The sequence below is a fragment of the Arthrobacter sp. P1_B9 genome (assembly GCF_056406495.1).
Map to the genome: position 1 here is coordinate 1 of NZ_JBFUAA010000006.1, position 230,686 is coordinate 230,686.

At 67.2% G+C, this 230,686-nt stretch carries 210 protein-coding genes, 1 pseudogene and 1 riboswitch (1 of these 212 cut by a window edge); of the genes and pseudogenes, 121 read left to right on the plus strand and 90 right to left on the minus strand.

Translation table 11 applies throughout. The annotated features are described in order from the left end of the window. Positions 1-960: DUF222 domain-containing protein (locus AC1D1A_RS10090; RefSeq protein ID WP_476947650.1), on the minus strand; the 960-nt coding region annotated here is incomplete at its 3' end. Between the two features lie 196 nt (positions 961-1,156). On the opposite strand from AC1D1A_RS10090, the gene ggt reads away from it, so the two are divergent. Further along, positions 1,157-2,977, plus strand: a complete 1,821-nt coding sequence (gene ggt / locus AC1D1A_RS10095; RefSeq protein WP_476947755.1) for a gamma-glutamyltransferase — start codon at positions 1,157-1,159, stop codon at positions 2,975-2,977. 26 nt (positions 2,978-3,003) lie between these two features. Beyond that, positions 3,004-3,507, plus strand: a complete 504-nt coding sequence (locus AC1D1A_RS10100; protein WP_476947756.1) for a P-loop nucleotide/nucleoside kinase family protein — start codon at positions 3,004-3,006, stop codon at positions 3,505-3,507. An 85-nt stretch (positions 3,508-3,592) separates the two neighbouring features. Here the strand turns inward: AC1D1A_RS10100 and AC1D1A_RS10105 are convergent, their stop codons facing one another. Continuing rightward, positions 3,593-5,143 carry a M1 family metallopeptidase gene (locus tag AC1D1A_RS10105; RefSeq protein ID WP_476947651.1) on the minus strand — a complete coding sequence of 517 codons (1,551 nt, stop codon included), beginning with the start codon at positions 5,141-5,143 and terminating at the stop codon, positions 3,593-3,595. 248 nt (positions 5,144-5,391) lie between these two features. Here AC1D1A_RS10105 and AC1D1A_RS10110 point away from each other — a divergent pair, with 248 nt between their 5' ends. The 3 genes from AC1D1A_RS10110 to AC1D1A_RS10120 are packed head-to-tail and all read left to right on the plus strand — an operon-like array spanning position 5,392 to position 8,851. Further along, a complete protein-coding gene (locus AC1D1A_RS10110) occupies positions 5,392-5,919 on the plus strand; it encodes a PadR family transcriptional regulator (protein ID WP_476886405.1) in 528 nt (175 codons plus the stop codon). Continuing rightward, positions 5,916-6,629: an ABC transporter ATP-binding protein gene (locus AC1D1A_RS10115; RefSeq protein ID WP_476947652.1), complete on the plus strand. Its 714-nt coding sequence runs from the start codon at positions 5,916-5,918 to the stop codon at positions 6,627-6,629. The genes AC1D1A_RS10110 and AC1D1A_RS10115 overlap by 4 nt, the downstream gene beginning before the upstream one ends. Then, positions 6,626-8,851: an FtsX-like permease family protein gene (locus AC1D1A_RS10120; protein ID WP_476947653.1), complete on the plus strand. Its 2,226-nt coding sequence runs from the start codon at positions 6,626-6,628 to the stop codon at positions 8,849-8,851. The genes AC1D1A_RS10115 and AC1D1A_RS10120 overlap by 4 nt, the downstream gene beginning before the upstream one ends. 33 nt (positions 8,852-8,884) lie before the next feature. On the opposite strand, the gene AC1D1A_RS10125 is transcribed toward AC1D1A_RS10120, so the two are convergent. Next, the gene (locus AC1D1A_RS10125; protein ID WP_476850076.1) at positions 8,885-9,187 is read right to left on the minus strand and encodes a DUF4193 domain-containing protein; all 303 of its coding nucleotides are present in this window, start codon (positions 9,185-9,187) and stop codon (positions 8,885-8,887) included. 163 nt (positions 9,188-9,350) lie between these two features. Here AC1D1A_RS10125 and AC1D1A_RS10130 point away from each other — a divergent pair, with 163 nt between their 5' ends. Together AC1D1A_RS10130 and AC1D1A_RS10135 are read left to right on the plus strand one after the other, a co-directional pair. After that, complete coding sequence (locus AC1D1A_RS10130) at positions 9,351-9,731, plus strand: DUF7793 family protein (RefSeq protein ID WP_476850075.1); 381 nt, start codon at positions 9,351-9,353, stop codon at positions 9,729-9,731. Positions 9,732-9,910: 179 nt separating this feature from the next. After that, positions 9,911-10,375, plus strand: a complete 465-nt coding sequence (locus AC1D1A_RS10135) for a hypothetical protein (protein WP_476947654.1) — start codon at positions 9,911-9,913, stop codon at positions 10,373-10,375. A 23-nt stretch (positions 10,376-10,398) separates the two neighbouring features. Here the strand turns inward: AC1D1A_RS10135 and AC1D1A_RS10140 are convergent, their stop codons facing one another. Beyond that, a complete protein-coding gene (locus tag AC1D1A_RS10140; protein ID WP_476947655.1) occupies positions 10,399-11,109 on the minus strand; it encodes a hypothetical protein in 711 nt (236 codons plus the stop codon). Between the two features lie 81 nt (positions 11,110-11,190). On the opposite strand from AC1D1A_RS10140, the gene AC1D1A_RS10145 reads away from it, so the two are divergent. The 3 genes from AC1D1A_RS10145 to cls all read left to right on the plus strand — a co-directional run bounded on the left by AC1D1A_RS10145 (position 11,191) and on the right by cls (position 13,869). Next, positions 11,191-11,661: a MarR family winged helix-turn-helix transcriptional regulator gene (locus AC1D1A_RS10145; RefSeq protein ID WP_476947656.1), complete on the plus strand. Its 471-nt coding sequence runs from the start codon at positions 11,191-11,193 to the stop codon at positions 11,659-11,661. Positions 11,662-11,736: 75 nt separating this feature from the next. After that, a complete protein-coding gene (locus AC1D1A_RS10150; RefSeq protein ID WP_230011149.1) occupies positions 11,737-11,925 on the plus strand; it encodes a hypothetical protein in 189 nt (62 codons plus the stop codon). A gap of 477 nt (positions 11,926-12,402) precedes the next feature. Then, positions 12,403-13,869, plus strand: coding sequence for a cardiolipin synthase (gene cls, locus AC1D1A_RS10155; RefSeq protein ID WP_476850071.1), 1,467 nt, complete (start codon positions 12,403-12,405; stop codon positions 13,867-13,869). An 82-nt stretch (positions 13,870-13,951) separates the two neighbouring features. Here the strand turns inward: cls and AC1D1A_RS10160 are convergent, their stop codons facing one another. From AC1D1A_RS10160 to AC1D1A_RS10185, 6 genes are all read right to left on the minus strand, one after another. Then, positions 13,952-14,638 (minus strand): TM2 domain-containing protein, encoded by a 687-nt coding sequence (locus AC1D1A_RS10160; protein ID WP_476858356.1) that lies wholly within the window; start codon positions 14,636-14,638, stop codon positions 13,952-13,954. 522 nt (positions 14,639-15,160) lie between these two features. Continuing rightward, a complete protein-coding gene (locus AC1D1A_RS10165) occupies positions 15,161-16,462 on the minus strand; it encodes a wax ester/triacylglycerol synthase domain-containing protein (RefSeq protein WP_476886409.1) in 1,302 nt (433 codons plus the stop codon). 262 nt (positions 16,463-16,724) lie between these two features. After that, positions 16,725-17,273: a hypothetical protein gene (locus tag AC1D1A_RS10170; RefSeq protein WP_223916845.1), complete on the minus strand. Its 549-nt coding sequence runs from the start codon at positions 17,271-17,273 to the stop codon at positions 16,725-16,727. A gap of 2 nt (positions 17,274-17,275) precedes the next feature. Beyond that, complete coding sequence (locus tag AC1D1A_RS10175) at positions 17,276-17,833, minus strand: hypothetical protein (protein WP_223916843.1); 558 nt, start codon at positions 17,831-17,833, stop codon at positions 17,276-17,278. 131 nt (positions 17,834-17,964) lie between these two features. After that, complete coding sequence (locus AC1D1A_RS10180; RefSeq protein WP_476858359.1) at positions 17,965-20,184, minus strand: transglycosylase domain-containing protein; 2,220 nt, start codon at positions 20,182-20,184, stop codon at positions 17,965-17,967. A 14-nt stretch (positions 20,185-20,198) separates the two neighbouring features. Next, positions 20,199-20,705 (minus strand): LURP-one-related/scramblase family protein, encoded by a 507-nt coding sequence (locus AC1D1A_RS10185; protein ID WP_476947657.1) that lies wholly within the window; start codon positions 20,703-20,705, stop codon positions 20,199-20,201. Positions 20,706-20,939: 234 nt separating this feature from the next. On the opposite strand from AC1D1A_RS10185, the gene AC1D1A_RS10190 reads away from it, so the two are divergent. Next, complete coding sequence (locus tag AC1D1A_RS10190) at positions 20,940-21,440, plus strand: TetR/AcrR family transcriptional regulator (RefSeq protein ID WP_476858361.1); 501 nt, start codon at positions 20,940-20,942, stop codon at positions 21,438-21,440. Positions 21,441-21,442: 2 nt separating this feature from the next. On the opposite strand, the gene AC1D1A_RS10195 is transcribed toward AC1D1A_RS10190, so the two are convergent. Then, positions 21,443-22,375, minus strand: coding sequence for an alpha/beta fold hydrolase (locus tag AC1D1A_RS10195; RefSeq protein ID WP_476947658.1), 933 nt, complete (start codon positions 22,373-22,375; stop codon positions 21,443-21,445). A gap of 356 nt (positions 22,376-22,731) precedes the next feature. On the opposite strand from AC1D1A_RS10195, the gene AC1D1A_RS10200 reads away from it, so the two are divergent. Further along, positions 22,732-24,054, plus strand: coding sequence for a right-handed parallel beta-helix repeat-containing protein (locus tag AC1D1A_RS10200; protein ID WP_476947659.1), 1,323 nt, complete (start codon positions 22,732-22,734; stop codon positions 24,052-24,054). A gap of 22 nt (positions 24,055-24,076) precedes the next feature. Here AC1D1A_RS10200 and nicT read toward each other — a convergent pair whose 3' ends face one another. Further along, positions 24,077-25,186, minus strand: coding sequence for a Nickel transporter NicT (gene nicT / locus AC1D1A_RS10205; protein WP_476947660.1), 1,110 nt, complete (start codon positions 25,184-25,186; stop codon positions 24,077-24,079). 204 nt (positions 25,187-25,390) lie between these two features. Between nicT and AC1D1A_RS10210 the strand changes: the two genes are divergently transcribed. Together AC1D1A_RS10210 and AC1D1A_RS10215 are read left to right on the plus strand one after the other, a co-directional pair. After that, positions 25,391-25,906 carry a mycothiol transferase gene (locus tag AC1D1A_RS10210; protein ID WP_476873931.1) on the plus strand — a complete coding sequence of 172 codons (516 nt, stop codon included), beginning with the start codon at positions 25,391-25,393 and terminating at the stop codon, positions 25,904-25,906. Positions 25,907-25,918: 12 nt separating this feature from the next. Then, positions 25,919-27,037 (plus strand): aminotransferase class V-fold PLP-dependent enzyme, encoded by a 1,119-nt coding sequence (locus tag AC1D1A_RS10215; protein WP_476947661.1) that lies wholly within the window; start codon positions 25,919-25,921, stop codon positions 27,035-27,037. A 50-nt stretch (positions 27,038-27,087) separates the two neighbouring features. On the opposite strand, the gene AC1D1A_RS10220 is transcribed toward AC1D1A_RS10215, so the two are convergent. Then, on the minus strand, positions 27,088-28,128 hold the full coding sequence (locus AC1D1A_RS10220; RefSeq protein ID WP_476947662.1) for a Gfo/Idh/MocA family protein: 1,041 nt from the start codon (positions 28,126-28,128) through the stop codon (positions 27,088-27,090). A gap of 105 nt (positions 28,129-28,233) precedes the next feature. After that, positions 28,234-28,929, minus strand: a complete 696-nt coding sequence (locus AC1D1A_RS10225; RefSeq protein WP_476947663.1) for a maleylpyruvate isomerase family mycothiol-dependent enzyme — start codon at positions 28,927-28,929, stop codon at positions 28,234-28,236. A 47-nt stretch (positions 28,930-28,976) separates the two neighbouring features. Here AC1D1A_RS10225 and AC1D1A_RS10230 point away from each other — a divergent pair, with 47 nt between their 5' ends. From AC1D1A_RS10230 to AC1D1A_RS10245, 4 genes are all read left to right on the plus strand, one after another. Beyond that, positions 28,977-30,167 (plus strand): Ig-like domain-containing protein, encoded by a 1,191-nt coding sequence (locus tag AC1D1A_RS10230; RefSeq protein ID WP_476947664.1) that lies wholly within the window; start codon positions 28,977-28,979, stop codon positions 30,165-30,167. Positions 30,168-30,397: 230 nt separating this feature from the next. Continuing rightward, positions 30,398-30,826 (plus strand): nuclear transport factor 2 family protein, encoded by a 429-nt coding sequence (locus AC1D1A_RS10235; protein ID WP_476947665.1) that lies wholly within the window; start codon positions 30,398-30,400, stop codon positions 30,824-30,826. A gap of 186 nt (positions 30,827-31,012) precedes the next feature. Then, positions 31,013-31,984: a dienelactone hydrolase family protein gene (locus AC1D1A_RS10240; protein ID WP_476947666.1), complete on the plus strand. Its 972-nt coding sequence runs from the start codon at positions 31,013-31,015 to the stop codon at positions 31,982-31,984. 70 nt (positions 31,985-32,054) lie between these two features. Continuing rightward, positions 32,055-32,876 (plus strand): glycoside hydrolase family 16 protein, encoded by an 822-nt coding sequence (locus AC1D1A_RS10245; RefSeq protein ID WP_476947667.1) that lies wholly within the window; start codon positions 32,055-32,057, stop codon positions 32,874-32,876. A gap of 9 nt (positions 32,877-32,885) precedes the next feature. Here the strand turns inward: AC1D1A_RS10245 and AC1D1A_RS10250 are convergent, their stop codons facing one another. Further along, positions 32,886-33,224: a hypothetical protein gene (locus AC1D1A_RS10250; protein ID WP_476873924.1), complete on the minus strand. Its 339-nt coding sequence runs from the start codon at positions 33,222-33,224 to the stop codon at positions 32,886-32,888. Positions 33,225-33,528: 304 nt separating this feature from the next. On the opposite strand from AC1D1A_RS10250, the gene AC1D1A_RS10255 reads away from it, so the two are divergent. Next, positions 33,529-34,182 carry an aspartate/glutamate racemase family protein gene (locus AC1D1A_RS10255; protein WP_230010018.1) on the plus strand — a complete coding sequence of 218 codons (654 nt, stop codon included), beginning with the start codon at positions 33,529-33,531 and terminating at the stop codon, positions 34,180-34,182. Positions 34,183-34,273: 91 nt separating this feature from the next. Here AC1D1A_RS10255 and AC1D1A_RS10260 read toward each other — a convergent pair whose 3' ends face one another. The 3 genes from AC1D1A_RS10260 to AC1D1A_RS10270 all read right to left on the minus strand — a co-directional run bounded on the left by AC1D1A_RS10260 (position 34,274) and on the right by AC1D1A_RS10270 (position 37,416). Next, positions 34,274-35,383: a glycoside hydrolase family 16 protein gene (locus tag AC1D1A_RS10260; protein ID WP_476947668.1), complete on the minus strand. Its 1,110-nt coding sequence runs from the start codon at positions 35,381-35,383 to the stop codon at positions 34,274-34,276. Positions 35,384-35,651: 268 nt separating this feature from the next. Next, a complete protein-coding gene (locus AC1D1A_RS10265) occupies positions 35,652-36,449 on the minus strand; it encodes an esterase/lipase family protein (RefSeq protein ID WP_476947757.1) in 798 nt (265 codons plus the stop codon). Positions 36,450-36,810: 361 nt separating this feature from the next. Continuing rightward, a complete protein-coding gene (locus AC1D1A_RS10270) occupies positions 36,811-37,416 on the minus strand; it encodes a hypothetical protein (protein WP_476947669.1) in 606 nt (201 codons plus the stop codon). A 125-nt stretch (positions 37,417-37,541) separates the two neighbouring features. On the opposite strand from AC1D1A_RS10270, the gene AC1D1A_RS10275 reads away from it, so the two are divergent. Continuing rightward, the gene (locus AC1D1A_RS10275; RefSeq protein WP_476856852.1) at positions 37,542-38,246 is read left to right on the plus strand and encodes a DNA alkylation repair protein; all 705 of its coding nucleotides are present in this window, start codon (positions 37,542-37,544) and stop codon (positions 38,244-38,246) included. Between the two features lie 58 nt (positions 38,247-38,304). On the opposite strand, the gene AC1D1A_RS10280 is transcribed toward AC1D1A_RS10275, so the two are convergent. Continuing rightward, a complete protein-coding gene (locus AC1D1A_RS10280) occupies positions 38,305-39,510 on the minus strand; it encodes a cation:proton antiporter (protein ID WP_476850048.1) in 1,206 nt (401 codons plus the stop codon). Then, positions 39,507-39,755, minus strand: coding sequence for a hypothetical protein (locus AC1D1A_RS10285; RefSeq protein WP_223916806.1), 249 nt, complete (start codon positions 39,753-39,755; stop codon positions 39,507-39,509). Before AC1D1A_RS10285 ends, AC1D1A_RS10280 begins: the two co-directional genes overlap by 4 nt. A 201-nt stretch (positions 39,756-39,956) precedes the next feature. Continuing rightward, positions 39,957-40,159, plus strand: a riboswitch (cyclic di-AMP (ydaO/yuaA leader). Positions 40,160-40,166: 7 nt separating this feature from the next. Between AC1D1A_RS10285 and AC1D1A_RS10290 the strand changes: the two genes are divergently transcribed. Then, the gene (locus AC1D1A_RS10290; protein WP_476850047.1) at positions 40,167-40,853 is read left to right on the plus strand and encodes a hypothetical protein; all 687 of its coding nucleotides are present in this window, start codon (positions 40,167-40,169) and stop codon (positions 40,851-40,853) included. 145 nt (positions 40,854-40,998) lie between these two features. Here the strand turns inward: AC1D1A_RS10290 and AC1D1A_RS10295 are convergent, their stop codons facing one another. The 5 genes from AC1D1A_RS10295 to AC1D1A_RS10315 all read right to left on the minus strand — a co-directional run bounded on the left by AC1D1A_RS10295 (position 40,999) and on the right by AC1D1A_RS10315 (position 44,945). After that, positions 40,999-42,006, minus strand: a complete 1,008-nt coding sequence (locus AC1D1A_RS10295) for a sensor histidine kinase (protein WP_476947670.1) — start codon at positions 42,004-42,006, stop codon at positions 40,999-41,001. Beyond that, positions 41,999-42,676 (minus strand): response regulator transcription factor, encoded by a 678-nt coding sequence (locus AC1D1A_RS10300; RefSeq protein ID WP_476886425.1) that lies wholly within the window; start codon positions 42,674-42,676, stop codon positions 41,999-42,001. The genes AC1D1A_RS10295 and AC1D1A_RS10300 overlap by 8 nt, the downstream gene beginning before the upstream one ends. A 5-nt stretch (positions 42,677-42,681) precedes the next feature. Beyond that, positions 42,682-43,425 (minus strand): DedA family protein, encoded by a 744-nt coding sequence (locus tag AC1D1A_RS10305; RefSeq protein ID WP_476947758.1) that lies wholly within the window; start codon positions 43,423-43,425, stop codon positions 42,682-42,684. 2 nt (positions 43,426-43,427) lie between these two features. Continuing rightward, a complete protein-coding gene (locus AC1D1A_RS10310; protein WP_476858377.1) occupies positions 43,428-44,237 on the minus strand; it encodes a phosphatase PAP2 family protein in 810 nt (269 codons plus the stop codon). A 150-nt stretch (positions 44,238-44,387) separates the two neighbouring features. After that, positions 44,388-44,945 (minus strand): dihydrofolate reductase family protein, encoded by a 558-nt coding sequence (locus AC1D1A_RS10315; RefSeq protein WP_476947671.1) that lies wholly within the window; start codon positions 44,943-44,945, stop codon positions 44,388-44,390. Positions 44,946-45,098: 153 nt separating this feature from the next. Between AC1D1A_RS10315 and AC1D1A_RS10320 the strand changes: the two genes are divergently transcribed. Next, positions 45,099-46,202 (plus strand): serine hydrolase, encoded by a 1,104-nt coding sequence (locus AC1D1A_RS10320; protein WP_476947672.1) that lies wholly within the window; start codon positions 45,099-45,101, stop codon positions 46,200-46,202. 27 nt (positions 46,203-46,229) lie between these two features. Here the strand turns inward: AC1D1A_RS10320 and AC1D1A_RS10325 are convergent, their stop codons facing one another. From AC1D1A_RS10325 to AC1D1A_RS10335, 3 genes and pseudogenes are all read right to left on the minus strand, one after another. After that, positions 46,230-49,370 (minus strand): efflux RND transporter permease subunit, encoded by a 3,141-nt coding sequence (locus AC1D1A_RS10325; RefSeq protein WP_476886428.1) that lies wholly within the window; start codon positions 49,368-49,370, stop codon positions 46,230-46,232. Between the two features lies 1 nt (position 49,371). Further along, positions 49,372-49,839: a hypothetical protein gene (locus AC1D1A_RS10330; RefSeq protein WP_476871642.1), complete on the minus strand. Its 468-nt coding sequence runs from the start codon at positions 49,837-49,839 to the stop codon at positions 49,372-49,374. Beyond that, positions 49,836-53,036, minus strand: a pseudogene (locus AC1D1A_RS10335) (efflux RND transporter permease subunit). The gene AC1D1A_RS10330 and the pseudogene AC1D1A_RS10335 overlap by 4 nt, the downstream one beginning before the upstream one ends. A 290-nt stretch (positions 53,037-53,326) precedes the next feature. Here AC1D1A_RS10335 and AC1D1A_RS10340 point away from each other — a divergent pair. Continuing rightward, positions 53,327-53,521, plus strand: a complete 195-nt coding sequence (locus AC1D1A_RS10340) for a DUF1918 domain-containing protein (protein WP_476850038.1) — start codon at positions 53,327-53,329, stop codon at positions 53,519-53,521. 15 nt (positions 53,522-53,536) lie between these two features. On the opposite strand, the gene AC1D1A_RS10345 is transcribed toward AC1D1A_RS10340, so the two are convergent. Continuing rightward, entirely contained in the window at positions 53,537-54,991 is a 1,455-nt protein-coding gene (locus AC1D1A_RS10345) for a DUF5129 domain-containing protein (RefSeq protein WP_476873913.1), read from the minus strand. 103 nt (positions 54,992-55,094) lie between these two features. Here AC1D1A_RS10345 and AC1D1A_RS10350 point away from each other — a divergent pair, with 103 nt between their 5' ends. The 4 genes from AC1D1A_RS10350 to AC1D1A_RS10365 all read left to right on the plus strand — a co-directional run bounded on the left by AC1D1A_RS10350 (position 55,095) and on the right by AC1D1A_RS10365 (position 58,165). Further along, positions 55,095-55,661, plus strand: coding sequence for an LpqB family beta-propeller domain-containing protein (locus tag AC1D1A_RS10350; protein WP_476947673.1), 567 nt, complete (start codon positions 55,095-55,097; stop codon positions 55,659-55,661). Further along, positions 55,658-57,322, plus strand: a complete 1,665-nt coding sequence (locus AC1D1A_RS10355; RefSeq protein WP_476947674.1) for a DUF5671 domain-containing protein — start codon at positions 55,658-55,660, stop codon at positions 57,320-57,322. The genes AC1D1A_RS10350 and AC1D1A_RS10355 overlap by 4 nt, the downstream gene beginning before the upstream one ends. A gap of 127 nt (positions 57,323-57,449) precedes the next feature. Beyond that, a complete protein-coding gene (locus AC1D1A_RS10360; RefSeq protein ID WP_223916785.1) occupies positions 57,450-57,647 on the plus strand; it encodes a YegP family protein in 198 nt (65 codons plus the stop codon). 50 nt (positions 57,648-57,697) lie between these two features. Next, positions 57,698-58,165: an SRPBCC family protein gene (locus tag AC1D1A_RS10365; RefSeq protein WP_476850034.1), complete on the plus strand. Its 468-nt coding sequence runs from the start codon at positions 57,698-57,700 to the stop codon at positions 58,163-58,165. Between the two features lie 69 nt (positions 58,166-58,234). On the opposite strand, the gene AC1D1A_RS10370 is transcribed toward AC1D1A_RS10365, so the two are convergent. Beyond that, entirely contained in the window at positions 58,235-59,275 is a 1,041-nt protein-coding gene (locus AC1D1A_RS10370; protein WP_476947675.1) for an isopenicillin N synthase family dioxygenase, read from the minus strand. A 151-nt stretch (positions 59,276-59,426) separates the two neighbouring features. Between AC1D1A_RS10370 and AC1D1A_RS10375 the strand changes: the two genes are divergently transcribed. Continuing rightward, positions 59,427-60,542 (plus strand): alkaline phosphatase family protein, encoded by a 1,116-nt coding sequence (locus AC1D1A_RS10375; RefSeq protein WP_476871635.1) that lies wholly within the window; start codon positions 59,427-59,429, stop codon positions 60,540-60,542. 6 nt (positions 60,543-60,548) lie between these two features. Here the strand turns inward: AC1D1A_RS10375 and AC1D1A_RS10380 are convergent, their stop codons facing one another. From AC1D1A_RS10380 to AC1D1A_RS10390, 3 genes are all read right to left on the minus strand, one after another. Next, positions 60,549-61,739, minus strand: coding sequence for an alkaline phosphatase family protein (locus tag AC1D1A_RS10380; RefSeq protein WP_476947676.1), 1,191 nt, complete (start codon positions 61,737-61,739; stop codon positions 60,549-60,551). Further along, entirely contained in the window at positions 61,736-63,004 is a 1,269-nt protein-coding gene (locus AC1D1A_RS10385) for an alkaline phosphatase family protein (RefSeq protein WP_476947677.1), read from the minus strand. Before AC1D1A_RS10385 ends, AC1D1A_RS10380 begins: the two co-directional genes overlap by 4 nt. Positions 63,005-63,099: 95 nt before the next feature. Beyond that, entirely contained in the window at positions 63,100-63,810 is a 711-nt protein-coding gene (locus tag AC1D1A_RS10390) for an endonuclease/exonuclease/phosphatase family protein (RefSeq protein ID WP_476850153.1), read from the minus strand. Positions 63,811-64,005: 195 nt separating this feature from the next. On the opposite strand from AC1D1A_RS10390, the gene AC1D1A_RS10395 reads away from it, so the two are divergent. Beyond that, positions 64,006-64,809 carry a thioesterase family protein gene (locus tag AC1D1A_RS10395; protein ID WP_230010034.1) on the plus strand — a complete coding sequence of 268 codons (804 nt, stop codon included), beginning with the start codon at positions 64,006-64,008 and terminating at the stop codon, positions 64,807-64,809. Between the two features lie 2 nt (positions 64,810-64,811). Here the strand turns inward: AC1D1A_RS10395 and AC1D1A_RS10400 are convergent, their stop codons facing one another. Next, a complete protein-coding gene (locus AC1D1A_RS10400) occupies positions 64,812-65,195 on the minus strand; it encodes a DUF2177 family protein (RefSeq protein ID WP_230010036.1) in 384 nt (127 codons plus the stop codon). Between the two features lie 16 nt (positions 65,196-65,211). Here AC1D1A_RS10400 and AC1D1A_RS10405 point away from each other — a divergent pair, with 16 nt between their 5' ends. After that, complete coding sequence (locus AC1D1A_RS10405) at positions 65,212-65,958, plus strand: lipoate--protein ligase family protein (RefSeq protein WP_476947678.1); 747 nt, start codon at positions 65,212-65,214, stop codon at positions 65,956-65,958. Here the strand turns inward: AC1D1A_RS10405 and AC1D1A_RS10410 are convergent. From AC1D1A_RS10410 to AC1D1A_RS10420, 3 genes are all read right to left on the minus strand, one after another. Beyond that, on the minus strand, positions 65,916-67,544 hold the full coding sequence (locus tag AC1D1A_RS10410) for a carboxyl transferase domain-containing protein (RefSeq protein WP_476947679.1): 1,629 nt from the start codon (positions 67,542-67,544) through the stop codon (positions 65,916-65,918). The two genes, AC1D1A_RS10405 and AC1D1A_RS10410, sit on opposite strands and share 43 nt — an antisense overlap. Further along, positions 67,538-68,791: a CaiB/BaiF CoA transferase family protein gene (locus AC1D1A_RS10415; RefSeq protein WP_476947680.1), complete on the minus strand. Its 1,254-nt coding sequence runs from the start codon at positions 68,789-68,791 to the stop codon at positions 67,538-67,540. Before AC1D1A_RS10415 ends, AC1D1A_RS10410 begins: the two co-directional genes overlap by 7 nt. Positions 68,792-68,873: 82 nt before the next feature. Then, positions 68,874-70,283 (minus strand): SLC13 family permease, encoded by a 1,410-nt coding sequence (locus AC1D1A_RS10420; RefSeq protein ID WP_476947681.1) that lies wholly within the window; start codon positions 70,281-70,283, stop codon positions 68,874-68,876. Between the two features lie 123 nt (positions 70,284-70,406). On the opposite strand from AC1D1A_RS10420, the gene AC1D1A_RS10425 reads away from it, so the two are divergent. Together AC1D1A_RS10425 and AC1D1A_RS10430 are read left to right on the plus strand one after the other, a co-directional pair. Next, a complete protein-coding gene (locus AC1D1A_RS10425) occupies positions 70,407-71,114 on the plus strand; it encodes a FadR/GntR family transcriptional regulator (RefSeq protein WP_476871627.1) in 708 nt (235 codons plus the stop codon). A gap of 6 nt (positions 71,115-71,120) precedes the next feature. Continuing rightward, complete coding sequence (locus AC1D1A_RS10430; RefSeq protein ID WP_476886437.1) at positions 71,121-72,446, plus strand: carboxylesterase family protein; 1,326 nt, start codon at positions 71,121-71,123, stop codon at positions 72,444-72,446. Between the two features lie 29 nt (positions 72,447-72,475). On the opposite strand, the gene AC1D1A_RS10435 is transcribed toward AC1D1A_RS10430, so the two are convergent. From AC1D1A_RS10435 to AC1D1A_RS10445, 3 genes are all read right to left on the minus strand, one after another. Continuing rightward, entirely contained in the window at positions 72,476-72,955 is a 480-nt protein-coding gene (locus tag AC1D1A_RS10435) for a hypothetical protein (protein WP_476947682.1), read from the minus strand. 179 nt (positions 72,956-73,134) lie between these two features. After that, a complete protein-coding gene (locus tag AC1D1A_RS10440) occupies positions 73,135-73,668 on the minus strand; it encodes an N-acetyltransferase family protein (protein ID WP_476947683.1) in 534 nt (177 codons plus the stop codon). A gap of 155 nt (positions 73,669-73,823) precedes the next feature. Next, positions 73,824-74,081, minus strand: a complete 258-nt coding sequence (locus AC1D1A_RS10445) for a hypothetical protein (RefSeq protein ID WP_476947684.1) — start codon at positions 74,079-74,081, stop codon at positions 73,824-73,826. A gap of 235 nt (positions 74,082-74,316) precedes the next feature. On the opposite strand from AC1D1A_RS10445, the gene AC1D1A_RS10450 reads away from it, so the two are divergent. Then, the gene (locus tag AC1D1A_RS10450) at positions 74,317-75,330 is read left to right on the plus strand and encodes a GNAT family N-acetyltransferase (protein WP_476947685.1); all 1,014 of its coding nucleotides are present in this window, start codon (positions 74,317-74,319) and stop codon (positions 75,328-75,330) included. Beyond that, complete coding sequence (locus AC1D1A_RS10455; RefSeq protein ID WP_476947686.1) at positions 75,327-75,878, plus strand: N-acetyltransferase family protein; 552 nt, start codon at positions 75,327-75,329, stop codon at positions 75,876-75,878. Before AC1D1A_RS10450 ends, AC1D1A_RS10455 begins: the two co-directional genes overlap by 4 nt. 45 nt (positions 75,879-75,923) lie before the next feature. Here AC1D1A_RS10455 and efeB read toward each other — a convergent pair whose 3' ends face one another. Next, the gene (gene efeB, locus AC1D1A_RS10460) at positions 75,924-77,336 is read right to left on the minus strand and encodes an iron uptake transporter deferrochelatase/peroxidase subunit (protein ID WP_476947687.1); all 1,413 of its coding nucleotides are present in this window, start codon (positions 77,334-77,336) and stop codon (positions 75,924-75,926) included. Beyond that, entirely contained in the window at positions 77,333-78,253 is a 921-nt protein-coding gene (gene efeO / locus AC1D1A_RS10465; RefSeq protein ID WP_476947688.1) for an iron uptake system protein EfeO, read from the minus strand. Before efeO ends, efeB begins: the two co-directional genes overlap by 4 nt. Positions 78,254-78,467: 214 nt before the next feature. On the opposite strand from efeO, the gene AC1D1A_RS10470 reads away from it, so the two are divergent. Continuing rightward, positions 78,468-81,026 (plus strand): AMP-binding protein, encoded by a 2,559-nt coding sequence (locus AC1D1A_RS10470; protein ID WP_476947689.1) that lies wholly within the window; start codon positions 78,468-78,470, stop codon positions 81,024-81,026. Positions 81,027-81,058: 32 nt separating this feature from the next. Further along, on the plus strand, positions 81,059-81,547 hold the full coding sequence (locus AC1D1A_RS10475) for a hypothetical protein (protein WP_476947690.1): 489 nt from the start codon (positions 81,059-81,061) through the stop codon (positions 81,545-81,547). Here the strand turns inward: AC1D1A_RS10475 and AC1D1A_RS10480 are convergent. After that, a complete protein-coding gene (locus AC1D1A_RS10480) occupies positions 81,537-82,826 on the minus strand; it encodes a cytochrome P450 (RefSeq protein ID WP_476947691.1) in 1,290 nt (429 codons plus the stop codon). The genes AC1D1A_RS10475 and AC1D1A_RS10480 overlap by 11 nt on opposite strands. A 54-nt stretch (positions 82,827-82,880) precedes the next feature. Further along, positions 82,881-84,512: an FAD-dependent oxidoreductase gene (locus AC1D1A_RS10485; RefSeq protein WP_476947692.1), complete on the minus strand. Its 1,632-nt coding sequence runs from the start codon at positions 84,510-84,512 to the stop codon at positions 82,881-82,883. Positions 84,513-84,804: 292 nt separating this feature from the next. Here AC1D1A_RS10485 and AC1D1A_RS10490 point away from each other — a divergent pair, with 292 nt between their 5' ends. Continuing rightward, on the plus strand, positions 84,805-85,593 hold the full coding sequence (locus AC1D1A_RS10490) for a GNAT family N-acetyltransferase (RefSeq protein WP_476947693.1): 789 nt from the start codon (positions 84,805-84,807) through the stop codon (positions 85,591-85,593). Positions 85,594-85,651: 58 nt separating this feature from the next. On the opposite strand, the gene AC1D1A_RS10495 is transcribed toward AC1D1A_RS10490, so the two are convergent. Together AC1D1A_RS10495 and AC1D1A_RS10500 are read right to left on the minus strand one after the other, a co-directional pair. Further along, positions 85,652-87,064: an AAA family ATPase gene (locus tag AC1D1A_RS10495; protein ID WP_476947694.1), complete on the minus strand. Its 1,413-nt coding sequence runs from the start codon at positions 87,062-87,064 to the stop codon at positions 85,652-85,654. 56 nt (positions 87,065-87,120) lie between these two features. Beyond that, complete coding sequence (locus AC1D1A_RS10500; protein ID WP_476947695.1) at positions 87,121-87,879, minus strand: VOC family protein; 759 nt, start codon at positions 87,877-87,879, stop codon at positions 87,121-87,123. Positions 87,880-88,085: 206 nt separating this feature from the next. Here AC1D1A_RS10500 and AC1D1A_RS10505 point away from each other — a divergent pair, with 206 nt between their 5' ends. Beyond that, entirely contained in the window at positions 88,086-88,418 is a 333-nt protein-coding gene (locus AC1D1A_RS10505) for a hypothetical protein (RefSeq protein ID WP_476947696.1), read from the plus strand. Between the two features lie 484 nt (positions 88,419-88,902). Here AC1D1A_RS10505 and AC1D1A_RS10510 read toward each other — a convergent pair whose 3' ends face one another. The 4 genes from AC1D1A_RS10510 to AC1D1A_RS10525 all read right to left on the minus strand — a co-directional run bounded on the left by AC1D1A_RS10510 (position 88,903) and on the right by AC1D1A_RS10525 (position 91,605). After that, positions 88,903-89,403: a DinB family protein gene (locus AC1D1A_RS10510; protein ID WP_476871615.1), complete on the minus strand. Its 501-nt coding sequence runs from the start codon at positions 89,401-89,403 to the stop codon at positions 88,903-88,905. 67 nt (positions 89,404-89,470) lie between these two features. Further along, a complete protein-coding gene (locus AC1D1A_RS10515) occupies positions 89,471-90,118 on the minus strand; it encodes an MBL fold metallo-hydrolase (protein WP_476947697.1) in 648 nt (215 codons plus the stop codon). A gap of 11 nt (positions 90,119-90,129) precedes the next feature. Continuing rightward, positions 90,130-91,215 carry an S-(hydroxymethyl)mycothiol dehydrogenase gene (locus AC1D1A_RS10520; protein WP_476849334.1) on the minus strand — a complete coding sequence of 362 codons (1,086 nt, stop codon included), beginning with the start codon at positions 91,213-91,215 and terminating at the stop codon, positions 90,130-90,132. A 132-nt stretch (positions 91,216-91,347) separates the two neighbouring features. Continuing rightward, positions 91,348-91,605 (minus strand): mycoredoxin, encoded by a 258-nt coding sequence (locus tag AC1D1A_RS10525; RefSeq protein ID WP_011692168.1) that lies wholly within the window; start codon positions 91,603-91,605, stop codon positions 91,348-91,350. Positions 91,606-91,865: 260 nt separating this feature from the next. Here AC1D1A_RS10525 and AC1D1A_RS10530 point away from each other — a divergent pair, with 260 nt between their 5' ends. After that, positions 91,866-92,612 (plus strand): SOS response-associated peptidase, encoded by a 747-nt coding sequence (locus tag AC1D1A_RS10530; RefSeq protein ID WP_476849333.1) that lies wholly within the window; start codon positions 91,866-91,868, stop codon positions 92,610-92,612. Positions 92,613-92,680: 68 nt separating this feature from the next. Here AC1D1A_RS10530 and AC1D1A_RS10535 read toward each other — a convergent pair whose 3' ends face one another. Then, positions 92,681-93,103, minus strand: coding sequence for a VOC family protein (locus AC1D1A_RS10535; RefSeq protein ID WP_476947698.1), 423 nt, complete (start codon positions 93,101-93,103; stop codon positions 92,681-92,683). Positions 93,104-93,117: 14 nt separating this feature from the next. Between AC1D1A_RS10535 and AC1D1A_RS10540 the strand changes: the two genes are divergently transcribed. Then, on the plus strand, positions 93,118-93,444 hold the full coding sequence (locus AC1D1A_RS10540; protein WP_028277548.1) for a chorismate mutase: 327 nt from the start codon (positions 93,118-93,120) through the stop codon (positions 93,442-93,444). Positions 93,445-93,451: 7 nt separating this feature from the next. On the opposite strand, the gene AC1D1A_RS10545 is transcribed toward AC1D1A_RS10540, so the two are convergent. Then, the gene (locus AC1D1A_RS10545) at positions 93,452-93,838 is read right to left on the minus strand and encodes a hypothetical protein (RefSeq protein ID WP_476849331.1); all 387 of its coding nucleotides are present in this window, start codon (positions 93,836-93,838) and stop codon (positions 93,452-93,454) included. 202 nt (positions 93,839-94,040) lie between these two features. Between AC1D1A_RS10545 and AC1D1A_RS10550 the strand changes: the two genes are divergently transcribed. From AC1D1A_RS10550 to pdxS, 6 genes are all read left to right on the plus strand, one after another. After that, positions 94,041-94,376, plus strand: coding sequence for a DUF6504 family protein (locus AC1D1A_RS10550; RefSeq protein ID WP_476947699.1), 336 nt, complete (start codon positions 94,041-94,043; stop codon positions 94,374-94,376). Beyond that, positions 94,373-97,885, plus strand: a complete 3,513-nt coding sequence (locus AC1D1A_RS10555) for a DNA polymerase III subunit alpha (protein WP_476947700.1) — start codon at positions 94,373-94,375, stop codon at positions 97,883-97,885. The genes AC1D1A_RS10550 and AC1D1A_RS10555 overlap by 4 nt, the downstream gene beginning before the upstream one ends. A 129-nt stretch (positions 97,886-98,014) precedes the next feature. Continuing rightward, positions 98,015-100,024, plus strand: coding sequence for a threonine--tRNA ligase (thrS, locus tag AC1D1A_RS10560; RefSeq protein WP_476947701.1), 2,010 nt, complete (start codon positions 98,015-98,017; stop codon positions 100,022-100,024). A gap of 19 nt (positions 100,025-100,043) precedes the next feature. Next, entirely contained in the window at positions 100,044-100,664 is a 621-nt protein-coding gene (locus AC1D1A_RS10565; RefSeq protein WP_476849327.1) for an HIT family protein, read from the plus strand. Next, a complete protein-coding gene (gene pgsA / locus AC1D1A_RS10570; protein WP_476947702.1) occupies positions 100,657-101,295 on the plus strand; it encodes a phosphatidylinositol phosphate synthase in 639 nt (212 codons plus the stop codon). Before AC1D1A_RS10565 ends, pgsA begins: the two co-directional genes overlap by 8 nt. A 208-nt stretch (positions 101,296-101,503) precedes the next feature. Continuing rightward, entirely contained in the window at positions 101,504-102,430 is a 927-nt protein-coding gene (pdxS, locus tag AC1D1A_RS10575) for a pyridoxal 5'-phosphate synthase lyase subunit PdxS (protein WP_026266390.1), read from the plus strand. A gap of 213 nt (positions 102,431-102,643) precedes the next feature. Here pdxS and AC1D1A_RS10580 read toward each other — a convergent pair whose 3' ends face one another. Next, positions 102,644-104,656, minus strand: coding sequence for a M3 family metallopeptidase (locus AC1D1A_RS10580; protein ID WP_476930893.1), 2,013 nt, complete (start codon positions 104,654-104,656; stop codon positions 102,644-102,646). Between the two features lie 82 nt (positions 104,657-104,738). On the opposite strand from AC1D1A_RS10580, the gene AC1D1A_RS10585 reads away from it, so the two are divergent. The 3 genes from AC1D1A_RS10585 to AC1D1A_RS10595 are packed head-to-tail and all read left to right on the plus strand — an operon-like array spanning position 104,739 to position 107,776. Further along, positions 104,739-106,043, plus strand: a complete 1,305-nt coding sequence (locus tag AC1D1A_RS10585; RefSeq protein ID WP_476947703.1) for a CapA family protein — start codon at positions 104,739-104,741, stop codon at positions 106,041-106,043. An 11-nt stretch (positions 106,044-106,054) separates the two neighbouring features. After that, the gene (locus tag AC1D1A_RS10590; RefSeq protein ID WP_476947704.1) at positions 106,055-106,930 is read left to right on the plus strand and encodes an alpha/beta fold hydrolase; all 876 of its coding nucleotides are present in this window, start codon (positions 106,055-106,057) and stop codon (positions 106,928-106,930) included. 9 nt (positions 106,931-106,939) lie between these two features. After that, the gene (locus tag AC1D1A_RS10595; RefSeq protein WP_476858405.1) at positions 106,940-107,776 is read left to right on the plus strand and encodes an alpha/beta fold hydrolase; all 837 of its coding nucleotides are present in this window, start codon (positions 106,940-106,942) and stop codon (positions 107,774-107,776) included. A gap of 34 nt (positions 107,777-107,810) precedes the next feature. Here the strand turns inward: AC1D1A_RS10595 and AC1D1A_RS10600 are convergent, their stop codons facing one another. Genes AC1D1A_RS10600 through AC1D1A_RS10610 form a run of 3 tightly spaced genes read right to left on the minus strand, consistent with a single transcriptional unit; the run spans position 107,811 to position 110,397 of the window. Further along, positions 107,811-108,299, minus strand: coding sequence for a GNAT family N-acetyltransferase (locus tag AC1D1A_RS10600; protein WP_476947705.1), 489 nt, complete (start codon positions 108,297-108,299; stop codon positions 107,811-107,813). Positions 108,300-108,304: 5 nt separating this feature from the next. Then, positions 108,305-109,111 (minus strand): type 1 glutamine amidotransferase, encoded by an 807-nt coding sequence (locus tag AC1D1A_RS10605; RefSeq protein WP_476858407.1) that lies wholly within the window; start codon positions 109,109-109,111, stop codon positions 108,305-108,307. Beyond that, positions 109,108-110,397 carry a MurT ligase domain-containing protein gene (locus tag AC1D1A_RS10610; RefSeq protein ID WP_476947706.1) on the minus strand — a complete coding sequence of 430 codons (1,290 nt, stop codon included), beginning with the start codon at positions 110,395-110,397 and terminating at the stop codon, positions 109,108-109,110. The genes AC1D1A_RS10605 and AC1D1A_RS10610 overlap by 4 nt, the downstream gene beginning before the upstream one ends. A gap of 103 nt (positions 110,398-110,500) precedes the next feature. Between AC1D1A_RS10610 and pdxT the strand changes: the two genes are divergently transcribed. From pdxT to AC1D1A_RS10655, 9 genes are all read left to right on the plus strand, one after another. Next, positions 110,501-111,202 carry a pyridoxal 5'-phosphate synthase glutaminase subunit PdxT gene (pdxT, locus tag AC1D1A_RS10615; protein WP_476856804.1) on the plus strand — a complete coding sequence of 234 codons (702 nt, stop codon included), beginning with the start codon at positions 110,501-110,503 and terminating at the stop codon, positions 111,200-111,202. A gap of 3 nt (positions 111,203-111,205) precedes the next feature. Next, the gene (locus tag AC1D1A_RS10620) at positions 111,206-111,961 is read left to right on the plus strand and encodes a YebC/PmpR family DNA-binding transcriptional regulator (protein ID WP_223916716.1); all 756 of its coding nucleotides are present in this window, start codon (positions 111,206-111,208) and stop codon (positions 111,959-111,961) included. Positions 111,962-112,010: 49 nt separating this feature from the next. Further along, positions 112,011-112,589 carry a crossover junction endodeoxyribonuclease RuvC gene (gene ruvC / locus AC1D1A_RS10625; RefSeq protein WP_079554348.1) on the plus strand — a complete coding sequence of 193 codons (579 nt, stop codon included), beginning with the start codon at positions 112,011-112,013 and terminating at the stop codon, positions 112,587-112,589. A gap of 125 nt (positions 112,590-112,714) precedes the next feature. After that, on the plus strand, positions 112,715-113,359 hold the full coding sequence (gene ruvA, locus AC1D1A_RS10630) for a Holliday junction branch migration protein RuvA (protein ID WP_018773177.1): 645 nt from the start codon (positions 112,715-112,717) through the stop codon (positions 113,357-113,359). Further along, positions 113,352-114,476 (plus strand): Holliday junction branch migration DNA helicase RuvB, encoded by a 1,125-nt coding sequence (ruvB, locus tag AC1D1A_RS10635; RefSeq protein WP_476849318.1) that lies wholly within the window; start codon positions 113,352-113,354, stop codon positions 114,474-114,476. Before ruvA ends, ruvB begins: the two co-directional genes overlap by 8 nt. A gap of 214 nt (positions 114,477-114,690) precedes the next feature. Further along, positions 114,691-115,113, plus strand: coding sequence for a preprotein translocase subunit YajC (gene yajC, locus AC1D1A_RS10640; RefSeq protein ID WP_476849317.1), 423 nt, complete (start codon positions 114,691-114,693; stop codon positions 115,111-115,113). 104 nt (positions 115,114-115,217) lie between these two features. Then, entirely contained in the window at positions 115,218-116,993 is a 1,776-nt protein-coding gene (gene secD, locus AC1D1A_RS10645; protein ID WP_476858410.1) for a protein translocase subunit SecD, read from the plus strand. Next, positions 116,994-118,013 (plus strand): protein translocase subunit SecF, encoded by a 1,020-nt coding sequence (gene secF / locus AC1D1A_RS10650; protein WP_230008622.1) that lies wholly within the window; start codon positions 116,994-116,996, stop codon positions 118,011-118,013. A gap of 215 nt (positions 118,014-118,228) precedes the next feature. After that, positions 118,229-120,547 (plus strand): RelA/SpoT family protein, encoded by a 2,319-nt coding sequence (locus AC1D1A_RS10655; RefSeq protein WP_476849343.1) that lies wholly within the window; start codon positions 118,229-118,231, stop codon positions 120,545-120,547. 27 nt (positions 120,548-120,574) lie between these two features. Here AC1D1A_RS10655 and AC1D1A_RS10660 read toward each other — a convergent pair whose 3' ends face one another. The 3 genes from AC1D1A_RS10660 to AC1D1A_RS10670 form a co-directional block, all read right to left on the minus strand. Further along, positions 120,575-121,267, minus strand: coding sequence for a hypothetical protein (locus tag AC1D1A_RS10660; RefSeq protein WP_476947707.1), 693 nt, complete (start codon positions 121,265-121,267; stop codon positions 120,575-120,577). 116 nt (positions 121,268-121,383) lie between these two features. Continuing rightward, complete coding sequence (locus tag AC1D1A_RS10665) at positions 121,384-123,072, minus strand: DUF349 domain-containing protein (RefSeq protein WP_476947708.1); 1,689 nt, start codon at positions 123,070-123,072, stop codon at positions 121,384-121,386. Positions 123,073-123,133: 61 nt separating this feature from the next. Continuing rightward, a complete protein-coding gene (locus tag AC1D1A_RS10670) occupies positions 123,134-123,940 on the minus strand; it encodes a peptidylprolyl isomerase (protein ID WP_476947709.1) in 807 nt (268 codons plus the stop codon). Positions 123,941-124,218: 278 nt separating this feature from the next. On the opposite strand from AC1D1A_RS10670, the gene hisS reads away from it, so the two are divergent. Beyond that, positions 124,219-125,559 carry a histidine--tRNA ligase gene (gene hisS, locus AC1D1A_RS10675; protein WP_476947710.1) on the plus strand — a complete coding sequence of 447 codons (1,341 nt, stop codon included), beginning with the start codon at positions 124,219-124,221 and terminating at the stop codon, positions 125,557-125,559. On the opposite strand, the gene AC1D1A_RS10680 is transcribed toward hisS, so the two are convergent. Continuing rightward, positions 125,556-126,935 (minus strand): APC family permease, encoded by a 1,380-nt coding sequence (locus AC1D1A_RS10680; protein ID WP_476947711.1) that lies wholly within the window; start codon positions 126,933-126,935, stop codon positions 125,556-125,558. The genes hisS and AC1D1A_RS10680 overlap by 4 nt on opposite strands. Positions 126,936-127,058: 123 nt before the next feature. Here AC1D1A_RS10680 and aspS point away from each other — a divergent pair, with 123 nt between their 5' ends. From aspS to AC1D1A_RS10700, 4 genes are all read left to right on the plus strand, one after another. Next, entirely contained in the window at positions 127,059-128,843 is a 1,785-nt protein-coding gene (aspS, locus tag AC1D1A_RS10685; protein WP_476849310.1) for an aspartate--tRNA ligase, read from the plus strand. A 95-nt stretch (positions 128,844-128,938) separates the two neighbouring features. Next, on the plus strand, positions 128,939-129,769 hold the full coding sequence (locus AC1D1A_RS10690) for a GNAT family N-acetyltransferase (RefSeq protein ID WP_476947712.1): 831 nt from the start codon (positions 128,939-128,941) through the stop codon (positions 129,767-129,769). Positions 129,770-129,890: 121 nt separating this feature from the next. Continuing rightward, positions 129,891-131,561 carry an HNH endonuclease signature motif containing protein gene (locus tag AC1D1A_RS10695; RefSeq protein WP_476947713.1) on the plus strand — a complete coding sequence of 557 codons (1,671 nt, stop codon included), beginning with the start codon at positions 129,891-129,893 and terminating at the stop codon, positions 131,559-131,561. A 6-nt stretch (positions 131,562-131,567) separates the two neighbouring features. Beyond that, positions 131,568-131,843, plus strand: a complete 276-nt coding sequence (locus tag AC1D1A_RS10700; protein ID WP_476947714.1) for an ASCH domain-containing protein — start codon at positions 131,568-131,570, stop codon at positions 131,841-131,843. On the opposite strand, the gene AC1D1A_RS10705 is transcribed toward AC1D1A_RS10700, so the two are convergent. From AC1D1A_RS10705 to AC1D1A_RS10715, 3 genes are all read right to left on the minus strand, one after another. Further along, positions 131,781-132,293, minus strand: a complete 513-nt coding sequence (locus AC1D1A_RS10705) for an RES family NAD+ phosphorylase (protein ID WP_476930904.1) — start codon at positions 132,291-132,293, stop codon at positions 131,781-131,783. The two genes, AC1D1A_RS10700 and AC1D1A_RS10705, sit on opposite strands and share 63 nt — an antisense overlap. Before the next feature lie 164 nt (positions 132,294-132,457). Next, positions 132,458-132,943, minus strand: a complete 486-nt coding sequence (locus AC1D1A_RS10710; RefSeq protein ID WP_476872418.1) for a DUF2306 domain-containing protein — start codon at positions 132,941-132,943, stop codon at positions 132,458-132,460. A gap of 275 nt (positions 132,944-133,218) precedes the next feature. Beyond that, the gene (locus AC1D1A_RS10715; protein WP_476947715.1) at positions 133,219-133,866 is read right to left on the minus strand and encodes an acVLRF1 family peptidyl-tRNA hydrolase; all 648 of its coding nucleotides are present in this window, start codon (positions 133,864-133,866) and stop codon (positions 133,219-133,221) included. Positions 133,867-133,925: 59 nt separating this feature from the next. On the opposite strand from AC1D1A_RS10715, the gene AC1D1A_RS10720 reads away from it, so the two are divergent. The 15 genes from AC1D1A_RS10720 (at position 133,926) to nusB (ending at position 148,392) form a co-directional block, all read left to right on the plus strand. After that, positions 133,926-135,371 (plus strand): replication-associated recombination protein A, encoded by a 1,446-nt coding sequence (locus AC1D1A_RS10720; RefSeq protein ID WP_476857085.1) that lies wholly within the window; start codon positions 133,926-133,928, stop codon positions 135,369-135,371. A 264-nt stretch (positions 135,372-135,635) separates the two neighbouring features. After that, positions 135,636-136,034: a cupin domain-containing protein gene (locus AC1D1A_RS10725; protein ID WP_028276474.1), complete on the plus strand. Its 399-nt coding sequence runs from the start codon at positions 135,636-135,638 to the stop codon at positions 136,032-136,034. Positions 136,035-136,220: 186 nt separating this feature from the next. After that, complete coding sequence (gene rpsD, locus AC1D1A_RS10730; protein WP_018773157.1) at positions 136,221-136,847, plus strand: 30S ribosomal protein S4; 627 nt, start codon at positions 136,221-136,223, stop codon at positions 136,845-136,847. A gap of 179 nt (positions 136,848-137,026) precedes the next feature. Next, the gene (locus AC1D1A_RS10735) at positions 137,027-137,401 is read left to right on the plus strand and encodes a DUF948 domain-containing protein (RefSeq protein ID WP_018773156.1); all 375 of its coding nucleotides are present in this window, start codon (positions 137,027-137,029) and stop codon (positions 137,399-137,401) included. A 20-nt stretch (positions 137,402-137,421) separates the two neighbouring features. Next, the gene (locus tag AC1D1A_RS10740) at positions 137,422-137,688 is read left to right on the plus strand and encodes a DUF6167 family protein (RefSeq protein WP_253906754.1); all 267 of its coding nucleotides are present in this window, start codon (positions 137,422-137,424) and stop codon (positions 137,686-137,688) included. A 175-nt stretch (positions 137,689-137,863) separates the two neighbouring features. Further along, the gene (alaS, locus tag AC1D1A_RS10745; RefSeq protein ID WP_476870922.1) at positions 137,864-140,542 is read left to right on the plus strand and encodes an alanine--tRNA ligase; all 2,679 of its coding nucleotides are present in this window, start codon (positions 137,864-137,866) and stop codon (positions 140,540-140,542) included. Positions 140,543-140,552: 10 nt separating this feature from the next. Further along, the gene (gene ruvX / locus AC1D1A_RS10750) at positions 140,553-141,137 is read left to right on the plus strand and encodes a Holliday junction resolvase RuvX (RefSeq protein ID WP_223916695.1); all 585 of its coding nucleotides are present in this window, start codon (positions 140,553-140,555) and stop codon (positions 141,135-141,137) included. Then, positions 141,134-142,900, plus strand: coding sequence for an endolytic transglycosylase MltG (gene mltG / locus AC1D1A_RS10755; RefSeq protein WP_476947716.1), 1,767 nt, complete (start codon positions 141,134-141,136; stop codon positions 142,898-142,900). The genes ruvX and mltG overlap by 4 nt, the downstream gene beginning before the upstream one ends. Then, positions 142,897-143,808 (plus strand): shikimate dehydrogenase, encoded by a 912-nt coding sequence (locus AC1D1A_RS10760; RefSeq protein WP_476870920.1) that lies wholly within the window; start codon positions 142,897-142,899, stop codon positions 143,806-143,808. Before mltG ends, AC1D1A_RS10760 begins: the two co-directional genes overlap by 4 nt. Before the next feature lie 26 nt (positions 143,809-143,834). After that, positions 143,835-145,034 carry a chorismate synthase gene (gene aroC, locus AC1D1A_RS10765; protein WP_476947717.1) on the plus strand — a complete coding sequence of 400 codons (1,200 nt, stop codon included), beginning with the start codon at positions 143,835-143,837 and terminating at the stop codon, positions 145,032-145,034. A gap of 65 nt (positions 145,035-145,099) precedes the next feature. Then, positions 145,100-145,654: a shikimate kinase gene (locus AC1D1A_RS10770; protein ID WP_476947718.1), complete on the plus strand. Its 555-nt coding sequence runs from the start codon at positions 145,100-145,102 to the stop codon at positions 145,652-145,654. After that, entirely contained in the window at positions 145,654-146,745 is a 1,092-nt protein-coding gene (gene aroB, locus AC1D1A_RS10775; protein WP_079554549.1) for a 3-dehydroquinate synthase, read from the plus strand. Before AC1D1A_RS10770 ends, aroB begins: the two co-directional genes overlap by 1 nt. Continuing rightward, on the plus strand, positions 146,745-147,263 hold the full coding sequence (locus tag AC1D1A_RS10780; RefSeq protein WP_476870918.1) for a tetratricopeptide repeat protein: 519 nt from the start codon (positions 146,745-146,747) through the stop codon (positions 147,261-147,263). Before aroB ends, AC1D1A_RS10780 begins: the two co-directional genes overlap by 1 nt. 155 nt (positions 147,264-147,418) lie before the next feature. Then, positions 147,419-147,982 carry an elongation factor P gene (gene efp, locus AC1D1A_RS10785; RefSeq protein ID WP_018773146.1) on the plus strand — a complete coding sequence of 188 codons (564 nt, stop codon included), beginning with the start codon at positions 147,419-147,421 and terminating at the stop codon, positions 147,980-147,982. After that, positions 147,982-148,392 carry a transcription antitermination factor NusB gene (gene nusB / locus AC1D1A_RS10790; protein WP_018773145.1) on the plus strand — a complete coding sequence of 137 codons (411 nt, stop codon included), beginning with the start codon at positions 147,982-147,984 and terminating at the stop codon, positions 148,390-148,392. Before efp ends, nusB begins: the two co-directional genes overlap by 1 nt. Before the next feature lie 103 nt (positions 148,393-148,495). On the opposite strand, the gene AC1D1A_RS10795 is transcribed toward nusB, so the two are convergent. Further along, a complete protein-coding gene (locus AC1D1A_RS10795) occupies positions 148,496-149,770 on the minus strand; it encodes a PrsW family intramembrane metalloprotease (RefSeq protein WP_476947719.1) in 1,275 nt (424 codons plus the stop codon). 136 nt (positions 149,771-149,906) lie between these two features. Between AC1D1A_RS10795 and pyrR the strand changes: the two genes are divergently transcribed. The 13 genes from pyrR (at position 149,907) to AC1D1A_RS10860 (ending at position 165,464) form a co-directional block, all read left to right on the plus strand. Next, entirely contained in the window at positions 149,907-150,506 is a 600-nt protein-coding gene (gene pyrR / locus AC1D1A_RS10800) for a bifunctional pyr operon transcriptional regulator/uracil phosphoribosyltransferase PyrR (RefSeq protein WP_026537264.1), read from the plus strand. After that, positions 150,503-151,573 carry an aspartate carbamoyltransferase catalytic subunit gene (locus tag AC1D1A_RS10805; RefSeq protein WP_476947720.1) on the plus strand — a complete coding sequence of 357 codons (1,071 nt, stop codon included), beginning with the start codon at positions 150,503-150,505 and terminating at the stop codon, positions 151,571-151,573. The genes pyrR and AC1D1A_RS10805 overlap by 4 nt, the downstream gene beginning before the upstream one ends. After that, positions 151,573-152,961: a dihydroorotase gene (locus AC1D1A_RS10810; protein ID WP_223916683.1), complete on the plus strand. Its 1,389-nt coding sequence runs from the start codon at positions 151,573-151,575 to the stop codon at positions 152,959-152,961. The genes AC1D1A_RS10805 and AC1D1A_RS10810 overlap by 1 nt, the downstream gene beginning before the upstream one ends. Beyond that, positions 152,958-153,479: a PH-like domain-containing protein gene (locus AC1D1A_RS10815; protein WP_476849297.1), complete on the plus strand. Its 522-nt coding sequence runs from the start codon at positions 152,958-152,960 to the stop codon at positions 153,477-153,479. The genes AC1D1A_RS10810 and AC1D1A_RS10815 overlap by 4 nt, the downstream gene beginning before the upstream one ends. 37 nt (positions 153,480-153,516) lie before the next feature. Beyond that, entirely contained in the window at positions 153,517-154,776 is a 1,260-nt protein-coding gene (gene carA, locus AC1D1A_RS10820) for a glutamine-hydrolyzing carbamoyl-phosphate synthase small subunit (RefSeq protein WP_476857075.1), read from the plus strand. Continuing rightward, positions 154,776-158,075, plus strand: coding sequence for a carbamoyl-phosphate synthase large subunit (gene carB / locus AC1D1A_RS10825; protein WP_459384934.1), 3,300 nt, complete (start codon positions 154,776-154,778; stop codon positions 158,073-158,075). The genes carA and carB overlap by 1 nt, the downstream gene beginning before the upstream one ends. Further along, positions 158,068-158,934, plus strand: a complete 867-nt coding sequence (gene pyrF, locus AC1D1A_RS10830; protein WP_476872425.1) for an orotidine-5'-phosphate decarboxylase — start codon at positions 158,068-158,070, stop codon at positions 158,932-158,934. The genes carB and pyrF overlap by 8 nt, the downstream gene beginning before the upstream one ends. A 189-nt stretch (positions 158,935-159,123) precedes the next feature. Continuing rightward, on the plus strand, positions 159,124-159,441 hold the full coding sequence (gene mihF, locus AC1D1A_RS10835) for an integration host factor, actinobacterial type (protein WP_223916673.1): 318 nt from the start codon (positions 159,124-159,126) through the stop codon (positions 159,439-159,441). A 40-nt stretch (positions 159,442-159,481) separates the two neighbouring features. Further along, complete coding sequence (gene gmk, locus AC1D1A_RS10840; RefSeq protein ID WP_028276459.1) at positions 159,482-160,054, plus strand: guanylate kinase; 573 nt, start codon at positions 159,482-159,484, stop codon at positions 160,052-160,054. 39 nt (positions 160,055-160,093) lie between these two features. Further along, entirely contained in the window at positions 160,094-160,354 is a 261-nt protein-coding gene (gene rpoZ, locus AC1D1A_RS10845) for a DNA-directed RNA polymerase subunit omega (protein ID WP_018773134.1), read from the plus strand. A gap of 52 nt (positions 160,355-160,406) precedes the next feature. Further along, a complete protein-coding gene (locus AC1D1A_RS10850; protein WP_476872426.1) occupies positions 160,407-161,735 on the plus strand; it encodes a bifunctional phosphopantothenoylcysteine decarboxylase/phosphopantothenate synthase in 1,329 nt (442 codons plus the stop codon). A gap of 77 nt (positions 161,736-161,812) precedes the next feature. Further along, positions 161,813-163,048: a methionine adenosyltransferase gene (gene metK, locus AC1D1A_RS10855; protein WP_028276457.1), complete on the plus strand. Its 1,236-nt coding sequence runs from the start codon at positions 161,813-161,815 to the stop codon at positions 163,046-163,048. 196 nt (positions 163,049-163,244) lie between these two features. Beyond that, the gene (locus AC1D1A_RS10860) at positions 163,245-165,464 is read left to right on the plus strand and encodes a primosomal protein N' (protein ID WP_476947721.1); all 2,220 of its coding nucleotides are present in this window, start codon (positions 163,245-163,247) and stop codon (positions 165,462-165,464) included. Positions 165,465-165,713: 249 nt separating this feature from the next. Here AC1D1A_RS10860 and AC1D1A_RS10865 read toward each other — a convergent pair whose 3' ends face one another. The 4 genes from AC1D1A_RS10865 to AC1D1A_RS10880 all read right to left on the minus strand — a co-directional run bounded on the left by AC1D1A_RS10865 (position 165,714) and on the right by AC1D1A_RS10880 (position 169,654). Next, positions 165,714-166,805: a glycosyltransferase family 4 protein gene (locus tag AC1D1A_RS10865; RefSeq protein WP_476947722.1), complete on the minus strand. Its 1,092-nt coding sequence runs from the start codon at positions 166,803-166,805 to the stop codon at positions 165,714-165,716. Then, on the minus strand, positions 166,802-167,728 hold the full coding sequence (locus AC1D1A_RS10870; protein ID WP_476947723.1) for an alpha/beta fold hydrolase: 927 nt from the start codon (positions 167,726-167,728) through the stop codon (positions 166,802-166,804). The genes AC1D1A_RS10865 and AC1D1A_RS10870 overlap by 4 nt, the downstream gene beginning before the upstream one ends. 11 nt (positions 167,729-167,739) lie before the next feature. After that, positions 167,740-168,609, minus strand: coding sequence for an aldo/keto reductase (locus AC1D1A_RS10875; RefSeq protein ID WP_476849290.1), 870 nt, complete (start codon positions 168,607-168,609; stop codon positions 167,740-167,742). An 82-nt stretch (positions 168,610-168,691) separates the two neighbouring features. Beyond that, positions 168,692-169,654, minus strand: a complete 963-nt coding sequence (locus AC1D1A_RS10880; protein ID WP_476849289.1) for a sugar-binding transcriptional regulator — start codon at positions 169,652-169,654, stop codon at positions 168,692-168,694. 123 nt (positions 169,655-169,777) lie between these two features. On the opposite strand from AC1D1A_RS10880, the gene AC1D1A_RS10885 reads away from it, so the two are divergent. The 3 genes from AC1D1A_RS10885 (at position 169,778) to glpK (ending at position 174,019) form a co-directional block, all read left to right on the plus strand. Continuing rightward, the gene (locus AC1D1A_RS10885; protein WP_476947724.1) at positions 169,778-171,541 is read left to right on the plus strand and encodes a glycerol-3-phosphate dehydrogenase/oxidase; all 1,764 of its coding nucleotides are present in this window, start codon (positions 169,778-169,780) and stop codon (positions 171,539-171,541) included. A gap of 156 nt (positions 171,542-171,697) precedes the next feature. Next, a complete protein-coding gene (locus tag AC1D1A_RS10890; RefSeq protein WP_476857068.1) occupies positions 171,698-172,450 on the plus strand; it encodes an MIP/aquaporin family protein in 753 nt (250 codons plus the stop codon). 54 nt (positions 172,451-172,504) lie between these two features. After that, complete coding sequence (gene glpK / locus AC1D1A_RS10895; RefSeq protein ID WP_476857067.1) at positions 172,505-174,019, plus strand: glycerol kinase GlpK; 1,515 nt, start codon at positions 172,505-172,507, stop codon at positions 174,017-174,019. A 75-nt stretch (positions 174,020-174,094) separates the two neighbouring features. Here glpK and AC1D1A_RS10900 read toward each other — a convergent pair whose 3' ends face one another. From AC1D1A_RS10900 to AC1D1A_RS10915, 4 genes are read right to left on the minus strand one after another with little or no spacing between them, the layout of a single operon-like run. Continuing rightward, complete coding sequence (locus AC1D1A_RS10900; protein ID WP_476870907.1) at positions 174,095-175,033, minus strand: hypothetical protein; 939 nt, start codon at positions 175,031-175,033, stop codon at positions 174,095-174,097. Between the two features lie 31 nt (positions 175,034-175,064). Further along, positions 175,065-178,211, minus strand: coding sequence for an efflux RND transporter permease subunit (locus AC1D1A_RS10905; RefSeq protein WP_476947725.1), 3,147 nt, complete (start codon positions 178,209-178,211; stop codon positions 175,065-175,067). A 1-nt stretch (position 178,212) separates the two neighbouring features. After that, the gene (locus tag AC1D1A_RS10910; RefSeq protein WP_476870906.1) at positions 178,213-178,671 is read right to left on the minus strand and encodes a hypothetical protein; all 459 of its coding nucleotides are present in this window, start codon (positions 178,669-178,671) and stop codon (positions 178,213-178,215) included. Continuing rightward, entirely contained in the window at positions 178,668-181,817 is a 3,150-nt protein-coding gene (locus AC1D1A_RS10915; protein WP_476947726.1) for an efflux RND transporter permease subunit, read from the minus strand. Before AC1D1A_RS10915 ends, AC1D1A_RS10910 begins: the two co-directional genes overlap by 4 nt. An 876-nt stretch (positions 181,818-182,693) precedes the next feature. Here AC1D1A_RS10915 and leuS point away from each other — a divergent pair. The 3 genes from leuS (at position 182,694) to AC1D1A_RS10930 (ending at position 186,721) form a co-directional block, all read left to right on the plus strand. Continuing rightward, complete coding sequence (leuS, locus tag AC1D1A_RS10920) at positions 182,694-185,219, plus strand: leucine--tRNA ligase (protein ID WP_476947727.1); 2,526 nt, start codon at positions 182,694-182,696, stop codon at positions 185,217-185,219. 135 nt (positions 185,220-185,354) lie between these two features. Then, positions 185,355-186,431, plus strand: a complete 1,077-nt coding sequence (locus AC1D1A_RS10925; protein ID WP_476947728.1) for a DegV family protein — start codon at positions 185,355-185,357, stop codon at positions 186,429-186,431. Between the two features lie 110 nt (positions 186,432-186,541). Further along, the gene (locus AC1D1A_RS10930; RefSeq protein WP_476849342.1) at positions 186,542-186,721 is read left to right on the plus strand and encodes a hypothetical protein; all 180 of its coding nucleotides are present in this window, start codon (positions 186,542-186,544) and stop codon (positions 186,719-186,721) included. Here AC1D1A_RS10930 and AC1D1A_RS10935 read toward each other — a convergent pair. After that, positions 186,712-187,284: a hypothetical protein gene (locus tag AC1D1A_RS10935; protein WP_476947729.1), complete on the minus strand. Its 573-nt coding sequence runs from the start codon at positions 187,282-187,284 to the stop codon at positions 186,712-186,714. The two genes, AC1D1A_RS10930 and AC1D1A_RS10935, sit on opposite strands and share 10 nt — an antisense overlap. 886 nt (positions 187,285-188,170) lie before the next feature. Between AC1D1A_RS10935 and AC1D1A_RS10940 the strand changes: the two genes are divergently transcribed. From AC1D1A_RS10940 to holA, 3 genes are read left to right on the plus strand one after another with little or no spacing between them, the layout of a single operon-like run. After that, positions 188,171-188,842 carry a ComEA family DNA-binding protein gene (locus AC1D1A_RS10940; RefSeq protein WP_476947730.1) on the plus strand — a complete coding sequence of 224 codons (672 nt, stop codon included), beginning with the start codon at positions 188,171-188,173 and terminating at the stop codon, positions 188,840-188,842. 16 nt (positions 188,843-188,858) lie between these two features. Then, the gene (locus tag AC1D1A_RS10945; RefSeq protein WP_476947731.1) at positions 188,859-190,892 is read left to right on the plus strand and encodes a ComEC/Rec2 family competence protein; all 2,034 of its coding nucleotides are present in this window, start codon (positions 188,859-188,861) and stop codon (positions 190,890-190,892) included. Beyond that, positions 190,826-191,842, plus strand: a complete 1,017-nt coding sequence (holA, locus tag AC1D1A_RS10950; RefSeq protein ID WP_028276695.1) for a DNA polymerase III subunit delta — start codon at positions 190,826-190,828, stop codon at positions 191,840-191,842. The genes AC1D1A_RS10945 and holA overlap by 67 nt, the downstream gene beginning before the upstream one ends. 228 nt (positions 191,843-192,070) lie before the next feature. Here holA and rpsT read toward each other — a convergent pair whose 3' ends face one another. Further along, positions 192,071-192,331 carry a 30S ribosomal protein S20 gene (gene rpsT, locus AC1D1A_RS10955; protein WP_018773112.1) on the minus strand — a complete coding sequence of 87 codons (261 nt, stop codon included), beginning with the start codon at positions 192,329-192,331 and terminating at the stop codon, positions 192,071-192,073. Positions 192,332-192,534: 203 nt separating this feature from the next. After that, complete coding sequence (locus AC1D1A_RS10960; RefSeq protein ID WP_476947732.1) at positions 192,535-193,140, minus strand: type II toxin-antitoxin system PemK/MazF family toxin; 606 nt, start codon at positions 193,138-193,140, stop codon at positions 192,535-192,537. Positions 193,141-193,498: 358 nt separating this feature from the next. Here AC1D1A_RS10960 and lepA point away from each other — a divergent pair, with 358 nt between their 5' ends. Both lepA and hemW read left to right on the plus strand, forming a co-directional pair. Further along, positions 193,499-195,352: a translation elongation factor 4 gene (gene lepA / locus AC1D1A_RS10965; protein ID WP_026266375.1), complete on the plus strand. Its 1,854-nt coding sequence runs from the start codon at positions 193,499-193,501 to the stop codon at positions 195,350-195,352. Positions 195,353-195,397: 45 nt separating this feature from the next. Beyond that, positions 195,398-196,636, plus strand: coding sequence for a radical SAM family heme chaperone HemW (gene hemW / locus AC1D1A_RS10970; protein WP_476947733.1), 1,239 nt, complete (start codon positions 195,398-195,400; stop codon positions 196,634-196,636). Positions 196,637-196,762: 126 nt separating this feature from the next. On the opposite strand, the gene AC1D1A_RS10975 is transcribed toward hemW, so the two are convergent. Next, positions 196,763-197,182, minus strand: a complete 420-nt coding sequence (locus AC1D1A_RS10975) for a DUF4870 domain-containing protein (protein ID WP_026537291.1) — start codon at positions 197,180-197,182, stop codon at positions 196,763-196,765. Between the two features lie 143 nt (positions 197,183-197,325). After that, positions 197,326-198,177 (minus strand): DUF3097 domain-containing protein, encoded by an 852-nt coding sequence (locus tag AC1D1A_RS10980; protein ID WP_476947734.1) that lies wholly within the window; start codon positions 198,175-198,177, stop codon positions 197,326-197,328. Between the two features lie 317 nt (positions 198,178-198,494). Here AC1D1A_RS10980 and hrcA point away from each other — a divergent pair, with 317 nt between their 5' ends. From hrcA to AC1D1A_RS10995, 3 genes are all read left to right on the plus strand, one after another. Further along, entirely contained in the window at positions 198,495-199,508 is a 1,014-nt protein-coding gene (gene hrcA / locus AC1D1A_RS10985; protein WP_476849274.1) for a heat-inducible transcriptional repressor HrcA, read from the plus strand. A 92-nt stretch (positions 199,509-199,600) separates the two neighbouring features. Next, positions 199,601-200,731 (plus strand): molecular chaperone DnaJ, encoded by a 1,131-nt coding sequence (dnaJ, locus tag AC1D1A_RS10990; protein WP_028276700.1) that lies wholly within the window; start codon positions 199,601-199,603, stop codon positions 200,729-200,731. A gap of 2 nt (positions 200,732-200,733) precedes the next feature. After that, complete coding sequence (locus AC1D1A_RS10995) at positions 200,734-201,522, plus strand: 16S rRNA (uracil(1498)-N(3))-methyltransferase (RefSeq protein WP_476947735.1); 789 nt, start codon at positions 200,734-200,736, stop codon at positions 201,520-201,522. Between the two features lie 50 nt (positions 201,523-201,572). Here AC1D1A_RS10995 and AC1D1A_RS11000 read toward each other — a convergent pair whose 3' ends face one another. The 3 genes from AC1D1A_RS11000 to AC1D1A_RS11010 form a co-directional block, all read right to left on the minus strand. After that, on the minus strand, positions 201,573-202,454 hold the full coding sequence (locus AC1D1A_RS11000) for a GerMN domain-containing protein (RefSeq protein WP_253906772.1): 882 nt from the start codon (positions 202,452-202,454) through the stop codon (positions 201,573-201,575). Positions 202,455-202,853: 399 nt separating this feature from the next. Further along, positions 202,854-203,972 (minus strand): PheS-related mystery ligase SrmL, encoded by a 1,119-nt coding sequence (srmL, locus tag AC1D1A_RS11005; RefSeq protein WP_476947736.1) that lies wholly within the window; start codon positions 203,970-203,972, stop codon positions 202,854-202,856. A gap of 313 nt (positions 203,973-204,285) precedes the next feature. Next, entirely contained in the window at positions 204,286-204,684 is a 399-nt protein-coding gene (locus AC1D1A_RS11010; RefSeq protein ID WP_476947737.1) for an NUDIX domain-containing protein, read from the minus strand. A 213-nt stretch (positions 204,685-204,897) separates the two neighbouring features. Between AC1D1A_RS11010 and AC1D1A_RS11015 the strand changes: the two genes are divergently transcribed. Both AC1D1A_RS11015 and AC1D1A_RS11020 read left to right on the plus strand, forming a co-directional pair. Next, positions 204,898-205,971 carry a DNA polymerase IV gene (locus AC1D1A_RS11015; RefSeq protein ID WP_476849270.1) on the plus strand — a complete coding sequence of 358 codons (1,074 nt, stop codon included), beginning with the start codon at positions 204,898-204,900 and terminating at the stop codon, positions 205,969-205,971. Positions 205,972-206,059: 88 nt separating this feature from the next. After that, complete coding sequence (locus AC1D1A_RS11020; RefSeq protein WP_476872440.1) at positions 206,060-206,557, plus strand: N-acetyltransferase family protein; 498 nt, start codon at positions 206,060-206,062, stop codon at positions 206,555-206,557. 54 nt (positions 206,558-206,611) lie between these two features. Here the strand turns inward: AC1D1A_RS11020 and AC1D1A_RS11025 are convergent, their stop codons facing one another. Both AC1D1A_RS11025 and AC1D1A_RS11030 read right to left on the minus strand, forming a co-directional pair. Further along, the gene (locus AC1D1A_RS11025; protein WP_476947738.1) at positions 206,612-207,127 is read right to left on the minus strand and encodes a GNAT family N-acetyltransferase; all 516 of its coding nucleotides are present in this window, start codon (positions 207,125-207,127) and stop codon (positions 206,612-206,614) included. Between the two features lie 46 nt (positions 207,128-207,173). Further along, entirely contained in the window at positions 207,174-207,617 is a 444-nt protein-coding gene (locus AC1D1A_RS11030) for an N-acetyltransferase family protein (protein WP_476947739.1), read from the minus strand. Positions 207,618-207,728: 111 nt separating this feature from the next. Here AC1D1A_RS11030 and AC1D1A_RS11035 point away from each other — a divergent pair, with 111 nt between their 5' ends. Beyond that, the gene (locus AC1D1A_RS11035) at positions 207,729-207,923 is read left to right on the plus strand and encodes a hypothetical protein (RefSeq protein ID WP_476947740.1); all 195 of its coding nucleotides are present in this window, start codon (positions 207,729-207,731) and stop codon (positions 207,921-207,923) included. 26 nt (positions 207,924-207,949) lie between these two features. Beyond that, complete coding sequence (locus AC1D1A_RS11040) at positions 207,950-208,996, plus strand: NAD-dependent epimerase/dehydratase family protein (protein WP_476947741.1); 1,047 nt, start codon at positions 207,950-207,952, stop codon at positions 208,994-208,996. Here the strand turns inward: AC1D1A_RS11040 and AC1D1A_RS11045 are convergent. Next, a complete protein-coding gene (locus AC1D1A_RS11045; protein ID WP_476947742.1) occupies positions 208,991-209,662 on the minus strand; it encodes a class I SAM-dependent DNA methyltransferase in 672 nt (223 codons plus the stop codon). The two genes, AC1D1A_RS11040 and AC1D1A_RS11045, sit on opposite strands and share 6 nt — an antisense overlap. A gap of 168 nt (positions 209,663-209,830) precedes the next feature. On the opposite strand from AC1D1A_RS11045, the gene AC1D1A_RS11050 reads away from it, so the two are divergent. The 6 genes from AC1D1A_RS11050 (at position 209,831) to AC1D1A_RS11075 (ending at position 216,180) form a co-directional block, all read left to right on the plus strand. Continuing rightward, complete coding sequence (locus AC1D1A_RS11050; protein WP_476947743.1) at positions 209,831-210,346, plus strand: flavin reductase family protein; 516 nt, start codon at positions 209,831-209,833, stop codon at positions 210,344-210,346. A 305-nt stretch (positions 210,347-210,651) separates the two neighbouring features. Then, the gene (locus AC1D1A_RS11055; protein ID WP_028276708.1) at positions 210,652-211,740 is read left to right on the plus strand and encodes a PhoH family protein; all 1,089 of its coding nucleotides are present in this window, start codon (positions 210,652-210,654) and stop codon (positions 211,738-211,740) included. Next, on the plus strand, positions 211,737-212,210 hold the full coding sequence (gene ybeY / locus AC1D1A_RS11060; protein ID WP_028276709.1) for an rRNA maturation RNase YbeY: 474 nt from the start codon (positions 211,737-211,739) through the stop codon (positions 212,208-212,210). Before AC1D1A_RS11055 ends, ybeY begins: the two co-directional genes overlap by 4 nt. After that, positions 212,207-213,538 (plus strand): hemolysin family protein, encoded by a 1,332-nt coding sequence (locus AC1D1A_RS11065; protein ID WP_223917363.1) that lies wholly within the window; start codon positions 212,207-212,209, stop codon positions 213,536-213,538. Before ybeY ends, AC1D1A_RS11065 begins: the two co-directional genes overlap by 4 nt. Beyond that, a complete protein-coding gene (era, locus tag AC1D1A_RS11070) occupies positions 213,522-214,481 on the plus strand; it encodes a GTPase Era (RefSeq protein WP_028276711.1) in 960 nt (319 codons plus the stop codon). Before AC1D1A_RS11065 ends, era begins: the two co-directional genes overlap by 17 nt. Positions 214,482-214,614: 133 nt before the next feature. After that, the gene (locus AC1D1A_RS11075) at positions 214,615-216,180 is read left to right on the plus strand and encodes an LCP family protein (RefSeq protein WP_476930927.1); all 1,566 of its coding nucleotides are present in this window, start codon (positions 214,615-214,617) and stop codon (positions 216,178-216,180) included. A gap of 127 nt (positions 216,181-216,307) precedes the next feature. Here the strand turns inward: AC1D1A_RS11075 and AC1D1A_RS11080 are convergent, their stop codons facing one another. The 4 genes from AC1D1A_RS11080 to AC1D1A_RS11095 all read right to left on the minus strand — a co-directional run bounded on the left by AC1D1A_RS11080 (position 216,308) and on the right by AC1D1A_RS11095 (position 220,184). Further along, complete coding sequence (locus AC1D1A_RS11080) at positions 216,308-216,889, minus strand: dihydrofolate reductase family protein (RefSeq protein ID WP_476849341.1); 582 nt, start codon at positions 216,887-216,889, stop codon at positions 216,308-216,310. Between the two features lie 159 nt (positions 216,890-217,048). After that, positions 217,049-217,816 carry a cation diffusion facilitator family transporter gene (locus AC1D1A_RS11085; RefSeq protein WP_230008759.1) on the minus strand — a complete coding sequence of 256 codons (768 nt, stop codon included), beginning with the start codon at positions 217,814-217,816 and terminating at the stop codon, positions 217,049-217,051. Beyond that, on the minus strand, positions 217,816-218,142 hold the full coding sequence (locus AC1D1A_RS11090) for an ArsR/SmtB family transcription factor (RefSeq protein WP_028276714.1): 327 nt from the start codon (positions 218,140-218,142) through the stop codon (positions 217,816-217,818). The genes AC1D1A_RS11085 and AC1D1A_RS11090 overlap by 1 nt, the downstream gene beginning before the upstream one ends. Before the next feature lie 89 nt (positions 218,143-218,231). Next, positions 218,232-220,184, minus strand: coding sequence for a M13 family metallopeptidase (locus AC1D1A_RS11095; RefSeq protein WP_476858452.1), 1,953 nt, complete (start codon positions 220,182-220,184; stop codon positions 218,232-218,234). Between the two features lie 252 nt (positions 220,185-220,436). On the opposite strand from AC1D1A_RS11095, the gene leuA reads away from it, so the two are divergent. The 3 genes from leuA to AC1D1A_RS11110 all read left to right on the plus strand — a co-directional run bounded on the left by leuA (position 220,437) and on the right by AC1D1A_RS11110 (position 224,012). After that, a complete protein-coding gene (gene leuA, locus AC1D1A_RS11100; RefSeq protein ID WP_028276716.1) occupies positions 220,437-222,176 on the plus strand; it encodes a 2-isopropylmalate synthase in 1,740 nt (579 codons plus the stop codon). Between the two features lie 211 nt (positions 222,177-222,387). Continuing rightward, the gene (gene recO, locus AC1D1A_RS11105) at positions 222,388-223,140 is read left to right on the plus strand and encodes a DNA repair protein RecO (RefSeq protein ID WP_079554635.1); all 753 of its coding nucleotides are present in this window, start codon (positions 222,388-222,390) and stop codon (positions 223,138-223,140) included. A gap of 20 nt (positions 223,141-223,160) precedes the next feature. Continuing rightward, on the plus strand, positions 223,161-224,012 hold the full coding sequence (locus AC1D1A_RS11110) for an isoprenyl transferase (protein ID WP_476849340.1): 852 nt from the start codon (positions 223,161-223,163) through the stop codon (positions 224,010-224,012). Positions 224,013-224,018: 6 nt separating this feature from the next. Here AC1D1A_RS11110 and AC1D1A_RS11115 read toward each other — a convergent pair whose 3' ends face one another. Together AC1D1A_RS11115 and AC1D1A_RS11120 are read right to left on the minus strand one after the other, a co-directional pair. After that, on the minus strand, positions 224,019-224,990 hold the full coding sequence (locus tag AC1D1A_RS11115) for an alpha/beta hydrolase (protein ID WP_476849260.1): 972 nt from the start codon (positions 224,988-224,990) through the stop codon (positions 224,019-224,021). Positions 224,991-225,026: 36 nt separating this feature from the next. After that, on the minus strand, positions 225,027-226,721 hold the full coding sequence (locus tag AC1D1A_RS11120) for an FAD-binding dehydrogenase (RefSeq protein WP_476947744.1): 1,695 nt from the start codon (positions 226,719-226,721) through the stop codon (positions 225,027-225,029). 151 nt (positions 226,722-226,872) lie between these two features. On the opposite strand from AC1D1A_RS11120, the gene AC1D1A_RS11125 reads away from it, so the two are divergent. Continuing rightward, complete coding sequence (locus AC1D1A_RS11125) at positions 226,873-227,946, plus strand: quinone-dependent dihydroorotate dehydrogenase (RefSeq protein WP_476947745.1); 1,074 nt, start codon at positions 226,873-226,875, stop codon at positions 227,944-227,946. A 101-nt stretch (positions 227,947-228,047) separates the two neighbouring features. Here the strand turns inward: AC1D1A_RS11125 and AC1D1A_RS11130 are convergent, their stop codons facing one another. Further along, the gene (locus AC1D1A_RS11130) at positions 228,048-228,647 is read right to left on the minus strand and encodes a DUF3043 domain-containing protein (RefSeq protein WP_476947746.1); all 600 of its coding nucleotides are present in this window, start codon (positions 228,645-228,647) and stop codon (positions 228,048-228,050) included. Positions 228,648-228,753: 106 nt separating this feature from the next. Between AC1D1A_RS11130 and AC1D1A_RS11135 the strand changes: the two genes are divergently transcribed. Together AC1D1A_RS11135 and AC1D1A_RS11140 are read left to right on the plus strand one after the other, a co-directional pair. Further along, positions 228,754-230,184 carry a M20/M25/M40 family metallo-hydrolase gene (locus AC1D1A_RS11135; protein WP_476947747.1) on the plus strand — a complete coding sequence of 477 codons (1,431 nt, stop codon included), beginning with the start codon at positions 228,754-228,756 and terminating at the stop codon, positions 230,182-230,184. Between the two features lie 169 nt (positions 230,185-230,353). After that, positions 230,354-230,686, plus strand: partial view of a HesB/IscA family protein gene (locus AC1D1A_RS11140; protein WP_028276724.1) — the 5' portion only. The gene runs 57 nt beyond the window's last position; the window shows 333 of its 390 coding nt (coding positions 1-333); the start codon lies at positions 230,354-230,356; its stop codon lies beyond the right edge, outside the window.

The window sequence follows — 230,686 nt, forward strand, 5'->3', positions numbered from 1 at the left end:
GGCCAGGACCGGGACGGTGACCAGGACCTGCGCCCGCGGGACCGGAACACCCGCGCCGGTGCCGGTGCCGCCGTCGTCCGATCCAGCACCCGTGCCGGTGCCGGTGGTGAGGAGCCAGGTGGCGGTGATGTCGGCGCGGAGCTGGGTCAGGGTCCGGGGCTCGTCCGGGCTCTGGAGGGCGCGGGCGGCGGCGGTGGCCCGGTCCCAGATCCCCGCGGCGGTGTCGGCCGGGAAATAGGCCGAGAGCCAGGCCATGCCGTCCCGGTCCGGGGTGTACTCGACCCGCCGGTCCGCGGCGCTCGTGGCGTGGCGTTCCTCGATGCCGGCGGGGTGGTGGCGTTCGCGCCAGGCGCGTGCCTTGGCCCGGAACCGGGACGGAACGAGCTCCCCGGCCGGACAGCCGCGGGCCGGGTTCGGTGCGGCCGGGTCCAGGAAGTGCGCTTCGAGCCCGGCCGCCCCGGCCGTATCCAGGGACGCGGTTTCGTCCACGAGGATCCGTGCGTGGGCCCAGGAGATCGTGCCGGCCTGCAGGGCGGCCAGGGTCTGCGGCAGCGCCGACATCAGGGCATGGGTTTCGGCGAGGAGGGCCGCGGCGGTGCGTTCGCTGACGGTCAGGACACAGGCGACCTCGGCGACCAGTGCCATCTCCTGTACGGCGCGGTCCCGCGGTGACGGCGCCGGCGGCGCCAGGAACCTGGTTGCGTGCGCGTAGTCGGCGGTCAGCCGCACCCTCAACGCGGCCGTCCGGGCCTCCATCCGGGCGACCTCGGCAAGTCCGTCCAGGCAACCGTCCGCCAGCCGCCGCAGCGGATCGCCGTCTCCCTGCGGGCAGGCAGCAGGCGCATCTGCATGGTCAGCCCCAGCGGCGGCGCCGGCCAAGGCGGCAAGCGCGGCAACCGAGGCGGCGACGGCTTCTATCGCCGCACCGCTCTCCGCACTCAACACTGTCCTGCTCTCCACACTCAGATCATCTCAGGAGCCACCGACAATTTTTGATGAAACTGAAGTGACCGAGCACCCGGCAGTCCACTTCTGACGGCGGCTGAAAGATCATCCAATGCCATCGACGCGAGTGTTGAGTGTCGCACGCCTGCGTAGTAGCGTGACAAGCATTGTCAATACGCGTAACACGGACTCGGGAGCGATCATGGCATATATGACACGTGGGCTGGCGGCTGTCACGGCGGCCCTGGCATTGAGCGTGACCGGTGGCGCCGTCGCCGCACCTGCGCAGGCCGAACCGCGGGAGACCGCAAAGACGCCAACCGCCACTGGGTACGGCGGAGCGGTGAGCACCGTGGATCCGGAGGCATCCGCTGCGGCGATCGAGGTCCTCGGCAAGGGCGGTAACGCAGCGGACGCCGCCGTCGCCGCAGCCGCGACCCTTGGCGTGACTGAGCCCTACAGTGCCGGGATTGGCGGCGGAGGCTACTTCGTGTTCTACGACGCGAAAACCGGCAAGGTGGGCACGATCGACGGCCGCGAGACCGCACCGGCAGGAATGCCGCACGACGCGTTCATCGACCCGGCGACCGGCAAGCCCTTCAATTTCACGCCCGAGCTCGTCACAAGCGGCGTCTCCGTTGGCGTCCCCGGCACCCCGGCCACCTGGGCGCGTGCCCTGGACCGGTGGGGCACGTTGAGCCTCGGCGATGCCCTCAAGCCTGCCATCAACGTGGCCACCCGTGGATTCGTGGTCGATAAGACGTTCCGCCAGCAGACCCTCGACAACAAAGCCCGGTTCGAGGCGTTTCCCTCGACCAGCAGCCTCTACCTCCCGGGCGGTGACGCCCCCGCCGTCGGCAGTGTCTTCCAGAACCACGACCTCGCCGATACATACCGGCTCCTCGCGAAAAAGGGCACGGACGGCTTCTACGGCGGGCCGCTTGCGGCCGAGATCGCGGCCACGGTGCAGGCTCCGCCCAAGACTTCCAACACGAAGCTGCCCGTTCCGGCAGGCCACCTGACGACGGCGGATCTCGCCGCATACCGCGCCCTGGATCAGGCGCCCACGCACGTGGACTACCGCGACCTGGACGTCTACGGCATGGCGCCCTCCAGCAGCGGCGGCACCACGGTGGGCGAGGCGCTGAACATCCTGGAGCCTTCCAACCTGTCCGGGATGTCAACGCCGGGCGCCCTGCACCACTACCTCGAGGCCAGCGCGCTTGCTTTCGCGGACCGTGGCAAGTACGTGGGGGACCCCGCGTTCGTGAGCGTTCCCACCGCCGCGCTCACGGACCCGGTGTTCGGCAAGGAGCGCGCCTGCCAGATTGATCCGCTGCACGCGGCGGCGAAGCCGGTCGCGCCGGGGAATGTGTCCTCGTACGACGGCGCGTGCCCGGCCGCCGCCGTCGCGCCTGCGGTCGAGTTGGACACCGAGAACATCTCGACGACCAACCTGACCGTCGCGGACAAGTGGGGGAATGTGGTCGACTACACGCTCACGATCGAGCAGACCGGAGGGTCCGGCATGGTGGTCCCCGGCCGCGGCTTCCTGCTCAACAACGAGCTGACCGATTTCTCGACCGTCTACGACCCGGCCGACCCGAACCGGATCGAGCCGGGGAAGCGCCCGCGCTCGTCCATGTCGCCGACCATCATCCTCAAGGAGGGCAGGCCGTTCCTCGCCCTCGGTTCGCCCGGCGGATCGACCATCATCACAACTGTCCTGCAGACCGTCCTGAACCGGGTGGATCTTGGCATGACCATCTCCGAGGCGATCGCCGCACCGCGTGCCTCGCAACGGAATGCGGCCAAGGTCACGGCCGAACCCGAGTTCATCGCCAAGTACGGCAGCCAGCTGGCACCGTTTGGCCATCAGCTCACGCCGTCGGGGGATGCGTTCACGTCGGCAGCGGAGATCGGCGCCGCGACCGCCATCGAGTTTCTGCCCGACGGCGGCATGGTCGCCGCCGCCGAGCCCGTCAGACGCGGAGGGGGATCGGCGATGGCCCTCAAGGCGTCGCGGAGGTAGAGCCAATCGCTAAAACCCTGATTCTGATAAACGGTCTTCCTGGCTCCGGGAAGACCACGCTCAGTCGTCAACTCGGCCAGGCACTGTCAATCCCCGTCATCTCCAAGGACAACCTCAAGGAAGCACTCGCAGACATCGCGTTAGGGAATGTCGGAAGCGGCCGGCTCGGGCAGATCGCTTCCGACACCATGTGGCAGTTGGCGGCGTCGATCCCGGGGGCAGCCATTGTGGAATCGTGGTGGTACCGCCCACGTGACCTGGACTACGTGGCCAAAGGCATCGCTCAATCGGGAAGCCCGAACGTAGTAGAGATCTGGTGTGAGATCGACCCGGAATTGGCCAAGGAGCGATATGAATCTCGTCAGAGGCACGCGATTCATTCAATGGGCGAAGCGGCGGCGACCGCCTGGGCCGATTGGACAGCAAGCGCGGTTCCTCTGTCTCTCGGCCCAACGCTCTCGGTGGGGACATCAGCACCCGTTCACCTTGCCGGGTTGCGAGAACGACTGGGCCCGTTGATGGCCTTCTAACCTCAGGACGGGGGTGGTTCCGACGCGTACCGCGATGGGGCCGAAGAAGGCGCAGGTGAGAATCATCTTCTTGGCAAGCCCACCACTACCGGAGTGTGCTCCGCGGCGAGTTGTGGGAATGCGTGGGGGCCGGTCCTGCGATCACGAGAGTTTTCGCTCCCGCTTGCTGTGGCATCGCCGGGCGGTCGCCTTCGCGCAGCCAGTCGTCAAAGAACGCGTCGAGCTGCTGGCCGGAGGCCTTTTCCATCACGGCTTCGAAGTCTTCCGTCGTCGCCGTCGAGTCGTTGTAGCGGCTCAACCACGTCCGGGTGCCGCTGAGGAATGCCGCGTCGCCGATCTTCGCGCGCAGCGCGTAGAGGGCAGCCGCGCCGCGGAGGTAGACCTGGCCCGCGAACAAGTTATCACGGCCCGGGTCTGCGATGTTCAGCGCCCAGCGGTTGTTCGCGTCGAGGTATGCCACCGCGTCCCCGAACTGTTCCGGCATCGTGGCCGTGCCCTGGTGTTCGGCCCACAGCCACTCGATGTACGTCGCCCAGCCCTCGTTCAGCCAGATGTCCTGCCAGTCGGACGGGCTTACCGCGTCTCCGAACCACTGGTGCCCGAGTTCGTGCACCACCGTGTATTCGTCCGCAACCTCCGAGTAGACCGGCCGCGTCTGCGTCTCCAGCGCATAGTCGACCGTGTCGTCGTCGACAATCGCGCCGAAGGCCTCGAACGGGTACCGCCCGAACTGGCCCTCAAGGAATGCGATCATCTTGGGCTGCAACGCAAGCGACGCCTTCGTCTCGGCCAGTGCCGCTCCCGTCACGTCCGCGTCGATCGCATTGATGATGGGCAGCCCGTGCGGACCGACGTCGTACGACAGGGCAAAGTCGCCGACGTTCGCCGTCGACAGATAGCTGGCCATCGGGTCCGAGGCCTTCCACGTCCACGTGGTCCATCCCGCCTTCGTCGCCGGCCGGCCGACGGGCAGGCCGTTCGCCACGGCCGTCTTCCCCACCGGCACCGTGATGCGGAACGTATAGGTCGCCTTGTCTTCAGGGTCGTCATTCACGGGGTACCAGGTCGCCGCACCCTCGGGCTCATTGACGACCATCGCACCGTCAGCGGTGGTGACCCAACCGTAGAGCGCTCCGGTGGTGTCGAGCGGCCGGCCGGTGATTCCGCCGTACTCGATCACGATCGACGTCGTCTGTCCGGCCTTCAGCTTCGGCCGCAGCCCGACCGTGAGTTCCCAGATCCGGTTCGCGTCGTTCTGCACTTGGGACCACTTGGCGGCCTTGCCGTCAACCTGGACCGACGTGACGCCGAGGCCGCGCAGGTCGAAGTTGAGCGACTCCAGGTTCTGCTTCGCACGGACGGTGACAGTCGCGACCCCGCTGAGGCGGCCCGCGAGCACCGCGGGATTGGTCGGTGGCGTATAGCGGAGGGCGAGGTCGTAGTGCAGGACGTCGTAGCCGCCGTTGCCGGCGAACGGGAAATACGCGTCCCCGCTGCCGGGAGCGCCCGCCGTGTAATGGCGGTTGTCGTGGCTGGGGGCGGCCTGCGCAGCCCCGCTGATTGCGCCGACGCCGGCCACGGCCAGCACGAGGATGACCGCTGTCCGGCGCAGCCGCCCTCTGAAGTGCTGCCTCATCACCGATTTCCTCCATCCAGGTCTCGGGATGTCCATCTGGGTGAAACAGCAGAACCGTTGTCCCGAACAGAAACGATCTCGGTCTGAGAAGTCATGACCGTGCCCCCAATGCAGTTGTGGAATGTCGCCCATGATCCCCACCGCAACTTTGGAAAACCTTGGTACCTGTCAGAGGTGAAGCCGCCGGGCCCACGAAAGCCCGACGATGCGCTGGACTCCGACTATGCACTGAGTGTATAGATGGGGGTGTGAACAACTCTCTTGCCCTCCTCGGGCTGCTGAGCCGGGAGCCCAGCTATGGGTACGATCTGAAGCATTCCTATGACCGCTATTTCGGCACCCAGAAACCGTTGGCTTTCGGGCAGGTGTATTCCACGCTGGCCCGGATGTTCCGTGACGAGCTGATCATCGCTTTGGGGGAGGAGAGCGGCGGCGGTCCGGACCGCAAGAAGTACGAGGCCACGGTTGCCGGCCGTGACAGGGTGCGGCAGTGGCTCTTTACCCCCGATGTGCCCTCCGAAACCCTGCAGAGCGAGCTGTTCGCCAAGACCGTGGTCGCCTTGCTGCTCGACGACGATGCCGACCGGTTGTTGGATGCGCAGCGCGCCGAGCACATGGCCCGGATGCGCGAACTGACCCGCCTCAAGCGCGACGCCGACCTGCTGCAGGTGCTGATGTGCGACTACGGCCTCTTCCACATCGAGGCTGACCTGCGCTGGATCGAGCTGACCAGTGCCCGGCTGTCCCAACTCCAAAAGGAGCTCCAGAGCGCATGAGCACGATCGACACCACTGCACCCATCCTCAGCGCCCGCGGTGTCCGCCACGCGTTCGGACAGACCGAGGCGCTGCGCGGTATCGACGTCGACGTTCACGCCGGTGAGGTACTCGCGGTCATGGGCCCGTCGGGGTCGGGTAAGTCCACCCTGCTGCACTGCCTGGCCGGCATCCTTGCCCCGGACGGCGGCGCCGTGGCCTATGCGCCCCGCGGCCAGGAGCCCGTCAGCATCAGCGGACTGGGTGAGGCTGAAAGGTCCCGGCTGCGTTTGACCGACTTCGGCTTCGTTTTCCAGTTTGGCCAGCTGCTGCCCGAACTCACGGCGCTGGACAATGTCAGCCTTCCCCTGCTTCTGGGCGGTACCAAACGGGCCGAAGCACGCCGGCGCTCGCAGGAAGTGCTCGAACGGCTCGGGCTGGACGGATGCACTGCCAAGCTGCCGGGGGAGCTCTCGGGAGGCCAGGCCCAGCGGGTGGCCATCGCCCGCGCCCTGGTGACCTCTCCCGCAGTCTTGTTCGCCGACGAACCCACCGGGTCCCTGGATTCCCTGGCGGCCGAGAACGTCCTGACGCTGATGCTGGACCTTGTCCGGGAAGCCGGCACCACCGTAGTGATGATCACCCACGACGCCCGGACCGCCGCATATGCCGACCGGGAAGTGATCGTGCGCGACGGAAGCGTCGCTGCCGGCCACCGGGTGCTGGCATGAACCCGGCACTTCTGAAAATAGCGCTGCTTGGCAGCAGGTCCTCCTGGGGCCGGATGGCCGGTGTAGGCGGCGGCGTGGCAATCGGCGTGTGCCTGGTGCTCTTGCTGTGGAGTGCGGCGAACGGTCTGGCCCAGCGCGACGCGCGGGGCGCCTGGCTCCGCGAGCTGGGCCAGCCCTCGGTCACCCTTGCGCTGGCAGCCGACGGGCTCACCGCCAGCGGCCGTCCGGAACCGATCCCGTTGACACCGGACAAGATTCTGCTGGGATTCCCGGCGGATATCTTCCGTGACCAGCTCATCAGTCATCGCGACGTCGCCGCGCTCCCCGCAACCACCGTGAAAATTCCGGGCATCGAGGCCCCGCCGGCACCGGGAGAGTACTACGCCTCGCCCGCCCTGCAGCGACTGATCGAATCGACTCCGGCTGAGGAGCTGGGGGACCGGTACGGTCAGTTTGCGGGCGTCATCGACGACGCCGCCCTCCCGGGCCCCGATGCCTTGGTGGTCATCACCGGCGTTACGGAGGCCCGGCTCCGGCAGGGTCCGGCGGCAATGTTCGTCACGGACTTCACCACCAATCCCTACGGCGAGAGCGCCAGCCTGTACCGCACGGCGCTGCTGGTCGGCGGAATCGCGGTGCTGTTCCCGGTGCTCCTGCTGGTCAGCATCGCGACAGGCCTGGGCGCGGCCCAGCGCCGGGAACGCTTTGCCACCCTTCGCCTCATCGGCGCGTCGCCGCGGCTGATTTCAGGAATGGCGGCCGTGGAGACCGCCATCCCCAGCGTGGCCGGTGCCCTGCTCGGCGTCGTCATGGCGGCTGTGTTCGGGCCGGTCGCAGCCCAGATCCCCGTCAACGGCACTAGAGTGTTCGTGGCGGATTTCACGTTCGGCGCGGGATTCGCGGCGACCGCCGTAGTGCTCGTGGTGGCCGCCTGCGCGCTGGTCGCCGCCGGCCGCACCGCCAGGACGGGCATTGGCCCGCTGGGAGTTACACGGGCCGTGCATGAGATAGCGCCCACGCTGTGGCGGGCCGTGCCGCTGCTGGCCGGCCTGGCGGGCATGGCCACAGGCGCCGTGTTGGCCAGGATCGACACGGACGGCAACCCGTGGACTTCTCCGCTGCTGCTCGGCGGCTTCGCGCTGACCGCCGTCGGCATCCTCACCATCGGCCCGTGGCTGACCCGGATGGCCAGCACCATCGGCCTGCACCAGGCGCGCAGCGCAGCCTCGGTCATCGCCGCCAGCCGCATCAGCAGAACGCCCGTTGCCACCTTCCGCTCCGTGTCCGGGCTGGTCATTGCCGTCTTCATGGTCTCCGTCTTCGCCGGAGGCGCCAGCGCAATTGAAACCGCTCAACCGCCTGAGGCCCGTCCGGGATTGCTCCTGCCCACCAGCGTCTACGCGCTCGTGGCGCCCGGACACGCTGCCGGCCAGGTGTCGGCCGCTGCCCAGAGGGCTGGGGAACGTGCCGGAATCCGCGACGTCACCATCGGCTACGCCCCTGCTGCCCCCGGCCCGACGGGCATCGATGACATCTACATCGCGGCCGGGGATGCACCGTCACTCGGGTTCCCGGAGAGCCGGGCAGAGCACCTTGCGGCCTTCGATGCGTCGTTCTTGAATTCCTGGACCACCGCGCCGGTCCCGCTCACGGCCGCGCCCGTCCAGAGCCTGGCCGGCCTGGCTCCGGTTGTCATGGTAGCCGGTACCGACGGGACACCTGCGGCGATTGACCGGGCGCGCACGGCCTTGAATACGTCGGGGGTCACTGCCACGCCCGCCACCTCCCGAGCGGACACCGCAACGACGAGCAGCGCCCGGCTCATCCAGGGGCTGGCGGCCCTTGCCTACCTCGGCGCCTTCGTCGCCGTAGTCATCGCCGGCATTTCGCTGGCCGTGTCCACGGCTGCCGCGATCCTGGACCGAAAACGCGTGCTGGGCCTGATGCGGCTGATGGGCATGCCCGTTGAAGTTGTTCGCGGGATCATCGCAAGAGAGGCCGCGGTTCCCCTTGTGGCAGTGCTTCTGCTGTCAGCCGGGCTCGGATTCTTCGTGGCCTGGCTGATGGTTATCTCATTTGGCGGGGGCCGGAACATCACCTGGCCCAGCCCCGGATATTACGCCGCCCTGTCCTTCAGCATCCTGCTCGCACTGGCCGCAGTGGCAGCTGCCTTCGGCCTGGTCCGTTCCAGCACCGCTATCCCGGCCACCCGATTCGAGTAAGAACACGGACCTGGCTTTGGGCCTTCCCCGCTTCTAGCCCTCGCAGTCCGTGCAGTAGATATCGGTGCCGGACCGCCGGGCGATCTGGGAACGGTGCCGCACCAGGAAACAGGAGCTGCAGGTGAACTCGTCGTCGGCCTGGGGGATGACCTGGACAATCAGCTCTTCGGCGATGAACTCGCCGCCGGGGACTCCGGCCCCGTCCAGCCCGTCGGCCTCGTCCAGTTCCTGGACGACGCTGCGGGCGTCCGGCGCGTTGGCGGACTGAAGTGCTTCCAGGGAGTTTTCCTGGGTTTCCTTAACGTCCGAGCGGACTTCGTCGTAATCGGTTGCCACGTGGCTTGTTCGCTTTCTCGAGTCTTAACTAGGCTAAGTGCAACGTACGGCACCCCGCGGTTGTTCCGCAGGCGAGGCCAGAATCCACGCCGTGCGGCGTTCGCCGGCCACACCATGGGCGCGGTGCCGGGCGCCGCCGCAGTTCGGGCCTAGGATCAACGGCATGATGCAGGGACCAATCGACGCCGCCGACGGGAAGAACTCGCTCAGCGTCGATGCTGGGATACTCGAGAGCGTCTGGCGCCCGGGTTCCTTTGTGGACGCCGAAGATGCCAGGGACGCCATGCTTGCCGTGGACCGGATCAGTGGCGGGACGCCGATGCCAATGCTCTCCGAGATGACCGACGTGGTGTTCAGCGCGGCGGCCAGATACCAATTCGCACAGAGCAGGGGCGTGGTGGCCATCGCGGTCCTCGGATCCAGCACAGTCGACAGGGTGATCGCTTCCGCCACGAGCCGGGAGACCAAGTACCCGCACGAGTTCTTTACATCCAGGACCGACGCAATCGCATGGCTGAAGGAAGTCATCCAGAGCCGCGATTAGGAATTGCCACAGGGCCTGGCACCGCAATCAAATCCACTCCCGATCCGAGACAGACCGGTCTTTCCCGTTGTAAAGTGTCTTCACGGTCTTCCGCCCCGCTGGCTCCAGGAATGTATGCAGGGCTCTCGGGATCGTGGCCGGTTCCGGGCTCTGCCGGAACGGGAACAAAGGAATCGCCAATGTCCATTGACTTGTCGTCCCGTGCGGAACCCTCACACGGACACACGCCCACGGACGCGTCGGTCAATGGGCCGGAGGACAGCTGGGCGCGGGGGATACGCCTGCAGGCCACCGAGATCATCGCCGAAGTGCTGTCTGATTCTTCGCCGGGGCAGGCCCGTGCACGGGAGCAGCTGTGCCGTTTGCTGCAGGCCAACCCGGGCCGGCCGGAAGCAGCGCTGGCGGAACACCTGATCGCCCTCCGGGAAGAAACTGCCCGGGACCGCCGAACCAACCTGACACTCGTCAAGGACGAAGGGGCGGCGGAAACGCCCGCACAGCCCCCGTCATCAGGCGCCGGACGGTCGACCGGGCGCCGTTCAGCCGCCCGCCAACCCCTGCTGCATCACCGTCCCATCGAGCGCGTGCGCTATGGCCGCGCGGATGCGGGCGTGCTCGGAGGCTTTTCCGGGGAGGGAGCCTAGACCGGGCGGCCAGCTCGACAGGCTCACGGTTCGCGTCGGTTCGCGGCAGCCCGGCTCCGCGGCAACAGGAATCCGACGGCAACAAGCCAGAGGAGGCCGCCGAACCGCCCGACGGGCAGCAGGAACTGGAGCGGCTCGATCACCATGGAGAGGAAACTTAGTTCGGACAGGGCGGCGATGACCAGGCCGGCCCAGGCCAGCCAGCGCGGCACGAAGCGCAGGATGAGGGCGGGGACGGCGATTCCGGCGATGAGGAGTCCCAAGCCGACGACATAGGCGACGCCGCCCGTGATGAATGCGAGAAACGACAATGCATGGGTCAGCGGCACATCCGTGGTGTTTTCCGGGCGGCTCAGGACCCACCCCACGGCGGCCGAGAGCATGAGGAAAACCGAGGCGGCAATGCCGCCAAAGAAGCCGATTGCAGGCCCGGGGACGCGCACGCCAAGCCGGAGCTGCCGGGCGTAAACGGTGGCCGCAAAGATGCCGAGCGGGACCGCTGAGCCGAATTGGAACAGGCTGGCGAGCCGCACGGCGTCGGTGTTCCCGTGAAAATATGCCGCGACCTGGCCGGCGGGGGAGAAGGGCGAGACGTAGGCCTGCCCGTTGGTGAGCATCGCGCTGCTGAGCAGGGCTCCGATCGTGAGTCCCAGACTCACGGCCGCCAGGATGCCCGGGTTGGGGCCGCCGGATCGCGTCGAGGGAGCAGTGTGGTGGGAGGACAGGTCAGTCATGATCGCTTCTTTCCGATAATTACGTCACAACTAAAATGATTCACCTCTTGAATGATTCTGTCAATGGCGTAATATTGGGGCATGGACTCACCGGATCCGCCGCGGCCGAGGCGAACCGCCTTCCTGCTGTCCCAGCTCGGGGCGCTGGCATCGGGACGCTTCGCCGAGCGCACGCGCGAACTCGGCCTGACCCCAAGCGACGCGGGTGTCCTCCGCCTGCTCGGCCGCAGCCCCGGACTGAGCCAGCGGTCCTTGGCCGACCGCCTGGGCGCGGTGCCGAGCCGAGTTGTTCCCCTCATCGACTCGCTGGAAACGCGAGGGCTGGTGGCCCGCGTGCGCAGCAGCGCCGACCGGCGGAGCTACGAGCTCCGGCTGACGGCCGAGGGTACGAAGGTTCTCGGAGCACTGCGCGGAATCGCCGAACGGCACGAGGCCGAACTCCTGGCCCCCCTGACCAGCGAACAGTCTGCGCAGCTGGGGATCCTGCTGGCCAGGTTGGCCAGCGCCCATGCCCTCGACACGGACCTGCATCGGGACACGAGGCCGGAATGAACCCGGCGTGCCGGCCGGTTCTTCGAGGCGATAGCCGTCCTTTTCAGCCGGCGGGCAGTGTGGGATCATCCCGGTATGGGCGAAAATACTGAACCGCGGGTGACCTTGCCCTCCGGCCCCGAGCGCCTGAAGGGCACGCATCACCGCGACGTTGATGGCTACGGAAATCCGATTACGCAGCAGCTGCGCATCATCGGTCAGCGGCGCCGCGAAGCCGAAGAAAAGCTCGACCGGCACCTGCAGGACGCACGCAAGAGCCACTGAGCGCGGCATGGGCGATGGTAAAGGCAGGCACCCGTGGGGTGCCTGCCTTTCCTTTCCGTGCCCGTCTACTTGGCGGCCACTGCGAACGGCGACGCCTTCTCGGGCGCAGCCACGGGCCCTGCCGCGGCTCGGAACGGGTTGCAGATCCTTACAGCCAGGCGGGCGGACTTTTCCGCGGACGGGTCCGGGATTTCAGTCGCCTGCGAGCCCAGCTGGTCGAACCCGACTCGGAACTCGCGCTACGCATTTCCGGAATTTCACCCGCAGCGGGTGAGGCCCATGCCGGACCTAATGCAAACAATGGTCATACCCTCCAAAGAGAGGGCTGAGGGACAGGCCGTCCCGGAAACGAGAACGCATCTTTGAGAGCAGGAAAAGCAAATGAGTTTCCGGGAAGACTATTGGGATATTTTGACGGAACCAAGAGCCGGGTGCTGGTCTGACGGCGTTCGCGCCTTGAAGTACGTTTAGGCAGCCGTGCGCGGATTCTTCCAGGACGCGGAAACGTTTGCCTTGCTCCTGCTGGCGGCCCACATATTACTCGTGACCGTCGCAGCTGTCCTGGTGTCGATGAATCGCCGTCCATCCTCTGCCATTGCCTGGGTGCTTGCCATAATTTTCATACCGATCCTTGGTGCCGTCGCATATTTCTTCGTTGGTTACTCGAAACTGCCCAAGGCGCGCAGGGACAAACAGCGCGAAGTTAACGCTCTGGTCCTGTCGCGGACTGAAGGTAGCCCGTTCATTAGCCGCGGCCTTGATTGGCCGGAATGGCTGCATTCGGCGGTGGTGTTGAACAGCAACCTTGGGGCCCTCCCTATGGTCTCGGGCAACAGTGCGACCCTGTTGGGCGAGTACAACGGAGCTTTCGATGCCATGATCGCTGATATTGATTCGGCCACAAGTTATGTGCACGTGGAGTTTTACATCCTCGTGCTGGACGCAACGACAGAGCCGTATTTTCAGTCGCTGGCCCGGGCACGACGGCGCGGCGTTGACGTGCGGGTTCTGTCCGATCATTTGGCTGGCCTGAAGTTCCCCGGCCGGAAAGAAACCCTGGAGTTCCTCCAGGAGATAGGGGCGGAATATCGCCCCATGCTGCCGGTGCGGCCGTGGCGTGGCGAATGGCAGAGGCCGGACCTGCGCAATCACCGGAAGATCTGCGTCGTCGATGGCCGCGTGGGATTCACGGGGTCCCAGAACCTCATCGACGCGAGCTACGACACGAAAAGCAACCTGAAGCGCGGGCTTCAGTGGCACGAACTGATGATGCGCGTTGAAGGACCAGTGGTCCGGGAGCTGGATGCGGTCTTCGCGACAGATTGGTACAGCGAAACGGGTGTGATCCTGCCACTGGATTCCAGCGCCATAGGCGTCAGTCATCATTCTGCACTCATCGACGCACAAGTCCTGCCCAGTGGCCCCAGCTTCGACAACGACAACAATTTGAAGCTCTACGCGACGCTTATCCACAAAGCTGAGCGTCGCGTCAGCATCACCAGTCCATACTTTGTCCCGGACGAATCCATCCTCATGGCTATTGTCACGGCAGCTGCGCGGGGGCTGAGCGTCGAGCTCTTTGTTTCCGAGGTCGGCGACCAGAGCATGGTCTATCACGCGCAGCGTTCGTACTACGAAGCACTGCTTCGCGCCGGCGTCAGGATTTACCTTTACCGGGCGCCGAAGGTGCTGCACTCCAAGCACTTCACTATCGATGAGGAAGTTGCGGTGATTGGCTCCAGCAACATGGATGTGCGTTCCTTCAGCCTCAACATGGAGGTATCCGTACTTGTGCACGGGCGCGATTTTGTGGACGCAATTCGCGGGATCGAAGACGGGTACCGCGTGGAAAGCCGCGAGCTGCAGCTCGAGGACTGGATCCGGCGGCCCGTAGCCCAAAAAGTATTCGACAACCTGGCGCGCCTGACCGCGTCTCTTCAATAGGGAACAGGTTCAGAGCCGACGGCGCTGCAAACACCGAGGCCATGGCCCGGAAACCCCCGGACGTGCTCAGGCTCAGTCGGTGCTACCCGGAGGGCCGGTATTCCTGGGCCGTAAGGTGCCAGACGGCTCCGGTGGTGCTGACTATCAGCGCGTATGTCCCCGGAGCCAGGCTGATGCCGATCGCCCCGGCGCCGGCCTTGGCCAGGGACAGCACGGTGAGGGCCGGTCCTTTCACGGGTTGGAGATAGGCAATGGCGGCCCCGGTGAAGGTGTACTCGATGTGAAGCCTGCCGGTGAGGGTTACGAGTGGGCCCGGGAGTTTTGTGCCGGAGGCCTCCGCGACGGTGACCCATTCTTTCACCGGGGGCGGCGCGGCCGGATGCAGCAGTGCGTTCATCGCGGCAACTGTGGCGCTGACAGTCCTGGTGACGGGGGCGGCGCTGACGCAGACCACCGCACCGGCGAGCGTGACGACCAGGACAGTCGAGGCCAGGCGCAGGCCGCGTCGCAGGGAGTTGGTCCCGGCCAACGGCATGGATGCCCCGTCGGCAGCGTACTCATTGGTGATCCGGAATAGGTCAATGAGCCACCAGATGCCGGCGCCGCCCAGCGTCAACAGCTTCAGGGTGCCGGTAAACGGCTTGTGGAGGTAGAACCTGTCCGCGCCGCTGAAGCCCAGGAACAATGACAGCAGCCACGCCGTGCGCAGGGAACGCATCGGCGGCAGGTCACCGTCGAAGACAAGCCCGTACTGCTCGGTTATGGGCACATTCCCGATTCTGGAACAGCCACGTCCGGATGTCCACGGTCATGCGGTGTGCGCTTGCGACATGTACCGTCACGGTCCGTCCTGCGACTCGCGTTCCGGAGGCATGGTCGCTGCGGTGGCCGCAGCCGGTTCCGCCGGACGTTTTCCGGTGGCACTCCAGCTGGTGAGGAAGTCGAGCTGGCAAAGAAGGCGCGGCCCGAATGCCTAAAGTTATGGCCCGGTTGCGGGCAGGACACTCAGTCCATCGATTAGGGTCGGGGCATGACCTTGAGCTTGGACGGCCCGCCGGACATTCGTGAGCAGGAATGCTCCTGTTGCGCATGTCTACCGGAGGGACACGTCGACGAGCCCTTGGACCGGGCGGATGACACACGATGGCGCCAGTCCGGGTTTTTGGACAAAGGTCCGTAAACGCCTGGAAACACGCCGTTAGCCAGCGCCCCGTCAGTCTCTTAGGATCCCACCCGCGGAGAATGCGCCGAGCCGTCGGCTCTTCATGACCGGATATTCTCGGGTCGAAGCTTATGAAGGCCCGGTCACCATCAGAGCTTCAAGTGCGCTGGAAAGTTCGTCACGCAGTCCTGTCAGGTCCGGGCAAGTCCCGGGATCGGCGATTGTGGTGATGGTCAGCGTGCCGGCGTAGGAGAAGACTGCAAAGGCAACCGTTACGTTACCGCTGATCGCTCCGAGTGGAATGATCCCGGTTACCGGCCTGCCCGCGATCGCCAGGGCTCGTTCGGGCCCCCGCAGGTTCGTGACGAATGTATGGACAAGGTGTTGGTGGTCTATGACGAAGCGGTAGGCGCCAAGGTGCGCTGCGGCCCGGGATATGGGGCCGATGATTGCAGTGGAGGCCCCGGGAGGCCGCTGCTTGACACTCCTCATCGTTGCGGCAACAGTTGCCACCCGTCCCTTGGCCGGACCGACCGCGGGAACGGTCACCGGGATGATGCCGCTCCGGTTCCCCAGATAGGTGATTGTCGTGTGGCGGCGTGCCGAAAACAGCACAGAGATGACGAACTCTTCGACATATTCGCCCCGTGCCAGGAGCAGGCGGTGCAGGGCGGTCGCGACGGCGGTGAGGATGAGATCATTGACGGTCGCTCCCTGCATGTGCGCGGCGTCTCTGACGGCCTCCATGTCGCAGCGGAGGACGGCAAGCGTCCGTTGCGGACCTGTCGGGCGGTTGAGTGAGGTGCGGGCAGCCCGGGGTTTGCCCGTCTGCCGCAGTTCGGAGGCTCCGGCGGCTGCGGTCCGCAGTGCGGCCGGGAGCCGGGCCAGTGCGTTGAATCGGCTCCTTGCAGCATCAAGGGCCAGGTAGAGCGCCGAGTATGGAATCTCTGGCTCCCGGCGACCGTCCCACCCGGCTTCCGCGGCTGCCAGGGCCTCCAGGACGGCGAGGCCCCCAATTCCATCTGTGAGGACATGATGGAAAACGAAAACAAGCGCTGACCGGTCCTGGCTCACGCCGGTGATGAGCTTGGCTGACCAGAGAGGACGGTCGCGGGACAGCGGCGCAGCGAGCATTTCGGCTGCGATGTTGAGCACGGCTTCCTCACCGCCGGGCGCCGGACAGGCGATCACGCCCAGATGGTGTGCCGGATCAAAGCCGGAATCATCCGCCCAAATGGGCCGCCCGCAGCCGAAGGGGACAGAGACCAGCCGCTGGCGCAGCCGGGGGACAGCGCCGAGCCGACGGGCCAGTGCTTCCAGGAGGGGTGCCGAATCGTCGCTGCCGTCCGTGCTGAGCATGAGGATGGCCCCGACTTGCATTGGCGCTGAGCCGATGTCCGCGTCCAGGGACATCATGTCCTCGGCGCTCACCCGGTCAACATGTTGTCTTGGCGTCATTTTCGGTCCCCGGAACCAGATCTCTGAATTCTCTGCACTCCTGGGAGGGAAGAAAACAGCGACCCACAAGTTGCTGAGCAGAGACAGCCTGCGACCCGACGTGGTCGTCATGTCCTCACTGTTGGGTCTTTGGGGCCCAGACGCTAGGGCAGAACGTCCCGCTTGCCCGCCATAGCCGAAGAGCCACCAGCGGCGCTGGATGATTTGGAGCAACGACGGCGGCAGGCTCCCGCCGCTAGGACGCTTTCGCGCTGGTGGTACCGGGGCCGGCGTTGACTGCTGCCGCCACCAGGCGGTCGAAGCTGGCGGTTCCGTTCTCCGGAGGCACAACCGTGAACACCGCAACCCATTTCTCGGGGGCATGTTTCTCCAGCGTTGACGCCCGGGCCACATGCAGGTTCAGCCCGGGTACGCCGCTGACAAGGAGCGGAAGCTGCTCGCCGGTCTTGGTCATGTGCCGGAACTGCCTGACCGACAATTGGTCACCCGGGCTGCTCGTGACCTCTGCGAGGGTGTCATTGATCCTCTTGGTCAGCCCCCGCATGAAGCGCTGCTGGGCCATGACCGTGCGCACCGTCAGAAGCGCGGCGAAGAAGAGGGTGAACAAAACCAGCGCACCGAAACTTCTGAGGAAGGGCAGAAAGATCATCAGGAACAGGCACAGAATCAGCCCCAAAATACTCGACATGATGAACTTGAAGACGGGGTTTTCGCCCGGTTTCTTTGACCAGCGAACGAGGGCGACGATGTCCTTCCGGGGCTGATCGCGCCGTGAAATTTCCATGATTAGTACCCCTTCACTTCCATGAGCGCTTCGGCCAGGATGATTGCCTCGCGTGCTTCCTTGAGATCGCCCAGCAACCCCATATCGGGAATGGCTCCTTTGGCCGCGGTGGAGCCGGCGATTTCGGAAAAGATGCTGCTCAACTTTTCGCGGTCCTGTGACAGCATCCGGGACGACGTCAGCTTAATTCTGCTCAGCTCAAGCTCCAGCAGTGACTTGTCGATGGCCTCACGACGCCCTTGCATGACCGCCAGCTTCTCGGTGACACGCTGGACACGGCCGCGGAGCATTGATTCCATCTTTCCTGCCACGACGTGGAGCTCGCACAGCGCGGTGTACGACTGCGGGGACCCGGAGTGAACGGCGAGCTGCTCACCGACGTAATGGCGCCGTCGTTCCCATTTCCGGACGGCGGACTCAGATGGTCCCAAGAGGAGGGAAACGGCTGCCAGTGCTTTGTCCAGCGACGCGGCCCGGGTGCTCAGGCTGCTGGTGGCGGCGTCCAGCCTCGACAGGAACGCGTCGTAGTTGTCGTGGGGCTGGGCGCTATCGGGATTCATGAGCCACCCGCGCGCGGTGGCGCGATTCCCCTCGCCGGAAATTGGCCCCGTCTCCCATGGCAAGAGGATAGAGGCTCGGGGCCCCGTTGGCATAGAGTGCGGTTTTGGATCCGGAGCATTTCGGGCCAGTGTCAGCGACACAACGCACCACTAACACCGGGGAAGCACGGCGTGCGGGTCGTCGGGGGCGTGCGGCTCGCGGAGGGCGTCCGGGTCATGGACTCCGGCGGCGCCGGGAAGGGGGCGGTGGGGTAGTAACGGGCGACCTGTCGCATGTAGTTCGCCCACTGCGGGCCGGCGAGCATGTAGCCGTCAATGGCCTTGTAGAACTTGCCGTTGATGGTGATGTTCTGCCCGGGCCTCTTCTGGCCCTCCAGGGCGTCGCCGAAGAAGGAAGCCGTAGCGAGGCCGCTTGTGTAGCCCACCACCCAGGTGGCGCCATTGGTATTGGACGTGCCTGTCTTGGCCGCGACCGGGAACCGCTCCTGGACCTTGGGCTTGATGTAAACGCCGGACCCGCGTTTCAGCACGTCCTGCAGCACGGCGTTCACTCCGCGGGCGACCTCGGGCTTGATCGCCTTGTGACAGGAGCTGGTCTCGGCCGGCAGTTTCTGTCCCGCCGCGTCGTTCACTGCCGAAATGGCAATCGGCGTGCAGTAGGTTCCGTCGTTGGCAAAGGTGGCAAACGCGTTGGCCAGATGGAGAGGCGCCACGCCAATGGCGCCCAGCAGATTGCCCAGCTGGTGCATGTTGATTTGGGCGTTGTCCACGCCGCTGTGGAGCCCGGCGGCATCGACCATCTTCTGGATGCCGCAGAAGTCGAGTTGCGCGGCCTCGGCGAAGGTGGCGGTGTTGATGGAGTTATACAGCCCGTAGTCCACGCGCATGCGGCGGTAGTACCCGGCGTCGTTGTTCTGGAGGTCGTCCGCCGCGCCGAGGCTCTTCTGGCTGGTGCTGTAGGCCCCGAGCACCCTGCCGCAGCTTGATCTCCAGCGGAACCCGAGCGGATAGGAGCGCCGGGACGCGTCCACCATGGCGGAAAGGGATTTGCCCTCGTTGAGCCATTCGGCAAACGTGAACGGTTTCATGGTGGAGCCGGGCTGGAACCCGCCGGCGCCGTTGAGGTCGTTGCCGTTGGCGTCCTTGGAATCGACGTTGAAGTTCAGTTGCGTGTCGAATTTGCCAGGTGCCGGGAGAAACACGGTGTTTTGCGCCATCGCCAGGATCTTGCCGGTGCCGGGTGCGATGGAGACCATCGCGGCGCCCCACTTGTCCGGGTTGGCCCCGGCCGTGGCATCGACCTGCGCCTGCGCGGCCACTTGGAGCCGGCTGTCCAGGGTGGTGGTGATGGTCAGGCCGCCGCGGAACAGCTTCCGCTCGCGTTCGGCAATATCCGCGCCGTAGGCCGGATTGTTGAGAATGAGGTGGGAGACGTAGTCGCAGAAGTACGGTGCCATTTCCGCGCCGGCGCATCCCTGCCTCCCGGGGGTGATCTTGAGATCCACCGGGGCGGCCACGGCCGCTTCGTGCTGCGCTTGGGTGATGGCGCCATAGCTGAGCATCTTGGCGAGAACCTGGTTGCGCCGCTGGACGGCGTTTTCCGGATGGACGTCAGGATTATAGAAGCTGGGGCTGTTCACGAGGCCGGCCAGCAGGGCAGCCTGTGGCAGCGTGAGGTCCTTGGCAGTGGTGTTGAAGAAGTAGCGGGACGCAGCTTCGATGCCGTAGGCGTCCCGGGCGAAAAACACGATGTTCAGGTACCCCTCCAGGATCTGGTCCTTGGTGTATTTCTTCTCCAGTTCGACGGCGAGCCTCATCTCGCGGATCTTGTCGGCCATGCTCTTTTGCCCGTTGAGGACAATCTGGTCGCCCTTGTCCGCCGACACGAGGGATTCATTGAGCACGTTGGTGACGTACTGCTGGGTCAGGGTGGAGGCACCCTGCCTTCCGCCGTTGGTCAGGTTGGACACCAGCGCCCGGAGAATCCCCTGGGGGTCAATGCCGGCATGTTCGTAGAATCGCCGGTCCTCGATCGCGACGATCGCGTCCTTGATGTACGGGGACATTTGGTCGAGCCGGACCTTCACGCGGTTTTCAGCATAGAAGGTGGCGATCGGTTTCCCGTCGGCGGTGAGCACCCTGGTCGATTCCGACGGCGGATCAACAGTCAGTTCCGAGGGGAGGCTGTTGAACAATTTGATCGAGTCGCTGACGGCGACGCCGGTCGCGGCCACGGTGGGCACCAGAAGGCTGGCGGCCAGGACGCCGCACACCGCGCTCGCCGTCAGGAACCCGAATAGCCTCCACAGGGTCGTGGCTACTAGGGATCCGGTGCTTTTCCTGGGCGACATGCTGCCTGGACAGGCTAGGTCAATGAGTCGATGGCGACGGTGATCGCCAGGAGGAGCGGGACGTCCTCGCCGCCCGCGACTTCGACGCCGTAGGACTCGCGCACGCGGAACCACTTCTTGGAGATCGTGGCGACCGTTTGGCCGTCGCGCTCGATCTCGTACTCGTGGTCGACGATGTTGCCGTGTGCCTTCATGTCGGGGCCGCCTTTTACGTCGATCGAGAAGCGGTCCCGGAGCCCAACCAGGGCCTTGTGGACTGTCGCGGCGGTGTCGCCGCCGCGTTCGATGGCCACCTTGTCCCGGACCGAGAGCTTGCGCTCCTGGATGCTCGCCACCTCGTTTCCCGAGGTGTCCTCCAACACGAACGTGTCCCGGATTCGGACCGCCTTGCCGTTGACCTTGTAGGCGCGTTGGCCGTGGCTGTCTTCGATCCAGAAGTCGTCCCCGATCGACAGCAGTTTCTCGCGCATCTGAAACCGCTCGCCCATGGGTTCGTCATGCCGGTGCCGCAATAGTCCCATGCCCTGACCATAGGACCGCTCCGCCGGCCGGCACCTCACCCGAACCGGATGGTCCGGGCGGCTGACCTGTCCCCGCTGGTAACCTGAACATCATTGTTTGAGTAGTTGAATGGGCTGGGAGGGCCGGTGCCGGGAGTGCAGAAAGAACGCACCAAGCGGGCGGACGCCGTCCGGAACAAAGATGCCATCATTGACGCCGCGTTGACACGCCTCAGTGACAATCCCGGTGCAAGCATGGCTGAAATTGCTCGGGTTGCGGGGGTGGGCAGGGTGACCCTCTACGGCCACTTCGCAGACCGGAAGGACCTGGTTGGCGCGGTGTTCGAGAGGGCCATGGACCGCGCCGAGGCCGAACTCGCCGCTGTAGACATCGAGCAAGACACCTGGAACTCCCTGCAGGAGATCATCCAGTCATCCTGGCGGGTCCTCCATCAATTCAACGCGCTTTTGGCGGCGGCCGAACCATACCTCTCAGCCGACCAAATCAGGGCTCACCACGACAAGCCGCTGGCCAGGGTGATGTCGGTGCTGGAAAAGGGCAGGAGTGAGGGGATCTTCCGTACCGATCATTCCCTCACGTGGCAGGCCGCCTGCTTCTACGCCATCCTCCACAGCGCGGCGGCCGAAATCCGGGCGGAACGACTGGATGAGGTCGCGGCGGCAAAGATCCTTCCGTCAACGATCCGGGCCCTCCTGGTCCCGCCGGACCTGCCGACCGATAAGTCTCTCCACTAGATCTACCGGGTGCCGCCGTGGCGCAGGAACTCGGCGATCTTCGTTGCCATGGCCTTGGACTGCGTCCAGTGCAGGTAGTGCTCGCCCCCAAGGACCACCAGCTCGTGGCGCCGTACGTTGGCCAGCTGCCGTTCGTGCGCGCCGTACCAGTCCGGCTGCTGGTTCATCGTGTCCTGTGACAGGAAGTAGAGCACCGGAAGTGCGTCGGGGTAGCGGAGATCCTGGAGCTTGGCGGCATTCTCGCCCATCCGGAGAGTTTCATCAGTGACTGCCGGGTTGCCGAAGTTCCAGCTCGTTATCTGACGCATTTGTTGGCGTTCAGCTGCCGTGAAGCTGCCGCCGCCGGGTTCTCCAAAACCCAGCGCCGTGGCCCAGCGGACCAGGCCTGTGGCCGACGGTGCGTGCGCCCACCAGTAGTCCGCTGCAGGAGCCTCGGCGGGGTCGGTGGTTCCGCCTACGGACATCCTGCTGGCCGGAACAGTGGGGTCGATGCCGATAACGGCGGACACCTCCGCTGGATACTTGTTCGCGTAGTACAGCGTGGAAAAGCCGGCGATCGAGTGGCCCATGAGAGTGTAGGGCGCCCTGATGCCGAGCTTTGACAGCACTTCATGAAGTTCTTCGGTGATGTTTTCAACGGTCCTTGGCCGGGCAGTCATGTCGCTTAAGCCGTAGCCGAATCCCTCAACAACCACTGTTCGGAAGCCGCGCATTTCCCGGACCAGGGGGGCAAAATCGAGCCCCGGGGCAGGGGTCCCGAGTCCACTGAGCAGCACGACCGTCGGCCCGGTCTCGCCGGTGCGGGTGACATTGATGGTTCCCTCATTGAGGTGAACCATTTCGCCGTATGCGACCGTGTGGGACTTTTCGATCTGTTCCAGGATGAGATTGGCCGACGTCGAGGCGGCGAGCAAGCCGGCAATGCTCAGCGCCACCACCCCCGCCATGCGATGGCCCCGCCTCCACCGACGCTTGCGGGGCGGATTGTCCAGGACTGGGAGGGTAGGGCGCGGCATCATGGCAAGACTCCAGGACGAAGGAACTGAGGTAGGCGGTGCGACGTCTCCGCGCTGGGACCGGTCCGGTCAGGCACTTTTGCTGACCAAAATAAATTATACAGCGCTGTTTGAGATAAAGCTCTGGTTGATCATGCCCAAGCTTTTTACAACCCCCGCCCACTAGGGTCGGCGGATGACCTAAGCCCGCGTCTCGACTCATGGCCGCAGCCGGAGCGGACATACTCAAGGTCGCGGAGCTCTCCTCCTCTGACCATCAAACCGCGAGGATCGCCATGAGAATTAACTCCGTTCGCTCAGCCGTAACCACCCTGATCCTGACGGCCGGCTGGTTGGCGGTGGGCCTCCCGGCGCCGGCCCAGGCCGCGGGCACTACGTACTTCGTCAGTGCCTCGGGGAGTGACACCAATCCGGGAACCTCCAGCGCTGCGCCGTGGAAGTCACTGTCGAAGGTCAACTCGATCGTCCTCAAGCCCGGCGACACGGTCAGTTTCCGCRGGGGCGACACCTGGGCCGGAGGCATTGTGACCACCCAGAGCGGAACCGAGGCCGCACCCATCACCTTGACCGGCTACGGGACCGGCAATGCCCCGACGATTACCGGCGGCAAGTCTGGAAACTGCATCAGGATCAACGGCAACTTCACCACCGTTGACGGACTTCGGGGCGTCTCCTGCGGCTACGCGGGCATCAGCGTCACCGGCGACCGCAATACGGTCCGGAACTCCAGTGCCTCCAACAACGCTGTTGGCATCAAGGCGGGGACCGGGTCTGACTTCGGGAAATACACCGGCAACGTCCTGACCAACAACAACGTCATGAACGTCCTGACGCAGGGCACGAACTGCGGGACACCCCAGGCCGTGAACTGCAATGACGACTCGGGCGCTTCCGGCGTGCTGATCAACGGCAACGACAACGAACTTTCCGGCAACACGGTCAGCGGCTCCACTGCGTTTTCCTACGATTACACCCGCGACGGCGGTTCCTTCGAAATCTACAACGGCAGCCGGAACTACATCCATCACAATGTGTCCTTGGACAACAACAACTTCTCCGAGATCGGAAGGTCCTCCGGGACGGCCGACGGCAACACCTACCGCTACAACCTGGTCCGGTCGACCTGTGGTGCCAACTGTGCCCAGGCCAAGGGCTTGATCGCCCGCGGTGCAGGGACGTCCTTCGGGCCGACGAACGGCACAGTCTTCGAATTCAACACCGTGTATCTGAACGGGCCACAGTCCCAGGCCGTTGTCTGCCATGCGGGCTGCCCTGCATCGACCGTGATCCGCGGCAACATCCTGGCGGGCGTCAGGAACTCCTTATGGATCAACGGCTCGGGTTGGACCGAGAACCAGAACGTCCTCAATGGCCCGGTCAACTTCGTACCGAACAGCACGTCCACCACTGCGTCTGCGCGCTTCGTGAACGCACCGGCCGATCTCCGCCTGACCGGCACCAGCCCGGCCATCGACCGCGCCGGAACGAGCCTGTCCGCCGTCGACCTCGCCGGAAGTCCGGTGCCCCAGGACGGGGACTGCAACGGGACGGCCGCTGCCGATTCGGGGGCCTACGAGTTCGACTCGCCCAGCTGCTGACCTACGTTCCGCCCGCATCGGCTCAGCTGGTGCCGGCGTGGCTCCAGCGCTGCTCGATCCGGCCCAATTTCCAGACGGCGAGCGCGATCAGCCAGATGATGACGAAGAGGCCGACGACGATGTACCCGACGTTTTCGAGGTCCAGCGAACCGATGGCGGCCGCCGGCCCCGATTCGAGTCCCAGTTTGTCTGCCACGAGCCCAAGCAGCACGGTGAGACCGACCACCAGGGCCACAATCACCGAGAGCACCGTGACTGTGAGGTTGTAGAAGACCTTGCGGACCGGCTTCAGGAACGCCCACCCATAAGCCCGGGACATGAACACGCCGTCGGCGGTGTCGAAAATGCTCATTCCGGCGGCGAACAGCACCGGCAGGACCAGGATGGCGTACCAGGGCAGGGAGAAGGCCGCCGAACCGGCGGCGAGCACGAGCAGGGCTACCTGGGAGGCGGTGTCGAATCCCAGGCCCATCAGCAGGCCGACGGGATAGATGTGCCATGGCTTGGTGATCCGCCGGATGGTTCCGCCGAGGAGCCTTGCCAGGAAGCCCCGGTTGTTGAGCTGGTGCTCAAGCTCAGCCTCGTCCAGTTCCCCGGTCCGCATCCCGCGGAACACCCGGGCGATGCCGACCACCGAGGCGAGGTTCGTCAGACCGATCAGGATCAGGAACGTTCCAGCCACGACGCTTCCCACCAGTCCCAGCGTCTGCACCAGCGCCGAGTCCCCGTCCTGCACGGTGCCGGCCATGGCCCTCGCGCCGAGGGCCAGGAGCAGCGCCGCGCCGAACACCACGGTGGAATGGCCCAGCGAGAACCAGAAGCCCACCCCCAGCGCGGCCTTTCCCTCGCCGACCAGCTTGCGGGTGGTGTTGTCGATGACGGCGATGTGGTCGGCGTCGAACGCGTGCCGCACCCCCAGCAGAAAGGCGGTAACGCCCAGCCCCACCCCGTACACGCCGGAGCGGCCCAGCGCGAAGTTCTGCGGAGCCACGGCCAGGGTCAGCACACTCCAGCCGACCACGTTGAGCAGGAGGACGAAGCCGGTGATGCCGGCGAGATGGAACTTGTCCCGGCGTTCCCAGCGACTGGACGTCGCCCGAACCGGCTGCGCTACAGGCAACAAGTTGCTCATAATCCGTAAGGGTAGGCGCGGGGGTCGCCGCTGCCAAGACCTCGCGGACTGCGGAACTGCGCGTGGCCGTGTTGCCCCCGTCATCGTCTCCGCGTGCGCCGTTGACACGGCGACGCCCAGCCCTATCCGCCGGTGCGGCCTCCATGCAAGCATGGGGATCACCGATCATGCAAGCACTTCGATCATGCACAGGGAGGGGACTCGATGAAATCCAATGAACTGCTGCTGGATGCCTTCGGCCGGATCCGTGAGACGGTGGCCGCGGCCCTGGCCGGGGTTGATGATGCCACCCTGCTCCGACGGCCCGGAGTCAACGGGAATTCAATGGCCTGGCTCATCTGGCACCTCAGCAGGGTCGAGGACGCGCAAGTCGCCTCCGCCGCGGGCCTGGACCAGGTGTGGACCTCGGAGGGGTTTGCCGCCCGCTTCGGCCTGCCGCTCTCCAAGCGGGACACCGGCTACGGCCATACGAGCGGCCAGGTGGACGCGGTGCAGGCACCGCCGGAACTGTTGCTCGAATACTACGAAGCTGTCCACCGGCAGACCGTGAATTTCCTGGAGCACCTCGGCGACGACGACTTCGACCGGATCGTCGATACCCGCTGGGACCCGCCCGTCACCCTCGGGGTGCGCCTGGTCAGCACGATTGCCGACTGTCTCCAGCACGTGGGGCAGGCGGCCTACGCAAAGGGCCTGGACTCCGCGCGCGGGCACGGCTAGGCGGTCCGTGCCATGCAGGCGGCCGAAATTCGCGGACTCTTCCCGGGGCTACAGGAAACCATCTATCTCAACACCGCCTCGATGAACGTCGGCTGCGCACCCGCCCGCGAGGCCTACGAGCTGGCCGTCAAGCGATGGTCCGCCGGCAGGTTCGACTGGATGGATGCCGAGCGGGCAGGGGAGGAGGCCCGCACCATGTTCGCGGAGATCGTCGGGGCGACGGCGGGGGAGATAGCGATCGTCCCGGCTGTGAGCTCCGCCGCCGGGATAGTGGCCGCCAACCTGCCGCCGGCGAAGCGCGGCGAGAACGTCGTGGTTGCCGGGAACGAATTCGCCTCGAACTATTACCCCTGGCTCCTGCTCCGGAACCGCGGTTACGGGGTCCGCGCCGTGGCACCGGGCGGGGACGGCGTGACGGCCGAGGAATTTGGCCAGGCGGCCGACGGCGGCACCCGCCTGATCGCCGTGAGTGCCGTCCATTCGGCCAACGGCTACCGGGCGGACCTGGCCGCGCTCAGCCGGGTCGCGGCCCGCTCCGGCGCCTGGTTCTTCGTCGACGCCTGCCAGGCCGCGGGCGCGGTGCCCCTGGATGTGGTGTGCGACGGCGTGGATTTCCTGGCCGCCGCGAGCCACAAGTTCCTGCTCGGCTCCAGGGGCATGGGCTACCTCTATGTCCGCAGCGGACTGCTTGACCGGATCCAACCCGTCGGTCCCGGCTGGAAGGCCGCGCGCAACCCGGCCGGGAGCTTCTACGGACCGGCCATGGACCTCTCACCCACGGCCTCGAAGCTCGACGCCTCCTTGGCCTGGTTTCCCGCCCTGGCCGAGCAGGCGGCGCTCGGCATCTTCCGCAGGTTTGGGATCGGGGCCTTGCTCGATCGCAACGCCCGGCTCGCCCTTCACCTTCAGCAGGCCCTGGCGGCGCAGGGCTCCTCGTTCCGGCCGTTCGCCGAGCAGCACCGCTCCACGATCTTCTCCGTGCCGGTGACAGACACTGAGGCGGTCCTGGCGCGGTTCCGCCAGGCCAACGTGGTGGCATCGGTCCGGGAGGGCAGAATCCGGCTGGCGGTACATTTCTACAATCTGGATGAAGAACTCGATCGCGTGGCCGGGCTGATCGGGCGAGGGTGAGCGGCGGCCGTGCCTCCTCATGGAAAACTGGGGCCGCCGCAGGACCGGTACTAGGCGCGCCCGTGGTCCTTGTCGTCGCTGGCGTAGGCGAGGCCGATCTGGCGCCGAACTTCGTCCATGGCCTCCATGACCTGAACGCTCTGCCGGGGCGGCAGGATGTCGTTGGCAACGGAGCCGGCCGCAATGAGCCGCTCCATTTCCCGCGCCTGGTATTGCATGCCGCGGCCGGTGACGGGTTCATCGAATCGCTCGACGATGTTTCCGTCGGCGTCATACCTGGTGAAGGCCGACGGCGTGTACCAGACTGACGGGATCTCGATCCGGCCTTCGGTTCCGATGATCGAGGCCTGGTTTGGTCCTGCCGTGTCCAGCGCGCAGTGCAGCACGGCCTGCTGCCCGTCACCGTATTCGAAGATCATCGCGGTCTGCCGGTCAACTCCGGTTTCAGTCATGCTGGCCGCTGCCCGGATCCCGGTCGGCGCCCCGAAGACGTCGAAGGCGAAGGAGACGGGGTAGATGCCCAGGTCCAAGAGCGCTCCGCCGCCCAGCGCCGGGTCGTTGAGGCGGTGCGCCGGATCCTTGGGCAGATTCTGGTTGTGGTCAGCGATCACTGTGCGGACCTCGCCCAGGGCGCCGGACCGAATCAGCTCACGGATGCGGACCATGTGCGGAAGGTAGCGTGTCCACATGGCCTCAAGGGCGATCAGCCCCTTCGTCTCGGCGAGCTCCACGATCTCCCGGGCCTGCCAGGCGTTCATGGCGAAGGGCTTTTCGATCAGCACGTGTTTACCGGCGTCCAGGGCCAACAGCGCATTCTCGTGGTGGAACGGGTGCGGCGTAGAAACGTAGACAACGTCGACGTCCGGGTCGGCCACGAGGTCCGCGTAGCTTCCATGGGACGTGGGGATCTGAAACCGGGCCGCGAAATCGGTCGCGGATGCCATGGTCCTGGAGCCGACGGCCTGGACCACTGAGCCGTTGTCGATCAGGTCCGGCGTTTGCAGCCCGGCGATAAACCCGGTGCCGAGAATTCCCCATCTGGCCTGGGGCGTGGAGAGACCTGCGGTGCCGGGTGTGGCGTGCTCTGACATGCGTTTGAGTTCCCTTCGAACATGCGGTCACGAAAGCATCGGGCGGCTCGTGGAGCGTCCACGGCTTCGCGGGACGTGTTCGTATCCTAATCCCGATGCCGGAACTCATGGTGTGAGCGGACCCCGAAGCACACGCAGGGCCGCGGCGGCGTCACCTTCAATGACGGCGTTCTCTGCCAGGTTGGATCGACCCCAAAGACCCAGATACATCACCGGCAACGGGGCGGAAATCAAGGCCACGGCGGCACCAGGTCCCAGTGTCCAGCTGGCGGCCCCTGGCACCTGAAAGGTCACAGCTTTGTCCGGAGGCGGCATCCGGTCCAGTCGCAGCTGCCGCGGCGCGAACATCGCCAGGACCTCGTCGACACCGTCGAGCATGAAATTGTCCGCCAGCACGGGGATCTCCAGGCCAAGCGCCTGGCAGGCGTCGACCAGGTGGATGGCATGTTCGTGGGCCTGTCGCCGAAGCCAGAACCGGGCGGTGCGCGGAGTCGGCCCAAAGTTCCAGCATTCGCTCTCCGGATCAAGGCCCGTCATCGTCTCGAGGAAGGGTGCGGTGCCCGCGAGAAACCAGGCCGCGGCGCCCTCGGCCGGCGGTGCAGGTTCCTGGACAAAGGTGCCCGTCCGGACCACCCCGGCTGCCCACCTCTCGATTGAGCCGAGATGCCCGAAGAGCTGCTCGAGCGTCCAGCCGGGGCACGCCGGAACGGCGCCGGCAAGAGTGTCCCGCGGCTGCCGGGCGAGCGTGCCGAGGTGGTCCAGGGAGTTGGCCAGTTCGGCCAGGAATTGATCGGGCGACATGGGAGGAGCCTAACGCGCCGACCGTTCCAGGCCAGGCGGACGGCACCTTGACGGTCAAAACTGCCGACGGCGAAACCGACCTCCTCGGCGTCCACGGCATCGGCACGAAGGAGGGCCTGGGCGCGACTCCGGCCACGGTGCAGTTCACCGACGTCCCGACAAAGACGGTCAGCCGGCAGACGGTCAACATCGTCAACACCGGCACCACAGTCGCCAAGATCACCGGCGTCGCGTTGCCGGTCAGCGCACAGCTCAAGGTCGACCCGGCCACGGTGCCGGGCGTGGGGCAGACCATCCAGCCCCTCGCGTCTGTGGCAGTGTCCATGACGTTCAGTCCCACGTCAACGAATCCCGTGACCTATACGCTCGTCGTCACCAGTGAGCGCGGGTCGGTAACCGTGAAGGTGACCGCGACCCCCGGCTCGGGCGCGGCGCACCTGCAGATGCCACGCACCCTGGACTTTGGTGACGTCCCCGTGGGGACCTCCGCCACCAGGGCATTCCAGATCACCAACACCGGCAACGTACCCATGACGATCACCAAGGCGAAGGCGCCGTTGGGGGTCTTTTCAACTACCACCACCATTGCCGAGGGATTGAAGATTCCTGCGGGCGAATCCGCATTCCAGAGCGTGACTTTCACGCCGACAGCCTTCGGGCAGGCGGGAACTTCGGAAACCTACTACCTGATCACGGCGGACGACGGCCAGGGCGCGTTGAAGGTGATGCTCACCGGGAAGGGCACCGACGACCCCATCGCTGCCTACGCGTGGAAAATCGGCGCGGGCGACCCGCGGTCGTCCCTTGGCCGGTCGCTGACTTTGGAGTATCCCGTTGCTGGAGGGAAGTGCCAGGTCTACGTGAAAGGTGTGGTCTGCTGGTCCCCGGCGACCGGTGCACATTCGGTACGTGGTGAGGTTTACAAACGCTACAAGGCTGCGTGCGCTGCCGCGGGTGTGCTCGGCTTTCCGACGACCGACGAGAAGGGCTCGACGGACGGAGTGGGAAGATACAACCACTTCACCGGGTCGGGCGGGTCCTCGATTTACTGGACCCCGACGACAGGGGCGCACTATGTGCTGGGTGCGATCCGGGCGAGGTGGGCCTCCCTCGGCTGGGAGAGGAGCCGGCTGGGCTATCCGACCCGGGACGAGTATGCCGTTTCTGTCGGCCGGGCCTCGGACTTTCAACGCGGCCGCCTGACATGGAATTCGAGCACCTACAAGGTTACCGGCTAGTGGTGCCCGCGTCAGTTCAGGAATTCCCGGACCGATTGGCGCCTGGACCTCACCGGTCTGGGCCCGATCGGTCCGGACCTGTGCGGCCAGACCTAATCGGTCTGGAACCGGGCGACGGCGGAGGCGTAGATTGACGATGCGGGCTGGCCGGATCCCGGCCCTAGTGGGGACCGTTAATGGGCCTGTGCATGAAACAGAGCACGAGCTCCGCCACACCGAGGAGTGATCACATGAGCCAATTTATCCAGCGCCTGCTTGCTGCGTTCAATGGTCACGACCTTGAGGCAGCGGCCGCGTTGTTCCATGAGTCGTACAAAAGCGTGCAGCCGGTCCACCCGGGCAGGGCATTTGTGGGACGGGCGCAGATGCACGCGAACTGGGCAGCGATGTTCGCTGGCGTTCCCGATTTTCGCGCAGAAGTGCTCCGCTCCGTGGACGACGGTAATACCACGTGGAGCGAATGGACTTGGGCCGGCACCCGGACTGATGGGCGGCCCTTCGACATGCGCGGGGTGACGATTTTCGAGACCGAGGACGGCCTCATTACGAGCGGAAGACTCTACATGCAAGAGATTGAACGAGGGGATGAGGGCATCGCAGAGGCAGTCCAGACGCTGTCGGGGCGCCGGCCTGCCCGGCCCTCGGAACCCGAGGACTGAAATGGCTGGCCTCAGGCGGCTGGGAGAAGGCTGCGCGCGCGTTTGACCGTTGTGGCCTGGTGCCGGGGCTGCGTCGAGGCGTCGTCGTCGTTGTTGGGAAGTGGCGCCGTCGGGCCGGCCTGTCCAGGACCCTTGCCGGACATCTGACTTCGGAGGAGGATGATCGGCACACTGAGGAGGCCCGCCATGACCCAGCTTGGCAAGTTTGAGAAGTACCTGATTGAGGAATTCTTCGACGACTACCGCTCCGGCGCCATGAGCCAGCACACGTTCACGCGCCGGGTGGCGTTCATCACCGGCAGCATGGCGGCGGCCTCGGCAGCGATGCTCCTGGTGGGCTGCACGCCCGAGGAGGTTCCCCGCAGTACCGATCCCATGCCGACGCCGACGTCGTCCGCGCCGGGGTCCGGCACAGTGTCCGCGGGCGCGGTGCCGGGGGCCAAAAGCCCGTTGTCGGTCCCGGAGGGCGCGGCCGGGCTGACGACGGCGACCGTGCAATTCGCATCGGGCGGCACCGACATCAGTGGCTATCTCGCACGGCCCGACCACGGGGCCGCCGGACCGGCCGTGCTGGTCTGCCACGAGAACCGCGGGCTGACACCGCATATCCAGGATGTGGCGCGCCGCTTCGCCAAAGCCGGATACGCGGCTCTGGCCCTGGACCTGCTGAGCAGGGAAGGCGGTACCGCGGGCATGGACCCGGATGCTGTCCCGGGAGCACTGACCCAGGCCGGGGCGCAGCGTCACGTTTCCGACTTCACGGCCGGCTTTGACTACCTGAACGCCCAGGACTTCGTTGATCACGGGCGGATCGCCATGAACGGCTTCTGCTTCGGTGGCGGCATCACGTGGCAGTCGGCGACGGCGATCCCGGGCCTGTTGGCGACGTCGGCGTTCTACGGACCCGCGCCTGACCTGGACAAGGTCCCGGCCATCAAGGCGGCCGTCTTCGGCGTCTACGCCGAACTGGACCAGCGGATCACCGGCGCCATGCCGGCGCTCCGGGATGCTCTGGCCAAAACCGGTGTCCGGAACGAGCTCAAGATCTATCCCGGCGTGGACCACGCCTTCCACAATGACACCGGGCCGCGCTACAACCAGGAGCAGGCCACGGCCGCGTGGAACGACACGCTCGCCTGGTTTGGCAAGTATGTGTGAAGGCAAGTATGTGTAAAGGCAAGTTCGTCTGAAGCATGGCCCGGACATGTCCCGACCGGATGGAGACGCGATGTTCGCAAACCGCAGGACCGCGGCGTTGAGCGCTGCAGGCGCCTTGGCCCTTGCCGGGTGTGGTGCCGCACCAGTGTCCAGGGAACGGGCGCCGGCGATAGACCGTGCGGCCGCCGTCTCCTACGGGACGCAAGCCGCCGTCTCCGACGGGACGCAGGCCGCCGTCTCCGACGGGACGCAGGCCGCCGTCGTCCGCGGCTGGGGCCCAGTGGTGGCGGGGGACGAATTCAGTTACGCCGGGCCGCCTGACCCCGCGAAATGGAAGGTCTTCAAGGGGCCGGGGCACGCGGGCAAGGGGATCCGGAGTCCGGATGCGCTGGTTGTAGGCGGCGGGGTCTTGACTGTCAGCGGCGACGCCGCGGGCACCACCGGCGGCATGTCCGCCAGGTTTGCCCAACAGCGGTACGGCCGCTGGGAGGCCAGGATGAAAATTGGCCAGCGGGATCTGCAATATCACCCCGTCCTGATCCTGTGGCCGAACAACAACATCTCGTCCACGTGCGCCGAGATTGACTACGCCGAAGGGAGCGCTGACACCGCCCAAATCAAGTTCTTCCTGCACTACGCCTGCGGTGGCCCGAACTTCCAGACCACCGCGGCCAAGACGATCGACACCACACAATGGCACAACTATGCGCTCGAGTGGACCCCCGCCGGGATCGAGGGATACGTCGACGGGTCATTGTGGTTTGTGGACACGAACCCGGCGCATCAGCCCACGGTAGGCATGCACCAGACGGTGCAACTGGACTGGTTTCCCAACGGGACGCCCACCAAACCCAGCCAGATGCAGGTCGACTGGATCCGCGTTTACAAGTAAGCGTTGCGCTTACTCGCCCGAGGCAAATTCCGGCCGGAACGGGCCGGCAGCCTCCGACGTCATTTCGCGGTGCCCGTCCAAAGCCTTCAACGCCGCAAGGTGCTCCAGCAGGGCCCGTTCCGGATGTCCGGGATGCGCAGCCAGCTGCTGGCGCAGCAGCTCCCGTGCGCGGGCTTGTTCCGGGGCACTGTCGTCGAGGACGGCGTCAATGATTCTGGCGGCCTGATGTCGGATTCCGGCGGCAGATGCGGCATGTTCCGCACCGGATACCAGGTTCTCGGGATCCTGTTCTTCGAGGCGTCCTGGAGTGGACGACGGCTCCACCGACATGGCTGTTCCTTTGGTCATCGTTCCGGCTGAGTCCGGAACCGGCCTGCCGCCTTCCCCCAATCCCGGGTACTGTACCCGGGTCCTAAGACGGGCCACCGTGACAAACCTACAACGACGCCGGGCCGCCAACCCCACACGGGAGCGAAGTTTTCGCCAAGTTTCATGCACAAGCCACGGTGACGCTGCCCGCGGAATGCTAACGGCCGCCGGCGCCACGGGGCGTATCCGCTGCAGCGCTTGTGTTGGTCATCTGCCCGAAAAGACGCGGAAATACTCGCCGGGTAGCCTCGCACCAACGAATCCGTTCGAAAGGTAGTACGCCATGCGTGTTGGACTGATCCGGGTGATGACGACGTCGGACCGACGCCTGCTCCACGCCCACGGGAAACTCCTCCAGGAAGCATTCGGATTTACCGTCACATCCCGCTGTATTCCGGACCAGCCGTCCGGCGTCTACGACCAGGCGTCGCTCGAATCTGCGGCCCCCAAGGTCGTCCGCCTGGCGAGGGACATGGCGGGGGACGCTGACGCCCTGATTATCAGCTGCGCCTCCGACCCCGGGCTGGCCGCCACCCGGGCAGCCGTGGATATCCCGGTCATCGGAGCGGGCTCCGCAGCCGCGGCCGCGGCTCTGACCTTCGGCGGCCGGATTGGAGTTTTGGGTCTCGGCGCACACGTACCGGGCCCGATCTCGGATGCACTGGGCGAACGCATGCTGCTCATTGACGGGCAGGGAAGGATCGAAACACCCGACGCCTTCCTCATGCCTGCCGGGATTTTCGACGCCCTCGCCGCGGCCCACATGCTGGTTGACGCCGGCGCCGACATGATCGTCCAGGCCAGCACGGGCCTGAGCAGCATCGGCATGGCGGACGTGCTCCGCCGCCGGCTCGGGGTTCCGGTGATCGACGCCGTGACGGCAGCCGGTTCGATGCTGGTCTCAGCGGTAGCCGCCCGGGAACTTCAAGGGGTTTGAGTCCTGCCGCCTGTAGCGGCGCGTCCTCGGCCAACACCAAGGCAGCCCCGCGCCGCAGTACGGCGCGGGGCTGCCTGGCGATTTGCCGGTCCTACTTGTAGACGCGGACCCAGTCGACCTGCATCTGTGAAGGCTTGGTGGCCGACCCGTCGGGGAACCAGTCCAGCTGCAGTGTCTGGTGCATGCCCACGGAGGGCAGGTGCGCGGGGTTCGTGTCGGAGAAGGTCTTGACGCCGTCGATGTAACCGGTGATGCCGGCCGGGGTCCACTCCACTGCGTAGTTGTGCCACTGGGTGGTGTCGATCGTCTTGGCCGCCGTGGTCTGGAAGTTCGAGCCGCCGCAGGCATAGTGCAGGAAGAACTTGATCTGTGCGGTGTTGGTGCTGCCCTCGGCGTAGTCGATCTCGGCGCAGTTGGGGGAGGTGTTGTTGTTGGGCCACAGGATCAGCACTGGGTGGTACTCCGGGTCCCGGGCGCTGGTCCGCATGCGCGTCTCCCACTTGCCGTATTTCTGCTGGGCAAATTTAGCCGACATGCCGCCCGTGGTGCCGGCCGAGTCGCCGCTGACTGTGGCCACGCCATTGGCAACCGACCAGGCCTGCGGGCTCCTGACACCCTTGCCGGCATGTCCGGATCCCTTGAAGACGCTCCACTTGGTGGAGTCGGGGGCGCCGGCCTTGGAGAACTCGTCACCCGCGACAACCGAACCCCAGCCCCGTGCCGTGGCGGCCTGGGAACCGTCGCCGGTCGCGGCGACGGCAGCCTGGGCAGCGACGGGCGCCGTTACCGCCGTCGGCGCCGGAGCGGCTGCCGCTTGGGCGCCAGCCGCAGGCGCGACCGGCGCGGCGGCCCGTGCAGGTGCCGCATCGGTTCCGGGAGCCGCAGGTGCACGGGTGGTGCTGGTGGCAGGCTTGGGGGCCGCCGGCTTCGGTGCTGCGGCCACCGAGGCTGGGGCCTTCGCGGCAGGATGCGCGGCCTGGGTTGCCGCCGGGGACGTGGAGCCCGCAGCAGAATGCGCGGCCCCGGTGGCCGGTGTAACGGCTGCGGCGCCCGTCGTGGGACCGGCGCTGCAGCCGGTCAGGGACAGTGCGCCCAGGCTCAGCGCAATCGCTACTTTGTTGAGCTGTGGTGCCGTGGAGCCTGCCTTCGGCCGTGCATCTTTGAACGTTGATTTATTGAACAGCGGTGTTTTCTTGAACAACGGACCCCTCCGGGCTTTCGTGGCTGGCACGCACAACCGACGCTGCCTGGGCGGCGGATAATGCGGGAAGTTTCATCCGGCCCCTGCCGCAAGGCATGGGCGAGCAGACGCCGAACGGCGCAACGGGGCCCTGCAAAGGGGCGGTCCGGGGCCCTGCATTCGGGCCGGGCCTCACGGCCAGCCGCCAACGTTACCGGACCGTTACCTCAGCCCGCAAACCTCCCGGATCCGGGACGTTCCGCATGCCGCCTCCGCCCGGGGTGCCGCGCTACACGCAGCTGGGCTGATACGCCGGGTTGCCCGGGCGGCCGGCCGGCTGACCAAGAGCGTCGGACACGAGACGCTGGGTGACGGGGTCGTTGGGCGCCTGGTCATGGTCAATCACGTCTGCCGGGCACTTGTCCTGGATGGTGATATTGGTGACCTGCTGGGCCGGGCCGGCGAGGAACTGGCTGGGGTAGGGCGTCACCACCTCGTCGTGCGTCGTGGAGATCACCGTGTAGGCCGGACCAGGAACCGTGTCGCCAATGGAGTTGAGCTCGGTGAGGAATGGTGAACCTGCCTGCTGGTCGGCGCAGGCCTGGCAATTCGACCCTCCCACTGAGGTGGCCGGCGGAACGGCGTCCGGTGTCGGCGTGATGAGCCCGCGGGTTCCGTGGTTGGACGGGGCGATGCCCACAAGGTGGTTCACCTTGTCCGCGCCTCCAAGGAAACCGAGGTAGTAGCGCGGCATCATGCCGCCCTGGCTGTGGCCCACGAGATCAACTTTCCTGGCACCCGTCGAGGCCAGTACCTTGTCGACAAACGGGGCGAGCTGACGGGCTGAGTCTGCCACCGGGCCCGTGGCGTCGACGCCGTTGGTCGCACCGTAGTTCAGCGCGAAGACGCAGTAGCCCTGGCTCTTTAGCGCCGGCGACATCGTCGCCCAGTTCTTCGCCATGTTTTCGAAGGTTCCCGGCACCAGGACCACCGGGTAGGGGTGGGCTGCCGAGGGCTTGCAGGACCAGTCATTCGCGCCGGGCGGCGAAACGTCAACGGTGTCGGCCTGGGCCGCCGGCACACCCATCAGGGATGCGCCGAGCAGCGCCAAGGTCGCAGCGGCCAGGGTTGCGAGTGCTGCGGGCGTTTTCGGGTGTGGCACGGATTACCTCTTCGGTTGGACGCGTCATCTGTGACGGTCTGTGGAAATGGAAGTGAGGTAGGGGATCAGCCCCCGCTGTGATCCGACTCACGTCTCTCAATTCACGCTAGGGAAGGTGCTCCGCGGATCGCTCCAACATGCACGTTTGTGCATGCATTTTTCGACGCCGCTGGTGCCAGGTGGGGTTGCGTGGAGAGACTGCTGCACAGTTGTGCAGGTAGGGGCATGCCGCCCGCCGTCGCCCCCGGTCACCTCACTCTCCGGTCACCTCACTTCTCCGGTCACCTCACTCTCCGGGCGGAAAATCATAGGAGGCCTGGATCGTCGCCGGCGCTGTGCCGTAGGACAGGACGATCTCGTCGTGCGCCTTGAACGGGAGGTCCCGGATCCCGGCGTCGAACTTCCGGCCGTTCACGTAAACGGTCCAGCCATCCAGCGAACCCCCACCGGTGCCGGGGGCGCCGTTGCCACCGAGGACGCCCCACTCCGTCAGGAGCTGCCCGAGGGTGAAGACCTGGCCGGCGGTGGGGGACTCGATGTGGACCACGCCCGTGGTGTCGTGGGTGTGCAGGGCTGAGATGCCGTTGGCCCTGTGGTCAGCTCCGGTGGTGATGCCGATATTGGCCGGCACCGCGATGGGCTTGCCGTCCTTCAGCACGTCCAGATGTGCGTGATAGTGGTCCACGTTGCCCTCCGCCGTCAGCACAGTGAGGCCGGCCTGGGCAATCCGGCCGGGCGCCCCCGTGATGTCTAATGCGAAATCAGGGGCCGGCGCCGCGGATGCCGCAGGTGACTCAGGCGACGGTGCGGTAGATGGCGCAGGGGCAGCGCATCCTGCCACCCCCAGCGTCATGCCGGAAAGTGCGATGGCGAGTGTCAGCTTGGTGTGCATGGTTGCGTAAACCGCTTTCGATCGGAGGCTTGCCAGTTCAGTCTAGGCAGATGGTCCGGGTCCACCGCCCAGGACAGCTTGGCACCGCGTTTCCGCCGCGAGCCGCGAGGGGAAAGAATGGACAGGTGAGTGATGCCGGCGAATTCATCGACCTCTCGCTGCAGCGCGAAGCTTCCTGGCGCCGCGCTGAACAGCTTCAGGCGCGGCTGGAAACGGAGCCGGCGGGCAGCGGCCTCCGGTTCTACGGCACGTCCGTGGGCGCCGTGCGCGGCACGGTCCGGGATGCCGGCCGCCGCTATCCCGGGCTGTCCCGCGATGAGGTCACTGCGCTGAGTTCCGAACTGTGGGGCTCCGGGCTCGGAGGCTCCGGCCGGGGGGCCGCGCCGGTTTTCGAGCGCCGGCTGGCCGCCGTGGTCCTGCTGCAGGCCAACGTGAAGCTCCTGACCAACTCCGACCTCACCCGGCTGGAGGGCTTCATCCGGCAGGCGCGGGTGCGGGACCTTGTGGATCCGCTCGCCGTCGACGTCGTCGGGCCCCTGGTGGACGGACTCGATGTTCTGGCCAGGGTGCGGGCCGACAGCGTGCTGGACCGGTGGGTGCGCGAGCCCGACGCCTGGCTGCGCCGGGCCGCGCTTCTCTCGCCGTTGCTGGCGCTGCGCGCGGGCGCGGGGGACTGGGACAGGTTCCTCCGGCACGCCAACGCGGTGCTCGGCGAGCCGGGCGGGACGTTCGACGCCGACGGCACAGCTGTCCGGGATGCCGTCTCCCGGGTCCTGGCAGAGATGGCAAAGTGGAGGCCGGAGCTGCAATTCACGTCCATTGGAGAATGACCCTCCGAAATTTCGCCGCCGGCTCGGCTTTGGCCCAGGCATTTAGACATCCGGACTGTCAGGCCTTCGGACCCCCCGGATCGCCCTGCCCAACGGCGCTGCCGGAATTTCCGGACTTGCCGCCGGCATTTGCCGGGACCGCGAAAGTCCTCGCCGCCCGTGACCCGGCGACGGCGCCCGCGGCTATGGTGACCAGCGCTCCCACCAGCAGGGCCGCGGCCTCGCCTGGGAGCAGGACCTGAAGCTGCGTGCCGATGCTCGCCGCAGCCACCGGTACGCCAAGCTGGGCCGCCGACAACACCCCCAGCGACAGCGGGAGTCCCAGGAAAGCCAGGTCGGCGTGGGCCAGCAGGGCCCCGGCCCCCAGCAACAGGCCGAGGGCCATCATGTCCGGGTGCCCGGCCAGGTCCCTTAGCGTCAGCGATGCACCCAGCCACACGAAGAAGAGCGGACCCAGGAAGCCGTCGCTGAGCGCGAACAGTTGCCGGGCCAGCCGCCGCGGTTCGCCGACCGCAGCCATCACCAGGCCGAAAGAAAAGCCTGCCATCATCACAGACACATTGCTCCACGTCGCGACACCGGCCAGGGTGAAGAGCACGGCCAGCTGGATCCGTAGCTCCAGGGCAAACTTGCGGCTTTCCGAGAGCCGGTGCACGCGCCGACGGATTCCCTGGCGCTCCAGCCAGCGCAAGCCGACAAAGAGCACTACCGCGCACCCGGTCACCGCGAGGACACCCAGCGCCGCCTGGACTGCGTGGGGCGGATCCACCAGGAGCGGCAACGCCACAATGCAGGCTGTGTCGGCTATTGCCACCTGCGCTGTCATAGCGACGACATCTGGCCCGCCGAGGCGCAGGGAATCGACGATTGGAAGCACCAGGGCGGCCGACGAGGAGGCCAGCAGCACGACGTAGAGGGGAGCATGTCCAGTCCCGAACAGCAGTCCGATGCCGGTTCCGATCACCACCGCTGCCGCTGCGGCCACCATCGCCCGGCGGGAGCCTTTGCCGAGGGCGCCACGGATGTGCGGATCCCGCACGGGAACGTGGGTGCCTGCCACGAACATCATCAGCGCAAACCCGATATTGGCCAGCAGGGTGAACGTCGGGTCCGCGGGGTCCACCAGGGCCAGGCCTGAGCGCCCGATCGCGATGCCGGCCAGCAGCTCACCCAGCATGACAGGCAAGTGCCAGCGCGCCGGCAGGGCCAGCAGGGGGCCAGCCAAGGCGATGACGGCGATCAGCGCCAGCGACAGGAAGGTCACGGTTCGCGGCGGCCGGCCGGCGCCGGGCCTGACCGCCGTTCCACCACCGCATAGGCCTTGCCGTCCAGGAAAGCCCAGTCGTTGACAACCATGTACCCGAGCGCGTCCACCCGGTCATTGAGGATGTGCTCGTCGAAACCCCCGTCGCGCGGTTCCGCGTCCCATGTGCTCACGTGGACGTCCCCGCCGTCGAGGATCAGCAGCTCGGTGTTGACGTCGAAATCCTCTTGGGGCTGAGTGCTCAACTGGCAGATGGCGACACAATGGCTGTTCATTTTCGGGCCTCCGCTTCCGGTGGTGCTGATGGCATCATCCTATGTTCGGAAACGGCGCCGCCCTATGGGCAAATTGCGGCCCGGCATCACGGCTCCGTTACCTGAATGTGACTTTCGGGTGCGGTTCGCGCTACGGTTGATGAGTGCCTGTTGTCTCCGATACGGGCGCTCCCCAGCCGATTGCCTAACTCTGCCGCGGCCCGGGGGTAACTCGCATCAACGTCCGGCAGAGACGGGGAAACCACTTTTGATCTGCTGATATGCAGGTCTTGGGGTGAAGCCGCACAGTGCCCGCAACGACGGGCCCGGGAGTGCGGCCGGGTGCCTCCCATCCGAATCCGACAGCTCACCTCGCAGGCATTGGGAGAGGCTACATTTTTCATGACTTCAGTCAATACTTTTGCGCGCCATGCCGCCGTCCTCGCCGCCGCATCCGGCCTGGTCCTGACCAGCGGAATGGCCGCCAACGCCGCCACCGCCCCCGTGCAGCGTGACTCTGCTCCGGCGTCGAACGTCGACGTCACCGGACAGGTCAGTGCCCCCGTCAGCGCCGATTCAAGCGTCAAGATCAGCTTCGAGCGCCCCGCAGTGGATTCTGTTGCCGCGCCGGTCATCGAACAGCCCGTCGCACCGGCTCCGGCTCCCGCTGCAGCCCCGGCGGCAGCGCCCAAGGCTCCGGCCAAGCCGGTCATCCAGGTGCAGGCCGCTCCGGCAGCAGCTCCGGCAGCAGCGCCGGCCGCGGCGCCCGCGGGCGGACGCAACGCCATCATGCTCTCGGCCGCCTACAGCCAGGTGGGCATCACCCAGGACTGCACCGCCATGGTGGAAAAGGCCCTTGGCGCCGCGGGTAAGCCCGTTGGCGACATCGGTCCCCGCGCGTTCCTTGGCCTTGGAACCGTTGTGGCGACGCCGCAGCCCGGTGACATGGTGGTCCAGTCCGGCCACGTCGGCATCTACGCCGGCAACGGCCAGGTGGTCAGTGGCGGCATGAACGGCAAGAACCAGACCATGGTCCACCCGCTGTCCTGGCTCACCGCGACCGGCGGCGTGACGTTCGTCCGCGCCTAAGCCGCACGGCCCCGACCCGGGGCCAGACAGTCCGGAAAGACCGGCGCTCGAGTTCCCTTGGGGGCAACTCGACCGCCGGTCTTTCCTGTCTCCGCATTCGGGAGTCCGGGATCCCGATGGCATATCTTTCCCCGGCGGATGGACCTCAGGGATTCCCGCTGCCCATGAGCGGAAGCGTCAACTTCATGACGGTTCCCTCGTCGCCCGTCGCGGCCACCTCGACGGTGCCCCCGGCCGCGACAGCAATCTCCCGGACCAGGGCCAGGCCGATGCCAAAGCTCCGCTGTCCCTGTGAGGTGCCGGTGCCGGCCGTCCGCACGAACCGGTCAAAGATCCGGGCCTGATCGACGCCGGTGATTCCGGTCCCGGAGTCCGCCACCGTGATCACGGCGCGCTTCTGCTCGATTGAGGTCGTGATGGACACGCGGCCGCCCGGAGGCGTGTGGGCCAGCGCGTTGTCCGCCAGGGCCAGCACGGCACGCCGCAGCGCATTCTTCTCGATCCGGGCCAGCGGCCGGGCATCGGCGGAGAATTCCAGACGCACCTGGCGCTGCTCTGCCACCTGCTGGAGGCTGCCGGCGACGCTGGCGGCAGCGTCGGCGAGGTCGGCAGGGGGCGCGGAACGGTCCGGGGCCTCCGCGGTTGCCGCGAGGAGCAGTTCGTTGACAATCCCTGTCAGCGTCGCGGCGTCCTCCCGGATCCGGGCCAGGTCGTGGCTTTGCCTGGAGCCGGGCACAGTGTTGCGCTGGGCCAGCTGGATCCTGGTGTCCAGGATGGTCAATGGCGTGCGCAATTCGTGGCTGGCGTCCTGGACAAAACGCCGCTCCCTTGCCAGGGCATCACTGAGGGGACGAATCGCGCTGCGCGCACTGAGCCACCCGACGATTCCGGCCAGCAGGATTCCCGCCACCCCGGCGATGATCATGGCTTCGAGGACGTCCTTGGAATCCAGGTAGGTGTAGGCCGTCCCGGCCGCCGCCGAGCCCGGCACTTCAGGATGGGCCAGTTGGTTCGTGAGGTATAGCGCCGTGGCGGCGAGCAGCCCGAGAACCATGACCGCGCACGCAGCACTGATCCGCACCGCGACCTTGAGGGAAGCCTTGCGCAGGATGGAGTGGTCCGGATTTCCGCCGGCCGGCCGGCCGTCACTCATGGGCTTCGCCGATCTGGTATCCGAGGCCGTGCACCGTGCGGATCACTGCTTTGGAGATCTTCCGGCGCAGGTGATGAACATAGGTATCGATCACGCCGGGCTGTTCCGAGGCGTGGAAGCACGCCGCGAGGAGCTCATCCCGGGTGAAGACGCGGTCCGGTTCCGCGGCCAGGGCAGCCAGCAGCTGGCCTTCCTTTGCGGTCAGTGACACCGTTTGCCCGTAGACGGAACGGACGGAGCGCTGCGTTGGATCCAGTTCCCAGTCCCCGATCGCCACCGGTGCCGGGGCCGGGGGAGTGAAAGTCCGCGTCAGTGCGCGCAGGCGTGCTGCCAGTTCGCCGGCGTCGAACGGCTTGGTCACGTAATCGTTGGCGCCGGCGTCCAGGCCCCTGACTTTTTCGTCGGCATCGCCCAGCGCGGTCAGGATCAGGATGGGCGTGGCAATGCCTTTCGACCGCAAAGCCGTAATGAGGGCGATGCCGTCCATGCCGGGCAGCCCGCGGTCCACCACCATGACGTCCCAGCTCCCGGTCAGTCCCTGGTGGAGGCCGTCGCGGCCGTTGGTGACCAACTGGACCCGGTAGTCCGGGTCCAGGAGCTCGGCGATGAGCGGTCCCAGGACGGCGTCGTCCTCGACGAGCAGCAGGGACGGAAGGTCAGCGGAGGTCATGTCAGCTATTCTTCCGCGGCCATTTCCTCAGTCCGCAGTCCGGCCCCGGGTTCTTCTGCCGTGTCGCCGGCGGCTTTGTCTGCGGCTGCGGCTGCGCCGCGGGAGTTCCGGCGGCGTTTGAGGAGCTGCACCACCCCCGGCACGACGGAGACGAGCACCATGGCCACGACGATGGCGTCGATGTTCCTGGCGATGATGTCAAAGTGCCCCAGCCAGGTGCCAAGCATCGTCACGGAGGCTGCCCACGCGACGGCGCCGGTGATATTCCACAGGGTGAAGGATTTGTAGTCATAGCGCGCGGTCCCGGCGGTCAGCGGAGCAAACGTCCGGACCATGGGGACGAAGCGGGCCAGCACGACGGCGGCCCCGCCGTGGCGGCGGAAGAAGTCCTCCGTGGTGGTCAGGTGCGCTGTCTTCAGGATCCGGGCGTCGTCCTTGAACCATCGCCGGCCAAATTTCCGTCCGAGCATGTAACCGACCTGGTCCCCGGCGACCGCGGCCGCGGTGACGACGCCGATCAGCACAGGCAACGTCAGTTGCAGCTGCTGGTGCAGAAGTCCTGCTGTGAACAACAGGGAGTCGCCGGGCAGGAAGGGAAAGAGCACGCCCGACTCGATGAAGACCATCACCGCGATCACACCCAGGGCGGCCGGGCCCAACCCGGCGAGCAGGCTTGCCGGGTCCAGCAGGGACAGTGTTGCGGCGGCGTGGACGGCCGGAAGGGCGGCAAAAACGTCCATGGCGGGCATTCTCATTTCTCCTCACTGCCCAGCGGCCGGCTGCCCGAACGGGCACGAATCCGCTCCGCTATCCGCGGCGCGAGAAGGTTCCACAGTCCCGCGAGCAGGACAACGGCTGCGCTCGAGGCCAGGAACGACGCCGCGACATCAGTGGGGTAGTGAACGCCGATGTACAGCCGTGACCAGGCTACGACGAGGGCCATCACGGCCGCCGCGAGGGCCGTGACCTTGGCCCAGCGGGTTCCACGGGCCAGGAAGTACACTGCGAATCCCAGTGCCACCGCAAAGGACACGTGGCCGCTCGGGAAGCTGTTGGAACCCGTTTCCGGAGCCAGGGGATCGAACAGCAGGGCAGGGCTGGGCCGCTGGCGGGCCACGAGGAGCTTGAAGAATTCACTTGCCACCCAGCCGGATGATGCCACGAGGCCGAAGGCAATCGCCTTGGCCAGGCCGCCGCGGAAAAGCCAGATGTACAGCGCCGCGGCGCCGATCAGCGCGAGGCCCGCCACCGGGCCAAACACAACATTCAGCGCCATCGCGACGGCGGTCAGGGCGGCGGCGTGGTGCTGGCTCAGGTCCTGATCGACCCCGAGCTCGGCGGCACTGAAGCCGGGTGTCAGCTGCGCCGCCAGGCCCAATGCCACGACGGCGGCCGACAGCAGGACGCCCAGCACTAACCAGTGGCGGACCTGGGGGAGGGCCCACAGCCGGGGACCCGCGGCGGGGCGCACGGCGTCGGGACGGCTTGGTGCTCCACTTCGGCTGAGTGCTCCAGCACCGCCCAGCGGCGCATCGCTCTTAACAGGGGCAGGTCCAGTCATGGGATCCTCCGGCTCGGGACAAGGGCGCCCGGACAGGCGACGACTCCCACTCTTCCGCCAGCCCGTTAAGAAACGCTTAAGAAAGTGACGCAGCGCCGGACGCAGCGCCGGCCGCAGCGGGGTGCCGCAGGCCCGGCTGCTCCGTGCCGGCTACGCGGCGTAGCGCAACAGCGCCACCCCGTTGCCGAAGGCGCGCGTCTCCAGCAGCCGGAGCTGGGCTTTGCTGTCCGCAGCCTTGAACATGGGGCGGCCCCGTCCGATCAGGACCGGATGGACGTACAGCCAGTATTCGTCGATCAGCCCGAGCCGCCGGAAGGTGTCGGYCAGGTCTGCCCCGCCGAGGGCCAGGTCCCCGCCCGGCCGCTCTTTCAGGGCCAGCACTTCTTCCGGCACCACATCCCGGACCACGGTGGTGTTCCAGGCGGCAGATGTCAGCGTCCGCGAGTACACGATCTTGGGCATGTCCCGCCAGATCCGGGCGAACTCGGCCATCACTGCGCCGGCGGCCGGGTCCTGGTCCGCGGTGGGCCAGAACTCTTCCATCAGCTCGTAAGTGACGCGGCCGTCAAGGAAGGCACCCATGGTGCTGAGCTGTTGGTTGAAATGGCGGTGCAGCTCGTCGTCGACCATGTGCCAGCTGATGTCGCGGTCCGGGCCCTCGAAGAATCCGTCGAGGGACACCTGCATGGCCAGGATGATTTTGCGCATCGCCGCTCCTTACGTTTTCACCAGCGTACGCCGCTGCTTCGGATGGCAGACCCACTTTTTCCCGGAGACGTGCCCTTGCGCGGGAAGCCGCTTGCGGGAAGAATGCTGGAAGTCTATGGCCCCACCGCGGTCAGTCACCTTCGGGGAAGTATGATGCCTTCGAACGATTCGAACAACAGCACGGGGCCGGTCCCGAAGCCTGAGGCGGCCCCGCGGCACTACCGCTCCGGCGGGCACCGGGCCAACGACGGTTCCCGGCCCGGTCTGCGGTCCCGCGCCCGGCGTGAGGGGAGGACCCGGCGACAGTATCTGACGGCGGCCGCCGTCGCACTGGCCCTCGTGGCTGCCGGCGTCTATGCAGGCGTCCAGGCGGCGCTACCCGTTGACCCGCCGGCCGCCGCAGCGACGCCGACGGCGCCGGTCACGGATGCCGGCCGGACCGTTCCGCCGGCATCTGACCTGCCCGCAACTGCTTCGCCAACAACTGCTTCGCCCGCGGCCGGCGCCGTCCCGGCGGCCGCCGGGAAGCCCGCTGAGATCCCCGCCGTGCCTGCCGTCGCGGTCCCGGCCATTGACCCGGAACTGGACAGCCAGATCAACGGGATCATCGCGGCCAACAGTGCCTATGCCCTGGGGGTGTCCTTGATCGATGTCTCCGACGGCGTGGTCCACGGCTACGGGATCCAGGACAAGTTTGTGGCCGCCAGCACGGCAAAAATTCTGGCCGCGTCGGCGTATTACCACCTCGTTGAGACCGGCCGCGCCTCGCTGACCGCCCCCATGGGCAACTCGACTGCCGGCACCCAGATCCGCCGGATGGTCCAGCAGAGCAACAACGATTCGTGGGCGCTGATCCTGCGGGCGGTCGGTGCGCGGGGCATCACGGATTACGCCGCCTCGATCGGGATCACCTACGACCGCACGGTCAACCTGCTGACGCCCGCAGAAATGGCCAGGACCCTCCAGCTGCTCTACACGGGACAGCTGCTCAATGCCCGCAACACCGCCCAGCTCCTGTCCTATATGCAGAACACCAACTTTGAGACACTGATCCCGCCGGCGGTTCCGCCCGGGGTAGGGGTTCACCACAAGTACGGGCTGCTGTTCGGAAACCTGCATGACGCGTCCGTCCTGGACAAGGACGGCCGGGCCTTCGTGTTCGTCGTGTACACCCGCGGCAGGAATTACTCCGATATGGGCCCCCGCACCCAGATCATTCAGCAGCTCACCCGGACCGTGACCGCCGCCCTGTTCTGATGGTTGAGGTTCTGACGCCTGCCGCTGTTAGACGGACACCGGCCCGTCGGCAGCGCGCTCCCTCTCCCTKGTCTTCCTGGACTTGGCGAACCGGAGATAGAGCGAGGGCACGATGAACAGATTGAGGAGGGTGGAGGTGACCAGGCCGCCCAGGATAACCACGGCCATGGGGTGTTCAATTTCATGGCCCGGGATGTTGCCCATGACAACCAGGGGTACCAGGGCAAGCCCGGTGGCCAGGGTGGTCATGAGGATGGGCGAGAGCCGCTCCGCCGCCCCGCGCATCACCAGGTCGCGGCCGAAGGTTTGGCCTTCATAGGTTTCCAGATGCTGGCAGTGGTTGATCAGCAGGATGCCGTTGCGCGCGGCGATCCCCATCACCGTGAGGAAGCCAACGAGGGACCCGAGGGACAGGACGCCGCCGGTCATGTAGGCGGCTATGACCCCGCCCACCAGGGCGACTGGCAGCGTCAGCAGCGACAGGACGGCCAGCCGCCAGCTGCGGAAGGACGCCTGCAGCAGCAGGAGGATCAGGACAAGGGCCGCCGCGGAGTAGATCATCAGGCGGTTCGTTGCCGCCTCGCGCTCGGTGTATTCGCCGAGAAGCTGCACGCTGTATCCTGCTGGCAGGTCCAAGTTCTCCAGCCGCGACTTCAGCTCGCCGGCTACGGTTCCCAAGTCCGCTCCCTGGGCCAGGAAGGATCCCACCTCGACGCGGCGGGATCCGTTGGTGCGGTCAATCTGGTTCGGCGTCGCCTGCAGGCTCACGTCGGCGACGTCGGCGAGGCGAACCCGCGCTCCGCTGGGCGTATCGATGGGCAGATCCTCGATGGCGGTGACGGACGAGCGGGTGGCCGGGGTGCTCCAGACCTGGACGTCGTAGGCCCGGCCGTCCCGGAAGACGTCGCCGACCTCCTCGCCTGCCACGAGTGTCGCGGCCGCACGCCGGACATCTCCCGGTTTGAGGCCGTACTTCTGCGCCGCGGCCAGGTCAACCGTCACGGCGATCTGGGGGACTTCCACCTCGAGGGAAACATGCGGGTTCTCGGTGCCCTCGATCGAGTCCATGATGGTCTTGACCCGTTGCGCCTGTTCCCGGAGCACGTTGAGGTCGTCTCCGTAGACCCGGACCAGGATGGGTTCGCTGGCGCCGGTGATGACCTCTTCAATCCGCTCCTTCAGATAGGTCTGGACGTCACGGTGCAGCCCCGGGTAACCCTTGACCACTTCCTCCACGGCGGCCACCGTCTCGTCGTAGTCGGCGTGGCGGTCGATGCTGATCCAGTGTTCGCCGGCATTGACACCGACGATTTCGTCCGCGGCGAATGCCTGCCCGATGTGCGTGCCGCAGTTCAGGACGCCGGGGACCTTGAGGAATTCCTCACAGCCGCGCTGGGAGATCCTGAACTCTTCCGCGGCAGAGGTTCCCGGTTCCGAGATCCAGTGCATCAGGAAGTCCCGTTCCTTGAACGTGGGGAACAGGGACGAGCCCATCAGGGGAGCGAGGAGCAAGCCCACGACGGCAAGCACGCCAAAGCCTGCGTAGCCGAACCGGGGCCGGTTCATGGCCTTGGACAGGGCGGCGTGGTAGCCGCGTTTGAGCACACGGACCAGCGGCGCATCGCGTTCTTTCAGTTTGGCGTTGCCCAGCAGAATCAGGGCAAGAGCCGGCGTCACTGTCAGCGCCACGAACATGGAGGCCAGGACAGCCAGGGTGTAGGAGACGGCCAACGGCCGGAAGAAGACGCCGGTCAGCCCGTCCAGGAAAAAGATCGGTACGGCGGCGACCACAATGATCAGGGTCGCGTAGACGATCGGGCTCCGCATCTCCAGGGAGGCTTTCAAAACCACCGATGCCGCAGATTCGTCACTGCCCTGGGCGCGTCGCTGCCGAAGCCGGCGCATGATGTTCTCGACGTCGATGATCGCATCATCGACCACGACGCCCACGGCTATGACCAGCCCCGCGAGGACCATCGTGTTGATCGCACTGGAGGTGAAATAGAGCACCAGTGCGGCGGTGAGCAGGGACAACGGAATTGCGACGATGCTGATCAGGGCCGTGCGCCACTGGAAGAGGAACGCCACGAGGATCATGACCACCAGCAGGCAGCCCAGCAGCAGCGCGATGCTGAGGTTGGAGATCGCCTCCTCAACGAAGCTGGCCGGGCGGAAGATCGTGGTGTCGAAGTTGATACCGCTCAGGCCCGGCTGCAGCTCGTGGAGGGCCTCCTCCACGCCTTTGGTCACGTCGAGTGTGTTGCCCCAGGGCAGCTTCTCGACGATCAGCATGAGCCCGTGCCCGTTGTTGATCACGGCGTCACCAATGAGCGGCTGATGGTCCTCGACAACCTGGGCAACGTCGCCCAGGTGCAGCGCCACGCCGTCCTTTTCCCGAATGGTCACCTGGGCCAGATCGGCGGGGGTCTGGATCGGCTGGACGTGACGGACCCCCATCCTTTGGGTGGGACTGTCAATGAAGCCGCCGGTGCCGATGAAGCGTCCGGGCGAGTATTTCAGCAGCCCGGCGTCGAGGGCGCCGGCGGTGACTTCCATGACCTGGTTGAGGGAGACGTTCTGGGCCTTGAGCTTGTCAGGTTCCACCTGGACCTGCAGCATCTGGAGCCGCTCGCCCCAGATGGCCACGTTGGCCACCCCGGGGACCCGCAGCAGCCGGGCCCGGATGGTCCAGTAGGACAGCATGGACATTTCGATGAGCGAATGTTCCGACGACGTCATCCCGATCTTCATCACGCGGCTGGTCGCGGACAGCGGCTGCAGCATCACCGGCGGGGCGGCCCACGTCGGCAGCGCCGCAGTCACCGAAGCCATCCGTTCCGAGACGAGCTGACGGGCGTTGAGCAGGTCAGTGCCCTGATGGAAGAGCAGCACGATCGAGGACAGCTGGGGTACGGACTTGGACCGAATCTCGTCCAGGCCCGGCATGCCGCTCACGGCGGCCTCGATCGGCACGCTGACGAGTTCTTCGACTTCCTGGGCGGTCAACCCGAGGCACGCGGTCTGGATTTCCACGCGTGGCGGGGCAAACTCCGGGAAGACGTCCACGGACGCGGAACCCAACTGCAGGGAACCGAGCAGCATCACGGCACACGCGAGGGCGACAACAACCGTCTTGAAACGGAGGCTGATCCCGATGAGCCAGCGCATGTCACTCGGCCGTATCGAATTCGGTGCCGAGAAGTTCCTCGGCCCCTGTCGTGACAACCACGGTCCCTGCCGGCGGCCCGTCCGTCAGGACGGCGACGTCGCCGTTGATGCGCTGGACGGTGATGGACTGGCGGACGTAGACCTGGGGCTCGGGGTTGGTGTAGACCCATGCGTTGCCCGAGCTGTCGTAGAGTATGGCCCCGTAGGGGACGGTGAGCTTCCCGGTCTTGGGATCTACGGCAATCACAGCTGTCGCGATCCCGACCCGTTCAATGGCGTGCTCGGTGAGGGTGAGCCGGTGAAGGTCCGTGCCGGGGACTTCAGCGATAGCCGCCGGTTCGCCTTCGGACGGTGCGGCCTCCGGCGCCTGGGCGCAACCTGTGGCGGAGAGAGCGGTGAACGCCGTCACGAACAGCGCAAGGATGAAAACCGCGACCTTGTGGCCCCGCGGCGAAAGTGTGGAGTTCACGACGCATCCTGGCTTTCAGTTGGTGCTGCGGTGCCCTGACCGGTCCGCGCGCTGGGTGCTTGCTTCGGCTCGAACCGAAGCAGCACAGCGGGCACAACAAACAGGGTGAAGAAAGTTGTTGTCAGCAGGCCGCCCCAGACGATCACGGCTAGCGGCAGGATAATTTCCGTTCCGACGACGCCGCCCAGAAGGACCAGGGGCAAAAGCGCCAGGGCCGTGATCACGGTGGACATCAGGATGGGTCCCAGTCTCTCCTTGGTTCCGCGGACCACCAGCGCAGGCCAGGGCGCCGAAGCATCTGTTGCCCGTAAATCCCGGACCTGGCCCGTCAGCAGGAGTGTGCCGCGCACGGCGATCCCCAGCACAGCGGCGAAGGCGACCAGGGCCACCAGCGAGTTGACCCCGCCCGTGGCCTGGGCGGCCAGCACACCGCCGGACAGTGCCAGGATCAGGCCCAGGAAGAGCGGGCCGGCGAGCCGCCAGCTCCCCGTCGCCGTCTGCAGCAGCACCAGGATGCCGGCCGCGGCAACCGCCGCGAGCAGCCAGAGCCACTGGTAATTGTTCTGCTGCTGGGCGTATTGGGTGAGGATCTCGGCGTGATAGGAAATCGGGAACTGCATCTGCTGCAGGGCCGTGTTGATGTCTCCTTCGATGTCGCCCAGCGGACGGCCCTGGATGTCGGCCTTCACATCGATGCGCCGCGAGGTGTCGTCGTGCAGGATCACGGACTCGTTCCCGACCATGGTCACCTGCGCGACGTCGCCGAGGCGGGCGTGCCCGCCGTTAGGGGTGTCAATGATCAGGTTGCGGACGCTGTCCAGGCTGCTGCGGGTGGCCGCATTCCCCTTCACGATGACAGAGAAGACCTTCTGCTGTTCGTACAGGTTGCCGACTTCGATGCCTTGCAGCAGGGCGGCAGCCGCGCGCCGTACATCACCGGGGACGACGCCGGCTTTTTGGGCCGCGGCGAGGTCCACTTTGACCTCGGCGATCGGCTGTTCGGCGGGCAGGTCGACGTGGGGATTAACGACGCCGGCCGTGTGCTCCAGGATTGTTTGGACCTCCGCCGCCTTCTGCCGCAGGACTGTCGGGTCCAGGCCAAAGACCCGGACGGTAAAGCCGCTATCGGCTTCTTCGCGGATCCGGTCGATGCGTTGTTGCGGGTAGGTGGAAATTTTGCTGGTCAGGCCCGCGTAGCCGGCGATCACGCGGTCGACGGCGGCGGCCGTGTCCGGGTAGGACGCGTCCGGGGCCACGGTCACCCACAGCTCGCCGGAGCTGACGTCACCGACCTGATCCGAAGTGATCGCGCGCCCGACGTGTCCTCCGACATTGGCCACGCCCGGGACGGTGCGCAGTTCTACGGCAGCAGCCTCGGTGATCCGGCTCATTTCCTGGTCCGAGGTGCCTGCTATCGCGCTCCAGTGCACCACCAGCGTCTTGTCCGCCAGCACCGGCACCACAGGACGGGTCCCGGCCAGTTGGGGCGCGAGCGCCAGTCCGGCCACCGCCAGCACCGCCGCGGCTGCGAATACCCACCGCGTCTTTTGCGTCAGCCGCGTCACGGTCCGGCCGTAGGCGCCTTGCAGCCGCGCCAGGGAACGCCGTTCCGGCGCCTTGGAACCGACCGGAAGGACGAACGCCAGTGCCGCCGTGACCGTGAGCGCCACGATCATCGAGACAACCAGGGCCAGCAGATAGCTCTGGACCAGGGGTCCGAACAGGGCGCCGTTCTCACCGGAAATAAAGAGCGCGGGCATGACGGCCAGCGCCATAATCAGCAGCGAGTAGAGCATTGGCGTGCGGGCTGCCCGCAGGGCGCCCGGGATCACGGAGTCGCGTCGGCGCTCGTCCTGTGACTGGTCCTGGCCGGCCTCCGTCCCGCCGTCGGCAGTTTCGTGGCCGGACCTGGCCGCGGCGCTGCGTGCCCGCGCGATGCCGTTCAGGTCTTCCGCGACGTCGCCTACGATGACGGCCAGGGCAAGCACCATGCCGGCCAGGACCATGGTGTTCATCCCGGTGCCACGCAGATCGAGCACCAGCGCTGCCGCGGTCAGCGATACGGGAATCGTGATCAGGGTGATCAGGGCCGTGCGCCAGGAACGGAAGAAAGCGCCAAACAGGGCAACGATCAGCAGCAGCGCGATCAGCGCAGCGACGCCGAGCGTCCCGACTTCTTCGTCGATAAAGGAGGCCTGCCGGTAGACGCTGGTATCGATCACGACTCCGGGCAAGCCGGGCTGGAGCTCCCGGAGGACCTCGTCAACGCCCCGGGTCACGTCCATCGTGTTGGTCTCCGGGAACTTTTCGATGACCAGCAGTAACTCGGCTTCATTGCTGAGCAGGGCGTCGCCGATCAGAGGCTGGTGGTCGGTTGCCACCGTGGCCACGTCTTTGAGCAGGAGATTGCCGGCCGGACCTTGGACAGGAACCTGGCCCAGTTCCTCCGGCGTGGTGATAGGCAGGACATGCTGGACGCCGATCCGCTGGTGGCCCGTCTCGAAGAAACCGCCGGTGCCCGGTGTGGATGCTTCCAGGTAGCTAAGTGGCGAAACCCACACGGAGTTGCCGGTCGTCTTGATGATTTCGTCCAGCGTGACGCCCTTGGCTTCGAGCTGTGCCGGGTCCACCAGGACTTGAAGCTGCTGGTCGCGCTGGCCCCAGATCGCCACGTTCGCGACGCCGGGAACGGCAAGGAGTCCGGGCTTCATGGTCCAGCGGGCCAGCACGGACATGTCGATGGCGGACATGTTTTTGGACGTTAGCCGGACCATCATGACCCGGCTGGTCGAGGACAGCGGCTGCATGAGCACTGGAGCCGCCGAAACATTCGGCAGTGCACGCGCCTGGGTCAGCCGTTCCGAGACGAGCTGGCGTGCCCGCAAAATGTCGGTCCCCGGCTTGAAAACCATCTGGATCGACGAAAGGCCGGGCACGGATTTGGACCGGATGGCTTCAACTCAGGCCACCCCGTTCAGCAGGTCGGCCTCCATGGGCGAGGTGACGAGTTGCTCAACCTCGGCGGCCGAGAGTCCCAGGGCTTCAGTCTGGATCTCTACCTGCGGCGGGGCGAATTCCGGAAAGGCGTCCACGGACATGCCCGGCAGATTGGTGAGCCCGAGGGCCAGGATTCCTGCCGCGGCGGCCAGGACCAAGAGCCGGAACTGCAGCGTCCAGCGCACGATTGCATTCATCATGGCCGGTACCCCGCTGGCTCCACCGTGGTGCAGGGGCTGGCGGGATTACGTCGGCGTCGCCGGTGTCCCGGGCCGTCGGGGTGGGCGGAGGGAGGGAGCGGGTCGTGGCGCGGTCCTGCCGCGAAACCGATCACCGGGAAAAGGGTGCTGACTGCTTTTCCTGCTTGGCCAACTGCACATTTACCATTCACGGCGCGGCTCCTCAACCTCAGGCCATAGCGCCCCCCAGCCGATAAGAGCCATAATGATCTTCGGGCACACAGGCGTCAATAGGGATACAGGTGACCGCCATGAAGGCAACCGCAGGGGACCGCATCATCATCCGGGGGACGACGGTCGAGTCCACGGACCGGCACGGTCTGATCCTTGAAGTGAAGGGTGCTGACGGTGCGCCGCCGTACCTGGTCCGGTTCGACGACGGCCACGAAACGATCATGTTTCCCGGCGGGGATTTCGCCGTCGAAAAGGCCGCGGGCGGGCCCTAAGTCCGTAGACGCGCCCTAGAAACTCGACGAACTCCCGGACCCGGAAAAGCTTCCGCCGCTGGACCCGTACCCGGTGGTGGCGCCGCCGCCGCGCGCGTTGCTGACGCTGCTGACGCCGCTGCTGAAGCCGGTGTTGAAGCTCGGGACCGAGAAGAAGTAGTAGGACGGGTACACCGTTCCGAGGATGCTTGGCTCGTACGTGCGGCCGTATTTTGCCTTCGTTCCCGCCTGCGCGCTGTCCATTTCCTCGCGCATGAGCCCGGCTTCCTTCTCATTGCGGGCAAAGGCCTGGATCAGGGTGTCGGCGTGATTTTTCAACAGCTCCGAGAGGTGGGTCCGGGCGTCACGCAACCTGTCCAGCGCCGATTCCGGTGTGATGGAGCCGTCCGCCAGTTCCGTCGACCAGCGCTCCATGTCGCGCCGGCTTTCATCGCGGAAGGACAGCAGTGCCAGCGCCGTCCCTGAGGTTCCCTCGGCCCGGCGCTGGCTGAGCAGGTCTTCCACGCCGTCCAGATCGTTGCGGAACGGCGCGAGCTGGCGGTCCCAGGCGGCAGGCCAGGACGAGCCCCGGTTGAGCAGGGCATTGGTATCGGCGATCACGTCGTCCAGGGCGTCGAGTTCGGCCGCGGCGTCGGCGTAACTCCGGACCAGTTTGAGGTTGGGCCGGCGGCTCAGGTCCCTGCTGCTGAGGGCGTGTACCTGGGTGGAAAGTTCGGTGGCCGTACCGTAGCGGTTCAGGAACGTGCGGTGCTTTTCCAGCACCGTGCTCCCGTACCGGGAGGACTCGGGAATGGTGCTGGCGTTGAGCTCGGTCACCTGCAGGTCCATGCTGACATTGGCGTAGCTGGCGTCGCCCCGGGCCAGTTCCTTCCGGCTGGACACCCGGGTCCGCCACCGCACGATCAGCCAGGCCGCGGCTCCGCAGACCGCGGCGGCCACCGCCGCCCAGGCTGTGACGAGGAAGGCTGTGGAACGGTACCACGGCTGATTGATGAGTTCGGCGCCGCGGCGGATCCCGGCAATGGTGCCCTCGGTCCACTGCGCATCGCGAAGCAGCTCTTTGGCGGCGTTCTGGATGTCCTCGCGCTGTTCGGGCGAGACCTTCCGGTCCTCACCCATGTACGTCCCCACATGCCGGCCCACCGGATCCAGGGCGAAGATGAACAGTCCGTCTGCCCACTTCTGCCCGTCGGCACTGATCCATTCGGGATGTTCGGTGCGGGCGAACCGCAGGACTTCTTCGTTCAGATTGTCGGCGGCAGTGCCGTTATAGGTGTAGACCGCAACTTTGGTGGGCTCATAAAAGTCGGTGGCCTGAACCGCCGGCAACAGCGTCCGCTGGTCCAACACCCCGGCGCGGTCTTCAATGACGACGGCGGTCGGCGTCGTGGCGAGCGCGGCCGGGGCTCCGCCGAGAAGGCCGGCCATCAGCACAACAGCAGCGGCGAGGGCTTTGCGCATGATTCCCATTTTCCGAGCGTAGTGGCTGGCTTTGGCTGCGTCGACGCGGACGCCGCGGAAAGGGGACGAAAGACATCGTGACCGTGCGCTGGACGGCGTCCATACTTGCGCCATGAGGCCGCCGCCTGAAGGACTGCCGGAGGAACCCCGCCCGGAGGAGCCCGGCCCGGAGGATCCCCGCCCGGAGGATCCCGGCCCGGAAAAGCCGGGGGAGGCGGGGGAGCCGCGCCGCACCAGGGCTGACCGGACCCTGCTGGCCATCATGGCCGCGATCGCGGTGATCGTCATCATCGCGCTGGCAGTGGTCTTCACCCGCGGGGAGCCCGCGCCCCTGGCCGAGTCAACGCCCGCCGGCGTCGCACAGCGCTACGCCGCCGCCGTCATTGCCGGGGATGAGGCGGCCGCCTCCGCCTACCTGACGCCGGCCGCCCGGAGCAAGTGCACAACCGGGTCACGCCCCTCGGCCCGGAACCTGCGAGTCACGCTGGTGTCCACCACCGAGCGGCCGGAATCCGCGGACGTGAGGGTGCTCATCACCGTGTCCGAGCCGGGCGGTCCCTTCGGCAGCGCCGAATACCAGGTGGAGGACGCGTTCGACCTCGTTCGGGCGGGCAACGGCTGGCTGATCGACACCGTGCCCTGGCCCCTGGCAGTGTGCACCGGCGAGGCGAAGCAATGAGCGCCCAAGGGACAGTGCGCCGGCTCATCACCTACGCGTTGCTGTTCGCACTGGTGGTGACCACCGCCGTCGGGCTCAGCGGACTGCTGGGCCGCCTGCTTGTGGCGGGGACAGAGCTGGCCCCGGACAACGTCGCCGGGCTCGCGCGCTCGCTGGCGTTCGCCCTGATTGGCGGCCCGCTCGCGGCCCTCTTGTGGTGGGCGGTTTGGCGGCGGCTCGAGGACCCGGAGGAGCGGTCCGCCATCGGCTGGGGTCTCTACCTGGCAGGCGCCTACCTGCTCGCCCTGCTCATCGCGGCCACCAACGTGCTGAACACTCTGTCCTCGCTGATCGGCGGGGAGGGCCTTCAGTGGCGGCTGTCCCTGGCCACAGGTCTGGTGTGGGCTGCGGTCTGGGCCTGGCACCGGTGGATGTGGCGTGACCCCCGGAAGAATCCGACAGTCCTCTCCGGTGTCCCTACGGTGCTCGGCTCGGTGCTGGGGCTCGTGCTGGGCGTGGGCGGCGCCGTCGCAGCCTTATCCACCTTGCTGGATGCCGCCCTGCGGGGAGCCGCGACGGAGGTGTCGGTGGGCAAACCGTGGTGGGTGTCGGCGCTGCAATCCCTGGTCTGGGCCGTCGGCGGAACCATTATCTGGTGGTGGCATTGGAATCACGACGGCGGCCGGAGGCTGCGGACCGGGCTGGCCGACGTCGCGCTCATCACGGTCGGGGTGCTTGGCGCCGGCGTTCTGACCTTGGGCGGAGCCGGGGTGGCGCTCTTCGTGGTGCTTCGCCTGTTGTTTGACCGTTCCGAACCGCTGGAGCTCCTGCTGGAGCCCCTCCCGCCGGCTGTGTCCGCGGCCGCCATCGGCTGCCTCGTCTGGGTCTACCACCGCAATGTCGCGCGCGGGCGCTCAGAGGCCACGCTTCAGGGCGGCAGGCTGGTGACCTCCGGCGTCGCCCTGGTCGCGGCAGCGTCCGGGATAGGCGTGATCGTCAACTCGGTCCTCGCCATGACTGCGACGCCGCTGGCCGGCTCCGGGGCGCGGACGCTGCTGCTTGCGGGAATCAGCTCGCTCCTGGTTGGCGGCCCGGTCTGGTGGCTTGCGTGGCGGCGCGTGGAGCAGGCGGCGGCGGCCGGCGCCGGCCTGAACGCGCGCCGGATCTACCTGGTGGCCGTGTTCGGCCTGAGCGCCGTGGTGGCGGTGGTCACGCTGCTGGTGATCGGGTTCCGGATGTTCGAGTTCGTCCTGGGCGAGGTCAGCGGGGGAAGCCTCGTGGACCGGATCCGCGCACCCCTGGGGCTCCTGGTCGCCACGGGACTCGTGTTCGGGTACCACTTTGCCGTGTGGCGGCAGGACCGTGCCGTGCTCGCCGCGGCCGGTCCGGTCCGTCCGCGAACCATCGGCCACGTGTTCCTCGTGGCGGGATCCGACCCCGCACCGCTGCGGCGCGTCATCGGTGAGGTCACCGGGGCCGGCGTCACGGTGTGGAAACGGGCCGACGGCGGTGCCGGCGCTGCCGGTGCTGCCGGTGCTGGCGTTGCCGGTGGGGACGTCGCGGGCGATGCCGGGGCCCAGGAGAAGCGGTTGGCGGCCGCACTGGAGGGTGTGGCGGCGCCCCGGGTTCTGGTCGTTGCCGATCAGCACGGGGGAATTGACGTCATCCCGCTGCAGGGCTGACCGGCCTGTCGTGAGCCTGGTCGGGCCGGGCAACCGAAGGACTCTGGTCAGCCGGTTGCGGCGGGGCTAATCTGATCCGTGCCGGCTCCCCGGCCGGCCACAACAACGGAGAAATCAGGGATGCAGCATGGCTGGCAAGTATGAGGTCTACAAAGACAAGTCCGGCGGATTCCGGTTCCGGCTTAAGGCCTCCAACGGCGAGGTGATCGCCTCCTCGGAGAGCTACAAGACCAAGGCGAGTGCCATGGGCGGGGTCGAGTCCGTCAAGAAGAACGCGGCCTCGCCGGTGGTCGATCTGACGGAGGCAGCCGCTGAGAAGGGGTGAACCCGCAGGGCACGCGCCCGGTTGGGCCGGTCACCGCCTAGGATTGCCGCATGTCTACTTATGAAGTTACCCGCAGCGCAGTCATTCCAGCCCCGGCGCAGGAGATCTTTCCGCTGGTCAACAGCTTCCACGAATGGACCAAATGGTCCCCTTGGGAGGCCGTTGATCCGGCCATGGAACGGAGCTACTCCGGCAGCGAATCCGGCGTCGGTGCCAAGTACACCTGGAGCGGAAACCGCAAGGCCGGCTCCGGCACCATGGAAATCGTGGACACGGCCGAGCCGCGCGACATCAAGATCCGTCTGGAATTCACCAAGCCCTTCAAAGCGGTCAACCCCACCTCCTTCACGTTCACGCCCTCCGGTGACGGCACTCAGGTCACCTGGACGATGACCGGGGAGAACAAGGGCATCGGCAAAGTGTTCGCCCTGTTCATGAACATGGACAAAATGGTCGGCGCCGACTTCGAAAAGGGCCTGGCCTCGCTGGCCGGCGCCGTGAAACAGCGACAGGCCTGAGTCGGGACGCCGCCGGGCCGCCCCGGCGGCCCGTCATTCCCGGCACGTTGGCCGGTGAACTGCTGCCGTTCAGGTCTGCCCGGCGCTCCGGACCAGTTCCGGGTGATGAATCCGGGCGACCTCGGGGTGGGCCCGCAGCCAGCCTTTGAGCACGTTTGCGCCGTAGGACGCGAGCATCGGATTGTCCGGATCATCGGTGACCCCCCGGGACCGGGCCGCGAGTGCGGGCGGCAGGGGCACTGGCTCAATGACGGCATCGAGCCGGGGCGAGAAGAAGAAGGGGACCGTGTAGCGGTCGACGCCGGCCGGGGGCGCCTCGACGCGGTGGATGGTGGCGGCCAGGTAACCCTGAGTCGCGACTTCGAGCATTTCGCCCAGGTTGATGACCAGGGCCCCCGGAACGGGTTCGACCGGAATCCAGCTGTCCGTGCCCGGCGGGAGTACCTGCAGGCCGCCGACCTGGTCCTGGAGCAACAAGGTGACAAAGCCGTAGTCCGCGTGCGCGCCGACACCCTGCGGACCGGCATCAGCGACGACGCCGCCGACGTAGTGGACCAACTTGGCCATCCAGGCCGGTGAGTCCCGGAAGGGTTCATCGAAGTATCCTTCGGGCAGTTCCAGCGACACGGCGATGGCGCTGAGCAATTCGGCCCCGACGCCGGACATCCGTTCCGCCCAGGCCATGCACACGGTGCGCAGCTCGGGCAGCGCCCGGTCCGGCAGCAGGTTCGGCCCTTGGACCAGCCAGTACGGCTGATCCGGCGGGTAGTCCTCCACGGCGGGACGCTCCGGTCCAAAATCCAGCTGCTCCCGCGCGTCCGGCCGCCCCTGGGTGATTTCGTGGCCCAGCCGCGTGTAACCGCGGAAATGCGGCGAGAGCCGGTTGTCCAGTTCCAGCCGTGATGCAAGCGGAAGCTCGAAGAAGCGCCGCGTGACGTCGAAGAGCTCATCCACCTCGGCGGCAGAGGCCCCGTAACCGGTCAGCTGGAAGAAGCCCACCCGGTGCGTGGCGTCGCGCAGTGCATCAATAAACGCCGGGTCAAACCTGCCGTCGCGCCCCCTGGCGGTACTCAGGTCCAGGAGCGGAATGGAATCCGATGGTGCGCCCATGAGTGCAAACTACCACCACAGCATTCACTACTGAACTCATTCCCAGCAACCGTGCAGGGTCCTCGCGGGTTTTCTTGACCGCGGTGTGAAAGAGTGCAGACACTGAAGCCGCCAAATCCACGCTGACAGGTCAATCAGAAAGCCGGAATCCATGAGCCGGACTGCCACGAAAAATCATCGACGAATCGCCGCGCGGCTGCTTGTTGCAGCAGTCCTGGTGGCGTCGGCAGCGGCGTGCGAGCCGGGGCCGCCGGGCGCCAGCCCGGGTCCCACTGCCGGGGGCACCGCCACCGCGGGGGCGGCGTCGAAGCCCGGGCACGTGTTCGTCATCAATCTCGAGAACAAGGGCTACAACAAGGTGTGGGGCGCAGGCTCGGAGGCCCCCTACCTGTCGCAGACGCTCCGCAGCCAGGGCGTCCTGCTTTCCAAGTACTACGGGATCGCCCACAATTCGAACCCGAACTACCTGGCCCAGATCTCCGGCCAGCCGTCCAATGCCATGACGAGGGAGGACTGCCCCACCTACGCCGCGTTTGAGCTGACGGGGACGGGCGCGCTCGGCCTGGCGGAGGGCGCCGGCTGCGTCTATCCGGCCTCGGTCCCCACGGTCGCCGGGCAGCTCAGCGCCGCAGGCAAGACCTGGAAGGGTTACATGGAAGACATGGGCACGCCGTGCCGTCATCCCGAACTCGGCGGGCAGGACACCAGCCAGGGCGCCAAGGTGGGTGACCAGTACGCAACGCGGCACAACCCGTTCGTGTATTTCCAGGCCATCACCTCGTCACCGGACTGCCAGAGCAACGTGGTGGACTTCAGCGAACTCCGCGGCGACCTCCAGTCCGTAGCCACCACCCCGAACCTGTCCTACATTTCGCCCAATCTTTGCAATGACGGCCACGACAACCCCTGCGTCGACGGCAGCCCAGGCGGACTGGCCGCCGCCGACACTTGGCTGAGCCAGCAGGTCCCGGCCATCCTGGATTCCCCGGCCTTCCGGCAGGACGGGATGCTGGTGATCACCTTCGACGAGTCCGAGGGCAAGACCGTTGGGCCCTCAGGGCTGCTGCCCGGAGGGACGGCCGGCGGCAGGATTGGTGCGCTGGTCCTCTCGCCGCTCACCAAGGGCGGCACGACGTCGGACCGGCCCTACAACCACTTCAGCCTCCTGGCCAGCATCGAAGACGCCTTCTCGCTCCCGCGCCTCGGATACGCCGGGGCGCCGGGACTGGACAGCTTCGGCGGGGACGTCTTTAACGCCGGGTCCTAGCGCGCGTTACCCCTGGACCCCTGCGTTGTAGACGTCGAGCCCGAAGCGGTTCAGTCCAGGGGCTCCCGCATAGCCGAGATAGGGCAGGCCGAAAGTGTCTTCGATGCTGGCGAGCAGGCTGTAGTGGTTATAGGGAGTGGTGGACCAGGTGCCGCCCTTGACGAAGGGTGAGATAACCAGTGCGCCGACGCGGCCGCCGCCCGGGCCGGTGATGCCAGGCTCGGGAGTGTTCGGGCCGGCGGTTTCGCCGCAGCAGGCGGCGGCGTCCGACTGCGGGCCGTCGGACTCGTCGAAGGTGACCACCAGGACGCTGTCCTGTTTGAACGCCGGGGAGGAGGTGATGGCCGGCACCCACTGCCTGAGCCACTCGTCGGCGCTGGCCAGGCCACCCGGCTGTCCGTCCACGCACGGGGCGTCGTGGCCGTCGTGGCAGAGGTTCGGCGTAATCATGGACAGATTGGGGGTCGTGGCGGTCGACGCGAGGTCTGTCTTCAGGGCGCTGAGGTCGACGTCGTTCTTGGCGCAGTCCGGGGAGCCGGTGATCCCGGCGAAGTAGACGAAAGGGTTGTGACGCGTCGCGTACTGGTCCCCGACCTTGGCCTTCTGAGTGTCGTCCACCGCGCCGAGGGCCGGATGCCGGCAGGGCGTTCCCATGTCTTCCATGTAGCCCTTCCACGTCTTGCCTGCGGCCGTCAGTTGGCTGGCCACCGTGGGCACGCTGGCCGGGAAGACACAGCCGTCTCCGACCGCCTGGCCGGGACTGGCCGTGCCACTTCCGACAAACGGTGAGTAGGTCTGGCAGTCGGCCTGCATTTGGGGGTTGGGGCCTTGGCCGGAAATCTGGGCGACGTAGTTCGGCYGAGAATTGTGGGCCGTGCCGAAGTACTGGTTCAGCAGCACCCCCTGGCCCCTGAGCGTCTGGGACAGGTATGGGGCGGCCGACGCCGGGCCCCACGTCCCGTCGTAACCCTTGTTTTCCAGGTTGATGATGAAGACATGTTTGGCACCGGGCAGGTAACCCTGGCCCGAGGTGGCTGTCGGAGCGCTGGCCGTGGCAGCCGGCTGGGCCGGTCCGCAGCCGATCGCCGCCGCCGCCAGCAGGACGATGGCCGCGGCGGAGGCCCGCAGAGCTGGCCTGCGGACCCGCCGGAGGGGCCCGGGGGCCGCCGTCGTGGTTTCTGTGGTGGTGGGGTTCACGGCAGTTTCCATCCGTCGGCGAGTGCTTTCTGTTTGAGTCCGGACCATTCCTCGGCCGGCGGCGGCCCCACGGGGGTGCAGGCCGGGCCGGCCACGAAGGGCGGGACCAGGTAGGTGGGAGCGGTCAGGTTTGCCGGTGCGCCGAAGTCCAGGACTTCGGCGATGTTGCGGGCCGCGCTGTCCCGGGGCGTCAGCGGAGGCAGGTTCCACCGCCATTCGATGGCCTTCAGTACGGACGTGTGATCGTAGATGTCGTGGGCGACGTGCCGGCGTCGGGCGCGCGGGGAGATGACCACGGACGGCACCCGGAAGCCCCGCAGGGCCGTCGAGGCGCTCACGTCCGGGGCCGTACCGGGGGCGACGTGGTCGTAGAAGCCGCCCCACTCGTCATAGTTGATCACCAGCAGCGTCTTGGCCCAACCCGGGCCGGTGGTGACGGCGTTGTAGACCTCGGCGAGAAATGTCTCCCCGGAGCGGATGTCCGCGTGCGGGTGGTCATCGCCGGATGTTCCCGATCCCTCGTCGGTGAACCGCGGATCCACGAAGGACACCGCGGGCAGGCTGCCGGCGCCGGCGTCAGAGAGGAATTCGGAGTAGTGGTGCGAGATCCCGAGGTACTTCGTGCCCCAGAGCGCGGTGAACGGGATATCGCCGTAGTAGTACTTTCCGTCCACCCCGGCGGCGGCCAGCCGGTCCCAGATGGTCGGGAGCGTGGATGTCACGGTGGAGTTGTGCAGCCGGTCGGTGGCCGCCGCGTGCTGGTAGAACCTGTTCGGGTAGGTTTCGGCCATCGTGGCGGCAAAGTACCGGTCGCAGACCGTCCAGTCCGGGCCGGCCTGCCGCCAGAAATCGAGGTCGGCGGCGTCGTAATAGCCGACGGCGAACCCGTCGTTTTCCCCGGCCAGGAGCCAACCATTGTTCTTGCCGCCGTTGTACTGGATCCGGCCGCCCTCGTACGAGTGGTCCGGGTCCGGGTGGCCGCAGCCCTGGAAGTCCGTCAGGTGGTGCGTGGTGTGCGAAGTCCCATAGCGGTCCGTGTAGCTCAGGCCGGCCTGCTGGCCGTCTGAACCGGGCAGCCAGCCCAGGAAGTGGTCGAAGGAACGGTTTTCCATCATCAACACGATGATGTGGTCAATGTCGGATGCGGCGGCCGGGGGCAGGGCGGCAGTGGCGGCTTCCGCTGCCCGCCAGCTGTTGCCGGCGGCCAGCGCTGTGGCTGCGGCCGTTCCGGTGGCGGTCAGGAACGTGCGTCTTGAGAAGTTCACGCCCAGCAGTAGATCACAGGCAGATTACGAGAAGCCTGCTTTCGATGCCCGGTTCACCGGGTGTTCACCGGGTGTTCGTACCCCCGGACCGGCCGCTAAGGCTCCGCGGGTCCTGAACCGTTGGGGGGCGCCTCCTGGCCGTATTCGGCCGTGATCAGGATGGGAAGGTGGTCCGACGCGCCTCGGGCCAGGGTTTCCACGCTTTCGATCTCCAGCCCCTGGGAAGTGGCAAAATCGAAATGGCCCTTGAAGACCTTGTACCGGGTGTAGGTGCGTCGGTCACTCATCGTGAGGTCGTAGCCGGCGTCCTTCATCTGCGCTGTCAGGGACTTGGTGAAGAACGGATAGTTGAAGTCGCCCACCATCAGGGACATCAGCCCACCGCCCATGCTGAGCAGCTCGGCGTGGGCGGCATGGATCTGGTTCCGGCGCAGTGAGTTCGATGCCGTCAGCGGTGCCGCGTGGAAGGACGCGATGACGAGTTCGTGGTCGGTCTCGTTGTCGGTCACACGCGTACCGATGAGCCGCTCGTGCGCGGGGGAGAGGACACGGTCGTGCATGGACTTCTTAAGGGCGAAGGTCTTGGTCTCGTAGGCCGTGAAACGGCTCATGCGGTAATAGATCGCCAGGCCCAGCCGGTTGCCCTTGGTGGAATCGGCCAAGTGCAGATCCCCGATGGTCTCCGGCAGATCGTCCGTATCGCACTCCTGGAGGCACAAAGCATCAATCTCGAAATCACGTGCCAGATCGACCAGCTCGCCGCTGGCCGCGTGCTTGCGGAGGTTGTAGCTGATGACTCTAAGCAGGGGGAGCACCTCTTCGGTGAATAGTCGTTAAAACCTCACCCGAGTCTACCCAGTCCGAGCGGATCGGTTGGGAACAAGCGCAACGCGCGTCCGGGGTCCGCGCCGGATCGGAGCCGGAAACACAGCGGCCGGGAACACTGAAAGCGCAGCAGGATAGTGTGTTCTGGAATCACCAGCCATGCGAAAGGGCGGACGTTGACTGCTGCACTACCGGAACTTGCCGAGGGCGATTTCTACTACGAGGTCCTGGGGGACGGGCGGTTCCGCTCCACCATCCACGCCCAAGGCGCCTGGAACGAACACGAGCAGCACATGGCCCCCGCGTCCGGCATCATGGCCGACCGCCTGGCCCGGCATGAGCCCCGCGAAGACATGCGCATGGCGCGGCTCAGCTACGAAATCCTCGGGCTGATCCCCGGCGGTGAGTTCGAGATCGTGACCTCCACCCTGCGCCCGGGACGGACCATCGAACTGGTGCAGGCCGAGCTCGTTTCCGGCGGGCGCACGGCCATTCGCGCCACGGCCTGGCGGATGATCACCTCTGACACGTCCGCCATCGCGGCCTTCGAGGATCCCAGGATTCCGGCGCCGGAGGACTGCGAGCCGTACGACGCCGCGGCCGTCTGGCCCGGCGGCTACATCGCCTCACTGCACATGCGGATCGCCGAGGGCCACCGGGCGGGCTCGGGAACCGTCTGGCTCCGCACCGACTACCCGCTGACAGACCGGGCGGACAGCGGCGACCTCGCCCGGCTGGTCGGCCTCGTGGACACGGCGAACGGCATTGCCGCCCGGGTCCCGCCGGGCAAGGGCAGCTACGCCTTCCCCAACCTGGACCTGCAGATCCACATGTACCGGCAGCCGGAGGGGGAGTGGCTGGGGCTGGACAACGAAGTCACGTTCGGTACGGACGGGATCGGGCTCACCTCCACGGTGCTGCATGACCTCACAGGCCCGTTCGGACGCGCGGAACAGATCCTGACGCTGCGCAGGTCCTAGTTCTAGTGGAAGACGAGCCAGCCGGCCAACGTGGCCAGCGCCGTCAACACGGCACCCCAAAGGATGTCCACGACGATCAGCTGCCACGGCCACGTCTTGAGCGTGGCGGCATTTGTCAGATCGTAGGTGGCGTAGCCAAACACGCCCAGCGCGGCACCGTAGCCCACAGCGCTGAGCCAGCTGCCGCCGTCGAGCGCTGGCGTCAGGGCAAAGAACACGATCCCGGCAATGTAGATCACGTAGAACACCACCGCGTAACCTAGATTGGGCTTGTCGGCCATCAGGTCACCGATCTGGCGGCGGTAGAACGGGTTCATCGTCTTGAGCCAGATGGCGTCGATGATGGCGAATGCGGCGGCTACGACGAGGAATTGCAGAATGACCATAAGGGAGCATAACAACATGCCGCAGGCGCCAGCCGGGTCCCGGACACTGACGGTGGTGCGGCAGCAGGAATCACTTGGCGCCGCGGCCGACCTCGACTTCGCGCTCGGGCTCCTCCAGAAGGTCAAAACCGGCTCGCTGGGTCCCACCCTGCGGCTGTACCGGCCGGTTCCCACGGTCGCCTTCGGCCAGCGCGACACGCACCTGCCAGGCTTCGAGGCCGCCGCCAACGCCTGCCGGCAGCTGGGCTTCGAGCCGCTGGTCCGCAAGGCCGGAGGCCGCGCGGCGGCGTACCACGAGCGAACCCTCGTCATCGACCACCTGGAACCCGATGCGGACGCGATTGCCGGGGCCAAGGGGAGGTTTTCGCGTTTCGGCGAACTGCTCGCCGGGGCACTGCGCGACGCCGGGGTGGATGCCGGCGTCGGTGAGATCCCGGGGGAGTACTGCCCCGGGGAGTTCAGCGTGCACGGCAGCGACCCGGAGGTCCCCGAGCACCGGATCAAGCTGGTCGGCACCGCCCAGCGGGTGGTCGCCGGCGGCTGGCTCTTCAGCTCCGTGATCGTGGTGGCGGACTCCGCCCCGATCCGCGCGGTCCTGGAGGCCAGCTACGCCGCCCTCGGCCTCGAATGGGACCCCGCGACGGCGGGCGCGGCCGATGACCTGGTGCCGGGCCTGGACGTCGATGCGGTCGAGGCCGCGGTGATCGCCGCCTACGGACGCTACGCCCCGCTCAGCCACACGGAGTTCTCGAGCCTGCTCTGAGCCTCATCTAGCGGTGACCCCGCCGGGCGGCGTCCCTCCGCCGGCGCAAGGACGCCGCCCAAGTTGCGGTACTTCGCCAGGCGCCGGGGGAGGAGTTCGTCGACTCCTGCGTTGGAGAGCGTGGCGAGTTCGTATTCAATGGCGCGGCCGAGGCGACTGCAGAAGGCCAGGGCCTCGTCGGCGGCGTTGGGGCGTTCGTCCACGATGTGTTCCACAAGTCCGTTGGCGTGCAGCGACGCGACGTTGACGCCCTGGGCCTCGGACATGGCCGCGGCGAAGCCGGTGCTCCGATGGACGATGGCGCTCGCGCCTTCCGGCGGCAACGGGGACAGCCAGGCGTGCTGCGCGGCGATGGTGCGGTCCGCGGGCAGGAGGGCCAGTGCCCCGCCGCCGGCCCCCTGCCCGAGCAGCACGGACACCGTGGGTGCGTTAATCCCGATGAGGTCGTGCAGGGAGCGGGCGATCTCGCCGGCCAGGCCGCCTTCCTCGGCTTCCTGGGACAGGGCGGCGCCGGCGGTGTCGATGATGGTGACCAGCGGCAGTCCGAGCTCCTCGGCTAGGCGCATGCCGCGCCGGGCCTCCCGGAGGGACGCCGGCCCCATCGCCGTCTGTCCCATCGCCGTCTGTCCCATGCCCGTCGGCCGCGTCGCCCGGGGCCGGGTGTGGCCGATCACGACGCAGGATTCCCGGCCGAAACGGGCCAGGGCCAGCTGGAGGCCGGGGTCCTTTTCGCCCTGGCCGGTGCCGTTGAGCGGAAGCACGTCCCGGGCCCCGTGCGCCAGCAGCTGCCGGACATCCGGCCGGCGGGGGTCGCGGGAAATACCGATCGACTCCCAGGCGCCGGCGCCGGACGGCTTCACGGACAGTGTGGCGGGCGCGGCGACCGGCGGGCGGGGGCCGGTGACCAGGATGCCCAAGGCGCGGTCGACGACGTCGGACAGCTGCCAGGGCGGGACCACCGCGTCAATCAGCCCTTTGTCGAAAAGGTTCTCCGCCGTCTGGACGTTCTCCGGGAACGGGGTGGCGTGGAGGGCCTCGTAGACCCGGGGTCCGAGGAAGCCGAGCAGGGCGCCGGGCTCGGCGGCGGTGATATGGCCGAGGGACCCCCATGAGGCCATGACGCCTCCCGTGGTGGGATGACGCAGGTAGACCAGATAGGGCAGCCCGGCCTTGCGGTGGGTGCGGACGGCGGCGCTGATCTTGACCATGGAGAGGAACGCGACGGTCCCTTCCTGCATGCGGGTCCCACCCGACGCCGGACCGGCCAGGAGGGGCAGGCCCTCGCGGGTGGCCCGTTCGACGGCGGTGACGATCCGCTCCGCGGCGGCCTGGCCGATGGAGCCGGCGAGGAACCGGAACTCGCTGACGATCACGGCCACCCGGCGGCCGCGGATCAGGCCTTCGCCGGTAAGGACGGATTCGTCCACGCCGGTCCTGGCCCGGGCGGCGGCCAGTTCCTGCCGGTACTCGGGGCCGGGATCGGGGTCCAGCACGGGCGCGTCCCAGCTGCGGTAGGACCCGGGATCGAGGACCGCGGTGATGAGTTCGGTGGCGTCCAGGTGCCGGACCTTCTGCCGGGTCAGCATGCCCGGGGGCCTTCCTGGCCGGTGACTGTGGCCGCGCCCGCTGGGGTGCCGGGTGTCAGCCCCAGCCACCGCCGGATCTGCTCCCCGTCTTGGTCCAGCAGCGGCGGCGCGGTGTGGGACGTCAACGTGGTTTCGGTGGTGCCGGCGGCGCTGAAGAACCGCAGCGGCGGGCCGGGCAGGCTCACGGTGCCGAGGATTTTGTGCTCGACGTCGACCACCAGACCCTGCGAGTGGACCTGTTCCCATTCGTAGACTTCGTCCAGGGTTCTGACCTTGCCGGCCGGGATGCCGGCGTCGTTGAGTTTGGTGAGCAGCGGCTCGGCCTCGAAATCGGAGAACACCCGCTCCACTTCTTCGATGACTTTCTCGCGGTTGCGCACGCGGTCCGCATTGGTGGCGAACTCCGGCCGCGCGGCGTCGATCCCGAACGTCGAGGCGAACGTTTTCCAGAGCTTTTCGCTTCCCACGCTGATCTGCACCCCGCCCTGCCGGCAGTGGAACAGTCCGTAGGGGGCAATGGACGGGTGCTGGTTGCCCTGCGCCTTCGGCACTTCGCCCGCAACCGTGGCCCGGGTGCCCTGGAAGGCATGGACCCCGATCAGGGCCGCGAGCAATGAGGTGCGGACGATCTGGCCCTGGCCGGTCCGCTCACGCTGGAGCAGCGCCGCGAGGGTGCCGAACGCCCCGTACATGCCGGAGAGGAGGTCGGCGATGGGAACCCCGACCCGCTGCGGATCGTCCGGCCCGGATCCGGTCAGGGACATCAGCCCGGCCTCGCCCTGGAGGATCTGGTCGTAGCCGCTGCGCTGGGATTCGGGCCCGTCGTGCCCGAATCCTGTGATGGAGAGGACCACCAGCGCCGGATTCAGGGCGTGCATCTGCGCGGCGGAGAATCCGAGCCGGTCCAGGACGCCGGGACGGAAGTTCTCGATGACCACGTCGGCGCGTTCCAGCAGCTCACGCAGCACTGCCCGCCCGTCGTCGCTCTTCAAGTCCAGGGCAATGGATTCCTTGTTGCGGTTGCAGGAGAGGAAATACGTGGCCTGCGGATCATCCTCGGGGCCCACGAACGGCGGCCCCCAGCCGCGGGTGTCGTCGCCGGTACCGGGGTTCTCCACCTTGATCACCCGCGCGCCGAGGTCAGCCAGCATCATCCCGGCATGCGGGCCGGCGAGCGCGCGGCTCAGGTCCACTACGAGATAGCCGGTGAGGGGGCCTTCGGCGTCGGGCATGGGTTCGGTGCTCATGGACGTGTTCCTTCTTTGGTCGGTCGTGGCGGGCGCGCGGTGGGCTTGCGCGGTTGGTTGATTTGTCGGCTACATCCAGCGGTCACATCCAGCCCGGGACTACCATGACCAGCCAGGCGACGGCCGGTCCGACGGCGACGACGATGCCGCTGTAGGCCAGGATCTGCTTGTAGAACCTGTCCTTGTCCACGTCCTCGGGCGCGTTGGCCAGGACCAGGGCGCCGTTGGTGGAGAACGGGGACACATCCACGATCGTGGAGGCCACGGCCAGGGCGGCGATCACGCCGACGGCGCCGACCTCGCCGGTGGCCAGGAACGGCACCGCCAGTGGAATGAGGGCCGCGAGGATGGCAGTGGAGGAGGCGAAGGCCGAGACGATGGCACCGATGTAGCAGATCAGCAGGGCGGCGAGCAGGGGCATGCCGAGATCCGCCACTCCGCCGGACACGAATGCGATGGTGCCGGCTTCTTCGAGGACGCCCACGAACGTGAGCATGCCGCAGATGAGCAGGACCGTGGACCAGCTGATCTTGTTGACGGCGCCCTTTTGCGCTGCGGGAGACACGAGGGCGAGGACGATCGCGATGGTGATTGAAACAAAGCCGACGTCCACCTTGAATCCGAGCGAGATGACGGCCAGGGCGATCAGGCCAAGGATGGTGATGAGCTGGGGCATGGATGCGCGGGCGCCGCCGGCCGGAGGTGCGCCGGCCGGGGCGGGACCGGCAGCCGAGGATGTGCCGGAGCCTGAGGTGCCCTTGGCCGAGACGCCGGCGGCGGAGATGTCGGATCCGGATCCCTGCAGCGTGACGCCGGCCGCGCGGGCACCCACGCTGACGGACAGGCGCCTTTCTGCGGCCTGTTCCACCAGCCGCCCGCCCGGGGTGGACAGCAGTTTGCCGCCGCCGAGGACGACAAACAGCACCAGCGCGATGGCCAGGTTGAAGAGGAAACTCGCCAGGAAAATCGCCATCGGGTTGGCGTCCAGCTCTGTCCTGGCAATGATGCTGTTGACGGTGACACCATAAACGGCGATGGGGGAGAAGCCGCCGGCCTGCGCGCCGTGGATCACCATCATGCCCATCATGAGCGGATTGATTTTGTGTTTGGCGGCGAAGCTGAGGGCGATCGGCGCGATGATGGCCACGGCGGCCGGGGAGAGGGCGCCGACGGCGGTAATCACCGCGGTGATGGCGAACATGACCCACGGGATCAGGGCAACCTTGCTGCCGACCAGCCGAACGGCGCCCCGGACCAGCAGGTCGATGGTGCCGTTGTTTTGCGCGATGGCGAACAGGTAGGTAACCCCGACGATGGTCAGGAACAGGCCGCCGGGGAAGTTGGCAAGGATCTCGTTGGTGGACATCCCCAGCACCACGGAGCCCAGCAGGAAGGCGCCGACGAAGGCCAAGGCACCCATGTTGAGCGGCAGCACCGTGGCCAGAAGGAACATCACCGCCAGGATGATGATGGACAGGACGGGAGCGGACATCGTTGTTCCTCCGGATCGAAGTGGTTCGTGACTGGCTTAGTGGCCTAGCCTCCTAGACACTAGGTGTCTTTGTCAATAGTTCTCCGGTAGTCTTAGGGGTCAGGACAGGCTGGAAGGACGCGCATGGCAAAGCAGGCGGCAACGCATCAGATTTCCCGCGTTTCGCGGCCCCGGCTTTACGAGCAGCTGGTGGAGCAGATCATGGACTTCATCGAGTCCGCCGAGCTGGGCCCCGGGGACACGTTGCCGGCCGAGCGGGAACTTGCCGAGCGGTTGGGGGTTTCCCGTGCCACCCTGGCGCAGGCCCTGGTGGCCCTCGAGGTGCTTGGCGTGATCGACGTCCAGCACGGCACCGGAGCGGTGCTGGTCTACCGGCCGAACGTTCCCTCCGTGATCAAAGGCCTCCGCGAACACAGGAGCCGTCTGCCCGAGATCGTTGAGGCGCGGAGCACGCTGGAGGTCAAGCTGGCCGAACTGGCCGCGGCCCGCCGCACGGAGCAGGACATGGACGCGATCGATCACGCCCTCGAAGCCATGGCGTTAGAGGTCGCCTCGGGAGACCGCGGCGCACGCGGCGACGAGCTGTTCCACCAGGCCGTCACCGCCGCGGCCCACTCGGCAGTCCTCGCCCAGCTCATGACCTTCATTGCCGGCATGGTCCTGGAAACGCGCCTCGAATCGCTCGCACAGCCCGGCCGGCCGGAGCAGTCGCTCGCCTCCCACCGCAAGATCGCCGACGCGATCAGGTCCCGGGACTCGGCGGCCGCCGCGGCGGCGATGCTGGAGCACATTGATCTTGTCTCCGACGTTGCCCTCCTGAAGAACAGCTAGACCGGAATGAACGTGAACCTTTCCTTCGATCCGCCGTGTGGCCCGATCACCGGATGGCGCGACGGCGCCGTCGTGCGTGCCGCCGGCATTCCCTACGCCACCGCGGAACGCTTTCAGCCGCCCGCGCCGGCACCCGACTGGGCCGAGACGCTCGAGGCGACATCCCTGTCTCCGGCGTGCCCGCAGGCGCCGGTGCCCTTCCTGGATGACGTGCTCGGCACCCGCTACGGCGAACTTCCGGGCAGCGAGGATTGCCAGCGCCTGACCATCACCCTGCCTGCCGATCTCCACGACGGTGAACGGCTGCCGGTAATGGTGTGGCTGCACGGCGGGTCCTACACGTCCGGTTCCGGGGATCTGGCGATCTTCGACCCCGCAGCGCTGGTTGCCGAAACCCGGGTGATCGTCGTTTCGGTGACCTACCGGCTGGGCCTCTTCGGATATTTGTCCACCAGCACCGGCCGTCCCGCCAATCTGGGCCTGCTCGACCAGATCGAGGCGTTCCGGTGGGTGCAGCGCAACATCGCATCCTTCGGCGGCGATCCGGGCCGCGTCACCGCGTTCGGGCAATCCGCAGGGGGCGACGCCGTCGCGCACCTCATGGCGACCCCTGACGCGGCGTCGCTCTTCCAGCGCGCCATCATTCAAAGTGCGCCGCTGGGCATTACCCGGGGGCGGGAAAGGATGACCGCCGCCATGGGGGTGGCCGCGGAGGCGGTTACCGCCGCGACTCCGGCGATGGACGTCGTCGCTATTGAAGAGGACGTGGCGCGGGCGGCGAGGAAGTTCGGTCTGATGGCTGCCATGCCGTTCGGGATCCAGTACGGGCATTCACCCCTGCCCGAGGAATCCGGGCTTGACCGGGCCTGGAATGCCGCTGCCCCGGCGATCGACATCCTGATCGGCTACACGGCGGAGGAAGCCCGGCTGTTTCTGCCGCGAAGCCCGCGCCTGGGCCGGCTGGCGAGGATTCCCGTGGTCGGCAGCGCAGTGCTCAAGGCAGTCACCTGGGTGGTTACGGAATTGGTGTACGGCAAAGCGGCCAGGCAGTTTGCCAGGCGGCATGTACGTGCGGGCGGCCGGGCCCACAGCTACGTGCTGTCCTGGCGCGCACCGGGAAATCTCTATGGCGCCGCGCACACAGTCGACCTGCCCCTGCTCTTCGGCCACCAGCGCACGTGGGAAGGCGCCGGACTCCTGGCGGGGGCGACGTGGGACGAGATCAATGCCCATGGCCGGGCGATGCGGGCGCTGTGGGCACAGTTCGCCTACGGGGAAGGCCTCGGGTCCCGGGGAGAGATTCCCGGCTCGCTCCGGTACCGCTCGGTCTGAACTCCCGAGGCATTGCCCGGCGTGCGCTGTCACCCCCGCTGGATCAGGACCGCAGCGATCACCCAGAGGAGCGCCGCGCCGCCCGTGGCGAGAACCGGGCGGTTCCACGTCGTGGTCACTGTTCCGCCGGAGGAGTGGAGTCCAGCGGCGCGGGCGTCGTGCCACGCCTGGGCGATCCTGTCACGGCCGGTGACTACCTCCGGCTGCCGGATGCGCTCATTGCCGGGGAGCATGCTGTGTGGCCGGCTCTTCAGATCGCTGACATGCTGAAAGCCGGAGTCGAACGAGCCCGGCGGGGTCGGAGCGCCCCAGCTGACGTACTTCTTGCCCGCGGCCCTGACGGTGACGGCATAGCGGACCTCGACGTCCTCAACCGTATCGAACGGTATCCGGTGGTCGCGCAGTCCGTTGATCAACACAAACCCGCCGCTCTCAACGCGGAGGCACGGGCGCCACTGGACTGCATAGACGAACCAGGACACCAGAACCAGCGAGGGTGCGGCGTCCATCGCGGCACTGGGTTCTCCGCTGGCCGCCAGCCAGTACAGTGTGCCGGCAGCACCGGCCCATACGGTTGCGGCAACGGGCCGGCCCGACGCCGAACGGTGCGTCCGGGCTCGCCGCGCGGACCGCTGAGTGGACGCTGGGCAGTCCGGCCGCGGCAGGTGCACGTTCTCTTTTGACGCTTTCAATGGTCCCCCTCCATCGCCCGGGCCGTCGCCGGGTTGAGAGCAATGTAGCGCACGCCGTGTCCGGATCGGTGGTCAAGGGTGAAGCCCGGATACTCGGGAAAGTCGCCCACACGATCGGGGGTGAAGCCGAGTGCCCCGTAAAAGCCGATGGCGGAGGGACTTGCCTGCCAGTCCAGGATCATTGGCTGTGGCCTGGCCCGTGACCAATCGAAGATGAAGTTCATAAGGGCCCGGCCGGTGCCGGCCAGACGCGTGTCGGGGTCTACAAAGACGTCATGGACCCGGCCCGTCGTGAAGTCAGCCCGCAGGCCCGGCCCGAAATCCTGAGCGAGGCCGTAGCCGAGCAGCCTGGTGCGTGCCGGAGCCACAGGGAGGCACCATGAGGCGTCGGCAAGGAACCGGGCGAAACGGCTATGGAAAACCTCGGGCGGAACCTCCTGTGCGGCTGGAGTGAAGGCGATGGACAACCGGCGCACCTCCGCCGCGTCTTCCGGCCTCGCTGCGCGCACCACCAGCCCTTTCGGCGTCACGTGGGCACTTTCCCTTGAATCATCGCCGACATCCGATCAATCCTGTGGACGGAATAGTTGATGCCGCGTTTGCGGCTCAGCGCAGCATAGATGCTGCAGCGACTATTGACATAGTCAATTTCAGCTGCGGTGACCCGGCCGAAATACGGGAGTGCTTACTCAGTGAGCTCGGCCAGAACTTCGGCCGCGTCCGTATTGCCGGTGGATGCCAGACGCCGAAGCTCGTCCAGATCTTCCTTCTCAGTGGCGAGTTCAACCAGCTGATCCTCAGCGTCGCGGCTGCCGCCGTCGGCAAGTTGCCGCAGCTCCTCGAAATCTTCCCGCTCCGCGGCCAGCTCGATGAGCTCGCCGATGGCGTCGTTGTCACCGCGGGCAGCCCGCTCACGGAGAATGGAAAGTTCAGAATCTGACATGGCGTGGCCTTCCAAGAAAACGGTTCTGCTGGACTCTTCTGGCCCGAGGAGGGATTTGACCTCATCGCGATCGGGGGAGAGGCATACAGGGTGTGAGTGCAGGCTACCGCGCCAAAGGAATCGGCCGAAAGCCTCTGTTCCTGTTTCCAACCGGTCGCTGGGTGGGATAGCACCTGTTTCCTTGTTCGAAGATGCCGTCCGGAAGCCGCAGCTTTGAAACGAATAGACTGCCAGGATGCTGACCGGACAAGCAAAAAATCTGGTGATCAATCCGGCGACAGCCGCTGATACCGATCACTTCGCAGCCGACGCGCCATGGGCCAGAGCCGATGAATGGCGTCCCGGGGGATCATCGCTGGTGGCAAAGTTCGGTGCAGAGCCAGTGGGGATCGCTGTCTCAGCCACCAACCGCGTCCATCCAACTCGGGACACGGTCAACGTTTTCGTGCGTGAGCAATACCGGCGGCAGGGTATCGGTTCGGCACTGGTGAAATCCATTCAAAGGCGTCGTTGGATGCCACTGTCCGTCAAAGCCCATCCGGGCACGATTGCGCACGAGTTTTACAGATCGCTGGGAGCTGTGCGCTATCAAATGTGTCCGCCCGAGCAGATCGATACCGCGAGTATTGAAGTGCTCCGATGGGCAAACGAAAACCGCTGTGGCGGCATCCTCACAGGAGATCGAATAGCTCTGGATCAACTGAATGAAGCATGGACGGAAATGTATGAAATCGTGCACGCGCCATGGTCACCTACTGGGTCGCGCGCGACACTCCTCGCTGAATTCCGCCCCATGATCCAGAAAGAACTGGACCGGTCCCGAAGCGTATTCGTCGTCAGGAATGACCGGATTGCTGCGGCGTGCTTTGTCTTCGGTACTGACCGGGATCCGGAAGTGGAGGCAATATGCGAATCCCTGGACCAGGCCAACCGCTTGGCGCGTCTCGACGTCGCCGCCTGCATGGCAGAAGTTCTGGTGAGCGCCGGCGGTACCCCAGTCCTGTTTGACGGACACATCACCGACCCACACTTCTTTCCGATTCTCCAACTAATTCCGGGTGTTTCGGGCCGGGCACTGGAACTCCTCGAAATTCCAAGGAATCGGGTCTCACCGCAGGAGTCGATTCGTGCTGTGATGTCTGCGTGGCTCCTCGCCGCAGCCAGCGTCCTCGTCATCTGCTACCTCGCCCGCCTCCTCGCGCGCGCCGCCCGGCACCGGTGCCCGCAGTTGATAGATTCTGGACCATGACCACTCCGGACATCAGTGTCAGGGCAGCAACCGTGCACGACGCCGCACGGCTGGCCGAGATCCACATCGCGGCCCGGCGGGCCACTTACCGCGGCGTCATGACCGATGAGTACCTGGACGGTCTCGACGTCGACCGCGCGGCATCCGCCTGGCGCCTAAACATCCTTGAACCCAGGCAAGGGACCATTCACCTCGTCGTTCAAAGCGCCGATGCGGTTGCCGGGTTCGCCATCCTCGGCCCTGCTGCCGGCGACCCGGACCCGGGAACCGGTCAGCTCCACGCGATCAACGTGCATCCGGACTGGTGGGCGCAGGGCGTAGGTTCCGTCCTGTTCGCGGCCGCGGAACAACAGTTGATCGAACTCGGCTATGACCGGGCATTTCTCTGGGTGGAGAAAGGCAACGATCGGGCTATCAGGTTCTACACCAACCGCCGTTGGCTCGACGACGGAGGGACCCTGGAAGATACGAGATTTGATCCGGCTGTGGCCGAGAAGCGCCACAGCCGGGTCCTCCTGCCCGGAACGGTCCCGTCTGCCACGCGGTGAGCTCTTCGGCTCCCGGGCGGCTGCCCGCAGCGGTGACTGCCGCCATCATGCGAAGAGACCTTCGCCGATGAAGCCTCCCGCCCGGATGCCCGGCGGAACCGCGAACAGGCCCGAGCCGGTGTGCTTGAGGTATTCCAGGGCCAGTGTGTCCTCCTTCGCCATGGCCAGCTGCATGGGCACATAGTGGGTCCTGGGGTCCGTGACGAACGCGATGAAGAACAGTCCGGCGTCGAGGTGCCCCAGGCCGTCCGAGCCGTCGGTGTAGTTGTAGCCGCGCCGGAGCATCTTGACGCCGTCGTTCTGGCTCGAGTGCGCGAGCCTGACGTGGGCGTCCAGCGGGATCAGTGGTTCCCCGCCGCGCCCCTGGCGCTCGAAGTCGGGGGCGGTGAATTCCTCGCCGCCGGAGAGCGGGGCCCCGGCGCCCTTGGTGCGCCCGATCAGCGCTTCCTGTTCCCGCAGTGAGGTGCGGTCCCAGATTTCGATGTGCATCCGGATCCGGCGCGCCACGAGGTACGTGCCGCCGGCCATCCAGCCCTCTTCCGGGCGCGTTCCCTGGCCTGCCCACACGTGCTCCCCAAGCAGGGCGGTGTCCTCGGCTTTGAGGTTGTTGGTGCCGTCCTTGAAGCCGAAGAGGTTCCGCGGGGTGGCCTGTGACCTCGACGTGGAGGACGTCCGCCCGAAGCCGAGTTGGGACCAGCGGACGCGCGACTGCCCGAAGCCGATGCGGGCAAGGTTGCGGATCGCGTGGACGGCCACCTGGGGGTCGTCGGCGCAGGCCTGCACCACGATGTCGCCGCCGGTGCGTCCCGGCTGGAGGTCGTCGCCTGGGAAGTGCGGCAGGTCGATCAGTGCGTCCGGGCGGCGCCCCTCGAGTCCGAAGCGGGCCTTGCCGTCCTTCTCGAACAAGCCGGGGCCGAACCCGAAGGTGAGGGTGAGTCTGCCGGCGCCGAGGTCCAGGGCCTCACCTGTGTCCTCGGGCGGGGCGTCGTAGGGGCCATCGACGGCGCCGCTGCTGCCCGTGCTGCGCCCCTCGGTCATCGCCACGGCGGCGGCCGTCCAGTCTTTGAGAAGCCGGATGAGCTCTGCACGGTCCTCCGTGACGAGGTCGAAGGCTGCAATGTGAAGGCGGTCCTGGGCCGGCGTGACGATGCCGGCCTGCCGGTCACCGTGGAAGGCGATGATGTCGCCGGGCTCTGCCACTGGGGCGGCCGCGGCCTCGACGAAATCGTGGCTGAGGAAGCCAACCGCCAGGCCGGCGACGGCGCCCGCGCCGCCGGCTCCTGCCAGGGACAGGAGCCCGCGGCGGGACAGCCGGCCCTTTCCCGAACCGGGGGCTGCGGGCGGCGCGGGCATGGCGGCGGCTCCCGGTGGCTTGGCTGGTTCCGGTGCGCTAGCTGATTCGGGGGCGCCGCCGTCGGGGGTCTGGCGGGGGCTGCCGCCGAAGGGGCAGCCGGTCACAGGGCCATTGCCGAAGTGAGCTTGGCCAGGGGCTCGCCCAGGGCATCAACCAGGGAGGCGAGTTGCTGCACCTGGGCCTGGCTGAGGTCGTTGTAGTAGACGAAGCCTGCGCCGGTGGAATGCTGCTTGAGCCCGGCCTGCAAGGCGGCGAACTTGGCCTCGAGCGCTTCGGCCAGGGCCGGGTCCTTCTGCTGCAGCGCAGGCAACAGGCTCTCGAAAGCGGTCCGGGCTCCGTCAACGTTGGCCTGGAAGTCCCAGAGATCGGTGTGGGACCAGATTTCTTCCTCCCCGGTAACTTTGCCGGTGGCCACCTCGCCCAGGAGTTCCTTGGCGCCGTTGCCGATCTTGTCCGCGGAGAGTTCCACGGTGCGGGTCCGCTGGGCCAGGTCCTCGGTGTCGGCAACAAGCTGCGTGGCGATGGCGGCACGCTCCGCCGGTGCGAGGGGAGTGTAGCCGGCCGGCGGGAACAAGTCCTTCTCGGCCCGGTGCCAGCCGGTCCATTCCTGGCCGGGTGCGAGGTCGGCTTCACGGGCATCGAGCTTGGGGTCCAGGTCCCCGAACGACTCGGCGACCGGCTCGATACGCTCCCAGTGCATGCGCGTGGCGGCATAGAGTCCGCGGGCCTTCGTCGCATCCCCGGCGGCGTAAGCCGCCGCGAATGACCTCGTGCCGGTAACCAGCTGATCGGTCTGATCCACGACGAAAGCGGAGTATTGCCGGGTGCCGGTGTCCAACAGGCCCTGAAGATGGGCGTCGACGCCGGTACTGCTCGTGACCTGGATGGGTCCGGCGGCGCCCGGGTCCTTTGGGTTGCCCATACAGCCGGCCAGGGCCAACGGAACTGCGGTTGCCGCGGCCAACAGGGCAAGCGTCTTCCGAAACCGGGGGGCATTTTTGGGCAGGGGGATGCTGGGCATGGTGTTTCCTTGGATCGGTGGGGTGGAGCAGTGCGGTGCGGTGCGGGGGAGTGGAGGCAGGGGTACGGGACCGAGTGGGCTTCCCCGGCAACATTGCCGATGCAATCCCGACTTAGGTACACCTAAGTAAGGAGGATACCGATTCGCGGCGATTACGCAAACCTTTCGTACCCTAATTTGGATTAGGTAAGCCTAATCTAATAACATCGTCCGGGTGACCACGCAGCTTGACTTCATGCGGGTGCCCTTTGCCGCCGATCTTGCGAGCTACGGGGACAGCCCAGCCATCCTTACCGACACCCTGGCAATGACGTACCGGGAGCTGGCGGAGCGGGTCGATGCCTTCGCCCTCCGGCTTGGCACCACACGGCGCCTCGTGGCGCTCGCCGCAGCCAACGACCTCGACTCTCTGGTGGTCTATCTGGCGGCCCTGGCCGGCGGCCACCCGCTGATCCTCCTGCCGGAGGACAAGCCGGCCGCCCTGGAATCCCTCGTCGCGGCCTACGACCCCGACGTCGTTGTCCAACCCGGCAACGGGCAGCTCCTGCTGGACGAACGCCGGACCGGCACCCGCCACGAGCTTCACCCGGACCTCGCGCTCCTGCTCAGCACCTCCGGATCCACCGGCTCGCCCAAGCTCGTGCGGCTCTCGCATGCGAACCTGCAGTCCAACGCCGAGTCGATTTCCGAGTACCTGAACATCGGGCCCGACGACCGCGCGGCCACGACGCTGCCCATGTCCTACTGCTATGGGCTGTCCGTGATCAACAGCCACCTGCTCCGCGGCGCCGGACTGGTCCTGACCGATCTTTCCGTGGTCGATCCGTGCTTCTGGGACCTCTTCCGAGGCCGCGGGGCGACGTCTTTCGCGGCCGTTCCGTACACCTTCGAACTACTCGAGCGGATCGGGTTCGCGGACATGGATCTGCCCAGCCTGCGCTACGTCACCCAGGCCGGGGGCCGACTGGGGCCGGACTCGGTGCGGAACTACGCCGAACTTGGCCGCAGCAGCGGCTGGGAATTTTTCGTGATGTACGGCCAGACCGAGGCGACGGCCCGGATGGCGTACCTGCCTCCGGAGCTGGCGGCCGAGGTGCCGGGCGCGGTGGGCGTCCCGGTGCCCGGCGGCTCGTTCCGGATCGACCCCGTGCCGGGGCTGGAACACGGCGAACTTGTCTACAGCGGCGCCAACGTCATGCTTGGCTACGCCGAATGCCCGGCGGACCTTGCCGCAGGCCGGACCGTTGCGGAGCTCCGCACCGGCGACCTCGCCAGGCTGCACCCGGCGGGCGTCTACGAAGTGGTGGGCCGGCGCAGCCGGTTCGTCAAGATCGTGGGGCTGCGCGTGGATCTGGGACAGGTGGAGCGGCTCCTGGCTGACCTCGGTGTGCAGGCGGCCAGCGCCGGGACGGACGACGGCGTCGTCGTCGCCGTTGAAGGCGACCACGACGCGCACCTGCTGGGCAAGGTCCTCGCCCAGGGCATGGGGCTGCCGCGAGCCGCCCTTGAGGTGCACGCCGTCGACCATCTCCCGCGCCTGGCAACGGGCAAGCTCGACTACAGGGGCGTCCTGGCCCYGTCCGGGCCGAAACCCGGGCCGGCACCCGCCCCCGCAGCGGAAACCGGCGCGCCGGACAACAATGCTCCGGACAGCGTCCGGAAGATTTTCCAGGACGTGCTGGAGTGCGCCGACATCGCGGACAGCGACACGTTCGTGTCCCTGGGCGGGGACTCGCTCTCTTATGTGGCCGCGTCGGTGCGGCTGGAACAGGCGCTGGGCCATCTCCCGCGGGACTGGCACGTGACGCCGGTCCGGGATCTGGAGCCCCGGCCGCGCACTGCACCGGTCCGGACGCGTCGTCCCTTCTTTGCGCCCGTGGAAACGAGCATCGTTCTGCGGGCCGTCGGGATCGTCCTGATCGTCAGCACGCACGTTGGGCTGTTCAGCTGGCAGGGTGCGGCCCACGTGCTCATGGCCGTGGCCGGTTACAACTTCGCCCGCTTCCAGCTCTCCGGGAAGCGGGCCCCGCGGCTGCGGCGGCAGCTTTCCAGCGTGGCAAGAATCGTGGTGCCGAGCACGGCGTTCATCGCGGTGGCGTACCTGAGCACCGATAACTACTCACCCGCCAATATCGTGCTGCTCAATGCCGTCCTCGGGCCGGAGAGGGTGAGCACCCAGTGGCATTTCTGGTTCATCGAAGTTCTTGTTTACCTGCTTGTGGGGTCCGTGGCACTGCTTGCCGTTCCGTGGGCGGACCGCGCCGAGCGGCGCTTCCCCCTGCTCTTTCCGCTGGCGCTGACCGGCGTGGGGCTCCTGACCCGGTATGAGCTGGTGAACCCCGGGGTGCCGCACACGGCGCCTGCTCTCTGGCTCTTCGCGCTGGGTTGGGCTATCGCACGGTCCCGGACCATCGCCCAGCGTTGCCTGGTCTCTGTCGTTGCAGCAGTGACCGTTCCGGGATTCTTCGAGAACCCCGGCCGGGAGGCCACGCTGCTCGCCGGGATCCTGCTGCTCATCTGGCTGCCCAGCATTCCGGTGCCGCAGGTCCTCCGCTGCCTCTTGGTGGTGCTCGCCGGCGCCTCCCTCTACGCGTACCTGGTCCACTGGGTGGTCTATCCGCCGCTGGCCGGGATCAGCCCTGCCTTGGCCGTGGCAGGCTCGCTGGCCGCGGGGGTGGCCTACTGGGCGTTCTGCCTGCGCTTGATGGGGGCGGTCAACCGCCGGCGGGCAGGCGCAGGCAACGATCCGGGTACGAATTCAGCACAACAGTAGGCGCCGACTGCTGTACCAGCGACACTGACGGCATGGTTCTCTGTCTGAAGGACCGTGGTCGGCGCTCCGTGATCCGTGCCACGATTGGTGCATTGGTGCTGGCTGCCTCGATCTCGGGGTGCGCGTCGTCCAGTGGTGGGGAACCGCCGTGTTTCCCGCCCGCCTATTCGCTGACCCCGTCGGAAGCCAAACCGGGGCAGAGCGTGACGGTGGCAGCGCCGGACTCTGACTGCAATCCCCGCTACGGCAAGAACGCCCGCATCCAGGTGAGCGTCACCGACGCCACAGGCGTGGAGGTTTTCAAAACGACCACCGCCATGAACGACGCCGGGGGGTTCACCTATACGTTTGTCGTTCCCGCCCGGACAGCTGTGGGGGATGCCGCCGTAACCGCGGTGCCCTACAACATTGACTGGTGCGATGACACCGGCAGGAACAACCGCGTGGCGGGCGCTGGCGACCTACGACTGGAACGGGTGTCCTGTGTGTTGCCCATGAAACCTCTAACCGTCACCCGCTGAAGTGCATTTTCCGGGCGACGGTCGGCAGGGGCTTACCCGGGGCGAGGACGCCTTCGATGTCTACCGGGAGGTGGGAGGGGCCGCGCAGGAACGGGCTCGGCCGGTACGGCGGTGGGTCCGAGACCAGCCGCGGGTTCTCCAGCCTGGTGGCGAATTCAGTGAGTGCGATCTGCGCTTCCAGCCGGGCCAGGGGCGCCCCGAAGCACAGATGAACCCCGCCCCCAAAACCGAGGTGCTGGTTGTTGGCCCGGTCAGGGATGAAGAGCCCGGGGTCAGCCACGTGGGCGGGGTCGCGGTTGCCCGCAGCAAGGACCAGGGTGAGGGAGGCGCCGGCCGGGATGGTGGTGCCGGCGATGTCGATGTCGTCGAGGGCGGTGCGGAACGGGACGAAATGCACGGGCGGCTCGTAGCGGAGCAGTTCCTCGACCATCGGGATGGCCAGGCCGGGGTCAGCGCGCAGCCTCTGGAGCTCGGCCGGGTGGCGGAGCAACGTCAGTACGCCGTTGGAGATGAGGTTCACGGTGGTTTCATGTCCGGCGATAAGCAGGAGAAGCCCGGTGCTCACCAGTTGTTCGTCCGGCATGCGGCCCTCCGGGCCATCATCGGTGGCCATCGCTGAAAGCAGGTCAGTCCCCGGGGCCTGCCGGTGGGCGTCGACCAGCTCTTGCATGAACGCTCGCAGTTCCGTGCCGGCTTCAATCCTCTTCTTTTGCTGGGTTTCGGGATCGAGTCCGGGATCGGTCGATTGCAGGGCCAGGTCCACCCAGACCCGGAAGCGCTGTTCATCTCCCGGGGGCACACCGAGAAGTTCGCAGATCACCGTGACGGGCAGGGGATACGCCAGATCATCGACGACGTCGATCCGGCCGCGGTCCGACATATTGTCGACCAGATCGGTGACAATTTCCGCCATCCGCGCCTCCATCCCGGCCACCCTGCCAGGCGTCGTGGGCGGCCCGAAATGCCGCATGGTGATCCGCCGGAACTTGTCGTGATCAGGGGGATCCATGCTGAGGAAAGTCGGCGTCATGCCGGCGCCGTCCCCGTCCCCGTCCTCACCGACGGCGGCGCCCGCCGCGGCGGCAGCCGGGTTGCGGGTTATGTCGGAGCTGACCCGTGGATCGTGCAACAGGGCGGCGATCTCCGCGTAGGTGCTCACGAGATAGCTGCCGTCCGGAAGTCGTCTCACGGGGGTTTTGCGGAGTTCGTCGTAGAACGGGTAGGGGTTAGCCCGGTTGGTGTAGTCGAGGATCTGCTCCCAGGTGCTGGGCTCGGCCATGGCGAAGGCTCCTTGGGTCGTGGGCCGGTGGCTGCCGGCCTCCGGTGCGGCGCTTTACGGGAGGCGGCGGTCAGTCAATCTGGCGCGCCGCTCATTGGGATAGTGACCGGTCACGACGACGGTCGCATCCTGGGTGGGGCTGGCGGCGGGCTGGAACCCGGCCGGTACGGGCTGCGCATCCTCGGGCTCGTCAATATGGTGGAACGACGGCGGGAAGGGCGCCGCCTGGTCAATCAGCGGTTCATAGAAGTCAAGCCATTTGTTCTGGTTGAACGCCACTGCAGCCACGATCCGGCCCTTGTAGCCGTAAACGGCCAGGAACCGCCGAGATCCGACCGATCCTTGCACGATGGCGACCTCATCGGCGACCGAGGGCACACCCACGCTCTTGATTTCGGTGCCGAACTGGACGGACCAGAATTTGGGCACAGCCAGGTGCGGCCACCGTTCGGTTTCGCCGCTGACCATATTGTGCGCTGCAACCTCGGCCTGGGAGATCGCGTTGCCCCAGTGTTCGACGGCGAGGAACTGGTAGCCGAACATCGGCTGCGGGGCGCGGGATACGTCGCCGGCGACGAAGACGTCATCGGTGACCAGCCCGTTGACGTCGAAAGCCCGGCAGCCGGCGTCGCACGCGACACCCCACACGCCGCTCGCCAATCCGGAGCCTGCGAGCCAATCACCGTTACGAACGGTCCCCAGCGCGGCGACCGCGATGTCCACGTCAAGTGTTGTGCCATCGGAGAGGCGGGCGCGGCGCAGCTGTCCGCCGGCATCGCCTTCCAGTGCAACGACCCTGACGCCGCAGCGCAGATCCACGCCGTTCTCGATCTGAAGCTCTCCGGCAATTGCACCGATCACGCTGCCGAGCGCCGCGCCGAGCGGTGCCGGGCCCGCCTCCGCCACGGTGACCGGCAGGCCAAGTTCGCGGCACACCGAAGCGACTTCGCAGCCGATGAACCCGGCGCCAATGACCAGGACCCGGCGAGGGCGCGCGGCCAGGAGCTGCCGAAGCGTTGCCGCGTCCTCGCGGGTCCGCAAGGTCAGCACGCCTGCCAGCGCCGCCTCCGCCGCGTTTGGCCAGGACCGGGCCCGCACCCCAGTGGCGATCAACAACTTGTCGAATCCGATCCGGCCACCGTCGGCGAGATGCACCTGCCTGGCGGCGAGATCCAGACCCGTGGCCGCGACGCCCAGACGCCAGTCGGCGTCGATTGCCCGGCGGCGCGGCAGCGACGTGTCATCGGACGGCACCGACCCGGCCAGGACCTGTTTCGACAGCGGCGGCCGGTCATACGGCTCGTGCGCTTCCTCACCAATGAGAGTCAGCGAGCCCGTGAACTCTTCCTCGCGCAGCCGCTCCGCCGCACGGAGCCCGGTCAGTGACGTGCCCACGATGACAATCCTGCCGGATCGAAGGAACGTGCCCCCGTTGCCCCCGGCGGCAGCGGCAGTTCCCGGGGCTTCTTCGGGAGGCCGCGGCCTGTGCGGCTCCTCAAGCTGGTCGAGCCGGATGGCCTGGACGGGGCAGGCCGCGGCTGCCCGCCGGATCCTCGTGCGCTGCGCCTCGTCAGGGTCCGGGTCGTAGGTAAGTGCCTCGTCCCCCTGGATCGTGAAGACCTCCGGGGCGAGGAAGGCGCATTGTGCGTAACCCTGACACTTAGTGAGATCGACGACGAGCCTCATGCCGAACTTCTCCCTGTTTGCTCAAGCCAATCGAGTCTAAGCCTCGCGGGCTGGCCGCGGAAGAGGCCTGCGGCCGGGTACGACGAGGCTGCGGAGGCCCTCCAGAGCGGAGCGTGGGGGATCTTGCGGCGGGGGCGGACCTTCGCCACGTGGCCGCGCTGGGGGCGGCGGCAGGAGTGCAGGTGACACTTAGCCATCGCTCCGGCCGGGTTGCCCCTCGGTGAGGGAACTTGAGCGCCGGGTGTCCTATGTCCTGTATCCGGCGTCCGGCGTGGCTGTAGGGTGGACGCCGATGACTCTTTCTGAAGAACTTCTTGTGGCGTACGACCAGCAACTCCGGACAGCTGCAGAGACGCCCGGTGCCAGCGGCGTGGAACGGCTGGGTCCGCTGCGGCTGGTGACCTTCGCAGGCGGCAGGGGCTTCGTGACCTATCAGAACCTCGATGGGGCCAACGCCCTGACGATCGCGCAGTGGGTGGCCGAAGCGCTCGCGTTTTACCGCAGCGATCCCGCAATCGTGCGGGTCGAGTGGAAAACCCGTGGTCACGATCATGCGCCCGGGCTCCACGGGGCACTGCTCGACAACGGATTTGAGCCTGATGAGACCGAGTCGATCATGATCGGACCGGCAAACGCCTTGACGGCGGACGTCCAGCTCCCGCCCGGCGTCAGCCTGCGGCCGGTGAGCGCAGAACGGGACATCCGCGCCATGAGCGCGATGCAGGACGAGGTTTTCGGCGTTGACGTCTCCGACGGCAACGCCGACGCAATCCTGAAACGCATGGCGCGCGACGACGGCATGGAACTGTGGGTAGCCGAACACGAAGGACTGATCGTGAGCGCGGGCCGCCTCGAGCCGGTGCCGGATACGGAATTCGCGGGCATCTGGGGCGGGGCGACGCGACCAGAATGGCGTGGTCAGGGTATCTACCGGGCCCTCACGGCCGCCCGGGCCCGGGCCGCGCTGACGCTCGGCAAGAGACTCATCCACAGTGACTCGACTCAATATTCGCGACCGATCCTGGAACGCTATGGATTGCTGCGAGTCTCAACGACCACCCCGTACCGCTGGCGGCGCTGAGGGCCCAAGCGCACTGGCGCGGTACGTCCTAACCCCCGGGATGGAAGGCCGCCGGCGGTCAGGGGAACGGTCCGCCCATGCCCTCAGAGCCGTCTCCGGTGCCGCTGCCGAGAAGGCTTCGGGTGAGCGCGGCGCTGTCGGCCATCAGGTCATCCACAGCCTTCTGAAGATGATGGTCCGCCACCGGCACGCCGTCCAATGCGCCGGCAACGACCGCACGGCGGACGAGTTCGCGTGCGAACGAAGCGGTGGTGCCTTCGGTGCGGGCGGCGGCGTCTTCAATCGAGTTCGGACTGAGGGGAATACCGCGGGCATACAGTTTGATCAGTGCAACCCGCTCCGCCTGGGCTGGCATGGGAATTTCCACGGCCAGGTCCACACGGCCGGGACGCTGTGCCAGGGCGCGTTCCAGCATGTCCACGCGGTTGGTGGTGAGGACGAATGCCACGTCGGCATCGCTGGCCAAACCGTCCATGGCGTCCAGCACCTCGAATAGCAGCGGCTGGGGTCCGTGCCCGAAGCTGCGGTCCTCGGCGATGAGGTCGCAGTCCTCAAGGACCACGATGGAGGGCTGCAGCGCCCTGGCCATGGTGGCGGCTTCTGAGATCCTGGCGAGCGATCCTCCCGAAAGAAGGATTGCTGTGACACCTTCGCTCCGGCTCAACAAATACCGCACCGTATGGGTCTTGCCCGTCCCCGGCCTGCCGTAGAGCAGGACGCCGCGTTTGAGGTGCTGGCCGTACCTGATCAGAGACTCGCGGTGCTCGGCGATACCTAAGGCGTGGTCCGACACTTTCTCCAGCAGGCCATCCGGCAGGATGACATCCGACGCGGCAAGGACTGGCCGTGCATGGAACGTCACCCCGGCCGCGCTGGGACCATACTCACCCATCACCAGGGAAATGACCTGTCCCTTGAGCACGCTGCGGTGCTGCATCCCACGGCGGAACTCCGAGAGGAAGCGTGCGGCCTTATCTGTAGCGCCGGCCAAAACCTCAAGGGACGCTGACTGCCGGCCATACCGGGGGTTGGCGTCCCGCTGCAGCACGGCGATGGGACTGCCTCCATGGCTGAATAGCCAGAGCCCCAGTGCCACGGCCTGCCGTTGTTCGTCCGGCCCGACAGCTAAGTTGGCGTAGTCCGGCTGGGACAGGGGGAACTGCGGATATAGCTGGGACTGCTGCAGCATGTCGCTCAGCGAGTGATGGTGGCGTTGGTCGCCGCCGCCGATGCCCACGAGCCGGAACTCAGGATCCTCGGCGGCGAGCTCTTCCATGAGGATGTCTGCGTCCACGAATCGGTGCGGCGGAATCTCCTCAACCACTACTGACACTGATTCGGCCCGGACCGCCAAATGCTCGGTGAGCGTAGTCAGCAGCTGGGTTCCCGGTTGCCCCCGACGCTGCCCGGACTGCGCGAGCTCCACGAGCCGCGCGAAATCGTCGATGAACTTCCCCAAAATTTCATCCATGGGCTGACCCTACCAGCGCCGCCAATCGGTGTGGCGCTCATGCTCTCCAGCAAGCGTCAGCCGGTGGTTGCGCTGACCGCGATGGTGCCGCCCTGGGGGTCCCTGATCACGGCGCTGCGAAATCCCGGAGTGTCCATGGGCGCCATCAAGATGCTGCCACCCAGTGTTACGGCCTGCCGGGCAATGGCGTCCGCGTCGCGGACGGCGAAATTGACGCTCCAATGCGGCGGGACCGCGACGCCGTCCGTGGCTGCCACCACCGCCACTACCCGGCCGGAGCGGAGCCACCGCGAGAAGGGGGCGTTCGGGACGGGTTCGAGTTCCCAGTCGAACATTGCACCGTAGAACGCCTGGGCCCGCCCGACATCTGTGGTGTGCAGCGAGCTCATGGCCCAGGAATTCGGCTCATTGGCCAGCTGGGCGCCGTCGTTCCCTCCTGCCTGCCGCAGGCAGAACGGGACGCCGGTGGCATCGGCGAGCACAGCAATACGGTCATCCGGGCCGGCACCAAACGGCGCCAGGCGCTTGCCCCCCGCCCGCTCGGCACGAGCCAAGGCTTCCCCGACGTTTACGACACGCACGTGGGTTATCCACCCCGGCGGCGATTGCGGCGGCGCCTGTCCGATTCCGGCAACCAGCTGACCGCGGAGGCGGGCGGCGTAGTAGAAGCCGTCGAGCCCGGGCGGCATCGGAATGGGGTCGTCGAAAGTCCAGCAGAAGAGCGGACCGTAGAAGTCCTTGGCCGCCTGGGGGTCGGGCTGCCAGGTGTCGACCCAGCACGGAGCGCCGACTGAGGAGGTATCCCGCGCTGTCATTGAAACCCTTTCTCCGGGGCCCGTTACGCCGCGAACATTGTTTCCCAAGACCGCGAGTGGATCAAGACCCAACTGCGATTCCGGCGAGGCAAACTGCCGAATCCTCCATGACCGAGGGGAAAACACCGTCGCTCGGGAAACCTGGCACCTGTGCGGTAGGCTCGCCAACATATTTCTGGCCAATTGGGGGAACCATGAATAAAGGAATGAAAACTGGAATTGCAGCCGTGGCGCTCACGCCACTTCTCGCGCTGGGGCTGTCCGCCGCATTCGGAGCATCGAAATCCGGTCCTGCTGGCACGGCAGTTGATGCCTCGAATCATCCCGAGTGCTACAACGAAGCCAGGCTGAACGATCCGAATGACTTCTGCTACCGAACGATGGGACCGTGGAACAGCACCCGGTCCTCGGACGAGGAAGTCCGGAGCATGGTGTCCGTTGAGCGAATGGTGAGGGCCGGCAAGACCGTTCAAGAGATCCAGCGTTACTACCCGGAATACGCCCCGTCCACGAAATGGGCCAGCGCATCGGCCGGTTGACCTCATCCGCATCCCACATCTTTCCGGACTGTAGAGACGGTGAGCCACGGATTACGGGGATGCCGGCCCAAAAAGCCGCAGGTTAATTGTTACTCTCTTTTCCTTTTGTGCGGCAAATGCAATTGATATTCTGATTTTGGTCATGCAGAGGCTGCTAACTTCGTTGCGGGAGTTCCTATCTCATGGCCATCAAAGTCGTTGTCGCCGGCAGTGCCGTCGCCCCGTTCACGGCGTTCGCCTTGAGATCGGACACGACATCCGGCCGGCCCGGTTCCTTGCGCGCCCCCGCTGTGCTGTGTGAGCTGGCCGGGGCGCGATTACGCCGCCGGCACGCGGAACCAGAGCCGGAACCCGGGCTTCCCTAGACCAGCGCGGATGCGGCCCTGTGAAAACCAATCGGGGGTGGCCGCATCCGCGCTCACCCGCACCCATGGTGCAATGCGGGTCTTCTGGTTTAGAACCTTGACACGGGCGGCCGGTGCCGTCAGGTGCGCGCAGCGAGGATCTGCTCGCGCAGAATATCCGCGTGGCCGCAGTGCTGGGCGAGTTCCCTGAGCATGTGCAGGTAGACCCACCGCAGCGGCAGCGGGCCGCGCCGGTTGCCTCTGACAAGGTCGTCAAGGCCGAGCGAAGCGGCCCGACGCCGTGAGTCCCCGCAGGCCTGGAGGTAGGCGGCCTGGAGGCCCGCGATGGTGTCGTCGTCCGCCAGGATGAACGATTCGTCGGGGGTGGCCGGAATGCCGATCACCGCCCGGGGCCGGCACGTGATGGCCTCGTCAAACCAGACCTTCTCCACGAAGGCGGCGTGCTTGACCAGCCCCAGAAGGGTGGTCCGCGACGGCACCAGCGAGGCCCGGGCCTCCTCTTCGGTGAGCCCGTCCAGGCAGGCGTGCAGGTCCGCACGATGCTCGTCGAGGAATGCATCGAACTGGGTACGCAGGTCCGCGGCCAGTGTTGCCGGATCCATGCTGGGGTGAGAGCTCATGGCCCCACATCCTATGGCGGAAAAGCCCGGTCCGGAAGCAGTGGACCGGGCCTTTCCGCGGACGCGGTCAGTGGCCGCGGGCGATCCATTCCTCAAGGTGCGGCGCTTCGGTGCCGATCGTTGTGGGTTCCCCGTGGCCGGTCCGGACCGTCGTGTCGGCCGGGAGCGGCAGGAGCCGGGTCCGGATGGACTCGATGATGGTCGGGAAATCGCTGAAGGATCGGCCCGTCGCCCCGGGGCCACCCTGGAACAGCGTGTCCCCGCTGAACACTGTATTTTCGCCAAGCACGGTGCCTGCGCTTTCGAGAAGGAAGCACACTGACCCGGGCGAGTGGCCGGGGGTGTGCCGTGCCACGAGTCTTGCCCCTGCGACGTCGAACGTGTCGCCGTCGGCAATGGCGTGGTCCGGCTCGGTGCCGGGGAACACCCGCTCCCACAGCATCCAGTCGTCCCGGTGCAGGTACACCGGCGCGTTCACGAGAGTCCGGACCTCGCCCACGGCGCTGATGTGGTCATCGTGGCCGTGCGTGAGCAGGATTGCGGTGACCTTCCGGCCCGAGACGGCCGCGGCCACGGCAGCGGGATCGTGGGCCGGGTCGATGATGACGCATTCGGCGTCGTCCCCGAGGATCCAGACGTTGTTCTCAACATCCCAGGTGCCGCCGTCGAGGGAAAACGTCCCGGAGGTGACCAGCCGGTCGATCCGGATGCTCACAGGGCCGGCGTTCACAGCTCCACCACCGAGCGCAGCACAGCGCCGGCATGCATCTTCGTGAAGGCCTCCTCGATCTGGTCGATCGTGATCCGCTCCGTCACGAAGGCGTCCAGGTCCAGCTTGCCCTGCCGGTAGAGGCTGATGAGTGTGGGGAAGTCGCGCGAAGGCAGGCAGTCGCCGTACCAGGAGGACTTCAGGGAGCCGCCGCGCCCGAACACATCCAGCAGCGGCAGTTCCAGGGTCATCTCGGGGCTCGGCACACCCACCAGGACCACCGTGCCGGCGAGGTCCCGGGCGTAGAAGGCCTGCTTGTATGTTTCCGGGCGGCCGACGGCGTCGATCACCACATCGGCGCCGAAACCACCGGTCAGTTCGCGGATTGCTTCGACGGGGTCGACGGCGGAGGAGTCCACCGTGTGGGTGGCGCCGAGGTCCTTGGCGCGCTGGAGCTTTTTGGCGTCGATGTCGACGGCGATCACGGTGGTGGCGCCGGCGAGCGCCGCGCCGGCGACGGCCGCCGTGCCGACTCCGCCGCAGCCGATCACGGCGACCGAATCGCCGCGCTGGACGTTTCCGGTGTTGATCGCCGCGCCGATGCCTGCCATGACGCCGCAGCCGAGCAGGCCGACGGCGGCGGGATCGGCGTCGTCGTCCACCTTGGTGCACTGGCCGGCCGCTACGAGGGTCTTTTCGGCGAAGGCACCGATGCCCAGCGCGGCCGTCAGCTCGGTGCCGTCCTCCAGCGTCATTTTCTGGGTGGCGTTGTGGGTATTGAAGCAGTACTGCGGCTGGCCCCGGCGGCAGGCGCGGCACTCGCCGCAGACGGCCCGCCAGTTCAGCACCACGCGGTCCCCGGGGGCGACCTCGGTGACGTCCGGTCCCACGGCACTGACAACGCCGGTGGCCTCGTGGCCGAGCAGGAAGGGGAAGTCGTCGTTGATGGCGCCCTGCTTGTAGTGCAGATCGGTGTGGCAGACACCGCAGGTGAGGATGTCCACGAGGGCCTCGCCGGGGCCCGGGTCCGGCACCAGGATCGTCTCCAGGGTGACGTCGGCATTCTTGGAACGGACTACTGCGGCTTTGACTTTATGGACCATGAAACAAGCTCCTCTGTTCTGGAACGCGGATTGCTGGCACAACTTACTGGTTACTGGCACAACGGGCGGCGGCGCGGCCCTTGGGAGGCCGCGCCGTCGTGGTTTGGTGGTGTCCTTGGATGCAGGAAGGGCCTAGGCGGCGAGCCGGCTCTTGACCTCAGCTGCGGAGGGGTTGGTGGCGGCGGTGCCGTCGGGGAACAGCACGGTGGGGACGGTGCGGTTGCCTCCGTTGAGCTGCTCGACGAGATCGGCCGTGCCTTCGACTTCCTCGATGTTGATCTCGGTGTACCCGATGCCCTGTGCGTCCAGCTGCTTCTTCAGCCGGTTGCAGTAGCCGCACCACGTGGTCGAAAACATAGTGATGGTGCCGGATTCGGGGGTGAAGTCCACGAAGTTCTCCTCAAGTAAGTGGATGGGGCCGGCGTATCAGGCCGGGCGCCCACTGAAGTCGTACGTCACTGCCAACAACCGTACCCTGCAGCCCGCTATTCCCGCAGAGAGCGCTGCCCCCTACGCCGTCCGACGCGACTTCGCGGTAAAGATGCGAAATCGCCGGAAAGTTCCGGCGACTTCGCACGTTTCCGGCGACCTCGGCGGGCTCAGGCGGCAGCCCTGATGACATGGGATGGGTGCGGTGGCATGCTGATGCCATGTGTGGACGCTACGTGATGGCCCGGGCCGTCGGAGACCTGCTGGCCGAATTCGATGCCGGGCTGGAGGATGAGATCGCAATTCCGCCGTCGTGGAACGTGGCCCCGACGGCGGATGTGCCGATCCTGCTCGAACGGCTTGTGGAGGGAGAACCGGTCCGCCAACTGCACATTGCGCGCTGGGGCCTGGTGCCGTCCTGGGCCAAGGACCCGGGCATCGGGTCCAAGATGATCAATGCCCGCAGCGAGACCGTGCTGGAGAAGCCCGCCTTCCGGAAAGCGACCCGCGCCCGCCGCTGCGCCGTCCCGGCGGATGGCTACTACGAGTGGAAGGGCGAGGGCCGCACCAAGCAGCCCTACTACGTCCATCCCAAGGACGGACGCCCCATTGTCTTCGCGGGACTCTATGAATGGTGGCGGGACCCGTCCAAGGCAGAGGGTGATCCGGAGCGCTGGATGCTCTCGACCTCGATCATGACCACCGACTCGCCGCCGGAGGGCTACGCCGGGGGAATGCTGGCCGAGCTGACCGCGCTGCATGACAGGGTTCCGCTGCCCATGAACCGCGAGACCATGCAGACGTGGCTGGACCCGCAGGCGGATGATGCGGCCGGGCTCGTGGATCTGGTCCGGGCCGGGGCGCACGACGTCGCGGAAGGCTGGACGATCGACGCCGTCGGCACCGCCGTCGGGAACGTCAGGAATGACTCACCGGAACTCATCCAGCCGGTGGGGAGCCTGTTCTAGCGGTACGCCGGCCTGTCTGGCGGCTGCCCGGCGGCTGCCAAGGCACGGGGCGGCACTGGTTACCTGAGTCAGAGCGTTACTTTGCCGCCGCCGTCGACCGACCAGTCGGGGTTGAAGGCGACCTCCCAGCGGTAGCCGTCGGGATCGGCGAAGTAGCCGGTGTAGCCGCCCCAGGGCTGGGTCTTCGGTGCCGCAACGATGCGGGCTCCCGCGGTCCCGGCTTCGGCCATCACCCGGTCGACGTCCGCCGTGCCGGCCAGGTTGTGGCTGAGCGTGATGCACGCAATGCCGGCAGGGGGATCGGTGGCCGCCTCGGTCTGCATTTGACCCGCGTCCCAGAGCGAAAGGATGAGGCCGTGGTTGACCTGGATGAAGAGCACCTCCCCGGGGACTTCCCGGTGGACCGGCCATCCGAGGCCATCGACGTAGAAGCGGCGTGAGGCGTCAACACTGCGGACACCTAGCGATATGAAGTCGACTCGTGGCTGCATCTTTCGATACTGTCATGCACATGCCCACAAATCACGCAGACGACAAGGCCGCCCAGGCCGACCGCGAACAGCTCGCCGCCGTGCGGGTGGCTGTTGACGAGGTGGACGAGCAGATCGTGTCCTTGATCGGGCGCCGGGAACGGCTGATCCGGATCGCCGGGACCCTCAAGGCGGACAGCGCCGAGGTCCGTGCGCCCGGGCGTGTGGAGCGGGTCATCGAACACGTCCGCGCCACGGCGGAAAAGAAGGACATCGACGTCGAACTTGTCGAGAAGACCTACCGGGCGATGATCGATGCCTTCATCACGCTCGAGCTGGAAGTGTACAAGTCCAGCTCCTAGAAGATGCCTAGAGGGCTTCTTCGACAGGCACGTTGGCCTGGTAGTCCCGGCCGTCACAATCGCTGAAGGCCGTCATGAGATGGCCCTTGGGCAGGCCAAGCACAGTCGTAAGCGGGAAATGGCCGGTAATGGTGTTGCCCGAGTGTTCGACCCCCTTGAGGTCGAAATTTTCCTCGGTGCCGTCGTGGCTGAAGCAGTAGAAGGACACGGCTTCGCCGTTCATGAACTCGATCCCCATCCTGCGCTGGTGGGAATAGTCCGGGGTGGCTGCCAAGAGCCCCACCACGTAGGCGCCCTGGCCGGGGATGTTTCCGTCTATATCAAAAGTCGCCACCAAGGTTGGATCCTTGGCGGCGATGCTTACGTGCTTCAGGAGTGCGTTATGGGAGCTCATGGCTCAATCCTGCTACCTGTACCTGCGTGAGTCCACCCCCGATCTGGGTTTTGTCGCCTCTCCGACGTAGACTGATTTTATTCGAAGATATGTTCGAATAAATTCATGGGGCCTGGAACTGGGGGCGCCGGAAGCGGAATGGACGTAGGAAGTCGAAGCGGGGACTGGGCCGGCTCCAGCCCGGACTGGGTCGGGAGGCAACGTGGGTATTTTCAGCGAGTCCGTGGAGGTCGTCTGCACGCCCTCGGGCCAGCCCCTGCGCCTCGACTGGGCCGGCCGGCGCTACACGGTCTGCGCGGACCCCGTCCGCTGGTACGAACGCCGCCAATGGTGGGCCGAGGAACGCCGGGCGCCACTCGGAAGCGGGCCGGGCCTGGTGGACCATGAGATCTGGCGGGTCCAGGTGCGTGCGGCCGGGGATCACGCCGCGGATTCCACCCTCACCCTTGACCTGACCCGGCATGTCGGCAGCGGCCGGTGGCGGCTCCTGAAGATCCACGACGCCCTGCAGCCCCTCCGGAAGCCCGAATCAGCATGAGTTTCACCCATCTGCACGTCTCCACCGCGTTCAGCGCCCACTATGGCGTCTCCTGGCCGGAGGAACTTGCCGCCGCGGCCGCCGCTGACGGCGCCACCGCGCTGGCCTGCACGGACCGCGACGGCCTGTACGGAACCGTCAAGCACCTGAAGGCGTGCATGGCAGCCGGGCTGGATGCAATCGTCGGGGTGGACCTTGCAGTCTTTGACGACGACGGCGACCACCGTACCCAGCTCGGGGGACGCGTCGTCGTGCTGGCGCACGGACACAACAACGGTGCCGGCTACCGGGCGCTGTGCCGGCTGATCTCCGACGCCCACGCCCGCACCACGGGCAAGGCCGGGGGAATAGTGCCGGTGGCCGTCACCCGGGCGGAACTGGCCTCCCGCACCCTGCACCCGGAAACCCTGAAGCCGGTCCTGACAGTGCTGATCGGCCCGGACTCCGACGTCGGCCGGGCCATGGGCGGCCGGCGCTACCTGCGGCCCCGCACCCTGTTCAAACGATGGCTGGACGCCATGCCCCCCGGAACGCTGGCGGCAGAGGTTGTGTCCCAGCTCAGCCCGCCCGGGGAACCGCTGAGCACCGCCCACGCGGTGCGCATGCTCAAACTCGCCGCAGAACACGGGGTGCCCGCCGTGCTGAGCAACGCTGTGCGGTACGTGGCTGAGGACGGCGCGGCCACCGCCGATGTGCTGGACTCGGCCCGGACACTGAAATCCCTCCCCGAGCTCTCGGCCGCCCCGCTTCTGCAGCCCAACGGGCAGGGCTGGCTCAAATCGGCGGCCCGGATGCTGCAGCTGGGCAAGGAGATCATCCACGCCGCCGGCTACGGCACGGCGGACTTCAAGCGGCTCCTGGCCCAGACCGAGGCGCTCGCGGACCGCTGCCGCATGGATCCGGAAGCCGACATGGGTTGGAAACAGCCCGTGGTCCCGGAGGCATCCGTGATCGGGATCGACGGCGACGCGCTCGCCGAACTGACCCTGCGGTGTGAGGCCGGCATCGGCCGCCGCTTCCCGGGCATTTCCGGGCAGCGGGAACAGCAGCTGAGGGCCAGGCTGGAGCATGAGCTCCGGATCATCGACTCGCTGGGCTTCGCCTCGTACTTCCTGACCGTCGCAGAGGTCTCCCGGATGATCCTGGCCCTGGGCGTCCGGGCGGCCGCGCGCGGTTCGGGCGCCTCCAGCCTGGTCAACTACCTGATCGACATCAGCCAGGTGAACCCGCTCGAGCACGACCTCATCTTTGAACGCTTCCTCTCCCGCGACCGCGCCACGCTGCCGGACATAGACATCGACGTCGAAAGCGCCGAACGGCACAACGTCTACCGGAAGATCTTTGAGCGCTTCGGCGCCGAACGCGTCACGCTGATGAGCATGCAGAACGGGTACCGCGCTCGCGGTGCCGTGCGCGATGCCGGCCTGGCCCTGGGCATGGACGACGGCGAGGTCGGGGAAATCGCCAAGCAGCTGTGGCGGTTCTCGGCCCGGCACTTCCGCGAAGCCCTCGTGGAGAAACCCGAGCTGAAGGAATTCGCGGACCGGGTGGAGCAGCGAGGCTTCTCCGAGAACCAGCAGCTGGACCTGCTGGTGGACCTCACGGAGCGGCTGGACCGGCTGCCCCGCCACATCTCCATGCACCCGTGCGGCGTCATCCTCGGCGATGCCACCCTGCTGGACCGCACCCCCGTGCAGCCCAGCGGCCTGGGCCTGCCCATGAGCCAGTTCGACAAGCACGACATGGACCCCATGGGCATGCTGAAACTCGATGTCCTTGGCGTCCGGATGCAGAGCGCCATGGCCTTCGCCGTCCGGGAAGTCATCCGGCTCCACCCGTCCAAGGCCGAGGTGGTGGCCGCCGGCGCGCATCCGGCCGGCCCGGACGGGACCGGCCCGGACTACATCGCCGAGGACGGTCACATCGACCTCAATGCGGTCCCGCTCGACGACGAACCCACCTTTGAGCTGATCCGCAGCACCCACACCCTGGGCTGCTTCCAGATCGAGTCCCCTGGCCAGCGCGAACTGATCGGCAAGTTGGCCCCCCGGGAATTCAACGACCTCATCATTGACATCTCGCTGTTCCGTCCAGGCCCGATGAAATCCGACATGGTCCGGCCCTTCCTGGAGCACCGGCACGGATTCGCCCCCGAGGTCTACCCGCACCCGGACCTCAAACCTGTCCTTCAGGAAACCCACGGGGTCACGGTCTTCCACGAACAAATCCTCAAGACCTTCGACGTCATGACCGGGTGCGGGCTGGCGAGGGCCGACGAGTTCCGCCGTGCGCTGGGCAACGACGTGTTGGAAGCCAGGGTGGAGGAGTTTTTCCGGAAGGAGGCGCGGGCCCGGAATTACAGTCCCGAGGTAGTGGACAAGGTCTGGGGCACGCTGAAGGCCTTTGGCAGCTTCGGGTTCTGCAAGGCCCACGGAGCCGCCTTCGCCGTGCCCACCTACCAGTCGGCCTGGCTGAAGGCACACCACCCGGAGGCGTTCCTCGCCGGGCTGTGGGAACACGACCCCGGAATGTACCCCAAACGCCTGCTCGTGGCCGAGGCCCGCCGGCTGGGGATCCCCATCCTTCCCCTCGACATCAACCGGAGCCAGGCCGAGTACCGGGTGGAGCGGGTGGAATCCGGACCAGACCGGGGCAGGCTGGGCATCCGGCTGAGCCTGAACGGCATCTTCGGGCTCTCCGGCGCCGAGCTGAAGCGGATTGTGGCCGGCCAGCCCTACGACTCCCTGGCGGACCTGAGGGCCAGGTCGCGGCTCAGCCGGCCCAGCATCCAGCGACTGGCCCAGCTGGGCGCCTTCGATTCGCTGCACCGGGCGTCCGGGGGAGAAGCCAACCGGGCGGATCTTGTCCAGCACCTGCAAAAACTCCAGGCCCGCCCCCTCCGTAAGGGCGTGGAAGTCATTCAGGGCCAGCTGGCGTTGCCGCTGGGGGACGTGGAGTTGACGAACCTCAAGGCGGCACTGCCCGCACCCAGCATGGTGGATAACGTCCGCGCGGAACTGGACCTGATGGCTGTGGACGTCAGCGAGCACCTCATGACCAGCCACCGCCCGCTGCTGGACCGGCTGGGCGTCACCACCGCGGACAAGCTGCTGGGACTGCGCAACGGCACGGAGGTGCTGGTGGCCGGGGTCCGGGTGGCCACCCAGACCCCGCCCATGAGGGGCGGCCGGCGGGTGGTGTTCATCAGCGTCGACGACGGCACGGGCTGTGTGGATTCGGTGTTCTTCCACGAGGCGCAGGAGCAGTCCGGACCCTTGCTGTTCGGCACCCGCCTGCTCCTGATCCGCGGCACCACCCGCCGGACCGGGCCGCGGGGGATCAGCATCAGCGCCTCCATGGCCTGGGACCTCAGCCGCCCGGAGACCCTCCCGTTTCCGGCATCGGCTCCCGGCGCCGCCGGCCGGCAGGAGCCTTACCTGTCCGGCCCCCTGTCCAGCCCCCTGGACGGGATCAGCAGGAACCTCGCCATCACCGGGCTGGGCGGCTGACCGGCCGGCGGTGCGGCTCGCTCGTGGCGCGTTGGTTGGCCTCTGGAGAAACCGATAGCATGGACGAGGCTGGCTGTGGTCCCCGTACGCCACAAGCTACGAAGCCTTAACTTTGAATAGGAGACACCCGTGTCAGATGCCCAGCAGATCACCCTTCTCGTCGACGGCGAAGAGACCAAGGTGACTACCGGGACCACCGGCGCGGAACTCTTCTTTGAGCGCCGCGACGTCGTTGTGGCCCGCGTTAACGGCGAGTTGAAGGACCTGGACCAGCCCCTTCCCGAGGACGCCAATGTCGAGGGCGTCACCATTGATTCCCCGGACGGGCTCAACGTCCTGCGCCACTCCACGGCCCACGTCATGGCCCAGGCCGTGCAGCAGCTGCGCCCCGACGCCAAGCTCGGCATCGGCCCCTACATCACGGACGGCTTCTACTTCGACTTCGACGTCGCGGAACCGTTCACCCCGGAAGACCTCCGCCAGCTCGAAAAGATGATGCAGAAGATCATCAACCAGAACCAGAAGTTCGTTCGCCGCGTGGTGTCCGAGGACGAGGCCCGCGAAGCGATGAAGGACGAGCCCTACAAGCTCGAACTGCTGGGCAGGAAGAATGACGCCGCCGAGGCCGGCGAGGGCGTCAACGTCGAGGTCGGCGCCGGCGACATCACCATTTACGACAACGTGGACCGCAAGAGCGGCGACAGCATCTGGTGCGATCTGTGCCGCGGCCCGCACCTGCCGAACACCAAGCTGATCTCCAACGCCTTTGCCCTGACCCGCTCCTCGGCCGCCTACTGGCTGGGCAACCAGAACAACCAGCAGCTGCAGCGCATCTACGGCACCGCCTGGCCCACCAAGGACGCGCTCAAGGCCTACCAGGAGCGCATTGCCGAGGCCGAGCGCCGCGACCACCGCAAGCTCGGCGCGGAGCTGGACCTGTTCTCCTTCCCGGACGAGCTCGGCTCCGGTCTGCCGGTCTTCCACCCCAAGGGCGGCATTATCCGCAAGGCCATGGAGGACTACTCCCGCCAGCGCCACGTCGATGCCGGCTACGACTTCGTCTACACCCCGCACATCACCAAAGGCCACCTCTACGAAGTCTCCGGCCACCTGGACTGGTACCGCGAGGGCATGTTCCCGGCAATGCACATCGACGCGGAACTGAACGAGGACGGCACCGTGCGCAAGCCCGGCCAGGACTACTACCTCAAGCCGATGAACTGCCCCATGCACAACCTGATCTTCCGGTCCCGCGGCCGCTCCTACCGCGAACTGCCGCTGCGGCTCTTCGAGTTCGGCTCGGTCTACCGCTACGAGAAGTCCGGCGTGGTGCACGGCCTGACCCGCGTCCGGGGCATGACCCAGGACGACGCCCACATCTACTGCACCCGCGAGCAGATGAAGGACGAGCTCACCAGCACGCTGAACTTCGTCCTCGGCCTGCTCAAGGACTATGGCCTGGACGACTTCTACCTCGAGCTCTCCACCAAGAACGAGGACAAGTTTGTAGGCGACGACGCCACATGGGACGAAGCCACCCGCACCCTCGCCGAGGTGGCCGAAGCCTCCGGGCTCGAGCTCATCCCGGATCCGGGCGGAGCGGCATTCTACGGCCCCAAGATTTCCGTCCAGACCAAGGACGCGCTCGGCCGAACCTGGCAGATGTCCACCATCCAGCTGGACTTCAACCTGCCCGAACGCTTCGAACTCGAGTTCCAGGCCGCCGACGGCACCCGGCAGCGGCCCGTGATGATCCACCGCGCCCTGTTTGGCTCGGTGGAGCGCTTCATGGGCGTGCTCACCGAGCACTACGCCGGTGCCTTCCCCGCCTGGCTGGCACCGGTCCAGGTGGTGGGCATCCCGGTGGCGGAGGCATTCAACGACTACATGTTCGACGTTGTGGACCAGCTCAAGGCGGCCGGCATCCGCGCCGAGGTGGACATCTCCTCGGACCGTTTCCCGAAGAAGATCCGCACGGCCAGCAAGGACAAGGTCCCGTTCGTGCTGATCGCCGGCGGGGACGATGCCGAGGCGGGTGCCGTGTCCTTCCGCTTCCGCGACGGCAGCCAGGACAACGGCGTGCCCGTGTCCGAGGCCGTACAGCGGATCGTCGACGCTGTCCGAAACCGGACCAGCTAGGCAGACGGAAGGGCAGCGCGTGCAGGAAACCACAGGGGCCGGGCCGGAGTATCCGGGCGACCACGCCGTGACGGACGACTTCAGCCTGGCCGGGGTCCCGGACGCTTTCCAGCGCCTGTGGACCCCGCACCGGATGGCGTACATCAAGGGCGGCCAGCATCAGTTCAAGAACCCGGACGACTGCCCGTTCTGCGCCGCGCCCGAGCGTGGCGATGAGGACTCCCTGATCGTCTACCGGGGAAGGACGAGCTACGTGGTGCTGAACCTCTTTCCGTACAACCCGGGCCACCTGCTGGTCTGCCCCTACCGGCACATCCCGGACTACACGGACCTCACGGTCGAGGAAACGGCGGAATTCGCCGAACTGACCCAGACGGCCATGCGGGTGCTGCGCAAAGTCGCCAACCCTTCCGGTTTCAACCTGGGCATGAACCAGGGCGTCACCGGCGGGGCGGGCATCGCCGGCCATCTGCACCAGCACGTGGTGCCGCGCTGGGGCGGTGATGGAAATTTCTTCCCCATCATTGCCCAGACAAAGGCGGTCACGCAGACCCTCGGTGAGGTCCGTCAGCAGGTCGCCGACGCGTGGCCGCAGGAAATGCCCGCGCCGCAGGACACAGCGGGGGAGAAGGATGCTTAACAGGCACGCCCGGGGCTTCTTCACCGCCCTGTTTTCCCCGGTTGCCCGCTGGCTGCTGAGGATCGGGGTCTCTCCCGACGCCGTGACCGTGGTCGGCACGCTCGGCGTCGTGATCGGCTCTCTCGTGTTCTACCCGCTCGGGCAGCTCTTCTGGGGGACCGTGTTCATCACGGCGTTCATTTTCTCCGACGTTATTGACGGCATCATGGCCCGGATGCAGCACCGCGGCGGCCGGTGGGGCAATTTCCTGGACTCCACCCTTGACCGCGTGGCCGACGGCGCCCTGTTCGCCGGCGTCGCCGTCTGGTTCTTCACCGGCGGCGCCAACCCGGCCGTCGCCGTCGCCGCGATTCTCTGCCTGGTGCTCGGCATGGTGGTCTCCTATGCGCGGGCCAAGGCCGAGGCCCTGGGCTTCCACGCCAACGTGGGCATCGCCGAGCGCGCCGAGCGCCTCGTGTCCGTGCTGGTGGTCACGGGGCTCACCGGACTGGGCCTGACCCCGGTGGTGCTCTTCGTGACGCTGTGCCTTCTCGCTACAGCGAGCCTGGTGACGGTGATCCAGCGCATCGTGACAGTGCACCGCCAGTCGCTGGCGGAACCCGAAGGTACCGCCACGGAACGTCCCGCCTGACAGCGCCAGGCGGCACCCCGGCGGCCGCGCCGAATCCCTGTCCCCGCGCGAGATTCGACTGCTGTAACCCGAATTCTGCCGCGCCCCGGCCGGGGGATAGTATTAGCTTTACCGGCCAATGGATCCGGTAATCCGGTGTGTGCGAGACACGGCATGAACGTGCCGTCCGCGCCCCGGCGAGGTCATCTATCTACCCATAGGGGTTTTTGTGTCTACACCTGATGTAAGCAGCGAAGCCGGCGCGTCCGCGAAGAACGTCACGGGCAGCAGCCGCGTCAAGCGCGGCATGGCTGAGATGCTCAAGGGCGGCGTCATCATGGACGTCGTCAACGCCGAGCAGGCCCGCATCGCCGAAGACGCCGGTGCCGTGGCCGTGATGGCGCTGGAACGTGTTCCGGCCGATATCCGCGCCCAGGGCGGCGTGTCCCGCATGTCCGATCCCGACATGATCGACAAGATCATTGCGGCCGTGTCCGTGCCCGTCATGGCCAAGGCCCGGATCGGGCACTTCGTCGAGGCGCAGGTGCTGCAGTCCCTCGGCGTGGACTACATCGACGAGTCCGAGGTCCTGACCCCGGCGGACTACACCAACCACATCGACAAGTGGAACTTCACCGTTCCGTTCGTCTGCGGTGCGACCAACCTGGGCGAGGCCCTGCGCCGGATCAACGAGGGCGCGGCGATGATCCGGTCCAAGGGCGAGGCCGGCACCGGGGACGTCTCCAACGCCACCACGCACATGCGCCAGATCCGTGCCGAGATCAAGAAGCTCGCCGGCATGGCCGAGGACGAGCTCTACGTCGCGGCCAAGGAGCTGCAGGCTCCGTACGAACTGGTCAAGGAAGTTGCCGCGACCGGCAAGCTCCCGGTGGTGCTGTTCACCGCCGGCGGCATCGCCACCCCGGCCGACGCCGCGATGATGATGCAGCTCGGCGCCGACGGCGTGTTCGTCGGCTCCGGCATCTTCAAGTCCGGCAACCCGGCCCAGCGTGCCGCCGCCGTCGTGAAGGCCACCACGTTCTACGACGACCCGGACGAGATCGCCAAGGCCTCCCGCGGCCTGGGCGAGGCCATGGTCGGCATCAACGTCGACGAGATCCCGCAGCCGCACCGCCTCGCCGAGCGCGGCTGGTAGCGTTCGCGCCTTTGGCGGCGCCGGACGGCGCTGATCCTCTGCGTGCTATTCCCCGCGCCCTGTTGGCAGCTGAGCGGCTGCCCGGGGCGCGGGGCCCCTTTTACGCACGCTGCCGGATCACGCCGCCCTTCGCCTTGCGCTTCTGATTGAACGACGACGCCGGGCGGTCACCTTCTTAGGTGACCGCCCGGCGTCGTTTGCGTTCTGCGGGGGTTAGTCGAGGCCGCGGCGCTTCAGCAGCGGCCCGAGATCCGAGTCCCGGCCGCGGAAGGCGCGGAAGGACTCCAGCGGGTCCCGGCTGTTGCCGCGGGAAAGCAGTTCGGCGCGGAAGAAATTGCCGTTCGCGCGGCTGAGGCCGCCGTTTTCCTTGAACCATTCCACGGTGTCAGCGTCCAGGACCTCGCTCCAGATGTAGGAGTAGTAGCCGGCGGCATACCAGCCTCCCGCGAAGATGTGCTGGAAGTAGCCGGTCCGGTAGCGCGGCGGGATCAGGCTGTGCGCCACGCCGGCCGCGGCCAGCGCCTTCGCTTCAAACTCGACGGCGTCATCCGGGATGTCAGAGCCGTCCAGGACATGCCACGCCAGGTCCAGCAGGGCCGCGCCGAGGTATTCCGTGGTGCCGAAGCCTTCGCCCCAAAGCTGGGCGGCGTTGAGCTTGTCCACGGTCTCCTGCGGCAGGGGTTCGCCGGTGGCGTGGTGCCGGGCATAGTTGGCCAGGACTTCGGGCCACATGATCCACATTTCGTTGACCTGCGAAGGGTATTCCACGAAGTCCCGCGGCACGTTCGTGCCGGAGAACCGAGGATAGGTGACGGCGGAAAACAGGCCGTGCAGGGCGTGGCCGAACTCGTGGAAGGTGGTGCGGAGCTCGTCCAGCGTCAGCAGGGTGGGCTCGCCGGCCGGCGGCTTGGAGATGTTGAGGTTGTTGATCACCACAGGTCGGGTGTTCAAGAGCCCTGACTGCTCCACGAGGGAATTCATCCACGCGCCCCCGCGCTTCGTCTCCCGCGTGTAGTAGTCGCCCAGGAAAAGGCCCAGGTCCGTGCCGTCGGAATTCTTAACCTCCCAGACGCGCACGTCCGGGTGGTAGCCGGCGAGGTCGGCGCGTTCGTGGAAGGTGACGCCGTACAGGGCGTTTGCCGCGAAGAACACGCCATCATTCAAAACCCGGTCCAGCTCGAAGTAGGGGCGCAGGGCCTGTTCGTCCACGGCATACCGCTCCCGCTTGACCTTGGCAGAGTAATACGCCCAGTCCCAGGCCTCGAGGGGGTGGCCGGCGGTCCCGGCCAGCGCCTCGGCCTCTGCGTCGGCATTGCGGACGGCTGCGGGGGCCAGCCGGCTCATCATTGCCTGGACGGCCTGGAAGTCCGGTGCCGTCTGCCGGTCCACGCTGAGTTCGGCGAAGTTCGCGAACCCGAGAAGGCTGCCCTTCTCGGCGCGGAGCCGGACCATGTCCTTGACCAGGTCGAGCACATCGAAGCTTCCGCCGTCGCTGCCGCGGCCGATGGAGGCCTCGTAGAGGCGACGGCGGATTTCCCGGTTCGCCAGCGCGGCCATGGCAGGCTGGTTGCTCGGCTGGATCAGGGTCAGCAGGAACTTTCCCTCGTGCCCGGCGGTCCGGGCGGCCTCGGCGGCGCTGGCGACGTCGTCGGCGGGCAGGCCCGCGAGGTCGGCGGCGTCATCCAGCAGCAGGGCAGCGGACTTCATGCCCTCCTTGACGCGCTGCCCGAACTCGGTGCCGAGCCGGGAAAGCTCGGCGTTGACGTCCCTGAGGCGCTCCTGGCCGGCGTCGTCGAGCTGGATGCCGGAGGCCCGGAACTCCTTGAGGTATTCCTCCACGAGCCGGGCGGACTCCGCGTCCAGGACCGTTGCGTCCAGCGCCGCGAAGCGCTCGTAGAGCCCGCGGTTGAGGTAGACGGCGTCCTGGTGGGCGGCGAAGAGCGGGGACAGGCGGGTCTCGAGGTCGCGGATGGTGTCCGAGGCGTCTGCGGACACCAGCGTGAAGAAGGACGCGGCGGCCCGGTCCAGGAGCCGGCCGGAGCGTTCCATGGCGAGGGCCGTGTTTTCGAAGGTCGGGGCCGCCGGGGTGTCCACGATGGCCTGGATTTCGGCAAGGTGCTCGGCCAGGCCGGCCTCGACGGCCTCGGCGTAGTGCGCGTCGTCGATATCCGCAAACGGCGGCAGTCCATAGGGCAGGGTGCTGGGGCTCAGGAGGGGATTGGTCATGAAATGACTCTTTCATGCAGGCGGCCGCTTCTCAACGATCGGCTCCGTGTGTTGTGATGCCGCCCACCATAGGATGAGCGGCATGGAGAACACGACCGCGAGGCCGCGGGGCCGGATCCTGACCGCAGCAACGGCCGTTGTTCTCGGGTCGATGCTGGCATCCTGCGGACTCCTCGCCGGGCCGGATAAGCCCCCGGGTCCCACGGCCGGCGGTACCGGGGGAACGTCCGACGTTACCCAGCCGCCGTCGGGCACCCCGACTCCGACTCCGACCCCGACTCCGACCCCGACTCCGACCCCGACGCCGACGCCGACGCCGACGCCGACGCCCGGGAAGGGGCCAGGCTGTGCGGCCGCCCGGTGCGCCTCCGTCCTCGTCACCGGGGACATGCTGGTCCACCCCCAGCTCTGGCAGCAGGCCCGCGAGGACGCCCGCGCCGCCGGCGCGACGGGGCTGGACTTCGGGCCGCTGCTGGAGGGCCAGCGGCGCTACATCGAGCAGAGCGACGTGGCGATTTGCCATCTGGAGACCCCGGTGGCCGGCCCGGACGGACCATTCTCCGGGTATCCCTCCTTCAACGTTCCGCCGCAGATCATCACCGCCGTGCGCGGCGTGGGCTATCAGGCCTGCACGACCGCCAGCAATCACACCGTTGACCGCGGCACCGCGGGACTCGTCCGTACCCTGGACGCCCTCGACGCCGCCGGACTCCGGCACACGGGCTCGTACCGGACCGAGGCAGAGTCCCAGGGCATCCTGATCCTGCAGACCGCCGCGGCCAAAATCGCCGTCATTGATGCCGCATATGGCCTCAACGGGCTGCGCGCCGAGCAGCCCTGGCAGGTCGACCTGCTCGATCCCGACGCCATGATTTCCAAAGCACGCAAGGCCAGGGCTTTGGGCGCGGACATTGTGCTGGGGGTCATGCACGCCGGGGAGGAGTACTCAGCCGAGCCCAACACCCAGCAGCGCGACGTCGCCCATGCGCTCGTGGACAGCGGCCTGTTCAGCCTGATCTACGGCCACCACAGCCATTCGGTGCTGCCGATCGAAAAGTACAAGGGAACCTGGATTGTGTATGGGCTCGGCAACGGCATCACCGAGCTCTCGCCGTCGTTCGTGGTCAACAACGAGGGCCTGTTGGTCCGGGTGCAGTTCAGCCAGGACGCGTCCGGGTCCTGGGCCGCCTCGGACCTGGCCTGGGCACCGTCGGTGATGGTCCGCGGACCCTACCGCTGGTGTTCGGTGGCGGCCGACGCGCCGCAGGGCCGTTGCGCCGGAACGGCGGCGGACGCAGCCACGCGCCGGCGCACCGCGGCCGTGCTGGAGTCGATGGGSGCCGCGGCGGCGGGCGCCCATGAGCTTATTCTCACCCCGGGGTCCTAAGCTTGGGCAGCATGGAGATGATCAACGAACGGCGGAGCACCGTCGCGTCCAGCGGGGCTGAGCTTGCAGTGTTCGAGTATGGCAGGGAGCCGGGACCGGAAGTGCCGACGCTGCTGCTGGTACACGGCTATCCGGACGATCATCAGGTCTTCCTGCCGGCCATCCGTGATCTGGCCCGAAGCCACCACGTGGTCGCCTACGACACCCGGAACGCGGGCGCGTCCGCCGTCGTCGGCCTCCCCGGGGACTTCACCCTGAAGACGCTCGTGGATGACATGTTCGCCGTGCTGGCCGCCGTCGGCGCCACGGACGTCCATCTTGTGGGCCATGACTGGGGCTCGATCCAGGGCTGGGCCGCCGTCCAGGACCCCAGGGCCGCGGGCCTGATCGGCCGGTACACGTCCATCTCGGGCCCGGACCTGCGGCACTTCGCCCGCTGGGTGCGGAGCCGGTATGCACGTCCCCGGGCGTGGCCGCAGCTGGCCGGACAATTGGCCCGCAGCTGGTACATCGCCGCGTTCCTTGTGCCGAAGCTGCCGGAGGCCGCCTGGCGCCTCTTCCTCACGAAACGCTACGGGCAGATGGCCAAGCGCGACGTCGGCGATGATCCCATCCGCGGCTTGGCTCTTTACCGCGCAAATTTCTTCTCGGCGGTGAACTGGCCGGCCGGCGGCCGCGTGACGCTGCCCGTCCAGGTGGTGGTGCCGCTGAAGGATTCCTTCCTGTCGCCGGGCCTCGTGGACGGACTGGATTCCTGGGTGGATGACCTCACGGTGATCCGGGTGGACAGCGGCCACTGGTGGCCGGCATCCCGGCCGGCGGAGTTCGCGGAGCTGCTGCGGCAGCCGCAGCCGACGCCGCAGCCGACGACTCAGATATCACCGTAGGCCGGCGCCATGGCCCGGGTAAACCGGCGGGATCGGGAATCCCGGAGCGGGACGTTCAGCAACGGGATGGAATACCTGACGTGGGGCCGGGGCCCGAAGACGCTCTTGTTCGTCCAGGGCGGACCGGGGAGCTTCGTGCCCCAGGGGGTGCTGCGCGGACTGTTCCGGCGGGAGTTTGCCGCCTATCAGGAGGCCGGGTACGCCATCTGGATTGTCACCCGCCGGCGGAACATGCCGGCGTCGCACACCAGCGCCGACATGGCGGACGACTACGCCCAGCTGATCGCCGAGGAGTTCGGCGGCCGGGTCGGCCTGGTGGTGGCCGAGTCATTCGGCGGGATGATCGGGCAGTACCTGGCCGCCCGCCATCCCGAGTCCTTCGGGCACATCGCGATGGTGGTCACGGCGGCCGAACTGAGCGCGTGGGGCAAAGACGTGGACGAGCGGATGGCCGCCGCCGTCGCTGCCGGAGACCCAGGCCGCGCCGGGACGGTCCTGGCCGAGTACCTCTTACCGGGGCCGCGGACCCGCTGGCTGCGGGAACTGCTGGGACCTGTCGTCGGCCGGCGCGTGCTGGACCCCTCCGGATGCCCCGCCGCGGACGTCCTGACGGAGGCGCGGGCCGAGTTCGCGTTTGATGCGCGGGCGGTACTGCCGCTCATTCGTCCGCCCGTCCTGCTGCTCTGCGGCGGCCGGGACGCGTTCTTCCCGAGGACGGTTGCGGAGGAGACCGCGCAATTGATTCCAGACTGCACCCTGATCGTCTACGAGCGATGGGGCCATATCCGGGCAGGATCGAGCCGGCGGGTGCCGCGCGATGTCCTGGCTTTCGTCCGGAGCCGATGACGGCAGGCGGGGCCCATGGAAGGCTGCCGGGCAGCTACCCGGCGTCCAGGAGCAGGGACATGAAGACGCTGTTGGGGTCGGCTTCGTAGCCGGCAAACGGCGGGCAGTCCGTGAAGCCGTGCCGCTCGTACAGCCGCCGCGCGGGGGCGAAGAACTCCTGGCTCCCCGTCTCCAGGAACAAGCGTTCGTAGCCGCTGTGCCGGGCCTCGGCCAGGAGGTGGCGGAGCAGCGCCGACGCAACGCCGCGCCCGCGGGCTGCATTCGCGGTGCGCATTGACTTGATCTCGGCGTCGCCGGGAGCCAGGTGTTTCAGTGCCGCGCAGCCCAGGAGCCGGGAGTCCTGCCGGGCGGTCCAGAAGCTGATGCCGGGTCCGGCCAGGGCGGCAGGATCAAGGGCGTGGACGCTTTCCGGCGGGGAGGTCGCGTACATGTCGGCGAGGTGTTCGCCCAGGAGTTGCAGGACGTCCTCGCGCTCCGGGGTGTCGCGCCCAATCCGGACCGTGCCGCCCTCGGCGCCTGCCACCTGGGTCAGCGGGGCCGGCGGGCGGCGTGTTCCCGCGCCAGCACCGCGTAGGAGTCATCCGGCGTGCCCGGGGTGAAGCTGCCGTATTTGCGTTCGACGGCGGTCCGGATCAGGAAATCCGCGAGAGCCGGGTTCTTGGGCAGCAGCGAGCCGTGCAGGTAGCTCGCCACGATGTTGCGGTAGCGGGCTCCCTCCTGGCCGTCCGTGCTGTTGTTGCCGGTACCTTTGGCCGTCGTCCCGAGCGGTTCGACGCCCGGTCCCAGTGTGGTCTGGCCGCTGTGGTTTTCGTAGCCGAGGATGTTGCCGAATTCGGGGGAGGAGACCGTGACGTTGCCGATCAGGCGCTCGTCGGTGCCGTGGGTTTCCACGTCCAGGATGCCGATGCCCGGAAGGACCGACCCGAGCCGGGTCTTGAAGAATTTCCCGAAGAGCTGGTACAGCCCGCAGATCACGAGCATCGGGGTGCCCTCGTCGGCCATCTGCTTCAGGGTGGACTCGCGCGAGAGGAGGTCGTCCTGGATGACGAGCTGTCCGCTGTCCTGTCCGCCGCCACCGACAATCAGGTCCACATCTGCCGGGAACGGGTCACCAACGTTGTACTCGAGCAGTTCCGGCGTGTAGCCGTGCCAGCGCAGGCGCTGCGCGAGGACCAGGGCGTTGCCCCAGTCGCCGTAAATGTTCATGTCCCGCGGGTAGAGCTGCAGGACCCGGATGGTTCCCTTGCTGGGGGCCGCGGAATCTTCGGGCGGAAGTTCGTGCCCGAAGGACAGCTCGTGCGGGGTTTCGGGGGATTCGGGGGACGCGGGGGTCATGAGACCACCTCCACTGTGGTGATTTTGGACAGCTCGCGGCGGATGGCCAGCATGGCCGTGTAGGTGCAGAAGATCCTCTTCGGCTTGCCCTCGCCGCCGCGGATGAACGCTGCCAGTGCCGGCGCAATGTCCGTGTCGACGGCGCCGATCGCGACGTCGTCGTACTGCAGCCGCAGCGCCATGTCATACGCGCGGGAGCCCGAGAGCTGGTCCACGCCGCCGTCGCGGAGCGTGTCGAATTCGACGTCCCACAGCCAGGACATGTCCCGGCCGTCGGCGTAGTTGTCGTTGATCGCGATCATCGTGGCGTACCCGGCGGCGGGGAACGATTTGAGGCCGAGCCGGAAACCGCTGGGGTTCTTGACCAGGACCAGTTCCAGCGGCAGGCCATCGACCACGAGGCTTTCGCCGCGGCCGAACGCCGGCGCCACCTTGGACAGCGCCGTGAGCAGGCCGGCCTGGTCGGTCCCGGTGCCGCGGGCGCCGGAGACGCCGCGGGCCAGGGTCAGCGCGGCGGCGGCATTGAAGATGTTGTAGACGCCGCGCAGTTTCATCCCCGTGGTGACCGTCGCGCCGTCGTACTCGAAATCGGCGTCGTCGGCGCCCACGCGGCGCAACACGACGTCGGCGGCGGGCCGGGCGGGGGCGGCCGGCACCGGGCTGCCCGGGGCGGCGCGCATGTCGTCGTCGTTGGGGAAGGTGCTCAGCAGCGAATCGTCGAGCCCGAAGTAGAGCACCTCCGGTCCGTCCAGGGTCTGGGCGATCCGGGCGACGCGCGGGTCTTCCCGGTTCAGGACCACGGTCCCGGTGGTCTTGGACGCGATGTGCTGGAGCAGTTCGGCGGTCTTGTCGATCTCGCCGAACCGGTCCAGCTGGTCGCGAAGGACATTGAGCAGGAGGCTGTACCGCGGCGGGACCTTGTTGACGAAGTGGACGGCATGCGCCTCATCCAGTTCCAGGACCGCGACGTCGGCATCGAGCCGGCCCCGCCAGTCGACCTCGCCCAGGAGCGCCGCGGCCACGCCGCGGGTGAAGTTGCTGCCGGTGCGGTTGGTGAAGACTCTCAGTCCCTGGCTCTCGAGCAGTTCCACAACCATCTTGGTGGTGGTGGTCTTCCCGTTCGTGCCACTGACGACGGCGACCCCCAGCGGCAGCGTGGACAGCGTCCGCCGCATGAAATCGGGGTCGATTTTTTCGACCACAAGCCCGGGGAGGGCCGAGCCTCCGCCCCTGAGCCGGGAGACCCGGCGGACGAACTTGCCGAGCGGAACGCTGAAGTAAAGCATGCTCTGTAATATATCCCAGCAGCGGCATGGAACCCGGACGCCCGGTGCCGCTGCATGCGTCTTCCATGCGTGCCGTGCAGGCGCAGAGCATTATGCTGTGGGGATGACCACCCCCTCTTTTTCCCCTGAATCCCGCGTGGGAACGGGGCTCCGGATCGGCGTCCTGGCGCTGCAGGGCGATTTCCGGGAGCATCTGCATGCCGTGGAAGCCGCCGGCGCCGCCGGCGTCGGGATCCGGCGTCCCGCCGAACTCGACGGCCTGGACGGGCTCATCATCCCCGGCGGCGAATCGACCACGATCGACAAGCTCTCCCGGATCTTCGGGCTCCGAGATCCGCTGCGCGAACGCATCCAGGCCGGCCTGCCCGTTTACGGCTCGTGCGCCGGGATGATCCTGCTGGCGGACGAGATCGCGGACCCGGCGAAGGACCTGGCCGGAAACCCGCAGCAGACGTTCGGCGGACTCGACATCACCGTGCGCCGCAACGCCTTCGGCCGGCAGCGCGAGTCCTTCGAGACGGACCTGGACTTCATGGGGTTAGGGTTCAGCGCCGCGGGCGGGGCAGTGGCCCCGGTCCACGCCGTCTTTATCCGCGGGCCCTGGGTGGAGCGCGTCGGCGACGGCGTCGAAGTCCTTGCCCAGGTGGAACCGTCCAAAGCCGGCCACCCCGAATCCCTGGACGGGACGGCTAGAATTGTTGCAGTGCGTTCCGGCAAGCTGCTGGCCACCTCCTTCCACCCGGAAGTGACGGGGGAGAAGCGCGTGCATGAACTGTTTATTCGAATGATCAGAGGAGAAGCGTAAAGCATGTCAGGCCACTCCAAATGGGCGACGACCAAGCATAAGAAGGCCATCCTTGACAGCCGCCGGGCCAAGTCGTTCGCCAAGCTGATCAAGAACATCGAAGTCGCCGCGCGCATGGGCGGCCCCGACCTCTCCGGCAACCCCAGCCTGGAACTGGCCGTCACCAAGGCGAAAAAGACGTCGGTGCCCGCTGACAATATCGACCGCGCCATCAAGCGCGGCGCCGGGCTCACCGGCGAGGTCGTCGATTACACCGAAATCATGTACGAGTGCCGCGGCCCGCAGGGTTCCGCGCTGCTGATCGAGTGCCTCACGGACAACAAGAACCGTGCCGCCTCCGAGGTCCGGCTCGCCATCTCCCGCAACGGCGGCACGATCGCCGATCCCGGCTCCGTCAGCTACCTCTTCTCCCGCAAGGGCGTCGTCTCGCTGCCGAAGAACGGCCTGGCCGAGGACGACGTCCTGATGGCCGTGCTGGATGCCGGGGCCGAGGAAGTCAAGGACAACGGCGACAGCTTCGAGATCCACTCCGAGCCGACCGACCTCCAGGCCATCCGCGATGCCCTCACGGAAGCCGGCATTGAGTACGACACCGACGAGGCCGAGTTTGTGCCGTCCATGCAGGTGCCGCTGGACCTTGATGCCGCCAAGAAGTTCATGAAGCTGGTGGACGCCCTGGAAGAGCTCGACGACGTCCAGAACGTGTACAGCAACGCCGACCTCAGCGACGAAGTGCAGGCCGCACTGGAAGCCGAGTGACCCGCTCACCCAAACGTGACTTTTGGGGCCCGGTCTTGACGGCCCAACCGTGACGCTGCGCGTGTTGGGGGTCGACCCGGGCCTCACCCGTTGCGGGATCGGCGTTGTCGACGTCGAGCGGAACCGGCGGGCCACTTTGGTGGCCTTCGGCGTTGTGGGCACCTCACCCGAGGAGAGCCTGGACCAGCGGCTGCTGGTCATCGCCACGTCCATCGACGAGTGGCTGGACCGCTACGAACCCCAGGTCCTCGCCGTGGAGCGGGTCTTTTCCCAGCTCAACGTCAGCACGGTCATGGGGGTGGCGCAGGCCTCCGGTGTGGTCATTGCGGCCGCCGCGCGCCGTGGCATCCCGGTGGCTCTGCACACCCCGTCCGAGGTCAAGGCAGCCGTGACGGGAAGCGGGACCTCGAACAAGGATGCGGTCACCAAGCTGGTGACCAAGATCCTCCGGCTGGACGCGCCTCCGCGCCCTGCCGACGCCGCCGACGCCCTTGCGTTGGCCATCACCCACGCTTGGCGGGCCGGCAGCGGGGCCGCCGTAGCCACGACTGGGCCGGGCAGCCAGTCCCTCACTCCGGCGCAGCGGGCGTGGGCGGACGCGGAGGCAAAAGCGCGCCGTGCGCGCTGAATGTCCGGCTGTGACGCCGCGGGGCTTGGTAGGGTATTCGTAGATATGTTCGGATAGCCGGCGTGCCCGGCTGTACGTTCTTTCATCACCCAGTTGTAGACGCCAGTTAGACCAGGAGCCCGGCCTTGATCAGTTTTCTTCGTGGAACCGTTGCGCATGTTGGCCTGTCCTCCGCCGTGATCGACCTCAACGGCGCCGGCATGAGCGTCAACGCCACACCGCAGACCCTCAGCGGCCTCCGGGTGGGTGAGGAGGGAAAGCTATTCACGTCCCTGATCGTGCGGGAAGACTCGCTGACCCTGTTCGGCTTCGCCAGCGATGACGAACGCGAGGTGTTTGATGTGCTCCTCAGCGTCAGCGGAGTCGGTCCCCGCCTCGCACTGGCGGTGCTGGCCGTCCACGAGCCCGAAGCCATCCGGGTGGCCGCCCACTCCGGCGACGGCAAGGCCTTCACGAAGGTCCCCGGCATCGGACCGAAGGTGGCCGGCCGGATCGTGCTCGAACTAGCCGGCAAGCTTGTGCCGCACGGCACCGCCGGCGCGCCTGTCGCGGCCGTGTCCGCCGAATCCGTCTGGAAGCCGCAGGTGGTGGCCGCGATGACCAGCCTGGGCTGGTCCGAAAAGGATGCCACGGCCAGCATCGACAAGTCCCTTGCCGATTCCCCGGACCTCGCGGCGAACGGCAATGTGGCGGAGATTCTCCGCGCGACGCTGCGCTGGCTGGGCCAGGACGGCGCCCGCGCCGGGAACCGGGTAGGCGCGCGTGGCTGAGCCGTCGATCGTCGCCGGGGGAGAGGAACCGGAGGAGCGGGTCATCGAAGCCGCCCTGCGGCCCAAGAACCTGCACGACTTCGTGGGCCAGCACCGGGTCCGCAAGCAGCTCTCCCTCGTGTTGGAGGCCTCGCGCATGCGTGGGCGCAGCGCGGACCACGTGCTGCTCTCGGGCCCTCCCGGCCTGGGCAAGACCACACTGTCCATGATCATCGCCGCCGAAATGAACGTTCCGCTGCGGATCAGCAGCGGCCCGGCCATCCAACACGCGGGCGACCTTGCGGCCATCCTGTCCTCACTCTCTGAGGGCGAGGTCCTGTTCCTGGATGAAATCCACCGCATGTCCCGGCCGGCCGAGGAAATGCTGTACATGGCGATGGAAGATTTCCGCGTCGATATCGTCGTCGGCAAGGGCGCCGGCGCCACGGCCATTCCGCTGGAGCTGCCGCCCTTCACGCTCGTCGGCGCCACCACGCGGGCCGGCCTCCTTCCCGGCCCGCTGCGGGACCGGTTCGGTTTCACCGGCCACCTCGAGTTTTACTCCGTCGAGGAGCTGGAACTGGTCCTGCGCCGCTCCGCCGGCCTGCTGGACCTGAAGGTCAACTCCGCCGGATTCAGCGAGATTGCCGGCCGGTCCCGGGGCACGCCGCGCATCGCCAACCGGCTCCTGCGCCGGGTCCGGGACTGGGCGCTTGTGCACGGCATCGAGCAAATCGACGCGCGGGCGGCCTCCGCGGCCCTGGACATGTATGAGGTGGACAAGCGGGGCCTGGACCGGCTGGACCGTGCCGTTCTCGAGGCCCTCATCACCAAGTTCGGCGGCGGCCCGGTAGGCCTGTCCACGCTCGCGATCGCCGTCGGCGAGGAAACGGAGACCGTGGAAACGGTCGCCGAGCCCTATCTGGTGCGCGAAGGACTCCTGGGCCGGACGCCGCGCGGCCGGATAGCCCTGGCGCCGGCATGGACGCACCTGGGCTTCGCCATTCCGGCCGGCGCCTTCGGCCAGGACCCGCTGGAACTGTTCCAGGCCGACGAGCCGGGCGAGAGCCCGATCGGCGGGTCCGGTGGGGATCTCGGCGAAGAAACCGATCCTCAGTGGATCCGAAACAGCCGCTAGCACCGTTCTTTCAGCTTTTCCCTTTAGACTGGTATGACGCTCGGCACGTCCGGGTTTTGTTTCCGTGGGCGGAGAGCAGGTAGCCGCCGGCGGTCTGGGGGACGGTCTCGCGGCCAGTTTGCTGCGCAGACCCCTGCCCGCGCCGTCAGGAGCAAACGGACGTTGCTGAAAAACAGCTATGCAAGTACAGAACGGAACTTTCCCCTTGGATCTAATGACAATTCTCCTGTTCGTGATGCTTGGCGTGTTCGTCTTCATGATGTTCCGCCGCAACAAGAAAACGCAGCAGCAGCAGGCGCAGCTCCAGTCGAAGTTCGGCCCGGGCGTCGAGGTCATGACGAGTTTCGGGCTGTTCGGCCGGATCGTCGACATTGACGAAGCGGAGAACAAGGTCACGCTTGAGCTTTCCCCGGGCAACACGGCCACGGTGCACCGCCAGGCCGTCACCAAAATTGTGGAGCCGGTTGTCGCCGCCGAGGAGCCCACGGTCGTTCCCGACGACGCGTCCTCGCTGACCACCGAGAAGCTGGGTGCTGAGGGGACCGACGCCAGCGCCCCCGTCCACGACGCGCCGCGCACCGAAACGCCCGAGGAAACCCTGCGCCGCCTCAACGACGAAGGCAAAAAAGACAGCTAGTCTGCCTACCTGAGCTATCCCGCGAAGCAACGGTTGCGGGCATCCGTCGGCGGGGCCCAGAGCCCGCGCCGGCGGATCCGCCGTAAATAATAGAAAGATCGACAATGGCACGAACTGGCCCCAAAAACTCAGCCATCAGGATGCTGGTCTGGCTTGGCGTAATCATCGCCGCCATGACGGCTGTCCTGGCGGGCGGCACGATGGCCGGCCAGGCGGGCTGGGCTCCAAAGCTCGCACTGGACCTTGAAGGTGGCACCCAGATGATCCTGGCGCCCAAGGTTGAGGGCGGTTCGGGTATCACCGAAGACCAGCTCAACCAGGCCGTGGCGATCATTCGCCAGCGCGTGGACGGCTCGGGCGTCGCGGAAGCGGAAATCAGCACGCAGTCCGGCCGCAACGTCGTCGTCAGCCTCCCGGGAACCCCTGCCAAGGAAACCCGTGCGCTGATCCAGGCTTCCGCCGACATGAACTTCCGCCCGGTCATCCAGACCGGCCCCGGCGCAGCGGTCCCCGCCGCCTCCAGGACCCCGGATGCCCAGCTGCCGAAGCCGACAGCCGCGCCCGCCAACAGCAGCGATGAGAACTGGATTACCCCCGAGGTCTACAAGCAGTTCGAGGCCCTCGACTGCGACAACCCCTCCCAGGACAAGCAGCAGCGCTCCGACCCGACCAAGCCGCTGGTGACCTGCGAGCCGGCCTCGGCCAAGTCGCCGGCCATCAAGTACATCCTCGGTCCGGTGGAGGTGAAGGGCTCGAACATCAAGTCCTCCTCGTTCCAGCTGCAGCGCGGCGCCCAGGGTGCCGTGACCAATGAATGGGCCGTCAACATCCAGTTCGATGACGCGGGCACCACCAAGTTCAAGGAAATCACCGAGCGCCTGTACCAGTTCTACGCCGCCGGCGGCGGCCAGACCGGCTCGGATCCGAAATCCCAGTTCGCAATCGTCCTGGACGACCAGGTCATCTCCGCCCCGCGCTCCCTCGCCGTCATCACCGACGGCCGGCCGCAGATCACCGGCGGATTCACCGAGGAGTCGGCCAAGGCCCTCTCCGACCAGCTCCGTTTCGGTGCCCTGCCGATCAGCTTCGAAATCCAGAGCGAACAGCAGATCTCGGCAACCCTCGGCGGTGAGCAGCTCCGCATGGGTATGCTCGCCGGCGTGATCGGCCTCCTGTTGGTGTTTGTCTACTCGCTGTTCCAGTACCGGGCCCTTGGCCTCGTGACCGTGGCATCCCTCGTGATCGCCGGGGTGCTGACGTTCTTGGCCATCGCCATCCTCGGCTGGACCGAAAACTACCGGCTTTCGCTCGCCGGCGTCGCGGGCCTGATCGTGGCCATCGGCCAGACAGCCGACTCGTTCATCGTCTACTTCGAACGCATCCGCGATGAGCTCCGCGAAGGCCGCGGCCTGGTCTCGGCCGTCGAAAACGGCTGGAAGCGGGCCAAGCGCACCATCCTCGCGTCCAAGGCCGTGAACCTTCTCGCCGCCGTCGTGCTGTTCTTCGTGGCAGTGGGCAACGTCCGCGGCTTCGCGTTCACCCTCGGCCTCACCGCGATCGCCGACCTCATCGTCGTCTTCATGTTCACCCACCCCACCCTGCAGCTGCTGGCCCGGACCAAGTTCTTCGGCGAAGGCCACCGGTTCTCGGGCCTGGACCCGAAGCGCCTCGGCGCCGTCCCGCTGTACCGCGGTGCCGGCCGGGTCCGGACCCCGGAGGACAAGCCCGTGGCAGTGGTGCGCGCGAAGAACACCGGCGCCGCCGCCGAGGCAGAACGCCGGATGACCATTGCAGAACGCCGCCTCGCCGAAAAGCAGGAGCAGGCACAACAGGCACAGCTCGCCGGTACCTCCAAGAGCGCGTCCAAGGAGGGCAAGTAAATGGTCAACTTCTCAACATTCGGCAATGAGCTGTACACGGGCAAGCGCTCGTACGACTTCGTCGGCTACAGGAAGCTGTGGTTCCTGATTGCCGGGATCGCCGTCGCCCTCTCCATCCTGATCCCGGTCGCCAAGGGTGGGTTCAACCTCGGCATCGAGTTCCGCGGCGGCTCCGAGTTCACGGTCTCCAACGTCAAGACCACCGAGGCCTCCCTCGGCGAGAAGGCCGTCAAGGACGTCGTGTCGGGATCCGTGCCGCGCGTGGCTAACGTCGCGGGTACCACCATGCGCATCCAGACGGACAAGCTCTCCGACGACGAGACGCTGCAGATTAAGGAAGGCCTCACCAAGGCCTACGGCGTGACCGATAACGAAGTCACCTCGACCTTCGTCGGCCCCACCTGGGGTGCGGACGTCACGAAGCAGGCGCTGATGGGCCTGGCAATCTTTGTGGGCCTGGCCGCCGTCCTGATGGCGCTCTACTTCCGGACCTGGAAGATGTCGCTCTCGGCACTTGTCGGCATGGCGGTCACGATGTTCGTGACCGCCGGTGTTTACGGCCTCAGCGACTTCGAAGTAACGCCGTCGGCCATCATCGGCTTCCTCACGGTGCTCAGCTACTCGCTGTACGACACCGTGGTGGTGTTCGACAAGATCCGGGAGAACACCTCGGACATGCAGGCCTCCACCCGGCGGACCTTCGCCGAAGAGGTCAACCTCGCCATCAACCAGACCCTGGTCCGGTCCATCAACACCATGGTGGTGGCCATCCTGCCGGTCGGTGCGATCCTCTTCATCGGGGCCGGGCTGCTCGGTGCCGGAACGCTGCGGGACCTGTCCCTGGCGCTGTTCGTGGGCATCCTGGTGGGCACTGCCGCCACGATCTTCATCGCGGCTCCGCTTTACGCCGCGCTGCGGCAGGGCGAACCCGACCTGGTCAAGCAGGCCAAACGGGTGGAACAGAGGCGTGCTGACGCGGCAGCCAAGGCCGAGTCGCCGGCGTCGCCCGCCACGGCCTGAACCGTCCCCAGCGGCCACAAACGGGCCGGAGACCGTCGTTTTCGACGGCCTCCGGCCCGTCGCCGTATCCCCGCCGGTTATCGAAGTATCCTGCTGCGGGAATACACTTGAATAATTAACCGGTCGCGAGAGGTGCTCCATTGGAAGAACGTTCGACGCCGGTGCCGGAGGCACCTGCGGACAAGGGCCAAGGCCAGGGTTCACAGACTGGCCTGGTGGTTCCCGGACGCCCCGATGTTCCCGTGCCGGTGGACAACTCCGGTGCCCGGCCCACTTTTCCCGGCCGGCGCGAGCGCACGAGGTCCCGACTTGCCCGGCTGACGGGCCGTGGCACTCCGGCCTACTCGCCGATTTTGGAGCCGTTGCTGCGCACTGTGCGCGCCAACAACCCCAAAGAGGATTTCGATCTCATCCAGCGTGCCTTCGTGGTCGCCGAGCGCTGCCACCGGGGCCAGAAGCGCAAGAGCGGCGACCCGTACATCACCCACCCCGTCGCGGTGGCCACCATCCTCGCCGAACTCGGCCTCAGCGGCACCACGCTGGCCGCGGCCCTGCTGCACGACACCGTCGAAGACACGTCTTACACCCTCGCCGACCTCAAGACCGAGTTCGGTCCGGAAGTGGCCATGCTGGTGGACGGCGTCACGAAGCTGGACAAGGTCAGCTTCGGTGAGGCGGCCCAGTCCGAGACCGTGCGCAAGATGGTCGTCGCGATGGCCAAGGACATCCGCGTCCTGATGATCAAACTCGCCGACCGGCTCCACAATGCCCGTACGTGGCGTTTTGTCTCGGCTGAGTCCTCGGCCCGCAAGGCCCGGGAGACGCTGGAAATCTTCGCGCCGCTGGCCCACCGGCTTGGCATGAACACCATCAAGTGGGAGCTGGAGGATCTGTCCTTCGCTGCCCTCTATCCCAAGGTGTACGAGGAAATCGTGCGCATGGTGGGGGACCGGACCCCGGAACGCGAAAAGAACCTGGCGGTCATCCGCAACCAGATCACCGAGGACCTCAGGGCCGCGAAGATCAAGGCCACGATCACCGGGCGGCCAAAGCACTACTACTCGATCTATCAGAAGATGATCGTCCGCGACAAAGACTTCGACGACATCAACGACCTCATGGGCGTGCGCGTCCTGGTCGATTCTGTCCGGGACTGTTACGCGGCCCTGGGCGCGATGCACTCGCGCTGGAACCCCCTGCCCGGGCGGTTCAAGGACTACATCGCGATGCCCAAGTTCAACATGTACCAGTCGCTGCACACCACGGTGATCGGTCCCGGCGGCAAGCCGGTGGAAATCCAGATCCGCACCCACGAGATGCACCGCCGGGCCGAGTACGGCGTCGCCGCGCACTGGAAGTACAAGGACCAGCCGAACCGGACGGCGGCCGGCCCCGGCAGCCCGCGCGACGGCGACATGGGCTGGCTGCGTTCCCTTGTGGACTGGCAGCAGGAAACGTCGGACCCCGGCGAATTCCTTGACTCCCTGCGCTTTGAAATCAACGCCCGGGAAGTGTTCGTCTTCACCCCCAAGGGCGAGGTCATGGCACTCCCCGCCGGGTCCACGCCCGTCGACTTCGCGTACGCCGTGCACACCGAGGTGGGCCACCGGACTATCGGCGCACGCGTCAACGGCAAGCTCGTTCCGCTCAACAGCGAACTGAACCACGGCGACTGGGTCGAGATCTTCACCTCGAAGGCCGAAGGCGCCGGCCCCAGCCAGGACTGGCAGCACTTCGTCAAGAGTGCCCGGGCCCGGAACAAGATCAGGCAATGGTTCAGCAAGGAACGCCGCGAGGAAGCGATTGACCGCGGCAAGGACCTCCTGACCAAAGCGATGCGGAAGCAAAACCTTCCACTGCAGCGGCTCATGACCCACGACGCCCTCGCTGCGATCGCAGAGGACTTCAAATACGCTGACATCTCCGGGCTCTACGCCGGCGTGGGCGACGGCCATACCTCCGCCCAGTCCGTGATGGAACGCCTGGTGGAGAGCCTGGGCGGGAATGAGCACCCGGACGATGCCCTCACCGAGGTCTCCATCCCCACCCAGGTCAGCAAGGCCCGGTTCTCCGATTCCGGCGTCGTTGTCCGCGGCGTGGACGACGTCTGGGTCAAGCTCGCCCGGTGCTGCACGCCGGTCCCGCCGGATCCGATCCTGGGCTTCGTCACCCGTGGCTCCGGGGTCTCCGTGCACCGGACCGACTGCACCAACGTGAGCGGCCTGATGGACCAGCCGGACAGGATCGTGGAGGTGGACTGGGCCCCCACACAGTCCAGCGTGTTCCTGGTGGAGATCCAGGTCGAGGCGCTGGACCGCAAATCGTTGCTCTCCGACGTCACCCGGGTGCTCTCGGAAAACCACGTCAACATCCTGGCGGCGAGCGTGCACACGTCCACGGACCGGGTGGCAATCTCCAAGTTTGCCTTCGAGATGGGCGACCCGAAGTACCTTAGCCACGTGCTCAGCGCGGTCCGCAGGATCGACGGCGTCTTCGACGTGTACCGCACCACCGGAAACCGCCGCCGCAGCTGACCCGGCAGTTCAGGCCTCGGTCCAGGCTTACTGGACGGGATCTTCTGGCGCCTCCGGCTCTGCCGCGAGGGCGGCGAGCTTCGCCAGGGCCGCCCGCTTATGCGGAACGCGCGGACTCGCCTCCACGGCGAGCCTGAGCAGCCGCAGGCGGACGCCCAGCTCGGCACGAGCCAACAGCGCCCTGAGGGCCGGCACGGCCCGCTCCGCGTCCACGTGCATCGCCACGTCCACCGCCGTGCGCAGCGGGCTGGACACCATCAGGCCTCCCATGCTCACGACGTCGAACGGCCCCAGCCGAACTTCGTGGAAGGTGCAGCCGCGCACGGACCGCAGACTGGAAATCCGCCGGTTGGCGTCAACCAGCAGCGCCAGGCGGTCCGGTTCCGTGGCACACCCATAGATCCATGCCGCGGTCATCCGGCCAGCCACGACCCGCTGCCGGATCGCCGGCGCCACCACCAGGGCCGCGGCCCGCGCGCGAAGCTGGGGACTGGCATGGGATCCGGGCGGCAGGTAGCCGCGCTGATACAGCTGCGTCAGCACGCCGTCGGCGGCCATGGCCTGCAGCTCCGGCCAGGAGAACAGCGCGCCGGGGGAGTAGAGCTCGCAGTGTTCCGGCCCCGGACCTGGACTTGGAGTCCCCGGCACCGGAGCTCCCGGCACCAGGGCGTGCCGGCCCGGATCCGGCGCAGCGGTGGGAGCGCGGGGCATGATTACCATTCCGCCATCGTTCCCGGTTCCCCGGACATAGAACAGGCCCCGTACCGGTCATGTGGATAACCGAAACGGGGCCTGGACTGACCTGCTGGTGTACTTCGTACTGGGGTGCCGTGTGCCTAGGAGAGTTCGCTCGCTGAGCGTTCGAGCTGCTCCAGCCAGGCCTGGCGTGCCTCGAGGGCTTCCCGGGCGGCCTTGATCTTGCGCTCGTCGCCGGCCTTCTCCGCCTTGGCCAGATCTTCCTTGAGGCCGGCAATAGCGGCCTCGAGCTGGGTGAGGGCGCTGTTGGTGCGCGCCTTCGTCTCCGGGTTGGAACGCTTCCAGTTTTCGTCCTCGGCGTGGCGGACAGCGTCCTCCACCTTCCGCAGACCGGCTTCGATGCGGCCCATGTCGGCGCGCGGCACCTTGCCAGCCTCTTCCCAGCGGTCCCGGATGGACTGCAGCGACTTCTTGGCTGCCGCGAGATCCTTGATCGGCAGGAGCTCGTTGGCTTCCACCAGGAGCGCTTCCTTTACCACCAGGTTCGCACCGTACTCCTGGTCGATCTCGTCGTTGGCTGCCTGGCGGTTGGTGAAGAAGACGTCCTGGGCGGCGCGGAAGCGGGCCCACAGCGCGTCGTCGTCCTTGCGGCTGGCGCGGGGTGAGGCTTTCCACTCATCCATCAGGCGGCGGTACTCGCCGGCGGCAAAACCCCAGTCGGTCGAGGAGGAAAGGGCCTCGGCCTCGGTGATCAGCTTCTCCTTTGCGGCCTTGGCCGCCGAGTTGTTGCTGTCCAGCTGTGAGAAGTACGCGCGGCGGTGCCGGTCAAACACCGTGCGGGCGGCGCGGAACCGCTTCCACAGTGCGTCCTCGTTGCTGCGGCCGAGCCGGACGCCGCTCTTCTGGGCGGTCTTCCAGCTCTCGAAGAGTTCGTTCATCCGCGCGCTGGAGGTCTTCCACTGGATCTGCGCGGGATCGTGGCCGGCAATTTCCTCGGCCTCGGCCACGATGGCCTCGCGGGCGGCAAGCTCAGCGGCGCGGACAGCGTCGTGCTCGGCCTTCTCAGCCTTTTCCAGCTCGCCGATCTGTGTCACCAGAGCGTCCAGCCGGGCCTCGGCGGAGCGGATGTCGCCCACCATGTTCCGCTCGGCGAGCTGCTCGCGCAGGTGCGTGACGGTCTTCTGCATGTCCGCGGTGGGCGCCTTGGAGCTCACCCGCTGTTCCAGCAGGACGATCTGGGCCACGACGTCCTCGAACTTCCGGGCGAAGTAGCCCAGGGCCTCGTCCTCGCTAACACCCGGGTACTGGCCTACGGGGTATTCCGTGCCGTCAACGGTCAGGAAGACGTGGCCGTCGCCTTCAACGCGGCCCCAGCGGGCCGCTTCGGCCAGTGAAGCTGCGGAGGACACGGCCGCCGGGGCCGGGGCCGGTGCGGCCGCGGACGGCTTGGCCTTCGGCCGGCCGGCAAACGCTGCCGGGCTCGGCGCGGGACGCGCGGCCGGCGCGGGACCCGGCGTCGGAACCGGGGCGGCGGTGGCTTCAGCTTGGTCAACAGGCTCGGCCGTCTCCGCCGGCTCGGCAGGTTCTGCCGGAACGGGCGGCACAGTGGGCTCGGCAGGTTCTGCCGGAACGGCGGGCACAGTGGCCTCGGGTGCCTCGGCGGGTGCCTCGGCGGGTTCCTCGCTGGTCGCGGCTGGGGCCTCGGGTGCCGCAGTTTCGCCGTCGGCGTCTACGGCAGCGCCTGCACTCTCGGCGGGGGTCGCCTCGGTTTCGGTTTCGTTGGCAGCTGCTGTTGCCAATGTTTCGTCGGATTTCTGACTGTCTGTCACCGCTAGAAGTCTTTCGCTTGGAGGGAAATACCGGGACCAGGGCCTTGGGGGCCGCGGCTGGTTACTTCAGTGAGAACGAGTCTATCGTGACTGGTTCCGCAGGTGCGCCGTCGGTGGCGTTGTCGCCGGGCTTCAGTCCGGCAGCGGCAATACCGCCCACCACGTCGAGTCCAGAGGTCACCTTGCCCACCACCGTATAGCCCCCGGCGGCATCCGCTGGAATGACGGTGTCCTTGTACACAATGAAGAATTGGGTGCCGTTACCGTTGGCGTTCCCGCCGGTCCGGGCCACTGCGATGGTTCCGGCGGGGTACTTGTTGTCCGTCGGGGTGTTTTCCAGCGGGCCCCAGGTGTAGCTCGGGTCGCTGCTGCCGTCACCTGTTTTGGAACCGCACTGGAGTACGCCGAAGTTCTCCGCCGTGGTCAGCCGGTGGCAGCTGACGCCGTCGTAGAACTTTTGGTCGGCAAGGGATTTGAAGACCGCCGCGGCCTGGGGGGCCTTCGTGCCGTCGAGTTCGACGCCGAGCGTGCCGCGGTTCAGCTTGAGCTCGCCCGTGAACGTCTTGCCCGCGGCAGTCTCCGGCTTGGGGATGTTCGCGCCGTTCGTCGGGGCCGCTGTGGGTGAGGCGGATGCCGACGGGCTGTTCAGTCCCTCCTGCGCGGCCGCGAATTCCTCTTCGGTCGGGTTTGAGGCGAAGGCGGTCAGCTGAAGCACCAAGGCCAGGCCAATTGCGGCCGTGCCGGCGCTGATGGCGAAGACGTTGTCGCGCTTGCGGCGCTTGTCCTGGTCCCGGCGCAGGCCGCGCCTGGCCTCCATCTGCTGGACGCGCCGCTTCGCCTCGCGTGCGCTGCGTGAACTGGCCGCCAAAGGTCCTCCTGGTTGTATGGCCGCCACCATGACGGGGCCGTAGGCGCCGTCGCGGTAGCAGCAGCAAGCTGCCGGCAGTCCCGCCGGGTCCGGCTCCGTTGGAAGAAGCGGGCGCCGAACGCATAAACTGACTGCCGCACACAGTTTATGCACGACTGGCCGGTCTGCCGCTTATCTTCGTTACGTTTCGACAGAGAGAATGCCGCCTGACGCCCGCGCCCGAAGATACTGCACTAGCAACGAGATACCGCAGTGGTAACCAGAGGAGAAATTTCACCATGGCACGCACAGCCTCCCTGTCAGGATTCCCCGAGTGGCTTCCCGAGGAGCGGCTGGTGGAACTCCATGTGCTGGACACGCTGCGCCGGACCTTCGAGCTCCATGGTTTCTCCTCGATCGAGACCCGCGCCGTGGAGACGGTGGGCCAGTTGCTGCGCAAGGGGGAAATCGATAAAGAGGTCTATGGCCTGAGCCGGCTCCAGGACGATGAGGACTCCGCGGCCAAGGCTGACCCGCATGCCCTTGCCCTGCACTTCGACCTCACCGTGCCCTTCGCCCGGTATGTCGTGGAAAACGCCGGCTACCTGGCGTTCCCGTTCCGCCGTTACCAGATCCAGAAGGTCTGGCGCGGCGAACGTCCCCAGGAGGGACGGGCCCGCGAGTTCACCCAGGCGGACATCGACGTCGTCGGCGACGGCGAACTGCCGTTCCGGTACGACGTTGAAATCGCGCTGGTGATTGCCGAGGCGCTCAACGCGCTGCCCATCCCCGACTTCCTGCTGCGGATCAACAACCGCAAGCTGGCCGAGGGCTTCTACACCGGGATCGGCCTCACGGACACCGCGGGCGTCCTGCGCAGCATCGACAAACTCGAGAAGGTCGGCCCGGCGAAGGTGGTCGAGTTGCTCAAGGAGGAACTCGGCGCCACTGACGATCAGGCGCAGGCTGCCCTGAAGCTCGCGGGCATCCGCACCACGGACACGTCCTTTGTGGAGCAGGTCCGGGCGCTCGGCGTCACCAACGAGCTGTTGGAGGAAGGCCTGAACGAACTGGAGCAGGTCATTGCGGCCGCCGTCCAGCACGCGCCGGGACGGGTCGTCGCCGATCTCAGCATCGCCCGCGGCCTCGATTACTACACCGGCACCGTGGTGGAAACCGTCCTGGTGGGGCACGAGCAGCTGGGCTCGATCTGCTCCGGCGGCCGCTACGACGCCCTGGCGAGCAAGGGCAACCGCAAGTTCCCCGGCGTCGGCCTCTCGATCGGCGTGACCCGGCTGGTGTCGCGGATCCTGAGCCAGGACCTGGCCAAAGCCACCCGCTCCGTGCCGACCGCCGTGCTGGTGACGCTCAGCAACGACGACAGCTGGGCCGCCGCACAGGATGTCGCCGCGCAGCTGCGCAGCCGAGGCATCGCCACGGAGGTCGCCGCGAAGGCCGAGAAGTTCGGCAAGCAGATCAAGTTCGCCGACCGTCGCGGCATTCCGTTTGTCTGGTTCACTGACGACGACGGCAAGCACCAGGTCAAAGACATCCGCACGGGCGAGCAGTACGACGCCGACCCGGACTCGTGGACGCCCTCCGAGGAGGACCTGCACGTGCGCGTAATCGCCGCGGGCTAGGACTTCCGGGCAGGCCCGTTAGTGTCCCGCGTCCTGCGCACCAGCAGGACGAGGAACCGCCCGGCCACCCCTGCCGCCAGCACCGCCGCCATGAACAGCACGGAGGCCGGCGGCAGGGTGACGGCCAGGACCAGGCAGCCGAGGAAGCCCAGCACATTGAGCCAGCGCGGCGCATGCCAGGGGCGGCCGGCCAGCGTGAAAGCCGCGGCGTTCGTCACGGCGTAATAGACCAGCACGCCGAAGCTGGAGAATCCGACCACGGTCATCACGTCTGTGCTCAGCAGCAGGACCACGACGGCGGCCGCGACGGCCAGTTCCGCGGTTAACGGTACGGTGCGGGCGCGGCCCACCCTGGCCAGCGGGGCGGGCAGGTCCCGTTCCCGCGCCATCGCCAACGTGGTCCGGCCGACCCCGGTGATCAGGGCCAGCAGCGCGCCGAGGCAGGCCGCCGCCGCTCCGGCCTGGACGAACGGGACGCCGGCGCCGAGGCGGGAGACCGCCACCGCGTCCAGCAGCGGCGCCGTCGAACCCGCCAGCTGCTGCGGGGGCAGGTGCCACTGCAGCAGCGCGGCCAGGCCAAGGTAGATCACGAAGGCCCCGGCCAGTGCGGCCAGGATGGCCCGCGGGATGGTACGGGCGGGATCCTTGACCTCCTCGCCGAGGGTGGCGATCCGCGCATAACCCGCGAAGGCGAAGAACATCAGCCCCGCCGCGGGAAGGACGCCCCAGCCGCCGGAGGGCGGCGCGGGATAGGCCGGCGCCGCCGACACCGCGGGGGCGCCCGCCGGGTGCGGACCGAGCAGGGATGCCACGGCGACGAAGACGAGAGTGGCCAACACGACGGCCAGCAGGATCCTGGTCAGCAGTGCGGTCCGCGTGATGCCGAGCAGATTAACTCCGGTGAGGACGACGACGCCGGCGACCGCCAGCGGCGTGGCATAGGCCGGCGCCACGTAGTGCCCGAACGTCAGCGCCATCGCCGCGCAGGACGCCGTCTTACCCGTAATGAAACCCCAGCCCGCAATGAAGCCCGGCCACTGGCCGAGCTGCCGGCGCCCGTACACGTAAGTTCCCCCGCTGTCGGGGTACCTCGCCGCCAACTGCGCCGACGCGACGGCATTGCAGTAGGCGATGACGCCGGCCACGGCCACGGAAAGTGTCAGCAGCGGCCCGGCCAGGGCTGCGGCGGGGGAGAACACGACGAACACGCCGGCGCCCAGCATCGAACCCAGGCCGATTGCCGTGGAATCGAACACGCCGAGGCGGCGCTGCAGCCGCTGGGGTGGCCGCTGCGGACCAGGCCGGCCGCCGGGCTGATCGCGGTGCTGACCGAGGGGCTGGTCACCGGGCTGGGTTCCGTTGCGCCGGGTTGCCATGGCAAAAGGGGCCTTTCCAACGGGTAAACTCGAACGGGATCGTTCCCGTAGCGATCATATTAGAACGTCATTGTTTTGTTATCGCTTTTGATTTTCCCTCTGTCTTCTTCAGAAAGGCGTGCTGTGCTGCGCACACATGACCTCGGATCACTTCGCTCCGAGCACATTGGACAAACCGTAACCCTCGCCGGCTGGGTCGGCCGGCGTCGTGACCACGGTGGTGTCGCATTCGTTGACCTGCGCGACGCGTCCGGCGTCGCCCAGGTTGTGGTCCGTGAAGAAGAGGTCTTCCACGGACTGCGCAACGAGTATGTGCTGCAGATCGTCGGCACCGTCTCCCAGCGTCCCGACGGCAACGAGAACCCGGCGCTTCCCACCGGCGAGATCGAGGTCATGGCCGAGAAGGTCACGATCCTCAACACCTCGGATCCGCTGCCGTTCCAGATCGACGAACACGTTGAGGTGGGCGAGGAAGCACGCCTGAAGCACCGCTACCTGGACCTGCGCCGCCCCGGCCCCGCCCGTAACCTGCGTCTGCGTTCGGAAGCCAACCGGGTGGCCCGCGAACTGCTCCACCAGGACGGCTACGTGGAGATCGAAACCCCCACGCTGACCCGTTCGACGCCGGAAGGCGCCCGCGACTTTGTGGTTCCCGCCCGCCTGGCGCCGGGTTCCTGGTACGCGCTGCCGCAGTCCCCGCAGCTGTTCAAGCAGCTCCTTCAGGTGGGCGGCTTCGAAAAGTACTACCAGATCGCCCGTTGCTACCGCGATGAAGACTTCCGCGCGGACCGCCAGCCGGAATTCACCCAGCTGGACATCGAGGCCAGCTTCGTGGAGCAGGACGACATCATCCGTCTGGGCGAGAACATCGTCAAGGCCCTGTGGAAGCTGATCGACGTAGAGATCCCGACGCCGATCCAGCGCATCACCTACCACGACGCCATGGCCCGCTACGGCTCGGACAAGCCGGACCTGCGCTTCGGCCAGGAACTCACCGAGCTGACCGAATTCTTCAAGGACACCAACTTTGGTGTCTTCAAGGCGCCCTATGTCGGCGCCGTCGTCATGCCCGGCGGCGCCTCCCAGGCCCGCCGGGCCCTCGACGCCTGGCAGGAGTGGGCCAAGCAGCGCGGCGCCAAGGGCCTGGCGTACGTCCTGTACAAGGAAGACGGCGAACTCGCCGGTCCCGTCGCCAAGAACCTCACCGAGACCGAGCGGGCGGGCCTCGCCGACGCCGTCGGCGCCAAGCCCGGCGACTGCATCTTCTTCGCCGCCGGCGAGAAGACCCCGTCCCGCGCGCTCCTCGGCGCTGCCCGCGTCGAGATCGGCCACCGCACCGGGCTCATCAACCCCGCTGACTGGGCCTTCTGCTGGGTCGTGGACGCGCCGATGTTCGAGCCGGCCGCCGCTGCGGTCGCCTCCGGCGACGTCGCCGTCGGCGCAGGCAAGTGGACCGCCGTCCACCACGCGTTCACCTCGCCCAAGCCCGAGTTCATGGACTCCTTCGACGCCGATCCCGAATCGGCGCTGTCCTACGCCTACGACATCGTCTGCAACGGCAACGAAATTGGCGGCGGCTCGATCCGTATCCACGAGCGCGACGTCCAGGAACGCGTCTTCGAGCTCATGGGCCTGGACAAGGAAGACGCCCAGACCAAGTTCGGCTTCCTGCTGGAGGGCTTCAAGTTCGGAGCCCCTCCGCACGGCGGCATCGCCTTCGGCTGGGACCGCGTGGTTGCCCTGTTGGCCGGTGTGGAGTCCATCCGCGACGTCATCGCGTTCCCGAAGTCCGGCGGCGGCTTCGACCCGCTGACCCAGGCTCCCGCTCCCATCACGGCGCAGCAGCGCAAGGAAGCCGGCGTCGACTTCAAGCCGCAGCCCAAGAAGCCTGAGGACGGCAGGGACTAGCCTGCGAGCTTCAGCGGCAGGGACTCCCCGGGCAACCGGGGAGTCCCTGCCGTCTGTCATTAGTTGCCCGCATTCGTCCCGGACGGAGTAGCCCGATGAACCTGGACCCGCGCCCCGGGATGATTCCTGGATCCATCCCCGGGCTGGAGACGCTGATGGATGCAGCGTGGCCTGCCGCGGAGCGCGAGGAATCCGGCGGGTGGGTGCTGCGGGCGGCGTCAGGGGTGACCCAGCGGGCGAACTCGGTCTGGCCGAGGGATCCCGGCGAGGATCCGCACCGGCAGCTCGCCGCAGTCCGTGACGCGCGGCTTTGGTACCGCAGCCGGCGGCTTCCGCTCATCTTCCAAATTTTTGACGGCTCACGCCACGCGGCGCTCAACGCGGTGCTCGACGCCGAAGGGTTCACCCGGCAGTCCGAAACCTTGGTGCTGGTCCATGTTCCCGGTGCTGAGTCCGGCGTCGGGCCCGGCGCCCCCGAACCTGCCGTGGAAATTTCGGCCGAGCCGTCGGCGGAATGGCTGGAGCTGTGGTGGAGCGTCGACGGCCGCGGGGGAGCGGACGAGCTCGCCGTGGCCCGCGGCATTCTCGAAGGGTGCCCCTCGCTGTACGCTCTGGTGCGGGACGACGTCGGCGCGCCAGCCGCCGTCGCACGCCTCGCCTTGCCCAACACCGGCCCGTCCGGGCCCGGGTGGGGCGGGCTGTACTGCATGGCAACGCGTCCGGATGCACGGCGTCGGGGCTATGGCGGCCGGGTGGTCCGGGCGCTGCTGCACGAGGGCGGGGCCCGCGGCCTGGCGGGGTACTGGCTGCTGGTCATGGCCTCCAACGCCGGTGCCCGTGAGCTGTACGCGCGGGCAGGGTTCCGCGAAACCGGCCGCTACCTCTACCGTCAGGACAGGCCCAAGCGGCACCTGACCGGCTGCTAAGGATTCCGGCTCCCGCCGTTAAGGGCTCTCCGGTGTCGCGGGATGTCCCTCGGCTCAATGCTCACGCTCGAGGACAGCCTATGTCGCTATTTCTGTCGGTGCCTCCTGAGATGATCTGAGTGTGGAGAGCAGGACAGCGTTGAGTGCGGAGAGCGGTGCGGCCGTGGAGGCCGTCGCCGCCTCGGTTGCCGCGCTGGCTGCCTTGGCCGGCGCCGGCGTTGGGGCTGACGACGCCGGTGCGCCTGCTGCCGACCCGTTGGGAGACGGCGATCCGCTGCGGCGGCTGGCGGACGCCTGTCTGGACGGGCTGGCCGAGGTCGCCCGGATGGAGGCCCGGACCGCGGCGTTGAGGGTGCGGCTGACCGCCGACTACGCGCAGGCAACCAGGTTCCTGGCGCTGCCGGCGCCGTCACCGCGGGACCGCGCCGTACAGGAGATGGCACTGGTGGCCGAGGTCGCCTGTGTCCTGACGGTCAGCGAACGCGCCGCCGCAGCCCTCCTCGCCGAAACCTACGCCCTGACGACGGCGCTGCCGCTGACCCTGGCCGCCCTTGAGTCCGGGGCGATCTCCTGGCAGCACGCACGGATCCTCGTGGACGAAACCGCGTCCCTGGATGCGGCCGGCGCGGCCGGGCTCGAAGCGCACTTCCTGGACCCGGCCGCGCCGAACCCGGCCCGCGGCTGCCGTGCCGGGGACCTCGTTCCGTCCCGGTTCCGGGCCAAGGCACGCGCCTGGCGCGAACGCCACCACCCGGCCGGCATTGAAGAACGCCACGCCACGAGCGCCGCGGACCGGCGGGTCGAGTACACCCCGGACCGGGACGGCATGGCCTGGCTCTCCGCCTATTTCCCGGCCGACACCGCCGCCGGGATCTGGGAACGGGCCACCGCTGCCGCCCGTGCCCTCCAGAGCCCGGACGAGCCCCGGACCCTGACCCAGCTCCGCGCCGACATCACCGCCACATGGCTCCTCACCACCGGCACCGGCACGGGAACGGGCGGCGGAACAAACGGCGGAACGGCCGACGGCGGCACCGGTACCGGTGCGGGTGTTCCGGTCCCGCGGGCGCAGGTCCTGGTCACCGTCCCGGTCCTGGCCYTGCTCGGCGCCACCGACGAACCGGCCGTCCTGGATGGCTACGGGCCGATCCCGCCCTCGATGGCCCGCCGCCTCATCGCCGAGGGCGCCGGTTCCTTCCACCGGGTCCTGACCGACCCCCGSGACGGCGCCCCGCTSGAAATCGGCCGGACCAGCTACCGGCTCACGACGGCCCAGCGCCACTGGCTCCGGCTCCGCGACGGCCGGTGCCCGTTCCCCGGCTGCGGCAACCACTCCGTGGACAACGAGGCAGACCACCTCCTGGCCTGGGCCGACGGCGGCACCACCGGTATCTCGAACCTCGGCCAGCCCTGCCCGAAACACCACCGGCTTAAACACGCCTCCGCCTGGACACCGGACCGGGCCAGCAAAGACCACCCGCCGGGCTGGACCTCACCGTCCGGACGCTACTACCCCAGCGAACACCAGGACTGGGACCCACCCCACTGGCCCGAAGACTGGCTGCCCCACATCCCGGCCACGGACGAACCCAACCCGGAACCCGACCCCGACACGGGCCCCGATCAAGGCCAGCCCGCGGATCCGGGCCCAGGCCTGCCCCCGGACCCCTTCCCGGACTGGCACCAATTCACCGCCGGGCATCCACTGCCCGAGGCGGACACAGATGATCCGTACTGGCCAGCAACCCCGGCCGACCCCTATTCGGAATGGCTCCTGCTCCAATGTGCCTGACCGACTGTGCCTGACCGACTGTGCCTGACCGAGCAGTTGCCGGTCGTCGGTGAACGCGGTGTGGTCGTTGACTCGTTAGGGCGGCCCGTTTGCATCACAGAAGTTGCCGAGGTTCGCGTCGTGCCCCTCGGCACCGTCGATGCAGCTCACGCGATCGACGAAGGCGAGGGTTACCAGACAGTCTCCGAATGGCGCGTAGGCCACGAGCAAACGGATCCGCTACCGGAGAGAAACTACCCGAACACTTGGAGCGCCATCAGCGTTCCAGTTGAAGAGCGTTAGGTGCCAGAGCTGCGGCCGTTTGCGTGAAGGGTCGATTAGTCCATTGGCGCCCAAACTCTGCAGAGCCTCTCGAACTTTCCACGACGGAGGCGTTCCACCCGCAGCAACAGCTCGTTGCCAGTCCGCCGCGGCGTCCGCGGGACTGATTCCAGCGGACTTCAGAGCTTCGTGATCACGAAGATCAACAATACGGTTGGCCTCTACATTGAACTGCAACACCTCACGACCGGGAGTGCGTTCGTCAGTGTGGGCGATCATTGCAGCGGCGACACCTTCAGGTGACGAACTTAGGTACAGCGTTGGGACCTCTGGCGGCGAATACCGGCCGGCAGCCCGAGATCCCGCAAGAGCCGCGTCACTATAGGCAGGATCCACAGCACGGTAGAACGAACCTTCTACAGTGCGCATCAGGGCACTTTCCCAACTGACAACTGGTTGGTCTCGCTGCATGGTTTCCTTATCCTTAGGATTTAGTTCAGGGACGCCAGTGTTCTAGGTGCGGGAGCCAATCGGCTTACGAAACTTCGAGGCGCCAGGAACTCGCTGCCAGCTCCACGAGTAAGGCAATTTCCTGTTCCGGCTCTTGGTCCCCATACCGCGAGTGTCCGGCCGGACTAGGTGATGGGGACCGTCTGTGTTTTGCGGAGCTGGGCGATGCCGATGAGAGTGAGTGCGGCTGTGCCCAGCAGGACCAGGATCAACAAACCCAACAGCGGGAGCTCGTGGATGGCGAGCTGGGGAATGCGGCGCGAGGGCACTGCCAGAACGCCCACAAAGGCGCCGATCAGACCGAAGTAGCTGCCCGTCATGAAACTGCGGTGGGCCCTGATGTTTCTCTTCCAGATGGCCCACAGTCCCGCTGTTAGTGTGAAGAACGTCAGCACTGAGAGTGCGTGGAGCCAATTGAACCCGCCGTCGATGGTTCTGATTCCAAACGAGGTCAGCACCACGACATACATGGAAGCAGCCCAGATTCGGCCCACGATCCGATGAACGCGGCCGCCTTTGGTCCTGCGCAGCAGGTTCATGGCTCCGAAAATCAGTGAGTAGCTGGCGGCGATTGCGTGAAGTGAGATCAGAACGGTCCAGGAGGAAGGCATAGTCCGGAGCCTAGCTGACCGTGCCCAGAGGGTTCGGAACGGCCCACCTGGAGACCTTGCTGCAGACGTAATTTCCCTTCACAGCGGCTCTAAGTCACAGAGCGGGCCAAAAAGGTCCCGTAGTGGGTTCCGTAAACGGATTGTTCATCGGGCATCTGGTTGGGGTGGCTGATCTACTCGGCCTGGCAGTCCCGCCGACACCACGGCTGATTCCTGCGCGCGGGCTGCCGGACAGTCCGTAACAGGTGGCGGTAGGGCCGTTGCTCAAGCCGTCCCTACTCCGGTGGATCCGTCACCAGGATGCGCACCGCGCACAGGTCCGTGGCCGCCTTCTTCAGTACCGCGGCGCGCGGATCCGGGACGTCGAGGAACGCCAGCCTCGGCCGTGCCGCGTACTGCTTCAGCACCGGTTCGGCGAGCACTTGGTCCGCAAGGGTCCGGTCGCCGCCGGGAGCCAGATACTCGATCGGGTGCTCCGCGAAAATCCGCCCGGCATGCTCCGCAACGGCCTCCACCAGCGCATCGGCCTGGTTCGCCCGGCGCCGGGCAAAGCGCTGCTGCGACCAGCCGCCCGCAGCCGTCCGGGACTGGACATGCCGTGTACCGGTCTTCGACGCGAGCACGGCGCCGCCGCTCACCACCGCCACCGAGTAACCGCCGCGGCGGACCAGTACCGCCCCGATGCCCCGCGACTGGGACGCCAGGGAAGCGAGGCGGGCGACGGCGTCGCCGCCGCGCCCAGGACGGCCGTCCACCGGCCATGGCGCCTGGAGCAGAGCCACGGCCCCGTCGGCGGCGCGCAGCTGCAGACCTGCGTCGAGCTCCTCCTCCACCAGTGCGCCGTGGCTCGCGGCGAAGCGGTCCACCCAGCCCGGCAGCCGGTCGCCGGAGACGAAGGCCACACGGGTGTCGGGGGTTGTCATGGCGGGGTCTCCGTTATGAGGGTGTCTGGACAGGCGGGAACTAGAAGTAGCCTATCTATGTGGATGATCTCTTTGGCGCAGGGCGGGACGGCGGCGCCGCTACCGAGGATGACGGCGACGCTGACCAGACCGGCGAGAGCCGCCGGGTCTCCCCGCGGAGCCCCCTCGCCGTCCGGATGCGGCCCCGCACCCTCGATGATGTCGTGGGCCAGCAGCACCTACTCGGCCAAGGCTCGCCGCTGCGCCAGCTCGCCGCCGGCACGGACGCCACCGGCCCCGCGGGTCCCAGTTCACTGATCCTCTGGGGTCCTCCGGGTACCGGCAAGACCACCCTTGCCCATGTGATTGCCAAGGGCCCAGGGCGGAAGTTCGTCGAGCTCTCCGCCATCACCGCCGGCGTCAAGGACGTCCGCCGCGTGATGGACGAAGCCCTGACCGCGCGCGACCTGTTCAAGACCACCACCGTCCTCTTCCTGGATGAGATCCACCGCTTCAACAAGGCCCAGCAGGACGCCCTGTTGCCCGGCGTCGAGAACCGCTGGGTGGTCCTGGTCGCCGCGACCACCGAAAACCCCTCCTTCTCCGTCGTTTCCCCACTGCTGTCCCGCTCGCTGCTGCTGACCCTGAAACCGCTCACCGACGCCGACGTCGAGGGCCTTCTCCTGCGGGCCGCAACGGATGACCGCGGGCTCGGCGGCAAAGTGGAACTCAGCGACGAGGCCCTGGCACACCTCGTCCGGCTCTCCGGCGGGGACGCCCGGCGTGCGCTGACCGCGCTCGAGGCGGCGGCCGGCGTCGCGTTCGGGGACGCGGACGACACTGACGCAGTCGTAGCCGGCACAGCCAGCGGGGCGCCCGAGGCGGCCCCGGTGAAGATCGAGCTCAAGCACACGGAGCGCGCCCTGGATGTCGCCTCCGTCCGCTACGACCGGGCCGGGGACCAGCATTACGACGTCGCCAGCGCGTTCATCAAGTCGATCCGGGGTTCCGACGTCGACGCCGCGCTGCACTACCTTGCCCGGATGCTGGAGGCGGGTGAGGACCCCCGGTTCGTGGCCCGCAGGATCGTGATCTCGGCGGCCGAGGACGTCGGCATGGCTGACCCGACTGCGCTGCAGACCGCCGTCGCGGCGGCCCAGGCCGTACAGCTGATCGGCATGCCGGAAGGCCGCATCATCCTCGCCGAAGCCGTGGTGCATCTGGCCACCGCGCCGAAGTCCAACGCCGCGTACATGGGCATTAACCAGGCCATCGCCGACGTCCGCGCCGGGCTCGGGAACGGCATCCCCGCCCACCTTCGCGACGCCCACTACCCGGGCTCGAAACAGCTCGGCCACGGCAAGGGCTACAAATACGCCCACGATGCCCCGCACGCCGTCGCCACGCAGCAGTACCCGCCGGACGACCTCGTCGGGCGCAACTACTACGAACCCACCGGCAACGGGGCCGAACGCGACATCGCCACCCGGCTCGAGCGGCTTCGGAGGATCATCCGCGGCACCTGAAAGGCACGTGGGCGGCAACTGAACGCCCGTGACCTGCGGCTGGTCGGCGGCGCCCGGTGGCGCCGGAATCCGCCGTTGACATAGGGGCCAAGAGGTCTAACGTGGAATTACGGCGGCATGGATCTGCTGACCGTCCGTGCGGCGCAGGGGACAGCGCGGTCACATCGCTGGCTCCCTCGTTCCGGACCCCGGAACGGCAGCCGGCTTCGCTCCAACCCAGCTCATCCAGCGCGAGCGTTCCCGTCCCTCCCCGGCAGGTGTCCCATGAGTATCAACTTCGTTACAGCCATGGCAGTGAAGTCCTTCGATGTGCCGGACAAGAAACGGTGCCCGGACAAGGCCGAATTCGACCTCTGCACAGTGAACGACTACTCGGTGGCCCGGCTGATCCTGGGCCCGGGCTGGCGGTGGTCGGAGAACACCAGACCCTACGAGCGGACCGACGTCTGCCTGCACCACCATCTCGGCTTCTGCATCTCCGGTGAAATGGAAGTCGAAACGGCCGAAGGGCTGCGGTCCACGATCCACGCCAACGACACCTACGCGATTCCGCCGGGACACGACGAATGGGTGGTGGGCCCGAAACCGTTCGTGGCCGTGGAATTCCTGGGCGCGGCGTCCTTCGGGCGCAGCGGTGTCCGGGGAGCGCACGCCAGAATCTGACTTCGGTCCGCCGGCCGGATCTGGTAGGCTGGATCGTTGTCTGGCAAGGCACGGACGCACAATCCATGGAAACTTCGGTTCGATGAGGGTTGCCCTGTGCCCAGTAGCAAAAGGCAGCGGTTGGCCGATGCTCTCCATCGTGGAGGCCAGTAACACTGACACACCGCAGATATTGGAAGGACACAAGTGGCTAACAACACTCGTGCTCGCCGTACCGCACGCCTTTCGCGTGCACTCGGCATCGCTCTGACCCCCAAGGCCGCCAAGTACATGGAGCGCCGCCCGTACGGCCCCGGTGAGCATGGCCGTGCCCGCAAGAAGCAGGACTCCGACTACGCCGTACGTCTGCGCGAAAAGCAGCGTCTGCGCGCCCAGTACGGCATCCGCGAAGCCCAGATGACCCGTGCCTTCGAAGAAGCACGCCGCACCAAGGGCCTGACCGGTGAAAACCTGATCGAACTGCTCGAAATGCGTCTCGACGCCCTCGTGCTGCGTGCCGGCTTCGCCCGCACCATCGCCCAGGCCCGCCAGCTGGTTGTGCACCGCCACATCCTCGTTGACGGCATCCGCGTTGACCGCCCGTCTTTCCGCGTCGGCGAGGGCCAGCTGGTCCACGTTCACAGCCGCAGCGAGACCATGCCTCCGTTCCAGGTTGCAGCAGCCGGCGCTCACCGCGACGTCCTGCCGATCGTTCCGGCTTACCTGGACGTCAAGCTTGACGCCCTGCAGGCCCGCCTGGTGCGTCGCCCCAAGCGCTCCGAGATCCCCGTGACCTGCGAAGAGCAGCTCGTCGTGGAATTCTACGCACGCTAATTCAAAAGGCATCACCTACAAAGAAGCCCGTGGCAAGCGCCGCGGGCTTCTTTGTATGTAAGGTACTTGGGGGAGTTCCCCGGGAGCCGGTTCGGCTTGCCGGATTTAACTGTCGGCGAAACCGTCGGAACCCGACGCAACAAGCAGGTATCCACTGCAGTTCAAGGAGATGAGTGTCTATGTCTGGTGGCGATATTGCCGGCCTGATCGCGGCTGGAGTGTTTGCACTGCTGGTCCTGCTGCTCGCCGTGCCGATCCTGAAGCTCGGGGGAGTGTTCGACGAAATGCGGACCACTATCCGCTCCATCAGCGACGGCGCCACCCCGCTCATGGACGAGGTCACCGCGACGGTGACCACCACCAACGAGCAGCTGAAGAAGGTTGACGGCATCTCCTCGAACGTCTCGGACGCCTCCGCCAACATCTCGGCGCTGTCCTCGCTCATGGCCGCCACCGTGGGCTCGCCGCTGATCAAGGTGGCAGCCTTCAGCTACGGCGTGCGCTCCGCCTTCAGCACCCGCAAAAAGCCCGCCACCGGCCGCCGCAGCCGCTAAACACTTCGGGAGCACCTGACATGAACAGAATCATCTGGATGGGAATCGGCGTCGCGATCGGCGTTATCGCCTTCCGCAAAGTCACCGAAGCGCAGTCCGCCCTCGGCCCCGAAGGCCTGAACCGGGCCGTCGGACGGCTGACGGACGGCCTGCTCGACTTCGCCGATGCGGTCCGCGATGGCATGGGCGAGCGGGAATCAGAACTCCGCACGGCCCTCGGTATCGAGACGGCAACGGACCTCGCCGCCGGCGGCACTGTCGCCCGCCGGGATGCGGTCCGGCGCTAGCCGGGAGAGAATTAGTAAGTAAGGTGCCCGTCACCGGGGGCGACGGCGCGCCGACGCCCCCGGTGAAGGGCACCAGATTGATGGGCCCGGATCAGTGCCGGTCCTCAGCTTGTCCCGCGCAGCACAGACGCGGGCCACATAACGCAGTGAATATTGAAGGGTAAGAAAACAGCTCATGAAGTCGCAGGAGATCACCAAGCGCTGGATCGACTTTTTTGTCAGCAAGGGGCACACCGCCGTGCCCTCCGCCTCCCTGGTCTCCAGCGACCCGTCCCTGCTGTTTACGGTCGCCGGCATGGTCCCGTTCATCCCGTACCTGACCGCCCGTGAGGAGGCCCCCTACCAGCGGGCCACCAGTGTGCAGAAGTGCATCCGGACCGGTGACATCGAGGAAGTGGGCAAAACCGCCCGCCACGGCACGTTCTTCCAGATGTGCGGCAACTTCTCCTTTGGCGACTACTTCAAGGAAGACGCCATCAAGTTCGCGTGGGAGCTCCTGACCACCAGCGTGGACGACGGCGGGTACGGACTGCCGCCGGAGCGGCTCTGGGTCACCGTCTATGAAGAGGACGACGAGGCCGAGCAGCTGTGGCTGAAGAACACCGGCATGCCGGCCGAGCGGATCCAGCGCATGGGCAAGTCCGACAACTACTGGTCCACCGGCCAGCCCGGCCCCGCCGGTCCCTGCTCGGAGATCTACTACGACCGCGGCCCGTCCTACGGCGTCGAGGGCGGCCCCATCGCCGATGAAAACCGCTACGTCGAGATCTGGAACCTCGTGTTCATGCAGTACCAGATCGACAACGTCCGCTCCAAGGTGGATTTCGACATCACCGGAGAACTGCCCAAGAAGAACATCGACACGGGCCTGGGCATGGAGCGCCTCGCGATGATCCTCCAGGACGTCGAGAACATGTACGAGACGGACCAGGTCCGCCCCGTGATCGACAGGGCCGCGGCCCTCTCCGGCCGGGAGTACACCTCCGCGGAGTCCGCCGAGGACCCGCACCACACGGACGACGTCCGCATGCGCGTCGTTGCCGACCACATCCGCTCGGCCCTCATGCTGATCGCCGACGGCGTGACCCCCTCCAACGAGGGCCGCGGCTACGTGCTGCGCCGCCTGATCCGCCGGGCCGTCCGCTCCATGCGCCTGCTCGGCGTCGAAAAAGCCTGCCTGCCGGAACTGCTGCCGGCCTCGCGGGACGCCATGAAGGGTGTCTACCCGATCGTCGAGACCGACTTCGAACGCATCAGCCGGATTGCCTACGCCGAAGAGAAGGCGTTCCTGCGCACCATCGCCTCCGGCACCGCCCGCCTCGAGGACGCCGTCAAGGAATCCAAGGCCGCCAACCAGCCGCTCTCCGGCGCCGACGCCTTTGCCCTGCACGACACCTACGGCTTCCCGATCGACCTCACCCTGGAAATGGCCGAAGAGGCCGGGCTGAAAGTCGACGAGCCCGAGTTCCGCAAGCTCATGCTCGAGCAGCGCCAGCGCGCCCAGGCCGACGCCAAGGGCAAGAAGGGGTCGCACGCTGACCTCAGCGCCTTCCAGGAGCTGCTGTCCGCCGGCGAGACAGTCTTCACCGGCTACACCGAGCTCCAGGGCGAGTCCAAGGTCCGCGGCATTCTCTCCGGCGGCCGGAAGGTCGCCCAGGCCTCGACCGGCGATGAAATCGAACTGGTCCTGGCCGAGACGCCGTTCTACGCCGAAGCCGGCGGCCAGGCTGCTGACACCGGGCTGATCACCGGCGACGGCTTCGTCGTCGAGGTCCTGGATGTCCAGCGCCCCGTCAAGGGCCTCAGCGTCCACAAGGCAATCGTCCGCGAAGGCGAAATCGGTGCCGACTCGCTGGTTCAGGCCGCCGTGGACCGGGAACGCCGCCACGCCGCTGAGCAGGCCCACACCGGCACGCACATTGTGCACGCTGCCCTGCACCAGATCCTCGGCCCGGAGGCCCTGCAGCGCGGCTCCTTCAACAAGGCCGGCTACCTGCGCTTCGACTTCGCCTGGGGTGAGGGCCTGAGCGCCGCCACCCGGTCCGAGATCGAGGAAGTCTCCAACATCGCCATCCGCAACAACTTCCAGGTGGAAACCAAGATCATGGGGCTCGCCGAGGCCAAGGCGCTCGGCGCCATGGCACTGTTCGGCGAGAACTACGGCAACGAGGTCCGCGTCGTGGAAATCGACGGCGCCTGGTCCCGGGAACTCTGCGGCGGCACCCACGTCGAGAACACCTCGCTGATCGGCAGCCTGTCACTGCTCGGCGAACAGTCGGTCGGCTCAGGAAACCGCCGTGTCGAAGCCTTCGTGGGCATGGACGCGTTCCGGCACCTGGCCGCGGAGCGGGCGCTCGTCACCGAGCTCACGGAAATGCTGAAGGTTCCCTCCGGGCTGCTGGCGGACCGGATTTCCAGCACCCTGACCAAGCTCAAGACGGCAGAGAAGGAACTCGAGCGGCTGCGCAAGGAGCAGCTCACGGCCGCCGCAGCCCAGCTGGTCGGCACCGCCCAGGATGCCGCCGGCGTCAAGGTCATCGCGCACGACGCCGGCCAGGTCAGCGGCGCGGATGACCTGCGCGGCCTGGCCCTGGACCTGCGGACGCGTCTCGGATCCGAGCCCGCCGCCGTCGCGGTGGCCGGAGTCAGCAACGACCGTCCCGTGATCCTGATCGCCACCAACGAAGCCGCCCGGGCAGCCGGAGTCAAGGCCGGTGCCCTGGTGCGCCTCGCCGCAGGCATCCTCGGCGGCGGCGGTGGCGGCAAGGACGACGTCGCTCAGGGCGGCGGGACCGACGCCGCCAAGGTCGGTGCTGCCCTCGGCGCCGTCGTGGACGCCATTACCAGGCGATAGCGGATCCCACGTGTCTGAAGCTGCTGTTGCCGGCGTCTATCCCCGGGGCGTGAAGCTCGGGGTGGACGTCGGCACCGTCCGTGTGGGCGTGGCCGTCTGCGACCCCGACGGAATCCTGGCGACGCCGCTGCGCACTCTGGCGCGGAACGTGAAAAAGAACACTGACGTGCGAATCCTGGCCGCCCTGGCCGCGGAACTGGGCGCCGTGGAGATTTTCGTGGGACTGCCGCGCACCATGAAAGGCGAAGAGCACGCCTCCGCCAGGATGGCGACCGAGTACGCACAGCTGCTGGTACTGGCCCTGCAGGACGCCGGATCCGAGGTGCCCGTGCGCCTGGTTGACGAACGGCTCAGCACCGTGAGCGCCCACCGCAACCTGCACGAAGCTGGCATGAGCAGCAGGAATCACCGTACAGTTGTTGATCAGGTTGCGGCGGCAGGTATTCTGCAACATGCGATTGATATGCAAAAGGCCAGGGGAACGGAGGTCGGAAACCGCGTGTACGCGGAGTCTGCGCCGGGGCCGACCGGAGGCGGCGCACAGACCGGCCCGGCAGTACAGACGCACTCTTCAGAACATGGAAGGCTACAGTGAGCCCGGTCAACAGTGATGACTCCTCCGGTGACGCCCTTGGTGGCGCCGGCCGACCGCTGACGCGCAAAGAAATCCGGGCCCGGGAAAAGCTTCTGGCCACCCAGGGCCACAACGTGATCCCGCCGCAGGCTTTTGAGGCGGGACCGGACGTTCCGACGCCGGCACCGGCACCAACGCCGGCACCGGCAGAGGACAGCCTGCCGCAGTCCGCACCGGAACTTCCCGACGCGGCACCGACCGTGCACGAAGAAGCCGTGCGTGAAGAGCCCGTGCGCGAAGAGCCGGTGCACGAAGAGCCCCTGCGCGAAGAAGCCGTGCGTGAAGAGCCCGTGCGCGAAGAGCCCGTGCGCGAAGAAGCCGTGCGTGAAGAGCCGGTGCAAGAAGACTTCACCCAGCTGATCCCTGTCCGCGACGTACCAGTCCACGAAGCACCTTCCCGCGACGAGCCCGTCCGAGAAGACGCTGGCCACGAGGACGTCGTCTATGCGTCAGCGGGCGGCCTCGGCTACGCGGCCAGCCACGATGCGGCTGCCCAGGACGCCGGCGTCCACGATGGCTACGCTCCGCACCCCCACGACGAGGCCCACCATCTCTACGGCAACTCCGGTGACCCCCAGGCACAGCCGCACCCGGAAGCCGAGTACCACGGCGACCCGGGCGAGGAGCTGATGGCCGGAGCAGCCCGCTACGACAAGGGACCGTCCAAGAAGGTCCGCCGTAGGCGCCGCTTCCTGGCACTGGTGCTGACCCTGACGGTCTTCGTCGTCGCAATCGCCGTCGGCGCACAGTTCCTCAAGCCCCTCCTCGGCGGAGACACCATGGCCGACTACCCCGGCCCCGGAACCGGTGAAGTCACCATCACGATCGAACCCGGCGCCGGAACGCGGTCCGTGGCCACCGAACTTCAGTCGAAAAAGGTCGTGGCCAACGCGGACACCTTCCTCAAGGAGTTCACCGCTTCCGGCGGTGCCCTGAACCCCGGCACGTTCTCGATGCGCCAGGAAATGAAGAACTCCGATGCCGTGGATGTCCTGCTCAACAAGGGCCAGAGCAAGGTCATGTACTTTGCGCTCAGCGCCGGGCTGCGGATCGGCGAATCCCTGCAGGCGATTTCCGAGGGCACCGGGATTCCTGTTCAGGACCTGAAAGCGCTCAGCGATGCGCCCGCACAGTTCGGTGTCCCGGCCAAAGCAAAGAACCTCGAGGGCTACCTGGCGCCGGGAGAGTACCGCTTCCCGTTGGGCTCCTCCGCCAAGGACATTTTGCAGAAGCTCGTCGGCAGCACCCAGGATGAACTCAAGGCCCAGGGCGTTACCGATCCCGCGAAACAGTACGACGTCGTGACGGTGGCCAGCATCGTCCAGGCCGAAGGCGGCCAGGCCGAATATGGTGACGTCGCCGGCGCCATCTACAACCGCCTCAAGCCCAACAACACCGAGACCAACGGGCTCATCCAGTCCGATGCCACCGTCACCTACGGCCTGGGCATCCGCAGCTTCCACATCGACGAGGCCCAGAAGGCTGACAAGTCGAACCCTTACAACACCTACGCCAACCAGGGGCTGCCCGCCGGACCCATCGGTTCCCCCGGCAAGACGGCAATTGACGCCGCCGCCAAGCCCAAGTCCAACAGCTTCCTCTACTGGGTCACCATCAACCTGGACACCAAGGAGACCAAGTTCTCCAAGACCCTGGCGGAACACAACGGCTACGTGGCGCAGTACAACGCCTGGTGCGAGGCCAACCCGGGACGCTGCGTATGACGCTGCGGGCGGCCGTCCTCGGGCATCCCATCAGCCATTCGAAGTCGCCCGCGCTGCACCGCGCCGCGTACGCCCACCTCGGCGTGGATATCGCCTACTCCGCCATTGACGTGACCGAGGCCGCCCTGCCCGATTTTATGAGGCAGGTCAGGGACGAGGCGCGCGCTGACGGTTCCTGGCGCGGCCTCTCGGTCACCATGCCGCTCAAATCGGCCATGGTGGCGGAAGTGGACGAGGTCCGTGGCGTGGGGCGCGCCCTCGGGGTCGTCAACACGGTTGCGTTCGAATCCGACGACGGCAGTGCCGGCCACACGCGATTGGTCGCGTACAACACCGACGTCACCGGAATCGTCAACGCGCTCCGGCACGCGGGGGCAGCCTCGGCGCCCACCGCCGTGATCCTCGGCGGGGGCGGGACCGCGGCAGCAGCCATCGCGGCGCTCAAGGAATTGGGGTCGGTGTCCGCCGAAGTGTTCGTCCGCGATGTCAGCCGTGCGGCAGAGGCCCACGCGGCCTCCGCCGCCGTCGGCGTCCCCATCCGGGTGCTTCCCCTCGCCGGGGCGGCAGCCGCCGTCGCCGCGGCCGACGTCGTCATCTCCACGCTGCCGCCCCGCGCGGCAGACGCACTGGCCGCGGAACTGGCCGAAGAACTGGCGGCGAAACGTCCAGGAGAACCGCCTCCGCATGGCAGCCCGGGCATCCTCCTGGACGTCGCCTATGATCCATGGCCCAGCCGGATCGCCGCGGTCTGGCAGGAAGCCGGCGGCACGGTGGTCCCCGGACTGGAAATGCTGATCTACCAGGCCGTGGAGCAGGTACGGCACTTCACCGGGCTGGGCGGGGCCCTCCCTGCCGGTGTCACAGATGTGATGTGTGACGCAGTCGGGGCGCCCCGACGGGTGTTCTAACCGCCCGACATGGCAGGATGGAATGTATGTTGCGTTGGTTGACTGCCGGAGAATCCCATGGCCCGGCACTGGTCGGAATAATTGAAGGCGTGCCCGCCGGTGTGGAACTCACCAGCGCCCACATCAGCGAGGCGCTGGCCCGCCGCCGGCTCGGCTATGGCCGCGGCGCCCGGATGAAATTCGAGCAGGACGTGGTCACGATCCTCGGCGGAGTCCGCCACGGCCTGACCCAGGGCGGCCCCGTCGCCATCCAGGTCGGCAACACCGAATGGCCCAAGTGGGAACAGATCATGTCCTCCGATCCCGTGGAGCCCGAAATCCTGGCCGACCAGGCCCGGAACGCCCCGCTGACGCGCCCGCGGCCCGGCCACGCAGACTTCACCGGCATGCAGAAATACGGCTTCGACGAGGCCCGCCCGGTCCTGGAGCGCGCCAGCGCCCGCGAGACGGCCACGAGGGTGGCGCTCGGCACGGTCGCCGCGGCCTTCCTCAAGCAGCTCGGCATCGAGCTCGTCTCCCACACCGTATCCATCGCCAGCGTCGCCGTGCCGGAGGGCCGGCCGCTGCCGGTGCCGGGGAACGTGATCGCCCTGGATGCCGACCCGCTGCGCTGCTTCGACCGCGAAACCTCGGACGCCATGGTGGCCGAGGTCGACGTCGCGCACAAGGAAGGCGAGACCCTCGGCGGCGTCGTCGAAGTGCTTGCCTACGGCCTCCCGCCGGGACTCGGCAGCTACGTGCACTGGGACCGGCGCCTCGACTCGCGTCTGGCGGCGGCCCTCATGGGCATCCAGGCCATCAAGGGCGTTGAAGTTGGCGACGGCTTCCTTACCGCCGCGCGCCGGGGCTCCGCCGCCCACGACGAGATCATCAAGGACGCGGACGGCAAGATCATCCGTACCTCCAACCGCGCAGGCGGGATCGAGGGCGGCATGAGCATCGGCGATGTCCTGCGCGTCCGTGCCGCCATGAAACCGATCGCCACCGTACCCCGCGCGCTCAGGACGGTCGACGTCAGCACGGGGGAGGCCGCCAAGGCCCACCACCAGCGCTCCGACGTCTGTGCCGTGCCGGCCGCCGGCGTGGTGGCCGAGGCCATGGTGGCCCTCGTGATCGCCGAAGCGGTCGCGGAAAAATTCGGCGGTGACTCCGTGCAGGAGACCGCGCGCAACATCAAGGGTTACCTGGACAGCATTCCGGCGTCCCTGGACTCGATCGGCCACTAGTGCCGGCCGGGAAAACCGACGGGCCCTCCGCCGCGGCGGCGCCCGCGGCAAATAACGTTGGGCCGGTGGTCCTGATCGGACCGATGGCCGTGGGCAAATCGGCGATCGGACAGCAGCTCGCCGAGCACTTGGGGTGCGCCTTCATGGACACCGACGCCCTCGTGGTGGCCCAGCACGGGACGATCGCCGAGATCTTCGCCAGCCGTGGCGAGCACGCCTTCCGCGAGATGGAGGCCCGGGCCGTGGCCCAGGCCATCGAAGAGGCACAGGGCGGCACCGCCGTCATTTCGCTCGGCGGCGGGGCCGTCCTTGATTCCGGTACGCAGCAGCTCCTGGGCCGCTGTACCGTTGTTTACCTCGAATGCGACGCCGAGACTGTGGCGGAACGCATCGCCAGAAATTCGGGCCGGCCGCTCCTGGCCGGCGACGCCATGGGCCGGTGGCGGACCTTGTTCGCCACCCGGCAGCCGGTCTACGAACGGCTCGCCGACCTCGTCCTCGATGTCCGGCGCGGCAGCGTTCCGGAGCTGGCTCACCGGCTGGAAGATGCGCTGGGGGAGCGCGCCGCGGCTAAGGCCGCGGCGGTGCCCAWTCCGGCGTCGACAAAGGAAGTTGAATAGTGAGTACCGAATCAACCGTCATCAAAGTCACCGGACAAACGCCGGGTGAGAACTACGACGTCGTAGTGGGCCGCGGCCTTCTGGCAAGCCTGCCGGGCCTGCTGGGTGAGCGCGTCAAGCGCGTCCTGGTCATCCACCCCCGTGCGCTGCGGTTGACCGGGGACACCGTCCGGGAAGAGCTGGCCGCCGCCGGGTTCACCGCGCTGACCGCAGAAATCCCCGACGCCGAAGAGGGCAAACACATCGAGGTCGCCTCGTTCTGCTGGCAGGTGCTGGGGCAGAACGACTTCACCCGCTCCGATGCCATCGTCGCCGTCGGCGGCGGCGCCGTCACCGACCTGGCCGGCTTTGTCGCCGCGACCTGGCTGCGCGGCGTGAAGGTCATCCACATGCCCACGAGCCTGCTGGGCATGGTGGACGCCTCGGTCGGCGGCAAGACCGGCATCAACACCGCCGAGGGCAAGAACCTGGTGGGCGCGTTCCACCCGCCGGCCGGTGTCCTCGCGGACCTCGACACGCTGGAGACGCTGCCGAAGAACGAGATCATCTCCGGCATGGCCGAGGTCATCAAGTGCGGCTTCATCGCCGACCCGGCCATCCTGGACCTGATCGAGAAGGACCCGTCCGCGGTTTCCGATCCGCGCTCGGACATCCTGCGCGAACTGATCGAACGCGCCATCAGCGTCAAAGCCCGGGTGGTGTCCGAGGACCTGAAGGAAACCGGCCAGCGCGAGATCCTGAACTACGGCCACACCCTGGGCCACGCGATCGAACTCGCCGAGCGCTACTCCTGGCGGCACGGCGCCGCCGTCTCCGTGGGCATGATGTTCGCCGCCGAGCTCGCCCGCAGCGTCGGCCGGCTCAGCGACGCCGACGCCGACAGGCACCGGAGCATCCTGGAAAGCCTCGGGCTTCCCATCACGTACCGCCGCGACCGCTGGCAGGCCCTCCTGGACGGCATGCGCCGGGACAAGAAATCCCGCGGTGACCTGCTGCGGTTCGTGGTGCTCGACGGCGTTGGCCGGCCCGGCATCCTCGATGTCCCGGACACGTCCCTGCTGTTTGCCGCCTACCAGGAGATTGCCTCCTGATGCACATGGTCAAGGGCGGCACGAGCGAGTGGCCGGACGCGGGATTTCCCGGGATCCGGATCAACCCGCAGTCCCTGATGCCCCAGGTCGTCAATGACGAGGTCATGGCCGAGGCCCTGGCGGCCTCGACAGACCCCGGGGACCTGATCCTGGTCCGGCTCGTAGAAGGGCACGCGGCCGAAGCCGCCGAGCTCCTCGCCGAGGCCCGCTACAAGGACCCCGGCTCGCTCCGGCTGCGGATCTTCGAGGCGGACGTGCTCCGGGTCTCGAACCGGTTCGACCGGGCGGTGGAGGTGTTCCGCCAACTCCTCGCCGAGACCCAGGGCACCCTGGAGGAGGGCGCCGTCCGCCAGCACCTCGGCCGGTCCTACTTCGCCGGCGGGAACATCGGCGCCGCCGTCGAATCCTTCGCCAAGGCACTGGATCTGCGCGTCGCCGGGTCCGCCGACGCGGCCCTCATCTATGCCTCCACCGTTGCGTTGCAGCGCGCCAGGGACGTCCTGGAACAGCAGTCCTGAGCCTGCGTCAGGCAGCTGTCCGCCGGAACCGGTAGAATAGATCTTGGATTTTTGACAAATACGCGCTGGCGGCCCGCTTGGCATGCCGGCCCGGCATAGATCGTCCGGCCGATAGCACCGGCCTGATGGAACCAGAGAGAAACTAAGAGGATACAGTGGCAACCACTAACGACATCAAGAACGGAACCGTCCTTAAGCTCGAGGGCCAGCTTTGGAACATCATCGAGTTCCAGCACGTCAAGCCCGGCAAAGGTGGCGCGTTCGTGCGCACCAAGATGCGCAACGTGATGTCCGGCAAGGTCGTCGACAAGACCTTCAACGCCGGACTGAAGATTGAGACCGCCACGGTGGACCGCCGCGACTACCAGTACCTGTACCAGGACGGCGCCGACTTCGTCTTCATGGACACCTCGGACTTCGACCAGCTCACCGTCTCGGCCGCCACCGTCGGCGACGCCACCAACTTCATGCTCGAGAACCAGATGGTCAACATCGCCATCCACGAAGGCAACCCGCTCTACATCGAGCTGCCCCCGAGCGTCGTCCTCGAGATCACGTACACCGAGCCGGGCCTGCAGGGCGACCGCTCCTCGGCCGGCACCAAGCCCGCCACCCTCGAAACCGGGTACGAGATCCAGGTGCCGCTGTTCGTCGAGAACAACACCAAGGTCAAGGTCGACACCCGCGACGGCAGCTACCTCGGCCGGGTCAACGACTAGTGAGTGCGCGCGGTAAGGCCCGGAACCGGGCCCTCGATGTGCTCTTTGAGGCCGAGCAGCGCTCAGCCTCCGCGTTCGACGTGCTGAAGTCCCGCCGCGAGCAGACAGACCAGATCGTCAACCCCTACACCCTCGAAATCGTCGAAGGCGTGGTCTCGCACCAGGTAGCCATCGACGAATTCCTGGAGACCTATTCGCAGGGCTGGACCCTGGAGCGCATGCCCTCCGTGGACCGCATCATCCTGCGGATCGGCACGTGGGAACTGCTCTACAACGACGACGTCCCGGACGGCGTGGCGGTCAGCGAGGCTGTGGCCTTGGCCAAGACGCTCTCCACGGACGAGTCGCCGTCGTTCATCAACGGCCTGCTGGGCCGGCTGCAGCAGCTCAAGCCCTCGCTGCTGGCGTAAGCTCTCAGTGCCCCGAAGAACCCCGGCCAGGACATCCTGGCCGGGGTTCTTTCTTTTCCCCGGGTGCCCACGCTGGGCTGGCCCCACTGGGTTCCAACTGTCCCTAACCGACGACGGCGGCCCGGAGCGCGGCGATCCCGGCGAGCTGGTGCTGCTCATCGCGCTGGTGTGCCGGCACGTCCCGGCCGCTGAGGATGCGTTGCCGGGTGAGGGCGAGTTGGGTCGCGGCATCGAGCAGCGCCTTCATCTGCACGCCCCGCCCGGTGGACCTGGCCCAGCGCAGCGCGGAACGGCGGCCGGCGGCGGTGGCCAGCATGTCGACCTCGGCCGAGGTAAACCAGCCCGCGGCCGCGTATTCCGTCAGCCGCTGACGCGTGAGCCTGCGCTCAGCCACCCGCAGCAGCGCGATCACCAGCACCGCCAGCAGGAAGATCGGCACCTGCACCATCACGTACCGGCCCAGGAAGTCCCGGCCCATGCTGTTCCAGGCGCTGTGCAACAGCATCGCGGGGACGAGGCCGGCGAAGAACGCCAGCACGGACAGCCCGGTGTTCCCGCGGCCGGCGGCGAAGCCCATCACCAGACCGGTCGTACCCGTGAAAATGGCGTGGGCGAAGGGTGAGAGGACCCCGCGGAGAAAGAAGACCACCGCGAGGTCCGTGCCGGGATCGCTGGATTCGGCGATGGCGCGGCCGAAGTAGAGGATGTTCTCGGTAAACGCGAAGCCCGCCGCGATCGTGAAGGCGAACACCACGCCGTCGACCGGTCCGTTGAAGTGTTTCGGGGCAAAGAGCACGAGCAACAGCAGCCCCAGGGACTTGGCGAATTCCTCCACCACCGGCGCCTGGACCGTCACGGCGAACGTCGTATAGTCCAGTCCCGAGGCGGGCCCGGCCACCAGTGAGAAATAGGGCTGGATCAGCATCGTCACCGCGATCGAGACGACGGCTCCCCAGGCAAATGCGAAAAGCAGCAGGGGTTTCGGCTCAGGTTCCCAGCGGTCGATGAAGCGCACAGTCAGCAATACGGTCCCCAGGGGAACCAGCGAGGCCACGAAACCAATGGCAAAGCCGGTGATTCCGGTCCTTTCCAGCAGGAAGGGCACCACCAGGAAGAGGCAGAGGACCGCCAGGAATCCGCCGGCCATCACCAGGCCGAATACGCCGGAACCGCGGCCGTTCTTCCAGCCCGGGCTGCCTCCCGCCGGCCCGGCGGGAGGCAGTGCCGGCTGCAGCTGGCCGCCGTCGTTGGCAGGGGCCAGCTGGTAGTTCGCGGGCTGGACACGCCCCAGCCACGTCGGGTTGGCCTGCCGGGGCAGCGGCCCCTGGCGGGGGCCGCCAGGGTGCTCATGCCCCGGCCGCGGTCCGTTCATCGTCATGGAACCGAGCCTATGTCCGTGTGAGGTTAAACGCATTCCGGCGGCGACGGGGCAGCGGTGCCGTTGTGGTAATTTGAAAGAGCAAATAATCCTTTTTTAATTCCGTCCCGTGAGGCGGGGAAAGGGGAGACGAGCTTTGACTTCCGTGCCTTCAGCACCGGGTCCGGCGCAGGTGGTGCTCACCCGGGTTGTCCTCAACCAGGCTGACATTGACCGCGCGCTCACTCGTATCGCCCATGAAATTCTTGAGGCCAACAAGGGCTCCCAGGACCTCGTCCTGCTGGGCATCCCGCGCCGGGGCTATCCCCTCGCCGTCCGCCTCGCCGCCAAGATCGCCGCCGCGGATCCCACCGTGGACGCCGCGGCCATTGTCGGCCAACTCGACGTCACGATGTTCCGCGACGACCTCTCGCACCAGCCCACCAGGCCGCCCTACCCCACCCAGCTGCCGCGCACGGGCATCGACAACAAAGTTGTGGTGCTGATCGACGACGTCCTCTATTCCGGGCGCACCATCCGGGCAGCACTGGACGCCATCATCGACCTCGGCCGGCCGCGGATTGTCCGCCTCGCCGTGCTGATCGACCGCGGCCATCGGGAACTGCCCATCCGCGCCGACCATGTCGGCAAGAACCTGCCTACCTCCTCATCGGAGAAGGTCCGGGTCCGGCTCGAGGAAACCGACTCGGTGGACGGCGCCCCCGTAAATGAGGTCGTCATCGAGGCCACCGCATGAGGCACCTGCTCTCCACCGAAGACCTGAGCCTGCACAACGCCATCCGCATCCTGGACACCGCCGAGGAAATGGCTGCGGTGGGGGATCGCGAGGTCAAAAAGCTCCCCGCCCTGCGGGGGCGCACCGTGGTCAACCTCTTCTTCGAGGACTCCACCCGCACCCGGATCTCCTTCGAAGCCGCCGCCAAGCGGCTCTCCGCCGACGTCATCAACTTCGCCGCGAAGGGCTCGTCCGTCTCCAAGGGCGAGTCGCTGAAGGACACCGCCCAGACGCTCGCCGCGATGGGCGCCGACGCCGTGGTCATCCGGCACTGGGCCTCCGGCGCCCCGCACCGGCTCGCCGCGACCGACTGGATCGACGCCGCCGTCATCAACGCCGGCGACGGCACCCACGAACACCCCACCCAGGCGCTGCTGGACGCGTTCACGATGCGCCGGCACTGGTCGAAGCTGGCCGGCACGCCCTCGGCCGGCGCCGACCTCAAAGGCATGCGCGTCGCCATCGCCGGTGACGTCCTGCACTCGCGCGTCGCGCGCTCCAACGTCTGGCTGCTGCGCACCCTCGGCGCCGAGGTCACCCTCGTCGCGCCGCCCACACTGCTCCCCATCGGCGTCGAAAAATGGCCGTGCGCCGTCAGCTTCGACCTCGACGAGACCCTCGCGCAAGGCGTGGACGCCATGATGATGCTCCGCGTCCAGGGCGAACGGATGAATGCCTCCTTCTTCCCCACCACCCGCGAATACTCGCGGCGCTGGGGCTTCGACGACAACCGGCTCCGTGCCCTCGACAGCCTGGGGCTCAAGGACACCATCATCATGCACCCCGGTCCCATGAACCGCGGGCTGGAAATCTCCGCGGCCGCGGCCGACTCGCCCCGCTCCACCGTGCTGGCGCAGGTACGCAACGGCGTCTCGGTCCGGATGGCGGCACTGTACCTGCTCCTGTCCGGGGAGAACCGCGAGCCGGCCGCCGCACCAGTTTCTGCCACTGCGTCTGCCTCTGCGGCCGCGTCCGCGGCGCACGCCGCCATTCCGAACCTCACTTATTCCCACCAGGAGAGCCACTGATGGCCGATCAGCACCAGAACGCAGACAACAACGGCGCCTACCTCATCCGGGGGGCCTCGATCCTGGGCGGAGCAGCCGAGGACCTCCTGATCCGGGACGGCGTGATCGCCGCCCGCGGCCGTCAGCTGGACGCCGAAGGCGCCGGGGTGCGGGACGCAACAGTAATCGACGCCGCGGGCCTTGTCGCGCTCCCGGGCATGGTGGACATCCACACCCACCTGCGCGAACCCGGCCGCGAAGACGCCGAAACCGTCGAAACCGGCACCCGCGCCGCCGCCCTGGGCGGCTACACGGCCGTGCACGCCATGGCCAACAGCACCCCGGTGGCGGACACCGCCGGCGTCGTGGAGCAAGTCCTCACCCTTGGCCGGACCGCCGGCTGGGTGGACGTCCGCCCGGTGGGAGCAGTCACCGTGGGCCTCGCGGGGGAGCAGCTCGCCGAGCTCGGCGCCATGGCCGACTCCCGCGCCCACGTCCGCGTGTTCTCCGACGACGGCATCTGCGTCCACGATCCGGTGCTGATGCGCCGCGCGCTCGAATACGTCAAGGCGTTCGACGGCGTCGTGGCCCAGCACGCGCAGGAACCCCGACTCACCGCCGGCGCCCAGATGAACGAGGGCGAGGTCTCCGCCGTCCTCGGCCTGGCCGGCTGGCCGGCCGTCGCCGAAGAGAGCATCATCGCCCGGGACGTGCTGCTGGCCCAGCACGTCGGGTCCCGCCTCCACGTCTGCCACGTCTCCACGGCCGGGTCCGTGGAGATCATCCGCTGGGCCAAGTCCCGCGGCGTCAACGTCACGGCCGAGGTCACCCCGCACCACCTCTGGCTCACGGATGAGCTCGCCCGCAGCTACGACCCCGTCTACAAGGTCAACCCGCCGCTGCGCACGGACGCCGATGTCCAGGCCCTCCGGGCCGCCCTGGCCGATGGCACGATCGACGTCGTCGGCACCGACCACGCCCCGCACCCGAGCGAACACAAGGAATGCGAGTGGGCGCAGGCGGCCATGGGCATGACCGGGCTGGAAACCGCGCTCTCCGTGGTCCAGCACACCATGATCGAAACAGGCCTGATGGGCTGGGAGGATTTTGCCCGCGTGACCTCCACGGCGCCGGCCGCCATCGGCCGGGTCCAGGACCAGGGCCGCCCGCTCGAGGCCGGGGAGCCTGCCAACGTCATACTCGTGGACCCGGCTGCGCGCTGGACCGTGGACCCTTCTAAGATGGCAACCATGGGCCGTAACTCTCCGTTTGCCGGCCGGGAACTGCCGGGGAAGGTAGTGGCGACGTTCTTCAAGGGCCACCCGACCGTTCTCGACGGAAAACTCAACACCCCGTACCGGTGGCCGGCCGAAGCGCTCGACGCAGGACCGGCGGGCCGCCGCCCGTGAGTGTCAAGGACCTCTCCCTGCTCTTCACGCTCGTCCTGATTGGCGTCGCGCTTGCCCTCATCGCCGTCGGCTGGCGTAACCGCCTGCGCCGCCAGTCCGACGTCGAGCCCCTCCCCGAGGTTCCCGCCGAACTCGGCGCCCCGCTGGCCGCCGCCGACGGCCAGTACGTCGCCTCCACCACCGCCGGCGACTGGCTGGACCGGATCGCCGTGCACAATCTGGGCATCCGCACCAACGCCAAGCTCTCCGTGCACCCCGAAGGCGTGCTGTTCGAGCGCGCGGGCGCCGGCCCGGTGTTCATCCCGGCCGGATGCCTGACCGGTGTGCGGCAGGAAAGCGGCATGGCCGGAAAGTTCGTGGAAAAGGACGGCCTGCTGGTGCTCAGCTGGATGCTCGGTTCCCACGAACTCGACACCGGCTACCGGACGCGCCGCGCCGAGGACAAAGCCGTGCTCCTCACCACCCTCCAAGATTTGATCTCCGCAGCCCCTCAGGCAGAAGCCGATAGTGGAAAGTAACGACGTGACGGAATCCAACGAAGTGACAGAAACAGCAGTGTCAGAGAAAACAGTGACAGAAGAATCAGTGCCAGCTAACCCCACTGCACCCGCAGCAGCATCCACCCCCGCGGTCCTCGTGCTCGAGGACGGCCGGATTTTCCGCGGCACCAGCTACGGCGCCACCGGAACGGCCCTCGGCGAGGCAGTCTTCGCGACCGGCATGACCGGCTACCAGGAGACCATCACCGACCCCTCCTACGCCCGCCAGCTCGTGGTCCAGACCGCGCCGCACATTGGCAACACCGGCGTCAACACCGACGACGCCGAGTCCCGCCGCATCTGGGTGGCCGGCTACATCGTCCGCGACGCCGCGCGCCGGCCCTCCAACTGGCGTTCCGAACGCCCCCTCGACGACGAGCTCGTCGAGCAGGGGATCGTCGGCATCCAGGGCGTCGACACCCGCGCCATCACCCGCCACCTGCGCGAACACAAGACCATGCGCGCCGGCATCTTCTCCGGTGACGCCGCCCGCGCCACGGACAAGGAACTCGTCGACGCTGTCCTGGCCAGCGCGCCGATGGAAGGCTCACGGCTCGCCGAGGAAGTCAGCGTGGACGCCGCCTACACGGTGGAGCCCAAGGACTTCGGCTGGGACGGCGAGCCGCGGTTCAGCATCGCCGCCATCGATTTGGGCATCAAGCGCATGACCCCCGTACGGTTCGCCGAGCGCGGGGTCCGGGTGCACGTGCTGCCCGCCACGGCAACCCTCGCCGACGTCCAGGCCGTCAACCCGGACGGCTTCTTCATGTCCAACGGCCCCGGCGACCCCGCCACCGCGGACAACCAGGTGGCGCTGCTGCGCTCCGTGCTCGATGAGAAGATCCCGTACTTCGGCATCTGCTTCGGCAACCAGATCCTCGGCCGGGCTCTCGGGTTCGGCACCTACAAGCTCCGCTACGGCCACCGCGGCCTGAACCAGCCCGTGATGGACCGCCGCACCGGCAAGGTCGAAATCACTTCGCAGAACCACGGCTTCGCCGTCGACGCCCCGCTCAACGGCGCCACCCAGGCCCCCGAGGAGCGCTTCGGCCGGGTCGAGGTCAGCCACGTGAGCCTCAACGACGACGTCGTCGAGGGGCTGTCCTGCCTCGACATTCCGGCCTTCTCCGTGCAGTACCACCCCGAAGCGGCCGCCGGCCCGCACGACGCCGCCTACCTCTTCGACCGCTTCATCGAGCTGATGGCGGACGCTTCTTCAAAGACAGAGACCGGCACAAAGACTGCCACCGATTCCAAGACTGGGGACACGAAGTAATGCCCAAGAGAACTGACCTCAAGAGCGTCATGGTCATCGGGTCCGGCCCGATCGTGATCGGCCAGGCGGCCGAATTCGATTACTCCGGCACCCAGGCGCTGCGCGTCCTCAAGGAGGAAGGCCTGCGGGTCATCCTCGTCAACTCCAACCCGGCCACCATCATGACGGACCCCGAGTTCGCGGACGCGACCTACATCGAGCCGATCACCCCCGAAGTGGTGGAGAAAATCATCGCCAAGGAGCGCCCCGACGCGCTCCTGCCGACCCTCGGCGGCCAGACGGCGCTCAACACGGCCATCGCGCTGGACAAGAACGGCGTCCTGGAGAAGTACAACGTCGAGCTGATCGGCGCCAATATCGCCGCGATTGAGCTGGGCGAGGACCGCGAGAAGTTCAAGGGCGTCGTCGAGCGCTGCGGCGCCGAGTCGGCCCGCAGCCACATCATCCACACCATGGACGAGGCACTCGCCGCGGCCGGTGACCTCGGTTACCCGATGGTCGTCCGGCCCTCCTTCACCATGGGCGGCCTGGGCTCCGGGCTGGCCTACGACGAGGGGGACCTGCGCCGGATTGTCGGCCAGGGCCTGCAGTACAGCCCCACGTCCGAGGTGCTGCTCGAAGAGAGCATCCTCGGCTGGAAGGAGTACGAGCTCGAGATGATGCGGGACAAGAACGACAACGTCGTGGTGGTCTGCTCCATCGAGAACTTCGATCCGGTCGGCGTGCACACCGGCGACTCGATCACCGTCGCCCCGGCGCTGACCCTGACGGACCGCGAATACCAGCGGCTGCGCGACATCTCCATCGCGGTCATCCGCGAGGTCGGCGTCGACACCGGCGGCTGCAACATCCAGTTCGCCGTCGAGCCGGACACCGGCCGCGTCGTCGTGATCGAAATGAACCCCCGCGTCTCCCGTTCCTCCGCCCTCGCGTCCAAGGCCACCGGCTTCGCGATCGCCAAGATCGCCACGAAGCTGTCCCTCGGCTACACCCTGGACGAGATCCCGAACGACATCACCCAGAAGACCCCGGCGTCCTTCGAACCGACCCTGGACTACGTGGTGGTGAAGGTCCCGCGCTTCGCCTTCGAGAAGTTCCCGGCGGCGGACCCCACCCTGACCACCACCATGAAGTCGGTGGGCGAGGCCATGGCCATGGGCCGGAACTTCACCGAGGCCCTGCAGAAGGCCTTGCGCTCCCTGGAGCAGAAGGGCTCCCAGCTGGACTTCAGCCACGTCCCGGAATGGGAAGTCGCGGAGCTGATCGAGAAGGCCAAGCGCCCCACCACCGAGCGCCTGCACCAGGTGCAGCGCGCCATGCTCGGCGGCGCCACCGTGGAACAGCTCTTCGAGGCGACCAAGATCGACCCCTGGTACCTGGACCAGCTCCAGCTGCTCAACGAGATCTCGCTCGAAATCCGCCAGGCCGCGGCGCTGACGCCGGAGATGCTGACCCGCGCCAAGCGCCACGGCTTCTCCGACGAACAGATCGGTGCGCTGACCCACAACTCCGAGGACGTCGTCCGCGGGGTCCGGCAGGCCCTGGGCATCCGTCCCGTCTACAAGACCGTGGACACCTGCGCGGCCGAGTTCGCCGCCTACACCCCGTACCACTACTCCTCCTATGACGAGGAGGACGAGGTTGCGCTGCACGCCAAGCCGTCCATCATCATCCTCGGGTCCGGCCCCAACCGGATCGGCCAGGGCATCGAGTTCGACTACTCCTGCGTGCACGCCTCGATGGCGCTGCGCAAGGCCGGCTACGAGACCGTGATGGTCAACTGCAACCCGGAAACCGTCTCCACCGACTACGACGTCTCCACCCGGCTCTACTTCGAGCCGCTCACCCTGGAGGACGTCCTCGAGGTCATCGCGGCCGAGGAGCGCACCGGCGGGGTCATGGGCGTCTTCGTCCAGCTCGGCGGCCAGACCCCGCTCAAGCTCGCCCAGCAGCTCGCCGACGCCGGCGTGCCGATCCTCGGCACCTCGCCGGAGGCCATCGACCTGGCCGAACACCGCGGCGCCTTCTCCCGCGTCCTCGACAAGGCCGGGCTCGTCTCGCCGAAGAACGGCACCGCCGTGTCCTTCGAGGACGCCAAGAAGATCGCCGACGAGATCGGCTACCCGGTCCTGGTCCGGCCCTCCTACGTCCTCGGCGGACGCGGCATGGAGATCGTCTACGACGAGCCCAACCTCTCCCGCTACATCGCCAACGCCACCGAGATCACCCCCGACCACCCGGTCCTGATCGACCGCTTCCTCGAGGACGCCGTCGAGATCGACGTCGATGCCCTCTACGACGGCACGGAGATGTACCTCGGCGGCATCATGGAACACATCGAGGAGGCCGGCATCCACTCCGGCGACTCGGCCTGCGTCCTGCCGCCCATCACCCTGGGCGGCAACGTACTGGAACGGGTGCGCACCGCCACCTTGGCGATCGCCGAGGGCGTGGGCGTCCGCGGCCTGATCAACATCCAGTTCGCCCTGGCCTCCGACGTGCTCTACGTCCTCGAAGCCAACCCGCGCGCGTCCCGCACCGTCCCGTTCGTCTCCAAGGCCACGGGTGTCCAGATGGCGAAAGCCGCGGCCCTGATCGGCACCGGCGTCACCATCAACCAGCTCCGCAGCGCCTACAAGATGCTGCCGGAGAGCGGCGACGGCTCCACCCTGCCGCTGGACGCGCCGGTCTCGGTCAAGGAAGCCGTGCTGCCGTTCAGCCGCTTCCGCACCCCGGAGGGCAAGGTGGTGGACTCCCTGCTCGGCCCGGAAATGCGCTCCACGGGCGAGGTCATGGGCATCGACAAGCACTTCGACACGGCCTTCGCCAAGAGCCAGGCGGCCGCGAACAACGCCCTGCCCACCGAGGGCAAGATCTTCGTCTCGGTGGCCAACCGGGACAAGCGCTCGGTCATCATGGGCGTCAAGCGGCTCTCGGACCTCGGCTTCGAGATCGTCTCCACCGGCGGCACAGCCGACGTGCTCCGCCGCAACGGGATCCAGGCCACCCCGGTCCGGAAGGTCGCCGAAGGTTCCAGCGCCGAAGGCGAAGGCACCATCGCCGACCTCATCATCGCCGGCGAGATCGACATGGTCTTCAACACCCCCTCCGGCGGCGAGGCCCGCAGCGACGGCTACGAACTCCGTGCCGCCGCGACCTCGATCGGGATCCCGTGCATCACCACCGTGGCCGAGTTCAACGCCGCCGTCCAGGCCATCGAGGCGCTGCGCACCTACGAATGGTCGGTCACGAGCCTGCAGGAACACGCCGCGAACCTGAAGGCGCTCCAGGATGCCTGAGGCATCCACCGCCCCGGCGGCCGGCCGGGAGACTTTCGGCTCCCGGCTGGGGCGGGCCATGGCGGACCGCGGCCCGCTGTGCGTCGGCATCGACCCGCACCCGGCGCTGCTGCAGCGCTGGGGGCTCACTGACGACGCCGCCGGGCTGGAACGCTTCTCGCTGACCGTGCTGGAGGCAGTGGGCTCCCTCGCTGCCGCGGTGAAACCGCAGGTGGCCCTGTACGAGCGCCACGGATCGGCTGGAATCGCCGTGCTCGAACGCACCCTGGCCGCGGCGGCGGAAGCGTCCGTGCTGACCATCGCGGACGCCAAACGCGGCGACATCGGCTCCACCATGGCCGCCTACGCGGATGCCTGGCTGCGGGACGGCTCGGCCCTGGCCGCGGATTCGGTGACGTTGAGCCCGTACCTGGGCTTTGAGTCGCTCCGGCCCGCCCTGGACCTGGCGGCCGGGACCGGCCGCGGGGTGTTCGTCCTCGCGCTGACTTCGAACCCGGAGGGCGCCTCGGTCCAGCACGTCGGCGGGGGCGATTCCGTCGCGCGGCGGATCACGGAAGCGGCCGCGGTGGAGAACCAGCGCTATGACGGTTCGCTCGGTTCCGTGGGCCTGGTGGTCGGTGCCACGGTGGGCTCGGCCCTTTCCGCACTGGATATCGATCTGGCGGCGGTCCGCGGGCCGATCCTGGCCCCGGGGCTGGGCGCTCAGGGCGCCACGGCCGCGGACCTGCGCCGCACGTTCGGTGCGGCCTATCCCCAGGTCCTGGGGACCTCGAGCCGGGAGATTCTCGGCGCCGGACCGCAGCTGCAGTCCCTCCGGGATGCCGCGCGGCGCACCCTCGACGAACTCCTCGCGGCTTAGCGGCAGCCGCCTCGCCGGCCCGGGACCGGAGCTGCCGGACCCGGGCCGGGGGCCGTCCCGTTCGGAATTGTGCTTTTCCCGTTCCCGAACTGGCCGGCGCGCAGATTTCCATTGATTTCTGCCGCCGCCTGACGGTAGGTTCGGGGCAAGGGCATGAGTGCCCCGTCCCGCCATGCAGGGAGGCCTTCCGTGAGTTTGAGACCACTCACTCCTCAGGAGCGTTCCGACGCCCTTCGCAAGGCCGCTGCCGCAAGGGCCACCAGGGCCGAGGCAAAGGAGCGGCTCAAGACGGGCGAGCTGACCATCGCCAATGTCATCAGTGCCGCCGAATCCGACGACGCCATTGCCCGCATGAGAATCGTGGAGCTGCTCGAGGCCCTGCCCGGGATCGGCCGGGTCCGGGCGGCGGCCATCATGGACCAGCTCGGCATCGCACAATCCCGACGGGTCCGCGGCCTGGGAATCCACCAGCGCCGGGCGCTGGTAGATTTTATTGACGACAAGTAGCCCGGTCCGCCGAGCTGCCCACCACCGCCCAAAGGAATATGTGAGCAAGAAACCGGGACTGACAGTCCTCGCCGGCCCGACGGCTGTTGGCAAAGGCACCGTGTCCACCTACATCCGGGACAACTACCCCGGAGTCTGGCTCTCCGTGTCGGCCACCACGCGCCCGCCGCGGCCGGGGGAGCAGGACGGGATCCACTACTTCTTCAAATCGGCCGAGGAATTCGATTCCCTGGTCGAAAACGGCGAATTGCTCGAGTGGGCCGTCGTCCACGGCCGGAACCGCTACGGCACGCTGCGCAGCACGGTTGACGCCGCCATTGCCGAGGGCCGCTCGGTGCTGCTGGAGATCGATCTGCAGGGCGCCCGGCAGGTCAAGCAGGCCGTCCCGGATGCCCAGTTTGTGTTCCTGGCGCCCCCGAGCTGGGACGAAATGGTCCGCCGGCTGGTCGGCCGCGGCACGGAAAGCGCCGAAGAACAGCAGCAGAGGCTGGAAACCGCTAAACTAGAACTTGCCGCTGAACCGGAGTTCGACCACACCGTCATCAATGATGACGTTCGTCGGGCAGCGGACGAGCTTGTTTCACTCATGGGGCTGACCCCGAACCCGCGCTAGGCGCCGGGACGTACCGGCCCGTTAGAATTTGGAGAATTCGTGTCCACGAACCTTGAAGGCATCATCAACCCGCCGATCGACGAGCTGCTGAAGGCCGCCGACTCGAAGTACGGACTGGTGATTTTTGGTGCCAAGCGCGCACGCCAGATCAACGCGTACTACGCCCAGCTGCATGAGGGCCTGTTTGAGTACGTTGGCCCGCTGGTCGACACCAAGCTGAACGAGAAGTCCCTGTCGATCGCCCTGCGCGAGATCAACGAAGGCAAGCTCGTCTCCACGCCGATCGAAACCGCAGAGTAATTCCCCCCGCGGGAAGAGCCAAGTAAACAGACTGCCTGCTGACGGAGATCACGTGCGCATAGTCCTCGGAGTCGGGGGAGGGATTGCCGCCTACAAGGTGGCATCGCTCCTCCGGCTTTTTACTGAAGCCGGGCATGACGTCACGGTCATCCCCACCGAGGCGGCCACCCGCTTCGTCGGCGTCGCGACGTGGGAGGCCCTGTCCGGGCACCCGGTGAGCAACAGCGTGTTCGACGCCGTCCACACGGTCAACCATGTCCGGCTCGGCCACGAGGCCGAACTGATCGTCGTGGCCCCGGCCACGGCCGATCTCCTGGCCCGCGCGGCCACCGGCCAGGCCGATGACCTCCTCACCAACACCCTGCTGATGGCCGGCGACTGCCCGGTGCTCATGGCCCCGGCCATGCACACCGAAATGTGGCAACACCCCGCGACCCAGGCCAACGTCGAAACGTTGCGCAGCCGCGGCGTCACCGTGCTGGAACCCGCGAGCGGGCGGCTGACCGGCGCCGACTCCGGTCCCGGCCGCCTGCCCGAGCCGGAGGCGATCTTCACCGCCGCCATGGCCCTCGCCGGCGCCGAAGCGGCCGCCGCCAACGCTTCCGCAACTTCCGCGGCGATGCCGGCCGTTGACCCGGACGTGGCCACTGCCCTGGCCGCCGCGCCTGCAACGGTGCAGCCGGCGGTTACGCCGTTGGCCGGACTGACGGTGACCATCAGTGCCGGCGGCACCCGGGAACCGCTGGACCCCGTGCGGTTCCTCGGCAACCGCTCCTCCGGCAAGCAGGGCGTGGCCTTGGCCGCCGCGGCCCGCGAGGCCGGAGCCCGCGTCCGCCTGCTGGCCGCCCACATGGAAGTCCCGGCGCCCGCCGGCGTCGAAATCGTCCAGGTCGAAACGGCCCTGGAACTGCGGGAGGCGGCGCTGCACGCGGCCGCCGACTCCGACGTCGTCATCATGGCCGCCGCGGTCGCGGACTTCCGGCCGGCGGACGTCGCCGGGACCAAGATCAAGAAGCGCGACGACGTCGCCGATCCCGTGATCAACCTGGTGCGCAACCCCGACATCCTGCGCGAACTCGTCGAGGTCCGCGACGCCGCGTCCCGGAATCAGCTGATCGTCGGCTTCGCCGCCGAGACGGGCGATGCCGGCGGCGATGTCCTGGACTATGCCCGGGCCAAGCTGCACCGGAAAGCCTGCGACCTGCTGGTCGTCAACCAGGTGGGCCGGGACTTGGTCTTTGGCGAGGACACGAACACAGTAGTCATCCTTTCCCGTGACGGCTCCGAACCCCAAGAGGCGTCGGGTTCCAAATCCGACGTCGCGGCTGCCGTGATCGACCGGATCAGCGCCGAGCTGAGCCGGGCTGTACCGCCGGCGTAGCCCGGCGTAACCAACATCTCCTTAGCACGGGGACACACGCCGCCGGACGTCCGTTATCCAACCAGTAAGGTAGTTGAGTGACTTTACCGCTGCACATCCCCGCCTTCCACGGGTCCACGCCCGCCGCGCTCCGGCTCTTCACGTCCGAGTCGGTGACGGAGGGCCACCCCGACAAGATCTGTGACCAGATCAGCGATGCGATCCTCGACGCACTGCTCGACAAAGACCCCGAGTCCCGGGTAGCCGTGGAGACGCTGGCCACCACCGGGCTGGTCCACGTCGCGGGCGAGGTCACCACCGATGCCTATGTCGAGATTCCGCAGATTGTCCGGGAGACCATCCTGGGCATCGGGTACGATTCTTCGGCCAACGGCTTCGACGGCGCCCGGTGCGGCGTCTCGGTATCCATCGGCCAGCAGTCCAACGACATCGCCGGCGGCGTGTTCAACTCCCTCGAAGCGCGTGAGGGCCGCCAGGAGGACGACTACGACCTCCAGGGAGCCGGCGACCAGGGACTCATGTTCGGCTACGCCAGCGACGAAACGCCGTCCTACATGCCCGTGCCGATCTGGCTCGCGCACCGGCTCTCCGAGCGCCTGACCGAGGTCCGCAAGAACGGCGAACTCGCCTACCTGCGCCCGGACGGCAAGACCCAGGTCACCGTGGGCTACGACGGCGACCGCCCGGTCTCAGTCGAAACTGTCGTCATCTCCAGCCAGCACGCCGAAGGCACCAGCCTGGACCAGCTCCGGGCCGACCTCGCCGAGCACGTGGTGGGGCCGGTCATGGCACTGTCCAACCTGGACACCTCACGGACCCGCAACATCCTCAACCCCGCAGGCGCCTTTGTGATTGGCGGCCCGGTAGGCGACGCCGGCCTCACCGGCCGCAAGATCATCGTCGACACCTACGGCGGCATGGCCCGCCACGGCGGCGGCGCGTTCTCCGGCAAGGACCCGTCGAAGGTGGACCGTTCGGCCGCCTACGCCATGCGCTGGGTCGCCAAGAACGTGGTGGCCGCCGGCCTCGCCAAGCGCGCCGAAATCCAGATCGCCTACGCGATCGGCCAGGCCCGCCCGGTGGGAACCTACGTTGAGACATTCGGAACCGAAACCGTGGACCCGGCCCGCATCAGCGCCGCGATCGCCGAGATCTTCGACCTGCGCCCGCGGGCCATCATCGACGCCCTCGACCTCAAGCGCCCGATCTACGCCAAGACCGCCGCCCACGGACACTTCGGCCGCGAAGACCCGGACTTCACCTGGGAACGCCTGGACCGGGTGGACGAGCTGAAAGCGTTCTTCAACGCCTAAGGCCCGGCCAAACCGTCCAAAGCCGCCGCGACGGTGTGTTTTGACAGTGAGTTTGTCAGTCCTGCGTGATGTGCTGTAGCCAGGCCGCCCTCCGGTGGCCTGGCTACAGTGCATTTGGGAATACAGTGCATTTCGGAAGACAGCGCATTTCGGAAACAGTGCATGTGTCGAACGATCCTCAGGGGAGGTGCGAGCCGTGAGTCCCATTCCTGCCGGCGGCGCGCCCGGTGAACCCCAGCAGCTGTCCCTGCTCCAGGGTTTTCCAGCCTCCGCCGCGGAAGCGTCCGGGCCGGCCCTTGCGGCCCACCTGCCAGTGGCGCGGGTGCTCATCGAGTCCTCGCTGCCCCACCTGGACAGGCCTTTCGACTACAGCGTCCCCGCCGCCCTCGACGCCGACGCCATGCCCGGAGTCCGGGTCAAGGTCAAATTCAACGGGCAGGAACTGGCCGGATACCTGCTGGAGCGCACCGCCGGATCCGACGCCGGCCACCCCCTGGTGCCGCTGCACAAGGTGCTCTCCGCCGTCCCGGTCCTGACCCCCGCAGTGGCCGAGCTCGCCGGCCGGATCGCCTCGCGCTACGCCGGAACGGTCAGCGATGTCCTGCGCGTGGCCGTGCCGCCGCGCATGGCCAAGCTGGAAAAGGAATTCGCCCCGGACGGCCGGCTCGATCCCGCGCTGTTCGGCACTGAGACGTTCGGTCTGGCGACCGACGTGTCGCTTCCGTCGCCGGCCGCCGGCAGCATCTGGACCCGGTACCGCAACGGTGCGGCATTCCTCGGCCACCTCGCCGCGGGGGAGTCGCCCCGGGCCGTCCTGACCGCCCTGCAGGGGTACGGGCCCGCCGGCTGGCCGCGGATGATCGCCGAAGCCGTGGCCGCAGTGCGGATCTCCGGCCGCGGCGCCGTCGTCGTGGTGCCCGACTACCGGGACCTTGACCGCGTGGAATCTGCCTTGCTGGAACTGCTTCCCGCCGGCGACGTCGCCCGGCTCACCGCGGACGACGGCCAGACGCCGCGCTACCGCAGCTTCCTGCGCGTGCTCAGCGGCGCCGCCGGGGTCGCCGTGGGCACGCGGTCCGCGGCCTACGCGCCGGTGCCGAACCTCGGGCTCGTCATCTGCTGGGACGACGGCGACGACCTCCACATCGAACAGCGCTCCCCGTACGCGCACACCCGCGAAGTCCTCCTGCTCCGGGCGGCCCAGGAGGGGGCCGCGTGCCTGCTCGCGGCCCATTCGCGCAGCACCGAAACGGAGCGGCTGGTCGCCTCCGGCTGGGCCCAGGCCGTGGAAGCGGACCGGGCCGTCGCGCGGCGGACAGTCCCGCGGGTCCTGAACACGGCCGACAGCTACGAACTCGAGCATGACCCGCTCGCCCGGATCGCCCGGCTCCCCGGCGCGGCCTGGCGGGCCGCCAAGGAAGGCCTGGAACGGGGTCCGGTCCTGGTCCAGGTGGCCCGCGCCGGCTACGCCCCCTCGCTGGTGTGCGACACCTGCCGGGAACCGGCCCGCTGCACCGCCTGCAGCGGCCCGCTGGCGATCGCCGGTCCGGGCGGGAGCAGCGCCGTGCCGCAATGCCGCTGGTGCTCGGCCCCGGCCCCGGCCTGGCGCTGCGGCACGTGCAACGGCGCCAGGCTAAGGCGCGGCGCCACGGGAGCCCTCCGCACCGCGGAGGAGCTGGGCCGGGCGTTTCCGGGAAAACCGGTCATCACCTCCTCCGGGGACCAGATCAAGGCCACCGTTGCGGAGACCGCGGCCCTGGTGGTGGCCACCGTCGGCGCCGAACCCGTGGCCTTCGGCGGGTACGCCGCGGCCCTGCTGCTCGACGGCGATTCGCTGCTGCGCCGGGAAAACCTGAGGGCGGGGGAGGACGCGGTCCGCCGCTGGTTCAACGCCGCGGCCCTGGTGCGGCCCGCTTCGGAGGGCGGCCTGGTGGTCATCACGGCCGACGACGCCGCCGGGGTTGGCGCCCTGCTGCGCTGGGATCCCGCCGGGTACGCCAGCCGGGAACTGGCACTGCGGCAGGAGCTGCAGCTGCCGCCCGCCGTGCGGGTCGCTTCCGTCACCGGCGGCAGGACCGCCGTCGGCCATTTCACGGATGCCATCCAGCAGCGGCTGGCGGCGCAGGGAACCGTCCTCCGGACGGCCGGGCCCGCGCCGGTCATTCTGCCGGCGGCCGCGGGGGCAGGCCGCACGCCGCCGCAGGATGCTGCGACGCGGGATACTGTGCCCCGGGATGCTGTGCCCCGGAATGCTGTGCCCCGGGACTCCGGCCAGGAGGTCCGGACCCTGCTGTTCATCCCCTACGCCCAGGCCGCGGCTGCCACGGCCGTCATGCGGGCCGTCAAGGCGGCGGCCGCAGCCAAGCGCAGCGACGACCCGGTGCAACTGCGCCTGGACGGCGTCGACGTCCTCTAGGACCCTCCATTGCGTCCCCGCGGATCACATGGCCCCACCGGCACGGCGGTCCCTCTATTCAAAGGGCGCGCATGCCGCAACAGGCCCGCAGGCCGGCGGCCATTCGCCGCAGATGGCCGGAATGAGGCTCCGTATTGCGGCCCTCCGCGGCAAATGGGTGGTCGGGACCGTGGCGCCGGCGTCATCCCGGCCTCGCTTTGGGTGCGGCGCGGAGCGGATCTCCGCGCCGGCCACTTACAGCCGTTCCGGCTATCTCCGGTCGCGGGGCCGGTTCCGGAGCGCGACGGCCTCTTCGGCGACGGCCACGAGCCGCCGCGCCGACTCATCCCAGCTGAAGTCTGCGGCCCGCTCCACTGAACGGCGGGACCGGGCCTTCCACAGGGCGGGGTCCTCGAGCGTGCGCACCGCCTCGGCAAACTCCGCCGGGGAGTCCGGATGCACGTAGCTGACGGCATCGTCACCGACCTCCCGGAAGATCGGGATGTCGCTGGCAATCACCGGCGTGCTGTGGGACATGGCCTCGACGAGCGGCAGTCCGTAGCCCTCGGCCCGGGACAGGCTGACCAAGGCGGTGGTGCGTGCCAGGAGGGCCTCATACTCGGCGTCGGTCACCCCGTTGTGGAAGACGATGCTTGCGCCCTCCGGAGCCAGGGCCTCGAGCTCGGCCCGCCGCTCGGGCGTGATGCGGCTGAGCAGATGCAGGGTCATGTCCGGGAGCTCCGCCATGCCGCGGACCATGGTCTCCACGTTCTTATAGGGCATGAAGGAACCCATGTAGAGCAGCGTCTTGTCGGCCCCCGCCCCGGGATCGCGCGGGGTGTGGCCGTGCTGGGGGGCGTTGCCGACAATCCTGACAGGACGCCGGGTGAGCCGGTACTTCGCCATCAGGGCCGCCGTGGTGGAGCTGATCGTCGCCACGATGTCCGCCCGGTTCAGCAGGAGCCGCTGGGGCCAGAACGCTTTGTGGTACAGGCGCCACAGGACCCTGACGGGGGCCGGCAGGAATCCGGGAGGGGTGGGGTGCTCGTAGTAGATGAGGTCGTGCAGGGTCAGCACCAGGGCGTACTTCCGGCCCCAGCTGCCCATGGTCTGCATGGGGCATACCACCACGTCGGCGCCCAGCTTGTTGACCTTGGCCGCCACGAAGAGTTCGGCCGGGGACAGCGGGCTGTTGATCAGGGTGTATGGAACATCGGGCAGGAGCGCGAGCTGGCGGGTGTCGCTGATCAGCATCGAGACGTCGGCGATCCTGGCGGCCGCCGCGATCAGGCTGGCGCCGTAGCGGCTGATTCCGTCGTGGTGGTCCAGTCGGGTGAAGCGGGCATCAATGAGAATTTTCACGCGGCGTGGTCCTTTAGGAAGCGTCTGATGTAGCGGGCAGCGGGCTCGGGGGTTTCGTAGTGGATCAGGTGCCCGACGCCGGGAATGACCTCCAGCCTCCCGTCCGGGAGCCGCGCCGCGAGTTTGTGCTGGTCCGCCAGCATGGCGATCTCGTCCTTCTCGCCCGCGATCAGCAGCACCGGCAGCGTCAGGTCGCCGGCCACCTCGGTGACGTTGCTGCCCACCGAGGCCTTGAAGGCCTGGAGCAGGCTGTCCCGGTCCGCGAAGGAGGAAAAATAGGCGCTGTGCTGGGCGTGCACGAACCGGCGGATGTCCTTGTCCCCGGTCTTGGCCATGGTCACGCTCATCACCCGCACGATCGTCTGGCTGCGCAGCAGGGCCAGCCCGAGCCGCTGGGGAAGGCGCGCGGCGGCCTCGTAGTAGAGCACCGCGAGCTTCGTCATCAGGCCCTTGGGCCCTTCGAGGGCGGGCGCCGCGATGGGATTGACAAGGATCAGCTCGGCCACGGCACCGGAGTTGGCCGCCACGAAATGGCTGGCGATGATCGAACCGAACGAATGCCCCAGCAGGACCGTGTCCGCGCCCAGTCCCAGAGCAGCCATGAAACCACCCAGGAACTGGCTGTAGCCGGCAACGCTGTGCCCGGTTCCCGCGAAGGCGGCCGAGCTGCCGAAGCCCGGCAGGTCCGGCATGATCAGGCGCATGTCCGTCAGCTGGTCGGCTACCCGGAGCAGGCCGTGGTGGTCGCCGCGGAACCCGTGCACCACCAGGATGGTGCGCGTTTCGGGGGTGACCTCGGCGGGTTCGTAGACCCAGTACGCGATCCGGGCACCGTCAACTTCAACGGACGCGGCCCGGGTGCGGGCGTCGAGTCCGCCGCTGAAGAGGGGCGTGCGTGAGGACCCGGTATCCACTTGTTCCATTGGTTCGAATCCTATGCGACGTTGTCGGGGTGGGAGCCGGTCCGGAAGCCGCGTTCGAGGCCGCCGACCTCCGTCATATCCAGCGGGGAGAGCTCAAAGTCGAAGACCTCGAAGTTTTCACGGATCCGCCCGGACGAGCTGGCCTTGGGGATGGCGATATTGCCCAGCTGCAGGTGCCAGCGCAGGATGATCTGTGCCGGCGTGCGGTCGTGTTCGGCCGCCAGGGCCAGGATCACGGGGTCCTTCAGGACCTGGCCGCGGCCCAAAGGACTCCACGCCTCGGTGCGGATACCCAGCAGCTCGTGCTTTTCCCGCAGTTCATCCTGCTGCAGCCAGGGATGAAGTTCGATCTGGTTCACGGCGGGCACCACCTCCGCCGTTTCCAGGAGCCGGTCCAGGTGCTGCGGCTGGAAGTTGGAGACGCCGATTGCGCGGACCTTGCCCTCGCGGTACAGCGTCTCCAGGGCCCGGTACGTTTCCGGGAACAGGCCACGGCGCGCGCACGGCCAATGGATCAGGTAGAGGTCGATGTATTCCAGGCCGAGGTTGGAGATCGAGGTGTCGAACGCACGCATGGTGGCGTCGTAGCCGTGGTCGTCATTCCAGACCTTAGTGGTGATGAAGAGGTCCTCGCGGGAAACGTAGGGCGCGGTTTCCCCAGGCCCGCCGCCGGTGCCCTCAAATCCGGACAGGGCACCGATTCCCTTGCCGACGCCCGTCTCGTTGCCGTACATGGCGGCCGTGTCGAAGTGCCGGTAGCCGGTCTCGACCGCCATGGTCACCAGGCTGGCGGCGTCGGCCGGGGGGACCTTGTACAGCCCGAACCCCAGCCGGTCGATCAATACGCCGTTGTTCAGGGTCAGCCGGGGGGAGAGTCTCATGACAAAGACTTTACCCACTGGCGCTGGCGAGTGCCGGACCGCCGTTGCCGCCGGCCGCGCCGGTCACGGTGCCCGCAACCGCTCAGCCCAGTCCGTCGAACCGGACGAGCCTGCGGGCGCTGGCCTCGTCCAGGATCAGGTCGGTGGCCAGTCCTGCCGCCAGCGCGCCCCTGAGCCCGTTGATTTTGGAAGCACCGGACACCACGCAGATGCGGCGCCGGACCTGGCGGAGCTGGGCCAGGTCCGGGCCGGTGGAGCGCGCGTTGAGCGTGATGCCGTCCGAGGACCCGTCGGCGCGGAAAAACACCGTGGCAACATCGCCCACCACATCGGAGTTCGCCAGGACGTTCAGGTCGTCTTCATCGAGGTAGCCGCCGGCGTAGACGTGGCTGGGGTAGTCGGCGTCGACCGATCCGACACCAAAGATCGCGATGCTCATCCGGGCCTGCAGCTCCAGGATCCGCTGAACACTCCGCTCATTCCACATTGCCCTTTTGGTCGCGGCGTGGTCGAAGAAGGCCGGCACGGGAAACTGTTCCACCCGTGCTCCGTAGGCGCTCCCGAACCGCCTCATGATGTCCGAGGCATAGGTGATGCCGGTGGTCTGCATGTTCCCGGCGCCGTTGAGCTGGACGATCACGCTGTCGTGGGTGATCTTGCGCGTCAGGTGCCGGCTCACGGCGCTCAAGGTGGAGCCCCATGCGACGCCGATGATGGCGTTGGAGTCCACCAGCGGTCCGATCGTCCGGGCGGCCTGCATGGCCACACGGTCCAGTGTTTCCGCCTCATTGAGGGTGTCCACCACCGGAACGACATGGACATCCACCTTGTATTCGGCGCGGATCATGCCCTCGAGTTCGGGCCCGGTGTCCAGCGGGCTGCGGATCTGGATCTGCACGAGACCCGAATCGCGCGCCGCGGACAACAGCCGGGAAACCGTGGACCGGGACGTCCGGAGCTCGCGGGCGATGGCGTCCATGGTCAGGTCCTGCAGGTAATACAGCTGGGCCGCGCGGAGGGCGTCGGACTGGCGTGATTGCATCATGACATTTCCCATCTGCACGTTTGTGCATAGTGCTTGACTCCATTTTCCATTAGTCCAAAGAATAGTGTTGAACGGCGCCGCGCCACGGGCGTGCCGCACAGAATCAAACCCAAGGGAGCAATTTTGGGACAGAAGGACTCAGTCGGCACACCGGCGAACGATCGCGCCTCGGTGCAGAAGCTGCGGACGCGGCGGCACGCGCAGGTTCTGATCATCGGAGGCGGAATCAACGGGGTCGGAACGTTCCGTGACCTGGCGCTGCAGGGCGTGGATGTGGCGCTCGTTGAGCGCGGCGATTACTGCCAGGGTGCCAGCGGCGCCTCTTCCCACATGATCCACGGCGGTATCCGGTACCTCGAAAACGGCGAGTTCCGCCTGGTCCAGGAGTCGGTGACCGAGCGCAACAGGCTTCTGCGGATCGCGCCGCACTACGTCAAGCCGCTGCAGACCACGATCCCGATCTTCAGCACCTTCTCCGGGGTCCTGGCCGCCCCCATGCGCTTCCTGACCCACAAGCAGGGCAAGCACACCGAACGCGGGGCGTTCCTGATCAAGCTCGGCCTGAGCATGTACGACTTCTTCTCCCGCGACGGCGGCACGGTTCCGCGCCACCAGTTCCGCGGACGCAAACGCGCCCTCGCCGAGCTGCCCCGCCTGCACCCCGGGATCAAGTACGCGGCCACATACTTCGACGCCTCCGTCCACAACCCCGAGCGCCTCACCCTCGACGTGCTCCAGGACGGCGAGAAGGCCGGCGGCGCGGACAGCCACGCCCGCGCCAGCAACTACGTCTATCTGGTCTCGCTGGGCGGCTCCGGAACCCCCGGAACCCCCGGAACCACTGTCCAGCTGCGCGATGAACTGACCGGTGAGGTGTTCGACTTCACTGCCGACGTTGTCGTGAACACCACCGGCGCCTGGGTCGACCTGACCAACGAGGCCATGGGGGCGGCGTCGTCGTTCATGGGCGGAACCAAGGGTTCGCACATCGTGCTGGACCATCCGGAGCTGCTCGCGGCGTGCAACGGCCGCGAAATCTTCTTCGAGCACACCGACGGCCGGATCGTACTGATCTACCCGATGGGTGACCGCGTCCTGGTCGGCACCACCGACGTCGACGCCGACATGGCCCAGGACGCCGTGTGCACCGAGGCGGAAATCGACTACTTCTTTGACCTGATCGGCCACGTGTTTCCGGACATCCCGGTGGGCCGCGACCAGATTGTCTACTCGTTCTCCGGTGTTCGCCCGCTTCCGAAGCACGACGCGACCCAGCCCGGCTTCGTCAGCAGGGACTACCGGATCGAACGCCGTGCGGCGGCGGGCGGCGCCGTCCTCAGCCTCGTCGGCGGCAAGTGGACCACGTTCCGGGCCCTCGCCGAGCACCTGAGCAACGACGTCCTGGCCGAACTCGGTATGCAACGGAAGGTTTCGACGGCGAAGCTCGCCATCGGCGGCGGCGCCGGCTTCCCGGACAGCGAGGACGGCGTCCAGCGCTGGATCAAGGCCCACATGTCGGCCGGCCGCGACGCCGCCCGCGTCACCGGGCTGCTGACCCGTTACGGGACCCGCGCCGAAGAAGTCATCCGCTTCCTGGACGGGGCCGGCGAGCCGGACCGGCTGCTGCATTCCACCCGCGAGCTGAGCACCCGGGAACTGGAGTTCATGGCCGCCCATGAGCAGATCGGGCACCTCGTGGACGTCCTCATCCGCCGCACGTCCCTGGCTTTTCGCGGCCTGGTGACAGGGGAACTGCTCAACGAAGTCGCGGACATCCTTTCCGGACCGCTCGGCTGGGACGCGGCACGCCGGGCCTCAGAGATCAGCCACGCACAGGAGGTGCTACAGCGGTTCCACGGTGTCCGGGTCCACAGCCTGGTCGCCTGATATTGCTTGCGTGCCCGGGCAGGGAAGCCCGGGTGCAAGCACTGCGCGGTCCGCCCTGGCGGCCGGCGCAGTGGCCGGCCGGCAGCACGAACATGCTGCCGGCCCAACGGCTTCCAAACTCGCGGAGGCCGACAACAGAAAATAGAGGAGTCAAAGATGTCTCTTGGAATAGTTTTCCTATCCGAATTATTCGGAACCGCCATGCTGACCCTGCTGGGTTGCGGCGTTGTGGCCAACGTTGCGCTCAAAGGCACCAAGGGCAATAACGGCGGGTTCCTCATGGTCACCTGGGGGTGGGGCCTTGCCGTCTTCTCCGGTGTCTATGTTGCTTCCATCTCAGGTGCGCACCTGAACCCGGCCGTGACTTTTGGCCTGCTGGTCAACGGCAAGAAGTTGTACGCCCCCGGTGTTCCGGTTGACTTCGCCTCGACCCTGACGTACTTCGGCGGTGAACTGACCGGTGCCTTCCTCGGCGCCGTCGTGATGTGGCTGGCCCACAAGCAGCACTTTGATCTCGAGCAGGAGCCCGCCAGTCAGCTGGCCGTCTTCTCCACGGGCCCGGCGATCCGCTCCAACCAGTGGAACCTGATCACCGAGATCATCGGCACCTTTGTCCTCGTGTTCGTTATCCTGACCTTCGGCGGGACGCCTTCCGGGCTCGGCCCGCTGTCGGTGGCCCTGCTGGTCGTCGGTATCGGTGTTTCGCTCGGCGGCCCCACCGGCTACGCCATCAACCCCGCCCGTGACCTGGGCCCCCGCATCGCGCACGCCTTGCTCCCCATCAAGGGCAAGGGCTCCAGCGACTGGAGCTACTCCTGGATCCCAGTGGTCGGTCCGCTCATTGGCGGCGGCCTCGGCGGCCTCGTGGCAGCAGTCGTGCCGATCATCATCCCCGTCATCCCTCACTAACTGCCCGTTCAACCGTCAGTACAACTGCCACGCCAAACAGACAAGGACGTCACTATGAACCAGTACGTAGTTGCAATCGACCAGGGGACCACGAGCACCCGAGCCATCGTGTTCGACCACAGCGGCAGCATCGTCTCCTCCGGCCAGATGGAGCACGAGCAGATCTTCCCCCAGCCCGGCTGGGTGGAGCACAACCCCGCTGAAATCTGGAACAACACCCGCGAGGTGATCGGCTCGGCCCTGTCCAAGGCGAACCTGACCCGGCACGACATCGCCGCCGTCGGCATCACCAACCAGCGCGAAACAGCGGTGGTGTGGGACAAGACCACCGGCGAGGCGATCTACAACGCCATCGTGTGGCAGGACACCCGCACCCAGCCGATCGTGGACGAACTCGCGAAGGACGGCGGGGTAGAACGCTTCAAGCAGAAGGTGGGCCTGCCGCTGGCGACCTACTTCTCGGGCACCAAGATCAAGTGGATCCTGGACAACGTCGAGGGCGCCCGGGCCAAGGCGGAGGCCGGCGACCTCGTCTTCGGCAACACCGACTGCTGGGTGCTCTGGAACCTGACCGGCGGGACCGACGGCGGAGTGCACGTCACCGACGTGACCAACGCCTCACGGACCATGTTCATGGATCTTGAGACGCTGTCGTGGGACCAGGAGATTCTGGACGCGTTCGGCGTCCCGGCCTCCATGATGCCGGCCATCAAGTCCTCCTCCGAGGTCTATGGCACGGTGCACACCTCCCAGCTGCTTCGCGAGGTTCCTGTGGCCGGGATCCTGGGCGACCAGCAGGCGGCCACGTTCGGGCAGGCGGCGTTCGATGCCGGGGAAGCCAAGAACACCTACGGCACGGGCTGCTTCCTGATCTTCAACACGGCCGAGGAAATTATCCATTCCAAGAACGGGCTGCTGACCACCGTCGGCTACAAGCTCGGCGACGCGGCGCCGCACTACGCGCTGGAGGGCTCCATTGCCGTCACCGGTTCCTTGATCCAGTGGCTGCGGGACAACCTCGGCATGATCAGCAGCGCCCCGGAGGTCGAGACCCTCGCGGCCTCGGTGGAGGACAACGGCGGTGTGTACATTGTGCCGGCATTCTCCGGCCTCTTCGCACCGTACTGGCGCTCGGACGCCCGCGGCGCCATTGTGGGCCTGACCCGCTATGTTACCAAGGCCCATATCGCCCGCGCGGCGCTGGAGGCCACCGCCTTCCAGACCCGTGAGGTGCTGGACGCCGTCAACGCCGACTCCGGCGTACCGCTGACGGAGCTGAAGGTCGACGGCGGCATGGTCGCCAACGACGCCCTGATGCAGTTCCAGGCGGACATCCTCGGCGTGCCGGTCATCCGTCCGAAGGTGGTCGAGACGACGGCGTTGGGCGCAGCCTACGCGGCCGGCCTGGCGGTCGGATTCTGGAAGGACCTGGGCGAGTGCTCGGCCAACTGGGCCGAGGACAAGCGGTGGGAGCCGCAAATGGACCAGGCCGAGCGGGAACGCCAGATGCGTCTCTGGAAGAAGGCCGTCACCAAGTCGATGGACTGGGTTGACGACGACGTGAAGTAGGCGCGCACAAGGAGCCCCGGCCGGGAAGATCCCGGCCGGGGCTCCTTTGTCTATTGCCCGGGAGCGGCAGGGCCGTTAGTGGTAGTGGTGGCCATCGTAGCCACGTGCCACCTCAGCGCGCGGCGTCTTCGCGTAGACGTCCTTGCTGACCGTGTAGCCCCGGCGGTCGATCTGCAGTGCCTGCTCGTTGACGCTCTTCAGCTCGGAGCGGCTGAGCTTCTTGATCTTGACGAGATTCAGGAACTCCTGGTCCTCTCCGCCCACGGCCGTGACCTTGATCAGACCCGTGTGCTTGGAATAGAACTTTCGCTGGTGGCCGGCGCTTGGCGGGTCCAGCGGGTTGAACTCATCGATGACCAGCACATCGCTGTAGCAACCAGTGGCGACGCAGACGCGTTGGTCCTTCGCGAACACATCACCGCAGTCCAGGAAGTCCACGCTGGGTGCGTAGGCCTGGGGGTAGGCGGGGGTCTTCAGGCGCGGGTGGCTCTGCATGGCGATGCCCGCCTGGGCCTTGTCGATGCCGCTGATGAACGTACTTGGCGCACCCACAAGCTTCCCGTTCTCGTACTCCTCCGGATATTCGCCGAAGAGCCACACGTCGCCCTTCCGTGTCTCGGCRAAGAAGGCAAGTTCCGATTCCGCGAGCTCACCGTCGGAGTAGTCCCGGTCCCATATCGCGATGGTCTTCACCCCGTCGATCACCTTGGTCAGCCCCGTGACCGTGCTGACAACCTTGCGGGTGGTTGTCCCGTCCGGGGAGACTACTTTGCCGGTGGTGGTGTACTGCATGCCGGGTTCGAGGGGGAACCACTTGTTGTCAATCTCCGGCCTGGACGGGAAGGCGCTGCGGTTGAATTTGATTGCCGAGCCGGGGCCGCACAGTTCCTGCGAACGGGCGGCCGCCGGCGCGGTGGCTGCCGTCGCCGCGGCCGCCGTCGCCGCCGTCAGCGACGCCACCACCAGCAAGACCGCGGAGCCGTAAGCGGTAAATCTCTTAGATAGTGGAGTCATCTGACTGGCCTCTCATTGTTGGTAGTTGTTGCTATACGGCTGATACAGGTTCCGGCTCGCGGGGCTGACGGTCATGACGTGCCGGCCCCTTCTTGGCGAACCGCAGGTAGAGCGATGGAACGATGAACAGGTTGACCAGTGTCGATGTCACCAGCCCGCCCAGGATCACCACGGCCATGGGGTGCTCGATCTCATGGCCGGGGCGGTTGCCCATCACCACCAGCGGGACCAGGGCGAGTGCGGTGGCGAGCGTGGTCATCAGGATTGGTGACAGGCGTTCGGCTGCGCCCCGCAGGACCAGGTCCCGGCCGAACGGCACGCCTTCGAACTGTTCCAGGTGCTGGCAGTGGTTGATGAGCAGGATGCCGTTGCGGGCGGCGATGCCCATCACTGTCAGGAACCCGACCAGCGACCCGAGGGACAGGATTCCGCCGCTCATGTGCGCGGCGATCACCCCGCCCACCAGTGCCACCGGCAGCGTCAGGATGCCCAGAACGGCAAGCCGCCAGCTCCGGAATGCCGCCTGGAGCAGGAGGAACACCACAACCAGGGCGCCCATCGCGAAGAGGAGAAGCCGCTGCGAGGCGGCCTGCCGCTCCGCGTATTCGCCCAGGATCTCGGCGCTGTATCCGGTGGGGAACTCCACGGACTTGAGATCGGATTCGAGCTTCTCGACGACTTTGGCCAGATCGCCTTCCTTGACGTTGGCGCTGACATCGAGGCGGCGGGACCCTTCCGAACGCTCAATGACGTTGGGAGTGGGCTTTACCGTGATCTTGGCGACATCGGCCACCCGGATCTTCTGCCCGCTGGGAGTGTCCAGCGGGAGGTTCTCGATGCTTGTGACGCTGGTCCGGATCGCCGGAGGACTCCAGACCTGGACGTCATAGGCCTTGCCGTCCCGGTAGACGTCGCCGACCTCTTCGCCGGATACCAGGGTGGCTGCGGCACGGCGGACGTCACCGGGCTTCAGGCCGTAGCGGTTGGCGGCGTCCAGGTTCACCTCGACGTCCACCTGCGGAACGTTGACCTGGAGTGCGACTTTGGCTCCGATGGCACCCTCGATGCCGGCCAGGGCAGTCTTGACCGTGTCCGCCTGCTTCTTCAGCGTGTCCAGGTCGTCGCCGTACACGCGGACCACGATCGAGTAGCCCGTACCGGTGAGCACCTCGCGGACACGTTCCTTGAGGTAGGTCTGGACGTCCCGGTGGATGCCGGGATACCCGTCCACGACCTGCTGGATGGAGGCCAGGGTCTTGTCGTAGTCGACCGAGGGGTCAACGCTGATCCAGTTCTCGCCAAAGTTGACTCCCACCACCTCATCGGCGGCGAAGGCCTGACCGATGTGGGACCCGCAGTTGTTGACGCCTGGAATGGTCATCAGCTCCTGGCAGGCCAGTTGGCTGACGCGCACTTCCTCGGCGTTGGAGGTGCCGGGTTGCGTGACCCAGTGCATGAGGAAGTCACGTTCCTTGAACGAGGGCAACAGTGACTGGCCCAGGAGCGGGGCCGCTATGATTCCGACGACGCCGAGTGCCCCCACCGCGAGGTAGCCCGGGAGCGGGCGTTTCACAATGGGACGCAGGGCGGCGCCGTACCAGCGCTTGAGGACCCGGACCACCGGCGGATCGCGGTCTTCCAGCTTGGCATTGCGCAGGAAGATGTACGCCATGGCCGGCGTGACCGTGAGGGCCACCAGCATGGACGCCAAAACCGCCAGGGTGTAGGCGGTCGCCAGGGGCCGGAAGAAGGCGCCCGTCAGGCCGTCCAGGAAGAAGATCGGTACCGTGGCGGCAACGATAATCAGGGTGGCGTAGACGATGGGGCCGCGGACTTCCAGGGAGGCGTTGACGACCACGCGGGCGGTGCTTTCGGTCCCGCCGCTGGCGCGGTGGTGCCGGAGCCGCCTGACGATGTTCTCGACGTCGATGATGGCATCGTCCACCACGACCCCGACGGCAATCACCAGCCCCGCAAGCACCATCGTATTAATCGTGCCTCCGGTCCAATACAGCACCAGGGCCGCTGCCATCAGCGACAACGGGATCGCCGTCACGCTCACCAGGGCTGTCCGCCATTGGAACAGGAAGACGCTCAGCACCAGGACCACCAGGAAGCAGCCCAGCAGCAGCGCGAGGCTCAGGTTGCCGAGCGACTCCTCGATGAACGAGGCGGGCCGGAACAGGGTGGTGTCGACTGCGATTCCGGTCAGGCCGGGCTGCAGTTCCTTGAGCGCTTCCTCGACCCCGCGGGTGACTTCGAGGGTGTTGCCCCAGGGCAGCTTTTCGACGATCAGCATCAGTCCGGGGCCGCCATTGATGACCGCGTCACCGATCAGTTGCTGGTGGTCCTCCACGACGGTTGCCACGTCGGCGAGCTTCAGGGGAGGCAGTCCCTCACGTTCCTCCAGTGGCACCTGGGCAAGGTCCGCCGGAGACGTGATGGGTTGTACGTGCCTGATGGACATGCTCTGGCTGGGTGTTTCCAGCGCACCTCCGGTGCCGATCAAGGCACCGGGGGAGTACTTGAGCAGGCCGGCGTCCAAGGCGTCGGACGTGGAGTTCATGACGTTTTCCAGCGTCACGTTGTTGGCTGCCAGCTTGGTGGGATCAACCTGGACCTGGAGCATCTGAAGCCGTTCGCCCCAGATCGCAACGTTCGCCACGCCAGGCACCCGCAGCAGGTGTGCCCGGATGTTCCAGTAGGAAACCATGGACATTTCGATCAGGGAGCGGGTCTCGGAGGAGAGCCCGATCTTCATGACACGGCTGGTGGAGGACAGCGGCTGGAGCATTATTGGCGGCGCGGCCCAGGTCGGCAGAGTCGGTATGACCGTTGCCATCCGCTCCGACACCAGCTGCCGGGCGGTGAGCAGATCGGTCCCGGGTTTGAACTCCATCACGATGGCGGACAGCTGCGACACAGACTTCGACCGCATCTGGTCCAGGCCGTCTATGCCGTTGAAGGCCTGCTCCATCGGAACCGTTACGAGTTCCTCGACTTCGGAGGCAGTGAGACCCAGACATGCCGTCTGAACCTCGACGCGGGGCGGTGCGAACTCCGGGAAAACATCCACCGAAGCGCTGCTGAGTTGCGCGCCGCCCACGATCATGAGGGCGGCCGCCATCGCAATGATGATCGACCGGAACCTCAGGCTTGCAGCGACAATCCGGCGCATGTCAGTGCGCCGTATCGAATTCAGCGCCGAAGAGTTCAGCCGCGCCGACGGTTACGATTGCGGTGCCGACCGCGGGGCCGGCCGAGGCCGTGACCACTCCGTCCTCCACCTTGGCTACCGTGACCGACTGCCGCTGGTAGACCCGCGGGGCCGGGTTGGTGTACACCCAGGTTTTTCCGCTGGCGTCGTAGAGCAGGGCTGAGTAGGGCACGACGACGTCCTTGCCCTTTCCGGCCTTGACGGTGTCGGTCTTCAGGTCGAGGCGTTCGATTCCCTTCTCCGTCAACGTCAGTTTCGCGATGCCTGTTGCGGCATTCTTCTCCACCTTGGCGGGTTCGTTGGCCGAGACGGCGGCGGGGGCCGCCGCCGTCGTCTGGGCACATGCGGGCAACGCGAACAGAAGTGCTGCGCATAAAGCGGCCGCCAGGGGCAGGCGCCGCGAGGGCTGTTGGCTGGTCATTTTGCTTCCACCTTTTCCTGCGTAACGGGCTGGACGGGAACTTCGGCCTCGTACACTTCGGCCCACTCTTCCGGGGCGGAACCCGGCCCGAACCAGAGAGCGAGCAGGGGGAGTACGAAGATCCCGATGAGAGTTGTCGTGATGAGTCCGCAGACGATGATCAGGGCCATCGGGCCCAGGAAGGACCCGCCGACGGCGCCGCCGAAGAGTCCCGGCGGGATCAGGATCGCCACCGTGATCAGGGCTGCCTTCAGAATGGGCGAGACCCGGTCCCGGGCCGCCATCATGATGACCTTGTCAGGGGACTCGTGCGGGGTGGCCCGCCACAGCTCATCCGTCCGGGCGGAGAGCAGCGCCGCGTTGCGGGCTGCAACGGCCAGCACCGCGGCAAAGGCCGTGAGTGCCAGCACAGTGATGGCGCCTCCCGCGATCCACGCTGCCACGGCGGCCCCGGCCAGCGCGGCCGGCAGGGACAGGAAGATGGCAAGCGCCAGCTTCCAGCTCCGCACCGCTGTCTGGAGAAGGAGCAGGATTCCCAGAAGGGCAGCCGCGCCGATCCACAGAACCATGGCGTCCCCGGCGAGCTGTTCACTGTACTTCGTGGGGATTTCGGCGTGGTATTCCAGCGGGAACTGGATCTGCTCGATCGCCGCGTTGATGTCGCGCTGGATATCCGCGAGCGGACGTCCGCTGACCTCGGCCACCACATCGATCCGGCGTGAGGTGTCATCGTGCAGAATCACGACTTCATTGGGAACGAGCCGGATGTCGGCGATTTGGCCCAGCTGGACCTGGCCGCCGCTTGGCGTGTCCAGCAGGAGCTCACGGATGCTGGTCAGGTCATCCCGGACGTCCACCGCGCCGCGCACTACCACTTCAAAGACCTTCTGCTGTTCGAAGAGGTTGCCGACGACGATGCCTTGCATCAGGGCGGCGGCGGCGCGGCGTGCGTCGCCGGGTTTGATGCCGACTTTCTGCGCCGCCTCGAGGTTGACCTCGACTTCGACGATGGGCGTCATGGCGCTGGCGTTGATCGTCGGGTTCTTCACGCCGTCGACCTTTTCGATGGCCTTGCGGACCTCTTCTGCCTTCTCTCGCAAGACGGGCAAGTCTGTTCCGTAGACGCGGACAGCGAATCCGGGATCCATGCTGCTGCGCTCCTGGCCGATCTGCTGCTGGGAGTAGTTCACCACGTTGTGGGCGATGCCGGGGTAGCCCTGGACGACGTCACGGACCGCCTGCTCCGTTTCGCTGAAGTCGGCATCCGGTGTGATGGACACCCAGAGTTCCGCGGAACTGTTCCCGACAACCTGGTCGGAGGAAATGGCGCGGCCGATGTGGCCGCCAACTCCCGAGACACCAGGCAGGGTCCGCAGTTCGTCGGACGCCTTGGACGCCACCCGACGCACCTCGTCGTTGGACGTGCCTGCCATCGAGTCCCACTGCACCAGGAGTGTCCGGTCCGGAATCGTCGGCACGACCGCCCGGTTCCCGACCAGCTGCGATGCCGCGGCGAGCCCCAGCAGTCCAACGACGGCGACAGCGACAATGCCGAGGGCACGGCGGGAACGTGCCCCCTCGAGTGCCCTGTCGTACGTGGACCTGGCCCGGACAACACCGGCCGAGTCCGCCCGCCGGGCTTTCTCACCGGGAAGCAGGAGATATGCCAGGACCGGTGTCACGGACAAACCCACCAGCATTGACACGGCAAGCGCCAACGCCAGGGACCAGAAGAGGGGCTGGAAGAACGCACCGCCGACTCCCGTGACGAACAGCGTCGGTACGAGCGCGAGGGCCATGATGAGCGACCCGTGGAACAGCGGTGTGCGGACGCTGCGGACAAGCTGGACCATGCGGAACCTGATGGTGGCATCTGTCTCGGTCCCGGTGGTCCGCAACGGCCGGCGCCGCTGCGCCTGCACATCCTCCACGATGTCTCCGACAATCACAGAGACGCCCAGCAAGATGCCGGCGAGGATCGAGATATTCAGTGTGGAGTCGAGCAAGTAGAGCACCACTCCCGCCGCCATGACGGTGGTGCTGATCGCCACGAGGGCGATCACGGCCACCCGCCAGGAGCGGAACAGGGCCCAGAAGAGCAGCACGGCGATCAGGAGGCTCACGAGCAGCGCCAGGCCGAGTCCGTCCACGGCATCCTGCAGGAAGGAGGCGGGCCGGAAGACGGACGTATCCATCTGGATTCCGGAAAGCCCGGGCTGCATGTCGTTCAGCGCAGCCTCGAGGTCCTCGGTGACCTGCAGCGTGCTGGCTCCGGGGAACTTCTCCACGACCAGCAGGAGGCCCGCATCCTGGCCGACGACGGCATCGCCGATCAGCGGCTGGTGGTCCTCCTTCACCTGGGCAATGTCACCCAGGAGCATGGGAGATCCGGCGTCTTCGACACTGACCTTGGCCAGGTCCTCCGGTGTTCGGATGGGCAGCACGTGCTGGATGCCCAGGCGTTGGCTCGGCGACTCCACGAACCCGCCCGTGCCGGGGGTGGACGCCTCAAGGAAGCTCAGCGGCGACACCCAGACTGCGTTGCCGGTGGTCTTGATGACCTGTTCGAGCGTGATGCCCTTGTCACGCAGCTGCGTGGGGGTCACCTCTACTTGGAGCTGCTGTTCGCGCTGTCCCCAAATGGAAACGTTGGCGACCCCGGGAATGCCGATCAGCCGCGGCTTGATCTTCCACCGGGCCAGGACCGACATTTCGATCCCGGAAAGCTCTTTGGAGCTCATCCGGACCATAAGGACGCGGCTGGTGGACGACAACGGCTGCATGATCAGCGGCGGCGCCGAGACGTTCGGCAGCGCGTGGGCCTGGGTCATGCGTTCGGCCACGAGCTGGCGCGCGCGCAGAAGGTCGGTGCCCGGCTCGAACACGAGCTCGATCGAGGACAGGCCGGGAACTGATTTGGACCGGATTTCATCGAGCCACGCCACCCCGTTAAGGAGGTCGGCTTCCATCGGGGCAGTGATGAGCTGTTCAACTTCGGCAGCTGAGAGGCCCAGGGCCTCGGTCTGGATCTCGACGTGGGCCGGGGCGAACTCGGGCATGCTGTCGATGGCGACGTGGGGGACGTTCACTACCCCGAAGGCAATGAGTCCGGCCGCCATGGYGAGAACCAGGATGCGGAACTGCATACTGAAACGGGTGATCCAGCCGAACATGGCTAGCCCTGTTCCAGGGAGCCGGCGTCGCAGGTGCGGCCGGCGGGGGATTTCGGCAAATGCACGGAAGAATTGCGCAATTGATACATGACAGGCTCCTCAACCCGAGACCATTTGCGAATCCCCCCGAGAGATCCCATTTCTTGCTGATCTTTATCGAATAGTGTTCCCATTTGAATCGTTTGGCAAGATCAAAATTTTAGGCCTGCTTCACGGTTTTTCACGGGTTTCTCCCAGCTTGGAGGCTCACAATGCGCTCTCCGAAGAAACTTCGCGGAAGGGCCCGGGCGCCCGTGGCCGGCCACCCGGGTGTTCGTTGTTTTTCTACTTGTTTTCCGCGCAGAGCTACCCGAATTTCTGTCGTAGTTACTTGCCCGATACGTCGGGCAATTGGCAGTAAGTACCGCTATTCCATAGGTATGTCGTTTGTAACAATTGCGGACATAGCAGCCCGCACAGGCCGCCGGAGCGCGAGTCGACTGCGACTACCGGGCCGCAACCGGCCCGTCGGTTCAGCACGAACCAGCCCGAGGGGCTAAAGTGGTCCTATGCGCGCCGTGCTCCTGCTTAGCTAGCCGCTCGGCATCCCGGCGAGACCTCGTTTCCGAAGAGTCCCCGGATTGCCGAGCGGCGGCCCCTCCATGTCGAGGGGCTTTTGTGTGTCCGGGGTAAATTCCGGTCCGCAACGCACGAAGTTACAGCAGGAGTACCACGTACGGACAGTATGGAGTCAGGACCGGGCAGCCGGCCGTGACAGTGCAGACTTGATGGTGAACAGGCCTGGCGGCAGGCAGGCCTGAAGGTAGACAGGCCTGGGTAACAGGCCGCACAGAACAGAAGAGGCCAGCAGTGAGCGTTCAGCCGGAAACACAGACCGGATCGCCAGCAGCCGCGGCGGAGGGGCCTGAGGAAGGTGCCTACAGCTTCGCGGCAATGGAAGCCAAATGGCCGCAGGTCTGGGAGGACCTGAAGGTCTTCACGCCCCTCGACGACGGCTCAAAGGAACGCCGCTACGTGCTGGACATGTTCCCGTATCCGTCCGGTGACCTTCACATGGGCCACGCCGAGGCGTTCGCGATGGGCGACGTTGTGGCGCGCTACCTGCGCCAGCAGGGCTACGATGTGCTGCACCCGATCGGCTGGGACTCCTTCGGCCTGCCCGCGGAAAACGCGGCGATCAAACGCAACGCGCACCCCAGTGAGTGGACGTACGCCAACATCGACACCCAGGCGGCGTCGTTCAAGCGCTACGCAATCTCCGCGGACTGGTCCCGCCGGCTGCACACCTCGGACCCGGAGTACTACCGCTGGACCCAGTGGCTGTTCACGCGGTTCTACGAGCGTGGATTGGCCTACCGCAAGAATTCGCCGGTCAACTGGTGCCCCAAGGACCAGACCGTGCTGGCCAACGAACAGGTGGTCAACGGCGCCTGCGAGCGGTGTGGCACTCCCGTGACCAAGAAGTCCCTGAACCAGTGGTACTTCAAGATCACCGACTACGCCGACCGCCTGCTCGATGACATGGACGAACTGCGCGGGCACTGGCCCGAACGCGTCCTCGCGATGCAGAAGAACTGGATCGGCCGTTCCGAGGGCGCCCACGTCAACTTCGTGATCGAGGCCGACGGCRGCAAGGCCGCCAAGGACGTCACCGTCTTCACGACGCGCCCGGACACCCTCTACGGCGCCACGTTCTTCGTCGTCGCCGCCGACGCGCCGCTCGCCGTCGAACTGGTCACCGACGAGCACGCTGCCGCCCTGGACGCCTACCGGGAACAGGTCAAGGCGCTCTCCGAAATCGAGCGCCAGTCCACCGAGCGCGAAAAGACCGGCGTCTTCACCGGGCGCTACGCGACCAACCCGCTCAACGGCGAAAAGCTGCCCGTCTGGGCCGCCGACTATGTCCTGGCCGACTATGGCACAGGCGCCATCATGGCCGTCCCGGCCCATGACCAGCGCGACCTCGACTTCGCCAAAACCTTTGACCTGCCCGTCCGGGCGGTACTGGACACCGGCGAGGAAGACCCCGCGGCCACGGGCGTCGCCACCACCGGCGAGGGTACCCTGATCAACTCCGGCGGCCTGGACGGGCTGCCGAAGGCCGAGGCCATCCCGGCCGCCATCGAGATCCTGCGTGAGCTGGGCACAGGCGAGAAGTTCGTGAACTTCCGCCTGCGTGACTGGCTGCTCAGCCGGCAGCGGTTCTGGGGCACCCCGATCCCCATCATCCACTGCCCGGCTTGCGGCGAGGTCCCGGTCCCGGACGATCAGCTGCCTGTGACCCTGCCGGCGGACCTGCGCGGCGAAGACCTGTCCCCGAAGGGCACGTCCCCGCTGGCCGCGGTCGAAAGCTGGGTCAACATCGAGTGCCCCAACTGCCACGGCCCGGCCAAGCGGGACACCGACACCATGGACACGTTCGTGGATTCCTCCTGGTACTTCCTGCGCTTTGTCTCCCCGCAGTACACCGAAGGCCCCTTCGATCCGGAGAAGATCAACGACTGGATGCCGGTTGGCCAGTACGTGGGAGGCGTGGAGCACGCGATCCTGCACCTGCTCTATGCGCGGTTCTTCACCAAGGTCATCCACGACCTGGGCATGATCGACGCGGACGAACCGTTCAGTGCGCTGCTGAACCAGGGCCAGGTGCTCAACGGCGGCAAGGCCATGAGCAAGTCCTTGGGCAACGGCGTCGACCTCAGCGAACAGCTGGACAAGTTCGGCGTGGACGCCGTACGCCTGACCATGATCTTCGCCTCCCCGCCGGAAGACGACGTCGATTGGGCGGACGTATCGCCGTCGGGCTCTGCGAAGTTCCTGGCACGTGCCTGGCGCCTCGGCCAGGATGTCACAAGCGCACCCGGCGTCGACTTCGCTACCGGTGACCGGGCCCTTCGCACGGTTACGCACCGCACGATCGCCGATGCGCAGGCCCTGCTGGACCACAACAAGTTCAACGTGGTTGTGGCAAAGCTGATGGAACTGGTCAACGCAACCCGCAAGGCCATCGACAGCGGGGCCGGCGGCGCGGATCCTGCGGTCCGCGAAGCCGTGGAAGCCGTAGCCGTCATCCTCGGCCTGTTTGCGCCCTATACCGCCGAGGACCTGTGGAACGCCCTGGGGCACCCGGCCTCGGTCGCCAACGCGGGCTGGCCCACGCACGACGACGCCTTGCTCGTGGAGGACACGGTCACCGCCGTCGTCCAGGTGCAGGGCAAGGTGCGGGACCGCCTGGAGGTTTCCCCGGATATCTCTGAGGAGGATCTGCGCGAACTCGCGCTGGCCTCGGAAAACGTCCAGCGCGCCCTCGACGGCCGTGCCCTCCGCACGGTGATCGTGCGGGCGCCTAAACTGGTCAACATCGTCCCGGCCTAGCCCGGCGTACTAGCCTGCACTGGCCGCCGGCCGATACCGGCGGCCGGTGCAGACAACCAGCGCAGACAATGGGACGGGCACAAGTGCCCCCGCCGGAGAAGTAAGTCCACGCGTCCCCACAGCAGGAGGTCCTTCGTGCCACACCGCGAGCCGTCAGGCTGGCCATGGCTGCGCGAGCGGCTTGTTCGCCTGCGGCAGGGTTCCCGGGACAGCATCCCCGAAGCGGCTCCCGCCGCCGTCGTGCAGGTTGCGGTGGTCACGGACTCTGCCGCCGCGCTGCCCGCGGACTGGGTCCGGGCTTTCGCTGCTGACGGCCGGCTCACCGTGGTCCCGATGCCCGTGATGGTCGGCGCCGAAATCTACGGCGAGGGTGAGGACGACATTGCGGAGACCATCGCCGTGGCCCTGGCCAGCGGCAAGCCCGTCAAGACCTCGCGTCCGTCACCGGGGCAGTTTGAACACGCCTACCGGGAGGCCAGCGAGCGTGGCTTCCAGTCCGTGGTCTCCATTCACATCTCCGCGGGGCTGTCCGGGACAGCCGACGCCGCCCGCCTGGCAGCCCAACGGGTCGGCATACCGGTAGAGGTCCTCGACTCCCGGACGGTCGGAATGGCCCAGGGGATGGGCGTGCAGGGCGCGGTGGTCGCGGCCGCCGACGGCAGGAGCGCGGCCGACGTCTTGGCCTTCGCGCAGGACCGGCTGGACCGCACCAAAGTGTACTTCTATGTCCCGACCCTGGAACAGTTGCGCCGGGGCGGCCGGATCGGGGCGGCGGCCTCGCTCTGGGGGACCATGTTCTCCATCAAACCCATCCTGGCGGTGGAAGACGGCCGGATCATCCCGCTGGAAAAGGTCCGGTCAGCGGCGAAGGCCATCGCACGCCTGGAAGAAATCGTGGCCGCGGACGCCTCCGGCCGCCCTGCCGGGCAGGCGCGGCTGGCTGTGCACCACTTTGGCAACCAGGCCGAGGCCGAAGACCTTGCCCGGCGCCTGGCCGTGGCATTACCGGCATGTCCGCCGGCCCAGATCAGCGCTCTCCCGGCAGTCCTGGCGGCACACGCCGGGCTCGGTGTGCTCGCCGTGATCGTGGGGGAGGGCAGCACCCCTGCGGCAGCGAAGCCCGATTCCTTCGCCGGGGACATCGCCAGCCCGGACAGCGGGGAAGCGCACCCTGGCAGGGCGGCGGCCGAAGCGACGGAAACCGGCGACTAGCGCGGCGGGTCCATCCGCTCGGACGCCGGACTCTGGCCGTGAACGGGCGGCGGCGGTAAAGTCACTCCACCGAACCCAGCGAACCAGCGAATCCGGAGGCCGCCATGGCAATGCAGGTGCACCACGTAGTCCAGTTCGATCGCGACGTTGCCGAAGAGGTGACCAAGTGGCTGAAATACCTCAAAGGCCAAGTGACCAGCGTTCAATTCCTCACCACCACGGTCCCGGATCCCAAGGCTGCGGATAAATGGCGCGTGCAGTACGAGGCATACATCACCTATCAGAAGTGAACCCCCCGACTGTAGCTGCGTTTCAGGGGGTAGGCACGGGCGATGTCCGTCCGGGCGTGGGCGATGCTGTACGCGCGGGTGTGGCTGGTTCCGTTGGCGCTGTCTCTGGCGTTGTCGCTGACACTGTGGTTGGTGGGGCGGTGGTTGGTGGGGCGGCCGGCTCGGACGTTGGCGGGGCGGGCGTTTCCGGGACCGTCGGTGGGGCGGCCGGCTCGGACGTTGGCGGGGCGGGCGTTTCCGGGACCGTCGGTGGGGCGGCCGGCTCGGACGTTGGCGGGGCGGGCGTTTCCGGGACCGTCGGTGGGGCGGCCGGCTCGGACGTTGGTGCGGCGGGTGTTTCCGGGACCGTCGGCACGGTGACTGGCGCGGACGTTGGCTCGGTGGTCGGTATGACGGTTGGCGTCGTGGGCGCGGGTACCGACACTGACGTTGGTGGAGTCGTTGGCGTTAGGGAGGCCGGCGGGGCTGTGGGAGGCGGAGTCGTTGGCGGCGGGGTTGGCCCGGGGTCTGGCTGATTCGGCCCGATAGTGTAGCTGGGCTGCTGGCCTGAGCCGTTGACCCACAGGGCGGCCTGCACCCGGCGGGCACTTCCGGGCTCCAGCCACCAGAGCACCTGTACGTTGCAGTGGTAGACAATCGTGACATTGGCGACGGCGCCCTGCGGCGGAACTGCATGGATCGAGGTGGCGGCTGTTTGGGTGGTCCAGATGAAATTCTGGTCGGCAGTCATTCCGGCCGTGCCGTCGACCGAAACATGCGCTATGCCGTACAGACCGTACTGGGGGCAGAAACTGCTTTCCAGAGAAAAATTGACCACCTGGGTTGAGGTGGCTTGCGTTGTGTCTGCCACGACCGGCGGGGCTGGCAGCATGGTGCCGCCAAGCGCCAGCACCGCCGCGGGCCCAAACAACCACTTCATTGCACACCAGCTTTCGACGCCTGAAATTTACCTCCAGGCGATCAGGGTTGCCCCCAGCCGGCAAAGTCTTCTCGATTGGATGCAGACGTTACCACCGGGTCCGGGCGGGCACCAGCGTAGGGAATACTTGCCTGATGCCGCGGATCTACGCGTATTACTCAGGTATATCCACATACGCCCGGTCCCCGGTATCAGCGGGGGTGAGGGCTGCCTAGAGTCGTTCCATGCCACGCCGCAACCCGGAAACTGAATCCGCCACAGGCGTCAGGGTTGCCCGTGATCGCCTGGCAGCGACGCGCTGGGCTGCCCGGGGTGCGGAAGATACTGCGGAGCCGGGCGAATCCCCGGCTCCGGGCCGGGAACCGGGCGACTCAGCGGGGCTGCTGGAGTTGCAAGTTCCGGCGCCCGGCAGCCCTGTCCCGGTCCGGGCTGATGGCGTCCTCGCTGCTGGACGATGCGTCGGTGGCGACCCTTCACACCATGCTGATGAAACCCGCGGGTACCGCCGGGGAAGAAGGCCGACGCTGGCTATGCGATTTCGGGCCAGGACAGGGGTTAAGGCCGCTGCCCTGCTGGGCGTCCTTGCCGTGGTGCTGGGCGGCTGCTTCTGGTGGCAGGCCGGAACCGGCGGCGCGCAGGTGGTGGCTCTCAGCGACTCCGCCCCCGCCGCCGAGGAAGCACCCGATCCGGCGGATGACGGGTCAACCGCGCCGCCGGGAGACGAGGCCACCGCGGCGCCCGAAAGGATCGAGGTCCATGTTGCCGGTGCCGTGGCCAGCCCGGGGGTGGTTCAACTGCCGGCGGGAAGTCGGCTGCATGAGGCGATTGCAGCGGCGGGCGGGCCCACGGTTCTCGGGGATCCGGACCGGCTCAACCTGGCCGCCGTGCTTGAGGATGGGCAGAAGGTCCTGGTGCCCATCCGCGGCGAACCCGGTGAGGCCGATACGCCCACGGACGGCTCACCTGCGCCCGGTTCCGGTCCGGGCGGCACGGGGGCAGTCGGCGGGGGCGGGAAGGTCAACCTCAACACCGCCGGCCTCGAGGAACTCGGGACCCTCCCGCGCGTCGGGCCGGTGCTGGCGCAGCGGATCGTGGATTGGCGCCAGCAGCACGGGCGGTTCAAGACAGTGCAGGAGCTCGACGCCGTCGACGGGATCGGTCCGAAGTTGCTTGAGGCCCTGCTCCCGTTGGTGGGTATCTGACGTGGCAAATCCTGAGATGGAAAAGCCTGACACTGCACAGCCTGGCACTGCACGGCGTGGCGTGGACCGGACCGGCCCGCTGGGTTCTGTGGCGGTCCCGCAGAGTCGCTGGCAGCGCTACGTCGATGCGGCCGTCGATTCCCCGGCGCGTGCGGAGCACGAGGATCCGGTGGTCTCCGGCCGGATCCGCGGATCCGGTAAACCCGCGCGAGACACCGCCGCGCGTCGGCGCCCGATCGAACGGACACGACGGACGGACCTTCGTCTGGTGCTCCCGGCACTTCTTGTCTGGGGGACCGCCGTTGCCGGAAACTGGCTGTCCCCTGCAGGGCTGGCCGGTCTCTGCACGGCGCTGGCGGCGGCCGGAGGCATGCTCTTCCTGGCCGGTCGCGTCATCCTCGGCCGTTCTGGGCTCCGCCCGGCGAGGGAGCGGGGCGCCAGGATTGGGCGGGGTGGCCACGGGCGCGGCCGCAGCGCCGGGCAGGCGGTTCCGCGCAGCATTCGCGCCACAGTGGCAGCGGCGCTGCTGTTGTCCTCCGCGGCAGGCTCACACGCCGCCGTCGAGGCCTCCCGGCGGCACGACGGCGCCATCGCAGAAGCTGTGGCCGCCCGCGCGGCCGTCGTCGCGGAACTGGAAATTGCAGGCGCCCCACGGCCGCTCAGGATTCCCGGTGCCGGTGGCCTGCCGGACCGCTGGGCAGTTCCCGTGATCCTGACGGCGATGACCTTCGGCGGCCACAGGGTCGCCGGGGACGCACGGATCGTGGTCATGGGCGGGGCCACCTGGGGAGACGCCGTTCCGGGCCAGCTCCTGCGCGCCACAGGCAAACTCCGTCCCGCCGCGCCAGGGGAGCCGGAGGCCGGACTTCTGGCAGCGACGTCTGCGCCAACCCTGCTGCGGGGACCCGGGCCCTGGCAGCAGGGTCCCGGGGAGCTTCGCCGCGCCTTCACCGCCGCGGCGGCAAGGTTCGGGGGCGACGCGGGCGGGCTGCTGCCCGGCATGGTCACCGGCGACACCAGCGCCCTGGACCCCGAGTTGGAAGCCGCCATGAAGACCGTCGGGATGACGCACCTGACCGCCGTCAGCGGGGCCAACTGCAGCCTGATCCTCGGGACGCTGCTGCTCGCCGCCCGCACGCTCCGCCTTCCGCGCGCGGCCGCCGCCGCGGCCAGCCTCGCGGGGCTGGCGCTGTTCGTCCTCATGGTGGGACCGGATCCGAGTGTGCTGCGGGCCGCACTCATGGGCAGCATCGGCCTCGCGTCCGTAGCTCTTGGCCGGGCGGGGCGCGGACTCAGCCTGCTCTGTGTTGCCGTCATCGGCCTACTGCTGGCGCAGCCGGTCCTGGCTGCCAGCTTCGGATTCCTGCTCTCGGTCCTGGCCACGCTGGGAATCGTGGTCGCCGGACGCCGCATCATGGACTGGCTGCCGCCTTCGGTGCCGCGCTGGGCGGCAGCCGGCGTCGCCGTACCCCTGTCCGCCCAGCTCTTCTGCGCCCCGGCGATCGTGTTGTTGCAGCCGCAGTTCGGCGCCTACCCCCTGCCCGCGAATGTGGCCGCCGCAGCGCTCGTGGCGCCAGTTACACTCCTCGGCACGGCCGCCGTGGTGCTCCTGCCCGCTCTCCCGGCCGCAGCGGGCCTCCTCATGGCCGCCGCTGCTGCCTTCGCAGGTGCGGTGGCGGGGGTCGCCCGGTTCTTCGCGGCACTCCCGGGCGCCGCCCTGCCGTGGCCGGAAGGAGTCTTTGGTGCAGCCACCATGGGAATCTTTTCCGCGGCTGTGCTGGCGGCGGCGTGGCTCGCCCTGCACCCTGCCGCGGCCGCCCGTGGCGTCCTCGCGGCACACGCACTGGTGGTCGCCGTCCTCGACGGACGCTCGCATGCGGCGGCACGGTCAGCCGTCCGGCGGGCCGTCAGCCGCGGCTTGGAGCACCGGTCCGGGCGTGGGACGCTTAGAGTCCGCAAACCAACTTCCGGGAGGAATCGAGAGTGGCTGCTGCCCAGACCCAACGGCCCAGGACCTCGGCGTCGAACACCGCCACCTGGCGCGATGTGACACCTGCTGCCGTCGTCCTGGTGGGCGGTCCGGAAGACTACATAGGTGCCCGGGCCATGGACCGTATCCGCGCGCAGGTCCGCGCGGTGGCGCCCGACGTCGAAATTACGCGGCTCAATGCCGGCAGCTACACGGCCGGGTCCCTGGCCATGAACGTCAGCCCTTCACTGTTCGGCGAACAAAAGCTCATCGAGGTCGACGGGCTCGAGGCGATGAACGATGCCTTCCTCGCCGATGCCCTGAAGTATGTGGTCCAGCCCGAACCGGAGGCCTTCCTGGTGCTCCGCCACGGCGGGGGAGTCCGCGGCAAGAAGCTGCTGGACGCCATCAAGGCCGCGGGCTGGCCCGTTGTCGACTGCCAGCCGCTCAAGAAAGACGCCGAGAAGATCGCCTTCGTCACGGCCGAGTTCCGGGCGGCCTCCCGGCGTATCGACCCCGACGCCGTGCACGCCCTGGTCAATGCGGTTGGCGCGCAGCTCGCGGAACTCGCCGCCGCCTGCAGCCAGCTGATCGCTGACGCCACCACCGGCGTGGACGCGGCCATGGTGGACAAGTACTACGGCGGCCGGGTCGAGGCAACGGGTTTCAAGGTCGCCGACGCCGCGATGGCCGGCAACGGCCCGCTGGCCCTGTCCACACTTCGCCACGCCCTGGCCACCGGCGCGGACCCGGTGCCGATCGTGGCTGCCCTGGCGTCGAAGTTGCGTTCCCTGGCCAAGGTGGCCGGCGCGCAGGGGTCGTCGTCGCAGATCGCCAAGCAACTGGGTATGCAGCCCTGGCTCGTCGAACAGGCCCAGCGGGAAGTCCGGCGCTGGACGCCCGAGGGGCTGGTCCGCTCGATCCAGGTCACCGCCGAGGCCGACGCCCAGGTCAAGGGCCTCTCCCGGGATCCTGTCTATGCCGTGGAACATGCGGTAACGGTGATTGCCACCTCGGCCAGGAGTTCCTGACACCCGCGTTCGAACCCAGGGCCCGGCGTGTTGGCCCTGCGGGTCCGGCCGGACCAGGTGCGGCGTGTCGGCCCTGCTGGCGCGGACCCGGCAGCGGGCAGCCGGCGGCGTACCGGAGTAGTACGAGAACGGGTGCGGAGTCGGCCCCTTGCGGAACCGGTTTAACTGGATGTGGCCGGCACCCCAGGGGTGCCGGCCACAATCATCAGTTCAAGTGAACTGGAAACCTTAGAGCGCGTTGACCTTCTTGGAGATGGCCGACTTGCGGTTTGCAGCGTTGTTCTTGTGGAGAACACCCTTGCTGACGGCCTTGTCCAGCTTGCGGCTGGCAGAAAGCAGTGCAACAGCCGCAGCATCCTTGTCGGTGGACTCAACGGCGGTGTTGACGGCGCGGATGGCCGTCTTCAGCTCAGACTTGACTGCGTTGTTGCGCAGGCGAGCCTTTTCGTTGGTCAGGATGCGCTTCTTCTGGGACTTGATATTAGCCACGTGTGAACTCTCTTTTTCAATGCGGAAAATGGTCTAGAGGGCTTTCAGATTGGCCATTGACTGAGCGGCGTGGGGATACCTATGGCGACCAACCATCTGTGGCCGTCGACCTGCACGGACACACAGCTGTAAATAATAGCAGAGATCAACGTACAGGCACGAGTGTGGGTGGCGAACCGCCGCCGCGCACGGTGTCCGCCGGGTCAGCTCCAGCCGTGCCGCTGCCGCAGCGCGGCCGCGATGTGGTTGAAGCGGCCTGCGTCCAGGATCGCTCCTTCGCGCCGGATGTCCTTCGCGTTGATCTGCAGAACCCGGTCCAGCTTCGCTTCGCTGGGCCGCCACTGACGGTCCCAGGGTCCCGTGCCGATGTCCACGTAGTCATCCGACCGGCGGGAGTCGCCGTCGTGGTCCTTGCTCGTCAGCATCAGGCCCAACAAATACCGGCCGCTGGTGCCCACCAGCAGCACCGGACGGTCCTTGCCCTGGGAGTAGTCCTCTTCGTAGGGCACCCAGGTCCAGACGATTTCGCCGGGCTCGGGCAGGCCGTTGGGTGCGGGGGCATAGCGGACGGCGGCCCGGCCCTGGAAGTCGCCGGGATATGTCCCGGTCAGTCCGGCGGCCGGGGTGCCCCCTGTGGAGCGGGCCGGGGTGCCGGGACGCGCCTGGCCCGGCCGCCGCTTCGCCGCAGGCTTTCGGGCGGATTTTGCCGCCGGCCCACGGGTGGTTCCCGGTGCGGAGCCGCCAAGTTTATCCAGGAAGCGCAGGGCATCGCGGACCGCGCCGCTGATCGATCGTAAGTTCCAAGCCATGGGGAAACCATACCGGCAACCCCTGCAGAGAAAGGGGCAGGGAAAGAGCGGGGGATAGGTGGGGCAGAGGGTGGCCGCAGTCGGCTGGCGGCCAGGCAGGGGCGGACCCAGGCACGGCGCAGCACGCGGCCAGATCCGGGGGCCAACCGCAGCGGAACCGAGGCCAGATCCGCGGTGGAATCCCGCCGAGAGTCCACCGGACCCAGGGCAGCGCGCAACGCAACGCAGGGATGCACTGCCACTGGCCCGGACGTGGGAGACTATAGGGACAGAAATGCGCCACGTCGCAGGATGGCTTACGAGCATCCGCACCGAGCCGTGGAAAAGCCAACCGTAATGCCAAGAGTAAGGACCCTGCGTGTCTCCCATGGCCCGCACCGCCCCGGTGCCCGCCGCAACAGATCCGGCCATCATCCGGAACTTCTGCATCATTGCGCACATTGACCACGGCAAATCCACACTGGCCGACCGGATGCTCCAGTTCACCGGTGTTGTCCAGTCCCGTGACATGAAGGCCCAGTACCTGGACCGCATGGACATTGAGCGCGAACGCGGCATCACCATCAAATCCCAGGCCGTCCGCATGCCCTGGGAACTCGACGGCACCAGCTACGCGCTGAACATGATCGACACCCCCGGGCACGTCGACTTCACGTACGAGGTCTCCCGCTCGCTCGCGGCCTGTGAAGGCGCGATCCTGCTGGTGGACGCGGCCCAGGGCATCGAGGCCCAGACCCTCGCCAACCTCTACCTGGCGATGGAAAACAACCTCACCATCATCCCGGTCCTGAACAAGATCGACCTCCCGGCAGCCCAGCCCGAGAAATACGCGGCGGAACTCGCCAACCTGATCGGCGGCGACCCCGACGACGTGCTCCGCGTCTCCGGCAAGACCGGCATGGGCGTCGAAGTCCTGCTGGACAAGATCGTCCGCGACCTGCCGGCACCGGTGGGCGACCCGAACGCCCCCGCCCGGGCCATGATCTTCGACTCGGTCTACGACACCTACCGCGGTGTGGTCACCTACGTCCGCGTCGTCGACGGCATGCTGCACCCGCGTGAACGCATCCAGATGATGTCCACCCGTGCCACGCACGAGCTCCTTGAGATTGGTGTGAGCTCCCCGGAACCCACCCCCTCCAAGGGCCTTGGCGTCGGCGAGGTCGGCTACCTTATCACCGGTGTGAAGGACGTCCGCCTGTCCAAGGTGGGCGACACCGTCACCAACCTGGCCAAGCCCGCCACCGAGTCCCTCCCCGGCTACGCGGACGCCAAGCCGATGGTCTTCTCCGGCCTATATCCGCTCGACGGCACGGATTATCCGGTGCTCCGCGATGCGCTGGAGAAGCTGATGCTCAACGACGCCGCACTGGTGTACGAGCCCGAAACGTCCGCCGCGCTGGGCTTCGGCTTCCGCGTGGGATTCCTGGGCCTGCTGCACCTGGAAATCACCCGCGAGCGGCTCGAACGCGAATACAACCTGGACCTCATTTCCACCGCGCCCAACGTGGAATACGAGGTCACGCTGGAGGACAAGAAGGTCGTCCACGTCACCAACCCCAGCGAATACCCCACCGGCAAGATCGCTGAGGTCCGTGAGCCGATGGTGTCCGCCACCATCCTTGCGCCGAACGAGTTTGTCGGCGCCATCATGGAGCTTTGCCAGAGCCGGCGCGGCGTCATGGGCGGCATGGACTACCTCTCCGAGGACCGGGTGGAAATCCGCTACCGCCTGCCGCTGGCCGAAATCGTCTTCGATTTCTTCGACATCCTCAAGTCCAAGACCCGCGGCTACGGGTCACTGGACTGGAAGGCCGACGGCGAGCAGGTGGCCGACCTGGTCAAGGTGGACATCATGCTCCAGGGCGAACAGGTTGATGCGTTCTCCGCCATCACCCACCGCGACAAGGCCTACGCCTACGGCGTGATGATGACCGGCAAGCTGCGCGAACTCATCCCGCGCCAGCAGTTCGAGGTGCCCATCCAGGCCGCCATCGGCTCCAGGATCATCGCCCGCGAAAGCATCCGCGCCATCCGCAAGGACGTCCTTGCCAAGTGCTACGGCGGTGACATCACCCGAAAGCGCAAGCTGCTGGAAAAGCAGAAGGAAGGCAAGAAGCGCATGAAGATGGTGGGCCGCGTCGAGGTGCCGCAGGAGGCTTTCATCGCCGCGCTGACAACGGACGAGTCCAAGGACAAGGCCAAGAAGTAACGGTGCAGGTAATGATTGTTGCTGCAGTATCGGCAGGCCGGGCCCGTGCCTAGCGTTCTTCCCCTCGGCGACCCGGCGCCGGTGGATGGGCTGCTGCCCGCCCAGGCGGGCGTGGGCGCCGATCAGCGCGCATTCGGGCTGTACGTGCACATCCCGTTCTGCGCGGTCCGTTGCGGGTACTGCGATTTCAACACCTACACCGCCACGGAGCTGGGCGGCGGGGCCTCCCAGGACGCCTACGCCTCCACCGCGATCGCGGAAGTGGAGTTCGCCGCCGCGGCCCTGAAGGGCAGCGGCCTGCCGGGCCGCCCGCTCAGCACGGTCTTCTTCGGCGGCGGCACCCCCACCCTGCTGCCGGCGGAGGACCTGGCGCGCATCCTCAGCGCCGCGATCGACGCCTGGGGACTGCAGCCCGGCGCCGAGGTGACCACCGAGGCGAACCCCGATTCCGTCACGCCCGCATCCCTGCAGCTGCTGGCCGACGCCGGGTTCACCCGCGTTTCGTTCGGCATGCAGTCGGCCGTGCCGCACGTCCTGAAGGTCCTGGACCGCACCCACACGCCCAGCCGGGTGCCCGAGGTGGTGCAGTGGGCGCGTAATGCCGGGCTCTCGGTCAGCCTCGACCTCATTTACGGGACGCCGGGGGAGTCGTTGGAGGACTGGCGCTACTCGCTCGAGACCGCACTGTCCTACGCCCCCGACCACATCAGCGCCTATGCCCTGATCGTTGAAGACGGCACCAAGCTTGCCGCGCAGATCCGCCGTGGCGAAGTGCCGGAAATCGACGACGACGACCACGCCGCCAAATACGAACTCGCCGACGAACTGATTTCCGCCGCCGGGCTCAACTGGTACGAGGTCAGCAACTGGTCCCGCACCCCCGAACAGGCCTGCCGGCACAACCTCGCTTACTGGCGCGGGGACGACTGGTGGGGCATCGGGCCCGGGGCACACTCGCACGTGGGCGGCGTCCGCTGGTGGAACGTCAAGCACCCCACCGCCTACGCCAACCGCCTCGGCGCCGGCGCCTCACCCGCCGCCGGACGCGAAACGCTGGACTCTGAAACCCGCAACGTGGAACGGGTCATGCTCGAGGCCCGGCTCAATTCCGGACTCGACATCCCAAGCCTCGGCGGCCTGGGGGACACCGGCAGGCACGCTGTCGCGGGGCTGATCGCGGACGGCCTCGTGGACCCCGCGGCGGCTTTCAAAGGCCGGCTCATTCTCACCCTTAAGGGCCGGCTGCTGGCCGACGCCGTCGTCCGCAGGATCCTGCCGGACTAGTCTGCCGGCAAAGCTTCCACGACTTGGCTGCCCGCACCAGCGGCCACAATACCCTGCCGCATAAAAGAGAGCCGGCCGCTGCCCCTGACGGGCGGCGGCCGGCTCTCGTGCTTGGGTCCGGGCCGGCTATTTGATCCAGCGCAGGTTGAACTCGTAGCGGTGCGGCTGGCCGCGGTTGACGTGGATGCCTGCCGCCACCGAGAAGCACGTCACGGCGATCCAGATCACCGTGGCGAGCACGGCGAAGAGGTTGCCCACCACCGGGATGAAGACCAGCAGATTGGCCAGTACCGCGGCCAGTGTCGGCGGCAGCGTGAAATTGAGGGCTTCCTTGGATTCCTGTGCCGTGAACGGGCCGCGGTCCTTGAAGATGAGGTAGATCAGCAGCGACGGCACGCAGCCCAGGATGCCGCCGAAGTGCGCGAGCGTGGCCCACTGGCGGTCCTCGCTGGCCGTCAGCGGCAGCGCGTTTGCCGGAACGCCATGGTACGGGGGCTGGCCATGGCCAGCCTGATTGCCCGTGTGTTCGCGTGCGTTATCTGCCACGGTGTAGCCCTTCGGATTGCGGTGATGCGTTGCTGCCTGGGTTGTGCCTGAAATAGCCGGGACCGCACTGGAAGCGCGGCCGCCGTTTCAAGAATACTTGCTCGGGCAAGGAAATGGAGATCAGGGGCGGCCGCCGCGGCGGACTAGGGCACGGTGAGGAAGTCAATGACCTCTTCCACGCGGCCAAGCAGCGACGCCTCCAGATCAGCGTAGCTGCGGACAGCCCCCAGGAGTTTCTGCCAGCCGAGGCCGATGTCCTCCTTCGTGGAGTGGGGCCACCCGAAAGCCATCAGGATCCCGGTCTTCCAGTCCGTGCCGCGGGGGATCACGGGCCACTGCTCGATCCCCAGGACCGAGGGCCGGATGGCCTGCCACACGTCCACGTAGGGGTGCCCCACAATCAGGACGTTGCCTGCGGCGCCCGGTGAGGCCATGACGGCGTCGGCGATCCGCGACTCCTTGGAGTCTGCCACCAAGTGGTCTACGAGCACGCCGAGGCGCCGGCCGGGGCCCGGGCCGAAGTCCGCCACGGCGGCCGCGAGGTCGTCAATGCCGTGCAGGGGCTCGACGACGATGCCCTCCACCCGGAGGTCATCGCCCCAGACCTTCTCCACCAGCTCGGCGTCGTGCTTTCCTTCCACCCAGATGCGGCTGGCCTTGGCCACCTGTGCGCGCTGCCCCGCCACCCGTACCGAGCCCGACGCCGTGCGGCCGGCACCGGCGGCCGGTGCCGTCTTCTTCCGGGCCGGCGGCATCAGGCGGATGGGCTGGCCGTCCAAGAGGAAGCCGAAGCCGAGGCGGAAGGACCGCGACTTGCCCCGCCGGTCCTCCAGCGCCACCACGTGCATGCCGCCGGACTTCTCCACGCGGGTTACGGCGCCCACCCAGCCGGACTGGACCTCCTCGAGGACCATCCCGCGTTCCACCGGGACTTCCGGCAGCTGGGTCTTGGCGGGGGCGGACAGGTCCTGGGGTCCCCAGTTCTGGTACGACATCTCTTCACGCTTACTTTGCACTCGGAATGTACGGCGGTCGGTGGAACTCTCCGGGGGCCGGAACCGGACCGCGACGGCGCGGCAACGGCAGCGTCTGCCACGGTCTCGGCGCCGGCGTGACGGGAATCGCGTTCCCGCGGGCCACGCCTGGAGCGAATCCAATGCTAACAACGCGGCGACTCATATTAGACTGGTTAGCACTTAGGCATGTCGAGTGCTAACCCTTGTCCTGTGGCGGGCCGTCCGTGCACCACTGGTGGACCCGGACCGGACGCGGGGGTGGCACCGGCTGCGGGACGGTCGATTGGAGGTGGAGCGTGAGCGAACCGCGCAAACTCGAAGTGTTGCGCGCCATCGTGGAGGACTACGTCCATTCGCGTGAGCCCGTTGGTTCCAAAGCGCTCGTTGAACGGCACCATCTCGGCGTCTCGAGCGCCACGATCCGAAATGACATGGCGGCGCTGGAAGACGAGGGCCTGATCACGGCACCGCACACGAGTGCAGGCCGGATCCCCACTGACAAGGGCTACCGGTTGTTCGTCGACCAGATCTCAGCGGTGAAGCCGTTGTCCCAGGCCGAGCGCCGGGCCATCCAGGCGCTGCTGGAAGGATCCGAGGACCTCGACGACATCCTTGACCGGACCGTGAGGCTCCTCTCGCACCTGACCAACCAGGTCGCCGTCGTGCAGTATCCGCTGCTCAGCCGCGCCCGGGTGCGGCACATTGAGTTCGTGCTGCTGGCGCCCAGGAAAGTGCTGGCTGTTCTGATCGCTGACACGGGCAAGGTGGAGCAGCGCGTGATCGACGTCGGGCAGGACATTCCCGACGACGCGCTGTCGGAATTGCGGAGTAGTTTTCTGGCCAGCCTCTCCGGTACGCCGCTGAGCCTGATGCCGCAGCTGCTGCCCGCCGTCGTTGCCGGTGGCCCGCCCGCGCGGCGCGGAGCAGCCCAGGCGCTGGCCCGCGGTCTTGAGGCCCTGGCCACGAGCAGCCGTGAAGAGCGCATGGTCATGGCCGGCACCGCCAACCTGGCCCGCTCCAATGTGGACTTCCCGCTCAGCATCGGCCCCGTGCTGGAGGCCCTCGAGGAACAGGTGGTCATGCTCCGCCTGCTCAGCGAAATGGCCGAAGACCCGCGCGGCGTGACCGTCAGCATCGGCCGGGAAAACCCCTACGACGGTCTCGCCGAGGCCTCGGTCGTGGCCACCGCCTACGGGCCGGACGCCACGGCCAAGGTCGGAGTGCTTGGGCCCACCCGGATGGACTATCCCACCACCATGGCCGCCGTCCGAGCGGTGGCCCGCTACCTTTCGAGGATCCTGGGGCCCTGACAGGCCCGGGACCGAATACGACTTCTTGCCCCACAGGCAGTGCCCCACAGGCAGTACCCCACAGGCAGTACAACAAGGAAGAGATACACACTTTGAGCAGCCACTACGACGTTCTTGGAGTCTCCCGCGACGCATCGGGGGAGGAGATCAAGAAGGCCTACCGGAAACTGGCCCGGACCCTGCACCCGGACGTGAACCCCGGGGAGGACGCCTCGGACAGGTTCAAGGCCGTCACGCACGCCTACGAGGTCCTCTCCGATCCGCAGAAGCGCCGGGTCTATGACACCACCGGCAACGAGAACGGCACCGACAACGGGTTCGGCGGCGGCAGCTACTCGGGCCAGGGCTTCGCCTTCCAGGACATCTTCGAGACCTTCTTCGGCGCCGGTGGCGGCCAGGGCGGCCCGGCGTCCAGGGTCCGCCGCGGCCAGGACGCGCTGATCAGCGTCCGGATCGACCTCCGCGATGCGGTGTTCGGCGTGAACAAAAAGCTCGAGGTCGACACGGCCGTCATCTGCCCCACCTGCGAGGGATCCTGCTGCCGGGAGGGCACCCACCCGGTCCGCTGCGACATCTGTGGCGGCAGCGGTCAGGTCCAGCGCGCCGTGCGGTCCATCCTGGGCCAGGTCATGACGTCCGCCCCCTGCGGGTCTTGCGAGGGCTTCGGCACCGTCATCAAGGACCCGTGCAACGAATGCAGCGGCCAGGGCCGGATCCGCAGCCGCCGCTCGCTGACCGTCAAGGTCCCGGCCGGCGTGGCCACCGGCACCCGCATCCAGCTGTCCGGCCAGGGCGAGGCCGGCCCTGCCGGCGGCCCCGCCGGGGACCTGTACGTGGAGATCAGGGTCAACAACGACGCCACTTACGTGCGCGAGGGCGATGACCTGCACGCGAGCCTCAACATTCCCATGACGGCGGCCGCCCTCGGCACCGAAATATCCCTCGACACCTTCGACGGACAGCAGGAGATCGACGTCAAGGCCGGCACCCAGTCCGGCGAGATCATCACCCTTCGCGGTCTCGGCGTCACGCACCTGCGCGGCCACGGCCGCGGCGATCTGAAGGTGCACCTGCAGGTGGAAACACCGGTCAAGCTCGATCACGTCCAGGAGGAACTTCTCCGCCAGCTGGCCAAGCACCGTGGCGAGCACCTCACGGAAGGAAAGCTTGCGGCCAGCGGCGGCGTCTTCGCCAAACTGCGGGACCGGCTCGGTAACCTGTAGCGGTGAGTAACCCGGTCTTCTTCACCGCCCCAGGCACCCTGGACCAGCAGGTCCCCGGCTCGGCCTTCGTCCTCGAGGGAACCGAGGCCCGCCACGCCGTCACCGTCAAACGGATCGGCGTCGGCGAAGCGGTCGACATCGCGGACGGCGCAGGCAAGCGCCTGACCGGCACCGTGACAGCCGTCGCTGCCGGGGAGCTGAGCGTCGAATGCGTGGACCTGGCTGAGGAACCACGGCCAGGAACACGGCTGGTCCTGGTCCAGGCCCTGGCGAAGGGCGACCGCGATGAACTGGCGGCCGAGACCGCGACCGAGTTGGGCATCGACGCCGTCATTCCCTGGCAGGCCGAGCGGTCCATTGTGCGCTGGAAGGCTGAGCGGGCCGCGAAGGCGCATGCCAAGTGGCAATCGGTGGTGACGGCAGCCGCCAAACAGGCGCGCCGGGCATGGATTCCCGAGGTCCGGGCCGTCGTCGACGGCGCCGGGCTGCAGGCGGCCGTAACGGCGGCAGACCTCGCCGTCGTCCTGCATGAAGACGCCGTGCGCCCGCTGCGGCAGGTACTCGAGGCCTGGCTGGAAAGTGTTGGGCCCGGCGATGTTGTGGCAGATGATGCCGGATCCCGTGAGGTCCTGCTGATCGTGGGTCCGGAAGGCGGCATCAGCCCGCGGGAGGTGACCCGGCTTTGCGACGCCGGTGCAGTTACGGCCCTTTTGGGGCACCATGTGCTGCGTTCGTCCACGGCCGGGCCCGCCGCCACTGTGCTGGCCAGCGACATCCTCGGCCGCTGGTGACCTGCGGCAGCCGCCGCCGCAGGTGACGTGATGCCTTGTTGAGGTGACGGCTACTTGACCGTGAACCCGCGGGTGTCCTGGAATACTTCCTTGGCGCTGTCGGATGCGTCCACCTGGGACACCCGGACCTCGTAATTGCCCGGGCCGAGGTTCACGGACAAGGTGAACAGCCCGGGCCGGGCTGCATCGGCGGAGGCGGTGGCGCTGCCGTTGAGATACGCGGTCTTGGCGTTGTCGCCGTCGCCGTCGACCTTGAGGATCGCCCAGCGGAGCTTCCCGCCCTGGACGGTGCTGCGGCCGCTGATCTTGACCGAACCGTCGGCCACGGACGTGCCCTCCTGCGGATCAATGATCCACACTGGTGCCACCATCCCGGCGCTGCGGGAGGTCGGCTCGCCCAGGCGGACATGGTTGAAGGCGACGTAGTCGGTGTGACCGTCCACCAGCACAACCACCTGGACCTGCTGTCCGGCATCGATGAGTCCGGCGCTGGCCGCGGCAGCTGTCGCCGTGTAGACGAGCTGCTGGATAGCGCGCTCGGCCATGGCCGCATCCACGTTGCTGTTGAAGGCATCAGCGGAGACATCCACCGTGATGACGTTCTTGCCGGAAATCGAGGTCGCCAGCTTCTTCGGATTTTGCCAGGGCGTGAAAAAATCCGGGTCCAATGGCTTCTGCGACATCATGACCCGCAGGGCGCGGGTGACGGGATTGTCCTGATCCGGAACGTCGCGGAACTCGCGGTAGAGAAACGCGTTGTCATTGCCACGGCCGATCCAATACACCGGAGCCTTGTTCGACGTCTGGGCAGTCTCCAGCGGTGCGCTCGTGGTGGGGGCGCCCGACGCCGGGGCGGGAATGAGCTCTGATGGGCTGCTGGAATTCGTGATGCCGCTCTGCGGCGTCGCCACGCAGCCGGACAGGACGAGCACGGCAGGCAGCGCCAACGCCAGCGCGACGCGGCGGACGCGCCCCGCCGATGGCTGCTGAACTCCACGCTTCCTGATGCCGCTGTCCCTTCGTCGTACGCCCCGCGTTCCGCGGTGATGATCCGTTTGTAGCCGTCGTCGGCCGTCGACGGCCGCCCCATCCCTCACCGGCCGGAGACCGGCCCGGCGATCCCGGGACAGCCGGATTCCAGCATGGCACACGGGCGCGGCGCGGCAGCCGGGTTTGGGCCCTGGCGCCGGAACTGCAACGGGAACGATATGAGGCCGATACAAAGTTGATACCTAATGGCGTCCACTTGTGGTTCCTGGCACTGACATGGTCCGGCCGCGTCTCCATGCCTGCTGTGCCAGCAGCCCGATGGTGAACTGGCACGGCAGGCACTATCCTGCGATGAGTTCCTTGACGGGCCCCTCGTGCAGGGCCAGGTAGACGTCGTCTCGGATCCGATTCGCCTCCGGGTCTGTCATGGTCCGGGCGAGGGGACGCAGCACCAGGCGTATCAGCGCATTGGCCTGCCCATCGCTGAGGCGGAGTCGTTTCCTCGCCGCTGCGGGGAGGTCAGCGCAGGGTGTCAGGGCCAGGAGTTCGACGCTTTCCAGATCGTCGGCCTTTGCGCCCAACGCTGTTCGCACCCGGTCTCCAAGCACTTCGGTATCCAGGTCAGCGGGAATGACGATGGAGATGTCCCGGCGGATGGAGGGCATCTGGGAAACTGGATTCCACCGGGACAGGTCCAGCATCTGCTGGTCGATCTTCTGGTCTGTGGACCGAAGCAGCCTGATGTCGGGGATGCCCTTGCGGAGCATGAGGGCGCGGTCCAATCCCATGCCCAGAGCCAGTCCCGACCACTTGGTGGGATCCAGGCCGGCCCCGGAGAACAGATGCGGCGCGATGAGCCCGCACTCGGCGAGTTCGAGCCATTCCCCGTCCGCGAGGACATCGACCTGCAAGCCTTCTTCGGTGTAGGGGTGATCTGCCGGAACTGCGCGCCAGGGTGCTCCTGGAAGCACCGCCTGCACCAGCGATCCGACCATTTCCTGCAGGTTGCCGGCGTCGAGCTGTCCCCGTGAGCTGACGCGCCATAGGTCGACCTGGTGGGGAGTTCCCACGTGGGTGCGGTCGATGCAATCACGCCGGTAGACCAGACCGGGGACCGCCCAGAGCTCGTCCATGGATTGGTCCGCGTGCAGTGCACGCAGCAGCGGCGGGATGGAAGCCGACGTGTGGCTTCGGAGCATGACCGTCGGGCTGAGATAGCGGGAATACCTTTGATCCCGCGTCACATCTGATTCCTTGAACCCCAAGTGGTCGTAATTGTCGGCCACGCTCACCAGCGGGCTGTGGCGGACGATTCGTTGTGGCACTCTCCATTCGCGGCCGAGCGCGTCGAGGATGCCCTGCAACAGCGGCTGCATTGCATGGGGCCCGCCGTCCGGATCTGAAAGATCGCGGATGGTCAAAGCGTCGTGGAGCTCGGAGGGACTGAGATATGAGGGCATTGCAGGTCCTTGTTTTCGGATTTCGAGTGGTGGGTTGACTTCCCCCGACTCAAACCCGGCGCCAGGACCTAGGCGCGCGCCTCAGAGCCCTCGCGGCCGGGGACCGGCCGGGGGCATATAAATCGACGCGAAAGTTGCATGCGCCGACTATACCCCCGATGCGCACCCGGCACGCGTTTCCTCGAGCCGGACGGTCTGGCTCCATATGCCAAGGTGCTCCGAAGGCCGACATCTATCAGAACCCATCCGCGGGCCGGCCTTTATCAGAATGCGTGTAAGTCTGTCCTCTTCAGGCGCCGCCGTTTCTTAAACTTCAAAGGTGTTGAAGTACTTCGGTGTAATGGGCGTGCGCGAGGTCCAGTCCGAGGGCATCGTTAGGGCTGAACCAGCGTATTTCGGAGTGCTCATCCCTGGCCAAGTTCGCAGGATCGCCGGTCCACATTTCCAGGACCCACCCCGAGAGCGCCAACCCCTCAGGTGAGCCCTCGTTGTCCTGGACCCTAAACGTGGGAGTGTTCGTAGGCGGGACAACGTTGACTGCGATTTCTCCGAGGAGCTCCCTGGCCAGCGCCTCGCCGGCTGATTCGCCGTCCTCGATGTGGCCGCCCGGAAAGTCCCACATACCCGGGTACCATTTCGATGTCGGGACCCGGCGGCACATCAGAACGCCTCGTGGCCCGAAGAGTACGCCGACGGCAATGCGGTGGGTCATCGCATCAGTCGATCACGGGGGCATCCAGCACACAAATCATCCCGTGGGGTCGGGCACGAACCCGCGGACCTCCCGCGCGCAGCGGCAAGCGGCGGCGATCTTGGCAGCCCGCACCAATGCTTCGTCACGGGAGGGCGCGTCGACGACGGAGAGTCCGGCCAGGCTTGGTGGAGGGCCGATGCTTGCTAGGGATGTTTAGGGCACACTGGTGGCGTGAGCGGAATCCCATGGGTGCTGCACGTCGATCTCGACCAGTTCATCGCGGCGGTTGAAGTGCTCCGGCGGCCGGAGCTTGCTGGCAAGCCGATCATTGTCGGCGGTCGGGGCGACCCCACGGAACGCGCCGTGGTGTCGACGGCATCCTACGAAGCGAGGGCATTCGGCGTGGGTTCCGGAATGCCCTTACGCATTGCGGCCCGGAAAGTGCCCGATGCTGTGATCCTGCCCGTCGATCAGGAGGCTTACCTCGCGGCGTCTGAAACGGTCATGGCTACCCTGCGCGCGCAGCCCGGCGCCACAGTGCAGGTGCTGGGGTGGGATGAAGCTTTTGTAGGCACCGAGACAGAGAATCCGGAAGCCTACGCCCGGCAGGTGCAGGCCGCTGTCCTGGAGCGAACGCAGCTTCACTGCAGCGTGGGCATCGGCGACACCCTGGTACGAGCCAAGGTCGCCACCGGTTTCGGCAAGCCGGCCGGCGTCTTCCGTCTCACTGCCGCGAACTGGCTCGACGTCATGGGCAGTCGGCCCACCAAGGAGCTCTGGGGCGTCGGAACCAAGGTGTCGGGCAGGCTGGCCAAACTCGGCATCAACACAGTGGCCGAGCTAGCCGCGTCCGACCCCCGGGACCTGGTCCCGGAGTTCGGCCCCAGGATGGGACCTTGGTACGCGGAGCTCGGACGCGGGGACGGCGCCAGCGTTGTGGACGATACCCCGTGGGTTGCCCGCGGGCATAGCCGGGAGACCACCTTCCAGCGCGACCTGACCGAACCCGCCCAGGTCGACGACGCCGTGAGGGAGCTGACAGCGCGCGTCCTGGAGGATGTTGTGGCCGAAGGTCGGCCCGTGGTTGGGCTGACCCTAAAGGTCCGCTACGCGCCGTTCGTCACCAAAACCCACGCGAGGAAGCTTCCCGAGACATTCGACCGGGACGAAATCCTCGCGGAGGCGTTGGACCTCGCAGCCGGAATCGAAGCAGACCGTCCGATCCGGCTCCTGGGCCTGCGGGCCGAAATGGCAATGCCCGACGATGCCCGAAAGGGACATACGCCGACACGCGGCGGCTGGTGACGGCGTCGCTTCCTCCCCGGTGCGGCGTTCTACCGGCCGGCTGCAAAATGACCCTGGGAAGCCCCCAAGTCAAAGTTAGGCTGGGACGATGGAATATCAGATCCGCCAGGCCGCGGTCGAGGACGCTGATGCCGTGGTTAGGATGCACACCCTGGCCCATGAGGAATGCTACGGGCACCTTTTGTCCCCGACGTTCTTCGATGCGCGCCGTGCCAGCATGCCGCTGCGCGTGGAAAAACGCCGGCCGTATCTGGACAGCGCCCAGCCGCGAATCATCGCCGTGGACGAGGGCAATGAAATAGTTGGATTTGCCGACGCAGGCACGGGGCGTGACGATGACCTGCCCGGCGAACTTGAGCTTTACTCCATTTACACTCTGAGGCGCACCCATGGCACTGGGCTCGGTGTCGCCCTGTTGAAGGCCGCCCTCGGCGATTTACCCGCCTACCTGTGGGTCCTTGAGGCCAACGTGCGCGCTCAGGCCTTTTACGTCAAGAACGGTTTTCAGCCCGATGGGACGCGTAAGTTGCTTTCACCCGAGTGGGAGGAACTACCTGAAATACGGATGGTCCGCTCCGACATTTAGCCGGGCAGGTGCCACGCTGACCACCGGCTGAGGTCACCTGCCGTGCGTGCGTTTTCAGCTGGTGCCGACCGCTGTAAAGACGAGAGAATCACGCCACTGTCCACGAATGAGTTTGTCCGCCCTCCGCGACCCGATCTGGACCAATCCGATCTTTTCCAGCACCCTCGCAGAAGCGGTGTTTTCAGGTCTGCAGGTTGCGGTAATGTCCTGCAGTTTGAGAGTTCCTTGGCCGAACCTGAGGAGGGCGGCTGCGGCCTCAGTGGCATATCCGCGCCCCCAGTGGTCAGCATCAATCACGTACCCCAGCTCGCCCCGGCCACGATCAATGCCGAGTCCGACAGAACCAAAGGGTTCGCCCCTGGGAAAAGTGACAGCAAGAGTGAAGTTTGTCCGGTTCGAACCGCGTTGCGCCGCCGAGCACATTTTAAGGAATTCCAGCGTTTCGCCGGTTGTATTCGGTCCCCAGTCCACGTATTCGGCGATCCTCAAGTCGGAAGCGAATGAATGTACCGCAGCGAAATCATCCAGGGTGTACTCGCGCAGCAGGAGACGATCAGTCTGCAATTCCATGTGTCCATCATGCCGGGGCCGGCGCATCGGCCTGGGGGGCCGTGGGTTAAAACCTGAGAATGTTCAATTCCGCGGCCGGTTCGAAACCAAGCCGCGCGTAAAAGCCGCGTGATGCGTCGGAGGGGGAAAGCACCATCCGTACGGCCTTGATGCCTTGCGCGAACTGGATCGATGCCTCCACGAGCCGGCCGCCGATTCCGGCGTTCCGAAACGCCGGAAGCACGTAGGCGTTGCCCAGATAGACCCACCGGGACGATTCTGTTCCGGGTTTGGGCATCCGCTCGAAAATCATCAGGTTGAGCATCCCGACGAGTTCGCCACCGTAGTCGGCCACAAAGAACTTTCGGGGGCTGGCATTCATCCACTCCATGAAGACGGCGTCGAAAGCGGGATCGTCCATGGGCGCGGGGTCCTGTTCCGCCGCCCACGTGGCCCTTAGCGTCGCAAGGCCGGGCACATCGTCTGGGCGCCCTTCGCGAATGATGAACATGGAAGTACCCTACTTTGGCGGGGCGCCCGCCTCCCACTGAAGGTCCGCAGGGCGACCTCGAAGAAGCGGCACGACGCTGAGCCTGACATCGACACAAACCAGGTCGGCCTCATGATCGCGGATCAGTTTCCGGGGTGGGCCGGGCTCCGTCTGAAGCCGGTGTCATCCAGCGGGACGGACAACGTCATGCTCACGCTCGGTGACCGGCTCGTCGTCCGGCTTCCCCGCGCGGCCGCCGCGGTTCCCGCGCTCTCCAAGGAGTGGAAATACCCGAGGCTTCTTGGTCCCGGCATCGCCTCCGCCTGACGCACCCGTCCGTTAGAGTCGGACAAATGAAACGGGCTGTGATCCTTGGAGGCACTGGCGTTCTCGGCCGCGCGATTGCGTGGCGGCTGATCCGTGCCGGCTGGGCCGTGGACATGACGGGCCGGGACCGGACCAAGATGCCGGCTGACCTGGCTGCCGCCGGTGCCCGATTTATCGCCGCCGAACGTCGTGACGACGCCGCACTGGCCGGGGTGATGGCCGGTGGTGCCGATCTCCTCGTGGACGCGGTGTGCTACACCGAGGCCGACGCCCGGCAACTCCTGCCGCACCTGGCCGCGGTGACCTCTGCCGTCATGCTCTCGAGCAAGGCCGTGTACGTTGACGCCGCCGGCAACCACGTCAATTCCGAGGTAGCACCCCGCTTTGATGCGCCGATCCTCGAGAACAATCCGACCATGCGGCCGGGAACCGGGGACTACCAATCCCGGGAAGGCTATGGCGCCAACAAGGTGGCTGCCGAGAACACCCTCCTGGGCAGCGGCCATCCCGTGACGGTGATCCGGGCGTCCAAGGTACATGGTGAGGGCGCGGCCCTTCCCCGGGAATGGATGTTCGTCAAACGGGTGCTCGACCGGCGCCCGGCCGTGTTCCTGGCCCATGCGGGGCAGGGCGCGGACCACACGACGGCAGCGGTGAACACGGCGGCCCTCGTGGAACGGGTTGCCGCCGTGCCCGCGGCACGAATCCTCAACAGCGCCGATCCAGATGCGCCGAATGCCCGGCAGATCGCCGCAGCAATTGCCCGCTACCTGGGCCACCACTGGGAAGAGGTGCTTCTGGATGACAGCGCACCCACGGGCCTCGGTGACCATCCGTGGGATTTCCGGCCTCCGCTGGTACTGAGCACCAAGGCCTCCCTTAACCTCGCCTATGAACCTGTTGGGACATACGCTCAGACCATCCCGCATCAGGTGGACTGGCTGGTGAAGGCCGCAGCGGCCGGAGCCATGCCGGGAACCGGCGATCCGTCCCTCAAGCACTATCTCGACTACTCCCGTGAAGAGCAGTTCACCGCTGGTTCGACCCTGCGAACACGCCAACGTCCGCTATGAGGGACTAAGTGTTGAAGACACGAAGGGTTTGTCGACGAGGATGGCGGCCTGTGGATGTTTTTCCTTGGCCCTCGGTGAACGCATCAACTGGGCGCGCATCACAAAGCCTTGTTCGGTGAACCGGAGCGCCACCTCTTCGGGTGCGTGCAGTTCCGCCCGGAGCTGGACGTCGTGTCCGTAGGCACGGTCAATCGTGCGGTGGCCGCTGCCGGCGTGGAAGGCGACGAGCGCCGAACCGCCAGGGCGGAGCGCCCTCCAGAACTCGCGCGCGATCGCCGGCAGCGCCGTCGGGGGAGAGTGGATGATCGAATACCAGGCGAGGACGCCGTCCGCAGCTGCGTCCGCTTGGGGCAGGTCCGTCAGCTCTCCCAGCTCGAACAACAGCCCGGGATGCAGTTGTTGCGCGATCCGGACCATTTCGGGCGACAGGTCGACTCCGCTGACGTTCAGCCCCGCCTGGCCGAGATAGCTGCTCATTCGTCCGGCACCGCATCCGACGTCGATCACCGTCCGGTCCGCCGTGCCGCGCATGTGGGCGATGAAATGGTCCATCATGGCCATATCCAGCGGGGCCTCGAAACTGGTATCCGGGATCACCGCTGAATAGGTCTCGGCCACTGTGTCGTACGCGGATCTGACGTCCATCAAATTTTCCTGGGTTGCCATCAACCGAGCCTAACGGCCATGGCCGGCGAACGCCTGGTGCCGAATTCTTACGTCATGCAACGGGTCCGTGACGCGTTGTGTCGTTGCGCGACTGTGCGTTGCAGCCGGGCTTGGGAACCCGCGTCCGCGGTGGTTGATTGGGGCTACCAGCGCTCGAAAGGACCCGCCATGACGGAACATTCTGACCCCAGCCCGAAGGAACTCCGCCACATTCTCGGACACTTCGCCACCGGCCTGACGGTGATCACTGCAGCAACCCAGCACGGGCCGGCCGGTTTCACATGCCAGTCCTTCGCCTCCCTGTCCCTGGAGCCGGCCCTGGTCACATTCAGCCCCGCACGGACATCGAGCACCTGGCCGCAGTTGCGTGCGGCGGGACGGTTTACCGTGAACATCCTGGCCGCAGAGCACCAGCTTCTGGCGGGGCAGTTCGCGCGCTCGGGGACGGATAAGTTCGCCGGCGTCGGCCATTCGCCCTCGCCGCTGGGCAACCCCGTCCTGGATAACGCCCTGGCCTGGGTTGATTGCGAACTCCACCAGGAGTACGACGGCGGCGACCTCACGATCGTCCTCGGCGCCGTCCGCGCCCTGGGCGCCCGCCCCGACGCTGAGCCCCTGCTCTTCTACAAGGGACGCTACGCCGGCGTCGGGTCCCGCGCCGGCGCGCTGGAGAGCGCGGCCTGACCGTGTCGGAACCGAAGGCGGAACCGAAGCCGGAGCGGGAGCCGAAGCCGGAGCGGGAACCCGGCAACGCGGAACAGCCGTGCCCGGCAACAGGCGCCCACTGGCTGGAGGGGTGGGTCGTCTTCGGAAACGCCTACCCGTAACAGCCGGCGCCGGATCCCCTCCGGCGTCGGCCGCGCCGCGCTGGCGTAAGATGGAAGCACCCGTAGACCCTGGCCGCGGGCGGTGCGAACCGCCGTCGGCACGGATCACGGCGACAGACCATATTCATACTGGAGGGGACCAGAGGCCCGCGGGCCAACACCATGACTGAAGCAGCGAACGGCAAGGCCCGGTTCAGCGCCCGAGAACGCACCGCAGGGGAATTTCCCCACTCCCTACCAGGGCTGCGGACGGAGGTGGTCTTGTTCGACGACTCAGAGCAGATGGTCCAGTCGCTGGGCAGCCATGACGAAGCCTTAAGGTTCATCGAAAACCAGTTCCCCGCCGTCGATTTCCACGTCCGGGGCAACGAGCTCGCGATCAGCGGTCCTGCCGCCGACGTGCCGCGGATCATGCGGCTGCTCAACGAGGTGCGCGGGCTGGTGGCCCGAGGCACCGTCATCACCCCGGCCGTGCTGCAGCAGCTCGTCTCCCTGCTGCGCAGCCAGTCGCTGCAGAACCCCGTGGAAGTGCTGACCACCAACATCCTCTCCACCCGCGGGAAGACCATCAGGCCCAAGACGCTGAACCAGAAGAACTATGTGGACGCGATCGACGCCAACACCGTGATCTTCGGGATCGGTCCGGCCGGTACCGGCAAGACCTACCTGGCCATGGCCAAGGCCGTCCAGGCCCTGCAGCAGAAGGAAGTCAGCCGCATCATCCTGACCCGTCCCGCCGTCGAGGCGGGGGAGCGGCTCGGCTTCCTGCCGGGCACCCTGAGTGACAAGATCGACCCCTATCTGCGGCCCCTGTACGACGCCCTGCACGACATGATGGACCCCGAATCCATTCCCCGTCTCATGGCCGCCGGCACCATCGAGGTCGCCCCGCTGGCCTACATGCGGGGCCGCACGCTTAACGATGCCTTCATCATCCTCGATGAGGCGCAGAACACCACGCCCGAACAGATGAAGATGTTCCTGACCCGTCTGGGCTTCGGCTCCAAGATGGTGGTCACCGGCGACATCACCCAGGTGGACCTGCCCTTCGGCACCCGCTCGGGGCTCAGGATTGTCGAGGAGATCCTGCAGGGGATCGAGGACGTCAACTTCTCGATCCTGGATGCCTCCGACGTCGTCCGGCACCGCCTGGTGGGGGATATCGTCAACGCCTACAGCATCTGGGACGAAGTCCAAAGGAACCGGGTCAAGCACTCCGTTGCCCGGGAAACGCGGGGAGAACACGCATGAGCATTGAGGTCAACAACGAATCCGGCGTCGTCGTGGACGAGGCCGGGCTCGTGGCGCTGTCGCGTTTCATCTTCGAAAGCCTTTACATCCACCCGCAGGCGGAGCTGTCCATCCTGCTCGTGGACGAACCGGCCATGGAAAAGCTGCACCTCGAACTGATGGACGAGCCAGGCTCCACCGACGTCCTCTCCGTCCCCATGGACGAGCTGACCCCGGGCACGCCGGACAAGCCGACGCCGCAGGGCATGCTCGGCGACATCGCCATCTGCCCCCAGGTGGCCGAGGTCCAGGCCCGCAACGCCGGCCACTCCACCCAGGACGAGATGCTGCTGCTGACCACGCACGGCATCCTGCACCTGCTGGGTTATGACCACGCCGAGCCGGAAGAGAAGGAAGAGATGTTCGGGCTGCAGCGCGAACTCCTGACCGCCTTCACCGGCAAAGCGGCCCCGTCCGAGACGGTTCAGTGACCCCACTGATCCTTGCCGGCATGGCGCTGGTGTTCCTTAGCTTTGCCGCAGTGCTGACCGCTGCCGAGTCCGCGTTCAACTTCCTGCCCCGGCACGACGCCGAGCAGGCGGTCCTGAACAGCAGAGGCACCTCACTCAAACGCATCCTGGCCCAGCCCGTGGGGCACATGCGCGCCCTGCGGTTCTGGCGGGTCTGGTTCGAGATGGCCGCCGCCGTCGCCGTGACCGTGCTCCTTTACAGCATGCTGGACAACGTCTGGCTGGCCGGGCTGGCGGCCACCGGCATCATGGCGCTGCTCGGCTTCGTGATCGTGGGGGTGTCCCCGCGGCAGCTCGGCCGGGTCCACTCCGCCGCCCTGGTCCGGTTCAGCGCCCCGCTCGTCCGGTCCCTCTACGCCGTGCTCGGCCCGATTCCGGGCTGGCTGGTGCGGCTCGGCAGCGTCGTAGCTCCCGGCGCGCCGGCCGACAGCGAGGCGTTCTTCAGCGAGGAAGAATTCCGCGAACTCGTGGACCGGGCCACCGAGTCCGACGTGATCGAGGACAACGAGGCCGAGCTGATCCAGTCGGTCTTCGACTTCGGGGACACCCTGGTCCGCTCCGTTATGGTGCCCAGGACCGACATCCTCACGATCGACTCCGGATCCAGCCTGCACCGGGCGATGTCGCTGTTCCTGCGCTCCGGGTACTCGCGGATTCCGGTCATCGGCGAAAACACGGACCAGATCCTGGGCATTGTGTACCTGAAGGACGTTGCCGCCTCGCTCCACAACCTCGGCCCGCACGAGGAACCGCCGGTGGTGGACGAGGTGGCCCGTGAGGTGCGCTACGTGCCGGACTCGAAGCTCGTCAGCGACCTGCTCCGCGAACTCCAGAAGGAATCCACGCACGTTGCGATCGTCATCGACGAATATGGCGGAACGGCGGGGCTGGTCACGCTCGAGGACCTCATCGAGGAGATCGTCGGCGAAATCGTGGACGAATACGACACCGAGAGCGCCGAGGCCGTGGCACTGGGGGACGGAAGCTACCGGGTCAGCGCCCGCATGAGCATCGATGACCTCGGCGAACTCTTCGACCTCGAGCTCGACGACGACGAAGTAGACACCGTGGGCGGCCTGCTGGCCAAGGCCCTCGGGCGGGTGCCGATTGTCGGCAGCACCGTCCAGGTCCACGGACTGTCCCTCCGCGCCGACAGGCTGGAGGGCCGGCGGAACCGCGTCAGCCACATCATTGCGGCCGCCGTAGCAAAAGAACAAACTGACCTTGAAGACCTTCTCGACGAGGCCGCACCAATCCAACAGGGAGTCTCACGTGAGCAAGCAGAATAAGTCCGACGGCGACGCAGCCTACGGCGGCTACCGCGCCGGTTTCTCGGTGCTGGTCGGACGGCCCAATGCGGGCAAGTCCACCCTCACCAACGCCCTGGTCGGCCAAAAAGTCGCGATCACGTCGGCCAAGCCCCAGACCACGCGCCACACAATCCGTGGCATCGTGCACCGGGACGACGCCCAGTTGATCCTCGTTGACACCCCGGGCCTGCACCGCCCGCGCACGCTGCTGGGGAAGCGGCTGAACGAACTGGTCGCCGATACCCTCGCCGAGGTCGACGCGATCGGCTTCTGCCTGCCGGCCAACGAGAAAATCGGCCCGGGGGACAAGTTCATTGCCGCCCAGCTCGCCGCCATCCCCAACAAGCCCATCATCGCGATCGTGACCAAGGCCGACACCGTCGACCGGCAGGCCCTCACCGAGCAGTTGCTCGCCGTCGCCGCCCTGGGCCGCGAGGTCCTTGGCGAGGACGGCTGGAAGGACATCGTCCCGGTCTCCGCCACGGACGGTTTCCAGGTCGACACCCTTGCCGACGTCCTGATCGGTCACATGCCGGCGTCGCCGCCGCTGTATCCGGACGGTCACCTGACGGACGAGCCGGAAGCGGTGATGATCGCCGAACTCATCCGGGAAGCAGCCCTCGAAGGCGTCCGCGACGAATTGCCGCACTCCCTGGCCGTCGTCGTCGATGAGATCGTTCCGCGGGAAGGCCGGCCCGAGGACCGCCCGTTCCTGGACGTCCGCGTCAACCTGTACGTCGAGCGGCCTTCCCAGAAGGCCATCATCATCGGCAAGGGCGGCGCCCGGCTCCGCGAGGTCGGCACCAACGCGCGCAAGGCGATCGAGGCGCTGCTCGGTGCCCGTATCTACCTTGACCTGCACGTCAAGGTCGCCAAGGACTGGCAGCGCGACCCGAAGCAGCTCGTCAAACTGGGCTTCTGAGACGCGCTGTTCTTAGGCCGCTGTTTTGACCGTTGGCCCTTTCCCGCCGCTCCCAAGAGAGGGCCATCGGCGTTTTCTCAGATTCGGACTCTAAAATGGGCTGACTCCCCGTTCGTTTAGGAAGGCTCAACAAGTGGTTCGACCCCGTGACAACCGTGCCGACGGATCCGCCCCGCCGGCCCGGTCAACAGCCGCTGCCCGGCACACGGCCGATCCCGCCGTTGGTCCGGCCCGCCACCTCGGCTCCGCCCGCCGGACCCCCACCTGGCTGAAAGTCTTCACGGGCGTGGTGGCCGTGCTTTTGGTCGGCGTGATCGCTTTTGGCGCCTACTGGACCATCCGGCTCCAGGGCAACCTCACCAAGGCCCCACTGAGCGCCGGCAGCATCAAGACCGAGGGTGCCGTGAACGATTCGACGGACCGGATGCAGATCCTGATCCTCGGCTCGGACACGCGCGACGGGAAGAACTCGCAGTACGGCACCAGCGATGACGCGACCGGATATGGGCACTCGGACGTGATGATGCTGATGGACATCTCCGCGGACAACAAGCGGGTCAACGTCGTCAGCTTCCCCCGCGACCTGCTGGTCGACATCCCCAAGTGCAAGGACCCGAAAACCAACAAGGAGTACCCGGCCCAGACCGGCGTCATGATTAACTCGGCGATGTCCGAGGCCGGCATCGGCTGCGCCGTGGACACCGTCAACAAGCTCACTGGCCTGGAGATCGACCACTTCATGATGGCCGACTTCAACGCCGTCAAGGAACTCTCCAACGCCGTGGGCGGCGTGTCAGTGTGTGTCAGCGACGCCGTGTATGACCCCGACTCTAAGCTGCGCCTGCCCAAGGGCACCTCCACTGTCCAGGGCGAGCAGGCATTGTCGTTCGTGCGCACCCGGCACGCCTTCGGCGACGGCGGCGACCTCGGCCGGATCAAGGCCCAGCAGGGCTTCCTGTCCGCGCTGACCCGGAAAATCAAGGACGACGGCACCCTCACCAACCCGGCCCGGATGCTCGGCATCGCGGACGCGATCACCAAGAACCTGACCATCGACGACGGCCTGGCCTCGGTGCCGACGCTGCTGACCGTGGGCAACCGGCTCAAGAACATCGACGTCGGCAAGGTAGCCTTCGTGGCCACGCCGACAGTCCCGGCCGAAACGGACATCAACCGGCTGCAGCTGGCCGAGCCCGCGGCATCCCAGCTGTTCGCCGCCATGCGCAACGACGTGGACCTGACGGATCCGACCGCGAAGCCGAGCGCTTCCCCGAGCGCCAGCGCCACGCCGACGCCCAGCCCCACCGCCCCGGCCTATGACAAGACCCTGCAGCCCGTCACTGTGGCCAACGGCTCGGGTGTTCCGGCCCGGACCCAGGAGATCATGCAGGCCATCAAGGGCGCCGGCTTCACCCAGGTGGGCCAGTTGACTGCTCCGCCCGTCGCCGCGACGGCGGTCTACTACGGTGCGGATTACGCTGACGTGGCCGGGGACGTCGCGGCCCTGCTCGGTGTGGCGCCGGACCGGGTGCTCCCGGCCGCCGGAGTTGCCGGTGTCCAGGTCTACCTGGGCAGTGACTTCGCGAACGGGACGCCGACCGCCGCCGCCGCTGCCCCGCAGCTGCCCAAGGACATCGTCAACCAGACAGCCGGCGACACCGTTTGCCAGCAGGCCAACCCGGCACTGATCACCCGCTGACCCGGCAGCCAGGAAGGCCCCCGTTCAGATTTTCCTGAACGGGGGCCTTCTTTTTGTCATGGATGTTGGACGGCGGCCTTTGGAAGTTCTTCCACGTCCTGCTGGGTCGTGGCACACGGCGTGGACCTCAACGGCGCACCCGATAGCGCAGGTGAAGCACCCGGTTGCCCTGAATCACCACGTCGGGATCCTCCAGCAGGTGCTGTGCGTGGACCGACCCGAAGTAGCGCTTGCCGGACCCGAACACGACGGGTACGACGTCCATGCGCACCTCGTCGACCAGGCCCGCGGCAAGCATCTGGCCACCGACATCACCAGCGGCGACCTCGACGATGCGGTCACCCGCAAGCTCTTGCGCCTTGGCCATGGCTGCCTCGACGCCGTCGACGAAGTGAAACGGCGCCTCGGGGTCCCAGCCCTCGGGCTGCGGCCGGTGCGTCACGACGACCACGTGATCGATCCCGCTCGGGGGTTTCCCGTCCCAGCCGTCCGTCAGGTCGAAGACGTGGCGGCCGACGAGGGTCGCCCCGATCTGGTCCCAGTACGGCCGGGTGTAGTCGTAGGAGGCCTGGGACACCTTCACCTCGCCGCTCTCGTCCAACGGGACGTCACCGTTGGACAACCAGTCGAACAGCGGTCCGGGCTGGTCATTCTCGTCCGCGATGAAGCCGTCCACCGACACCGAGCTGTACATGACCACCTTGCCCACGGGGCACTCCTCTGCTTTGGGGTGCCCCCACATTAGCGTGCCGCGAGCTGTCGCTCCAGTAAGAAATCAAGCGGCCGGCAGCGGCGACGAGCTCCTTGAACCGCTGTGCCAGATGAGTGCTGCTGACACCGCGGCTTCCGCAACCGGAAGCACTACCGACTACGCATGCTGCTCATCGGCGGCGGACTGTCCCACCCCCACCTCAGGTAGGAAGAGCGCCTTTGGAGGTGCTGAATCGGCACCGCATCCGTCACAGCAGGCCGGCTCCGTGGCCGTCGGAAGGGTGTCGGCCGCCGTGTGGGGGACCGTGCAGCAGATGTCGCCGCGCCAGGCGTTGATGCCCTCCCGGAGGGCGATCGCGGCGATGACCAGCGCAGCGCCGGCGTCGGCCCACCACCAGCCAAGGGTGCTGTTCAGCACCAAACCCGCGAGCAGGACTGCCGACAAATACGTGCAGAGCAGGGTCTGCTTGGAGTCAGCCACCGCCGTGCGTGATCCGAGCTCCCGGCCGGCCCGGCGCTGGAGCCAGGACAGGACCGGCATGATCACCAGGCTCAGTGCGGCAATCACGATGCCCGGGGTCGAGTGCTGTGCCTCGCCGGCGCCGAGAAGTGACCTGATTGCCTCGGCGGAGACAAAGGCCGCCAGCGCGAAGAATGAGACAGCGATAATCCGCAAGGTGAGGTGTTCACGCCGTTCAGGGTCCTTGGTGGAAAACTGCCACGACAGCGCCAGCGCCGACGCGACCTCAATGATGGAATCCAGGCCAAAGCCGAGGAGCGCCGACGAGTCCGCCGTACCCCCGGCCCACAAAGCCACAACGGCCTCGATGAGGTTATAGCTGATGGTGGCCGCCGCGAACAAGCGGATCCGGCGGCTGAGGACGGCGCGGCGGGCCGGGCCCGGCGACAGTTGGAGGGAAGCCATCACAGCGTGCACGTCCCGTCGGGTGCGCAGCAGGCCGGGTCCACCGCCAGCACGACGCCCAGAAGATCTTTCAGGGCATGGCCGAGGCGCTGATCGGCGAGCTCATAGCGGGTCCTTCGCCCCTCCGGCACGGCAACGACCAGCCCGCATCCCCGCAGGCACGTCAGGTGGTTCGACATGCTCTGCCGGGATACCCCGAGGGAATCCGCCAGCTCAGAGGGATAGGACGGCGCAGCCGTGAGGGCAAGCAGGATTTCTGCCCGTGTCGGATCTGACACGGCATAACCGAACCGTGCCAGCACCGGGGCATGCGTAAGAGTCTCCATCAACCGAAAGTACAGCTGTCGATGTATTCACGCAAGCGTGTAAGCAAGGCCCTCCCGGCTGGGTCGGTGCCAGTGGCCGGGCCCCCGGGTCACCAGATGCTGACGCGCTCCTGCGGTGCCATCCACATGCCGTCCTGGTCCGTGACGCCGAATGCCGCATGGAAGGCGTCGAGGTTCTTGGCGATGGCGTTCGTGCGGAACTCATTTGGGGAGTGCGGATCCGTCGCCAGCCGGCGGATGGCCTCTTCGGTCCGGATGACCTGCCGCCACCCCGCGGCCCAGGACGCGAAGAAACGCTGCACCCCGGTCAGGCCATCGAGCACCGGCGGTTCCTGCCCGTCGAGGCTGATCAGGTAGGCCTTGTAGCCGATGGTGAGCCCGCCCAGGTCGCCGATGTTCTCGCCCAAGGTCAGCTTGCCGTTGACCGTGTGGCCGGGGGCTGCCGTGGGGGAAAGGGCATCGAACTGCGCCACGAGCCGGGCGGCCAGAGCCTCGAACGCGGTGCGGTCATCCTCCGTCCACCAGTTGCGCAGCAGGCCGCTGCCGTCGTACTGCGAGCCCTGGTCATCGAAGCCGTGGCCGATTTCATGGCCGATCACGGCACCGATGCCGCCGTAGTTGACGGCGTCATCGGCGTCGGCAGTGAAGAACGGGGGCTGCAGCATGGCCGCAGGGAACACGATCTCGTTCAGGAGCGGATGGTAGTAGGCGTTGACCGTCTGGGGCGTCATCAGCCACTTCTCGCGGTCCACGGGCTTGCCGACCTCGTCGAGGTGGCGGTCGACGTCGGCGCTGTGCGCGCGCTCCACGTTCCCCAGCAGATCGGCGGGGTCGATCTCCACCGCGGAGTAGTCGATCCACTTGTCCGGGAAGCCGATCTTGGCGCGGAAGGAGTCCAGTTTCTTCAGGGCCTCGAGCTTGGTTGCCTCGCCCATCCAGGTAAGCCCGGTGATGGACTCGCGGTACGCCTCGATCAGGTTGGCCACGAGGGTCTGCATGCGCGCCTTGTGCCCCTCCGGGAAGTGTTCGGCCACGTAGATCTGCCCGACCGCCTCACCCAGGGCCGCCTCGACCACCGCGACGCCGCGCTTCCAGCGGTCCTTGATCCGCGGCGTACCGCTCAGGGTGGTGCCATAGAACGCGAAGTTTGCGTCCACGAACCCGGAAGACAGGTACGGGGCGGCCGCGCTGACCACGCGCATGGCGAGCCATTCCTGCCAGGTCGCCAGTGGTTCGGAATCCAGCAGCGAGGCCGCGCCGGAGAAGAAGTCGGGGGTGCTCACCACCAGCTCGGCACGCTTCTCCGGCTCGATGCCGGCCGCGTCGAACCAGTCCGCCAGCAGAGGGAACAGCTCCGCGGCTTCTGCGGCGGACTTCAAGTTGTACGTCTTTTGCGGATTCCGCAATGTCACGTTGTCCCAGTGGTGCGAAGCCAGCGCAGTTTCCAGCGCCACCACGCGTCCGGCTGCCCCCTCAGGGTCGGCAACCTCCGCGAGGCCCAGCATGGCCCCCACGTGTGCACGGTAGGCCTGGACCATCGGGGCGAACTTCGCTTCCCGGTAATAAGACTCATCCGGCAGGCCGAGGCCGCCCTGGCCCGTGTAGAGCAGGACCCGGTCCGGGTTTCCGGCATCCGGGGCGGGGTAGATATAAAAGAGCCCGGACACATCGGCGCGGAACAGCCGTCCGGCCAGCGCCACGAGTTCGGGCACCGACGTCGTCGCGAACACCTGCGCCAACCGCGCCCGGAGCGGGTCCAGGCCCTTGGCCTCGACCGCCGCTTCGTCCATGAAGCTGTTGTACAGGTCCCCGATCTTGCGCTCGATCCCGGTAGCCTCCGCACCGCGTGCGGCGGCCTGCTCGATGATCTCCTTCACCGCGAGCTCCGACGCGTCGCGCAAGGCGGTGAAGGTGCCCTCCAGCGGCCGGTCGTCCGGGATGACCGTAGTGTTGAGCCAGCCGCCATTCACATGCTGGTACAGGTCATCCTGCGGGCGGACGCTGGCGTCGATGGTGGACAGATCGATCCCCGAAAGTGGCACGGATGCTCCTTTGAGAGGCAGTCCGGCCCGGAGCGTTTGCCGGCGCACGGTCTGCATGGTGGACGTTACGGTGGTCTGGCTCCTTCATCTTACGCACCCGTGTTACTGTGAAAAGGTGCGCGCAGAACTGCTCCTTCTTAGCTGCCGCGGCGAGGCCTCAGACGCGATCTAGCGCAAGGCCCACCCTCGCTGCGGAGTTTGTGTTGCCCGGCCACCCTTTCACCAAGAATCACAGAAAAGGCCCCGATTGTAATGCGAAACGCACAGAAGCCCTCAGGAATGCCGGTCCACCGCTACATCCCGTTCCAGGACCAGATCACCGTTGAACTGCCGGACCGCACCTGGCCGGACAAAGTCATCACCAAGGCCCCGCGCTGGTGCGCCGTGGACCTGCGCGACGGCAATCAGGCCCTCATCGATCCCATGAGCCCGGCCCGCAAGCTGAAGATGTTCGACCTGCTGGTCCGGATGGGCTACAAGGAGATCGAGGTCGGGTTCCCCTCGGCATCGCAGACGGACTTCGACTTCGTCCGGCAGCTGATCGAGGGCAACCACATCCCGGACGACGTCACGATCCAGGTGCTGACGCAGGCACGCGAACACCTGATCGAGCGGACCTATGAGTCCCTGGTCGGGGCGAAGCAGGCAATCGTCCACCTCTACAACTCCACGTCCGTCCTGCAGCGCCGCGTGGTCTTCAACCAGGACGAGGACGGCATCCTCGACATCGCCCTGCAGGGTGCTCGGCTGTGCAAGAAGTACGAGGAAACCCTCGCCGATACGCACATCACCTACGAATACTCGCCCGAGTCCTTCACCGGCACCGAGCTGGAGTACGCCATCCGGGTCTGCAACGCGATCGCCGACGTCTTCGAGGCCTCGGCGGACCGTCAGGTCATCATCAACCTGCCTGCCACGGTGGAAATGGCCACCCCCAATGTCTACGCCGACTCCATCGAGTGGATGAGCCGGAATCTGCACCCGCGCGAAGGCATCATCCTGTCCCTGCACCCGCATAACGACCGCGGCACCGGCGTCGCCGCCGCCGAGCTGGGCTACCTGGCCGGGGCAGACCGGATCGAGGGCTGCCTCTTCGGCAACGGCGAGCGGACCGGCAACGTGGACCTGGTGACCCTGGGCCTGAACATGTTCGTCCAGGGCATCGACCCGATGATCGACTTCTCCGACATCGACGAAATCCGCCGCACGGTGGAGTACTGCAACCAGCTGCCGGTGGCCGAGCGGTCCCCGTACGGCGGAGACCTCGTCTTCACGGCGTTCTCCGGCTCGCACCAGGACGCGATCAAGAAGGGCCTGGAGGCCCTCGAAAAGGACGCGGCCGCGGCGGGCAAGGACGTGGCCGACTACACCTGGCAGGTCCCGTACCTGCCGGTGGACCCGAAGGACCTCGGCCGGAGCTACGAGGCGGTCATCCGGGTCAACTCGCAGTCCGGCAAGGGCGGCGTCGCCTACCTGCTCAAGAACGAGCACAGCCTGGACCTGCCGCGCCGCGCCCAGATCGAGTTCTCCGGCGTCATCCAGAAACGGACCGACACGGTCGGCGGAGAAGTCAGCGGACCCCAGCTGTGGCAGGTCTTCCAGGACGAATACCTGCCCTCGGGCTCTGCCGACACGCAGTGGGGCCGCTACGCCCTCGGTTCGATCAGCACGGAGACGGACGAAGACGGCGACATGACGCTGACCGCCGCCCTGAAGATCGACGGGACCCAGGTCCGCCGGACCGGGACCGGGAACGGCCCCATCGCGGCCCTGCTGAGCATCCTGCGCGAGGACGGCGTGGACGTCCGGGTCCTGGACTACAGCGAACACGCACTCTCCGAGGGTGGCAGTGCCCTGGCCGCCGCGTATGTCGAATGCGCCGTGGGGGAGCGCGTGCTCTGGGGCGTGGGGATCGATGCCAACACGAGCACGTCAGCCCTCAAGGCCGTCATCTCGGCCGTGAACCGCGCCATCCGGGACGCCCGCGCCTGATCCGTCGCTGCTTGATTCGTCCCTGCCTGATCCGTCCGCGCCTGATCCGTCCCCGGACGGGCAGGCACTGGCGAACCAATGCATGACTGCGCCGCCGGAACACTCCGGCGGCGCAGTATTTTGCCTCAGTCTTTTATCTCAGTCTTTTACCGTTCTGCCTCGGCGGCGCTGCCCATGCCGTGATTCCGTAAAGACAGTGCGAAGATTAACTGTGGTCCAACAATCCTTTGCAGCGCGTGCCTACCGTGATGACGCCGTCGTGCTGCGCACCCATAAGCTGGGCGAAGCCGACCGGATCATCACCCTGTTGACCAAGCACCACGGCCAGGTGCGGGCGGTGGCCAAGGGGGTCCGGCGCACCAGCAGCCGGTTCGGCGCCAGGCTGGAACCGTTCATGGTGGCCGATCTCCAGCTGATTTCCGGGCGGACCCTGGACGTCGTCACGCAGGCCGTGGCCAAGGGCGCCTACGGCGGGAACATCGCCGCGGACTATGGCCGGTACACGGTGGCGGCCGCCATGACCGAAACGGCGGAGAAGCTCACCGACGTCGACGGCGAAGCCGGCACCGCCCAGTACAACCTGCTGGTGGGGGCCCTCGCCTCCCTGAGCCGGGGCGACCACGCCCCCGAACTCATCCTGGATTCCTACCTGCTCCGCGCCCTCGCGACCGGCGGCTGGGCGCCCAGCTTCACCGACTGCGCCCGGTGCGGTGCGCCCGGGCCGCACACCGCCTTTTCCGCGCCGCTCGGCGGCATGGTCTGCCACGGGTGCCGGCCGCCGGGATCGCCCGCGCCAGCCCCGGAGACAGTGCTCCTCATGGGTGCCCTGCTCACCGGAAACTGGACGACGGCGGATGCCTCCGCGTCCGTCCACCGCCGGGAAGCGGCAGGCCTGGTAGCCAGCTACCTCCAGTGGCACCTGGAACGAGTCCTGAAATCCCTCAAACATGTGGAGCGAACGTAAAAGTGGCATTGGGAAGAAGCCTGGGAAAGAACCTGGAGAAAAGCCAGACAAAACAGTCCAACGGTCCGCGGCGGACCACCCCGGTGGTGGCTCCCTACCCGCACCCGTCCGGCGCTGTTCCGCCCGCGATTCCCGCGGAGTTCATCCCGCGGCATGTGGCGATCGTCATGGACGGCAACGGGCGCTGGGCGAACCAGCGCGGCCTGCCCCGGATCGAGGGCCACAAAGCAGGGGAGCCTGCCCTGCTGGACGTCATGGCCGGCGCGATCGAGCTGGGGATCGAATACGTCAGTGTGTACGCCTTCTCCACCGAGAACTGGCGGCGGTCCCCTGAGGAGGTGCGCTTCCTGATGGGCTTCAACAAGGACGTCCTGCGCCGGCAGCGGAACCAGCTCGATGAATGGGGGGTACGGATCCGCTGGTCCGGGCGGCGCCCGAAGCTGTGGGGCTCGGTGATCCGCGAACTCGAAGAGGCCGAGGACTACACCCGAGGCAACAGCACGTGCACCCTGAACATGTGCGTCAACTACGGCGGACGGGCCGAGATCGCCGACGCCGTCTCCGCGATCGCGGAGGAAGTGGCCCAGGGCCGGCTGAAGCCGGGGGCCATCACCGAGCGGACCATCCAGAAGTTCCTCGACGAGCCGGACCTGCCGGACGTGGACCTGTTCCTGCGCAGTTCCGGGGAACAGCGGCTCTCCAACTTCATGCTCTGGCAGTCGGCCTATGCCGAGTTCGTGTTCATGGACACCCTGTGGCCGGACGTGGACCGGCGGACGCTGTGGGACGCCGTCGAGATCTATGCACAGCGGGACCGCCGGTACGGTGGGGCCATCGACGCCGCTCCCGCCGCGGGCGGCCAGGTCAGCTGATCCGCGTCAGTCGTAGACGTACGCCCTGATCCACCGGGACAGCCGGGCATAGGCGTCCGCGCGGACCCGCGGGGCGGAGAGGAAGACGTCATGCAGGGCGCCGTCAATCCGCTCCAGCGTCACGGTGCGGCCCAGGCTGAGCGCGCGGAGGGCGATTGTGTTCACGTCCAGGACCGCGTCCGTGCGGCGCATGGACTCCTTCCAGAACATCCCGTTGGCGCTGGCGCCCGAGATGAGCACCAGGATGGGCACGTCGATGTTCAGGCCACGCGCCACCTTGGACTGCCCGGCGAGCACGGCGCTGAGCCAGCCGGCGCGGACCGGAAAGGCGTGCGGCGGACGGTAGGCATCGTCCAGGGCCCATTCGCCTTCCGCGGCGCTGCTGATGCTGCGCCAGTAGAAGGCCCGCTCGGGCAGCCGGATCACAGACTCCGGCCAGAACCGGGCGAACGGCTCCACCATGGTCCGCGCGGCGCGGCGCAGGGCGGGGCTGCCGTGGACTTCCAGCCATGGGCTGTCCAGGACCAGTTGTGACACCATCCCCGGATGCCTGTCGGCCCACAGCGCCGCGATCAGGCCACCGGTGGAGTGTCCCATCAGCGTCACCTGCGGCGCCGCACCGTCCGGCCTGAGCGAGCCGATGATCCCGAGCGCTGCAGTGATCTCGGCGTCGTAGTTGTCCAGGTCCGCGACGTAGCCGCCGTGGGTGCCCGGACGCAGGCTGCGGCCATGGTTGTGCATGTCGAGGGCGAAAAACTCAAACCCCTGCCCCGCCCAGAATTCCGCGAGCTCCTCATTGAAGAAGTAGTCACTCCAGCCGTGCAGGAACAGCACCGCCCGGGCCGGCAGCGCCGATGGTGCCGGCGGGAGCGGGGTATGGCGGACCAGGGTGGCAGTGCGCAGCACACCGTCAGGGCTGACGGCCTCAAAGGTGCACGCCTGGAAATCATCCCCGAGAATGTCGGTCCGCCACTGCATCGACTTTCCTCCTGTGTTGCTGAGTGCCTGCTCGGACTAGGCCGCGGACGCAGCGGCCCGGCCCGCGGAACGTCCGGAGAAGAGGCATCCGCCCAGGAACGTTCCCTCGAGGGACCGATAGCCGTGGATTCCGCCGCCGCCAAACCCTGCGGCTTCACCGGCCGCGAACAGCCCGGGCACGGGCTGCCCGGCGGCATCCAGGACCCGCGACTGCAGGTCGGTCTGCACCCCGCCAAGGCTCTTGCGCGTCAGGACCGAGAGCCGGACGGCGAGCAGGGGACCGTGCCGCGGATCCAGAAGCCGGTGCGGCGGGGCGACCCTCATGATCTTGTCGGTGGCGAAACGCCGCGCTGCCCGGATCGCCGCCAGCTGCGGATCCTTGCCCATCCCGCTGGCAAACTGCCGGTCCCGGTCGCGGATCAGCTGCTCCAGGGCAGCGGGGTCGATGAGCTGCCCGCCCGTCAGATCGTTCATCTGCCCGGCGAGCCCGGCGGGGTCCGCTGCCTGCAGGAAGTCGACCCCGCGGTCCAGGAACCGCTGCAGCGGTGTATCGCTGCCGGGCTTCAGCCGTGAGACCAGCCGACGGACGTCCTTGCCCGTGAGATCCGGGTTCTGCTCGGATCCTGACAGCGCGAACTCCTTCAGCGCGATGCTGCGGTTCAAGACGAACCATGAATGGGCATGTCCCGTGGCCAGGATGTGGCGCAGGGCGCCGAGCGAATCGAAACCCGGAAACAGGGGAGGCGGGAGCATCCGCCCCGTCGCGTCCAGCCATAGGGCCGACGGTCCGGGCAGGATCCGGATGCCGTGCCGCGGCCAGACCGGGGCATGGTTGTGGATACCCTCCGGGTAATGCCACATCCGGTCCCCGTTGATGAGGTGTCCGCCGGCGCGGCCCACGGCCGGGAGGAAGTCCCCGTCCACGGATGCCGGAACGCCACTCAACATCCGCTCCGGCGCCGCGCCGCCCGGCCATTGCTTGCGGACCACATCGTGGTTGCCGCCGATGCCGCCGCTTGTCACCACCACGGCCGCGGCCGCAGCCTCGAAAGTACCGTCAGGGCGTCGGGAAGAGCTTTCACCCCGGCCTGCGCCACTGGCTTCGAGCAGTTCGCCGCGCACGCCGCTCACCCGGCCCGCAGTTTTCACGAGCCCGGTGGCGCGGTGGCGGAAATGGAAGGACACGCGGCCGGCGGCTTCGCCTTCGCGCAGTTTGGCAAGGAAGGGGGCCACCAGCGCCGGTCCCGTGCCCCACACGACATGGAAGCGCGGGACAGTGTTGCCGTGGCCGTCCGGGCCGTAGCCGCCGCGTTCGGCCCACTGCACCAGGGGAAACAGCCCGACGCCCAGCGAGGCGAGCCAGGCACGCTTCTCACCGGCGGCGAAGTTCACGTACGCCGCCGCCCACTCCTTTGCCAGGGCGTCCTGCGGCCGGTCGAATCCCGCGGACGCATGCCAGTCGGCGAGGGCCAGATCTTCGCTGTCCCGCACCCCTAGCCGCCGCTGTTCCGGAGTGTTGACCATGAAGAGGCCGCCGAAGGACCAGTGCGCCTGGCCTCCGACGGAGGCCTCGGGTTCCTGATCGAGCACCGCCACCCGGCGGCCGGCCGCATAGGCCTGGGCCGCGGCCACGAGCCCTGCCAGGCCGGCGCCGACCACCACAACGTCGGCCTCGATCCCGCGACCCGAAGCCCCACGGCCGCCCGTTCCGACACCCTCATTGCTGGTCATGGCTTCATGCTAACTCGCGTCGGAGCACTTCCGCCGCCGGGCCCGGGGCGCGGGGCGCCGCAGTCACAACGGGCAGTCACAACGGCAGTCACAACCGTGCCGGCGCGCGCGCTGGTTTGGTCTGCGCGGCCCGAACCGGAAAACTAGAGGCATGCGCGTATATCCCACATTTTTCCGGCTGGCCTTCTCATGGATGGACGCCGAACGCGCCCATAAGATCGGGTTCAAGGCCATTCGTCTCGCCCACAGCTGCGGTGCCGGGCGGTTGCTGCAGAAGTTCACCGCCCCCGCGGCGTCGCTGCAGACCCAGGCGTTAGGCCTGACCTTCCCGTCCCCGTTCGGCCTTGCGGCCGGCTTCGACAAGGAAGGTCACGGCATCGAGGCGCTGGCGGAGCTCGGCTTCGGCCATGTGGAGGTCGGCACCATCACCGGCCAGGCCCAGCCCGGGAACCCGGCGCCGCGGCTGTTCCGCCTCGTGGAGGACAGGGCCGTCATCAACCGCATGGGATTCAACAACGACGGCGCCGCGGCGGTGGCCCCGCGCCTGAAGTCCGCCCGCGCCGCCCTGCAGCGCCAGCACCCCGGCGTCCGGCCGGTGATCGGGGTGAACATCGGCAAGAGCAAGGTGGTCGGGCTCGAGGATGCGGTGTCCGATTACCTGATCAGCGCGCGCAGCCTGGCCCCCGCAGCGGATTATCTCGTGGTGAACGTCAGCTCGCCCAACACCCCCGGGCTTCGGCTGCTGCAGGACGTGGAGACCCTGCGTCCGCTGCTGGCCGCAGTGGGGGAGGAGGCGGACAAGGCCGCCGGCCGCCACGTTCCCCTCCTGGTCAAGATCGCGCCCGACCTCAGTGATGAGGACATCGACGACGTCGCGCGCCTGGCGCTTGACCTGAAGCTGGACGGCATCATCGCCACCAACACCACGATCGCCCGCACCGGGCTCGCCTCCAGCCCCGACAACGTCGAGGCGTGCGGAGCAGGAGGTCTTTCCGGGGCGCCCCTGAAGAAACGGTCCCTGGAGGTCCTGGCCCGGCTCAAGTCCGTAACCGGCGGGGCGCTGACCCTGGTCTCGGTGGGCGGCGTCGAAACGGCACAGGATGTGCAGGAACGGCTGGACGCCGGCGCCAACCTCGTCCAGGGCTACACGGCGTTCCTTTACGAGGGGCCTTTCTGGGCCGCCCGCATCAACCGGCTGCTGGCCACCCACCCGAGCCGGCGCTAGAACATACGCTGCGATCGGGCCCGGACCGGTCGCCGCAACCAAGAAGCCCCCGGCAGGTGACTGCCGGGGGCTTCTTGGTTGAAAAATCGTGGAAGGGAAGGTCAGACGGGGAACTCGCCGCGCCGGACCTGGGGCTTGGGCAGGCGCAGGCGGCGGAACTGCAGGGAGCGCATGGAGCCGTACCAGACCGTGCCGCGCTCGACGTCGCCGAACTTTTCGCCGAGCCGTTTCTTGAGCTTGCGGGAGAGGATGAAGACGTCCACGAAGACCGCGAGGAACATGACCCAGAAGGCGCCCAGGACGTAGACCATCTGTGCGCTGGAGGCCGGCACGAGCAAGGAGATGATGACAAACAGCAGGGCGCCGAACATGAGGAACTCGCCAAGGCTGAAGCGGGCATCGACGAAATCGCGGGCGAACCGCTTCTGCGGACCCTTGTCCCGCAGCGGCAGGAACTTCTCGTCACCGGTGTCCATGGCCTGCCGCATCTTGAGCCGCTGCTCCGTGACGGCGGCGCGCTCGGCCGCCTTGGAAGCCTTGCGGTCCTCCGGCACGAGGGGCCGCTTGCGGGCCGCCTCCTGGGCGCTGCGCTTGGGCGTGGGTGCGCCCTTGCCGGTCACGGCGCTACGGGCTGCTGCCTCGGATGCCTGCTGGTCAACTACGTCCTGCGCCGATGGCGCTTCCTTTTTACGTCCAAACACCCCTAAAGAATACCCCGCAGACACAGGCCCGAGACCCAGCCCACACGGCGCAGGCCCGGGCGTGACGCTGTTTGTAGTGATTCAGAGCACGGGTAGTGTTTTGGCCATGACTTCATCTACCGCGGGGAACCCGCAGACCACCATGGACCACGAGGGCACCATCGATGCCGAGGCCCTCCGCCAGGCCGTTGCCGAATCGTTCGACGAGACGATCGGCCACCTGACGGACCTTGTCGCCATTCCGGGCATCGCCTGGCCCAGCTTTGATCCTGCCCCGTTGAACCGCAGCGCCGACGCCGTCGCCAGCCTCGTGCGGGCCAGCGGCTTCGACGACGTCCGGATCCTCCGTTGCGACAAGGAAGACGGGACGCCCGGCGGGCCCGCCGTCGTCGCCCGCCGCCCGGCCGCGGAGGGCAAGCCGACAGTCCTGCTGTACGCCCACCACGACGTCCAGCCCACTGGCGACCTGGCACTGTGGGAAACCGACCCCTTTACCGCCGTCGAGCGCGACGGCAGGCTCTTCGGCCGCGGTGCCGCCGATGACAAGGCCGGCATCCTGGCGCACATCGCCGCCTACTCTGCGGTGACGCGGGTGCTCGGTGACGAACTGGGCCTGGGCGTGACGTTCTTCTTCGAGGGCGAAGAGGAAGCCGGCTCGCCAACGTTCCGACAGTTCCTGGAAACCCACCGCGAACTGCTCCGCGCCGACGTGATCGTCGTGGCGGACTCCAGCAACTGGAAGGTCGGCATTCCGGCCCTCACCACCAGCCTGCGCGGCTTGGTGGACGGCACCATCGAGGTCAAGGTCCTGGACCACGCCGTGCATTCGGGCATGTTCGGCGGCCCCGTGCTCGACGCCCCGACCCTGCTGGCCCGCCTGATCGCGACCCTCCACGACGACGAGGGCAGCGTCGCGATCAAGGGCCTGGTGAGCCGCGATGACGTGGTTGTCGACCTCACCGAGGAGGAGTACCGCGCCGACGCCTCCGTGATCGACGGCGTGAAGCTCGCCGGGACCGGCAGCATTGCCTCACGCATGTGGACCAAGCCCGCCCTGTCCATCATCGGCTTTGACGCCCCGGCCGTGGACGTAGCTTCCAACACCCTGCTGCCGCGGGCCCGGGCCAAGTTCAGCCTGCGCCTGGCCCCGGGTCAGGATCCGGCAGCCGCCATGGAGGCTGTCCGCCAGCACGTCGAAACCCACGCCCCGTTCGGCGCTGAGGTGGTGTTCACCCCGGGGGAGAGCGGCAACTCATTCCTGACGGACACGAGCTCGAAGGCCGCGTCCATGGCCATGTGGGCCCTGGGCGAAGCCTGGGGGGTGCCCGCCGTCGAAATGGGGATCGGCGGATCGATCCCCTTCATCGCGGACCTCACCGAGCTCTACCCGGACGTGCAGATCCTGGTCACCGGCGTCGAGGATCCCGATTCCCGAGCCCACAGCGCCAACGAATCGCTGCATCTGGGCGACTTCCGGAACGCAATTGTCGCCGAGGCCCTGCTGCTCGCGCGCCTGAACAACGAAGGCGCGCTCTAGCCCCCGCGCCCGGCGGGTCCCGGGGAACATCCAGCCGTCTCCCACGGTTACGTCAGAAGTTAGAGCTAGAGGGCTGCGCGAAGTAGCATGTAGCTATAGCCCATACCGTTTAAGTAGGGGCGGGCACCGTGCGAGCGGGGCCGCCACCACCGTTGCAAGAAGGTAGGCCATGAGCACTACAACCAATGAAAACAGCGCCGGCAACTCTGCCGCCGAGGCCGGCGAGCTGGCCACGCACGAGGTCATGCTGACCGACGTCGCGGCTGGAAAGGTCCGCAGCCTGCTGGAGCAGGAAGGCCGCACCGATCTGCGCCTCCGCGTTGCCGTGCAGCCCGGCGGTTGCTCCGGCCTGATTTACCAGCTCTACTTCGACGAGCGGCTGCTCGACGGGGATGCAGTGCGAGACTACGACGGGGTCGAAGTCGTCGTCGACAAGATGAGCGTTCCTTACCTCAGCGGTGCCAGCATCGATTTCGAGGACACCATCGCCAAGCAGGGCTTC

Bases quoted from the DNA above. Each gene is read 5' to 3' on its own strand.
- AC1D1A_RS10355 (WP_476947674.1), top strand. From the start codon at position 55,658: ATGAGCGCCCAAGGGACAGTGCGCCGGCTCATCACCTACGCGTTGCTG.
- pyrF (WP_476872425.1), top strand. From the start codon at position 158,068: ATGCCTGAGGCATCCACCGCCCCGGCGGCCGGCCGGGAGACTTTCGGC.
- AC1D1A_RS10610 (WP_476947706.1), bottom strand. From the start codon at position 110,397: ATGCTTTACTTCAGCGTTCCGCTCGGCAAGTTCGTCCGCCGGGTCTCC.
- AC1D1A_RS10740 (WP_253906754.1), top strand. From the start codon at position 137,422: ATGAACAGAATCATCTGGATGGGAATCGGCGTCGCGATCGGCGTTATC.
- AC1D1A_RS10445 (WP_476947684.1), bottom strand. From the start codon at position 74,081: ATGTCAGATTCTGAACTTTCCATTCTCCGTGAGCGGGCTGCCCGCGGT.
- AC1D1A_RS10375 (WP_476871635.1), top strand. From the start codon at position 59,427: ATGAGCCGGACTGCCACGAAAAATCATCGACGAATCGCCGCGCGGCTG.
- AC1D1A_RS10485 (WP_476947692.1), bottom strand. From the start codon at position 84,512: ATGAGGCTCGTCGTCGATCTCACTAAGTGTCAGGGTTACGCACAATGC.
- AC1D1A_RS10540 (WP_028277548.1), top strand. From the start codon at position 93,118: ATGCACATGCCCACAAATCACGCAGACGACAAGGCCGCCCAGGCCGAC.
- AC1D1A_RS10590 (WP_476947704.1), top strand. From the start codon at position 106,055: ATGGAGATGATCAACGAACGGCGGAGCACCGTCGCGTCCAGCGGGGCT.
- AC1D1A_RS10115 (WP_476947652.1), top strand. From the start codon at position 5,916: ATGAGCACGATCGACACCACTGCACCCATCCTCAGCGCCCGCGGTGTC.
- AC1D1A_RS11085 (WP_230008759.1), bottom strand. From the start codon at position 217,816: ATGGCTTCCCTCCAACTGTCGCCGGGCCCGGCCCGCCGCGCCGTCCTC.
- glpK (WP_476857067.1), top strand. From the start codon at position 172,505: ATGAACCAGTACGTAGTTGCAATCGACCAGGGGACCACGAGCACCCGA.
- hisS (WP_476947710.1), top strand. From the start codon at position 124,219: ATGGCACGCACAGCCTCCCTGTCAGGATTCCCCGAGTGGCTTCCCGAG.
- AC1D1A_RS10690 (WP_476947712.1), top strand. From the start codon at position 128,939: ATGAACCTGGACCCGCGCCCCGGGATGATTCCTGGATCCATCCCCGGG.
- AC1D1A_RS10340 (WP_476850038.1), top strand. From the start codon at position 53,327: ATGAAGGCAACCGCAGGGGACCGCATCATCATCCGGGGGACGACGGTC.
- pgsA (WP_476947702.1), top strand. From the start codon at position 100,657: ATGCTTAACAGGCACGCCCGGGGCTTCTTCACCGCCCTGTTTTCCCCG.
- nicT (WP_476947660.1), bottom strand. From the start codon at position 25,186: ATGAGCAACTTGTTGCCTGTAGCGCAGCCGGTTCGGGCGACGTCCAGT.
- AC1D1A_RS10735 (WP_018773156.1), top strand. From the start codon at position 137,027: ATGTCTGGTGGCGATATTGCCGGCCTGATCGCGGCTGGAGTGTTTGCA.
- AC1D1A_RS10480 (WP_476947691.1), bottom strand. From the start codon at position 82,826: ATGGCCGAGCCCAGCACCTGGGAGCAGATCCTCGACTACACCAACCGG.
- AC1D1A_RS10410 (WP_476947679.1), bottom strand. From the start codon at position 67,544: ATGCTGACCCGGCAGAAGGTCCGGCACCTGGACGCCACCGAACTCATC.
- AC1D1A_RS10145 (WP_476947656.1), top strand. From the start codon at position 11,191: ATGGACTCACCGGATCCGCCGCGGCCGAGGCGAACCGCCTTCCTGCTG.
- AC1D1A_RS10345 (WP_476873913.1), bottom strand. From the start codon at position 54,991: ATGGGAATCATGCGCAAAGCCCTCGCCGCTGCTGTTGTGCTGATGGCC.
- ybeY (WP_028276709.1), top strand. From the start codon at position 211,737: ATGAGCATTGAGGTCAACAACGAATCCGGCGTCGTCGTGGACGAGGCC.
- AC1D1A_RS10225 (WP_476947663.1), bottom strand. From the start codon at position 28,929: ATGTCGCCCGATCAATTCCTGGCCGAACTGGCCAACTCCCTGGACCAC.
- AC1D1A_RS10255 (WP_230010018.1), top strand. From the start codon at position 33,529: ATGCGTGTTGGACTGATCCGGGTGATGACGACGTCGGACCGACGCCTG.
- AC1D1A_RS10535 (WP_476947698.1), bottom strand. From the start codon at position 93,103: ATGCAGCCACGAGTCGACTTCATATCGCTAGGTGTCCGCAGTGTTGAC.
- AC1D1A_RS10435 (WP_476947682.1), bottom strand. From the start codon at position 72,955: ATGGACGCCGCACCCTCGCTGGTTCTGGTGTCCTGGTTCGTCTATGCA.
- AC1D1A_RS10360 (WP_223916785.1), top strand. From the start codon at position 57,450: ATGGCTGGCAAGTATGAGGTCTACAAAGACAAGTCCGGCGGATTCCGG.
- AC1D1A_RS10520 (WP_476849334.1), bottom strand. From the start codon at position 91,215: ATGGTCCATAAAGTCAAAGCCGCAGTAGTCCGTTCCAAGAATGCCGAC.
- AC1D1A_RS11125 (WP_476947745.1), top strand. From the start codon at position 226,873: ATGCGCGTATATCCCACATTTTTCCGGCTGGCCTTCTCATGGATGGAC.
- AC1D1A_RS10960 (WP_476947732.1), bottom strand. From the start codon at position 193,140: ATGGCTTGGAACTTACGATCGATCAGCGGCGCGGTCCGCGATGCCCTG.
- AC1D1A_RS10400 (WP_230010036.1), bottom strand. From the start codon at position 65,195: ATGGTCATTCTGCAATTCCTCGTCGTAGCCGCCGCATTCGCCATCATC.
- AC1D1A_RS10725 (WP_028276474.1), top strand. From the start codon at position 135,636: ATGAGTATCAACTTCGTTACAGCCATGGCAGTGAAGTCCTTCGATGTG.
- AC1D1A_RS10120 (WP_476947653.1), top strand. From the start codon at position 6,626: ATGAACCCGGCACTTCTGAAAATAGCGCTGCTTGGCAGCAGGTCCTCC.
- AC1D1A_RS10365 (WP_476850034.1), top strand. From the start codon at position 57,698: ATGTCTACTTATGAAGTTACCCGCAGCGCAGTCATTCCAGCCCCGGCG.
- AC1D1A_RS10265 (WP_476947757.1), bottom strand. From the start codon at position 36,449: ATGGGTGTGCCGGCGGCCCAGGCCGACACCGTTGACGTTTCGCCGCCC.
- AC1D1A_RS10795 (WP_476947719.1), bottom strand. From the start codon at position 149,770: ATGACGATGAACGGACCGCGGCCGGGGCATGAGCACCCTGGCGGCCCC.
- AC1D1A_RS10870 (WP_476947723.1), bottom strand. From the start codon at position 167,728: ATGGAACAAGTGGATACCGGGTCCTCACGCACGCCCCTCTTCAGCGGC.
- yajC (WP_476849317.1), top strand. From the start codon at position 114,691: ATGACAATTCTCCTGTTCGTGATGCTTGGCGTGTTCGTCTTCATGATG.
- AC1D1A_RS10310 (WP_476858377.1), bottom strand. From the start codon at position 44,237: ATGACTGGACCTGCCCCTGTTAAGAGCGATGCGCCGCTGGGCGGTGCT.
- AC1D1A_RS10300 (WP_476886425.1), bottom strand. From the start codon at position 42,676: ATGACCTCCGCTGACCTTCCGTCCCTGCTGCTCGTCGAGGACGACGCC.
- secD (WP_476858410.1), top strand. From the start codon at position 115,218: ATGGCACGAACTGGCCCCAAAAACTCAGCCATCAGGATGCTGGTCTGG.
- AC1D1A_RS10290 (WP_476850047.1), top strand. From the start codon at position 40,167: ATGACTTCAGTCAATACTTTTGCGCGCCATGCCGCCGTCCTCGCCGCC.
- AC1D1A_RS10760 (WP_476870920.1), top strand. From the start codon at position 142,897: ATGACGCTGCGGGCGGCCGTCCTCGGGCATCCCATCAGCCATTCGAAG.
- AC1D1A_RS11030 (WP_476947739.1), bottom strand. From the start codon at position 207,617: ATGTTCATCATTCGCGAAGGGCGCCCAGACGATGTGCCCGGCCTTGCG.
- AC1D1A_RS10235 (WP_476947665.1), top strand. From the start codon at position 30,398: ATGAGCCAATTTATCCAGCGCCTGCTTGCTGCGTTCAATGGTCACGAC.
- AC1D1A_RS10215 (WP_476947661.1), top strand. From the start codon at position 25,919: ATGCAGGCGGCCGAAATTCGCGGACTCTTCCCGGGGCTACAGGAAACC.
- AC1D1A_RS10715 (WP_476947715.1), bottom strand. From the start codon at position 133,866: ATGACAACCCCCGACACCCGTGTGGCCTTCGTCTCCGGCGACCGGCTG.
- efeO (WP_476947688.1), bottom strand. From the start codon at position 78,253: ATGCCCAGCATCCCCCTGCCCAAAAATGCCCCCCGGTTTCGGAAGACG.
- AC1D1A_RS10620 (WP_223916716.1), top strand. From the start codon at position 111,206: ATGTCAGGCCACTCCAAATGGGCGACGACCAAGCATAAGAAGGCCATC.
- AC1D1A_RS11020 (WP_476872440.1), top strand. From the start codon at position 206,060: ATGGAATATCAGATCCGCCAGGCCGCGGTCGAGGACGCTGATGCCGTG.
- AC1D1A_RS11035 (WP_476947740.1), top strand. From the start codon at position 207,729: ATGATCGCGGATCAGTTTCCGGGGTGGGCCGGGCTCCGTCTGAAGCCG.
- AC1D1A_RS10890 (WP_476857068.1), top strand. From the start codon at position 171,698: ATGTCTCTTGGAATAGTTTTCCTATCCGAATTATTCGGAACCGCCATG.
- AC1D1A_RS10250 (WP_476873924.1), bottom strand. From the start codon at position 33,224: ATGACCAAAGGAACAGCCATGTCGGTGGAGCCGTCGTCCACTCCAGGA.
- AC1D1A_RS10105 (WP_476947651.1), bottom strand. From the start codon at position 5,143: ATGAGGCAGCACTTCAGAGGGCGGCTGCGCCGGACAGCGGTCATCCTC.
- carB (WP_459384934.1), top strand. From the start codon at position 154,776: ATGCCCAAGAGAACTGACCTCAAGAGCGTCATGGTCATCGGGTCCGGC.
- AC1D1A_RS10425 (WP_476871627.1), top strand. From the start codon at position 70,407: ATGGCAAAGCAGGCGGCAACGCATCAGATTTCCCGCGTTTCGCGGCCC.
- AC1D1A_RS10940 (WP_476947730.1), top strand. From the start codon at position 188,171: ATGCGATTTCGGGCCAGGACAGGGGTTAAGGCCGCTGCCCTGCTGGGC.
- AC1D1A_RS10905 (WP_476947725.1), bottom strand. From the start codon at position 178,211: ATGCGCCGGATTGTCGCTGCAAGCCTGAGGTTCCGGTCGATCATCATT.
- AC1D1A_RS10555 (WP_476947700.1), top strand. From the start codon at position 94,373: ATGAGTTTCACCCATCTGCACGTCTCCACCGCGTTCAGCGCCCACTAT.
- secF (WP_230008622.1), top strand. From the start codon at position 116,994: ATGGTCAACTTCTCAACATTCGGCAATGAGCTGTACACGGGCAAGCGC.
- AC1D1A_RS11025 (WP_476947738.1), bottom strand. From the start codon at position 207,127: ATGGAATTGCAGACTGATCGTCTCCTGCTGCGCGAGTACACCCTGGAT.
- AC1D1A_RS10710 (WP_476872418.1), bottom strand. From the start codon at position 132,943: ATGCCTTCCTCCTGGACCGTTCTGATCTCACTTCACGCAATCGCCGCC.
- AC1D1A_RS10180 (WP_476858359.1), bottom strand. From the start codon at position 20,184: ATGTCGCCCAGGAAAAGCACCGGATCCCTAGTAGCCACGACCCTGTGG.
- AC1D1A_RS10170 (WP_223916845.1), bottom strand. From the start codon at position 17,273: ATGGAAATTTCACGGCGCGATCAGCCCCGGAAGGACATCGTCGCCCTC.
- alaS (WP_476870922.1), top strand. From the start codon at position 137,864: ATGAAGTCGCAGGAGATCACCAAGCGCTGGATCGACTTTTTTGTCAGC.
- AC1D1A_RS10545 (WP_476849331.1), bottom strand. From the start codon at position 93,838: ATGAGCTCCCATAACGCACTCCTGAAGCACGTAAGCATCGCCGCCAAG.
- AC1D1A_RS10490 (WP_476947693.1), top strand. From the start codon at position 84,805: ATGACTCTTTCTGAAGAACTTCTTGTGGCGTACGACCAGCAACTCCGG.
- AC1D1A_RS11045 (WP_476947742.1), bottom strand. From the start codon at position 209,662: ATGGCAACCCAGGAAAATTTGATGGACGTCAGATCCGCGTACGACACA.
- AC1D1A_RS11050 (WP_476947743.1), top strand. From the start codon at position 209,831: ATGACGGAACATTCTGACCCCAGCCCGAAGGAACTCCGCCACATTCTC.
- leuA (WP_028276716.1), top strand. From the start codon at position 220,437: ATGCGAAACGCACAGAAGCCCTCAGGAATGCCGGTCCACCGCTACATC.
- AC1D1A_RS10305 (WP_476947758.1), bottom strand. From the start codon at position 43,425: ATGCCCGCCATGGACGTTTTTGCCGCCCTTCCGGCCGTCCACGCCGCC.
- AC1D1A_RS10405 (WP_476947678.1), top strand. From the start codon at position 65,212: ATGCCGCAGGCGCCAGCCGGGTCCCGGACACTGACGGTGGTGCGGCAG.
- AC1D1A_RS10185 (WP_476947657.1), bottom strand. From the start codon at position 20,705: ATGGGACTATTGCGGCACCGGCATGACGAACCCATGGGCGAGCGGTTT.
- AC1D1A_RS10580 (WP_476930893.1), bottom strand. From the start codon at position 104,656: ATGACCAATCCCCTCCTGAGCCCCAGCACCCTGCCCTATGGACTGCCG.
- AC1D1A_RS10780 (WP_476870918.1), top strand. From the start codon at position 146,745: ATGCACATGGTCAAGGGCGGCACGAGCGAGTGGCCGGACGCGGGATTT.
- AC1D1A_RS10420 (WP_476947681.1), bottom strand. From the start codon at position 70,283: ATGTCCGCTCCCGTCCTGTCCATCATCATCCTGGCGGTGATGTTCCTT.
- AC1D1A_RS10175 (WP_223916843.1), bottom strand. From the start codon at position 17,833: ATGAATCCCGATAGCGCCCAGCCCCACGACAACTACGACGCGTTCCTG.
- AC1D1A_RS10660 (WP_476947707.1), bottom strand. From the start codon at position 121,267: ATGGTAATCATGCCCCGCGCTCCCACCGCTGCGCCGGATCCGGGCCGG.
- AC1D1A_RS11090 (WP_028276714.1), bottom strand. From the start codon at position 218,142: ATGGAGACTCTTACGCATGCCCCGGTGCTGGCACGGTTCGGTTATGCC.
- AC1D1A_RS10980 (WP_476947734.1), bottom strand. From the start codon at position 198,177: ATGTCGTACCAGAACTGGGGACCCCAGGACCTGTCCGCCCCCGCCAAG.
- AC1D1A_RS10880 (WP_476849289.1), bottom strand. From the start codon at position 169,654: ATGATGCAATCACGCCAGTCCGACGCCCTCCGCGCGGCCCAGCTGTAT.
- AC1D1A_RS10705 (WP_476930904.1), bottom strand. From the start codon at position 132,293: ATGCAGCGAGACCAACCAGTTGTCAGTTGGGAAAGTGCCCTGATGCGC.
- srmL (WP_476947736.1), bottom strand. From the start codon at position 203,972: ATGCCCTCATATCTCAGTCCCTCCGAGCTCCACGACGCTTTGACCATC.
- AC1D1A_RS10220 (WP_476947662.1), bottom strand. From the start codon at position 28,128: ATGTCAGAGCACGCCACACCCGGCACCGCAGGTCTCTCCACGCCCCAG.
- AC1D1A_RS10910 (WP_476870906.1), bottom strand. From the start codon at position 178,671: ATGACCAGCCAACAGCCCTCGCGGCGCCTGCCCCTGGCGGCCGCTTTA.
- AC1D1A_RS11055 (WP_028276708.1), top strand. From the start codon at position 210,652: ATGACTGAAGCAGCGAACGGCAAGGCCCGGTTCAGCGCCCGAGAACGC.
- AC1D1A_RS10240 (WP_476947666.1), top strand. From the start codon at position 31,013: ATGACCCAGCTTGGCAAGTTTGAGAAGTACCTGATTGAGGAATTCTTC.
- AC1D1A_RS10450 (WP_476947685.1), top strand. From the start codon at position 74,317: ATGCTGACCGGACAAGCAAAAAATCTGGTGATCAATCCGGCGACAGCC.
- AC1D1A_RS10415 (WP_476947680.1), bottom strand. From the start codon at position 68,791: ATGAGCACCGAACCCATGCCCGACGCCGAAGGCCCCCTCACCGGCTAT.
- AC1D1A_RS10135 (WP_476947654.1), top strand. From the start codon at position 9,911: ATGTCCATTGACTTGTCGTCCCGTGCGGAACCCTCACACGGACACACG.
- AC1D1A_RS10680 (WP_476947711.1), bottom strand. From the start codon at position 126,935: ATGGCAACCCGGCGCAACGGAACCCAGCCCGGTGACCAGCCCCTCGGT.
- AC1D1A_RS10945 (WP_476947731.1), top strand. From the start codon at position 188,859: ATGGAAAAGCCTGACACTGCACAGCCTGGCACTGCACGGCGTGGCGTG.
- AC1D1A_RS10270 (WP_476947669.1), bottom strand. From the start codon at position 37,416: ATGCACACCAAGCTGACACTCGCCATCGCACTTTCCGGCATGACGCTG.
- AC1D1A_RS10210 (WP_476873931.1), top strand. From the start codon at position 25,391: ATGAAATCCAATGAACTGCTGCTGGATGCCTTCGGCCGGATCCGTGAG.
- AC1D1A_RS11120 (WP_476947744.1), bottom strand. From the start codon at position 226,721: ATGACCAGCAATGAGGGTGTCGGAACGGGCGGCCGTGGGGCTTCGGGT.
- AC1D1A_RS10505 (WP_476947696.1), top strand. From the start codon at position 88,086: ATGAAAACTGGAATTGCAGCCGTGGCGCTCACGCCACTTCTCGCGCTG.
- AC1D1A_RS10245 (WP_476947667.1), top strand. From the start codon at position 32,055: ATGTTCGCAAACCGCAGGACCGCGGCGTTGAGCGCTGCAGGCGCCTTG.
- AC1D1A_RS11115 (WP_476849260.1), bottom strand. From the start codon at position 224,990: ATGCAGTGGCGGACCGACATTCTCGGGGATGATTTCCAGGCGTGCACC.
- pdxT (WP_476856804.1), top strand. From the start codon at position 110,501: ATGACCACCCCCTCTTTTTCCCCTGAATCCCGCGTGGGAACGGGGCTC.
- AC1D1A_RS10495 (WP_476947694.1), bottom strand. From the start codon at position 87,064: ATGGATGAAATTTTGGGGAAGTTCATCGACGATTTCGCGCGGCTCGTG.
- AC1D1A_RS10295 (WP_476947670.1), bottom strand. From the start codon at position 42,006: ATGAGTGACGGCCGGCCGGCCGGCGGAAATCCGGACCACTCCATCCTG.
- AC1D1A_RS10930 (WP_476849342.1), top strand. From the start codon at position 186,542: ATGCAGGTGCACCACGTAGTCCAGTTCGATCGCGACGTTGCCGAAGAG.
- AC1D1A_RS10320 (WP_476947672.1), top strand. From the start codon at position 45,099: ATGCCTTCGAACGATTCGAACAACAGCACGGGGCCGGTCCCGAAGCCT.
- AC1D1A_RS10350 (WP_476947673.1), top strand. From the start codon at position 55,095: ATGAGGCCGCCGCCTGAAGGACTGCCGGAGGAACCCCGCCCGGAGGAG.
- AC1D1A_RS10595 (WP_476858405.1), top strand. From the start codon at position 106,940: ATGGCCCGGGTAAACCGGCGGGATCGGGAATCCCGGAGCGGGACGTTC.
- AC1D1A_RS10605 (WP_476858407.1), bottom strand. From the start codon at position 109,111: ATGACCCCCGCGTCCCCCGAATCCCCCGAAACCCCGCACGAGCTGTCC.
- AC1D1A_RS10500 (WP_476947695.1), bottom strand. From the start codon at position 87,879: ATGACAGCGCGGGATACCTCCTCAGTCGGCGCTCCGTGCTGGGTCGAC.
- AC1D1A_RS11040 (WP_476947741.1), top strand. From the start codon at position 207,950: ATGAAACGGGCTGTGATCCTTGGAGGCACTGGCGTTCTCGGCCGCGCG.
- AC1D1A_RS10140 (WP_476947655.1), bottom strand. From the start codon at position 11,109: ATGACTGACCTGTCCTCCCACCACACTGCTCCCTCGACGCGATCCGGC.
- AC1D1A_RS10810 (WP_223916683.1), top strand. From the start codon at position 151,573: ATGGCCGATCAGCACCAGAACGCAGACAACAACGGCGCCTACCTCATC.
- AC1D1A_RS10805 (WP_476947720.1), top strand. From the start codon at position 150,503: ATGAGGCACCTGCTCTCCACCGAAGACCTGAGCCTGCACAACGCCATC.
- AC1D1A_RS10475 (WP_476947690.1), top strand. From the start codon at position 81,059: ATGGTTCTCTGTCTGAAGGACCGTGGTCGGCGCTCCGTGATCCGTGCC.
- AC1D1A_RS11010 (WP_476947737.1), bottom strand. From the start codon at position 204,684: ATGACCCACCGCATTGCCGTCGGCGTACTCTTCGGGCCACGAGGCGTT.
- ggt (WP_476947755.1), top strand. From the start codon at position 1,157: ATGACACGTGGGCTGGCGGCTGTCACGGCGGCCCTGGCATTGAGCGTG.
- AC1D1A_RS10455 (WP_476947686.1), top strand. From the start codon at position 75,327: ATGACCACTCCGGACATCAGTGTCAGGGCAGCAACCGTGCACGACGCC.
- AC1D1A_RS10530 (WP_476849333.1), top strand. From the start codon at position 91,866: ATGTGTGGACGCTACGTGATGGCCCGGGCCGTCGGAGACCTGCTGGCC.
- AC1D1A_RS10370 (WP_476947675.1), bottom strand. From the start codon at position 59,275: ATGGGCGCACCATCGGATTCCATTCCGCTCCTGGACCTGAGTACCGCC.
- AC1D1A_RS10150 (WP_230011149.1), top strand. From the start codon at position 11,737: ATGGGCGAAAATACTGAACCGCGGGTGACCTTGCCCTCCGGCCCCGAG.
- AC1D1A_RS11135 (WP_476947747.1), top strand. From the start codon at position 228,754: ATGACTTCATCTACCGCGGGGAACCCGCAGACCACCATGGACCACGAG.
- AC1D1A_RS10510 (WP_476871615.1), bottom strand. From the start codon at position 89,403: ATGAGCTCTCACCCCAGCATGGATCCGGCAACACTGGCCGCGGACCTG.
- AC1D1A_RS10430 (WP_476886437.1), top strand. From the start codon at position 71,121: ATGAACGTGAACCTTTCCTTCGATCCGCCGTGTGGCCCGATCACCGGA.
- aroC (WP_476947717.1), top strand. From the start codon at position 143,835: ATGTTGCGTTGGTTGACTGCCGGAGAATCCCATGGCCCGGCACTGGTC.
- AC1D1A_RS10130 (WP_476850075.1), top strand. From the start codon at position 9,351: ATGATGCAGGGACCAATCGACGCCGCCGACGGGAAGAACTCGCTCAGC.
- AC1D1A_RS10190 (WP_476858361.1), top strand. From the start codon at position 20,940: ATGGCTGAAATTGCTCGGGTTGCGGGGGTGGGCAGGGTGACCCTCTAC.
- AC1D1A_RS10875 (WP_476849290.1), bottom strand. From the start codon at position 168,609: ATGAGACTCTCCCCCCGGCTGACCCTGAACAACGGCGTATTGATCGAC.